This is a genomic window from Sedimenticola selenatireducens DSM 17993, from assembly GCF_000428045.1.
Classification (GTDB): Bacteria; Pseudomonadota; Gammaproteobacteria; order Chromatiales; family Chromatiaceae; genus Sedimenticola; species Sedimenticola selenatireducens.
In genome coordinates this window covers 30225-253753 of record NZ_KE386617.1, presented here as the reverse complement: position 1 = coordinate 253753, position 223529 = coordinate 30225, and the positions used below count along the sequence as shown (strand labels likewise).

Here is a 223529-nt window from a genome sequence, read left to right as displayed (position 1 = left end):
GCCACTCGGACAGCTCTCCAGATAAATTGTCTTTTTTACCCAATCTGTCCTTCCTGGACCGGGCAGGAGCACGCGGCGTGCTCGTTACTCGGGCTCGCGCCCTCGCCCCTTCGGGGCCGTCGCCAAAGGCGACGTTCTCTCGGCGAGCCTCGAGTCAGCCACTCGGACAGCTCTCCAGATAAATTGTCTTTTTTACCCAATCTGTCCTTCCTGGACCGGGCAGGAGCACGCGGCGTGCTCGTTACTCGGGCTGGCGCCCCTGCTCCTTTTGGAAAAAAATCAGCACGCACAAACGTATCCCTCGTGCCTCTCTGATTTTTTGGAGGCGCAAGGGTATACCAGAACGTCCTTTGGTGCAATGGCGTCCGGGCAGATTATCAAATATCAGATGTGACGACTCATTAGTAGCTGTTTGGAATCTTTCAGCAGATTCCTGAAGTCTTCTCCTGACATCTTGATCAGGGCCTGGTGATCCCCTGCTTCAAAATAGATCTCCGGCTGATCAAGTAGCGAGGGATCCACCCAGGTGTCAATCCCGTAGGCTTCACCAACCGGAGGCATGGCGCCTATTTCGCAGTCAGAAAATGCGCCTGCCATCTCGCTTTCCGTAATCAACTGAAGCCGGTGTTTTACCAGTTCACTGAGTTTGTTGATCTCCAGACGGTGTGTCGCCGGTATCACCGCCAGCAGGTATCTGTCTTCGTCACCCAACAGAATACTTTTGGCCAGGCGGTCTCCTGGCACATGCGCAACTTCCGACGTCTCCAGTGCTGAGTTGGTCCGGACATGTTCAATCACTTGGTAGGACGTCCCATGATCCATCAAATACTCTTTTAAGGTAATTGCGATTCCCATAACGCCTCCTCTGCCGATATAATCACTCAAGTTGAGTTTCGTTATCAGTTTGCCCAATCAATCAATAGGTTATCAACCAATACATGACTAATACTGCAATCACCAATCACCCGCTGATCACACTTCGCATCATGTGGCAGGCTAACAGATCCGACGCAACACATTTCCTACTTTCCCCGCGCCTGTTTAAAGTATAGTCCCTGACACCAAGCGTAACTGATATCGGGTTTTTTCGATGACCAGCAAGAAAAAAGAGAAGAAAAAGCATAAAAAACAGCAGTTAGCCGATCTGGCAGACCGACATCAGCTCTATGAGCTCTCCGTTCAATATGCGGCATCCGAGATCGAATTTGTTGATGAGACTTACAAGTCAATTCGCGGCAACAAGGCACTGCTACTCCGGGAGGATTTCTGTGGTACGGCCAACGTCTGTTGTGAGTGGGTTCGTCACCGCAAGGGAAACCGAGCCATCGGCGTCGATTTGGATAAAGATGTACTGACCTGGGGGCAGGAGCATAAGCTTTCCGATTTGAGCATGGGCCAGCGCAAGCGTATCAACCTGATAGAAGAGAATGTGCTACAGGTGGAGACCGAAGCCCCGGACATTATCTCGGCGATGAACTTCAGCTATTGGTTGTTCAAAGAGCGCAAAGATCTGAAACAGTATTTCACTCGAGTCAGGCAGGCACTGGCCGAGGGGGGAATTTTTTTTCTTGATGCCTATGGCGGTTATGACTCGTTCAGAGAACTGGAAGAAGAGCGGGACATTAACGATGGGGAATTCACCTATATCTGGGAGCAGGAACGCTATGATCCGGTAACGGGAGGACTGATCTGCCATATCCACTTCGCCTTCCCGGATGGATCCAGACTGGACCGGGCATTCAGTTACGACTGGCGACTCTGGACCCTGCCTGAGATCAGGGACCTGCTGGAGGAGACCGGGTTCAGCAAGGTCACCATCTACTGGCAGGGTTGGGATGAGGATGGGGAGCCTGACGGCATTTTTGTTCCCGCCACTACCGGAGAGGCTGATGCCGGCTGGATCTGCTACATTTCCGCGGAAAAATAGCAGTACCCGATTCGGTCCATTCAAAGTGCCATATAACTCTCAATTATTTTTATATGCATATTTGATATTTTTATTACCCAATAAGTAAGACTAAGGTTACTCTCAGTTACTTGCCGCCATTGATCCAACGGCAAACCCATCATTTACTGAGGAGCAACCCATGAGCATTTCCATTCTGGATGTCCAACGCCTGGCGACCACCTACGATGATCGCTCCCCCGAGGAGATCATCAGCCTGGCACTGGAGACCGTCGACAACATCGCTATCTCCTTTAGTGGCGCGGAAGATGTGGTGCTGATCGACATGGCGGTGCAGATCAACCCCCACGCCAAAGTATTCTCCCTCGATACCGGTCGCCTGCATCCGGAAACCTATCGCTATCTGGAAACCGTACGCAATCACTACGGCATTGAGCTGGATGTAGTCTCCCCGGTCGGCGCAGATGTGGAGAAGCTGGTGCGGGAAAAGGGGCTCTACAGCTTTTACCAGGACGGCCACAAGGAGTGCTGCACGGTACGCAAAGTAGCGCCGCTGCGCCGCAAGCTCGCCACCCTGAGCGGCTGGATCACCGGCCAGCGCAAGGATCAGAGTGTCGGCACCCGGACCGAGATCCCGGTGATCCAGGAGGACCCATCCTTCTCCAGCGACGACAGCAAACTGCTCAAATTCAATCCCTTGGCCAACTGGACCTCTGCCCAGGTGTGGGAGTACATCCGCAGTAATGAAGTGCCCTACAACCCGCTGCACGCCCAGGGTTTTGTCAGTATCGGCTGCGAACCCTGTACCCGCGCCGTACTGCCCAATCAGCACGAACGCGAAGGTCGCTGGTGGTGGGAAGACGCCGCCGACAAGGAGTGCGGCCTGCACGCCGGCAATGTCGCAGCCAAGGCGGCTGCCCGCTGAATCAGGCCCACTAAATCAGGAGAGCATCATGGCCTTTATTACGATGGTAAAAAAACTGACCCGCGATGGACAACCCTGTGCCAAGTGCCGGGATGTGGAAGCACGCATGCACCGGGAAGGTCTGTTCGAGCAGATCGACCGGGTGGTGATTGCACAGGAAGGTGACCTGAGTAGTGAAGGCATGCGCCTGGCGGAAATTTACCAGGTGGATCGTGCACCGTTTTTTCTGGTGGCCGACGGGAGCGGTGATGTGCGTGTCTACACCGTCTACTTCAAGCTGTTGCGCGAGGTGCTGAAGCCGGCCCGGGAAAAAGGCCCCGCCCTGTCGGACCTGCTCAGCCCAACCCCCGCTGCCGAATTTATCTAGGACAGCAGAAATAAGGATCGACCATGGATCCCCTGTTCACACTGGCCGGTTTTGTGGTGGGCATCTGCGTGGGGCTGACCGGTGTCGGTGGCGGCGCCTTGATGACACCGATCCTGGTGATGGGCTTCGGCATACCCACCGCCCTGGCGGTGGGGACCGACCTGGTCTATGCCGCCATCACCAAGGCAAGCGGGGTCTGGTTTCATGGACGCAAGGGCAGCATCCGTTGGCGGCTGGTAGGCTGCCTGGCGCTCGGCAGCCTGCCGGCAACGGCGATTACCATCTGGCTGCTCGACTATCTGCAGCCAGGCGGCAATCACGAGCGACTGATCACCGTCGCCCTGGGCGTAACGCTGATATTCACCTCACTGGTGCTGCTGCTGAAGGAGCGTATTGCCCGGGGGCTGGAATCCGGCAACTCGCGAACCGCTGTCTGGATTCGGCGCCACAGAACCCGGTTGCTGATCCTGCTCGGGGCGGTGCTGGGTGTACTGGTTACGCTCTCCTCGGTAGGCGCCGGAGCACTGACGGCGGCCATCCTGTTTCTGCTCTATCCACGCATGCCGGCCATCGCCATTGTCGGTACCGATCTGGCTCACGCCGTGCCGCTGGCCACCCTGGCGGGCCTCGGTCACCTGCAGCTGGGCAACGTGGACCTGACCCTGCTCGGCAGCTTGCTGCTGGGCTCAATTCCCGGCACGGCACTTGGCAGCCAGCTGGGGATACACCTCCCGGAGCAGATACTGCGACGGGGGCTGGCCGGACTGTTGTTTCTGACCGGCCTCAAATTCGCTTTTTAGTGTTTAACTGACCACTGGAGTCAACCATGACCACCGCACCCAACCCGCTGATCGACTCGAACGATTTCGATGATTACGAGCAGCATCTGCAGAACTATCTGCAGGGCAACCTGGACCCTCACCGGTTTGTGGCGATCCGCCTCAATCTCGGCATTTATGCCCAGCGCCAGGACGGTATGTGTATGGTCAGGGCCAAGCTGCCGGGCGGACGCGTGAACCCCCGCCAGCTGCTGGGTTTCGCCGAGGCGGCGGAGAGACACTCCGGCACCGACAGCGTGCACATCACCACCCGGCAGGACATTCAGTTTCATTTTGTACCGCTGGAAAAAACCCCGGCGCTGCAGCGCACCCTGGGGGAGTACGGCATCGCCACTCGCGAGGCCGGCGGCAACACGGTGCGCAATATCACCGGCTGTTCCCTCGCGGGCGCCTGCCCGGCAGAGCATGTGGATATCAACGCCTATATCGACAAGGTGGCAAACTACTTCATTCGCCATCCACTAACGGCCTCCATGCCGCGCAAGTTCAAGCTGAGCTTTTCCGGCTGCGAATCGGATTGCGCCAACGGCTTGGTACACGACCTGGGGGTCATTGCCACCCGCCAGGAGGGACGGCCCGGTTTCCGTCTGCTGGTGGGGGGAGGTCTGGGCGGCAAGCCCAAGGAGGCGATCGTGCTGGAGTCCTTTATCGAGGAGAACCAGCTGATCCCGGCCATCGAGGCGGTACTGTCGGTGCACGACAAGTATTCCGACAGGAAACGTAAGATGCGTTCGCGTATCAAGTTCCTGCTGGATAAATTCGGTCCCGAGGGCTTTATTGAGAAATACCGCGTCGAGTATGCCCGTACCTCCAACGCCTACAACCCGGAAGTACAGCCGATCGGCGTTTGGCGTGAGCGCAGTGTCGATGGGAGTCAGGTCAAGACAACCCTGCGCGCTCCCACTGCCCAACACCAGGAGGATCTGAATATATTGCCGATCAGCGTGCCGGACGGCAGGCTGACCGTCAGAACTCTGCGCGATCTTGCCGACCTGCTGGTCCAGGAGGATCTGCACGACATCCGCACCACGGCGGACCAGAACCTGAGCATCTTCAGCGTGCCCACCGACAAACTCGGCAGCCTCACCGTGGCGCTCAAGGCGTTGGGGCTGAAACTGCCGCGCTGCGGTGATCGGGTGGTCTCCTGTCCCGGCACCGCCACCTGCCCGCTTGGCATCACCGCCTCGCGCCAGATGGCGCCTCGCCTGAGCGGTGGTGTGGGTGATCTGAGCGTGCGCGTCAATGGCTGCCAGAATGGATGCGCTAACGCCACCATCTCGGACATTGGTCTGTATGGCAAGGGACGGCGGCATCACGGCCGACTGGTTCCCAGCTACACCCTGCAGTTGGGGGGCAACGGCAGCGAAGGCGGCAGCATTGGCATAACCGGCCCGGATATCCCGGCGGTGCGGGTGCCGTCCGCAGTATCGTTGCTGCACGACAGCTACCACGCCGATCGCCTGGAAAACGAGAGTTTCCGCGACTGGACAAGACGTGAGGGGCGCGAGTACTTTGATGAGTTACTGGCCCACCTGAGCAACGTGGGACCAATGGAACTGGCGTTCCTCACCCGCGACCACGGCGACAGCAGTGTATTCAAGGTAGAGTCCCTGGGCGTGGGCGAATGTGCCGGCTCCCAGGCGGCCCCGGCCGACAAACTGTTACTGGATGCCCGCTATGAGTCCGATCTCAGTGTCGCCTTTGGCGCCAAGAACAAGCAGGCCGATGCCGGGGAGAGTCTGGAAAACCAGATCACCTATTCCGGACAGGCGTTACTGGAGATCTCCGGGCTTGATGGCAAACTGAAGGGCGAAGAGAAATTGCTACCTGCACTGCGCTCGGTCTATGGATCGTATAACGCCGAACTGAACAAGCTGGAGCAACTTTATGCCGATCTCCGCTCCTTCCAGTCAACCCTGGATGAGCTGCAACTGCCAAGCCTGATCACCACGGCCAAGGAGATCACCGCCTGGGCAGGGGCACTGGTCAGCGAGCATAACAAGCGCCCGCACATCAACGAGCAACCGAGGTCGGGTACGGACGGCTAACCCGATTCAGAATCCTGCCGAGTAGCGCCCCCTTTTCGGGGGCGTTTTTTTGCCCGTGCATAGGTTTATGGCTAAGCGCCATAACGTCGAACTGTGTCCGCCGCCAAGTCGCCTGCCGCCCCAGGCATTACATGGGGCGCCCTATAGGCGGGCATGGTCGGCCCGCTATAGAAAGCCTGTCCAGAATGCGTGAAGGATTGGGTAAAAAAATGCCCGGCAAAAAGCCGGGCAAAACTCTCTATGCACTATAAGAGAGGAGGAGGATTTATCTACCGATTAATGTATGAAGAGGGCACCGTTAACCGGAATATTGGCACCGGTGATATAGGCCTGTTCATCGGCCGCCAGGAAAGCGACAGCAGAGGCAATCTCTTCCGGGGTACCCATGCGTCCCATGGGAATGCCGGAGATGATGGACTCACGCACATCATCACGCATGGCAGCGGTCATGGCGGTCTCGGTATAGCCAGGCGACACCGTATTGGCGGTGACACCCTTGGCCGCACCTTCATGGGCCAGGGCCATGGTGAAACCATGAATTCCAGCCTTGGCAGCCGAATAGTTGGCCTGACCAAACTGACCGCGCTGACCATTGACAGAGGAGATGTTGATAATGCGTCCGAACCCGCGATTCAGCATCCCTTCCCAAGCCGGCTGGGTGACATAGAACGCGCTGCTCAGATTGGTGGTAATGACGGCATCCCAGCTTTCATCATCCATCCGTTTCATGGTCTTGTCCCGGGTGATGCCGGCACAGTTGACAATAATATCAACCGGTCCGAACTCTTTCTCAACCTCAGCCACCATGCGGGCACTGTCTTCAGCGGACGAGACATCACAAACCGCAAGCGCCACATCAACGCCGGCTTTTTCCCGAGCCTTGTTCCACTCAACCAGTTTATCCTCTTCGGCAGGATGATAAGTTGCAACCACCCGAACACCCTGTTTTGCCAGCCGTTCGCAGATTGCGGTCCCGATTCCACCGACGCCACCGGTCACGATGGCCAGACGTTTGTTTTCTCTCATAACTTAACTCTCTGTTTTTATTTTTAAATGCAATTAAGCGGCTTTCACGGATTTATTCACCTGCTTGGTGAAAATCTCAACGCCCTGCTCAGCCCATGAGCGATAGTCATCACGCGCATCGTTGGTAACCTGGAGGGCCTCACGACCTTTTACGACCAGGTTTTCACCAAACTGCTTGGCTACGGCCATTTCAGCATTGACCAGCTCTTTGACCTCTTTCACTTCGGTGGTTGCCTTGACCATTTCTATACCGGCATCCACAAACAGCCCAAAGGTCTCGGTCTGTTTTTCTACCAGCTTCTCCCAGGTGCGAAGATTCAGTTCGCCCAGGCTACGAGCCGCTTCAAAACCGGCGACTCCAAACTCTTTCATAACTTCCAGGTTAACGGCAGACGTTTTCATGTGATATTTCCTTTTGTGCGTTGCAATTTGTTGCGTTGCAGCATAGCCGCCCACCAGGCCTTATGTCAAGTTTTTTTGTGCGCCGCACAAACAGTTTTTCCGGACACCATTCTACTGCCTGGGCAAGGACTGCATCCATTGGTAACAGACGGTTAAAAACCCCTTATATATTGGATTAATATTTTGGTAACAAATAGTTAGCAACCTACTCCAACAACAGTAATTAATGATTATGACTACAGGCAGACTCGGTTTTTAATAACACTAAATCTATTTATTCCTTTCTTTCAGGGTGTCACGGAGGCAAAGAAGCACAATAATTTGTGCAGTGCACAAAAGCATGATACATTACTTGCCATAGAGCGAAGTCTATTGTGATTCTCGGAACGCTTGAGCCATGTCGGGCAGGGAAAAGTTCTAGCATCACCAGCACATTGTGCGGGCTCCTGAATCTTGATCAGCTCTTTATAAGTCCATCATCTTTTGATCACTTTTTGAGGTAGATTCCATGGCCACACAAAACCCCTTTGATTTTTCCGCCCTGTTTGCCAACTTTGACCCGCAGGCAATCGCCAAGCAGTTGCAGGAAGGCTTCGGCGGCGCATCGATACCCGGTTTGGACACCAATAACCTGGTACAGGCACAACGCAAGAACATGGAGCTGTTGATGTCCACCAACCAGGCAATGCTGGCCGGCTCCCAGGCCCTGATCCAGCGGCAGGCAAGCATGCTGCAGGAGGCCATTGCTGAAGTAACCGCCGCCGCCAACAAACTGGCTGAATCCGGCAATCCACAGGCTGTTTCCGCGCAACAGGTTGAACTGTTGCAGAGCGCTTTCGAGAAGGCGCTGGCAAACTCCAATGAAATCAGCAGCATGATTCGTCAAACCCAGGAGTCGGTTGCCGGTCAGGTGAACAACAGAATCTCCGAGAGCCTGCAGGAACTGAAAGAAACCATTGCAAAAGTAAAGTAGTCCGGGCTAACGCCCTTCCCTATACTAATTATAAATCTGCATGAGTTAAGGAACAGGAGAGAAACATGTCGAAATCTGACCAGTCCGAGGTCAACACATTGGGCTTTGCATCGACGACCATGGAGCTGCAGAAAAATTTCAAGCAGGTCGAAGAGATCATGGCAAATTTTGCCAAGTCTTATGAGCATATGGATCTGGATCCCTTCAACCTGATGAAATCCTCTGCCGAATGGTACGCAGCCTTGGCAAAAGATCCGCAAAAAGCGATCAATGCCAATATCTCCTTTATGCAGAAATCCATGGAGCTGTACCAGCAGTCCCTGACCAACCTGCTGGGTGGCACCGTTGCCACCGAGCCGGTAATCACGGAGGATAAGGGTGACCGCAGGTTCAAGCACGAGGGCTGGGAAGAGCAGCCGGCCTTTAATGCCATCAAGCAGTCCTACCTGCTGGTATCCAAATGGCTGCGCGATCAGGTGCAGGGTGTCGAGGGTCTGGATGAGCATACGGCAGAGAAGGTGGAATTCTTCACCGAGCGCTATCTCGATGCCATGTCACCGACCAACTTTGCCGCCACCAATCCGGCCGTGATCGAAAAGGTGATCGAGACCAAGGGCGCCAACCTGGTCCATGGCCTGAAAAACATGCTCGAGGACCTGGAGACCGGCAAGGGTGAACTGCGTATCCGCATGACCGACACCTCGGCCTTCAAACTGGGCGAGAATGTGGCTACCACGCCGGGCAAGGTGATATTCCAGAATCGCCTGTTCCAGCTGATCCAGTACACACCATCCACCGACAAGGTTCTGAAACGGCCGCTGCTGGTAGTCCCGCCCTGGATCAACAAGTATTACATCATGGATCTGCAGCCGAAGAATTCGCTGCTGAAATGGCTGGTGGATCAGGGCCACACGGTATTTGTGGTCTCCTGGGTCAATCCGGACAGCTCCTATGCCGACACCGAGTTTGCCGACTATCTCACCGACGGCATTTTGACCGCTGTGGACGTGGTGGAGCAGGCCACTGGCGAATCCGAAATTAATATAATCGGTTACTGCATCGGCGGCTCGCTGCTCGCCACCACCCTTGCCTATATGAAGGAAAAGGGTGATGAGCGGATCAAGAGTGCCACCTTCTTCACCACTATGCTCGACTTCTCCAATCCAGGTGAACTGGGAGTCTTTATCGACGAAGAGCAGATTTGCGGGCTGGAGAAGAAGATGAGCGAGAGCGGTTATCTGGATGGAACCCAGATGGCTGGCACCTTCAATCTGATGCGCGCCAATGACCTGATCTGGTCGTTCTATATCAACAATTATCTGCTGGGCAATGACCCCCGGCCGTTTGATCTGCTGTACTGGAACTCGGACTCCACACGGATGCCGGCCAAGATGCACACATGGTATCTGCGTAATCTCTACCTGGAGAACAATCTCTGTAAACCGGGAGGAGTGACCATAGACGGCGTCTCGATCGATATCTCCAAGGTGGATATTCCGATCTGCTTCGTCTCCGCCGTGGAAGATCACATAGCGCCCTGGAAGTCCACCTACTCAGGCGCCAAACTGTTCTCGGGTGATGTGCATTTCATCCTGGGTGGATCGGGCCATATTGCCGGGATTATCAACCCGCCGGCAGCAGGAAAATACAACTACCGCGTATCCGACCAGTTACCGGAAGATCCTGAGGCCTGGGCAGCAGGGGCGACAGTGGTCGATGGCTCCTGGTGGCCCGAGTGGGATCGCTGGGCAAAAGCCCAGGCGAATGACCAGGTAGCGGCACGCAACCCTGGTGACCGGGGTATGCCGATTATTGAGGATGCGCCAGGCAGCTATGTCAAACGCACTCTGAATGATATCAACCCGGTAGTCCCTGCCGCTGCCACCGATGTCGCCATCCAGGCAGCAGATGCGCCTCCGCAGGCTGCCGCCAACGACGTCCGGCCGGATGACCTGACTGCCATCAAGGGCATTGGCCCCAAGCTGGCAGGGATATTGAACAACTCCGGCATTGTCAGTTATGCCCAACTGGTGGAACTGGGCAGTGACGGCATCAAACAGCATCTGCTGGATATCGATGCGCGCCATGCCCGCTACGACACTTCCAGCTGGCCGGAACAGGCCAGGGCGCTGATGGCGTAATCCTGATCAGGGCACCAGCAAAAAGGCCAGGTCGTCACCGACCTGGCCTTTTTTATGCCTGCCTCAGGAGAAGCATCCGGGATTTTACCGGCTGCGCTATTGCACGTATGGCAACAGGGTCAACTCCACCCGACGATTCTGCTGGCGTCCCGCAGCACTACTGTTACTGGCGACCGGATAGCCCTCCCCGTAGCCCACACTATCGATGCGAACGGATTGAACGCCGTTGGCAATCAGAACCTGGCTTACCGACTGGGCGCGCTGTTGTGACAGACGCTGGTTATAGACTTCCGAACCGGTACTGTCGGTGTGTCCAGCCACCTCAATCATGGTGGACTTGTACTCTTTCAGCACCAGCGCCACCGAACCCAGGGTATCGACAAAGTCCGGATTTACATCCGCTCGATCAACCGCAAATGTGATATTACTCGGCATATTGAGAATAATGTTGTCCCCACTACGGGTCACACTAACACCGGTCTGCTCCAATTGCTGACGCAGTTTGGCCTCCTGAACATCCATGTAATAACCGACGCCGCCCCCCGCAAGCGCACCAATGCCAGCGCCCTTCAGGGCCCTTTCCTTGCGTTTCTTTTTGTCTCCGGAGGTGGCAATGCCCAGCACTGCTCCGACAGCCGCACCAATCGCCGCCCCTTTGGCGGCGCTGGCAGTTTTTTCCTCTCGGGTATACGGGTCGACGGTCGTACAAGCCTGCAGGCCAACCGTAGAAACAACCAGACAACAGAGGACGATTTTCTTATTCATTAACTACTCCTTCAAACCTGAAACCATCAGCCGGCACGCGTTTTTACAATACCGAACGCACAGATGAGCAAACCGCCACTTACTGCGCGAACGGCAAAAACCCGCCCGCTGTCGACCAGCCCATGCTTGCATATCATACGGTGCCAATCCCACTAAAGATTCACAATTCTGACAGATGAATACCCGATGGTCATTACAGGTCTGCGTTAGCTGATCCCGAACCATTTATTCTGAAAAAAGCCTACCACATCAGATCATCCGGCACCTGGAAATCGGCATAGGGATCTTCTGCATCCACCTGCGCTTCTGACTGGTTCCTCAATACAATCGTATCGGCGTCCCGTTGCTGAATTTTTTCGGCCACGCCAATGGGTACCACGGCATAACGATCATCAAACCGGGCAATGGCCAACTGTCCACGACTGAGTCGTGACTGAACCTGCTCAGTGACATAGAGCTTTTTAATCTTGCTGCCATCGGTGAAGCTGTAGGGTAGCTCACCGCCCTCCAGTACAACCTGGTTCATCTCAACCAGCTGGCGGATCTGTGCCTTAATGGCGCGTTTGTCGGCCTCGGCCTTGCGCTGGAGATTAAGCTGCCGGTCCCGTTCGGCCTGCGCGCGCCGGGCCTCTCTGGCGGCCTGTTTGACTTCATCCGTCGACTTGGCACTCCCCTTTCGCACCTGTTTGGCCTGCTTCTGTTTCTCTTTGCGGACATCGCTGGCCTTTTTCTTATCCACCAGGCCCGCTTTGAGCAGCTGATCCTGTAATGAGATACCCATCAATCACTCCTCATACAATTTGCTAATCTGTAAAATATTCAGCCACGGCGCCATTTTGAAACACCATGCACTGTCCCGGTGCTATCCGGGTCCACGCCTCATTGGCGGTCAGTGGTTCCGTGGCGATCACAGCGACCCGATCCCTTGGTGTGGTGACCTGCTTGAAATCCACCGACACATCCAAATCCTTCAGTTCCGCCTTGTCGAACGGATGCTGACGAACCAGGTAGTGCAGATCCGTGCTGCAGTGGGCCAACAGGAACTCGCCATTGGAGAGCAGAAAATTAAACGTGCCAAGCTGTGCAATCTGGTACGCCTTTTCGCGTATCGCCCCACAAAGCTTCTCGATGTCGGGCCGTTTTTCAAAGCGTTGTCGCAAATACTCCAGAATGACGCAAAAGGCGCGTTCGCTGTCAGTGGTACCCACCGGCTGGTAACAGCCAGCAAGTTCCGGCTCATAATTGAACAGATCACCATTATGGGCAAACACCCAGTATTCACCCCATAGCTCCCGGATGAACGGATGGGTATTCTCCAGTCGCACTGCCCCGACACTCGCCTTGCGGATATGGGCGATAACATTCATCGAGTGGATTGGATAACGCTTGACCAGATCAGACACTACCGAATCTGCCGAGGGCTGCACGTCCATGAAAGTGCGGCACCCCTTGCCTTCAAAAAAGGCAATTCCCCATCCATCCCGATGCTCATCCGTGTCACCACCACGCCGGGCAAAACCCTCGAAGGAAAAGCAGATATCGGTGGGTACGTTGCAGTTCATTCCCAGCAATTGGCACATGATTCAGGTCCGCATCCGGTTCTAATCCACGCTGCCCAGTTGGTGGGCAATAAAGGCGGTTTTAGCCGACAGCTCCAGTGAGCAGGTCCACTTGTAAGCCAGATTCAGCGTCTCTCCCACAGCATAGACACCGTGCCCCCGTACCACGGTGATACGGTGCGTTTTCAGCATGGCGGCAACCGCCGCCGGTGCCTGGGCCACGTAATCGGCATAGGCAATGGTGATCACCGGTACCTGGGGGAAATAGAGTTGTCCCTCAAAATCCACCGGGATAAACGTCTCCCCATTCAGGGTTGTCGCCACACTGTAGGGACCATGGCTGTGCAGTACTGCGGTGGCGGCGGAATTCTGTTGATACACCTGCTGATGCAGGGGACCATCCAGTGAGGCACCGGCGGGGCAGCCTTGTGAAACAGAACAGGCCACCAGATCATTGACCGACAAGGTATCGGCACAGGCACCCGTGGGGGTTATCCAGAACCGATCCCCCTCGCGCACCGAAGCATTGCCGCTGTGTGAATCGTTGTTACCGTGCCGCCTCAGCCACTGGTAATACTGCACCAGCTGTTCACGCAATTCCATCCCACCCCCTAGCTCTGTCCTATTGGCCTATGATAGGCGAATTATCCCTTTATCAGTACAATAACGGAAATCCCCTTACTGGATTCATTATGCAATCAATCAGCAACAGAGGCGTGCCGGAACAGCCGCTGGCTCCCGATTTCAGCGGCCCACGCGCTACCGCGGCCTGCAGCGTTGGGGTTCTATCACCTTGATGGGGCCAAATGACCTTGCGGCACTCTGGGTCACGCTGCGGCTGGCCCTGACTTCCACCCTGCTGCTGCTGCTGCTCGGCACACCGGTCGCCTGGTGGCTGGCCCGCTCCCACTCCCGCGTACGCACCCTGGTGGAGACTGTTATCGCGCTGCCGCTGGTGCTGCCCCCAACAGTGCTCGGGTTCTATCTGCTCATTGCCCTCTCCCCCAACGGGCTCCTCGGAGCCAGCTGGATTGCACTTGGGGGGTCTGGGCTGGCCTTCACCTTTACCGGCCTGGTAATCGGCTCGGTGCTCTATTCCATGCCTTTTGTGGTTCAACCCCTGCAGAACGCCTTTGCCGCTATTGACAGGCGTACCCTCGAAGCCGCCAGCACGCTGCGCGCATCACCCCTGGACTGCTTCTTTTCCGTGATAATACCCCTGGCCCGCCCCGGATTGATCACCGCCGCCACATTGGGATTTGCCCACACCCTGGGTGAATTCGGTGTGGTGCTGATGATTGGCGGCAATATACCGGGCAAGACACAGGTGCTCTCCATTGCCATTTATGATCATGTGGAATCGCTGGAATATGGGCAGGCCCATCTGCTCTCGGCCGGACTGCTGCTCTTCTCATTTCTGATCCTGTTCCTGGTCTACCGTATGAACGGAACCAGCCTGTTGCGCCGGGAGACCCGGTGAGCAACGGCATCACATTCCGTTTCAAGCTTCCGCTGGGCACTTTTACCCTCGATGCGGCGGGAGAAATCCCTACTCAGGGGGTAACGGCCCTGTTTGGCCGCTCAGGTTGTGGCAAGACCTCGCTGTTGCGCTGTATAGCGGGCCTGGAACAGGCCGCTGATGCATTTCTCTCCATCTCGGGTGAATGCTGGCATGACAGCGCGAACGGTTTTTATCTGCCGCCGCACAAGCGTGCCATCGGTTATGTATTCCAGGAGGGGATGCTGTTTCCACATTTGCGGGTCAGGGAGAACCTGAACTTTGGCTACCGCCGGACGCCATCCAGTCAGCGCACTGGAGACTTTGATCGGGTGGTGCATCTGCTGGGATTGGATTCATTACTCGATCGCAGCCCGGCACAACTCTCCGGTGGCGAGAAGCAGCGGGTGGCCATCGGCAGGGCGCTGCTCAACCACCCACGCTTGCTGCTGATGGACGAACCAATGGCTGCACTGGACAGGGGACATAAAAAAGAGATTCTCCCTTATCTGGAACGGCTTCACGGGGAGTCAAATATCCCGATCATTTATGTCACCCACGACCTGAATGAACTGTCCCGGATTGCCGACCACCTGGTGTTGATCGAGCAGGGAACTATTCTGGCGGCAGGCCCATTGACCGAGTTGCTGGCGCGGGTGGACCTGCCGATCGCACGGGATGAGGAGGCCGGCGCCCTCTTTGATACCCGAATTATCCATCATGACGAGACCTACCACCTGACCCGGCTGGCATTTTCAGGGGGTGAGTTAACCGTGGGCTGGATCGACCGTCCGGCCGGGGAAATGGTACGAATCCGCATCCATGCCAAGGATGTAAGTCTGGCACTGGATCCTCCGGGCTTGAGCAGTATTCTGAATGTGCTGCCGGTGACCGTGGTCGAGATGGCCGCGCATGGACGGGGACGCATGATAGTGAAGCTCGACCTGGGCGGGACACCGCTGCTGGCCCGTATCACCCAGAAATCCCAGGCCAATCTGGACCTCAAACCCGGCATGCGAGTCTATGCCCAGATCAAGAGCGTCGCACTCACCCTATGATGACGAGTGCAGCCGTGCAGCCTGATACTGCACCAGCCAGTCAGTAATAAACCCGACAATCTGCTGCGCATCATTGAGATTGAGTAAAGGCAAGGGCAAATCATTGGGTGGATCACCGTCACAGGCAAAAGCGACAATAGTCGGATCATCAGGATAGATCAGGGGTTTTCCAAGCAGCCTGCGGTGCAGCTCGATTTTCGGAAAAGCCACATGTTTAAAACCTTCTACCAGAATCAGATCCAGTTTCGTATGATCCAGTTGCTCGATCATATCCTGCAGCACCGGATCACCCGCCCCCTGGGTCTCCACCATCAACGCCCAGCGACGCCCCGAGGCCACCAGCATCTGCGACGCCCCTGCTTTGCGCAGCTCATAGCTGTCCTTGCCCGGCTGGTCGATATCAAAATCGTGATGGGTATGCTTAACCATACCGACACGCAACCCCCGCTCACGTAACAGGGGCAGCAGCTTCTTCAACAGCGAGGTTTTGCCGGTTCCACTATAGGCGGCAAAACCGAGGACCGGTAGTTCTGCACTCAACACGTAACTATTTACCCAGGCTGCCAAACACCGTTTTCAGGATGTCCGTGGTTCGGGCAACCGGGTCGTTTCGAATCAGCTGCTCCTGCTCAGCCAACTTCAGGAACAGGCCATCCAGCGCCTTGGCTGTCACATACTTGTCCAGATCCAGCGAGTCCATATCCACATAGGAACCCAAAAAACCCACCTGCCCCACCAGATCCTTATAGGAAGAGGTTACGCCGGCCTGCTTGGTAGCCTCCTGTACGATGGGCAGAATGGCTTCACTCAGCCGGCCACTCCCCTTGTTCTTGAAATACTCGGTCGCTGCGGTATCACCACCGTTAAGAATGCCCCGGGCATCCTCCAGGGACATCTGCCGAATGGTGTCGCCAAAGATCGAGACAGTTTCAGGAACCGCTTTTTCCGCCGCCCTGTTCATGGTGGTCTCAAACTCATCCACCAGCTCATCCTGACCAATAGCCCTGAGTCCTTTGGCCACACTTTTCAGTCCGTCAGGGAGCGGGATCTTCACCTGGGCATCATTCAGGTAGCCCCCCGGTCGGCCGAGCAGGGCAATCGCCTTCTCGGTGCCAACGCTCAAGGCATCTTTAAGCCCCTGAATTATCTGTTCATTGCTCAGCGCGGTGGTAGCAGTGGATGTATCACTCTTGTCTACCGCTTCCTTGGCCGATTTGAGCCAGGACTTCCAGTCCGCATGGGCAGCCCCACCGAGGAGTGCCACACCCAACAGAAATGCGGAAAAAACCTGTTTCTGCCGCATAAATACCCCCGATATCTTGGTCATCTCTCGCGTCTAATAGCATTTACAGGGACGACCGCCCTGCCCGTTACGTACTGTATCAGTGTAACAGAAGCACGACGACTGCAGGAATTTCGACTCCGATAAGGGAGTTGGCTCGACAGAAAGGAAAAGAAGCGAATATTTGTGGACGTGCGAATAATCGGGGAAGGTGCGATTTCTGAAGCTATTGCCGAACGTCGGGGTTTTACTGACTAATAATTGAGAGCAAAACCCCGACAGCGAGGAGCGGCATCGTTTGGCAACGGCAGGGTCAGCGGGAAGCGCCGGTACCCATCAGCAGCGCAAACTTCAAGGCCTCGTAGCGGCTGACGCGCGCGGCCTGGTTTACCGGGGCGTTGCAGCTAAAGCCCGGTGTACAGAACGGCAGCCGTGTCACGGCTTTAGATTTCGCTATCACCGCGCTCTCCTGCAGGTGAGACGTGATAACAGGCAATCCGTTTCCGGCCGGAATTGATTGATAAGACTGTGTGGTACCCATAGCGGTGGTTGATGCCGTTGCCAGCATGATAAGACCCACCAGAGTTTTAGAACCGGTATGTTCTGAACCGTATAATCTGCCCATGATTCCACCTCATTTTTCTGCCCGGAATTCACCCTCTGAAAGCAAGTCTGGACATATCATCAGTAAGAAACAAGGGTTGAAACACCATTCCGGCTGGTTTATCTGCAAAGCGGTACAGCAATCCCATTACGGCTATCGACAGCCTCCCAAACCGCCCGGAACGCCTTGGCATTCAATAAGTCGACTGGTTCACACAAGCTATTAATTCGCATGGCTGATATCGCAACTGAAATGGTTAAGAGCTGTACAGGGAGGGGGGATTATTGCCCATTCTACCCCCATGAAGCCGCTACGGAATGTACATGGAGGGGTTTATCTTTAGCCGGAAGAGATGCCGGCTCAGACCGACTGTTATTTCGAGCCGTGCAGCATCACTACCAGATCAGCTTCACTTCTGCTCAATCCCAGCTCCTGCACCAGCACGCTGGCAGTGGCACCCTGCTGGACCATTTGAATCGCTTCCCCATAGGGACGATCCGGCTGACTTGATTCAATGGATTCCTGTCTATGTGCCAGATCACGTCCGGTGCGTTCAAGGTTGCTGACCCGCTGGTCAACGCCCACCGCGCCGGAACAGAGCGCATTGAGATTTTCAGTAAGGGAGTGGACCTGCGCCTCGACTTCTTTCAACCGTTTAGTGGAATCACGGAGACGAATACCAACGAGGAGCAAGGCTGTAATTGCCCCCGCTGCCAGGAGAAGTGAGACAAGCGAAATGATTTCCATAACAGGTCAATCAGGCGTAATCGTCGATTTGTGGATATTTTTTTCCCCCATCGCCTGTCGGCTCCGGGGGGAGTTTTTTCTTCTTTTGCTTGTCCTGCGACTCGGACCCGGTGCGCTTCTGCCTGGATTCATCACGCCGCACTGGCCAGGCTGGCTTGACTGGTGTTGGCTGGCTGATTTCCGACATGGTTCACCTCCTGGTACCGTTTATATCAGAACATACCGACCTGATCCCACTCTTCTTCGCTCAATAACTTGTTCAGGTCCACCACAATCAGTAGATCGTTTTCACGTGTTGCAACGCCCTGGATAAACTTGGAACTGTCTTCGTTGCCAACATTCGGCGCTGAATCGATCTCCGATCCGCGCAGCTCAACCACCTCGGCAACACTATCCACCAGAATGCCGACTACCTGCATCTCGGATTCAATAATCACAATCCGGCTCGCTTCATCGATATCCCCCGGGGGTAACCCAAAGCGGCTGCGGGTGTCGATTACGGTAACGACATTGCCACGCAGATTAATGATCCCCAGCACATAGGGGGGAGCTCCGGGTACCGGAGCTATCTCCGTAACCCGCAGCACCTCCTGTACATGCATCACATTGATGCCATAGGTCTCATCTTCCAGACGGAATGTAACCAGTTGATAAACCGGATCATTTGCTGAACCCTCGGCAACGCGAGTAGTCATGGCCGTACCTCTGCTTCACCAAAATTATATGTCAATTTCATGACACCCTTGGGGCAATACTGAAATTAACAGCATTATTTATGCCCAACCATATCCAACAATGCATCGACATTGAGCAGTACACTCAGTTGGTCAATGACCGTGCCGGCCATCCAGGAACGGTAACCCTCTCCCCTGCGCCAGCGAACATCATCTTTCCCCAGTGTCAGCGGGCTTTGCAGGCTATCGCAAGCCAGTCCCCAGCGGCCATCCCCGACTATCAGTACATGGCTGCCACGCTGTCGCCTCTCGGACACTTTCTCCAGACGCTCAGGCATGATCAGTTGGGCGGTATCGATGACCACAACACGTTGGTCCCGATGTACAAACACCCCCATATACCAGTCGGGCTGACCGGGAATCTGCGTCAGATCCTGATCCCACTCGGAGATACTGCAGAGCGACATAAGTGGTACCACCAGGTTCATACCGCGGACCTTGAAAGGCAGGCATTGGAACCTTGATGCCCCCCAGTCCGGAACAATCTCGGCAGTTTCACCCGGCTGCTCTTCGGGTATCTCTACTGCTGTATCGACCGTCTGAGCGGTTTCTATAGCCGGCGGCGGCTGAACCGGGGCTTCCGCATGGACTCCCTGGCGGATCTCCACCACCTGTGCCAGCCTCGGCTGTTCCTGAACAGGAGCCGTCGGCGTCTGTTTCGGCGTCTCCTGGTACTCTTCCACCTCACTCAGCAAGGCGGACAGATAAGTATCGATCGCCTGCTCCGGGGCATGCAATACCGCCTTGGGCTTGTTCGGATCCGTGCTCATCGTGCAACACCCGGGACAGGCATTGATATCGCCTCACTCTGTAGCAGTTCAAGCAGCGCCGTGTATGCTTCCACACCTTTACCCCTCGGGTCCGCCACCGGCGGCGGCAAACCCACCTTGCTCGCCTCCCGAAAACGGGTATCCACCGGGATAACGCCGCTCCAGATGTGCTGTCGGTATGTCTCCCTGAGTACGCGTAAACTATCCACCGAGGCCCGGGTGCGGCGATCAAACATGGTGGGTACGATGGTGTACGGGAGTGGTGTTGTCCTCGACTTGAGTACCATTTTCAACGTATGCAGCATACGCTCCAGGCCTTTCAGTGCAAGAAATTCCGTCTGCACCGGGATAACCAGCCGTTCACAGGCGGCCAGCGCGTTGACCATGAGTACGCCCAGCATCGGTGGGCAATCGATCATCACATAGTCAAATTGTCCTGATAGTGATTCAAAAGCCCGCTTGAGCACCAGCCCCATCCCTTCCATACGCCCCGCCTGTCGGTCCAGCGTTGCCAGGGCTACCGATGCAGGCAACAGTTGCAATCCCTCGGTACCGGTCTGGTACAACAGGGTAGCGGGGTCGATAGGCTTTTTTTCGGCCGCCGCCTGAAACAGGCTGTATGTGCTCTCTTCAATGACATCCGGGTCATAGCGGAAATAGCTGGTTAGCGAACCATGTGGATCAATGTCCACCAGCAGCGTACGAAATCCCCACACCGAGAGCAGACCGCCCAGGGTAACCGCCGTGGTGGTTTTTCCCACCCCACCCTTCTGATTGGCGATGGTCCAGACTTTCATCCTCCACCCCCGCTTGTGGATTCCGGCGTGTATTCGGTTCCGTCCGTCATCTGTTGCGACATTATCAGCAGGTTGACCCGTCGGTTGTTCCTTCTTCCCTCGACGGAATCATTGCTGGAAAGTGGACGGAACTCACCGTAGCCGATAGCGGCCATCCGCTCCGAGGCGACACCCAACTTGGCAAAATAGTGCACCACACTGGCCGCGCGAGCCGCTGAAAGCTCCCAGTTGGATGGGAAACTGATGGTACTGATCGGTACATTGTCAGTATGCCCCTCCACATTGATCATATTGGGTAATGGTTTAACGATGAGGATCACATTCCGCAACGCCTTCAGGGCCTCCCTGGAGAGCCTGGCACTGCCGCTTTCAAAGAGCATACTGCTCTTCATCTCCACCTCAACACCCCGATCAGTGCGGGTCACATTGACCAGCCCCTGATTAACATATTCCAGCAGCGCCTGGGAAAGTTCGTTTTCTACCGAGTCCAAAGTGCGGATATCAACGATCGAGGTGCCATTCATCTCCTCGGACAAGGTATCCGAAGGAATGGATGCGGGCGGATTTTGTGCCGGCACGACAGGTTCACCCATCTGCGGTGTCAGACTACGCAACTCTTCCCCAACCTGTATGGGATCGCTGCTGCGTACCGGGGCGACAAAGGCTTCCGTCAGGGTATTCGACAGCACCCGGTACTTGCCGTCATTCACCGATGAAATCGAGTACATGACAACAAAAAAGGCAAACAACAGGGTGATAAAGTCGGCATAGGAGACCAGCCACCGTTCGTGGTTTTCGTGCTCTTCATGCCGTCTTCTGCGCGCCATCAGATGATATATCCCTGAAGCTTTGATTCGATATTGCGCGGATTCTCCCCTTCAGCGATGGACACGATGCCTTCAACCACCATCTCCCGATAATGTGTCTGGCTAAAGGCGAGCGCCTTCAACTTGTTACCGAATGGGAGCAGAAACAGGTTTGCCAAGCCGACGCCATAGATTGTAGCCACAAATGCCGTGGCAATACCGCTGCCCAGCTTACTGGGATCAGCCAGATTCTGCATGACGTGAATCAGCCCCATCACCGCGCCGATAATCCCGATCGTGGGCGAAAAGCCCCCCATACCTTCAAAAACCTTCGCTGCCTGGAGATCATGATGTTCACGGGTCTCTATCTCCACCTCCAGAATATTGCGGATCACTTCGGGTTCACTGCCGTCCACCAGCAACTGCATGCCCTTGCGGATAAACAGGTCAGGTTCCTTTTCGGCAATCTCCTCCAATCCAAGTAGCCCCTCTTTCCTGGCGATATTGCTCCAGTCAACCAGCTTCTTGATAGTGGGATTCAGCTTTTGTCGCGGTGGTCTGAATACATTCCCGGCAGAACGCAGGGCGTGCAGAAACACCACCATGGGTGTCTGTAGCATGATGGCACCGATGGTACCGCCGAACACGATGACCAGCGCCGGACCGTTGGCCAGTGCGCCGACATCCCCACCTTCCAGCGCATTGCCGCCCAGAATGGCGCCGAATGCGATGATCATGCCGACTATGCTCAGATAATCCACACTACACCGCCTTGATCAGACTGGGTCCGATATCCGCCAGGTTGAGCACGCGATCGGACAGCCCCGCCTTTTCAACCGCCTGAGGCATGCCATAGACCACACAGCTCTCTTCACTTTGCGACCAGACGGTTGAACCGCCCTCCTTGAGCGCCCGTGCCGCCTGTTTTCCATCGGCACCCATGCCGGTCAGGATGATTGCCAGCACATCGCGCGGCATCAGGCGCGCCGCCGAGCCAAGGCTTACATCAACACAGGGGCGATAGGTCTGATCCGAGGTACTCTCCTTGATCCGGATCACCGTACCCTCGCCACGGCGCTCCAGGACCATCTGTTTTCCACCCGGCGCGAGATAGGCATGCGCGGGTCGCAGCAGATCCCCGTCCGCCGCCTCTTTGATCGTGATGGAGCACTGGGAATCAAGCCGTTCCGCATAGGCCGGGGTAAAACTGGCCGGCATGTGCACAACAATGATAATCGGCAGGGGAAAGTTCGCCGGCAGCGAAGCGAGTAAAGTCTGAATAGCTACCGGACCGCCGGTCGACGCTCCTATCGCGACCAGTTTGTAACTGCCTCTATGGATCGGAACAACGGCTCTCTGCTCGACAGGCCTGGCGACCGGCTGTGGTTTTATGATAGTCCCAAGCCGGCGGGTAACACCGCGCGTACCGATCGCCAGCACCCGACGCGCCAGTAGTGTTGAGGCCTCCCGGTTGGTGGCGCTGTCAAACTGTTTCGGCAGAAAATCCACCGCTCCCGCTTCCAGGGCATCCAGCGTGGCCTTGGCACCTTCATGGGTGAGTGATGAAAACATCAGGATCGGTATCGGATTTTCCGCCACGATGCGCTTTACCGCACTGATACCATCGAGCACCGGCATCTCCACATCCATGGTGATGACATCGGGTTTCAGTCTACGGGCCTCGATAATGGCGCTCCGGCCGTCACCGGCGAAGCCGACCACCTCGATCATCGGATCATTGCCCAGCATGGCGGCGATCCTTCTGCGAAAGAAGGCAGAATCGTCGACCACCAGCACACGGACCTTGGAGGCAATCATTACCGTGTTACTCGCAGATTACCGGCTGCGGACAGAGGACAGCTCTGGTAATTCCGGTCAGCGACGGGCATATTTTCTCATCAGCCCAGGAATATCCAGAATAAGGGCAATATTTCCATCGCCCGTGATGGTGGCGCCTGCCATGCCATCCAATCCCTGCAGCAGTGCTCCCAACGGTTTGATCACTACCTCCTCCTGACCGATCAGGTGATCCACCACCAGGCCGACCTGGGTATTCCCCACGGTGACCACCACCACGTGTCCACTCGCTTCCCGGTTTCCCCGGGCACTACCGGGAACCAGCCATTTATGCAGATAGAAGAGCGGCAGTGCACGCTCCCGCACCATGATGGTCAGCTGGCCATCCACCACGTTGGTGCGCTTCAGGTCGAGATTGAATATCTCCACCACACTGGCCAGCGGCAGCGCGAACGGCTGCTTGCCCAGCACTACCATGAGAGTCGGCAGAATGGCCAGCGTCAGCGGCAGCTTGATGGTAATCAGACTACCTTTGCCATATTCGGAGTCGATCTCCACCTGACCGTTCATCTGGGCAATACGGGTCTTGACCACATCCATACCGACACCCCGTCCCGACACATCGGAAATCTCGGTCTTGGTCGAAAAGCCAGCCGCAAAAATCAGGTTATAGCAACCCTTGTCGTCCAGACGGGCCGCCGCCTCTTCATCCATCATGCCTTTTTCAACCGCCTTACGACGCAGCACATTGGGGTCCATGCCTTTGCCGTCGTCGGCGATGGTCAACAGGATATGGTCGCCGGCCTGGGCAGCGGAGAGTACCACCTTACCCTTGCGCGGTTTTCCGGCGGCCTCTCTCTCGTCCGGGCTCTCGATACCGTGATCGACAGCATTGCGCACCAGATGCACCATGGGATCAGACAGCGCCTCGACCAGGTTCTTGTCCAGATCGGTCTCCTCGCCATGCAGTTCAAGATCGATCTCTTTCTTGAGGCTGCGCGCCAGATCTCTGACCACACGGGGAAAACGGCCGAACACCTTTTTCACCGGCTGCATCCGGGTCTTCATTACCGAGTTCTGCAGATCGGATGTCACTACGTCCAGGTTGGCTACCGCTGTGGCAACCTCTTCATCCCCCAGTTTGGCCTTGAGGGTTTCGAGTCGGTTTCGCACCAGCACCAGCTCACCGACCATGTTCATGATCTCATCCAGCCTGGCGGTATCGACACGGATGGTGGTCTCTGCTGCGGCAGGAGGGGACTTGCGCGCCTGTGCTTGCGCACTTTCCGTTTTTTCGGGTGCTTTGGCCGGGGCCGGCCGGCTGATAGTCGGCTTCGGTTTTTCAGACGAGGCCGCTGGCTTTGCCGCAGACTCCGGTTTTCCGACTACCGCACCGGAAGGCTTATTCGCGGCTTCCGCCGAACCATTGATCGCGCCAAATTTGCCTTTGCCATGCAATTCATCGAGAAGCGCATCAAACTCCTCTTCGGTGATATCATCGGATTCGGTAGCCGCCGCTTGGGGGGCAACCACAGCGGATGTCTGTTCACCTGTTGCAGGCAGACCGCCAAACTGACCTTTGCCATGCAACTGGTCCAGCAGATCCTCAAACTCATCTTCCGTAATATCATCACTGCCCGCCGCCAGCGGTTGCGAAGCCGGCGCCGGTTTTGCTGCAGGGGCCTGTGCTGGCGTCCCGCCGTGCTTACCGGTTCCGTGGAGTTGATCGAGCAGCTTTTCAAACTCTTCTTCCGTGATGTCATCACCGCCGAGAGCGGGATCGGGAAACGACCCTGATGCGGATGCTGTCGCTGTCTCCTCAAGTTCCGCAGTGGCAAATTCCAGCTCTGGTTCCGGTTCTGCTACGACAACCGGTTCCACCGCCTGGACTGTAGACTCTGCAACCGCCTCGCTTTCAGGGATGGCAAGCTGATGCAGCGTCTCGATCAGTCCGGGGTCGGCCTCATCCGGCTCTTCACCAGACTGCACCCGGGCAAACATCTCGTTCACCACGTCCAGTACCTGCAAAACGGCATCCATGAGTGCCGCATCCACTCGCCGCTGCCCCTGGCGCAATATGTTAAATACATCTTCCGCCCGGTGGCAGACGGTTACCAGCGGGTCAATACTCAGAAACCCCGCACCGCCCTTGATTGTATGGAAGCCGCGAAATACCGCGTTTAACAGATCATAATCGTCAGGACGCTGCTCCAGATCCACCAACTGTTCATTCAGCTGCTCGAGTATCTCCCCGGCCTCAACCAGAAAGTCCTGCAGGATCTCGTCATCCATATCAATGGCCATGCTTCGACACCTCTAAAAGCCCAAACTGGATAGCAGGTCGTCCACATCATCCTGTCCACTGACCGTGTCACCCTGGTCAATGCCGGGGATGACCGGCCCCTCCAGTTTTTTTGCATCTTTTTGTTTTTCCGGCAACTTTGAGCCGGATATCCGAACCAGCTGCACCAGCTTGTCTTCCACATCATGCACCAGGGTAATCACCTGCCGGATAATCTGTCCGGTCAGATCCTGAAAATCCTGCGCCATCAGCACTTCGGTCAGATGACCATGCAGCTGTTTCGACCGTTCGGTGGTCAATGCCAGAAAGCCGCCCAGTTCCCTGCTCAATTCCCTGAAGTCATCGACAGAAAGTTCACGATTGCAAAACCGCTCCCATTGTTCCGATATGGCGCGCGCCTTCACACCCAGATCATCCGCCAGGGGCAGCCCTGCCTCGACCGCACCTAGCGTGGTATTAGCCGATTTCTCGGTCATGGTAATCACATAAGTGAGTCGCTCACTGGCGTCCGGGATTTCCACCTGGGCCATTTCATTGATGCGCGGGTCAAGCAGGAACTCATTGATCGCTTCATGCAACTCACGGGTCAAGCGCCCAACTTCCAGAAACAGTTTGCTCTCGACACCTTCGGTAAGAAGGGAACTGACATGTGTCGCTTCAGCTTCATTCCCTGCCTCCAGATGCTCTACCAGCTGCTTCGCCAGCATCAGACGTTCATCGTTGTCCATTTATTTCTCCAGACCGATTCGTCATGCTGCCGGTTAGCTGCCTACACGTTCAAAAATCTTGCTGATCTTCTCTTCCAGCGTCACCGCGGTAAATGGCTTGACTACATAGCCATTGACTCCCGCCTGGGCCGCCTCGATGATCTGCTCACGCTTCGATTCGGCAGTGACCATCAACACCGGAAGTTTGACCAGGTTGGGGTCTGCCCGCACCGCTTTCAGCAGATCAATCCCGGTCATGCCCGGCATATTCCAGTCCGTTACCAGGAAATCAAAGTTACCTGACTGCAACATGGGCAAGGCGGTATTACCATCGTCCGCTTCCTGGGTATTGGTGAATCCCAGATCCCGAAGCAGATTCTTAATAATCCGTCGCATTGTGGAAAAATCGTCCACAATGAGAATCTTCATGTTTTTATTCAAGGCAACCTCCAAACTCGATGCCGTTATTCGTTTTCATAGACCGATCAGAGCTCATCTGCATCGGATAACCAATCTGCAAGGCGGGCGCGTAACCGCAGGGTGGCCTGGCTGTGTATCTGGCATACCCTTGATTCGCTAACTCCAAGAACCTGCCCAATCTCTCGCAGGTTCATCTCCTCATCATAATAAAGTGCGATTACCAATCTCTCCCGCTCCGGCAGGCCGGCAATCGCCTCTGCCAGGGCCTTTTTAAAGGCATCCTTCTGCATGCCGTCAAACAGCCCCCCCGCCTGACTGTCACCGCCGTCAATGGGCAATTCACCCACTGCCTGCAGCTCTTCAATACTGAAGATCCGACAGCCCGCCGCATCCTGCAGGATACGATGGTACTGAACCAGGTTCATATCCAGCACTTCCGCCACTTCCACGTCCCGGGCATCACGTCCCTGCTCATTTTCAATAGAGCGCATGGCATCCGCTACCATCCTCGCCTTTCGATGCACGGAACGGGGCGTCCAGTCGCTGCGCCGGATCTCATCCAGCATTGCGCCACGAATACGAATCCCTGCGTAGGTTTCGAAACTGGCTCCCTGGCTGGGGTCATAATTTCTACTCGCCTCAAGCAGCCCGATCATCCCGGCCTGTATCAAATCATCCGCCTGTACATTGGGCGGCAGGCGATTCATCAGGTGGTAGGCGATACGCTTGACCAGCGGGGCATGCCGGTTAACCAGGGTATCGGCATCCATCTCCTGAATCGCGGTATAACTCGCTAGTCCACTCACCGGCCCATCTCCCCGCCCTGGCTTGTATATTGAATCAGCCGTTCCACGAAGAACTGGAGGTGCCCGCTGGCACCATCCGGTACAGGCCAGTTATCGGCCTTTTGCGCCAGATTCTTGAATATTTTTGCAATATGGCTGCGAGGGTTGGCTTGAACCACAGGTTTTTGTGATTTGACTGCCTTTCTGAGGTTTTCGTCGTATGGAATACTGCCCATGTAGGTAAGCATAACATCCAGGTACTGGTCGGTGACACGGCACATCTTGTTATACAGGTTGCGCCCCTCTTCGGCTGTACGCGTCATATTGGCCAGGATACGAAAGCGATCCAGACCATACTCCCGATTCAACAGTTTGATCATGGCGTAGGCATCGGTAATCGATGCCGGCTCATCACAGACCACCACGATCAGTTCCTGAGCCGCCCGACTGAAACTGACCACCGTATCCGATATACCCGCCGCCGTATCGATAATCAGCACATCCAGATCATTGCCGACATCACTGAAGGCGCGGATCAATCCGGCATGCTCAGCCGCACTCAATTCGGCCATCTGTTGCACACCCGAGGCACCCGGCACCACACGGATGCCCGCAGGCCCCTGCAGCACTACCTCCTCAAGGGAGCGCTCACCACTCAACACATGGGACAGGTCATACTGTGGATGCAGTCCAAGCACCACATCAATGTTGGCCAGTCCGAGGTCGGCATCCAGCAGCATCACTCGACGCCCCATCTCAGCCATGGAGACCGCCAGATTGACCGAGATATTGGTCTTTCCGACGCCTCCTTTACCTCCGGTAACGGCAATTACTCGTACGGGTGTAGGTTGAACCATACGTCTTAATCCTGCTGCTTGATCTGTTATTGCATCAGCCATGAGCATTTGCTCTCGCACCTCCGAGCGCCAGTGCCAGGTATTCATCGGAATACTCTCCCCCCCCGGTGCTGCAGGCTACCGCCTTGCTGACCAGGGTGTGTGAACGGGCCAGATGCAGATCCTCCGGCACCTTCTGGCCGTCTGCGACAAACGCCAGGGGTAACTCCTTGTGTATCAGTGCCGACAGAGCACCACCAAGCGAACCGGCCTCATCAACCTTGGTGAGTATGCAGGCCTCAGGCCTGGCCGCGCCAAAAGCACTGATCGTCTGTTCCAGCGAGGAGTTGTCGGTTGCGGCGGACAGGGTCAGAAAGCTGCGCACGCCCTGCCCGGCCACGTCCAGCATGGAGAGTTGTTCGCTGAGTCGAACATCGCGCTGGCTCATACCCGCCGTATCAATCAGGATCAATCGCTTGCCTGTCAGGCCGTTCAGAGCAACCGCCAACTCTTCGCGGGTACCCGCCGAGCGCACCGGCACGTCCAGGATTCGGGCATAGGTGTTCAACTGCTCCTGGGCACCGATACGGTAGTTGTCGGTGGATATCAGTGCTATCTGATGGGTGCCGTGACGCAGGGCAAAGCGGGCCGCCAGTTTCGCCACCGTGGTGGTCTTGCCGACCCCGGTAGGGCCGATCAGGGCAAACACGCCCCCCTGCTCAAGCAGATCATCCCCGACCGTCTCCATCTTTGTGGCGAGATAATAGAGCGCCTTTCTCCAGGCCTGATCGGCGCTGGTGACATCGGTGACACTCTCCACCAATTGGCTGCAGATATCGGGACTGATCGATAGTCCCATCAGTTTTCTGAAAAGGTCCCGGGTTTCCGGTCTGTGATCACCCATCTCACGCCAGCTCAGGCCGGAGAGTTCATTCTCCATCATGCGGCGTAACGCCTTCATCTCCTGGCGCATCTCTACCAGCACCGGGTCCTGGCTCCACTCCACCTTGGGTATCACCTGCTCCTTCAGCTTTGAAACAGAGGCCACGGTCGAGGCCGGCTCGTCTGCCACAGGAGCTGGCGTCCTCTTCTGGCGGAGCGGTTGCACCGGGCTGAGTGCAGGTTTTGGCTGTGGCGCCGGCGAGGGAGTGAAAGCCGCGGCGTCATAGTCAATGGCCGCCACCAGCTCAATTCCCCCATCGACCTTCTTGTTCGACAGAATGACCGCATCGGAGCCCAGTGCCTCACGAACCTGTCGTAATGCCTGTCTGATATCCGGTGCGAAAAAGCGTTTAATCTTCATACCTGACTTTCCCCGCAGCCAGCTTCCCGATCAAACGGCTTGTTTACATCGCCATTCTGAAGTGTCCGATCGTTTAGCAGTGGCTGCCTTATGTTTCTGCACTTGGCCTGCCCACCGTGGCAACCACCTTGATCTTGCGGTTGTCCGGTATCTCGTTATAGGAGAGCACGCTCATGCCTGGTACGCTGTGTTTGACAAAACGCGCCATCCACATACGGATCGGCGCTGCGACCAGGAGGATACTCTCCTGTCCTGCTGTCTCCTGTTGGTTGGCGGTTTCAGCCAGCGCTTTCTGCAGCTGTTCCGCCAGGCCGGGCTCAAACCCGACACCCCCATCGTGGGCAGGCTGAATGGTCTGCTGCAATATCTGTTCCAATCCAGGATCCAATACCACAACAGGAATTTCTTCAACAGGACCAACAAGTTGCTGAACGATTGAGCGCGAAAGGGCAACCCGCGCCTTGGCAGTCAAAGCGCCGAGGTCTTGACTCTGCGGCGCATACTCCGCCAATGTTTCGGCAATCGTGCGGATATCACGGATGGCCACGCCCTCCGCGAGCAGGTTCTGAAGAATCTTCAAAAGCTGCCCCAGTGTCAGGATCGCAGGCACCAGATCCTCCACCAGCTTGGGGGCGCTTCGTCCGAGCACCTCCATCAACTGCTGCACCTCTTCGTGACCGATCAGCTCATGGGCATGGGATTGCAGTATTTCACTCAGGTGGGTGGCGACGACGGTACTGGCATCCACCACGGTATAGCCAAGCGTCTGCGCCTGATCCCGCTGCGCGGCGTCGATCCAGACAGCCTCCAGACCAAACGCCGGATCGGTGGTGGCCACGCCCTGCAAAGTACCGAAAACCCGACCGGGGTTGATCGCCAACTCACGATCCGGATAGATCTCCGCCTCACCGATGACGACACCATTCAGCGAAATCCTGTAGCCGCCGGGACTGAGATCGAGGTTGTCCCGAATATGCACCGGCTGGATCAGGAAACCCAACTCCTGGGACAGTTTTTTACGCACACCCTTGATGCGGTTCATCAACTGGCCACCCTGATTCTTGTCCACCAGGGGAATCAAGCGATAGCCCACTTCCAGACCAATGATATCCACCGGCTGCACATCATCCCAGGTCAGCTCCTTCTGTTCCGGGGCGGGCGCTGGTTCAGGCATGGGCTCAACCACCGGCGCGGCCTGTTCTCGCTGCTGACGCTGCAGTATCCACCAGGCACCGCCACCCGCCAGAGCCGCCAAAGTCAGGAAGGCGAAGTTGGGCATGCCGGGGATAATGCCCATCATACCCAGCACCACCGCGGTGATGATCAGCGCCTTGGGATTGGTGAACAGCTGGCTGACAATCTGCCCGCCCATGTCCTGCTTTGAAGAGGCGACCCGGGTGACAATAATGGCCGCCGAGGTGGAGAGTAGCAGTGATGGGATCTGCGCCACCAGGCCGTCACCAATGGTCAGCAGGGCATAAAAGCGGAGTGCCGTGGACAGATCAAGATCATGCTGCAGCATGCCGATGGCAAGGCCACCAATGATATTGATAAACAGGATCAGAATACCGGCAACCGCATCGCCCCGAACAAATTTGCTGGCACCGTCCATCGCTCCGTAGAAGTCAGCCTCCTGGGCCACCTCCTCACGGCGCGTCCTGGCCTCATCCTGATCAATCAACCCGGCATTGAGATCGGCATCAATCGCCATCTGCTTGCCGGGCATGGCATCCAGCGTAAACCGGGCACTCACTTCTGAAACACGACCGGCGCCCTTGGTGACCACCACGAAGTTGATAATCACCAGGATGGCAAACACCACCAGGCCGACTGCATAGTTGCCGCCGATAACAAAGGCACCAAACGCCTCGATCACCTTACCGGCGGCATCACCGCCCTGATGCCCCTCCAGTAACACCACGCGAGTGGAAGCGACATTCAGCGCCAGACGCAGCAGTGTCGCGACCAGCAGCAGGCTGGGAAAGACACTGAATTCCAGCGGCCGCAGGGTGTAGACCACCACCATCACGACAATCAGCGAAAGTGCAATGTTAAAGGTAAAGAAGATATCCAGCGCCAGCGGGGGCAGCGGGATCACTACCATGACCAGCAGCATCACCAGCACCATCGGCGCGCCGAGTCCACGGATACCGGAGGCCTTTACATTGTTCAGGATTGCAGTTGCATCCATTATCCAAACTCCAGACAGATCACTCAGGCACCTTCAATTCGTCAGGTATCTGTAACTCACCAGGCTCCGCTGGCCTCTTGCCCTGCCCTGGCACATAGGCCTTGAGCTGAAATACGTAGGCCAGTATCTTGGCCACGGCAAGATAGAGACCGGCCGGTATCGCCTCACCCAGTTCCGTGTGGAAATAGATGGCACGCGCCAACATCGGCGATTCGATAATCGGCACGGCATGCTCCGTGCCGACCCGGCGGATATTGGCGGCCACCAGCTCGGTACCCTTGGCAACCACTACCGGGGCGTTCATGCGCGCCTGGTTATAGCGTAGTGCCACCGCATAGTGGGTCGGGTTGGTGACGATCACGTCCGCCTTTGGCACCTCATCCATCATCCGCCGGGTTGCCATTTCGCGCTGCAACTGGCGTATCCGTCCGCGCACCTCGGGGCGACCCTCGGTATCCTTCATCTCCTCGCGGATCTCCTGCCGGGTCATCTTCAGCTGTTTCTTGTGATCCCAGATCTGAAACGGCACATCCACGGCGGCAACAAGTATCAGGGTGGATGAGACCAGCACGAATGCCCAACCGACCAGATTGACCAGTTCCCTGATCGCCGGCTCCAGCCCCATGCCGCTAAGATTGATGAACGAATCCAGGGTGAGCCACAACACCAGCGCGGTAGCACCACCTACCAGAAAAAACTTTGCCATCGCCTTGGCGAGCTCAATCAACCCCTTGATGGAGAAAAGTCGCTTCAGCCCCTTCAGGGGATTCATCTTGCTCAGTTTCGGCGTCATTGCCTGGGCACTGAATGCCATACCACCCAGGGCGATAGAACTGAGTACCGCGACCACGACCACGACTGCAAAAAAAGGCGCCAGCATGAGCAGGGCGTCCTGAATACTGGAAACCAGCCGACGGGTCATCGCCATTACATCAAACATTTCCTCTCTGGGGATGGTCAGATTGCTGCTCATAATCTTGACCAGTCCCTGGCCCAGGCTACCGCTCATCCCCACCAGGGCCATGCCTCCAATCAGGGTGATTGCCATGGTGTTCAGCTCTTTGGAACGGGCGATCTGGCCTTTCTTTTTGGCATCATCCAACCGCTTCGATGTCGGTTCTTCTGTCTTCTCCTGACCATCTTCATTCTCTGCCATGCATCACCCCGCAATCAGCAGCAGATGCTGGATCAGGGCCAGGCCCTCTTCCAGCAGTTCGGCAAAATTGCTCATGACATCCGGCAGGGTGATCCAGAGCAGCATGAAGCCAATCAGAATCGACATGGGAAAACCCACCGCGAAAATGTTCAGTTGCGGGGCAGCCCTTCCGATGACGCCCATACCGAGATTGACCAACAGCAGCGCTGCCACCACCGGCAAGGCCATCAGCAGCCCGGCATTGAACATCCGACTGGCCCAGCCGATAATCTCCGACAATCCATTCTGGCTGATACCGGTCATCGCCACCGGAAAGGTGTGGAAACTCTGCGCCAACATCTCGATCAGCACCAGATGTCCATTCAGCACCAGAAACAGCAGGGTCGCCAAAATCAGGTAGAACTGAGAAACCACCGGCACCTGCACACCGTTTTGCGGATCAACCATGGAGGCAAAACCAAGCCCCATGCTGTAGGCGATGACCTGTCCCCCAAAGATCAGGGCAGCGAACACCATCTGCAGGATGAAGCCCATGACCACACCGATCAGAATCTGTTGCAGCAGAATGATGAACGCTTCATCACTGAAGGCATCCACCACAGGTGAAGGCGGGATAACCGGCACCAATACCCAGGTCAGCACCAATACAAAACCGATTCGATACAATAGTGGCGTCTGACGGGAACTGAACACAGGCGCCGACACCATGAGTGCCCCGATTCGCACGAAGGGCCAGAAAAAAGCCGCCAGCCAGGTTTGTAGTTGTGTATCGGTAAATAGCATCAGGGCACCGTGCGGCTAACCGATAAAATCCGGTATGCCCTCAAAGAGGGTGACGGTAAAGTTGATAATAACCTGCAGCATCCATGGGCCGGTCATCATCAAGACCACTACTACAATGATCAGCTTTGGAATGAAGCTCAGGGTCATCTCGTTGATCTGGGTCGCCGCCTGAAACATCGCCACCAGCAGGCCAACCGCCAGGGCGGGGATCAGCAGCACGGCACCCAGGGCAACCGTTACCTCCAATGCCCGTTGACCGATATCGAGTACGCTGTCTGGAGTCACCCTGTCTCTCCGCTATACCTGGAAACTGGAAGCCAGGGTGCCAAACAGCAGCGCCCATCCATCGATCAGTACAAACAACATGATTTTGAACGGGAGTGAAATGATCAGTGGCGACAGCATCATCATACCCATCGACATCAGTACACTGGCCACCACCAGGTCAATGATCAGAAAAGGGATAAAGATCAGAAAACCGATCTGAAACCCGGTCTTCAGTTCAGACGTGGCAAATGCCGGCAACAGCACGGAAAATGGCACCGCATCGGGCGACTCGAAATCAGCAAAATTACCGATACGGGCAAACAGCGCCAGATCACTCTCACGGGTCTGTCCCAACATGAAACCCCGCATCGGAACGGCGGCCCGCTCGAGCGCCTGGGTACCGGTGACCTGCTCTTCCAAATAAGGTTGCACACCCTGATCATAAACCTGCTGAAATACCGGCATCATGATGAATATCGTCAGAAAAAGCGCCAGACCAATCATGATCTGGTTGGATGGTGTGCTCTGGGTACCCAGTGCCTGCCGCAGGATAGCCAGGACGATAACGATGCGGGCAAATGAGGTCATCATCAACAATGCGCCCGGCAGCAGGGTCAAGGCTGTCATCAGGAACAACACCTGAATACTCAGGCTGTAGGTCTGTCCGCCATCCACATTGGGTGTTGCCGTCAGCGCATCCACGCCCGGAGCCGCAGTTGCGGCAACAGGCAACAACGAAATCAGTAGCAGCAGTGAAAACCGCAACAGCTCCATCATTTCCCCTGCTCCGCCATCTCTGATTTCAGCTGACCGGAAAACTGCTCAGCAGCTTCATTCCCTGTACCTGTATCATCCAGCACATGGAGTGTCTGAACCCTGCCCGGCGCCACACCCACCAATAACCGGGTGTCACCGACGCGCAGGAGAACCGCCCGTTCGCGTGGACCAAGGGAGACGCCGCTCAGTACTGTAATATCTCCCCTGGAGGACATCGGTAACCGGCCAAACCGGCGCAACAGCCAGCCAGTTGCAAAAATCAACACCAGAATCAGCAACAATCCACCGGCCGTTTCCAGTAGTACGCCACCGCTCAATGGTGACGTCGCCAGCGCAGGTGTCACCGGTTTCTCCACATCGGCCTGAACCATCAGTGGCATCAAGACCCATTGCAGGCCAATGAGGGTCACCGGCAATCTCATCTGCCGAGCCTCCGAACCCGATCGGCAGGGCTGATAATGTCAGTGAGGCGAATACCGAATTTCTCATTCACCACCACGACTTCACCTTTGGCGATCAGCGTACCATTGACCAGCACATCCATTGGTTCGCCGGCGAGACGATCCAATTCAACCACCGAGCCCTGATTCAGCTGCAACAGATTTCGTATTGAAATCTGTGTCCGGCCAATCTCCATGGAGATGGTAACCGGCACATCCAGGATGGCATCCAGCTGAACCTCCCCCCCGTTGCCCTTTTTGGATTCAGCGGTCAATTCCTGAAACTGTGCCGTATCCGCAGCCATACCACTTGAAGCGGGGATCACCTCATCCTGCTCTTCCAGCGCGGCAGCCCACTCATCGGCCAATGCTTCGTTCGGGTCTTTCTCTATATTGCTCATGATATTGTCCTAACTGAAAACCGTTGATCAGGATTCATTCAGCAGATCCTGCAGTCCTATATGTTTTGGTGGGTCTATCCATTTTTCGATCTTGATTGCGTAGTTTCCATCCGAGACACCCACCCTGCCGGAAAAGATCGGCACATCCGCCGCCGCCACTTCAACCACCTGGGGGATATCCATCGGTATCACATCCCCTTTTTTCAGTTCAGAAAGCTCTTTCATGCTCAGGGTGGTTTCACAAAATATCGTTGAGAGTTCCACTGACACACCCATAATCTCGTCCTTCAGCGCAATGACCCAACGTTCATCCTTATCCCCACGGTCCGACTGCACACCGGCATCCAGCAGATCCCGGATTGGTTCAATCATTGAGTAGGGCATGCAGATATGCATATCACCGCCACCGGCCTCCAGGTCGATATGAAACGAGGTGACCACCACCACCTCGGAAGGGCTCACGATATTGGCAAACTGGGGATTGACCTCGGATCCGACGCACTCAAATTTCAGAGGCAGTACCGGCTTCCAGGCTTCATGAAGATCGGCAAACGCGAGATTCAGCAGCATCTGAACCACGCGCAACTCCGTCGGTGTAAAGTCGCGACCCTCGATCTTGGTGTGGAAACGGCCACTGCCGCCGAAAAAATTGTCAACGACGCTGAAAACCAGTTTTGGATCCAGCACGCAGAGCCCTTTCCCTTTCAACGGGGCAACCTTTACCAGATTCAAGCTGGTCGGGACAAACAGGCTATGGACAAACTCGGAAAACTTGAGCATCTGAACGCCTGACACGGAGATATCAGCCGAACGACGCAGCATATTGAACAGGCTGGTACGAAAATAACGGGCAAATCGCTCGTTCACCATTTCCAGCGTCGGCAGACGCCCACGAACGATCCTGTCCTGACTGGCGAAATCATAAGAGCGGGCCTCACCGTCCAGCAGATCATCCGCATCGGTATTTATGTCACCGTCATCGACGCCATGCAGCAGCGCGTCGATTTCGTCTTGTGAGAGTAGGTCACTGGCGGCCATAATCTTATTGCATCACGAAGGAGGTAAAGAAAACGGCCTCGATCTCGCCCGCCGCCTTCTGATCCTTGAGTATCTGGTTAATCATCTTGAAGACTTCCGCCTGGAGCTTCTCTTTGCCTTTTCGGTCACGCAGTGCGGCGTCCTGTTGATTGCCAAACAGCGACAACAGGTTATGCCGCACCATCGGATCATTGTGCTTAATAAACTCAACCAGGGCAGGGTCGCGCGCCATCACCTGCACACCAATCTGCAGCATTTTAGCCTTGCCGCCCGGGGGCAGATTGACCACAAAAACCGGATTCAGCGGATGATAGATAGCCGGAAGCTGCTCCTCGACCACCTCCTCTTGCACATCCTCTACCGCGGCTTCTTCACCATCCATCAGAAACCAGCCGACACCCAGACCTATCATCAATAGCAGGGTCACGCCGGCTATGACGATCATCAGTTTCTTTTTTGATCCGCCGCCGGTTTCAGCGCCGAGATCGAGATCTTCATCTTCCTGTTGTTTTGCCACAAGCTATTCCTCTCAGATAACCAATCCGACTCATGCAATAGGCATACCACTTATTAATCGGTTATATTTCTCTTTATTTTCATGTTGTTATGATATTTAACCGGGATGCGACAAAGAATTGACAGCGCATAAACGGCTAAAAGGCGAAAAAATGGCAGATGGTTCAGACCTGCTACTAGTACGTCATGATCCGCTCTGAGGCTTGTAGCCGCCCGTCTCACGACAGTGCATGCCACTCAGTGCCGAAGGAGACGCATCCAACGCCAGAAATTGAGCAGACCCGCCAGGGATGACGCCAGGTAGGTAAAGGCGCAGGCACGCAGAATGGTCCTGGCGGCAGGTAATTGGGTCTTATCCAGATAGCCGGACTCCAGAAGCGGCATGGCGCGTGCAAAACTGGCATCCCACTCAACCGGCAGCGTTATCAATTGCACCAGCAACCCGACACCCAAGGTAGCTGCCGCCGCCAGAAACATGAGCACACCGGCGCCGGGGGCCTTGGTGATCAGGGTCAACACCGGGACGGCGAACAGTAAAAAGGAACCCAGACGTTCCGCAACCAGCGCGATTTTCACCAGACGCATACGCCAGCGGAAGGGACCGTATCCCAAGGCATGCTGAATGGCATGCCCCACTTCATGTGAGGCCGTTACCACGGCCGTTAATGATCGGCCATGCAGATTCTCCGGGGTCAATCTGACGCAACGGGATTCCGGGTCATAGTGGTCACCCTGTCCACCGGACGTCTCCTCAACATTGACCTGCTCGAGGGAAAGTCGGTCCAGCAGATGGCGCGCCAATTCACCTCCTGAACCGGGAAACCGCCGGTCTTCCCTGTTATACCGGGACAGTACCGACCTGACCCACCATTGGGGCCCAAGAATAAGCAGGATCAACAGAACCAGAAGGATAACAAAATGCATCACTCACTCTTCAAGCAACCGGGCCTGGGCTCTCCCTGCTGTTTCATCGACCCGTTTAAGCAACAAGGCGCCGGCAACAAACAGCACTGCCACCGAGAGGATTGATAGCCTGGGGCTTCCCGTCGCCACACTGACCACACCCATCATCAGCGGACCCAGTACTGCCGCGAACTTTCCCAGCATATTGTAGAAACCGAAAAACTCGGCCGGCTTATCCCGTGGAATCAGGCGAACATAGAATGACCGGCTCAGCGCCTGGATGCCCCCCTGGACCAGGCCGATAGCCACCGCCAGCAGATAAAACTCCCACACCTGATCCATTTGATAGGCCCAGAGGATAATAACCAAATAGATGCCGATAGCTACAAAAATACCCTGCTTGGGACCAAAACGCTCGCCCAGATGGCCGAACAGTATGGCGGCGGGAAAACCGACAAATTGGGTAATCAGCAGTGCTACAATCAACCCATCGGCATCAAAACCAAGCGCAAGACCATAATCCACCGCCATTCTGATGATGGTATCCACGCCGTCGATGTAAAGCCAGTAGGCGACCAGGAACAGCCCGGTCTGACGCAGCAGTTTCAACTTTGAGAAGGTGTATCGGAGTTGTTGCGCACCGGCCCTGACACTCGCCAACCAACCAACAGGCCTGACAGTCACCGGCTCCGGCACGAACAACAGCACTGGAATGGTGAACACCGCCCACCAGATCGCCACCATCAGGAATGAAACCTTCACTGCCGCCGCTGCATCGGCCAGACCAAACAGTGTTGGATTGAGCGTCATCCAGACATTAACGGCAAACAGGATACCGCCACCCAGATAACCCAGAGCAAAACCAATCGATGACACCACATCCAATTCAGACTCATCTGCCACCTCCGGCAGCAGGGCGTCATAGAAAATATTACCGCTGGAAAAACCGATCACCGCCATTGCATAGAGCATCAGCGCCATCATCCAGCCGCCGGCTGCGACGAGGTAGAGGGCACCGGTCATCACAACCCCCATCATGGCGAAGTAGCGCAAAAAACGTTTGCGGGCACTGCTGCTGTCGGCAATGGCACCCAGGAGTGGAGCCAGCAGCACAACCACCATACTGGCAAGGGCATTGAAACTGCCTAGCAGAAAGGTGCTATCGCCGGCAGCCAGGTCGGCAGCCCAATACTGTTTAAAGAACAGTGGGAAAAATCCCGCCATCACCGTTGTGGCGAAGGCGGAATTTGCCCAGTCATAGAGTCCCCATGAAAGAACCTGCCGGTTTTTCCAGACCTTTTTACTGTTCAGCGCCACGCCATTCCCATTAGTCAAAGCCCAGTTGATTCAATCCCTGCTCACACGCCTTACGCAGGATGCGGCCGGCAGCATCGCAAGATTGATTCAGTTGTTCAAATGCAGCGGATACGGCGGCAAGATCCCCGTTTTTCGCATCCTGTTCCATCTGGCGTGCTATACCAGAAAGCTTCAGCGCACCCACATTGGCGCTACTCGACTTCAATGAATGGGCAGGCAGAATCACTTGCTTGGCATCCCCATCCAGAATACCCGCTTCAATCTCACGGATCAGTCCCGGTGCCGCATCAAGAAAACTCAACAGCAAGGTGGAAAAATCATCGTCCATAATTTCCTGCAACTCTTCGAGTACACCCCGATCAACATCGGTTAACCGCCCACCCCGTTCGACTGAATCACCGGATGCAGGATAAATTCTTTCCGCTTCGCTACCCGGTTGAATCTCCTCACTTCTCATTTCCGGGATATCCTGCTCACTTCGGGGCAGCCACTGGCAAAGCATTAGTCGCAGGGTCGCGGGCATGACCGGCTTGGAGAGATAATCATCCATTCCGGCATCCAGACATTTTTCACGATCGCCTTCCATTGCATTGGCGGTCATGGCAATGACCGGCAAACGGGTCAATCCCTTGGTGGCTTCCCGCAGGCGAATCGCCCGGGTGGCCTCATAGCCATCCATACGCGGCATCTGGCAATCCATCAGCACCAGATCATAGTGATGGTGGTTAATTGCGGTAAGGGCAGCCAGTCCATCCTGAGCCACATCACATTCCAGGCCCAACCGTAGCAGAATCTTTTTTGCCACATTGAGATTGACCAGATTATCTTCGACCAACAGGACATGCCCCATCAGCCGCACCTCGCTGGAGGATTGATCTCCCGATTCGTCAGCTGTTTCAATCGGTACCGTTTCCGCCCATGACTGGCCCTGGGAATCAGCATAAAGAAATTGATTGGTAAGCTTCTCTGCCGCCGTCTGTGAACCCTGTGCCACCTCACTCTGCACATCCATCAGTCGACACAACGCACGATATAGATCACTCTTCTTTACCGGTCGCGCGAGTGTGGCGTCCACACCCAGCCTGGTGACTGATCGAACGGAATCGCCGATTGTCAACAGCTTCACCCCCCCCAGCAGCGGCTCACTATTGATCTCCTGCAGAAAGCCCCGCAGCCGGCCACCCAGGGCCTTGTTATCAATAATTACCACTTCATAGGCCCAACTCTCACCCAGGTTTGCGGTTGATATCAATTTTGACAGGGCATCCATAGTGCTATTCGTGCGCTGATGCAGGACACCCCACTCATTGAGATATTGCTCCAACTTCTCCGCATGACGATCGTTATCATTAATAACTAGAACTCGCACCCCCTTTAGCGAGCGCCTGTCAGCCGGTATATCCTGCAAGGATTTACGCAACGGGACCAAAAACCAGAAGACCGATCCCTTTCCTACTTCCGACCTCACCCCTATCTTGCCATCCATCAACTCCACAAGGCGCCGAGAGATCACCAGGCCCAGCCCGGTTCCTCCATGCTTACGGGTAGTGGAAGCATCGGCCTGATTGAAGGATCGAAACAGGCGGGCCTGAATCTCTCCGCTGATGCCGGCGCCCGTATCCTTGACGGCAAAGATCACCTCAATATTTTTTCTGCTGCGCCCCCGACAGGCCAACTCAACCATGACCCCGCCTTTGGAAGTGAACTTGATGGCATTGCTGACCAGATTGGTCAGTACCTGACGCAGCCTGATCGGATCCCCCCTGACCATCCTGGGCAGATCCGCCGCTATCCGGTAATCCAGATCCAATCCGCGACGCTCGGCGCTCTTGGACATCATGGTCACCACGGACTCAACCAGATCCCGCAGATTCAGCTCGATTGACTCCAGGTCGAGCTTTCCTGCCTCTATTTTCGAGAAATCGAGAATGTCATTAATAATGCTCAGCAGGTGATAGGATGAATTCAGCGCGGTATTCACAAACTGCCGCTGCTCCCGATCCAGATTGGTCTCACGCAGGATCTCCAGTAGCGGCACGATACCGTTGAGTGGCGTACGAATTTCATGACTCATGGTGGCAAGGAATTCGCCTTTCACCATATTGGCGGTCTCGGCCGCCTCTTTGGCCAGATAGAGCTCTTGCTCCACATCGCGCCGACGCTCATCCTCATCGCTGAGCCGGGAGTTTAATCCGACCATTTTGAGGCGAGCCTGATCGAGCTTGCCACTGACATTCTGTTTCCCGGCCCGAAGCCGGGCAATAATGCCGAAGAGCACTGAAAATGCGGCCGCTACCAGACCAAGCCCCACTACAAAAGCCAGTAAGACCGTGACTATGCTGCCCGAAGGCCAGAGCTGACTGTAGTTAAACACCCATAACAGGGAAGTCAGAAAACTGGCAAAAAACAGCAACACCATCAAATCAAGGGCGGACAGCAACATGATCGACAACAGCGCGCTAGCACCGATAGAGAGCAGTATCAGCAGGCCCGTATCTGTTTGATACAGCGGCAGGAGATAGGCCGTAATACCGCCCCAGCAGGCGCCCGACGGCAGCGTAGTCAACAGTGGGTAATAGACCCATCGCCTGACCCTGAATTTATCTGGCTTGCGCAGATGCCAGGCGTACCAGATCGCCAGTTGCATGACACCGATCAATATCAGGCCGCCCGCCAGCGGGCGTATCGGGCCACCGCCCACCCGAGCGCCAAGCCAGTAGACCAGCGCGGACAACAGGATGGTGGCGATACCGGCAAAACCGAGCCCGCTATAAAACAATCTGGCCCGCTCCATACTGATCAACAGGGTCCGTGTTATTTTCATTTCTGACATTCTGTTTCCAACTGATATCAGCGCCTCACCCGAAGCTCATATACCGGCTCAGGAAAGAGTAATCTTTCCAGTCCCCGAGGACTGTCCCCATATCACAAACCCACCCATACGGTATGGCCGGCCAGACTTCCCGAAATTTCAAAAACAGCGTGCTAACCAATAGGTTACAATTGCTGCCAATGGGATAATATAATGCAAAACTGGCGTTACCAGCATTGGCCTGGATCCTGTCAGCATACACTGTATAGCAAGGAACTGAACATATGCCTGAACAGCAACAAAAAGAGCGTGAGCTCAAAGCAGCGTTTATTCAGCATCTTCCTGAACGGATCATCAGTATTGGCAATGACTGGATTCAACTCTCCCAGGGAATATGGAACAACACCCTGTTAAAGAAACTATGCCTCAAGGTCCAGAACCTGACCGGCACCAGTGGCGGTTTTGGCCTGATCAACTTGAGTGAAAGTAGTTTTTCCCTGGAAGTCTACCTGGGCAATTTCATAGACCGCGACACCATTCCAACAATTGAACAACAACAGACCGTCGGCACACTGATCTCGGCTATCAAGCATGAGTCTGATCTGATACGCAGCAAATCAGGAACAGAGAAGCCGGCAAATCGGCTGGTTTATCTACTGCTTAGCAATAACAAGCTGGCGCCTGGACTGACCGGCATGCTGGAAGAGCAGGGCTGCACTGTTCTGGGCTTCAATCACCCGGATGACGTGGAAGGCGAAATACAGAGACGCCTGCCCGATGTGTTAATCATCGATGACAGTTTTCTTGCCAGATTTGCCATGCTCAAGCGTGAACTGGCCATACAGCAGGAGCGCCAGAAACTACATGTCGGGGTAATCTGCATCAGCCAGACACGGGATCTGGAACAACGTCTGCTGGCTCTTCGCAGCGGCGTGGATGCCTACTACCTCACGCCGATAAACACCCAGGACCTCACTGACCGAGTCATCGAACTGGCCTCACCCAAGACTGACTGTTACCGTATTCTCATAGTCGAAGATGATCCGTCGCAGGCGGATTTTGCCGCTTCCATACTAAGGAAAAGCGGCATGAAAACCCAGGTCATAACAGAACCCCTGAGAGTAATCGAGGCACTCGACAAGTTCCGCCCCGACCTGATTCTGATGGACATCTATATGCCCAATGCCAACGGCATTGAGTTGACAACCATTATCAGAGAGCACCCTGATTTCGTCATGACACCGGTTGTTTTTCTCTCCGGGGAACAGGATACAGACAAACAGCTGGATGCCTTGAGCGTTGGCGGGGATGATTTCCTCAGCAAGCCAATCCGTCCCCGGCACCTGGTCAATACAATCACCCACCGGGTGCAACGCGCACGCATTCTGGAAAAACAGCATCACCACCCCAACAGCAGGGATCTGCTCACCGGGCTCCATAACCGACGCCACTTTTATGAACAGCTCGATCAAACAACCACCCGGATACAGGATCTCGTCGCCACTGGTGGTGTGCTCTATATATCACTCCAAAAAGCAGGCAATGACCGCTTAAGCCCGGAAAATGACGGTTACCTCGCCAATCTGGGCAGTCTTATCAGTGGACTGCTGGAAGAGCAGGATATTGCCGCCCGCATAGATGATGACAGTTTTGCAATTCTGATCCTGCGACCACATCAGAAGAATATAATCAGTTTGGCCGAGAAGCTTGCGCATAAACTAATCGAATTAAAAACCGAAGCGAAACTGACCCCGTATATAGGAATTGCCACCTTTGGCAGCGAGCAGAGCAGCGCATCCGACCTTATCGCCAATGCATCCGCAGCCTCACAGGACATCCAAGGCAGCGATCGATACGTTAATTTGTATGTTGAAGGAGGAGGCCCACGCAACAGGGCCGATGCAAGTGAGCTGCCGGACCTGTTCAAACAGGCACTTCAGAAAAGAAGCTTCCAGCTCTTTTTCAGAGCACTGACTCATACTCAAAAAGCGGGCACGAAAGCATATGATGTGAAACCCCGGCTACTACTTCCTGATGGACGTCAGCTCGGCAGCTCGGAAATCATGTCACTGGCCGATGCAGAAAATCTTGGCACCCAGTTCAGTCAGTGGCTCATAGAGCGCGCGTTGGTTACGCTGGAAGAGAAACGGGCTGAAGGAAAAAACAATTTGCTCATAGTTGCTCAATCATCCAAATCCATCTTTCAAGGCACAATTACGGGCTGGCTCAGGGATCAGCTGCGAGCCCGGCAGATGGTGGGGGTTGGACTGGTCCTTGAATACCGCATTGCCGATTTGAGTATTGATCTGAAAGCTGCAAAAGAACATTTCGTCCAGTTGCAGGAGATGGGCATTAAGGTTTCACTCTCGCGCTTCGGCGCAAGCAGCACGGCACTCAAAGTACTGCACTATCTGGATGCGGACTTTGTTCGGCTGGCCGGTCCTGTCCTTAAAGCGGACAACGAAGAGATAAGCGGGATTATCGCCCAGATCAGAAAAAATGGCGCCAACATAATACTACCTGCTGTTACTGAGCCAGAATCCATATCATCTTCATGGCTGGAATCCGCCGATTGGGTGCCGGTAATATCCGGCAATTCACACTATTGATACCGGGAGCACCCCGTGGCCATAGATAGTAATATGAGAGCAAGGCTGGCGGAACAGATCCAATGTATACGCCAGAGCGATGACCCGCTAAACCAATACTTTTTCGAAAAAGCCAGCATCGCAAATCTTCCCAAAGGGCAACACGTGTGCCATGAAGGTAGCAACTGCAGTCATCTGGCGATCCTCCTCAATGGCACTGCAAGAGTCTACAAGCTGGGGGAAAACGGCAAAGAGATCACTCTTTATCGGGTAGGCCCGGGGGAAAGCTGCATTCTTACTGCTTCCTGCATTCTCAGTCATATCCCCTTTCCTGCATTTGCTATTTGTGAAACTGATGTGGAGGCAGCCGTGGTACCCGCCAGCGATGTCCGACGCTGGCTATCTGAGTCTAGCGCCTGGCAGGATTACATTTTTGGCCTGGTAGCTACTCGATTATCCAACATAATCAATGTAGTGGAAGATGTGGTTTTCAGGAGAATGGACAAAAGAATTGCCGACCACCTCTGCAACAGAATGGACAAAACGGGTCATGTACTACTGGTAACCCATCAGGAGATCGCCTCGGAACTCGGCACCTCGCGAGAAGTGGTCAGCAGAATCCTGAAGGAGTTTGAGCTGGATGGAATGATCAAGGTAACACGTGGCTCCATAGAACTGCTTGACCCGGAAAAACTCCATCAGAAACACAGCGAACGGTAAAGCGGATCAGCTTGTCAAACCCCTGTGTGACTTAGTCACAGACATGGCTTGAGCGAAAGACTATTCTCTAACCCGTAATCCATGAGGCGAGAGCCTCTAAATCGCAACACAACGGCATGGGAGCTTATGATGAAAAAGAATATGGGTAGTATGGATCGAGGGCTTCGGGCATTGGTAGGAATTGGCTTGATTGCCTGGGGTGTGACAGCCCAAAACTGGTGGGGAGCCATCGGCATAATCCCCCTGTTTACCGCCGCCATCGGCTGGTGTCCCGCTTATCTGCCGTTTGGCCTGAGCAGCTGCAAGACGCCAAAATAACCTGACGGTTTGCGCAAGGTATTGTCTTTTAACTTGAAGGCAATACCTTGTTTGGCCACGCCCGCATAACCGCCTGCACCAGTGTTGCCAACGGAATGGCAAAAAACACCCCCCAGAACCCCCATAGTCCACCAAACACCAGTATCGCCACGATAATAGCTACCGGATGGAGGTTCACAACCTCTGAAAACAGCAGCGGCACTAGGACATTGCCGTCCAACGCCTGAATAACAAAATAGGCAACACTCAACCAGATAAAATCGTTACTCCAGCCCCACTGAAACCAGGCAATCAGTATCACCGGAAAGGTGACTACGGCCGCACCTATATAGGGGATAATGACGGAGAGCCCCACCAGCACGGCCAACAGCATGGCATACTGCAGACCCATAAAGGTGAAAGTGAAAAAACTGACCGACCCGACAATGATAATTTCCCAGAATTTGCCACGCACGTAGTTGGCAATCTGCTCGTCCATGTCCCGCCATACAGTATCGGCAAACTTCCTGTCTCTTGGCAGAAATTTAAGCGCCCAATCGAGGATGATCCGTTTATCCTTCAGGAAGAAAAAAACCAGCAACGGCATCAAAATCAGATAGACCAGAATGGTAATGATTCCAACCACCGACGACAGTGACAGGGAAACCACCTGCTGACCAAACGTAGCAATTTCACGTCGCAGTATGGTGAATATCTCCTGCACCTGCGCAGCGGAAATTATCTCCGGATACTTTTCCGGCAGAAGCATCAACAGCCGTTGCCCCTCTGAAATCATCGCGGGAATCTGCTGAAACAGCTGCGTCACCTGGCGCGACAGTTCAGGCATCAACACAAACAGAATCAACGTGACAAATAACAGAAAAGCGACGAACACGACCAGCACTGCGCCAATGCGTGGAAGCCCCATACGCTGGATTTTACCGACCAGTCCTTCCAGGAGATAGGCAATCACTGCGCTGGCCAACACCGGGGCCAGCATCTCCCCCATGGTAATAATGATGGCGAAACACACCACCAGAAACAGGGCAAGAAAAATGACCTCTGGATCAGAAAAATGCCGCTTGAACCAATCTGTCAGAAATTGCATCCGGATAGGCCTGTTAACCGCTCTTGTTATTGTTCACGCCGCTTTGAGAGAAACGCCTGATGATGACGCTCAAACAATCTCTCCAGCTCATCGATCACTTCACTAGCACCGCGCCCGTGCATGATGTGCGCCGTCATCAAAGAGGAGGTCTCCGTCAACAGCACTGACCGTTCCAGCATGTGATAACTCTCGGAAAGCCTTTTGATTGCAGCAACAACGCTTTCGACTTCAGGTCGGGGGATCGGTTTTGGCTCTGGCACAGGCCCCAGCTCATCAGCCTCGGAGACCGGTCCGGCACGCTGAAGCAGAAACTCAGCGAATGCCAACAGGCTCAGTTTATCCTGTTCATTCAGAGCAGAATAGAGTTTGAGCAGCTTTCGTTTCTCGTCGGAAAGTTTCTGCCTCGGTAACAGCATAATCAGTCTATGCAGTCGTTCTTGTGCTCTTCACAGTATTTCTGCGCGAACTCCAGCAACTCTTCCATTACCCGTGCGCGGAACTTTTGTTTCTGGTGCACAAAAGAGAAAGGCCTCTCCAGCCCCGGGTCAAGATTGATAGCCACCAGCGTACCCAGTTTCAGTTCTTTCTGAATAGTCGCCCGGGATACCACAGAGATGCCCATGCCCGCCTCGACAGCACCTTTGACCGCCTCCGGGCTGCCCAATTCCATGGAGATATTCAAATCATCCACATTGTCCTTGATCTGGGCAAGATACTCATTGATCACCTCACGGGTTCCCGAGCCCTCTTCCCGGCAGATAAACGGATATTTGATCAGGTCCTCATAGGTCAGGGTACTGCGCTGCGCTTCCGGATGTCCCGGAGGGACAATGGCTACCAGTTGGTCGGCCTTGCATATCTCCACCACCAGATTTTTATTGGCCACCGGCGCCTCAACCACACCCAGGTCTATGGTATTGTTCTCCACCATGGAGACAATACCATCAGTATTGGAGACCTTCAGGTGGATATTCACATCGGGATACTTTACTTTAAAATCACCCAGTAACGCCGGCAGCATATATTCCGCGATGGTCGTACTTGCCCCTATAGTTAACGAGCCACTGATCTCTCCGGTCATGGCCCGGACAGAGTTTTCCATTTCGGCATAAAGTTCAAAAATTCTAGCCGCATACTCGTAAACGTGCGCTCCCGCATCCGTAAGACTGATGCGATTATGGGTGCGGTCAAACAGACGGGTATTGAAATAATCTTCCAGTTGCCTGACCTGAAAGGTAACCGCCGGCTGCGTCATATGAAGAGATTCCGCCGCCTTGGTGAAGCTGAGCAACCGTGCCACGGTATGAAACACCTGAAGTCTGCGATCGGCCATATGATATCCCCACAGATATGATTGGTAATAAAATCTTTTTATAGCATACAAATCCTTGAAAAGGCCAATTATTTTAGAAAATTATAACTCTTTAAAATAACTGGCATGAGGGTCTGCCTGAATTGCCGGTTTCCGTGCACAAACAACCCGAACCACGAACCTCCAACATATAGAGTCGCCCCCCGCTCAACGATCACTCAACAGTGAATGCAGGGATTCTTCGATCGCCCCGAGTACCTTGATCAACCCGGTAAAACTGTACCTCCCGGTCCGCTCCAGATCGGGAAAATCGAGCGGCAGTGCGAACCTTGGATGGAGTGCAAAAATCTCACCTTTGCGCACCACCAGGGTATAGGGGAAACGCGGGGTATGTTTTAACGGTTGGATATCCACCGTGTCGATGACAGCCTGGTCACTACCCGCCCCCTCCTTCAGCGCCACACCAAACAGGGATACGGCAGCCCCCGGGATCTCAGTCCTGAAAACGACGTTGACTCCACCCCGGCCGCTACGCAAGCCTTCCTCTATCACTTTCAGCGCCCTGGATTGACTTCCAAACCTACCCAAATACAGAAAGTCATCAAACTGCTCCATACCGTATGAATAGCGATAACCGGACAATATCGCCGCCGTCAGCCCCCTGGATGATCCAAACGTTTCCTGCTCCCCCAGAATATTTTTCAGCTGTACTCTTACTGGCTCAAGATCTCCCTTTATTCTGAAGGCATATTTTTGATAATCAGGATTGGTGTAGGCAATTTGCAATCGTCCTTCAAAACGGGTGATACCGATTCGCTGCGGGACAGAAAACAGCGCACTCGTCTCCTCCGCCGCCAACCGCCTCAGGTAATCATTGGTCACTACGATAACGTGGCGGTCGGCATCAGGAGAATATTCTCCAAGTAGTTGAAATCCGCCAGCCGTCAATGCCTCTTTAAGCTCAATAACAGCCTTCACCATGTCACCCTGTACGTTGGATGACAGTATATAGGGCCGCAACAGCGGCTCCGCTGCATCTGCATGAAGCATAAGGCACCAGATTAATACTAATCGGGAGATATTGCTTAAAATCGTCGAATGAGACATTCCATTTCCCGCTTCCACAAGCCCCGACTCATGATGCGCCGATCATTCGATAAAATCGATCGTTTCTACTAAGCGCAAAAGGCCAGATTACAATTTTGTGCAACAGATCAATACTGATTTTTATCAATCTTCATAAAACTTCATGTGCAGGAGTGTTTCAAACGGTTGTGCAAATAAAAACAGAATGCTAGATTCCTTTAAATAATAATTAAACGGTCGAGATCAGCCCCCAAACAGTATCGACCCCCAGGTCATGGAGATGATCGAACATTAACGTACAGGCCAGTTAAGGCCGCAGACCAAATTACGGGGATACCAAATAGATGAAGAAACTTGCGCTTGTCTCGGCAATCTCGCTGGCAGTTACCGGCCAGGCGATGGCGGCCGGTTATAAAATCCCGGAAAACTCCATCAATAGCATGGCGCTTTCCGCTGCCTATGTCGCCAACGCCCATGGCGCCGATGCCGCCTACTACAATCCGGCGGCAATGGTATACAACGCCCCGGGGGCGAGTCTGGAGGCGGACCTGACCTTGGCGCACCTTACCAGTATCGACCTGACCAGCGGGGATCTTGCACCCGACTCCACCAAGGTCGAGAATATACCCATCCCCTCGTTCCATTATGTCAGCCCCGCGATGGGTGATTTCCGGTTTGGGCTCTCTGCCGTGGTACCGGTTGGCCTCAGCAAGCGCTGGAAGGGTCCTGCGGCTGGATTTGCCGAGGAGTTTACCCTGGAGACCCTGGAGCTGAATCCCTCCGTCGGCTATCGTATCAACGACCGGTTTTCCGTGGGTGCGGGCGTCCGGGTGATCTACAGTGACGGCGTGGTCAAAAGCGATAACAGCCTAGGGACAACCCGCAATCTCACCGGTGACTCCTTCGATTACGGCTACAATCTGGCCCTCCATTTCAAGGCCACCGATCAACTCTCCCTAGCGGCCACCTATCGATCGAAGATCAATTTGACGGTTGAAGGGGATGCAAATCTAACGGCGGCACTTCCTCTTCCACTTGGAGTGCGCCCGCCCTATACCGGACCCGCTAATGTGGAAATTCCCGCACCGGCTGCCCTGAACTTGGCAGCGGCCTACGACATCAGCGATCGGACCACGGTTGAATTCGTCTATGAGCGCACCTACTGGTCGGCCTACAAACAGCTGGACTTCAACTACGCGTCCACCATCGATCCAGTGGTTAATAATGTTTTTGGAACCCCGCTCCCCAAGAACTGGAGCGACAGCAACACCTATCGCATCGGCCTGACCCATCAACTGAATCCGAAATGGACCGTAATGGCTGGTTTTGCCTACGATGAAACCCCGGTGCCAAAGCAATTTGTTGGCTATGAACTGCCGGATTCGGATGCCAAGATCGTCTCATTCGGCGCCAAGTACAACTACTCGGACAACATGACCATCGGCGCCGCCCTGCTGTATGACCAGAAGGACAAGCTGACCATTCCGGCCGGCGTCAATACGCAGGCGAACGGAACTCTAGCGAACGGCGCCACATTTGAGAATGCCAGGGCTTACCTGTTCACGGTGGGCCTGGAATACAGATTCTAAATCAAAATTGGCCACAGATCGGCACCCAAAATACCGGGGTTATCCCCGGTATTTTTTGCTTGTACAACGGTACGCAAAAACACCGCTCCTCATGCAACAGGTAACTCGGACAGAGCCACAAAAAAAGACCGCGCCCCATTACTGGGGGCGGTCCTTTCCATTCAACAATCGACCCTTCAGATATAGAGACAGATATCGCTCTCACCGGCAAATTCGAAGAAACGGGCCGCGCCCGCATATTCGATGCCATCGATAAAATCTGCAGAATCCATATCAAACAGATCCACAGTCATCTGACAGGCGATCAGCTTGACTTCGGCCTCCTGACAAAGCTCCCGCAGCTCTTCCAGCCCGGCAACGCCCTTGTCGGCCATTTTCTTTTTCATCATCATGGTCATCACGGACTGCATGCCCGGCAGCGCCGTCCCCAGCACCGGGAACCACTTATCCATGCCCAGCGGCATGGGCATACCCGGATTGCCCAGTGGGGTCACCTGCAGGTCCAGTTTTTTACGCAGTAGTTGCAGACCATAGAAAGTAAAGAAAATCTCCACTTCATAACCAAGCGCCGCAGCAGTGGATGAAAGGATAAAGGGCGGATAAGCCCAGTCCAGAGAACCCTTGGTTGCAATAATGGCTAATTTTTTCGTTTCCATCTGAATTTCCTCCAGTGGATGAGGCTTTGAATCCGAACCGTATGGATCAGGATTTTTTGATCAGAAAGTGGAATTTGCCGCCTTCTTCACGAGACTCCAGCAGCTGATTACCGGTCTGCTTGGAAAATGCCTCGAAATCTTTAACCGAACCGGGGTCGGTTGCGATAATGTGCAGAACCTTGCCTGCATCCATTGCGGTCAGGCTCTTCTTTGCACGCAGGATGGGCAGTGGGCAGTTCAGGCCGCTTGCATCCAACTCATCATCAAAATCAGCCATGGTAAACCTCCAGATCTTTAGTGTTTAGTTGTATGAAAATCAGTCGTATCTTATATTCTAATTATCAACCAAACGCAAGTCCATGCCCTGTTTCGCGGTTGATGCTCATCGTCCTGATAGCTGGTCGGAATAATAAAATGACTATCGTCGGTGATGATCATCCGTAAGCAACAAGCTGATATCCATTACGTGCCCAATCAATGATCCCGCCTCGTAGGTTAATTACATTATCAAACCCCTGCTGCATCAAATACATGCATGCATGGTAAGAACGGGCTCCACTGCGGCAATAGAGTACGATGTCCTTATCTGGTGAAAGTTCAGTGATTTTCAGCGGAATCAGGTGCATGGGCAGGTGAGTTGAGCTCGGCAACACCCCGGCCACCACTTCCGCTTCGCTGCGGATATCCAGCAGATATATATCTTCATTTGCAGCCAGTCTGCTCTCGAGCTCCTGGGAATTGATCTCTTTGACCACGCGTCACACTCATGTGATGATTAACCTAGTTATTTAGTATATTATAGATTTACTAATATATACAAGCTGAGGGTGGTTATTGTTCCACTCAGGACCACATGTTAGAGTTCCGCCTCACTCAATGGGCATGGTATTCAGGCTCACGGACTCAAATTCCACTTGCGAAGGTAACTGATGGATTTTTTTCCTATTTTCCTGGATGTTAAAAACAGAACGAGTCTGGTAGTTGGCGGGGGCGATGTAGCCGCCCGAAAAGTGGCACTACTGCTGAAGGCACAAGGTAAGATCCGGGTTGTTTCACCCGAACTATGCACCGAACTGAAGGCATCAGTGGAAAAGGGGCTGATAGAGTACGTTGCCCGGGGATTCCAGGTCGAAGATCTGGATGATGCCTACCTGGTCATTGCCGCCACCGATAATACTGAAGTAAACAGGCAAGTATCCGAAGCTGCGCAAAACCGCCATCTGCCCGTTAACGTGGTGGATCAACCGGAACTCTGCACCTTCATCACTCCCTCAATCATTGATCGCTCCCCGGTTGTGGCTGCCGTCTCGACCGGCGGCGCTTCGCCCGTGCTGGCACGCATCATCCGCAGTCGCCTGGAGACATTGATCCCAGCCGGCTATGGCCGCCTCGCAGAGTTGGCGAATCGCTTTCGTGACCGGGTCAAGGCGCGTTTTCAGAATGCCACAGATCGGCGCCTGTTCTGGGAGAAGGTATTGCAGAGCGGAGTAGCGGAACGCATCTTCTCCGGCCACATCGAAGAGGCCGATGCCAGCATGGAGCGAGCCCTGGAGAGCACCGATCCCGGTGACGGCATGGGGGAAGTCTATCTGGTCGGTGGTGGGCCGGGTGACCCGGACCTGCTCACCTTCCGTGCCCTGCGGCTAATGCAGCAGGCGGATGTGGTGGTCTATGATCGGCTCGTGGCCGCTCCCGTGCTGGAAATGACCCGGCGCGACGCAGAGCGTATCTATGTGGGCAAAGAGCGGGATCATCACGCCATGCGTCAGGAGGAGATTAATCAACTGCTGGTGGATCTGGCAAAAAAAGGTAAACGGGTGGTCCGTCTCAAAGGGGGGGACCCCTTCATATTCGGTCGTGGGGGTGAAGAGATCGACACCCTGTCGGCGGAAGGCGTGCCGTTTCAGGTTGTCCCCGCCATTACTGCGGCCTCTGGCTGTGCCGCCTACTCCGGCATTCCCCTGACGCACCGGGACTACGCACAGTCCGTGACCTTTGTCACCGGCCATCTGAAAGATGGCTCCATCAATCTCAACTGGAGACAACTTGCCCAGCCGCATCAGACCGTGGTGTTCTACATGGGGCTGGTGGGCCTGCCGGTGATTGTTCAGAAATTGATCGAACATGGCGTATCGCCGGATATGCCGATAGCCCTGATTCAACAGGGCACCACCGAAAAACAGCGGGTTTTTACCGGTACGTTAAATAGCATCCAGGCGATTGTCGACCGGGAACAACCAAAGCCACCGACCCTGATAATTGTTGGCGAAGTAGTTCAACTCCAGGAAAAATTGAGTTGGTATAAAACGCCTGAAGTTCCACGCAGTGGCGCGACGTCTCCTGCCGGCCCCGTTATGGGATAAATAGTGCCGGAGAAAACCATCGGTTTTATTGACAAAATAACGCCGGTACCTTGGGAATTAACTCAAGCAAGCACATGACGAATGGCATCCAGATGAACAATATGACCCATATTCCCGGAACCCCCTATCTGCCCGCACCACTGGCGTTGCCGCTAAGCCTGGTACCCGGGACCACCTATAGCCAGGTAATGGTTAAGGTACTCAACAAGCTGTTTGTTCCGGAGCTGGCGGATGGTGAACTGGACTTCCTGGAAGGAAAGGTGATGCGCGTGGATGTGATCGACGCCAGACTCCATTTCAGCATCACCCTTCGAGATGGCGTACTTGCTGCCGCCAGTGCGAATCAGCCGCACGACCTGAGCATTGAGGGATCCATCTACGATTTTCTGCTACTCGCCACCCGGCGTGAAGATGCCGACACCCTGTTTTTCAATCGCCGCCTGCGACTCGGGGGTGACACAGAGTTGGGACTCTATGTGAAGAATTTCCTTGATGCACTTGAACTCGACGGCCGCATTGGCCCGTTCCTGAAAATGATGGATGGCGTCACTACCCTGATCGGACGCATCCCGAGCCTGCCTAAACCACGCTTGCCTTTTCCCGGATTGGGGCGACGTAACTGAGCATTAATAATCTGCCGGCTGGAATATAAGGGCTGTTCTCTTACCGACTTAACGCAGAATATCGCTTCACAGCAGTGCCTCGGCGGCCGCCTGAGCCCTATTCTCCATCCCAGCATCCCCATGCCAATAACCATTGCACGAGCCGACCGGCACCAGCCGCTCCAGCCTCGCTGCACCAGCCTCCAGCTCGATCTCGCCCTTCAGACAGCCGCTGAACAGTTCGATCACTTTAGCCGTGTGATTGGCCTGAGGACTGATTCGTAGCACATCCACATCTAATGTCCGCACCTCATCCAGCTCCGGGAGCAGATTGAAGGTGTGGGCCGACTGGGTCTGAATGCCGTTCAGGGCAAGGAAACGGGTATCATCCTGTGCCGACAGGGTCAAACCATCGGGAAAGTCAAGACAGCGGTATTGGCAATCGTCTTTTGGCAAATTATACGCCCGAGCGGTAAAGCAACGGGCCGAATAGGCCAGTGGTAGACGACCGAAGGCAAACAGCTCGGTTTCAACCCCCTCCGGCCTCAGTTCCTGCATTGCCTTCAGGGTCACCTTGGACAGTTCAACCGGAAACACCCAGCGCTTGAGACCCTGCCTGGCAAGCAGCGCCAGGGTTCTGTCATTATAAATATTGACACTATGGCCTGCGACGAAGGGTTTTCCCCGCATCAGCTGTACAGCCCCCATGTCATTGGCCTCTACCATGTGTGCACCGTTTTCGCACACTCGACGTAGCCGCTTCAGCTCGGATTCCGCCTCCAGCAACGCCAGCGTGGAAAAAACCACCTCCTTACCCGCCGCCGTCAACCGTTCCGCCAGGGAGAACCAGTCATCTGTGCGCATCAGGCTGCGTTTGGAACAGACCGTCTCCCCCAGATAGATAATATCCACGGGTGAAGCCGCCATCTCTTCATAGAAATCAAGCAGCTGATCTTTTGCCCAATAATAAAGCACTGGTCCGAGAGAGAGTTTCGGCTGTGTATTCATAATAGTAGAGACCCTTTACTGCCAGGGGCGACTGTAGGCACCGAGAGTGGTTTGAGTCCCTTCTGAAACCTTGCCAAGCTCGGCCATCCACTCCGCCTGTGGGCGATAGTTTTCCGGGTCCCGTTGACAGGCATCCAGCGCCGCACGCCAGACCCTGGCCACCTGTTGAACATATACCGGACTGCGTTGGCGCCCTTCGATCTTTATGGCGGCGATACCGGCAGCTTGAAGCTGGGGCAGCAGTTCCAGGGTATTCAGGCTGGTCGGTTCCTCCATGGCATGATAGGTATTGCCGCCGACACTGAAACTTCCCTTGCAGAGGGTGGGGTAGCCCGCGTTCTCGCCCTTGGCGAAGCGGTCAATCAGGACTCCGCCCAGGCGGGTTTCCAGCCCTTCCGCGGTTTCCCGCCACTCCACGTGACTGGCCGGCGAGCAGGCACCGTAGGTATTGGGTGAGCGCCCGGTCGCATAGGACGAGAGAATACAACGCCCCTCCACCATCACGCAGAGACTGCCAAAACCAAACACCTCAATCTCAACCGGGCTGTTAGTGACCACATGCTGCACCTGACCGAGGGAGAGCACCCGCGGCAATACGGCGCGGCGGACCCCAAAGTTATCCTTGTAAAACTGCAGCGCCTCGTAATTGGTGGCGGAGCCCTGTACAGAGAGGTGCAGGTTAAGCGCCGGATAACGGTTTGCCGCATAGTCCAGTACCCCGATATCCGCTGCAATCATGGCATCCACACCCAGATCGGCCGCCTGATCGACTGCATTCTGCCATCGACTCCAGCCATCTGGCTGTGGATAGGTATTGAGCGCGAGGAACACCTTGACCCCACGCTGGCGGGCATACTGTATGCCCTCCGCAATCTTGGCAGGTCCAAAATTCAGACCGGCGAAATGCCGGGCATTGGTGTCATCACGGAATCCGAAATAGACGGCATCGGCGCCATTATCGACTGCAGCCTTGAGGGAGGGCAGATTACCGGCAGGGCATACTAATTCCATCGTTTCAGTCACTCAGGTATTGTGAAACAGCGCAGGACCGGCATCGTCGGCCCGGCGATTGAACTCCAATATAAAATCAATCGGTTGCGCCAACAGATCCAGCAATATTTCCTGCAGTTTTCTGGGTTAATTATCCCTTCCCTGGCACTGAACAGACAACCCCTAAATCATACGGGTTTAATCCGCGCCACTCCACGACAGCGCCTCCTTGGCCCAAACGGTAGTTACAGGTATGCTGCCTTCGCATTAGCGACTCGGCAATGGAACTCATGATTTACTACTGGATTAAGACTCTACACGTCAGCACGGTGATCTTCACCATCGGTTTTTTTACGCTGCGTTTTGTATGGATGTTGAGCCGGTCACGATTATTCAACCATCGCTGGGTACGACTGATATCCCAGACCAATGACTCACTATTGCTTGTGGCAGGTATTGCATTGGCGGTGATGAGTCGACAATACCCCTTCGTAGCTCCCTGGTTGACCGCCAAGCTGGCAGCCCTGCTACTCTATATCGTTTTGGGTATGTTTGCCTTCAAATGGGCCGGATTGCGCCGTAATCGAATCTTATTCGGTATCATGGCCCTGCTCACCGCGGGTTATATCGTGGCGGTCGCCCTGACCCGACTTCCCCGGCCCTGGGAATTCTTGCTCGGATAGCGGGAGCCGGAAGGCTCAGTGTTCAGCGATATCCCGCAGACCGTCCTGATCCAGCAGGCGCAACCGTTTATGGCGCAGTTGAATCAGACCGTTCTTCTGGAAACGCGTAAACACACGACTGACGGTCTCACTGGCCAGGCCAAGATAACTGCCAATATCACTTCTGGACATGCCGATCTGAAACTCGATCTGGCGCATGCCACGGGCATGCAGGCGTTTGGTCAGGTTGAGCAAAAATCCAGCCAGGCGCTGATCGGCGCTTTGATGTATCAGGGTGGTTATCAACTGATGATTAAAAGCCACCTCGGCGCTCAGCATATTGATAATGCCCTGTTGCAGGTCCTCCAGCAGATAGCCGGATTCCGAGAGGGATTCCATTCTGAGTTCACAGACACTGCTGTCCTGCAAGGCTCGCGCGGTATAGGGATAACGCTGGCCGGAGAGTCCCTCCATGCCGACCAACTCCCCAATCAGGTGGAAACCAACCACCTGATCATAACCCGACACCTTGGGTATGTAGGTTTTGAAAGACCCCGACTTGACGGCAAAAACAGACCTGAATGGGTCATCCTTGAGAAAAATAGTCTCTCCCCGGGCCACATGCCGGCGCCGCAACAATACCCCTTCGGGTACGTTGCTACCCTCCTCGGCATACTCAAGGATGGAACACATCGGGTCCATGCCGCAATCCTGACAGGCCACTTCATCAGCGGCCGCTTTGTCCGACACTCTTCTACGCCCAATCTGAGGAATCTGCTTTTTCACTCTTTCCATTGGTTAATCATTTATTAATCGCTGATCATTCAAACCTTATTCTGCCGAATACTGTAACATTAATACAGGTTCTAGCATCAATTCTCATTTACGGCCAGAACTTACTCTCACACCCCTTTTAATCCCAAGTAACGACCAGCCCCACCGGCGGCGATAAACTGACGGGCAGATAGCATGACACCCCGCCAGGGGCGCTTCTGGACAGGGTGCCAATTTGGTACAAATACCCGTTGACCTGCTATTTGAATAGCGCTTCCACAGAAAAACCATCCTTTTCCAATATACCCCGCAGCCGCTTCAGGGCATCCATCTGTATCTGCCGAACCCGCTCCCGGGTCACCCCGAGTTCATTGGCTACCTGCTCCAGCGTGGCATTTTCATAGCCGTGCAGTCCAAAGCGCCGCTCAACCACCTCGCGCTGCTTATCATTCAGCTTGTTCAGCCAGTCATCCAGGTTGGCCGTCATCCCTTCACTCTGCAGACTGTCAGATGGGTCTTCTGACTGCACATCCGGGATCGTATCGAGTAATGGTTTGTCTGCATTCTTGCCAAACGGCGTATCCACGGAGGTTATCCGCTCATTCAGACCTAGCATGTGTTTTACTTCATCAATAGGTCTGTCGAGCAGGTCGGCGATCTCATCGGCTGTGGGCTCATGATCGAGCTGTTGTGTCAGTTTTCGTGCCGCTCGCAGATAGACATTAATCTCTTTAACCACGTGAATCGGTAAACGGATGGTACGAGTCTGATTCATGATTGCCCGCTCGATGGTCTGCCTTATCCACCAAGTAGCGTAGGTTGAGAACCGAAACCCCCGTTCCGGGTCGAACTTTTCAACCGCCCGAATCAGTCCAAGGTTCCCCTCCTCGATCAGATCAAGCAGTGCAAGCCCCCGGTTCATGTATCGCCGTGCAATCTTGACGACCAAACGCAGGTTGCTTTCGATCATACGCTGGCGCGCTGCGATATCGCCTTTCTGCGCCAGCCGGGCCAGTGTTACCTCTTCTTCCGCGGTCAGCAGCTTTGAAGCGCCAATCTCACTCAGATAGAGGCGCGTCGCATCCATTTGGGCAGACTGCCCAGCCCCGTCGTCACTCTCGGCAATAACCTTGGCCTGGTTATCCGCCGGTCGTTTCGCCCGGACCGTGGACTCCGGGGACTCCGATACGCCGGTATTCCCCTCCTTCTCCTTATCCAACTGCCGTTTGACCATATAAATCCTCCTGGCAAATCTTGCGGATATTCTGATCAGCAGATCAAGGACGGTGCGGCAACAGCTTCAGAGGATCGACAGGCGCTCCGTTGCGTCTGATCTCAAAATGAAGCATGGGTTTTCCGTTACCATCACTGCCCATTTCCGCGATACGTATCCCCTTCTCAACCGTATCACCTTCTTTAACATGAATTTTTTTATTGTAACCGTAAGCACTAAGATAGTTCTTGTTATGCTTGATAATTACCAGGCGTCCGTAACCAATCAACCCACTGCCGGCATACACCACCTTGCCTGTCTCCGCTGCGTTGATCGATGTTCCATATCGCCCTTCGATCTTAACGCCCTTTCTCACCGGATCACCTTTGACGAAACGCTGCACCACTGAACCATCAGTCGGCCACAACCATTGTAACTTAAGGCTCTCGCTGCCAGATTTCCCTTCAGTCTGGCTTGATGATACTCCTTTTGGCGATGATCTGGATAGCTGCTTACCAGATACTACCGGTTTATTCTTACTAGAGGCACCCCTGGTTTGTGGGGTTTTTACTGATGGCGTCTCAGCAACCCGACTCCGTGTTGTGGGTGTCAGACGCAATCTCTGGCCCGGATATATAGTGTAGGGATAACGTATCCCGTTCCAACGGGCCACGGAGGCGTAGTCAATACCGAAACGCCAGGCGATGGAGTAAAGAGTATCGCCTTTCCGTACCCGATAGACACTGGGTCTGGCACTGCGCTGCTGCTGTAGTGGCGGATGATCGCGTGAGACCACAGGCGCTCTCACGGGCGCACTGCATCCGCTCAGATTACCGATCAGCAGAAAAGCGGCCAGGCAGGCGTGGAGTACCCGGGCATATTCGCTCGGCAGCCCCGTGGCAGAACGCCTGGCGTTACCGCTGGTGGTCCGGACTCCAATCATCTCGCCACACGCTTTGCCTGCCAATATTACGCCTTCTCCAGGTTTTTCACGGGTGTTCTTGTAATACGCTATCGGTATAGCTTGACCCCGACGATGACCAGACCGATCAACAAGACCATGGCCCAGCCGATCCGGTCAATATATTTATGCAGTGTATGTTCCATACGCTCGCCGCCCCAGGCCATCAGACCGGCCACCATAAAGAACCGTGCACCGCGTCCGATAAACGACGCCAGAATGAAGGGCAAAAGCGCCATCGAGATAACCCCGGCAGAGATGGTAAACAGTTTGTAGGGAATGGGTGAGAAGCCTGCCAGGAAGATCGCCCAGAAGCCCCACTCAGTGAACCATTCGCGTACCTGCAGATATTTTGGGAAATATCCCGCGCCTTTGAGCAGGGGCTCAATCAACTCGAATGCGAACAATCCAATCGTATAACCCAGCAGACCACCCAGGACGGATGCAACCGTGGTCAGAGTGGCGAAATTCCACGCCTTGCCAGGATTGGCCAGGGTCATTGGTGCCAGCATCACATCGGGAGGAATGGGAAAGAAAGAGGATTCCGCAAAACTGAGTCCGGCCAGGTAATGGGGCGCATACCGATGCCGTGACCAATCAAGCACACGTACATAGAGTCTGGAAAAGAGCTTCATCAGAGTGTGCCCCCCAACAGGGGTACAAAAACCACCTGTTCAAGCAGCTCCTTCTCATAACCGGCGCGGGTCCGGGTCACCCTTACCAGCACCTGTTCCGAACGATTGCCGATAGGCAGGATCATGCAGCCCCCGACGCGCAGTTGATCCACCAGTGCCCGCGGTATGCCCTCCGGAGCAGCGGTAACCAGTATCCCGTCGAATGGGGCATATTCAGGCAGGCCCATACCCCCATCCCGATGATGTAGACGGATATTTCGGACATGCAGCTCCTGAAAACGCTTTCTCGCCTGCAGCTGTAACGACTTGATCCGCTCCACGCTGTAGACCCGTTTCACCAGCTTCGACAGGATTGCCGTCTGATACCCTGAACCAGTGCCAATCTCCAGCACTGTCTCCAGTGGCCCCGCCTCCAGTAGCAGTTCAGTCATCCGCGCCACAATAAACGGCTGGGAGATCGTCTGCCCCTGACCGATCGGCAGGGCGGTATCTTCATAGGCGCGACTGGCCAGCGCCTCATCCACAAAGATATGTCTCGGAGTATTGCGTATCGCCTCCAGCACCGCCTGATTGCCGATCCCTTCGTCACGCAAACGCTGGATCAGCCGCTCCCGGGTACGTAGCGAGGTCATACCGATCCCGCGGTGTAGCGAACTGCTCATTGCCCCAGCCTGCCCAGCCAGTCCCCGAGTCGATCGATATCGGCATACCGGGTCAGATCCACCTGTAGCGGCGTGACGGAGACATAACCCTCCCTGACTGCAAAGAAGTCGGTTCCCGAGCCGGCATCCTGTTCCAGACCGGCCGGCCCTACCCAATAGATAGTCCTGCCCCGGGGATCGGTGTCGCGCACCACCGGTTCAGCCCGATGCCGGTGACCGAGCCGGGTGACCTGATAACCTTTCAGCTCGTCATAGGGGAGATCGGGAATATTCACGTTGATAATGGTATCCGGGGCGAGCGGCTCCGCCTGAAGATGCTCAACCAGCTCTCTGGCAACCCGCGCTCCGGTCTCGTAATACTTTGGATCATGACCATTCATGGAAAGGGCAATGGCCGGCAGACCAAGGAATCGCCCCTCGGTGGCGGCCGCCACGGTACCGGAATAGAGCACATCATCGCCCAGGTTGGCGCCGGCATTGATTCCGGCAATCACCATGTCCGGCTCTTCATCCAGAAGACCGGTAATGGCCAGATGCACACAGTCGGTGGGGGTTCCGTCAACCCGGATAAAACCGTTATCCGCCAACTCGGCGCGGATGGGGTACTCCAGGGTCAGCGAGTTGCTTGCCCCGCTACAGTTGCGCTCCGGGGCCACCACGGTAATCTCCGCCAGACCCGACAGTTCAGCCGCCAATATTCTCAGGCCGGGAGCCAGGTAGCCATCATCGTTACTCAGTAAAATCTTCATACAAAATCAAGACGCCAAATACACGGGTTCAAAGACCAAACTATACTGGAAATGCTGCAACTACTCGACCTGCAGCGCACGATTCCCTATATGGATTCCTGATATAGCGGCAGGTTTGCGTATCAGTTGATCCCGGGATGATATACTGGTTTCCGTCATGACCGACGATGAACAACAGAACCGGGATAATGTCGATGTCCATTTCCAACAGGAGGTGGAAGGTGCCGTACGGCATGAACACGACAAGGCCACCCCTTACAAGCCCAGGCTAAAACCGCTTCCCCTGCCACCCAATCCGAAGGCGACGGGCGATGGGCTGAGCGATGAGTTTGCCGATCTCAATATCGAAACCGGCGAGGAACTGGAGTTCATCCGTCCCGGAATCCAGAATCGACTGTTTCAGGATCTGCAGCGCGGCAGAATCCCACCCGAGGACATGCTCGACCTGCACGGACTGCGGGTGGTGGAGGCACGCCGGGCACTGGCCGGCTTTCTGGCACACGCCATCCGACATCGATTACGAGTGGTACAGATCATCCATGGCAAGGGCTATCGTTCGGAAGATCGCCAGCCGATCCTGAAACAGAAAATCAACCAATGGCTGCGACAACGTGATGAAGTGCTCGCCTTCTGCTCCGCCCCCCGGTTTGATGGTGGGACCGGCGCCGCCTATGTGCTGCTCTCGCGCAAGGGGTTGGCTCAGCTTGATCGCAGTTAGGGGGACTCCTACTGCCGCCCCCCGGGGGTAGCAACAGCTTCAGACGCGCAGGGTTGATCAGGCTTGATCGCAGCCGGGTGATAGTCAATACACTCCCTGAGCAACGTGGTGGCGAAACAGCCCTTGGGCAAGCTGAAATCCAGTTCCAGCAGGTCGCCCCGCCTGTCCCAGGTAAGGTCACTCACCGCTACCCGCAGGGAACGCCGCTCCATCTGCAGCCCGAACCGCTCCAATCCATCACGCCAGAACTGCTCCGGCAGCAGCACCGCCGACTCCAGTTCCGCCACCTCACCCGATACCATGCTTTCGCCGCGCCCCCACAGGGGGCCGGAAGTGTGGATATCCATGCACTCAAGCCGCTGCATTATCTCCTCATCGACGGAGGCGACCGGAAAGCTGCTGCGGGTACCCGCCAGCATCATCCGCTCACCGGCGAGTGGCCGATTCCAGTTGCCGGCGGTGACCCGGGTGGCCAGCACTTTATTAAACAGCAGTGACCGGACCGCAGAGAGATAGAAACCGCGCTTCTCCCGTTTTACCCGTTTCAGCTCCCCGGTGAACAGGGCGCGGGCCGATGCCAGGTTCCCATCCTCCGTGCCAAAACGCTGTTCCCCAAAATAGTTGGGTATTCCGTCACGGGCAATGTTGTTCAGGGTGGCGTTCAACGCTGCTTCATCCCCTTCAAACGCCCGCACCCTGATCCTGAAGCGGTTGCCCTTCAAGGCACCGACACGCAGCTTGCGGCTGTGTCTGGCGGTTTGCAGTACCCGGAACTCGGTTGATTCAATGGCACTCCAGTCCGGCTCCGGTTTACCGGCCAGCCGGATTGAGAACCACTGACGAGTCAGGGCATGCCGATCCTTCAGCCCGGCATAACTGACATCCATCCGGGAAACACCGGCGTGCCGGGCCAGAGTTCCCGCCACCCAGGCGGTATTGCTGTCACGCTTCTCCACGTGTAGCAGCAGATGCTCCCCTTCACCATCCGGCTCAACCAGCGGGATCTCATCCACCATGAAGTCCTCGGGACAGGAGCGGATCATTCCGCGACACTGGGGCACACCATGGGCGTAAGGCAGAAATATGTTGTCTTGATCAGTCACGGCATCTATTCAGGTAGTGGAAAGCCGCCATTCTAACCGAACCCGTGAGATAGCGCTGATTTGAAAAAGCTGTCTCAGACTGACAAGGGAGCTTAACCGCAAGGGAGTTGCAGAATAAAACACGCGCCACCACTCGGCACCGGCTCCACAAACAGATCCCCGCCATAGTTCTCTTTGATAATGAAGTAGGAGACGGACAACCCAAGCCCGGTACCAACTCCGATGGGCTTGGTGGTAAAAAAGGGTTCAAAAATACGCTTGACCTGATCTTCCGGAACACCCACTCCATTGTCCTCGATCTCCAGCCGAACCGATCGGGAGTCTCCCCGTATCCTGAGGATAAAGCGAGAACCACCTGCCGGCCCACGGTGTTCGGCCATCGCCTGGGCGCCATTCTTCAGGAGATTGAACAGCACCTGCTGTATCTGGCTTGCCTCACAACAGACCGGAGGCAAATCCTTGTCGTACTCGCGGATAATCTCAATCTGTCGAAAATCAAGCCCACCCTCAAGGCTGTAGTCATTGGTCGCGAGCTCAAGTGACTGCTCCATCAATCCAATCATATCGTGAGGTTCCATCTGCCGGCTGCTTTTGCGACTGAAACTCAGCATGTTATCGACGATTTTGGCGGCCCGCTTGCCGGATTCCCGAATCCGTTCGATCATGTCGTAGACTTTCCGCTCCGCCAGGTATTGGGCGACGGATTCAATAGTGGTTCCACACGCCTCCGCCGCTTTAATATTGCCGGGCAGATCCCCCTGGATCCGGTTTTGCATTACCTGGATATTTTGCAATATGCCTGCCAGCGGGTTGTTTATCTCGTGTGCCATACCAGCCGCCAGGCCGCCAACCGAGAGCATTTTCTCCGACTGAATCATCATCTCTTCAATACGTACCCGCTCGGTGACATCATCGACACGGATCACCGCACCATCAATCCCATTGGTGGTCAGTGGATAGATAGTGACATCATAGAGCCGGACCGCGTCTTCCTCAGTGAATTTCAGGCGTTGATCGTGGGATGACAACCCCTTGTGGATGGCGCCGCGGATATGCCCCATCTCCTGTGCCAACCGGGGGAAAACCGAGGTCAAATTTTGACCCGCGGCTTGCGTTGCGGCGATTCCGGTAACCTGCTCCGCCTGTCGATTCCACTGGATAACACGAAAATCCACATCCACACAGATCAGCGCCGACGGCATGGAGTCCACCACGTTACTCAACAGATTGCGCAGCCGGTTAAGCTCTGCTTCAGCCTCTTCCTGCTGCCAGATATGCTGGCGGTACTCCTCGAACACCCGGTTACCCTTGTCCACCAACAGGCCGATCTCATCACCCTGATGGCCCGGTGGCATAGTGATCCTGGCGCCAGTGTTATCAGCTGGATTGATTGCAGCAAAAGATGCAGCGGTTTTCATTAAGGGTTTTGTGAGCGTCACGTAGAAGATTATGCTCAGTAGCAGCGCCAGTACCAGAATCTGGACAATACTGAACAGCAGGACCAACCTGGCGCGATCAAAAAAACCCAGCGTCACCAGATAGGGATCGACTGAAACCGTCACGACGCCGACAGGTTTTACACGTTCGGACCATTCCAGGGGAAGCTGGTAGACCTTGGTGTTGCCCACCAGTATATCCGCCAGCCAGCGCATGGAGGAATCCACGCGCGACCGTTGGGCCATGGCCAGCAGCCCACCAACGTCATCCCTGATCTCCACTTGCAACACCGGAGGGTAGGCAAACAAGCCATTAACAACCTGTTGGGCCAAACTGTTGTCCAGATTGAAGGCGGCCTGGGCAGCCGGGGACTTCAGCACATGCAACACCTGATTAACCATCTGATCGACGCGAAGTCTCTCCTGCTTCAGGTCAACCGCTATCTGATAAAACGAAATCGCCAGACCGATGACGAATACCGTCATTACCGTAACCAATGTCTGCTTATAGGTCAGGCTGTGTCTGCGTTTTATCCCCACCACCTCTCCGCATATCTTGCATTCATGGATATTGATCGCCCCGGGCTCCGCCCGTGGCCCGACATTGGCTATTACAACGGCTGATCCGTTACAGTCTGAAGCAGAACCACGGCATAACAGGCGATCCCCTCACCGCGCCCGGCAAACCCCATTCCTTCGGTGGTGGTCGCCTTGATATTGATATTTTTCAAGGGGGTGCGCAAATCTTCGCTCATGTGCTCTCGCATCGACTCTATGTGTGGACTTAGCTTCGGCGCCTGTGCAACGACCGTTATATCGGCATTGCCCAGCATCCATCCCTCCTTGTCCAGCAGCCCCATCACCCGGGTCAGCAGATGGCGACTGTCAATGTTCTTATATTCAGCGCTGCTATCTGGAAAATGATACCCGATATCCCGCAACCCCGCGGCACCAAGCAACGCATCACAGAGCGCATGGATCAGCACATCGCCATCCGAATGTGCCTCCATACCGAGCGGATAATCAATCTCCACCCCACCCAGGATCAAGGGTCTCCCCGGCGTAAACCGATGGGCATCGTAACCCTGGCCAATCCGCATAATGTCACCTCGCTGACTGATAAATAATACTGATATACACTGGCCAACCACGCTCTGGTGATGAGCAGAGCAGACTGCCATGAGCTACTCTTTATAGCAGAATAAGAACAGTGTGGCCGTTGAGATTATTCATCATAAAGGGAGGAGAGAAAGATGCCAAAAACAGATCCCTTGTCAATCGAACAGCGCCAACTGCCGGACAGTTTTTACCAATGGGACGAGGCGCTGGCAAAGCTGCTGGCGGCTGAAGAACATATCGAACTGACCGATAGGCACTGGCAGGTTATCCACTTTCTGAGAAAACACTGTGATGCCCATGGTACCGGCTGCAGCGCACGGCTGTTGCTCAAGACCCTGAGCCAGGAATTTCGCAGTGAAGGCGGTAAACGCTATCTCTACACGCTTTTTCCCAGAGGGCCGGTGGTGCAGGCATGCAAGATTTCCGGCATACCATTGCCACAATATGCCGTAGATCTCTCATTCGGTAGCGTCCATTAAGCAACCGGTCCGGGCGGTTCAATTGCTGCGGTTCTGCTCAAGATAGAAGCCGGCCAGAACCAGGTCCTCCGGGCGGGTGATCTTAATATTGTCACTGCGCCCTTCGATCAGCTGCGGAGTCTCCCCTGCCAGTTCCATGGCACTTGCCTCATCGGTAACCAGCTGATTGTCGGTCCGGGCCCGTTCCAATGCCCTGCGCAGGTCTGCCCAACGAAACATCTGGGGCGTAAAGGCACGCCAGAGACAGTCCCGGGAAACGGTTTCCAGCACTGCCCCCGCGTTGTCCGTTCGTTTGATCGTATCACTGAGCGGGATAGCCAACACGCCGCCCACCGGATGATCCCGGAGGCTGTGCATCAGCTTGTCCAGATCGGTGCGCTGCAGGCAAGGTCTTGCCGCATCATGCACCAGTATCCAGTCATTGGCGTCAGCCTCACCTTGCAGCGCCAACAGGCCATTCAACACGGAATCGGCACGCTCCCTGCCGCCCTCAACCCGCTGCACCCGGGGATGATCGGCATAAGCGCTCTTTTCCCACCAGGAGTCAGATGCCGAAAGAACAACAATCACCCGGATGATTTCCGGATGCTCCACCAGGGTCCGCAGGCTATGGTCAATCACCGGACGGCCCTGCAGGGTCAGGTACTGTTTCGGCACCGCCCCGCCCATGCGTCGCCCGACGCCAGCCGCTGGAACTACCGCCCAGTAGCGTACTGCCGGCCTGGTCACTGTTTACTCTTCCGGGGTTCGATGATCTGGTAGAAGGTTTCACCCTCCCGAATCATGCCGAGATCATTGCGGGCGCGCTCCTCGATCGCCTCCAGCCCTTTCTTCAGATCTTTCACCTCGGCCTGGAGTGCCTGATTGCGGCGACGCATCTGCTGCAACTCGTCCTTCTGCTGCGCAATATCCTGTTTCAGCAAATGCAGTTCAGCCAGACTTCCCTCGCCCACCCAGAGGCGATACTGAAGTACCACCAGCATGGCAAACAGAAGCAGCATAAGAATACGTAGCATCATCTGGCGTAACGACTCACCGACGAATCAATCTCGTCATCCGGAAGCCTCGGTGGACACAAAAGTCGCCACCCTACAGGACTGTCATTGCAAGGGGCCACAGGGTGGATAAGCCGGCAGGTTGGCGCATCCCCCTGCAAGACTCACTGTTCAGAGGCAGTTAAACGCCCCTCTACCTGCATAGACCGCATCACTGCCCAACTGGTCTTCTATGCGCATCAACTGGTTGTATTTCGCCACCCGGTCGGTGCGGCTCAGGGAGCCGGTCTTGATCTGTCCGGTATCTGCCGCGACCACCAGATCGGCAATGGTGGTGTCCTCGGTTTCACCGGAACGGTGTGAGACCACTGCGGTATACCCGGCATCCTTGGCCATCCTGATCGCTTCCAGTGTCTCGGTCAGGGTGCCGATCTGATTGAACTTGATCAGAATGGAATTGGCGATACCCTGTTCAATACCCCGGGACAGGATCCTGGTGTTGGTAACGAACAGATCGTCACCCACCAGTTGTACCCGGCTGCCCAGTTTCTCGGTCAGCAACTTCCAGCCATCCCAATCGCTCTCATCCATGCCGTCTTCGACGGAAATAATCGGGTACTGATCCACGATACCCGCGAGATAATCGACAAACTCGGCCGCGTTGAACTGGCGCCCTTCAGAGGCCAGGTCATATACCCCGTCCTTGTAGAACTCAGAGCTGGCCACGTCCAGACCCAGGTAGATGTCGCTTCCGACCTTGAAACCGCTCTTCTCGATCGCCTCCAGAATCACTTCGATGGCTGCCACATTGGAGGGCAGATCCGGGGCAAAGCCGCCCTCGTCACCCACGGCGGTGTTTAGGCCACGGGATTTCAACACCGCTTTCAAGGCGTGGAACACCTCGGCACCGTAGCGGACCGCTTCGCGGATCGAGCCGGCGCCCACCGGCAGGATCATGAACTCCTGGATATCCACGCTGTTATCGGCATGGGAACCGCCATTGATGATGTTCATCATCGGCACCGGCATGCGGAATGGGCCATCAGAAAGGGATCGATAGAGTGGCAGCGCCTTCTCCTGGGCAGCCGCATGGGCCGCCGCCAGGGAGACGGCCAACAGGGCGTTTGCGCCCAGTCGATCCTTGTTCTCGGTGCCGTCCAGCTGGATGATCTTCCGGTCCAGACCAGCCTGGTCCTGCACATCAAAACCCAATAACGCCTGCTTCAACTCGCCGGTGATGTTGGCAACAGCCTTCAACACGCCCTTGCCCAGATAGCGCTGTTTGTCACCGTCACGCAGCTCCAATGCCTCGCGTGATCCGGTGGATGCGCCAGAAGGCGCCACTGCCCTGCCAATCGCGCCATCAGCGGTGATGATATCCGCCTCTACGGTGGGGTTGCCACGGGAGTCGAGGATTTCCCGACCTCGAACATCAACAATCTCAGACATGCTCACTCCAGTTTTATTGGATGTAGATAATATTCAAGTTTTTTCTTGGAGCCGGAGGGAGGACGGACAGCTATAGCGTGTCTTCGATAAAACCGCGTCGCTTGACCGCCTGATCCAGCTCCATCAAGGTTTCCAGCAGCGCTTCCATCCGGTCCAGCGGCCAGGAGTTGGGACCATCACTCAGGGCCTGCTCCGGATTCGGATGGGTCTCCATGAACAGTCCGGAGATGCCTGCCGCCACGGCGGCACGCGCCAGTACCGGTACGAACTCACGCTGTCCGCCCGAAGCGTTACCCTGTCCACCCGGCAACTGCACCGAATGAGTGGCGTCATACACCACCGGGGCCTGACACTCCCGCATCACCGCCAGCGAACGCATATCGGAGACCAGGTTGTTGTAGCCGAAGGAGGCACCGCGTTCGCACACCATGATCTGCTGGTTACCGGTGCTGCGCGCCTTCTCCACTACATGTTTCATATCCCAGGGGGCGAGAAACTGCCCCTTTTTCAGATTCACCGGGAGGCCCTGGCTGGCGACCGCCTTGATGAAATTGGTCTGGCGGCAGAGGAAGGCGGGGGTCTGCAACACATCCACCACCGAAGCCACCTCGCTCAGCGGGGTATCTTCGTGTACATCGGTCAGCAAGGAGACGCCAATATCGCGTTTCACTTTTTCCAGAATCTTCAGTCCCGCTTCAATCCCGGGACCACGATAGCTCTGCCCGGATGAGCGATTGGCCTTGTCAAAGGAGGATTTGTAGATAAACGGGATGCCCAGCCTGTCGGTCAAAGCCTTCAGTGCGCCGGCGGTATCCAGCGCCAGTTGCTCACTCTCCACCACACAGGGGCCCGCAATCAGAAACAGCGGATGTTCAAGGCCTGCCTCGAATTCACCTAATTTCATGCCTGTACACTCTCCCTGCTCATCTCATATTTATGCTTCCGTGCCGCCTGTATAAAACCGGTGAACAACGGATGCCCGTCCCTTGGAGTGGAGGTAAACTCCGGATGGAACTGGCAGGCGACAAACCAGGGATGCTCTTTGATCTCGACAATCTCGACCAACCGGCCATCCATTGAGCGCCCGGCGATTTTCAGACCCGCCTTTTCCAGTGCCTGCAGATACTGATTATTAAATTCATAACGGTGGCGGTGACGTTCGATGATGGTATCGCTGGCATACAGCTTACGCGTCAGACCATCCTCAACCAGCCGGCACTCTTGCCCACCCAGCCGCATGGTGCCACCGAGGTCCGAGTTCTCGTTTCTCACCTCCAGCTCGCCGTCCGCATTGAGCCACTCGGTGATCAGTGCGATGACCGGATAGGGGGTTTCCCGATTGAACTCTGTACTGTGTGCATCCGCCATGCCGGCCACGTGACGTGCGTACTCGATCACCGCCACCTGCATGCCGAGGCAGATGCCCAGATAGGGAATACGCTGCTCCCGGGCATAACGCACAGTGGCAATCTTACCCTCGACACCCCGCTCTCCGAACCCACCCGGAACCAGAATTGCGTCAACCCCCTTGAGGCAGTCAGTACCCTCTTTTTCCACCTGTTCGGAGTCGATATATTTGATATTGATCTTGGTGTGGGTATGAATACCGGCATGAATCAAGGCCTCGGAGAGGGACTTATAGGCCTCGGTCAGATTCATGTACTTGCCAACCATCGCTACCGTAACGCTGCCGTCGGTATTCTCCAGGCCATCAATGACCGCCCGCCACTCGGACAGATCTGCCGCCGGGACATTAAGTCCGAACTGCCGCACCACGATCTCATCCATCTTCTGCTCATGCAGCAACAGCGGAATCCGATAGATATTATCCGCATCGACTCCGGTGATGACCGCCTCTTCCGGAACATTGGTAAACAGGGCGATCTTCTTGCGTTCGGCGTCCGGAAGCGCACTCTCGCAGCGACACAGCAACAGATCCGGCTGGATACCGATGGAGCGCAGCTCCTTGACCGAGTGCTGGGTCGGTTTGGTCTTGATCTCGCCGGAAGTGTGGATATAGGGAACCAGGGTCAGGTGCAGAAACAGGGCATTCTGCTTGCCGAGTTCGACACCCATCTGGCGAATCGACTCAAGAAATGGCAGGGATTCTATATCACCCACGGTACCGCCGATCTCCACCAGGGCGATATCGGCGTCGCCCGCACCCAGCCGGATACTGTCCTTCATTTCGTTGGTGATGTGAGGAATGACCTGCACGGTGCCGCCCAGGTAATCGCCACGGCGCTCCTTGCGGATAACGCTTTCGTAAATCTGGCCGGTAGTGAAATTGTTGTTGCGGCCCATGGTGGCACGAATAAAACGTTCATAATGGCCGAGATCAAGGTCGGTTTCGGCGCCATCCTCGGTAACAAACACCTCCCCGTGCTGGAAGGGACTCATGGTGCCCGGATCCACGTTGATATAGGGATCCAGCTTGATCATTGTGACTTTAAGGCCGCGCGCCTCCAGCAGTGCGGCCAACGAAGCTGAGGCAATACCCTTGCCCAGCGAGGAAACTACACCGCCCGTGATAAATACGAATTTGGTCATAGACTCTATGTCTTGTGGTGGAGGAAAAAAATCATTCAGGACGGGGTTTAATAGTACGCGAAAGCGGCTGCAGCCTCAATCAAAAGGCCGGTAAATAATTCTCCCTGAGAACCGGCTCGCAAGGAGATCACGGTATCTGCGCACCAAAACGAGGCACACACCGTTTGCGGCAATAACCCCCGACAGCATGACATCCATTCAAGCCACTGATTCGGTTCGCCGAAACCGCTGGATATCGGGTAGAAATCACCCGCTCCTCACGCCCGATCCGAGACAGCGGATTGAGACAAGATGAAAAGTAACTTGATCCAGAGCAAAGCAATCTGCAAAATGTCAGCTCCTATGGAGAAGTAAGGTTGCGCCGTGAGCGAACACAAGGTTATCTCTTTTGACAACATCAAGGTTGCCTGCAGGAACTGTAGTCTTACTTCCCTGTGCCTCCCGATGGGCCTCACCCCGGAAGATGTGGATCTGCTTGACGCCATAGTCAAGCGCAACAGACCGCTGCACCGTGGCGATCACCTGTTCCGCCAGGGCGATAAATTTCAATGCATCTATGTGGTCAAAACCGGAACGGTCAAGACTTTTGATCCGGGTGAAGACGGCAGCGAGCAGGTTCTGGGCTTCCACTTGCCGGGTGAAATGATCGGTCTGGATGCAATTGAGACTGGCATTCACCACTGCTCAGCCAAAATCCTGGAGACCACCGCAGTTTGCGAAATCCCCTTCACCCTACTCGAAGAGCTGAGCAGCACCATACCCAGTCTGCAGCACCAGATGTACCGGCTGCTGAGTCGGGAGATTGGCCATGATGAGGATATGCTGACCCTACTGGGCAAGCGCAATGCCGAAGAGCGACTGGCTTCCTTCCTATTGAGTCTGTCCGGACGTTTCCAGCGGCGCGGTTTTTCTCCCTCTGACTTCTACCTCAGCATGTCCCGCCATGAAATCGGCAACTACCTCGGCCTTGCGGTAGAGACCGTCAGCCGCCTGTTTACCCGCTTCCAGGACGATGGCCTGCTGAAAGTGGAGCGAAAACATGTTCAACTGGTCGATATTGAGCGGCTGAAACAGATTCAACGCGGCGACCAGGCCGGCGTACGTGAGCAGCAGGTCACTTGACCTCGTCCCTTGCGGTACCAGCCATTTCTGCATGTTCCAGGCGCCGCCACAGACAGCCTCCACCAGCACTCTTCTCAATCAGCTCCAGTCGCTGTCCATGCGAGGCCAGCTCGTCAACACTGGCCTGGACCACTTTCAACCGGGGTCGTGCCGGGTCCAGACGCTGAATCCGCTCACTACTGGACTCATTTTCACCACTACCCGCATCCAGTGACAGTGCCCCCTGCCCTCCGGTCATCATCAGATAGACGTCGGCCAAAATCTCCGCATCAAGCAGTGCACCGTGCAGTTCCCGGTGGCTGTTGTTGATGTCGTAGCGTTTGCACAGGGCATCCAGGCTGTTGCGCTGCCCAGGGTGCATCTTTTTCGCCATGACCAGGGTATCCACCACACTGCAGATGGTATCCAGTGACGGATGCTCGCCCGGCAACAGTCTCAGCTCGTGATTGAGGAACCCCATATCGAACGGGGCATTGTGAATAATCAGTTCCGCCCCATGAACATAGGCGACAAAATCATCCACCAGATCTGCAAACCGGGGCTTGTCCGCGAGAAATTCATTGGTGATTCCATGCACCTCGATCGCGGCTTGATCGATCTCCCGATCGGGCTGCAGGTACTGGTGGAAGTTGTTCCCGGTCAAACGCCGGTCCACCATTTCCACGCAACCGATCTCGATAATCCGATGCCCCTGGCTCGGCTCCAAACCGGTAGTTTCCGTATCCAATACAATTTGCCGTGTACTCATAAGCCCAACTCCTCCACACCTTTGTTGGCCAGCCGGTCCGCGAGTTCATTTTCCGGGTGCCCGCTATGCCCTTTGACCCAGGACCAGTGCACATCATGAGTCGCCACCAACTGATCCAGTCGCAGCCAGAGATCGCTGTTCTTGACCGGTTTTTTGGTGGAGGTTTTCCAGCCGTTACGTTTCCAGTTGCCGATCCAGTCGGTTATGCCATTCTGCACATATTTTGAATCAGTCGTCACCCGCACACTGGTTGGGCGGGTCAGTGCCTCCAGGGCGCTGATAACAGCCATCAGTTCCATCCGGTTATTGGTGGTTTGCTGTTCCCCGCCGTAGAGTTGCCGCTCCTTGCCCTTATAGCGCATCACGGCACCCCAGCCACCCGGACCGGGATTCCCTTTACAGGCACCATCGGTAAATATTTCCACCCGCTCAACCACTTATTCACTACTCCTGGTGTGTCTGATGTTATTCGCCGTGGGCTCGGCCATGCTACCCCTGATGCGTCGGGGACGCAGCTTCCAGGCCGGCTTGATCGGGGTCAGCCGGGAGACCCGCTTGACCGCAAGTATCACATAGGCACCCGACATCGGTGACCAGAAACGCCCGCCGATGCGTTCTAAAAAACCCAGCCGCTGCATCATCCGCTCGTGGCGCAATGGCGGACGAAACATCACCCCCTGTTCCGCCTTGATTTCAAATCCGAGCAGAGAGAGCCAGTCATGAACCCGCCAGGCAGAGATAAAATGCCCACACCAGGGGACCTGCTTGCCGCGCATACGCAGCAGCCGCCAGATCCCCCATAGACTCCAGGGGTTAAAACCGACAATGATCACATGCCCTTCGGGAATCAACACCCGCTCCACCTCGCGCAGCAACTGATGGGGATTTCTGGAAAAATCCAGCGTGTGGGGCAGCAGGACGGTATCGATACTGTCCGAGGCAACCGGCAGATGCTGCGGATCCCCAACCACGCATTGATTGCCGAAAGCGTCCTCCCCTTTCGGCACCAGCACGACCTGGGACTTGATCCGGCTCATCCTGAGTGGGTCCAACTGCAATCCCAGACAGCCCACCTGCAGCAGATAATAACCGAAACATTCAGCCAGTAGGCACTCCAGACTCGCTTGCTCCATGGCGAGCAACTCCCGCCCTGGTGTGGTACTGAACCAGGCCCGCAGGGCCTCCGTCGAAGGAGGAGTGGTGATCCGGTTAAATAGTCTCTTCATCAGCAAGTGCGGTTATTGTGCAAGGATTCAAACTTTAACCCATTCCGGCCGGAGATTCCCGCCATCGATCTGGCTTGCCCCATGTGGATGCTATTGCCACCACTGGCATGGCGGTCCACCGTCTAGACAGACAATCCCCATCATGGAAAGATCGCCTGCGACTATTCATCCCCGTAACATGACCTGTTTCCTGGAAAAAAACAGGTGATTTGCGTATGATCCCGGCTAGTTTACGCTAACGCCAGACAGCCGTGGATTGTTTCATGCCGATAAGATATCTGACCCTGACCATCCTCACCGCCCTGGCGCTGAGCGGATGCAATACCACCAATAACGGAGCCGAGCCGGAATTGATCAAGGCGGCGGTTCACGCAGACTCTGCTACGATGACCGAACTGGCGCCGGCGCCGGCCCGGCAGCCTGAACCGGAGTCCGTTGCCCTGAAGCCGCTTGAGCTCGAGTCAGCACCCGTGCCCCAGACCGGGCTGATGGACCGGCTGCGTGCCGGTTTCGGCCTGGAGATTCCGGATCATCCGCGCATTGACAGCCAGATCCGCTGGTTTGCCTCCAACAACGATTACCTGGACAGGGTACAGGAGAGGGCAGCTCCCTATCTTTATTTTATTCTCGATGAGGCTGAACAACGGGGAATCCCCAGCGAGCTGGCCCTGTTGCCGATTGTCGAGAGCGGTTTCCGGCCCTTTGCCTACTCCCCAGGACGCGCCGCCGGACTGTGGCAGTTCATCCCCTCCACCGGCAAACATTTCGGGCTGGAACAGAACTGGTGGTACGACGGTCGCCGGGATGTGGTGGCCGCCACCCGGGCGGCTTTTGACTATCTAAGCCAACTGGCGAGCCAATTTGACGGCGACTGGCAGTTGGCACTGGCCGGTTACAATGCCGGTGCCGGCACGGTGCAACGGGCCATCAAGCGCAACCAGCGAAAAGGCAAACCCACCGATTTCTGGTCACTCGAACTGCCTGATGAAACCATGCGCTACGTGCCGAAACTGCTGGCCGTGGCCAAGGTGATGGGGGATCCGCAGCAGTACGGCATCACTCTGGCCGATATTCCCAACCAGCCCTACTTCGACAGCATTGATATCGGCTCCCAGCTCGATCTCGCCCTGGCGGCTGATATGGCGGGCATCTCCATTGAAGATCTCTATCGGCTAAACCCCGGCTTCAATCGCTGGGCAACGGCGCCGGATGGACCACACCGGCTGAGCATTCCGGTTGAACAGGCCGAGCGCTTCAGCGAGGCGCTCGATGCCCTCGATCCACAGAAACGGCTGCGCTGGAGCCGCTATAAGATCCGCCCCGGCGACAATCTTGGCGGCATTGCCAGAAAGCACAAAACCACCGTGGCATTGCTGCAACAAGTGAACAAGCTGAAGGGCAACAACATCCGTGCCGGCAAGCATCTGCTGATCCCGGTCTCGGTCAAAAGCCTCGATCAGTACACCCATACCGCCGACGCCCGTCTGGCAAAAACCAAAAACAGACAGCGCAAGGGCAAGCGCCTGACCCACAAGGTCGTTGCGGGGGATACACTTTGGGACATTGCACAACGCTACAAGGTCAGCCACCGGGCCCTGGCCCGCTGGAACGGCATGTCCCCCAGGGACACGCTGCGCCTGGGACAGCAGCTGGTCATCTGGCAACAGGGCGGCAAGAGTCAAGACAAGTTGGCGCACGCCACCCCGCTGCTTTCACCGCCGGTCGACACCCGCAGCAGCCTGCGCTACCGGGTGCGCAAGGGCGACTCCCTGGCGCTGATTGCGCAACGTTTCAATGTCACGATTTCCGACCTGAGAAAATGGAACACGCTGGAGGGCCGCTATCTACAGCCCGGACAGCGACTGCAGCTGTTCGTAGATGTGGCTGAACAGACTCTGTAGGAGTCTCCCTGCCCTAAGCTCTGGTCTTGCTACAAATACTGGCGAGGAGTCTTTGTGCTCTTGGTGTTGTTGGCGGTTGCGACGCAATGAACCGGCTCTCCTGAATCACTGCGGGTACCCTCCAGCCCAGCCGGGACAGGTTCCTGCTCTTACGACTGTTCCTGCTCAACCTTGAAACAGCTCACCTGACGGCCGTCATTCAGCCTGATCAGATCCGGGTAGCGCTCCCGACACTGGGGCATCGCCACCGGGCAGCGGGGGTGAAAGTGGCAGCCGACTGGTGGATTGGCCGGTGACGGCATATCCCCTTCCAGCCGGATCACTTCGCGCTTCAAGTCGGGATCGGCCACCGGTACGGCGGAGAGCAGCGCCTGGGTATAAGGATGTTTCGGTGCAGCCAACAGTTGCCCCACCTCACCCCGCTCGACGATCCTGCCCAGATACATCACCGCCACCTCATCTGCCAGATAAGAGACCACCGAGAGATTGTGGGTTATAAACAGGAAGGCGAGGCCGCGACTGTTCTGCAGCCGCTTCAGCAGATTGAGGATCTGTGCCTGCACCGAGACGTCCAGGGCGCTGGTCGGCTCATCACAGATAATCAGCTTCGGATCCACCGCCAGGGCGCGGGCGATACAGATACGCTGACGCTGCCCACCGGAGAACTCATGCGGATAACGGCCGGCGGCATCGGCGGGAAGCCCTACCTGCTCCAGCAGTTCCATCACCCGTGAACGGCGCTGCTCCGCCGAACGGCCAATGCGCTGCGCCTTCATCCCCTCTTCGATAATATCGCCCACCAGCATGCGCGGATTCATCGAGGCGACCGGGTCCTGAAAGATAATTTGCAATTCCGAGCGGCGCGCACGCAAGGCGCTGCCTTTCAGCCGGGTCAGTTCATCACCGGCAAAACCGACCGTACCCGCGGTAGGCCGCACCAGCTGCAGTATTCCCTTACCTACCGTGGTCTTGCCGCAGCCCGACTCGCCAACCAGGGCCAGCGTCTTTCCGGGCGCGATGGAGAGCGAAACACCATCCACCGCCCTGACCTGACCCACGGTACGCTTGAACACTCCCTTATGAATGGGAAAGTGAACCTTGAGCCGGTCAACCACCAGCAGTGGCTCGAGGCTTGTCGCGGCATTGACCGGCGTATGGTCCGCCTCCGCCACTTCAACGATGGTCACGCCATCCTGATGGCCGGCAAGATAACAGCGTGCGCCCTGGCCGGGTTCCAGTACGGTCCAACCTGGGGCGGTTTCACAATCTTCGAAGGCCCGGTCACAGCGGTCGATAAATCGACAGGCGGTAAACACCTGATTCAACGGCGGCACACTGCCCCTGATCACGGCAAGCTGCTTGCTGCGTTTTTCGGCATTCGGCAGCGACTGGAACAGTTTCTGGCTGTAGGGGTGCTGGGCATGACCAAAAAAACGCTCACGGGTCGCCACTTCGATAATCTGGCCGGCGTACATCACCGCTACCCGGTCCGCCACCTCGGCCACCACCCCAAGATCGTGGGTGATCAGCAGGATGGCCATACCGGTCTGCTGCTGCAACTCCTTAAGCAGTGCCAGCACCTGGGCCTGAATGGTCACATCCAGCGCAGTGGTCGGTTCATCGGCAATCAGCAAATCAGGCCGGCCAGCCAGCGCCATGGCAATCATCACCCGCTGCTTCATGCCCCCCGAGAGCTGATGCGGATACTCGTTGATCCGTCGCTCGGGATCGGGGATACCGACCGATCGGAGCAGTTCCACCACCCGCTGCGCCACCGCCCGGCTATCCGCCCCATCGCGGATTTTCACCGCCTCGCCGATCTGCCGGCCAATGGTCAACACTGGGTTGAGGGAGGTCATCGGTTCCTGAAAAATCATCGCCATGCGACCACCGCGCTCTTCGCGCATGGCGTACTCCGGCAGCTCCAGGAGGGCGGTTCTGCCCAGAGTGACATTCCCACCGACGATGCGCCCCGCCGGTGGCAGCAGACGCATGATCGACAGGGCCGTCATCGACTTGCCACAGCCCGACTCGCCCAGCAGGGCAAAGGTTTCGCCTTTTCTGATCTCCAGGTCGACACCATCCACGGCGCGTACCGGGCGTTCCCCATCGCCCAGCCAGGTTTGCAGATTTTCAACTTGCAGCAGAGTATCGCTCATGCGGCTACGGCTTCCATGGTTGGCTGATCAGCGTGAACTGCGCAGACGCGGGTCGAATGCATCGCGCACCACATCGGAGAACAGGTTGGCCGACAGCACCAGTGTAAACATAAAGATCATCGCGGCCATTAGTGACCACCAGACCACCGGTTCCCGGGCCATCTCCAGCCGGGCACTGTTGATCATATTGCCCCAGCTGTTCATGGTGGGATCAACACCGATATTGACATAGGAGAGCACCGCCTCGGCCAGCACCAGACCGGAAAAATCCAGCACCACGGTGATCATCACAATATGCAGCACATTGGGCAGGATATGGCGCAGGATGATCTGGAAATGTCCCACCCCAAAGGCGACCGCCGCCTGCACATAATCAACTTCACGCAGTTTCATCGCCTCACCCCGCAACAGACGACACAGCCCAGTCCAGCTGGTGACGCCGAGGATGATGCAGAGGAACAGCAGCCGCAGATCGGCCCGCTCCACCAGGCTGTTGAATTCGTCGGCATGGTTGCTCATGTAGATCTGCAGCATGAGGATCGCCGCCGCGATCAGCAACACTCCGGGAATCGAGTTGAGCGTGGTGTAGGTGTACTGGATCAGGTCATCCACCCAGCCACGGAAATAGCCGGCCATGATGCCCAGCAGAATGGCGGCCGGCAGCATCACCAGGGTGGTCAGGGTCCCGATCAGCAGGCCGGTACGGATGCTCTTCAACGCCTGATAAAAGACATCCTCCCCCACCTTGTCGGTGCCCAGCAAGTGATAGCGGCCCGACAACTCCACCGCCCAGAACAGTACCATCAGCAGCAGTCCCAGGGTGATCAGGACGCTCCGCCAGGGGATATCGCTTTTTCCGCTCAGCACCTCTTTGGCGGCCCCCGCGAACCCGCCGCTGCGCCTGGCCGCCAACAGTGCAAACAGGATATTGGCCATGACAAGAGTGACAACCAATCCCTTGATCAACCCGATCAGGCTCAGGCGCATGATGTCCTGCGCCCAGTCGCGTTCAGGGTCCGCCAGATGGGCGCCGCCATATTGCAGCCGTGGGAAGTCCCGAATCACCGTACCGTCAGGCTGCTCGATATTCTCCTTGGCATAAAGATGGGTAGCCAGCGGCGCAGAGTAGGTCTTCTCCTGGCGCACCCGGAGTGGCTGTACCAGACGATCGAACAGGCTGTACACTTCGCTGGACTGCACCTGGGCGCCGGTCTGCTGGTCGGGTGAAAATTGCGGTTCGAAGTGTATCGAGTCCAGCAACCCGATTACCACATAAAAACTCAGGATCACCAGAGTACTGACACCCACCCGGCTGCGCACCACCTGTCGCCAGGGCCCGCGCAGGTGCTCCCTCCGGGCGGCATAGACAGCAAACGCGACCGAAAAGAACAGCAGCAGGAACACCAGCGCATCCGTCCACAGGATCACCAGCCCGCCCATCATGCCAGACCACTCATCATGATAGCCGCACCCTCGGGTCCACCAACGTATAGGAGATATCGGTCAATAGCAGCCCGATGATATAGAGCACCGATCCCAGGAACACCATGGCGCGCACAATGGCGAAATCCTGCCGATTGATGGCGTCGATGGTGTAGCTGCCCAGGCCGGGAATACCGAAGAACGACTCGGTGATCAGGCTACCCATGAACAGCAGGGGCAACACCACCACCACTCCGGTGAGGATCGGTATCATGGCGTTTTTCAGCACATGCCGGAACAGCACTATGCCCTCGGAAAGCCCCTTGGCACGGGCCGTTCGGACATAGTCCCGGTTGATCTCTTCGAGAAACAGCGTGCGGTACCAGCGCGTCCCTGAGCCGATGCCCCCCACCACGCCGATCAGCACCGGCAGGATCAGAAATTTGACGGCCGCGAAGCCGGTGTCATACCCGGAAATAGGCATCAGATGCAGCAGCTTACTCACCAGATACTGACCACCGATAATATAAAAAAGCCCCGAAATCGACATCATCACCACACAGAGCACCACACTCCAGATATCGATATAGGTGGCACGAAAAAACGCAATCAACAGCGCATAGGTGATATTCACCAGCAGCCCGATCAGCAGCACCGGCACCGCAATGGCTAGGCTTGGCCACATCCGCTGGGAGATGTCATAGCCGATATCCCGGTCACTGTCGGAGGTACCAAAATCGAACTGAAACAGCTTCAGGGATTTTTGGAAGAAGATGGTATCGGTCACTTGCCCCACACCCTGACTGGCCGAATTAAACAGCAGTGGCTTGTCATAGCCGCGCTCGGCCTTCCAGTTCTCTATCGCCTCCGGGGTCACCCGTTTCATACCCAGGTTCATGCGCGCCATGTCATCCGGTGAATTGACCACGAAAAACAGCACGAAAGTGAGGATATTCACCCCGATCAGAATCGGGATGGCGTAGAGAATCCGCCGCACGATATAGGCGATCATCGGGCGGCACTCCGTTCATGGCGGCGATACACCAGCATCGCCGGCACGGTGCTGGCCATCAGCACCAGCACCAGCAGCACCAGCGGCCAGACCACAGGGGGATTCCAGGCCTGCTGACGCGCATTGCGCGTCGCGGGGTCGATGCGTTTGTACTTGAGGGTATTGTTGGCCATCAGATTGGGTTTCACGTTCCCGTACCAGTCGTGATAGAGCGAGAAAGCCTTGGGATAAAATCCCCAGATCCAGGGGGCGTCGTGGCGCAGGATATCCACCATGCGATCGATAATCTCCTGGCGCTCGGGACTGTTCTCCATGTTTTTCATCTGGTCGAACAGTGCATTGAATTCCGGATTGTCATAATTGACCGCATTCTCGCCGGCATGCTCCACCTTGCCGTTGGGCCCATAGAGCAGAAACAGGAAATTTTCCGGATCCGGGTAATCGGCATTCCAGCCGAACATGAACAGCTGGCCCGTGCCCTTGCGCAGCTTCTCCTGAAACCGGTTGTAGTCAGTGGCCCGGATCACCAGCTGAATCCCCAGCTGTTTGAGCTGCTTGCGCATCCAGTTGAGTTGCGCCTTGCTATCCGGCCCCGCCGAGGCCGACTCGTAATTCAGCACCAGCGGCCTTCCGGTGCGGATGCTCTTGCCGTTGGGATAACCCGCCTTGGCCATCAATGCGCGCGCCTCCTGCAGGGACTTGCGCCTGGGTTTACCCTTTTCGATATCGAACACCACCGGATTGATCCCCTCTGGTCCCTCGCGACTGCCGAAGATACCCAGCGGCAGGGGACCGTGGGCCACCACCCCGCGACCATTCAGAAAGATGGAGATGTACTCCTCAAAATTGACCGCGATGGAGATAGCCTGGCGCAGGTAGCGATTCTCCTCGGAATCACCACCGATGACCGGGTCAGCCATGTTGAAACCCAGATAGAAGATCGAGGTCTCCACGGCGGTGGCCAGTTTGATATTCCGCTCCAGCATCTCATCGGTCAGATTGGCCTCACCGCCGGAACCGAACTTGACCGCCTGGTCAAAGCTGTCCGAACTGACACCGGAGGTATCGTAGTAACCCTGCAGGAACTTGTTCCAGCGGGGTATCACCTCCTGCTCCAGACTGTAGACCGCCTTGTCGATCAGCGGCAGTGCTTTGCCCGCATCGTCCAGCATGCCGTTTTCACCATCCTCCGGTTCACCCTGCAACGGATAGGCCTCGCCATGAAAGTGGGGATTGCGCGCCAGTACCATGCGCAAATTGGGATTGTTCTCCGCGAGCATGAACGGGCCGGTGCCGATGGGATACCAGTTCAGGCTGATGTTGCGTTTATCCAGCCCCGGCTGGCTGTAAAACAGGTCCGCCTCCCAGGGCATGGGAGCGAAAAAAGTCATGGCCAGCCAATAGACAAACTGGGGATATTTGCCCCGCAGCCGCACCTTGAAACGGTAGCGGTCGAGTTGGGTGACGCCCGCCATTCGGTATTGCCTGAGGTCAATAAAACCGCCATTGTCGCCGGCAGCTGTCAACTCACTGGCAAATTCCGAAAACCCGACAATGTACTCCGCCATGATGCTGGCGATCGGTGAGTGGAGCCGGGGGTTGGCCAGACGCTTGATCTGGTAAATAAAATCTTCAGCGGTTGCCTCGCGTGTACCAGTGTGGGGGAAATCCGCCAGGGTGTTGAACCGTTCCACGGCCTCTTCAGTGAGCTGATGATAACGATAGACCCCCGCATCGTCCTTTGCTAACGCAGGATGGGGCTGATACCGCATGCCCGGTTTGATATGTATCTCATAGTCGCTGAAGGCGACGTCAGCGACCGGGGCATCATCCGGCAGCGGATTTCCCGCCTGGTCTAGAAACAGCGGCTCCGGCACCTTTTCAGCGGCCAACGGGACCAGTTGGTAGGGCCGTTTCAAAAAGTGGTACTGCAGCGGGGGCTCATAGATCTGCGCGATAAAGGCATATTCATTGGCCGCATAGGAGCGGGCAGGATCGAGATGCTTGGGTCGCTCGGAAAACGAGCTGTAGAGGGTATTGGACTTTGCCTCGCTGGCGGGATAGGGGGCATTCCAGGCGCGCTCTCCACAGCCATTGAGCAGTATCAGCAGCATGGCAATCAATCCAGCCGCCGGCCATCCACTCCCGACCGTGCATCCGTGAATCCGTCTTGCCACTTGTTTCCTCAGGCGTCTCATTTTTTATTGTTGATCACTCAATGGGCGATGGAGCGACATCTGCAGTGTATTAACCAGTATGTGCCGCACAAAACCTGCCGCCAGAACAGCAGCATATATTAGAACAGACCAACAAAAAACCGTCGGGTTCTTTTCGGGCCGAAGCTTTTCCGGTACCTTAGGACTGCCCGGCCTCCACCACGTCCGGTGCACTCAAACTCTCTTTCATACGAAGCTTCAAGGATTTTACATGGGTTTCCTACAAGACAAACGCATCCTCATCGTCGGCGTGGCCAGCAACCGTTCCATCGCCTGGGGCACCGCCAAGGCCATGCATCGCGAAGGGGCGCAGCTGGCCTTTACCGCACAGGGCGACAAGCTGTTGGAGCGGGTGCAAAAGATGGCGGCGGAGCTGGATTCAGACATTGTCCTGCCAATGGATGTCACCTCTGACGAACAGATCGAGGCTGTGTTTACCGAACTGGCCAAACATTGGGACGGTCTGGACGGCATTGTTCATTCTGTCGGATTTGCCCCCCGCGACCAGCTTGAAGGGAGCTATATCGATGCGGTCACCCGGGAAGGATTCAGCATCGCTCACGATATCAGCGCCTACAGTTTTGCCGCATTGGCCAAAGCAGGCCGGTCGATGATGCAGGGACGTAACGGCGCACTGATCACTATGAGTTACCTGGGGGCGGTCCGCACCATTCCCAATTACAACGTTATGGGTATCGCCAAGGCCAGCCTGGAGGCCAGCGTTAAATATATGGCCGATTCCCTGGGACCGGAAGGGACCCGGGTCAACGCCATTTCGGCCGGACCGATCCGGACCCTGGCCGCATCCGGCATCAGCGGTTTCAAAGGCATGCTCGCGGAAGCGGAAAAGAAGAACCCGCTGCGTCGCAATGTCACCATTGAAGAAGTGGGCAACGCCGCCGCCTTCCTCTGCTCCGATCTGGCCTCAGGAATTACCGGCGACATTCTCTATGTGGATTCCGGTTACCATATCGTCGGCATGGCTTGACAGGACAACCCCGACACCTCCGGGACAGACCAAAAAAAGCCGCCACCCCAAGACTGTGGGGTGGCGGCTTTTTTCATTGCGCTCAGTTATCTGATGACTTGTTGGTGATGATCACATCAGCCTCTGCGCGCAGATTACCCTGCAGATGCTGGAAATAGCTCTTGCCGCGTGACTGCGTCAAGGCGTTATTCAGGACGGCCTCACCACCCAACTCGTTGGCGTCCGCCAACGTGCCGTCGGTCACTGCATGCAGCGCGATCAGTGCCAGATCACCGCTTGCCATCGCCAACTGACCATAAACCGGCATGTCCCCTTCCGGGCGGGGCATCAGGAAGAGATGCTTGACCAGATCTGCCGGGACATCCCGTTCATCACGACTGATCACCTTGCGCGGCTTAATCGTGACACCCTTCTCTTCGGCAATAGCTGCCAGCGTCTCACCCTTCGTGAGTCCACTCACCAATTCAGCACCCTCACGGGCAGCCTGCTCGACAGCCTTCTCCACCCGCAGTTTATCGCGTATGGCCTGCTTCACCTGATCCAGCGATTTGACAGCAGCCTCTTCATGATCCACAACTCGCAGCACCATGACATGCTCCGGATTAAGCTCGATCGCCTCGCTGTTGTTTCCCGATATCAACACATCCTCGCTGAACGCAGCAGCGATCACTTTGGGCGCCCCAAGCATGCCTTCACCACCATCACGCGTGATCCAGTCACTCTCTTTGGGTTCTATACCCAGGGCATCCGCTGCGGGCTGCAGACTGTGTGATTCTTCGTAAGCGATGTTACCCAGCCGCTCGGCATACTCGTAGAACAGACGTTCAGCCTCGGCTTTCAGATAGGCCTGTTCCACTTCATCCCGTGCCTCGTCAAAAGACTTGCCGGTCGATTCACGAATCTCGGTCAATTTGATGACATGAAAACCAAAGGGCGTACGCACCAGATCACTAATCTCACCCGGCTGCAGATTGAATACGGCCTCATCAAATGCCGGCTCCATAACTCCGGTCTCAAAAAATCCCAGATCGCCGCCCTCTTCGGCGGAACCGGGATCCTGGGAAACCGCCTTGGCGACAGCGGCAAAATCTTCTCCCCCGCGCACCCGGTCCAGTGCCGCCTGCGCCACACTCCTGGCCTGCACAACAGCCGCATCATCACTCCCCTCATCGACGGCGATCAGAATATGACTCGCGCGACGCTGCTCGGCGGTCTTGTAGAGGGACTGATGCTGGTTGTAGTAAGCCTGCAGCGCCTCATCGTCCGCCGTCAGGCTCTTGGCAATACTGGCGATATCCAGATCAAGATATCTGATCTTAACCCGCTCTGGCGCCATGTAATCATTTTGATGCGCGGCATAGTAGGCTTCCACAGCTTCGTCATCGACCTCTATACCACTGAGGAAATTCGCCGCCGGAAGAATGAGATACTCAAAATCACGGCGCTGCAGTCTCAGCTGGGCCAGATTCAGCAGTTCCGAGCGAGTGGTAAACTCGGAACCGGTAACTGCCTTGGAGAGCTGCTCACTCACCAGACCACGACGAATCTGCTGCTCGAAGCCGGCGGGCGTCAATCCCTGCAGGCGGACCCCTCGTTCATAGGCATCTTGACTGAATCGACCATCAACCTGAAAACCCGAAAGTGAGGCAATCACCTGTTTCACCAGGTCATCACCGACCCGCAAACCCAGCTCCTCCGATTTTTGCATCAGCAGGTTATTGCGAATCATCAGCTGAAGCACTTCCTGCCGCAGTTGTGCCTCGTCAATCATCTCCGGACGGTAGTTATCACCCAACCGTTGACGCAGGTTTTCGCGGAAATCCCGATAGCCGCTTTCAAATTCACGCTGGGTGATCTCCTGGCCATTGACCGTGGCCGCAACAGACTCGGAGCCACCGCCAAGATAGGAGTTAATACCGAAGAGTGCAAAAGGCACACTGATGAGAATAACTATGAACCAGGCGACCACTCCCTGGGCGCGTTCCCTGATGGACTGAAGCATGACGTACCTGAAATCCGAAATCTGGATAGTAAAAAAAACGGGGTATCCTAGGATACCCCGCATCTTCTCACCTATGGCGGAGCGGACGGGGCTCGAACCCGCGACCCCCGGCGTGACAGGCCGGTATTCTAACCAACTGAACTACCGCTCCGAAAATGGTGGGTGCTGAGGGGATCGAACCCCCGACCCTCGCCTTGTAAGGGCGATGCTCTCCCAGCTGAGCTAAGCACCCGCTGAAGGCGCGCTAGTTTACGGCATCCTTAAGGGCTTTACCAGCCTTGAATGAAGGATTCTTGGATGCCTTAATCTCGATGGTAGCGCCGGTCTGTGGGTTCCGACCAGTGCGCGCAGCTCGCTCACGCACGGAGAAAGAACCGAAGCCGATGACTGATACTTGATCCCCACTTTTCAGCGCCTCGGTGATGGCTGCAATCATACCATCCAGTGCGCGACCAGCGGCTGCTTTGGATATATCTGCAGAATCTGCCATCGCATCGATCAGTTCCGTCTTATTCATTAGTCGTCTCCCCTAAGGTTATAAAAAAACGCTGTGAGCAGCGTGGGTTAAAACTTTATCAGCTACCGTTGCAGGTGTGCGAAACGGGGTCAATTTATACCAGTGGCCCGGAAGAAGTGTCAAGCAAACAAGTCCCAAAAGCCTAATTTTATGCGGTTTCCAGGCGAATACACACACCCGTCACACATAAATAAAACACCAAAACCTATACGGCCGATTCACTCGACCGGACAACCCGTTGTTTCGGCACACAATACAACCGGTAACACACTAACAACAGCACACGACAGGAAGAAATCGATTAATTTCCTCCCGCGGTGCGGTTTTGACGATAAAAGCTGGGTATCGATCAGTGTCGGGTCAAGCCGCCACCCTTCTTGACACTTTTCTTTGCCGTTCGCGGCTTACTCTTGGCAACCTCGGCAATGTCACTCTGTTCTTGTAGCGGCGTCGGCATATGAACCAGCGCAATCTCCAGCGCCTGCTCTACCCAACGGACAGGCAGAATTTCAAGATTCTGCTTGATGTTCTTGGGTATCTCGACGAGATCACGTTCGTTCTCTTCGGGTATGATCACCGTCTTGATCCCCCCGCGGTGAGCAGCCAGCAACTTCTCTTTCAGACCGCCGATGGGCAGCACCTCACCCCGGAGTGTGATTTCACCCGTCATGGCGACGTCTGCTCTTACCGGTATCTGCGTCAATGCGGAGACCAGGCAGGTACACATACCGATACCGGCACTGGGACCATCCTTCGGAGTCGCCCCCTCCGGCACGTGAACATGCACATCCAGTTTCTGATAGAAATCGTTCTCGATGCCCAGTGCCGCCGCCCGACTTCTGACTACCGTCATTGCCGCCTGGATCGACTCCTGCATCACATCGCCCAACTGCCCGGTGTGGGTCAGTCGACCCTTGCCGGGCACCAGGGCCGTTTCAATCTTCAGCAGTTCTCCACCTACTTCGGTCCACGCCAGTCCCGTCACCTGACCGACCTGATCATAGTCCTCCACCTCGCCATATCTGAAGCGTTTCACACCCAAATATTTATCCAGGCTTGCCGGTGTAATAGTCACCTTCTTGCCGGACTTGGTCAGAAGAATGTCCTTGACCACTTTACGACAGATTTTGGAGATTTCCCGCTCCAGATTCCGCACACCGGCTTCGCGGCTGTAATAACGGATAATGTCACGGATTACTGCCTCCTTGAACACGATCTCGGTCGCCTTCAAACCATTGTTCTCAATCTGCTTGGGCACCAGATAACGCATGGCGATATTGACCTTTTCATCCTCGGTGTATCCCGACAGCCGTATCACTTCCATACGATCCAGCAAGGCAGCCGGTACATTCAGTGTGTTGGCGGTGGCCACAAACATCACTTCCGACAGATCAAAATCCACCTCCAGGTAATGATCTCCAAAGGTATGATTCTGCTCGGGGTCCAGCACTTCAAGCAGCGCGGAAGCCGGGTCGCCACGGAAATCCATGGCCATCTTGTCGATTTCATCCAACAGGAACAGTGGGTTCCTGGTACCTATCTTTGACAGGTTCTGGATTATTTTTCCCGGCAGCGCGCCGATATAGGTGCGCCGATGCCCACGAATTTCCGCCTCGTCACGCACACCACCGAGCGCCATACGTATAAATTTACGATTGGTCGCGCGGGCAATCGACTGCCCGACCGAGGTCTTACCAACACCCGGGGGCCCCACCAAGCAAAGAATAGGACCCTTCAGTTTGCGCACCCGCTGCTGCACAGCCAGATACTCGATAATCCGCTCTTTTACTTTCTCCAGACCATAGTGATCCTTTTCCAACACATCTTCCGCAGCCTTTAGGTCATTGCGAATCTTGCTGCGTTTCTTCCACGGCACATTCACCAGGGTATCAATGTAGTTTCTCACCACAGAGGCCTCTGCGGACATTGGTGACATCAGCTTCAACTTGTTCAGTTCCGCCACCGCCTTGGTCTTGGCCTCCTTCGGCATGCCCGCGGACTCAATGCGGTTTTCCAGATCTTCGATCTCATTGGGCGCCTCATCCATCTCGCCCAACTCTTTCTGAATCGCTTTCATCTGTTCATTCAGATAATACTCGCGTTGGTTCTTTTCCATCTGGCGCTTGACCCGGCCGCGAATCCGCTTTTCCATCTGCAGCAGATCATTCTCGGCCTCCATCAGGCTCATCAGGTGTTCCAGACGGTCACCTATATTTGCCATCTCAAGCACACCCTGCTTTTCATCCAGCTTCAGTGACATGTGAGCAGCCATGGTATCTGCCAGACGACTGGGAGACTCAATGCTGGAAAGTGAGGTGAGCACTTCAGGGGGTATCTTTTTATTCAGCTTTACATACTGATCGAACAGCGCAATGGCCGAACGCATCAGGACCTCGAGCTCCCGATCATCATCCGGCGTGACATCCTCGACACGGGAAAATTCGGCCGAAAAATAGCCATCCGCCTCAGAAATATCGCTTAGTTTGGAACGTGAGCCACCCTCGACCAGCACTTTTACCGTACCATCCGGCAGTTTGAGCAGCTGAAGGATATTCGCCAGGGTTCCAACCGTGTACATATCCGCAACCGCCGGCTCATCGGTCTCCGCACTTTTTTGCGCCACCAGGATGATCTGCTTGTCCTCTCTCATGGCTGCATCCAGCGCCTTGATGGACTTTTCACGGCCAACAAAAAGCGGTATCACCATATGCGGATAAACCACTACATCCCGCAACGGAAGCACGGGGATTTTTGTAACCGAATCTGCTATCCGGGGATTACTTATATCGTCTTGACCCATGGAGGGCACTCCTTCTGTTACGGCCTATTGGCTGCTGCATGACTGCATAGCAGTCGCCCGTCAAACTGACTTGTCATCCAATAGTGCGGAATGGGTAGCGGCATATCACGATCCTGCCGTTCAGTGGATGGTGGGGGCTTAGCTCGAACATTTCAAGTTATTAGGCAGCGCACTTTACAGGGTAATAGCATCAGCGGCCCTGACGCTGGCCCGATTAATCAAGGCATTAGTTTAATGAACCCGGTTAAAGCAGAAAAACCGCTGCCTTGTAACCCGGTCAGCGGTTTTATATAAACCGGACATGAGCCTGTCCGGCTTTCAGCACATGACATGATCAATCAGCCGCAACCATCTTCTTCTCACCACCTTCATAAATAATGTAGGGGGCATTTTCACCGGTGATAACCGCCTCATCCACCACCACTTTGGAGACGTTTTCCAGTGACGGCAGGTCATACATGGTATCCAGCAACACCTGCTCCATAATGGTTCGCAGACCTCGGGCCCCCGTTTTCCGCTCCATCGCCTTACGCGCAATCGCGGACAGGGCATCCGACCGGAACTCCAGTTCACAATCTTCCATCTCGAACAGACGATGGTACTGCTTCACCAGGGCATTCTTGGGTTCTGTAAGAATACGCACCAGGGCCTCTTCATCAAGTTCCTCAAGGGTTGCCACCACGGGCAGCCTGCCGACAAACTCGGGAATCAGTCCGTACTGAATCAGGTCCTCCGGTTCCACGTTGGTTAGAATCTCGCCCACCTTGCGGGAAACATCCTTGCTGTGCACCTCCGCCGAGAAACCGATTCCCCCTTTCTCGGAGCGATTACGAATCACCTTATCAAGACCGGCAAAGGCACCGCCCACCACGAACAGAATATTGGAGGTATCCACCTGCAGAAATTCCTGCTGGGGATGCTTGCGACCGCCCTGGGGCGGAACCGAGGCAACCGTTCCCTCTATCAGTTTCAACAATGCCTGCTGTACACCCTCGCCGGACACGTCACGGGTGATGGAGGGATTGTCTGATTTGCGGGAAATCTTGTCGATTTCATCAATATAGACAATACCGGTCTGAGCCTTTTCAACATCATAATCACACTTCTGCAACAGCTTCTGAATGATATTCTCGACATCCTCACCTACATAACCGGCTTCGGTGAGCGTGGTGGCATCAGCGATGGTGAATGGCACATTGAGCATCCGTGCAAGCGTCTCAGCCAACAGGGTCTTACCGGATCCGGTTGGACCGATCAGCAGGATATTACTCTTGGCGATCTCGATCTCGTCCTTGTTCTTGCTGGTATCAAGCCGCTTGTAGTGATTGTACACCGCCACCGAAAGCACTTTTTTTGCTCGAGCCTGACCAATCACATATTGATCAAGCAACGCACTCAGTTCGTGAGGTTTCGGCAGTTTTCCAGCGCTCTCGACACTGCCTTCCTGCATCTCCTCACGGATAATGTCGTTGCACAGCTCTACGCACTCATCACAGATAAATACCGATGGACCGGCTATGAGCTTACGAACTTCATGCTGACTCTTTCCGCAGAATGAGCAATAAAGCAACTTGCCGTCATCGCCTCTTGTCTTGTCGTCACCCATGAAGCCATCCTCTCGCTATTTCAGTCAACCCGCTTTCTGTCATAAATAATGTATAAGGCTGATCGAACTTCATTACAACCCCCAACACATAATCACCTGGATGAAACGAGTTGAAGCCACAGTGAAAAATATATCAATTTTTCCAATAAAAACAGGCTGTTAATCCGAGAAAATCACTCGGCAGCAGCACCGTCAGGACGCCGACTCAGTACTTTATCGATAAGTCCGTAGGCAACCGCATTCTCGCCGCTCATGAAATTATCACGATCGGTATCCTTCGCGATGGTCTCGAGCGACTGCCCGGTGTGCGTGGCCATAATATTGTTCAGCTTGTCACGTAACAGGAGAATCTCCTTGGCGTGGATCTCGATATCCGTTGCCTGTCCCTGAAAACCACCCAGGGGTTGGTGGATCATCATTCGGGAGTTGGGCAGACAATAACGCTTGCCCTTTTCTCCACCAGCCAGCAACAGTGCACCCATACTGGCCGCCTGACCTATGCACATGGTGCTGATATGGGGTTTTACAAACTGCATGGTGTCATAGATTGCCAGCCCGGCACTCACGGAACCGCCGGGTGAATTTATGTAGATATGGATATCCTTGTCCGGATTCTCAGACTCCAGGAAAAGCAACTGGGCCACGATCAGATTGGCCATGTTGTCTTCAACCTGACCGACCAGGAAGATAACGCGCTCCTTGAGCAGTCGCGAATAGATATCATAAGAACGCTCCCCCCTTGATGTCTGTTCGACCACCATGGGAATCAGTCCCAGATTCGTTGCATCCAATCCGCCCATATTTCGTATATCGGTCATGCTGAATTGATCCTTTATATCCTGGCTTTATTCGTTTACCGCATCGACATCCGGCGTTGCCGGATTCATCACTTCGTCAAAGCCTTTTGCGGCATCCTCAACCTTGACCTGATCAAGCACCCAATCCACCACCTGATCTTCAAGAACCAGGTTCTGGATACCGGAAAGTTGTTCTTTATTACCGTAATAGTAATCAACAACCTGCTGGGGATCTTCATATGACTGGGCAAATTGCTCAATCTTCTGACGTACCCGATCTTCATCCAACTCAATATTGTTACTACTAAGAACCTCTGCAATGATCAGTCCAAGGGTAACACGTTTCTTTGCCTGATCCTCAAACAGCTCAACCGGCAGATTGAGGTTATTCCCCTGGCCACCCTGGGCCAGATTGGCCTTGGTCTGCTGCAGTAATACCTCGGCCTCACGCTTGACCAGCGCCTTCGGCACTTCCAGATCATTGACCTGCAACAGTGCATCCATCGCCTGTTCTTTAACAAGACTGCGGATCTTATCCTCGAGCTCACGGGTCATGTTGGCGCGGATCTCTTTATAGAATCCGTCTACGCCCTCTTCGGAGATGCCGAAGGCCTTGGTAAACTCTTCATTAACCTCGGGCAGTACCGCTTCAGAAACCTTGGTAACCTCAACCTCGAATGTGGCGGGTTTACCTGCCAGCTTTTCTGCATGGTAGCTCTCGGGGAAGGTCAGCTCCAGGGTACGCGCCTCACCGGCCTTGGCACCAACCAACCCCTCCTCAAAACCTTCGATCATGCCCTTGGAACCCAGTTCCAGTGGAATGCCTTCTGCAGAGCCCCCTTCAAAGGCCTCGCCATCCATGTAGCCTTTGAAATTGATGGTGATCTGATCACCTTCCTGCGCCGCGCGATCCACTTCATTCCAGGTAATCCGTTGTTTGCGCAACTTCTCAACCATTTCGTTCAGATCTTCATCGGTCACTTCCACCACAGGGCGTTTTATCGTTACATCACCCAGTGAATTGAGAGTGACCTCCGGCATCACTTCAAAAACCGCCACATAAGCCATGCCTTCATTGACACTTTTTTCCACCGGCTCGATGGCAGGCTCTCCGGCAGGATTCAACTTCTCCTGCATCAGCGCTTCAAAATAGCTGGACTGCACCAGATCGCCAAACACCTCCTGTTTGGCATCATTGGAAAAACGCTTGCGTACTACCGACAGAGGCACCTTGCCCGGGCGAAAACCATCCAGCCTGACGGTCCGTGCAATCTCTTTCAGCCGTTTCTCCACTGCCTGATTTACCTTCTCAGCAGGGAGTTCAACTGTCATACGACGCTCAAGCCCTTCACTCGCTTCAACCGACACTTGCATGAAAACCTCTTCTGGCAGTGTTTACTGCCATTCCTCTGTCTTTAGTTAAAAGTGGTTACCGCTGACGCAGTAGCCGAAAGTTAGCCCGTTCGGGGCGGTATAACCGGTCGGCAACCGAAGGGACACAGCACCCCGTTCAGTATCCGGACACGCTTCGAAGAACTGTTACTAACCTCATGTAAATCAAGTTATTAGATAACTTCTACCGAGATTGAAATGTACACAGCCACTTGCAAATAAGCCGGCTATTGTACCTAAAAACAACCTATATTAAAGCGTATTTTGCCGCTAAGGTCGGATCATGCCAGGGAAAAGCGGCGTGAATCCCGGGCCTCACAGACACAAAAGGGAAGCAGTTATGCCACACGGGTCCACATGAGCCAGGAAAACCGGGATGATCAAAGCGAGAAAACATGGCTAAAAAAGAGAATGGTGCCGTCCGGGAGACTTGAACTCCCACACCTTGCGGTACCAGAACCTAAATCTGGCGTGTCTACCAATTCCACCAGGACGGCATATCGGGGCTGATTATAGAGAGGCCGCCGGGGAAAGGTCAATTCATGAAGCCTTTGGCAAGACTGGCCGTCGCGGCTGAAGCCACCCCTGCCACCTGCGCCACGCTTGAACTGCGAAAAAACTTCGCCATACCCCTGCGTGAACTTTTTGCTCAATCCGGGCTGCGGATATCGATTCCCCGCTCAAGCTCCCCACTCTTGCGCAGTTCCCGCTTGAGTATCTTACCGGCCGCATTCTTGGGCAGGTTTGGACAGAGTTGGATCTTCCTCGGCACCTCATGCCGCCCCAGGTTTTCGCGACAATAGGCCCTGATCTCGGCTGCGGCAAGCTGTTCATCCTCTTTCAATACCACGTAAGCCACGGGGATCTCACCATGCAGTTCGCTCGGCTCGCCAACGACCGCGGCCTCCAGAATCGCCGGATGGGCATAGAGCAACTCCTCCACCATGCGCGGATAAACATTCATGCCGTTCACAATAATCATGTCCTTTTTGCGATCGACAATATAGACATAGCCATCGGCATCCTTGTAGCCGAGATCCCCCGTCCTTACCCATTCACCAAAGAAACTCTCGGCAGTTTCTTCGGGCAGATTCCAGTACCCCTTCATCACATTGGGTCCCTTGACACAGATTTCACCAATGCTGTCGATACCGATCCGCTGGCCGGCGTCATCGTAAATTTCCATCTCCACCTCCGGTACCGGCAGTCCGACCGAGGCCGGTTTTCGCACCCCGTCGACCGGGTTGACACAGGTGACCGGCGAACACTCGGTCGGCCCATCCCCCTCACACACCGGCATGCCAAAACGCTCCTCAAACTGGTGCATGATCGCCTCCGGCATGGCGGCGCCACCGGATACGCAATAGCGGATACTCGACCAGCGCCTGACCTGCTCCTCCGGCATACGCAACAGCACGTTATACATGCTGGGAACACCGAGAAACACCGTGGCTCCCACCGCCTCGATCACTTCCGAGACCGTGACAGGATCAAACTTCGGTACCGGCGCCAGACTGAATCCATGCAACAGAGGTGTCAGGGTGCCGACAGTGGCGGCAAAGGAGTGGAACATGGGCAACACCACCAGCAGACGATCTTCACCCGCCCGCAACTGCAGGGCGGCCTTAACGCTACAGGTATTGGAAACCAGGTTACGGTGGGTCAGCATAGCGCCCTTGGGATGACCGGTGGTTCCCGAGGTGTAAAGAATCGCTGCCAGATCTTCATCCGGATCAAGCACCGGCCGGGGTGTCGGGGCGCCGCTCCGACAGAGTGCCGCAAAATCCAGATCCTGCGGATTGACATCTTCACCACCGATACAGACGGCAAAACCCAGCGTTGCCAGCTCATCACGAAAGGCCGCAACGCCCGCCGCCATCAGATGATGATAGATCAGGCCAGTGACTCCGGCATCCTTGAGGATATAGAGAATCTCGCGCGGATTAAGCAGCAGGTTGACCGGGACCACCACCGCGCCCGCCTTGACAATGCCGGCGTAGGCGATGGCAAATTCGGCCGAGTTGACGCAATAGAGGGCGATGCGGTCTCCCTTGCCGACGCCCTGCCCGGCCAGTGCTGCCGCCACCGCATCAGACTGTTGATCGACCTGGCCGAAGGTCACGTTGCTATCAGCAAACAGAATGGCCGGCTGATCACCATAGCGCTCAGCCGTTGCTCGCATCATCTCCGGGATAGAGGGTGTCGTTGCTACTGTCATGTCCGGTTTTCCTGCTGATAAGGGATAGCGCAGGATAAAACCTGACATTGCCTGATGCAATGGAGTCTGTTGTCCGGTTCATCCCTGAAACCGGACATGGGCTCAGATCAGATCACCTTGGAGAAGTTTTTCTGCTGCACACCGGCCGACAGATAGCGATCGAAGGCCATGCAGATATTGCGGATCAGCAGGCGCCCCCTGGGCAGTACCCTGACACCACTCTCATCCATCGTGATCAACCCGTCGGATACCATGCCCGGCAGGCGTGCCAGCTCGCTGGCGAAGTAGTCGGCGAAGCGGATGCCCCACACCTGCTCCACCGCGGAGAAATCCAGTACAAAGTTACAGATCAGGCGGGTAATGACATCGCGCCGGATCAGATCATCCGTGGTCAGCTCAATGCCCCGGAACACCGCCAGCTTGCCGGCATCAATGGCACCATAATACTCGTCCAGGCCACGCTCGTTCTGGCTGTAGGTATTGCCGACCATGCCGATCGAGGTGACTCCCATGGCCACCAGATCACAATCGGAGTGGGTGGAATAGCCCTGGAAATTTCGATACAGCGTCCCTTCCCGTTGTGCCACGGCCAGCTCATCATCCGGACGGGCAAAGTGGTCCATACCGATATAGACATAGCCGGCACTGGTCAGGTGGTCGATGGTCATCTGCAGGATATCCAGCTTCACCTGGGCGGCCGGAAGGTCCTGGGCATGGATGCGTCGCTGCGGCTTGAACAACTCCGGAAGATGGGCGTAATTGAACACCGAGAGACGGTCCGGCCCCACCTCGATCACCCGGTCCAGGGTCTTGGTGAAGCTCTCCACGGTCTGAAACGGCAGGCCGTAGATGAGATCAATACTGACCGAGCGGAACTTGTTGTCGCGGGCCGCCTCCAGCACCGCCATGGTTTCGGCCTCTGACTGGATGCGATTCACCGCCTTCTGCACCCGGTCATCCAGATCCTGGACGCCAAGACTCAGGCGATTGAAGCCCACCTCGCGCAGGGTGCGGATGGTCTCCGCTGTCGCCTCGCGCGGATCGATCTCGATTGAATACTCGCCCTTGTCATCATCCGCCAGGGTGAAGTGCTCACCGGTCACCCGCATCAGCTCCTGCATCTCCTGGTGACTGATGAAGGTGGGTGTTCCCCCGCCCCAGTGCAGCTGTTCCACTACCCGGCTCTTGTCAAACATCGCCCCCTGCATGGCAATCTCTTTGTGCACCCGGTCCAGATAAGTGGCCGCCATGCTGCGATCCTTGGTGGCGATCTTGTTACAGGCGCAATAGAAGCAGATGGTGTCGCAGAACGGAATATGAAAATAGAGCGAAAGGGGCCCGCCCTGCTCATTGGTGGCCGCTGCGGCCGCCCGGTACTCCGCCTCGCCGAAGCCCTCGTGGAACTGGGGCGCGGTGGGATAGGATGTGTACCTGGGTCCGGAATAGTCGTACTTATTGATCAAATCCAGATCAAATACCAGTGACTGATCCATGCTTAGTCCTCACTTACATCGAGTCCCCGGCGATGGGTCTCGTTGATCTGTTGCAGAAGAATGTGAAAGGGGATCTCGTCCCCATGGCGATTGGCCACCTCGATAAAAGGCAGATCCTCACGTCCGAAGGCATAGGTGCCGTTGCACATCGCGTCAAAGAGCTGGTCGATGCCGCGCTCCAACGGCTCAAGATAGGCGGGGAATGTCGCCATCTCCTCCATCTCGTAAAGCAGGCACTCCTTCAGATCACCGACTTCAAATTTGGCCTGTTTTACCCACTCCGCATACTCTTGCGCAGTGCGCGCGCGTTGTATCGCCATGTTATTGCCTATCCTTCATCAAACACATCTTGATATTCATTGAGTTGCTCGGCGGTGAGCAGAAAAACCCCGTGACCGCCGCGTTCAAAATCCAGCCAGAGGAAGGGCACATCGGGAAAACGTTCGCCCAGAGCATATTCGCTGTTGCCCACTTCGACCACCAGAATACCCTCCGGTTCGAGATAATCGGCAGCTTCCCGAAGAATGCGGCAGACGATATCCAGCCCGTCCTCTCCGGCCGCCAGCCCCAGGGCCGGCTCCTGGTGGTACTCATCCGGCAGGCCTTCCATCTCCTCCAGACTGACATAGGGAGGGTTACTGACAATGATGTCGTAATGACGCCCCCGCAAGCCATCGAACAGGTCGGAACGGATCGCCTCCACCCGCCCCTCCAGGTTGTGGCGCTCGATATTGATCGCGGCCACTTCCAGGGCCTCCGCCGAGATGTCCACCGCATCCACATCCGCCTCTTCAAAGGCATAGGCGCAACCTATGGCGATACAGCCACTGCCGGTGCAGAGATCCAGTACCCGGCTCACTGTCTCCGACTGGATCCAGGGCTCAAAATGGGCCTCTATCAGTTCGGCAATGGGTGAACGCGGCACCAGGACCTTGTCATTGATATAAAAATCCAGCCCGGCGAAGGTCGCCTCGTGGGTCAGGTAGGCAGCGGGTATGCGCCGGATGATGCGTTCCTGAAACAGGCTATACACCCGCTCCTTCTCATCCGGGGTCAAGCTCGCTTCCAGGTAGGCCGGGGGCAGATCCTGCGGCAGATAAAGCGCATGCAGCGTCAGCCTGATCGCCTCATCAAAGGGATTATCCGTCCCGTGACCGTAATAGAGTCCGGCCTCAGTGAACCGACTGGCACCCCAGCGGATAAAATCCCTCAGGGTATTCAGATTTTCGATCGCATCAGTCATGTAGGGACCACCAGCAGAAGATCGTAAATGATAGCTTATTTGGCTGGTCTCTGGAATCGGCAGGGATTATTGTCCGACACCGGCAGGCCGGTATTATTAAGCCCATGCCTTTGATAAAGCGGATAGTATTTCAATACGACATGCGGTTTCATGATACCTTTGCGCGTAGCAGGATGAGAAGATCGCCCCGTCAGACGAAACGATCGCGTTGCCGCCAAGCATGTGCGGGTTCCGTTTCAACGATGGTTTCCCAGCTTCAATCGGTGTACATCAAAGCGCATCTATCCAAACCTCTCTAATCCGTGTCATTTTATCCCACTACGCAGGCTGCCCGAACCGGCCATCGGCCACATCAGCCCGCTGGCGTGGATAGAGCACCCTGAATCGGCAGCTATCGATCTCCATCACCTATGAGATGGAAAAGGAAATCAATGTCATTGAAGCGCTACCGAAGGTGGCTGAGTACCCGGTGTATCTTCAATCATGGGTAGCCTTTTGTGATCTCTGCTATAAGCTGTATAGACCGCAGGAATAAACACAGTCAGCCAACATGAAACTGCTCAAGATGCTTAAAACCCAGATCGCCGCGGCGCTGGTACTGATCATGTTGTTGTTCGGGACAATATTCGCCTTGAGCATGATGGCCCTGAATGAACAACAGAGCTACAACATCCTGCTGAATATCTCCTCCCGACTCGAACAGACAGCGCAAAACCTGGTTTCCCTCGGCATGAATTACGCGATGAACATCCCCCAGGACAGCAGCAGTTATGAGCGTGACGTAAAACTGTACTACAGAGCCATGCACGATCAGATCGAAATGCTCGACACTATCACCAACAGTTTTATGACGGCCGAGTTCCCCCCCGCACTTACTGAAATAGGCGACTCTTTTCGGGCCGACCTGACACCGGCCACAGAGCAGGCGGTAACCACTGTCGAGGAGCTCTGGAAAGACTTTCGCGGTGGTATCGTGAATGCGCTCGACACCGATAACGGTAACGACATGCCGCGCCTGAATGAGGCCGCAAGCTATATCGCCCGCTATAACGCACCCTTTCTCGCCTCCATCAATATCCTGCACACCCGGATTCAACAACAGACCGAACAGCGACTGACGCAGGTTTATCAACTGTATATCAGCCTGCTGTTTGCAGCGGTGATCATCACTTTTGGCGTATTCGCCTGGTTTTTTCTGGTAGTACTGAAACCTCTACGCCATGCCGTAAACGGTTTCCAGCGGGTGACCCAGGGAGATTTCGGCTATCAGGTTCCAATAGCGGGTGACAACGAACTGGCCCTGATGACACGCTCATTCAACCTCCTCTCACTGCGACTGCATACCCTGTTCCGGCTGATTGACCAGATACAGCAAGGGTCGGATCTGAATGAGACGCTTGGTTTTGTCGCCAAGGAGTTTTCCGCACTGCTGCCACTTGACTGGGTCGGGGCACTTTTTGTCGCTGGTGACAATAACACGATGGTACTGGAGGGGAGCTACCGTAACGGACAACCGGAGATTACGCAGCGAAGCCGCTACCCGTTGAGAAACACCCTGCTGCTCAAGGCGCTGGAGTCGGGCGAACCACTGCATATACCTGACATGTCATCCACCATAACCAATCCCGACTACCAGTTTCTCAACCACCTGATTTCGGAAGGGATCAAAGACGCCATTTTCCTCCCCATCACCGATGCCAGTCCGATCCCCGGTATCCTGGCATTTGGCACCTGCAAGGCGGATACCTATACGCCGGAACACCTGGAACTGCTGACCAACATCGCCGGCCTCATCACCCACAGTTTTGGCCGCACCTTTAAACTGGCGGAACATAGTCGACTCGCCGCAATCGGCAGTTTCGCCTCGGGTATCGCCCATGAAATCCGCAGCCCACTTTCCACTATCAGCATGGCATTGGACTATTTTCAGGATGCCGAACTGCCTGGTTCGGCCAACAAAAGGGCCCTGCTGGCCCAGAAAGAAACGGCACGGATGGCACGACTGCTGGAGGAGATCCTGCTCTACGCCAAGCCGCTCCAGCTAAGGCTGGAGCTAGTCGATATCAAGCAGCTGCTTGCCGAGCTGTTTGAGGCCCACAGGGATATCGCCCTGGAGAAGCAACAGCAATTTGAATTGATAGCACCCGAGAACGATCTGAAAATACTTGGCGACCCGGACCGGCTGATACAGATTTTCCTTAATCTTGCCAATAACGCCTGTGAGGCCGGAGCGCTTAATGAATCGATCCATTGGCGTCTGGAAAAGGATGAGATCACCAGTTCCCTGATAATCAGCGTGACAAATCAGGGGAGCCCAATTCAGGAAGAACATCTGTCACAGCTTTTTAACCCGTTTTTTACCACCAAAACGCACGGAACCGGACTTGGACTCAGCATTGTCAAACGGATTGTCGAGGCGCACGGGGGGGAGATAGCGATCACCTCGAGTGAACAGCAGGGGACCACAGTCAGACTGTTGATGCCGCTGGCGTCATGAGCCACTAGCAAGAAGTTGAGATTGCCTGGATTTTGGACATGGAGTATTCACCCGGTTTCGGGGTGTCTAAAGGATTAATAAAATTAGCCGATATACGGTGAACTGTACTCTTGTACAACCGTGATAAGCGGCAGGATGCGAGTTTTATCCGGAAGCAAACAAATAAATATAATAAATAAATATAAAATTAGGGGGTGTTAAAAATGAGCATGTTTAGCAATCGGAAGCTGAGCATACGCTTTCTGCTATTGACGATCTTATTGGCGGTCGTTGTGGTGATTGAAAGTGGCACGATCATCGTGGACAACATGGCAATAACGGATCAATCCACCCAACTCGCCGAAAAAAAAAATCCCTATTCTCAACAAGGCCCACAAACTGAAGCTGTCAGTAGTTCAGGTGCAGCAGTGGCTCACCGACATCAGCGCCACACGTGGTCGTGACGGGCTGGATGACGGTTTTACCGAGGCGGAGAATAATGCCAAAGAGTTCAGGAAACTGATTAATGATCTCGTCGTGCTTGATACTGAACATGCCTCGCACTACCGGGCAATGCTACCGGTTTTCAATGCCTATTACGATGTCGGGAAACGGATGGCCCAGGCCTATATCGACGAGGGACCATCCGGTGGTAATCAGATGATGGCGCAATTTGATGAGGTTGCCGCTAAGATGGCCGAACAGGTGAATAGTTTTCTCACCGAGGTTGATGAGGGGACGACAGCCGCGTTGTCGAAGCAACTGGTTTTAGCCTCATCAACCGGGCGCTCTATTGTTATCGGCTCCCTAATAGTCCTGCTTGGCGTTGGTCTCGTCTATCTGCTCATGGCGCGGGCGTTGGCCTATCTGCCAAAAGTAGTGATGGAGTTGCAGCGAATGGCCGAAGGTGACCTGACCTCCTCCATCGATGTGACTCGCCGGGATGAATTCGGGGACTTGATGCAAGGTCTGCAATTCACACAACTACGGCTGTTGGAGATGATTTCACAAATCGGCGCGACCACGGCACAGCTCTCCACAGTGGCGGAAGAGGTGTCGGTGGTAACCACACAGACCAGTGCCAATATTCAGCAGCAGCAGTCCGAAACGGATCAGATCGCAACGGCCATGAACCAAATGAGCGCTACCGTGCGGGAGGTGGCGGAGAGTGTTGGCAATACAGCCAACGCTGCAAAAGGCGCTAATACCGAAGCCGGGAAAGGCCGCAAGGTCGTGGAAGAGGCGGTGCAAGGAGTCCAGCAACTGGCTGGACAGATTGAACAAGCCTCAGAGGTTATGGCCGGGGTAGAGCGGGATAGCGAAAATATCAATACCGTGCTGGATGTGATCAAAGGCATTGCGGAACAGACCAACCTGTTGGCGTTGAATGCAGCAATCGAAGCAGCCCGCGCCGGAGAACAGGGGCGCGGATTCGCCGTGGTGGCAGACGAAGTGCGAACCCTGGCGGGTCGAACCCAGGAGTCCACCGCGGAGATCCACCAGATAATCGAAAAACTCCAGTCAGGCTCGCGCGCCGCGGTCCAGGCGATGAATCAGAGTCGGGAGCAGGCCAGATCTGTTGTAGATCAGTCATCCCTGGCGAGGTCCTCATTAACGACCATCGTGGATTCAGTATCGAAAATTGATGAAATGAGCAGCCAGATCGCGACCGCGGCGGAAGAACAGAGCACCGTGACAGAAGATATGAACCGTAATATCGTCAGGATCAACGATATGGCGACGCAAAACGCCCTGGGCGCAAATCAGACTTCCCAGGCCGGTCAAGCACTGGCGCGCATGGCGGCAGAGCTGCAAGGACTGGTTGGGCAGTTCCGGGTTGAAGGAGCGGCTATTCAGCCCGCATCAGATCAAGGGATAACTTGACAAGTCCAATGTGGCCTGCAGTTGTACCCATCCGCCTTGACTGCAGGCAGGACCGGAGGGTCTGCTGCCCGGCAAACGAACTTCGAATCCGGCCGGGTGCAGGTAATCCTCGAACCACCCACCACGCCAACAACCAAAACTGCGTCGTCACGGCGCTACGCGACATGTCTGGCGCACCAACAGTAAAGGCCATCCTTGCGGATGGCCTTTACTCGCATGCACAGCGGGGAAATCTATATAGTCCGGATTACGCGGCAGCGGTATCCGCACGTGGCATAATCGGCTCCTTGTTCTGCTCTTTCCGGCAACCCTGCTCCTTCAAGCCACCACGTTCGACCAGCTCAGCCAATGTGATGCTCTGTAGGAAAGAGAAAATCTCGTTACTGAGATCATCCCAGAGATTGTGGGTCAGGCAACGCTTGCCATCCTGACAATCGCGATTTCCACCACAGCGGGTAAACTCCACCCACTCGTCGACCGCACAGATAATGTCTGCGATGGATATCTCATCTGCTTCACGCCCCAGATAATAGCCGCCACCCGGCCCGCGCACGCCTTTAACCAGTTGCTTGCTCCGCAGGGCGGCAAACAACTGCTCAAGGTAAGACAGCGATATACCCTGGGTTTCGGAAATCTCAGCCAGAGTGACCGGTCCGTCAGTGCCATTAAGGGTAAGATCCAGCATTGCGGTTACGGCGTAACGCCCTTTGGTCGATAGTCTCATAATTTCAGTTCCGTTCGGTGAATAATTACCTACGTCTTTACTTGGTTATAAAACTATCATTTCCCTATGGAAATTGTCAACATTTATTGGATTGGCTCCAATCACAAAAAGAAATAAATCCTGTAATTAGTAACTTTTACTTAAATAACAGCTAGTTGACCGAACACGCAGGGAACTTGATGTGAACTGGGAGGGGAAAGATATTAAGAAAAAACCCTCTGCGCCGCCTCAAACCGGCAAAAGACTCTCTTGCTCGAGACCAGCAATTGCATGTCGGGGCAGAAAACAGTGGCCCTGCCGGGCTGAATAAGCGAGCCACTTGGAAAGAAACAGACTGATTCTCCATTTCTGTTCGAGCGTCGGATGAATCACCCCCCTGTTCAGTGGGAGTATATGCTGCTTAAGGCTCAGCACCTCCGCCTGGCGTGAATCATGGTAGATTCTGATGGTGGCGTCGGGATCGGGCAATTGTCCCGTTTCATGGGCAAAATAGTAAGTCAGATGCAGCAAACTGGTGTATGGGGTCTGCTCCAGGACCTCCAGGTAGAGGTCCGTGGCGCCATCCAGGCGCGACAGGTATCGGCCCTGCATATGCCGCATGTCAGGCGCCAGGCGCGTTAGATAATGATAATTCTCTTCACACAGATCCATTAGCCAGCCGACTGTCGGTTTTCCCGACAGCAGCATTTTCAAGTTCCATGGATAATGGGGTCTGCGCCGCACGTCTCTCCTCCGCTACATATGGGCATCGGGCGCCCAAATCAGTAAAAATCAACATATTCGCTTTAGCTTTGACGAGCTCCGCCTGTCGTCTTGCCCGTGTCGCGTATTTACGTGAGTCTTATTCTGCCCTTATCGACGCCCGCTACTGATACTGTAGCAAACAAGCTCACCCTACCGGTACAACTGTGCAATTCCGCATTGAAAGGTATGCTCCAAAAAAGCAGAAGGCCGGCATATAGCCGGCCCGGATACCTGGAAATACAGTTTTCCGATCAGGCGTTCTCTTTCTCTATCTGCTGATGTACTTCTGCCATATCCAGTTCGCCTGCCTTCTGCAGAAGATCACGGAATCCGCTCTCCGGCAGGGCACCCGCCTGACTGAAGATGATGACCTTTTCACGGAAAATCATCAGCGTAGGAATGGAACGTATCTGAAAATGACCAGCGATCTCCTGCTCCTCTTCCGTATTCACCTTGGCAAACACAATATCGGGATGATCCTCAGAGACTTTTTCATAAGTAGGCGCAAAAGAGCGGCAAGGACCGCACCAGGGAGCCCAGAAATCGACAATGACAAAGTCGTTATTGGTTACAGTCTCTTCAAAGTTATCTTTGGTCAGTTCTACGACAGCCACGGGAAGATCCTCTTGCACGAAATTTATTAACGAAACACTATATCATTACTTACTAATAAATACTAATTTTATCCCAGCATAAAAAAAGCCGGGGATTCCCGGCTTTTCACTAACACTGGCGGATGAATCAACCCAACGCGGCAAATATGCTGTCGCGAATCTGATCCACGCTACCAACCCCGGCGATCTTATGGTGTACCGGTGCCCCACTCTGGCCACTGGCGGCCCAGCTGGAGTAGAAGTCGATCAGCGGTTCGGTCTGATCATGATAGACCTTCAGACGCGCCTTGACGGTCTCTTCCTGGTCATCATCGCGCTGGATCAGCGGCTCACCCGTAACATCGTCCTTGCCCGCTTCCTTGGGTGGGTTGAAAGTGACGTGATAGGTGCGGCCGGAGGCAAGATGTACGCGACGCCCGGACATGCGCTTGATAATCTCTTCATCGGGCACATCGATCTCGACCACAGCATCCACCGTCACGCCGACATCCCGCAGTGCTTCAGCCTGAGGAATAGTGCGCGGAAAACCGTCGAACAGGAAACCGTTCTCGCAATCGGCCTCAGTAATACGCTCCTTCACCATGCCCATGATGATATCGTCGGATACCAGACCACCTTCATCCATGATCTTCTTGGCCGCCTTGCCCAGTTCGGTTCCCGCCTTCACATGAGCACGCAACATATCACCAGTCGAGATCTGCGGAATGTTGTACCGCTCCTTGATGTAGTTAGCCTGGGTACCTTTCCCCGCTCCGGGACCTCCTAGCAGAATCACTCGCATTAAAATACTCCTCGGTTACTGGACAATAATAGTTATTGAATGGCCGGAGTCTGACACAGGCCATCCCCAATCACCATTCGAGTATGCAAATATATGAATATAAAAGGCTTATGTTGCACTTGCACATAAGAATAGCAAACCCTAACAAATGCCGAAAAGGTGTACAACAAGCAACCTGCGCGTAACCGCTCACTTCCCATACCCCTAAACCTCATAGAGTCGCATGCGTTCCCACGCGGAGCGTGGGAACGAGGGCCAAGTCATGCACAATAAAAAACCCGCAAGGGTTAAACCGTTGCGGGTTTTTTATTCCGTAGGGACTGAATCAGGCCGACAGGCTTAGCATCAGCTTGTTGAGACGATGAACGAAGGCCGCCGGGTCATCCAGCTGTCCGCCTTCGGCCAGGGTCGCTTGATCCAGCAGTACCCGTGAGAGATCGGCAAAGCGGTCCTCGTCCGGCTCCTGGTCCATCTTCTCAACCAGGGGATGTTTCAAATTCAGTTCCAGAATCGGCTTGGTCTGGGGAGCGTCCTGACCCAGCTGTTTCAACACCCGCTGCAGGTTGGCACCCATGTCATGCTCATCGGCCACCAGGCAGGCGGGAGACTCGGTTAGACGGCTGCTGACCCGCACTTCCTTTACATCGTCTCCCAGCACGGTCTTGACCCGCTCCAGCAACCCCTTGTGCTCCTCGGTCTCCTTCTCCAGCGCCTCCTTGTCCTCCATGTCACCCAGGTCGAGCTGACCCTTGGCCACGGATTGCAGCGGCTTGCCCTTATACTCGTTCAGATGGGAGACCAGCCACTCATCCACACGGTCGGTGAGCAGCAGCACTTCCACACCCTTGGTATTAAACACCTCCAGATGCGGACTGTGGCGGGCGGCAGCATAGCTGTCGGCCGTGATGTAATAGATCTTCTCCTGCTTTTCCTGCATCCGCTCCAGATACTGATCCAGTGAAACAGTCTCATCCTTACCCTCCGACTTGGTGGAAGCGAAGCGCAGCAGACCGGCGATCTTCTCCTTGTTGGCAAAATCCTCGGCCGGTCCCTCCTTCATGACCCGGCCAAACTCCTTCCAGAACTTCTGGTACTTCTCGGCATCATCCTTGGCCATTTTTTCCAGCATCCCGAGCACCCGCTTGGTGCTGGCGGCACGAATGCTGTCGATCTTCTTGTCATGCTGCAGCAGTTCCCTGGAGACATTCAACGGCAGGTCATCGGAATCCACCACGCCTTTCACAAAGCGCAGATAGTGCGGCATCAGTTTTTCCGCCTCATCCATAATAAAGACCCGTCGCACATACAGCTTGACGCCATGTTTCTGATCCCGCTCCCAGAGATCGAAGGGCGCACGACCGGGGATATACATCAACGAGGTGTATTCATTCTTGCCCTCGACCCGGTTATGCACCTGATCCAGCGGGTCCTCAAAGTCGTGGGCGATGTGCTTGTAGAATTCGTTATATTCTTCCTGGCTGATATCCGCCTTGTTGCGCATCCACAGGGCTGTTCCCTTGTTCACCTGTTCCCACTCGGGCTCCGGCGCCTTCTCCTCTTCGTCCGCACCAAAATGCTCCTTGAGCATCTCGATGGGGATGGAGATATGGTCGGAAAACTTGCTGATGATGCTGCGCAGACGATACCCCTCAAGAAACTCGTTTTCGTCCTCGTTCAGATGCAGGGTAATGGTGGTGCCGCGGCCCGGTTTTTCGATGGTCTCGATACTGTAGGCCCCCTCGCCAGTGGACTCCCAGCGCACCCCGTGCTCGGCACTCAGGCCGGCCCGGCGGGTCTCCAGAGTCACCTTGTCGGCAACGATAAAGGCCGAGTAGAAACCGACGCCAAACTGGCCGATCAGCTGGCTCTGGCTGGCCGAGTCATCACCCTTGCTGCCCAGCGCCTCCAGGAACTTTTTGGTGCCTGAACTGGCAATGGTGCCGATGGTCTCGGTCACCTCCTGGCGGCTCATGCCGATACCGTTGTCCTCAATGGTGACAGTACGCCGCTCCTTGTCCACCGAAACCCGGATCTTCAGGTTGGGATCCTCTTCATAGAGCGCATCATCTGTCAGGGCCTCGAATCGGAGCTTCTCGGCGGCATCGGACGCATTGGATACCAATTCCCGCAGGAAGATCTCCTTATTACTGTACAGCGAGCGAATCACCAGGTTGAGAACCTGGCTCACTTCTGCCTGAAATTCCAATGTCTCTTTATGCGCATCGACTGTCATGGTGTTGCCGCCTCCGATAGTATTTCAAGTAGATCGATTTTCTCTGTTTACCGGCACTAACCCCTTATAGATCACAGGGAAATCGGCCATCGACTGATAGTGAGGGTCAACTGGTGAATTTCAAGCCAGTCGTAGTAGATGGGTGCATATCCCCGTAACATAGTAGTTAAATTCCATACAACAGGGCCTTTCGGCCTGTTTCCCCAGGGTAGGAATACCCGCATCCTGGCCCATTTTGTTTGCAAAATATGCCAAAATCCGTACACTTCAGCCCCACCTGAAGCGAGTAGTGTTTTGATGCTGTGAAGACTCCTGAATTGACCACAGATCGACACCCTGGCGCCAACTGCTGAAGAACGGTACTGCACCCGACACAAGCCGGATCACGACCGCCATGCTCAAGCGTCTGCTCTTCGTCGTTGTTATCGCCTATGGCGCCTATGCGACCTACACTTCTCGCCCCGTAGAACATAATCCGGGGATACTGGTCAAGGATGCCCCAAATCAGCGTGAAATTGTCGCCACACCCTTTACCCACAAAGGCTATCAGGTGACGCCGCTGGCTGAATTCAGTCTGGAAGCGAGAATACTGGGTACTGAGCGCTACAGCCTGGGTAGAGAGTCCGATCTTTCGCCCGTTGATCTGGCCCTGGGCTGGGGCCCCATGTCCGACAGCGCTGTCATCTCCCAGCTTTCAATCAATCAGAGTGGCCGGTTCTATCACTGGTCCACGCCGAGATTGCCGATCCCGAAACAGGCCATCTCCAGCCACTCGGCAAACATGCATATGGTGCCGGCTGACACACAGATAGAGAAAGCGTTGAAAAACCTCCGGGAGGGCGAGATCGTCCGGTTGGCAGGCTACCTGATCCGGGCTGATGCCGCCGACGGCTGGCACTGGGTTAGCTCATTAACCCGGGATGACAGCGGTAACGGCGCCTGCGAGCTGGTTTGGGTCAAGGAGATCAGCCGGCGTACGGCAACGCTTTAGAGTTTTATGTTTGCAGAAATTTACCGAGGAAGATCATGAACAACTATGTCCAATGGCTGAGTGAACTGGGGATGGACGACGTCGAGCATGTCGGCGGCAAAAACGCCTCCCTGGGCGAAATGATCCAGAACCTGTCCAACCTGGGTGTGCAGGTGCCGGGGGGTTTTGCCACGACCGCCTATGCCTATCGGGAATACCTCGCCACCGATGGCCTGGCCGACCGCATCAATAAGGCCCTGGACAATCTGGATGTGGATAATGTGCGGGCACTGGCCGAGACCGGTGCACAAATCCGCCAGTGGATCATGGACACCCCGTTTCAACCTGCCCTGAACGCCGCCATTGACGAGGCCTATGCCGCCTTGATCGAGGAATACGGCGAAGAGGTCACCTGGGCCGTACGCTCTTCGGCCACCGCCGAGGATCTGCCAGACGCCTCCTTTGCCGGTCAGCAAGAGACCTTCCTGAACGTCTCCGGTCTGGACAATATCAAGCGTCAGATCCACGAGGTATTCGCCTCCCTGTTCAACGACCGGGCCATCGCATACCGTGAACACCAGGGTTTTGAACACTCCCTGGTGGCCCTCTCCGCCGGCATCCAGAAAATGATCCGCTCGGACATCGGCGCCTCTGGTGTGATGTTCACCCTGGACACCGAGTCCGGCTTCCGTGACGCGGTCTTCATCACCGCCAGCTACGGCCTGGGTGAGATGGTGGTACAGGGCGCGGTCAATCCGGATGAGTTCTATGTCCACAAACCCACCCTGGAAGCCGGCCGGCCGGCCGTGATCCGCCGCAATGTGGGCGGCAAGGCGATCAAGATGGTCTATAACCCCGGCGGGCCCAGTCCGGTCAAGATCATCGACGTGGATGAAGATGAGCGTCACCTGTTCTCCATCACCGACGCCGAGGCGGAAGAGCTGGCGCGTCAGGCCCTCACCATTGAAAAACACTACCAGCGCCCGATGGATATCGAGTGGGCTCGTGACGGTGTCGATGGCAGACTCTATATCGTTCAGGCCCGGCCCGAGACCGTGCAGAGCCGTAGCGGCAATGTCATGGAACGCTATGAACTGAAAGCCAAGGGCCCGGTATTGACTGAAGGCCGCTCCATCGGCTCGCGCATCGGCGCCGGCACCGCCAAGGTGGTGATGAGCCTGGATGACATGGATGACGTGCAACCGGGTGACGTACTGGTGACCGACATGACCGACCCGGACTGGGAGCCGATCATGAAGCGTGCCGCCGCCATCGTCACCAACCGGGGTGGACGTACCTGTCACGCCGCCATTATCGCCCGTGAACTGGGGGTACCGGCCGTGGTGGGCTGCAATGACGCCACCACACAGATCAAGAACGGTCAGCAGGTAACCGTCTCCTGTGCCGAAGGCGACACCGGTTTCATCTATGACGGCAAGCTCGATTTCGAATACAAGACTATCGAGCTGGACGCTATGCCGGAGATCCCCACCAAGATCATGATGAACGTGGGCAACCCGGACCGTGCCTTCGACTTTGCCGGCATTCCCAATGCCGGTATCGGCCTGGCCCGCCTGGAGTTCGTGATCAATAACATGATCGGTATCCACCCCCAGGCGCTGCTGGAGTATGACGCACTGCCGGAGGAGTTGAAGGCTGAAATCGCACCCCGTATCGCCGCCTATAAAAGCCCGACCGACTTCTACGTCAGCAAAATCATCGAGGGCGTCTCCACCCTGGCCGCGGCCTTCCCCGGCCCGGTCATCGTGCGTATGTCCGATTTCAAATCCAACGAATACGCCAATCTGATCGGCGGTCCCCGCTACGAGCCGGAAGAGGAGAATCCGATGATCGGCTTCCGCGGCGCCTCGCGCTATATCTCCAAGAGCTTCGCCCCCTGCTGGGAAATGGAGTGCAAGGCGCTGAAATATGTACGCGAGGAGATGGGCTTCAGAAATGTGGAGATCATGATCCCGTTCGTTCGCACCCTGGCCGAGGCGAAAGGTGTAGTGGAGGCCCTGGAGGCCAACGGTCTGAAGCGGGGCGAGAATGGCCTGCGCCTGATCATGATGTGCGAACTCCCCTCCAATGCCGTACTGGCCGAGGAGTTCCTGGAGTACTTCGACGGCTTCTCCATCGGTTCCAACGACATGACCCAACTCACCCTCGGCCTGGACCGGGACTCCAGCCTGATCGCCCACAGCTTTGATGAACGGGACCCGGCGGTGATGAAGATGCTGAGCATGGCCATCTCCACCTGTCGCGCCAAGGGCAAGTATGTGGGCATCTGCGGACAGGGTCCCTCGGACCATCCGGACCTGGCCAAATGGCTGTTGGAGCAGGGGATCAGCAGCGTCTCACTGAACCCGGACACCGTGATTGACACCTGGCTGTTCATGGCGGGCCAACAAGCATAGGCCAGGCCAAGCGTTATAGTTGTTAACGACCAGACCGGGCGGAATATCTCCGCCCGGTTTTTTTATTGCCGGGCAATAGATTTCCCATGTAATTCACAGGGCTTTGAATCTCCCTCACAACGTTTACAATGGAGCGAATTTTACACCGGGCGGAGACCCGTCAGTCGAATAACGGGAGCGTATTACAGTGGAAGAGAGAAACGTTGATGTCGCCATTATCGGCTCCGGCAGCGCCGGACTCTATGCCCTGGGCCAGGTCAAGGCCTCCGGTAAAAGCTTTGTCCTGATCAATGGCGGTGAACAGGGTACCACCTGCGCCCGCGTCGGCTGCATGCCCTCCAAGGCGCTGATCCAGATTGCCGAGGATTTCCACCGTTGCGGCGTCCTCGGGCGCTACGGGGTGGAAGGCCATAAAGACCTTACCCTCGACGGCGAAGAGGCAATGGGCCATGTACAGGACCTGCGCGACACCTTTGTTGACCGGGTCGTTAGCAACAGCACCGCCAATATGAGCGATGAGCTGTTCATGGAAGGCTATGCCCGCTTCCTGGAGCCGCATCTGCTGGAGGTTAACGACATCCGCATTCGCGCCGACAAGATCATTATCGCCACCGGCTCCCGCCCCATTATTCCCAAATCCTGGCAGGCCTTCGGCGACAGGATACTGACTACCGACACACTTTTTGAACTGGAAGAACTCCCGGAATCACTGGCGATCATCGGCCTGGGGGTGATCGGCCTCGAGATTGGTCAGTCGATGGCCCGGCTGGGTGTTGAGACCACCGGTTTCGACCAGCTGGAAACTATCGGCGGGCTGGATGATCCGGCGGTTGCCAAGGCCGCCATCGAGATCATTGGCCGTGATTTTCCGCTCCACCTCGGCCATGCCGCCGAGATCAGCGAAGAGGGCGACAAGCTGCGCGTAACCGCCGGGGATCATTCGGTGCTGGTGGACAAGGTGCTGGCCAGCCTGGGACGTCGTCCCAACCTGGATAACCTGCAGATTGAGAATGCCGGCATTGACCTGGGAGTGAACACCATCCCCGCCTACAACCCCCAAACCATGCAGATCGGTGACAGCCATATCTTCCTGGCCGGCGACGTCGATGCCGAGCGGCCACTGCTGCATGAAGCGGGGGATGAGGGCCGGATTGCCGGTCACAACGCGAGCAGAGACCGGATCCAGGCGTTTCAACGCAAGACCCCCCTGGCAATCAACTTCGTTGACCCGAACATCTGCCATGTTGGCAAACGCTGGTCTGAGCTGGATCACGAGCAGTCAGTGGTCGGTGAAGTGAATATGGCACCTGTCGGGCGGGCCCTGATCATGGGCAAAAACAAGGGCATCATCCGGGTCTACGCGGACAAGGCCAGCGGCAGACTGCTGGGCAGTGAAATGATCTGCACCAAAGGCGAGAATCTGGCTCATCTGCTGGCCTGGTGTATCCAGCAGGAGATGCGAGTGGGAGAACTGCTGCAGATGCCCTTCTACCATCCGGTCATTGAAGAGGCTCTGCAGGCAGCGTTGTATGATCTCTACTCCAAGGTAGATACCAAAAACAGCGGCCCCATCACCGAGTTGAGGCCGCTGGTGTAATCAGTCGTGAAACGGGACAGGGACGTCCCGCAACTGGCACAAATGCTTGCGCGTCACTCGGCAAGCCGCTTGAACTCACCGATATCCACATCATCTTTCAGTAATCTGGCAATGCCATCTTCACCCACCTGCAGAACAAATCTGATCCGGGTCTCGGTATCCTGGGGCGTTGTACAATCAAGCTGTATTTCCCTGGCGCTCTTCCCGCCCCAGAAGCAGTGGTGGCTGTCGGCTCCGGTTTTTGCATCTATCAGCTCCGCCCTACCCTCGTAGTGGACCATGAGCCTGGAGAATGGCGCATCAACCGGACCTGTGCTTTCCCAATTACCCGCGCCAGGATGGCCGGAACACCCCACCAGGCCAGCAGTCAACAGAAATATCAGTCCCGCCATTCCGATCTTTCGCATTATCAATCCCTATTCAACTATTGTTTGTCGTGCCGGCATTATAATGCAGAGCAGTTCGATTTGGTTACCCAGAGGCTCGACCGCCCCCTCTAAACACCAAACAGTCTAAAGGGCAGGCCACACCCGCCGACCCGGGCTCTCCGATAACGGCGCCCACGGGGCACCCTATGTACGCGGAACATTTCACCGGAATGTTCGGTGGCGGGTTTTAGGATCAGTAGAAAGGCAGATGAGCAGACCTGCCAGATGTGCCACAATAGACGCCAATTTATAATTTCCGGTAACCCGGCCCGCTGACCGACTCGAATCAACAGGCGCCGGTCTACCCCACTTTGTCTCAACTGAAAGAAAGGTTATGGCCCAGTACATCTATACAATGAATCGCGTCGGCAAGGTTGTGCCGCCAAAGCGGGTAATCCTCCGTGACATCTCCCTCTCCTTTTTTCCCGGCGCCAAGATCGGCGTCCTGGGTCTGAACGGCGCTGGCAAATCAACCCTGCTGCGCATCATGGCCGGGATCGACACCGACATCGAGGGCGAGGCGCGCCCGCAGCCGGGCATCCACGTCGGTTATCTGCCACAGGAGCCACAGCTTGATCCGGCCAAGGATGTTCGCGGCAACGTGGAAGAGGCCTTGGGTGATGTGGTCGAGGCGCTGGCCGAACTTGACAAGGTCTACGCCGCCTACGCCGAGCCGGACGCCGACTTCGACGCCCTGGCCAGCAAGCAGGCAAAGCTGGAAGACCTGATCAACGCCAAGGACGGACACAACCTGGAACGCACTCTGGAGATTGCGGCCGACGCCCTGCGCCTGCCACCCTGGGACGCGGATGTGACCAAACTCTCCGGCGGTGAACGACGCCGCGTGGCACTGTGCAAGTTGCTGCTCTCCAAGCCGGACATGCTGCTGCTGGACGAACCGACCAACCATCTGGACGCCGAGTCCGTGGCCTGGCTGGAGCGCTTCCTGCACGACTATCCCGGTACCGTGGTGGCGGTTACCCATGACCGCTATTTCCTGGATAACGTGGCCGGCTGGATTCTCGAACTGGACCGTGGCCACGGCATCCCCTGGGAGGGCAACTACAGCTCCTGGCTGGAGCAGAAGGAGCAGCGCCTGGAGATGGAGCAGAAACAGGAGGCGGCCCGCATCAAGAGCATGAAGCACGAGCTGGAGTGGGTACGCTCCAATCCCAAGGGGCGCCACGCCAAGAGCAAGGCGCGTCTGCAACGCTTCGATGAGTTGCAGAGCCAGGAGTTCCAAAAGCGCAACGAGACCAACGAGATCTATATCCCGCCCGGTGAACGACTTGGGGATCTGGTGATCGAGGCCAAGGGGCTGAGCAAGGCGTTCGGCGACAAGCTGCTCTACAGTGATCTCTCCTTCAACCTGCCCAAGGGCGGCATCGTCGGCATTATCGGCCCTAACGGGGCCGGCAAGACCACCCTGTTCCGCCTGCTGACCGGCCAGGAGCAGCCCGACGGCGGTGAACTGCGAGTTGGTGACACGGTCAAGATCTCCTCCGTCGAACAGTCCCGCGAGGCCCTGGATGATAACCATACCGTCTGGGAAGAGCTCTCCGGCGGCGCCGACATCATCACCATCGGCCGCTACGAGCTCAATTCCCGCGCCTATGCCAGCCGCTTTAACTTCAAGGGAACGGATCAGCAGAAGCGTATTGGCGATCTCTCCGGTGGTGAACGCAACCGGGTACACCTGGCCAAAACCCTGCAGCAGGGCGGCAATGTGCTATTGCTTGACGAGCCGACCAACGACCTGGATGTGGAGACCCTGCGAGCGCTGGAAGAGGCACTGCTCACCTTCCCCGGCTGCGTGGTGGTGATCTCGCATGATCGCTGGTTCCTGGACCGTATCGCCACCCATATCCTGGCCTTTGAGGGAGACTCGGCCGTCACCTGGTTCGAAGGCAACTATGCGGATTATGAGGCCGATCGGAAACGGCGCCTGGGAGCCGAGGCGGATCAACCGCACCGGATCAAGTACAAGCCACTGAACCGTTGATCGCACAGACGGCTGGGCGGCACTTACGGCGGGCAAAGCCCGCCCTACGATAGGGCGCCCTATGGGCGCCTGCCGTCCGAGACAAACTGGCAACCCTAGCAATCGCGCAGGATGGGCAAAGCTTACGCTCCCAGCATCTCGGATAAATTAATCCGGCGCGAACAGTCACAATTCTCGGCAGGCAACACCATGAACCAGACTGAACAACTTCTTGAGCGGGCACAACGGTTGATCGAACGGCTGGAGGGGGTCTTTGCCCCCACCACTGCCGAACCGGACTGGAATTGTATCGCCTTTCGCTGGCAGCGCGGCACGGGTCTGCAAGCCATTACCAGACCGCATAAAGTACAACTCGACGACATCCTCTGTGTAGATCGGGTCAAGGCTGAAATCACTCGCAATACCCGCCAGTTTGTCGAAGGCCGCAGCGCCAACAACACCCTGCTCTGGGGCTCCCGCGGTACCGGCAAATCCTCCCTGATCAAAGCGCTGCTGAATGAGTTTGCCGATCAGGGGCTGCGTCTGATCGAGGTGGAGAAGCATGACCTGATCGACCTGACTTCAATCGTCGAACTGATCCAGGACCGGCCTGAACGCTTCCTGCTCTATTGTGACGATCTCTCGTTCGAGGCGGATGACGCCAGCTACAAATCACTCAAGGCGATACTGGACGGCTCCATCTCCGCGCCGCCGGAAAATGTGCTGATCTACGCCACCTCCAATCGACGCCACCTGCTGCCCGAATTCAAGCAGGAGAACCAGGATGTGCATATCGTGGAGGGGGAGATACACCAGAACGAAAGCGTGGAAGAGAAAATTTCACTTTCCGAGCGGTTCGGACTCTGGCTCTCATTCTACCCGTTCAGCCAGGACCAGTATCTAACGATTGTCGACCACTGGCTGACTCGCCTGGGCGCACGGACAACCGCCGATGAGTCGATACGACTTGAGGCCCTGCGCTTCGCCCTCAAACGGGGCTCAAGAAGCGGCCGGGTCGCCCTGCAGTTTGCCCGCGACTGGGCGGGCCGCCTGCCGGAAGACCTCCCTGACGAAAAAGATTAACCGCGCCGCCAAGTGGTCCCCTGCGGACCGTCTTCGAGCACCACACCCTGGTCCTTGAGTTGATCCCTGATCTTATCGGCCTCCACCCAGTTCTTTTCCGCCTTGGCGGTGTGGCGCTGCCGGATCAGACCATCGATCTGGTCATCACTGAGCCCGCTTTCCTCAACGCCACCGCGCAGGTAGTGTTCCGGATCGTCTTGCAGGATACCCAGCACTCCGCCCAGCCGGCGCAGTTCGGCCGCCAGGGCTGCCGCCCGGTCCACCTCCTCTGAACGCAACCGGTTGATCTCCCGCACCAGATCAAACAGCACCGCCAACGCCTCCGGCGTATTGAAGTCATCATCCATGGCTTCATGAAACCGTTCCACGAAACCTTCCCCGCCTGCCGGTTCTGCGGCCGGCAAGCCGCGCATGGCGGTGTAGAAACGGGTCAGGGCGCCACGGGCGTTATCCAGATGCTCATCGTCGTAGTTAAGCGGACTGCGGTACTGGCTGGTGAGGATAAAATAGCGCACCTCTTCCGCCTGATAGCGGGCCAGGATTTCCCGAACGGTAAAGAAATTGCCCAGTGACTTGGACATCTTCTCATCATTGATGCGAACAAAGCCGTTGTGCATCCAGTAGTTAACGAAGGGTTTTCCGGTCGCTCCCTCGGACTGGGCAATCTCATTCTCATGGTGCGGAAAAGTGAGATCGGCGCCCCCGCCATGGATATCAAAAGTATCACCCAGACAGCAGGTGGACATGGCAGAGCACTCGATATGCCAACCGGGACGCCCTCCGCCCCAGGGAGAATCCCAGGACGGTTCCCCCGGTTTGGCTGATTTCCAAAGCACGAAATCGAGAGGATTGCGCTTCTGGTCATCCACTTCGACCCGGGCACCTGCCTGCAGATCCTCCAGTGTCTTGCCCGACAACTTGCCATAGTCGGCAAAACTGCCGACCGAATAATAGACATCCCGGTTGTCCGCCACATAGGCGTGACCATTGGCCACCAACCTCTCGATCATGGCGATGATTTCGGCGATGTGGGCGGTCGCCCGCGGTTCACTGTCCGGCATCAAAATACCCAGCGCCGCGGAGTCCTCATGCATGGCCTGGATGAATCGCTCCGTCAAATCGCTGAACGGCTCACCATTCTCGTTGGCCCGATTGATGATCTTGTCGTCAATATCGGTAATGTTGCGGATATAGGTGACATCGTAACCCTGTGATTTCATATAACGATAGACCACATCAAACACCACCATCACCCGGGCATGCCCCAGATGACAGAGGTCATAGACCGTCATGCCACAGACATACATCCTGACTTTTCCTGGCTCCAGCGGCACAAACGCCTGTTTCTGGTTGGTAAGATCGTTGTAGATCTTCAGCATAACGACTCCGGCAGATCATCTTTAACTTGGGAAACCCGGCACAGGACAGAATCCAACGGCCGTTCCCTGACCGCGCATAGTAAACGAAAGCACCCATGCAACAAAGGGGGTAACCGGGGCGGAGATTAACCGGGGCTTTTTCCTCGAGCCGGGAACCTTTATCATTGGACGTTCATGCACTATCACTCGATTCTGCCCGAATCACTAAGTAAGCGAGTATTGATAATGAATAGACGCCTTATTTCTCTACTGTTAGCACTGGTCTTTACCCTTGGCAGCGCCGCCCAGGCCAGCGCGGATACCACACGGGTGCTGATTAAAACCAGCGTCGGAGAAATTGAACTGGAGCTGGATGGCGATAAAGCACCCGGCACTGTTGAGAATTTCCTTCGCTATGTCGATGAGGGCTTCTACAATGGAACGATTTTTCATCGCGTAATAAACGGTTTCATGATCCAGGGAGGTGGATTCACCACCGATCTTGATCAAAAACGTGGGCATGCACCGATTCAGAACGAGGCAAAAAACCGCCTGTCCAATGCGCGCGGCACCATTGCCATGGCCAGAACCAGTGCGCCTCACTCCGCCACTTCCCAGTTTTTTATTAACCACAAAGACAATGACAACCTCGACTACCCCAGCTTTGACGGCTGGGGTTATGCAGTGTTTGGCCGAGTCACCGGGGGAATGGAAACGGTGGACCGGATTGCCGATGTCGCGACCACCACCAAGATGGGCATGCAAAATGTTCCTGTCGAATCAGTCATAATTGAAAATATCACCCGTATCACCAACTAAACCACAGGAAGCCAGCACATGATCACTCTCAAAACCAATCGTGGAGACATCGTCATAGAACTGGACGAGGAGAAGGCGCCGATTACCAGTGCAAACTTTGCCCAATACGTTAAGGATGGCTTTTATAACGGCACAATTTTTCACCGGGTCATCAACAACTTTATGATCCAGGGCGGTGGCTTTGAGGTCGGAATGACAGAGAAAAGCACCCGTGCCCCAATCGAAAACGAGGCAAAGAACGGCTTGAGCAACGTCATCGGCTCCATTGCCATGGCACGAACGATGGATCCACACTCCGCATCAGCCCAGTTCTTTATCAATGTCGCAGACAATAAATTTCTCGACTACCCGGGTCAGGACGGTTGGGGCTACTGTGTCTTTGGTAAAGTGGTCGAGGGGATGGACGTGGTCAATCAGATGAAAACCGTCGATACCACCATGAACAGAGGGCATCAGGACGTGCCGGTTGAAGACCTGATTATTGAAGAGGCGATCATCAGCGAATAAGTTGTGAAGCCGGCATGAGCGACACCCTGATCATTTCAGACCTCCATCTGTCACAACATCGACCCGATACCGTGGCCCTGTTCCTGCACTTTCTGCGGGAGCGGGCCTGTGGTGCCGGCGAGCTTTACATTCTCGGCGATCTGTTCGACGCATGGATAGGCGACGACAACATCCTGCCGCCGGTCCCCGAGGTTGTTCAGGCACTGCACCAATTGACAGACAGTGGTTGTAAGCTCTCCGTAATGCATGGCAATCGGGATTTTCTGCTGGGAAGCGATTTTGCGAGAGCAACCGGCGGCAAGCTGCTACCAGACCCCTTCGTGGCTGACCTGGGCGGAGAAACCACTCTGCTGATGCACGGTGACCTGCTCTGCACCGATGATCTGGAATATCAGCAGGCACGTAAGCTGCTGCGCAGTCCGGAGTTTATTCGGGACTTTGTCTCCCGCACCATCGAAGAACGCGTCCAGCTCGCAGCCGAGTACCGTCGGCGTAGCGGTGAAGTGGTCTCACTGAAGTCGGCCGACATCATGGATGTCAATCAGCAGACGGTTGAACGCTACATGCGTGAGTATCAGGTCAGGCGCCTGATACACGGCCATACCCATCGCCCGGCGTTACATGAATTTCAGCTGGATGGTACGCCGGCCCAACGCTATGTGCTGGAGGACTGGCATGAACAGACCGGCTCGTACCTTCGGGTTGATAACCAATCTATCCGGCAGGAAACTTTCTCTTGAAGGCTAATTGGCCTTGATGGTTATTCGGCGTTCAGCCCTGTACAACGGCTTTTGTAACCCCAGCCGGCTCTCAGAATTTATCACCAGAGGCGCCATAAAGTTGGCATTTACCCGAGAACCCTGCGCCTCTGCATCTTGTTCCGCGGTCTGCCGATAGGCCACTAATAACAGTACCACATCCTCGGCCCGCTCCAGTTTCAGCAGCGCCTGTTCCTCGTCGCTCAAGATGAATTCATAGAAAATGTTCAGGCTTTCCGGGGCAAAAACCGAGAACGTAAGATCCGGGTCGTCAACCGACTGCAGATATCCAACCACATCATCAGCATGCTGTTGAAAAAGTTGAAACGTACGATCCTTTTCAAAACCGGGAATGCCCAAGGGAAAGACTATGCGGGCTTCAGGATCATCGAATTGTGTTCCAAGCGAGGTACTCTCTATCTTCATGCCAGCTCCAAAAATGCTGACCAAGACATCCGCTGTTACCTGTCAACAATACTAAGCGATATACCGGCCTATCTGGAAAACAGAGACACCGGCCATCAAGCCTACCTACTTATCCTTCTGTGGGTCTTCCGGGTTTTCAAAATCAAAATCCATGTCTATGGAAGGTATATCATCATCCTCTGACTCGTCACTATCCTGAATCAGATCGCCAAACGTCACCGCATCGCTGTATTCACCCGAAATTTCCAGATCGTCAAGATCAATATCAATATCCAGCGGGCTCTGCTGAGTTGGCGCTCCCTGCCCTGCCGACCCCGCGGTATCTTTCCCGGGAGCTGCTGGCAGGATCATGTCGATTGATTCATGCCGCTGCCAGGCAGGATGTTCAGGTACAAGGTGCTGACCCATATCGATCACTTTTTCCCACAACTCCGGGGACTGATTCATCAGCGCTGGATAGACCTGATCGAGATAACTGGCGAATGCCTTCTTGTCCCGCCTGAACGCATAGATCTCGAGTAGTTTTGCTTGAAGCTCAAAACTGTCGGGATTCTGTTCCATTGCCTCTTCAACCAGGGACTCGGCCTGGCTGTAGCGACGATAGGCCAGATAGATATCCGCTTCCATCAAAATTGAAGCAATATCATTGCTCTTTTCGGGAAGCAGACTGACCTCATCGTGAGTCTGATTCCGGGGCGCCTTTACCGGAGTCATCGGGACATCGGCCGGTTCATGAACCACCTCAACCGGAGGCACCGATTCATTCCTATCGGGCGCGGTTGTTTCACCGGACATTTCAAAAAGTGCTGGCGCCTCGAACGCTGTCTCCCGTCGCCTTCCCCGCATATTCAGCAGGAGTAACGTTGAGAGAACAACGATCACCGCGCCCATCAGTATCATCCAGTACTCATCTTTCCAGACAGCTTCCATGGGCGAAATGTCTGTAACGGGAGCACTGACTGAAACATTACCGGTCGGCGGCGGTGCCGACGACATCACCGTAGCAGCGTCTGTAGCCACCCCCTGTCCCGGCACGGCATCCTTCGACCCGACCTGGGCAATTTGCTGGCGCAGATTTTCGAGCTGGGCGTCTTTCTCTTCCAGCGCTTTCTTCAGCGCTTCCACCTTCGACTCCAGCGCCGCCCTCAGTTCCACGATGTCCCTGTTTATCTCCTGTACGGCAACCAGCTCCTGTTCGGAATCCTTAATGGCCTCGCGTAACTTGTCACTTTCCTGCGCCGGATAATCTGCTTCACTCTTCTCCGCCAACTGCCAGTTACGGTCCGGCTCAACCACTCTTAGCCGCTGACGTTCCTCGGCAGTGAGTTCCTCACCCGGTGCCACGCTCGCTATTGGTTCCTGTGCCAGTTCGCCGCCCGCCTGTCGGCCAGTGGATTCAGCCACGGGGGTATCGGGCGCCGTACTCTGCTGATCAAGCGCGGGCCGAGGCTCCACGACGTTATCGGTTGGCGGTGGCGCAGTGGATACCCTGCGCCCCTTACGCCACTCATCCATCTGCTGCTTTACTGTTGCGCGCGCCTCTGTCTCAGTGATCGCCGCAATCTCCCCGGGAGTGGGAATAGTCAGCAAAGCCCCCTTTTTCAACAGGTTGATGTTTCCTCTATGAAATGCATCGGGGTTCGACTTCAGCAAGGCAACCATGGTCCGATTGCGGGAAACGTCGGCATCGGGCTGTACCTTTCCGGCGATCACCCAGAGTGTCTCGGTCCGCTGGACCGGCCCATAGGTCGATGTAGCAGAAGACGAACTAGCTGGCGCGGCTGAATTTCGCTCCGACGACAGCGCAACTGCCTCTGACCTCGGCGGCTGGTAAGTGGGTGGATCGAGCAGGATAGTGAATTCACGAACAAGATTGCCTTGCGGCCAGCTCACCTCCAGAAGAAAATCCAGAAATGGCTCACGGATGGCCTCGCGTGTGCTCACCTGTATGTAGGGATCGCCATTTTCCGGAAAAACCGCTCTGAACCGCAGCTTGGATAGCAAAAAAGGCCTTTCAATTCCCGCGCGCCGAAAACCTTCAGGGCCAGCCAGTTTTACCCTGATGTCATCGATTGCCATCTGTTCGACCGATATCAGCCTCACCTTGGCATCCAATGGTTCATTGAGGGCCGATTCGACCTTAATACCACCCAGCCCCAACGCGAAGGCCGAGGCTGATGAAATCAGCAGCAGAAGTAATAAAAGTGAGTTTCTGATCATTATTTTAATCGGATTTCAGTCAAATCCGTTTCTCTGGTTACCCAACAATATCCCCACCCCGGAAAATAACCAGGAAATGATATATGTGGCGCAATATAAAACAATAAGTTAACTACGTCACTCAAATCCGGACATAAATCGATTATGTGGCAGATGCCAAGCCCACAGTCACTCTGACTCCATTAGCCGAAGCATATCGCTGTAGGTAGCATAATTGGCATAGGCGAGCACAGGAAGCACCACAAGCAGCAGTGGCAAGGCAAACAATACGGTAAAAAAAGTCAGCCCCCCCAATACAATAGCCCAGAAGAACATCAGCCTGGTGTGGCCTGACACTGTCCTGACACTAAACGAAACCGCATCCACCAGTCCGCACTGTTTCTGCAAAGCATAGGGAATAGAAAACACCGTAATGCAGAAGGTGATGAAGCTGAGTACAAATCCAAGAATACTGACGAATAACAGGAATGCCAGGACATCGGTGCGCAAAACCGGATCAGCCTTGTAGGCTGACAACGATGTCGGCACGAAGTCAAAATAGACGCTGTAGATTATCAACGCATCGGTAATCCAGATCAGATAGATCACCAATGAGACCAAACCGATCACCATGATAGATACCGGACATTGCCTGAACCCTTCAGCAATATCGGCAAACCCCGGCCTGCTACCGCTGTGGATCCTGTCGGCCAGGTAATAATAGACTGCAACCAGTCCCGGTACGACAATGAGAAATCCACCGGCAATGATAAAATAGACAACACTGAAACCGTGATGCAGAAGCATCCCGCCCATTGCCAGGCCAATCACCAGGAATAACGCGGCATAGATCATATTGAGAAACGCCGCTTGCCTGAAATCCCGCCAGCCCCGACTAAGCCATTCCCAGGTAATTGCGAACATCATCTTTTCCCGCGTGATATTGACACTCATATATCCACATCCAACTGCTTTGCCTTTTTGCTTAGTATAATTCTAGACGCCTCGCCAAGTTATCCAGATTACGTGAAAATTCGTAAATACCAAGCAAGCCGGCACGGGGGAAACGATGGCCGCACTCTGGTTTGATCCGACAGGCGTGAATGGCCGGCATGCAGCCGAAGAGTCTCAATCGACAGGCACTGACCTGGGAAGACTGATTATTTTAAATCCGATTTATCCGCATTGCCGGGGCCGGATTTAATCTTGAGATCTGGGATATCGACTCGTCCAATGACATGTAAAACGATGCCGACCCCCACAAAAAAGACCACCGCCGCACCAAAACTGGCAACCACCGGATGATCACTACCAAGTTCACCAGAATAGTACACCGAGGCAAGGATACAGCCGATAGCGGCAATATAAGAGATTATTGCAATATAAAATGAAACTTTCTGCGCCCTTCTGGTTTGCGTCACCTGATTACCTCTGCCAACAAAGCCTGATGTCCGTTGCAGGGTACCCCAATCAATACTGACTGACCAATTGTATTCTTTAAATGAACTCCCACCTGGGCCCAAATTAAGGTCCTGTTTCAGTGGGTGTTGACCTCCCTCTGGGGAGTCACCCGACGGGGCGACCTCGGCCACACCTGCCAAAAGCACTGATCCTGACACCATAGATAACCGGGACAGAGTCAATATAGAGCGGCAGGTTAAATTCTCTTGCCAATCATCAGAAATTTAGTTTATTTTGATCTAATGCTTTTAGGCGCGAAAGAATTTAATTACCTGGCAATCCATGTCCACCGATAAACAGATGACCCTGCAGATCTCGGCACAACAGATAGATCAGTTCTGTACCGAGCTCTGCCGAGGCAGTTCCAATGCCAGCCGTAAACACTCCGCCCTGATTGCGCTGGAAGGTTTTATAATCCGGCACTCATCAACTGATAAATATACCGGTATATTCAACCGCATTATCGGTATCATTCAGGATTATGCGGAGCAGACACGCACCGAACTGCTTAATGAGTACGCAGACAGGCTTCGGCCGGCATTGAAAAACAGGGATCGAACTGAACTCGCCAGGGTCCATCAGTCTGTTTCACGCAATGGATTTGATCACCTGCTGGACCAGGTGCTGGAGAATCTGGCTCCAGATATGCGAAGTGCGCTCAAGCTGTGGGCTGAAGAATGGGTCACTGACGCAGATTCCAAAGCGCGCCAAGCCAGCGGATACCCTGATGCACTTAATTTTAAAGAGGCGGGGATTCGACTTGACGAGTATCGGGCAATGACTGAATTAAAGAGAAAGTTAACACTATTATGAAGTATCTGTTAGCCACCCTGCTTCTGTTGCTTACCACAACGCTATTCGCAGATGATGCGGAACACACCTCATTTGCTGCCATAACAACCGCGACGGACCTGCATGCAGATGGGAAAACAGCCAAAACAGAGAACAAGGCCATACTGCTGTTGGTATCACAAGAGCACTGCAGCTTTTGCGTACAGATCAAGCGCGAAGTGATCAGCCCAATGTTGCGGAGCGGCAACTACACCGATACTCTTTTAATTCGTGAGTTGATACTTGACGGCGTCTCAACCGTCATTGATTTTAAGGGCACCCAAAGAGACAACCACAGTTTTGCATACGATTATAAGGTTTCGGTGACACCTACCCTGCTGTTTCTCGATGCAGAGGGAAAAGAGCTATCCGAACAAATGGTCGGAATACAGACACCAGACATGTACTACTACTATGTTGATCAGTCTGTTCAGGAAGCAATCAAGGCAATCGGTCATCAGACTAAACTCTGACATGCGCACAGTGATGCCTTCAAAACTGAAAACCTTACACACCCTTCTGGTATTTCTACCATGTGTGATCCTCACAGCCAATGGACAGGCCGCCACAACCGTAGGACCACTGACAACGGGAGGTGCAGCCTGCGTCGTCGCAAAAAAACTGGGGGACTCCCTGGCCATTGAATGGGCAACGGGGGAACCCTCTGTTGCCCATGCTATCGAAAAGGCAAAACAGGCACTTCGCATTAAAGGTTACGAGTATGTATTTCCCCAATCAAACAGTAATAACCCGCATGGCTGGATGATCATTATCAAAACTCAATATCGTACTTATACCGGCAGAGAACGCACCAGCTACGGGTGTGGTTTCAGTAACCAGTCTCCAGCCGGTGCAGAGAGCAACGCGCTGCTCAATCTTCGCACCTACTCCTGGGGCTGGAAAGAGAGTATCGGTTACGAAGTGATCGAGAAACATCAGTACTAACCATCTGGTCAGTGCAGGCCTGACAGCCAAACTGCCCGGAAAACCGAGAAGCACCTGCAAGTGCTCAACATCAACAGGGCGCCAGAAAGCCTTGATAACCGCTAGGGAGAGACAACCATGTATAAAAAATTGATCGCCGCACTACTTGCCACCACTGTATCCAGCGTTGCTATGGCCAGTGAACTGGAAGCTGAGGCCCTTGGTCTGGTAAAGCAGTTCGGATCGACACTTAAGGGACAGCTGGTCAGCGCCATGAAAGAGGGGGGCCCGGTTAAGGCCATCGAATTCTGCAATCTGAGGGCACCCGGTATCGCCGCCGACATCGCCGCCGCTTCAGGCTGGGAAGTAGGCAGAACAAGCCTTAAGATCCGCTCGGAAGACAACGCCCCCGATTCCTGGGAACTGAAAGTTTTGCAGGAGTTTGAAGCCAAGAAATCAACCGGGACCGCACCGGCCATGCTCGAATACTCAGAAGTTGTTGAAGTGGATGGAAAAAAGAATTTTCGCTATATGAAGGCCATTCCCACTGAAAAGGCCTGCCTCAACTGCCATGCCGCTACCATCGCACCCGATGTTGAAGCAAAACTGCATGAACTCTATCCCAGCGACAATGCACGCGGCTTTAATGAAGGCGATATTCGTGGCGCCTTCACCCTTACAAAACCACTCTAACAACCACACATATCCAGACTGACCAGGGGCCTAAGGCCCCTGTTTTTTTGTTCCGCCCCGCCCTACCTGTTTTTACACCACTTGGGGTTATACTTTCCTTCAGACAGGTGTGCCTATAACAGACCGAAGGAATTCAGCAATATGCCCGCTCAATACTATGATATCTTTTTTTCTGGTAAGACCGTGGATGGAGCAGATCTCGCGGAAGTAAAACAAAACCTTGCCAGAATCTTCAATACCGGAAGTGAACAGCTTGAGCACCTCTTCTCGGGGAATTCGGTGAAGGTTAAAGGTAGCGTGGATCAGGAGACCGCGATCAAATACCGGGTTGCCTTCAGAAATGCCGGCGCCCTGGTAGACATCCAGTCAGCAGACCCTGTTGCCGATCCAGCGAAAACGGCCCCATCCGCCGCGCCGCAGAATCAGCGTAAGGAAATTATGACCCTGCTACCCCCCAGAGCGGGTAGCCTGATTGATTGCGCGCCGGCAATACGACCCGCGCCATTACCCGACATCAGCAAATTGTCACTGGCCAGTCCAGGCGCCCTGCTGGATGAAACACCTCCACCACAGGCCAGATCAATTGACACCAGCAATCTTGAGCTCGCACCAGCCAATACCGGTACCCTGGAAGATTGCCAGATCATAAAGGAACCCGCGGTACTACCAGACATCAGTCAATTGTCGATCGCTGAAGACAGCAACTGAACCGAATACACCATAAATACTAAAGGCCGATACACAGAGTGCTCGGCCTTCCTTGTGAACAAGTCAGATGCCGTTCGGATTAAGGCAGCATCATCCCTCGAATCATAAAGTAGAGCAGCGCCGCCATCAGTCCAGAGACCGGGACGGTAATAACCCAGGCAGCCACGATTTTCAACAAGGCGGATCGCTTCACCAGTTCGTGTCGATAGACCTTACGCAGACCTTTACGCTCTTTCTTTGTCAACGGGGCGTCGTGTTCGGTTTTGGCCTGCTTTTTTAACTCCCTCAGCATTTCGCCTTTTTTTGTCAGGGAGGCTTTCTTGAATTCCATCAGATAAGCCTCGATCGCATCGGGGTCATCATCCTGGTGATGTATCTTTATCTCTTCAACCATCTTGGCATAGCTGGTCTTGATGAATTCACGCAGGAATCCCACACCGAAAATACCACCAACGGCGATATGGGTGGAGCTGACCGGCAAACCCAGTTGGGTAGCAAAAATCACCGTCACCGCGGCCGCCATAGCGATGCAGAAGGCGCGCATTTTATCCAGCTCAGTGATCTCACTGCCCACCGTCTTGATAAGCTTCGGACCATAAAGTGCCAGTCCCACAGCAATACCCAGAGCCCCCACCATCATCACCCAGAGTGGTATGGCAGCCTTCTGTGCAATACCGCCATGGACGATTGCATCATTAATCGCCGCCAGCGGCCCAACGGCATTGGCCACATCATTGGCCCCGTGGGCGAAACTCAGCAAGGCCGCAGCAAAAATCAGCGGCAAGGTAAACAGCTTGTTAATACTCTGCTTTTCGTTGGGTAGATTATTGGCCACCCGGGAGAGGAGCGGTCGAACCAGGACAAAAACCACCAGACCCATGATCAGGCCGATAAAAACCGCGGAACCAAACTCGGTTTTCCATATTTTCTTGAAGCCTTTCAGGACGATATAGGTGGTAAAGGCCCAGGTCATGAGTCCCACCAGCAACGGCACCATGCGCTTGGCCGCCGCGATCATATCCACCTGATAAGTGATAGTACGCTTTATAAGCAACAGAAAAGCGGCGGCGATAATCCCTCCCATAACCGGAGAAATGACCCAGCTAGCCGCGATGGCCCCCATTTTGTCCCAATTGGCAATGCCTACACCGCCAGCCGCGATGCCGGCACCGAGCACTCCGCCCACAATGGAATGGGTGGTTGACACTGGCGCACCCAGGGCGGTAGCCACATTCAGCCAGAGAGCACCGGCAAGCAGTGCCGCCATCATCAGCCAGATGAAGGCATCTGTCCCGTGGATTGCTGAAGGATCAATAATCCCCTTCTTGATAGTGCTGACCACATCGCCACCAGCGATCAAGGCACCCGACGCCTCAAAAACAGCAGCGATAATAATCGCCCCGCCGAGAGTGAGCGCCTTTGAACCAACCGCGGGCCCAACATTGTTGGCCACATCATTGGCACCGATATTCATGGCCATATAGCCGCCGATAACTGCGGCGACCATCAACATCACATGCCCCGGAGTATCCATTCCGCCACGCATGCCGGTGAATAGCATGATACCCACTATAAAGAGCAGGGCTATGCCAATTCGAAACAGCTCCTGCCGGCCTTTACTGGTCGCTTTTTCAAGCTCACTTATGTTCTGAAGTTCCATAAAAACTCAGTATGGATTCGGTTTAGACCTCGGCATGAAGATCGTTAATGGAACGCCGAACATGCCCCCGGAATTTGAGTGCGCACTGTAACATTTTTGTCATTCAAAAGCCCCATGGAAAGCAGATAAAACAGCGGCGCAATGTTTCAGCGCAGTCTCTTATGTATGCTGGCTTCAATGGATTGAATGGAAATCTGGTCCAGGTTTTGCTTAACTAGAACCCAGATATATTAAATCGACGCTTAACGTCAATTATTTGACTGAACCTGGAGAATTATTATGGTCAGCCCTATTTCAAACGACAAATTATTGCCGCCGAACAGCGATAGAAACGGTACTGCGACCAGTAAGCGACCTTCAGGTGAACGGAACGGCACCCCAAACACCACAATCACACGCCCGACAGATGATACGGTAGAACTCAGCAACACCAGTCGACTGGCCAATCAGGAAATCCCTCCCACGAAAAATAGCGGCGCCATCAACAGCGCAGCGGAAGCCAGGGAACTGGTTATAAGGATAAGAGAGCAGATTGAAACCGCAGGGTCGCAGGCCATGAAAAGCCATGGACAACTGGAAAAGGGCGGTCTGACATTGTTACTGGAATCATCCGCAGCCTGATTGATACGACGTGGTATCGGGATAACGATCGCACAATCAGGCTCTCCCATCCGGCCAGACTCTATTGGCATCACAGTTGAAGCCGCAAGCGCGCAACCAAGCCGCTATTCGGGACCAATTTCCAGCCGTTCCACCTCGGCCAAGGTTACGGTTCTGCCATCGGTGGTAATGAATGTACGCCCATCGATATCGCCTTTATAGGCTTGGTATGAGGTCGCTTGCGCACTGCGGGTATCTATCACCCGGACCGTAACCACTTGATAGGCATCGCTCCATTGGTGGTAGAGATAGAGGCCTGCTCCCGTGAGCATCAGAAACACCGCCCCTCCCGCAAGGAACTGAGCGACGCGCCGCCGACTCTGCCGCTGCTGATTCAACGAAGCATTGAGCACAGGAGCCGATGACGTATACTGCCGCATATTACGTTGACTACGCATCCGCAGGGTCAGCAGTGCCCCGGCAATCACCAATGCGGTCAATAGAAGTTTCAGGAACATGGGCGCGTACCTTATCATGAGCCCGGTAATGGCGCTATTATCTGAACAAAAGGACCAGACAACCAAACCGACATGAACAGATTGAACCTCTTGGTATTGACTGCATTACTTCTTTTATTGACTGCTTGCGGGGAGCCGGATAAACCAAGCATCCCGCTCAACCTTGCAGTGGAACGTGGCGACATCAATCAGATCGAGCGCCACATCCTCTGGGGCAGTGATATCAACAAGTTCAATATCGACGGCGAGGCACCAATCCATGTGGCCGCGCGTCAGGGCAGCTACATCGTGGTGAAACTGCTCACGGAAAAAGGGGCGGACATCAATATTCTGGACAAACAGGGGATCAGCCCGCTGGGGAGAGCTATCCTGTCCGGACGAACCCAGATTGCCGACTACCTGATCAAGCAGGGAGCCACACAGGATCCGGACGGATTACTCGACCTGATGGTCAAGGCGGGCGAACAGGACCGGGATGTCATCCCCCTGCTGATCAAATGGGGAGCGCAGATCAATCACCAGAACGAACAGGGACAAACACCATTGGCGCTGGCAGTCAGCACTGGCAACCGGGTGCTGGTAAAGCACCTGATCGAGAACGGCGCCGACGTCAACCTGGCGGACAACGCCGGCCAGCGTCCACTGACCATAGCCAGACAACGTGGAGATGAGAACATAATCCGCATGCTGGAACGCAATGGAGCACAGTAACAGATGAAACAAAAACCGCTTTTCCGGTCGTGACGTAGCGCTTTACATCTGTTAAGTTCCGCCTCTATATTTTCAGTTATCAAACACGGGCCGACCAGGCCCTGAACACAGGATTCACCGACATGGCATCGACCGTTGAAGAACTTACGATTAACTATTCAGAAGATGGTATCGACGTCGTCAAGGAGCTGGACAAGGTGGTCCTCTCCAAGGGTGCATGGTCAACGGTAATGTTCCGTTATCAGGAATGGAATCGTTCAAAAGATGAATACAGCCCGGATAAATACAGCATACGCCGCTACCAGAAACGCAATGGCGAATATATCCTAAAATCGAAATTCAACATCTCCAGCAAGGCCCAGGCCGAGGCAATCATTGAGGCCCTGAGCAACTGGACCAAGGATTGAGACACCGGGCCCGCATTAGCCGAAGGCGTAACTCGACGCACGTGCGGACCGGTCGATTCGTCTGATTACGCTGCGCTAATCCGACCTACCCTGGGTACCCTGGCTCCTGTGGGTGCGCGGATTGCGTACCCAACATGCTACTCATTCACTCCAGCCCAATCCTCGCCGGCCAATCCGCCAATTCGGACAATACCTGCTTGCGGCCGCGGTCGATTGCCGGATCGACCATGAGTCTGGCAAGTTGCTGGCGAAATGCCGTCAGCGTTATGCTTCCGCCACCTTCCGGAGCCGTTAGTCGGTCCATGCGATACTCCTGCCAGCGTTCGCGCTCAGGTTTGCTAAGCGTCTCCGGCCAGTTGCGCGCCCGATAGCGAAACAACATCTCCGGCAGGCGGGCATCATCAAATGCCAGGCTCATCCCGGCTAATGATTCCGGAGTGGCGGTCAATACCTGGTCCATTCGCTTTCGATCATCCGCGCTGAAAAAATTGCCGGTATAGAGACTCTGGTCTGGATCTGTAATCGGTTCAAATTCACGGCCACTGTGGACCGCTTGTATCTTCTCCCCAAGACCCGGCACGCTCTTCAGGCGATTGAGGTTGCGCAAGCCCTGCGCCTGATTGATTCCCCAACGCTCGGCCGCCTGCTCAGTCAGGGTATTCATTGGAACCACAACCGGGCACTTGTTTAGGTGAACAGTTTTCAGCGGAATCCGCTCCACACCGTCAGGCAGTTGATCTCTTGGAGTAAAAAGGCGGGATTGAATCTGTTCCACTGACAGGTCGATCAACGCGGCCGGATCACATCCAAGATCATAGACAATAACGCCATTGGGATTGGTCGGGTGACGAGCCAATGGAACCACCATAGCGATACAGCCTTTCTCTGCGGGATACATGGAGGAGACATGTAACACCGGCTGTCGAGCGCGAAGATTGAGCAACTCCGCCACCTTGCGCTTGTTTCGCATGTTCAGCAGATAATCGAACAGCCGGGGCTGCTGGTCACGAATCAATCTGGCCATCGCGATCGTGGCATGCACATCGGACAATGCGTCATGGGCCGCCTCATGAGCAATGCCGTTGGCGACCGACAACTCTTCCAGGCGGAAGCTGGTCGAGCCATCCTCCCGCTTTGGCCAGACAATACCTTCCGGCCGCAGGGCATGGGTAAGCCGCACCATATCGATAATATCCCAGCGGGAATTGCCATGCTGCCACTCACGGGCATAGGGATCGAAAAAGTTTCGAAAGAAGCCGAAGCGGGTAAACTCATCGTCAAAGCGGACACTGTTGTAACCTACGCCACAAGTGCCGGGCTGGGCCATTTCGTGATGGATCAGGCGGAAGAACTCCGCCTCTACTACCCCCTCTTCCAACGCCCTCTGCGGGGTCAGGCCGGTAACGAGGCAGGCTTCCGGTTGCGGCAACAGGTCATCGGCCGGTTTGCAATAACTGACCAGAGGTCTACCGATGATATTCAGCGCCTCGTCCGTACGGATGCCGGCGAATTGAGCGGCCCGATCCTTGCGCGGATCTGCACCCCATGTCTCGTAATCATGCCAATAAAAGGTCAACGACATCGTGCGCCCCACCTGCTCTCCGTCAGTGATTCTTCAGCGGTATCTTGGAGGCTTTCGCACAGGGAGGCAACCTCAAGCATATTCTGTTGAAGGCAAGCAGCTCCTTGACTGCCTTAGCCGCGATCAAAAAAACACCCCGCCGAAGCGGGGTGTTTTCACTACAGGGCAAAAGAACCGTAGGGACTAGATCTTCTCTCTGATACGCGCGGCCTTACCGGTACGACCACGCAGGTAGTACAGTTTTGCACGACGCACATCACCGCGACGCTTGACTTCAATCTCGGCCACAGATGGGCTGTAGGTCTGGAAAACACGCTCGACCCCCTCGCCATGGGAGAGTTTGCGCACGGTGAAAGAGGAGTTCAAACCGCGGTTTTTCTTGGCGATGACCACACCCTCGAAGGCCTGAAGACGCTCGCGGGTGCCTTCGACAACCTTCACCTGGACAACTACGGTGTCGCCGGCGCCAAAATCGGGAACCTCACGGTTCATCTGCTCGGCTTCAAGTTCCTGGATGATATTGCTCACGGTCGTATGCTCCTGTATTTCAATCAGCGCTCGTATGCGCCTGGATAAACTCGTTTAGTAAATTCTCTTCTTCCTGGCTGAGAACACGTCCCTCCAGGAGGTCTGGTCGTCTTTGCCAGGTTCTGCCCAATGACTGTTGCAATCGCCAACGTCGAATCAACTCATGATTGCCGCCCAGCAGAACCGAGGGCACCCGGTCTCCCTCGAACACTTCCGGTCGCGTGTAGTGCGGACAATCCAGCAACCCATCGACGAAGGAGTCCTGCTCTGCTGAATCCTTGTCGCCAAGCACCCCGGGGATGAGTCGTATAACCGCATCCATCAGCACCAGTGCAGGCAGTTCACCACCGCTAAGCACGTAGTCACCAATGGACCACTCTTCATCCACATAGCGACTGATCAGCCGCTCATCAATCCCTTCATAGCGTCCGGCAACCAGGATCACTCCGTCCTGCCTGGCCATTCGAACAGCTGCTGCCTGGTCAAACCGTCTCCCCTGCGGAGAGAGATAAACTACCGCCGAATCCGGCGCAGCCTGTTTGGCCCGGGTGATCGCATCACGCAACGGCTCAATTTTCATTACCATACCGGGACCGCCCCCGTAGGGCCTGTCATCCACGGTACGATGCACATCATGGGTATAATCCCGCGGATTCCATAATCCCAGGCTGACCTGCCCACGATCCACCGCGCGCCCGGTCACACCTTCGCCAATCATGGCCCTGAACATTTCAGGGAACAGGGTCACCACGTCGAAGCGCATGGTCACCTCAAAAATCCGGGTCCCAATCCACGGTGATCCGGTCACCGTCCAGATCGACCTCTTTAATTACCTGTGCAATGAACGGCAACAGGTGCTGGCTCACGCCCTTCACCACCATGACATCATTTGCACCGGTCTCGAACAGATAATCTACCCGTCCCAGCTCAATCCCTTGCAGGTTAACGACCCTTTTTCCCTCCAGGTCACACCAGTAATACTCATCGGCCGGAATTTCCGGTAGCCGATCACGCGGGATAGCGATCTCCGCACCATTCAGAGCGGCCGCCTGATCCCGATCGATCACGCCTTCCAGTGCAGCAACAATCCCCTTTCCATGGGTTTTGCCCTGCTTCAGCTTATACTCTTGCCACTGCCCATCCCGAAACAGATACCAGGAAGGATGACTGAGAATGTTTTCTTTCGGCGAGGTGTGTGAATAAACCTTCATCCACCCACGCACACCGAACAGACCGGAAACGCGCCCCAGAATGGCCCATTCAACCTGTCGCTCTCCCGCCGGAACGCCCATCAGGAGATCCGGCAACAGGTCTGTTCAGCTACCGGCCACACCCGCAGGGCTCCCAGTCAATCAGGCTGCAGCCTTTGACGCTTCCTTAACCAGCTGGGCAACACGATCGGTCGGCTGTGCACCCTGGGAAACCCAGTGGCTGATACGCGCCTGGTCCAAACGCAGACGCTCCTCACCGCCAGTCGCAATAGGATTGAAGAAACCCAGCCGCTCAATGTACTTTCCATCGCGGGGATTTCTGCTATCAGCCACTACGATGTGATAGAACGGCCGCTTTTTCGCGCCGGTCCGTGCAAGACGAATTGTTACCATTTCCAACCCTTGAATTTAAAAAAATCTGCCACGCACCACCGGCCAACCAAACCGGCCGGAGTGAAACGGGGCATTCTACCCGTTTCCGGGGAAAAGTGAAGTGTTTTGTCACCTTAAATCGGGACAACATCTTATTCCGCTGAACGGAGCGGGGATTTGCGCGTTTAGCCGCATAGGTAGGGCGGATACTCCCGAGGGGCGCAGCCACTATTGCCGCCGGGTATGCATTCCCACGCGGAGCGTGGGAACGACGAACCCCCATAAAAGCGATTAACCGCAAAAATCTTTGTGGTTAAGGATTACCTTCCAGCTCGGCAGGGTGGGCACAAAAAGCGTGCCTGCCCTGCCGGACTGCGGAGCACTGAAATACCCCTCAAAAGGGGAAACCGCCCCCGGGAGGCATACCGCCCGGCGGCATACCACCACCGGGTCCCAGCTTGGACTTCAGCCCCCGCATCATCTTGGCCATGCCCCCGCCCTTCATCTTTTTCATCATTTTCTGCATCTGGGCGTACTGCTTGAGCATTTTATTCACTTCCTGCACCTGGGTGCCGGAACCGAGGGCAATCCGGCGCTTTCTTGAGCCCTTGATCAGGTTAGGGAAGCGTCGCTCCTGCGGTGTCATGGAGTTGATGATGGCGATCGAACGGACGATCTCCTTGTCATTCACCTGGTTCTTCACATGATCAGGGATATTCCCCATCCCCGGAAGCTTGTCCATCAGCGAGTTCAGCCCCCCCATATTGGACATCTGCTCCATCTGGTCACGGAAATCCTCCAGATCGAAGCCCTGTCCCTTGTGCAGTTTTTTGGCCAGCTTCTCAGCCTTGGCCTGGTCCACCTTACCCTGGACCTCTTCCACCAGAGAGAGTACATCACCCATACCCAGAATCCGTGAGGCCATCCGCTCAGGGTAAAAGGGCTCAAGGGCTGTCGTTTTCTCGCCCACACCGAGGAATTTGATCGGCTTTCCGGTAATCTGGCGAATGGAGAGCGCCGCACCGCCTCGGGCATCACCATCGGTTTTGGTCAGAATCACGCCGGTCAGCGGCAGGGCATCGTCAAAGGCCTTGGCGGTGTTGGCGGCATCCTGACCAGTCATGCTATCAACCACGAACAGGGTTTCGACAGGCTTGATCCCTGCATGCAGCTGCCTGATCTCATCCATCAGTGCCGCATCCACATGGAGACGGCCTGCGGTATCGACAATCAGGACATCGGTGAACTGCTTGCGCGCCTGATCCAGTGCAGCCCGGGCAATGGCAAGCGGTTGTTGCAGCGTGGTGCTGGGGAAGAACTCCGCCTCCACTTCAGTGGCGAGGGTTTTTAGCTGATCAATAGCAGCCGGACGATAGATATCACAACTGACCACCATGACCGATTTTTTCTGGCTCTGCTTCAACCAGCGTGCCAGCTTGGCGACACTGGTTGTTTTACCGGAGCCCTGAAGGCCAGCCATCAGTATCACGGCCGGTGGCTGGGCAGCCAGGTTCAGCCGCTCATTGGCCTCACCCATGATTCTGACCAGTTCATCATTGACGATCTTGATCAGCACCTGACCCGGGGTGAGGCTCTTCATCACCTCCTCACCCAGCGCCTTCTCTTTCACCTGCTCGACAAAATCCCGGACCACTGGCAGAGCGACATCCGCCTCCAGCAGCGCCATGCGAATCTCCCGCATGGTTTCCTTGATATTGTCCTCGGTCAGTCGGCCCTGGCCGCGCAGCTTTGTCAGTACGCCGCCCAGCCGGTCTGTCAGATTGTCAAACATGCTTTAGCTCAGCCTCTCGCCATGAATTTTCCGTATTATATATGGAAACTGTTCTCTTCGTGCCATTGATCCCGACAGCGCGGTGCAATCCTCGCGACCAGATAGGCGATTACGCTCAAACTCTGCCCATCCGGGCTAGTCAGAGCAAGGGGAGATATGCGATTATCACGCCCAATATGAACCATACTATTGTCGCTTTTCTCGCTATAGCCTGCTACCTCGCCAGTGGGACTATCATCGCGGTCCGACTCTTTTCAGATCGGACAGGAAAAACCCTTTCCCGCCATCTTGGAATCATCATTGGAATGGTGGGGGTTACCCTGCACGCATTCCTGCTATATCAAAATGTGGTCAGTGAAGGCGGTCTGAACTTCAGTTTCTTTGGCGCCTCGTCCCTTATTGCCTGGACCATCGTCCTGCTGTTAATACTGTCGGCGTTGACCAAACCGGTGGAAAATCTCGGCATTACCCTGTTGCCGCTGGCCGCCTTGAGCATTGCGCTGGATATGCACTTCCCGGCCGAGCATATCCTGGCTGCCAATTCATCCTGGGCCCTGCGCGTTCATGTTCTGATTTCCCTGCTGGCCTATAGCCTGCTGGCCATGGCCAGCGTCCAGGCCATCCTGCTGGCCATCCAGGACTATCATCTGCGACATCGCCACCCCGGGGGATTTATCCGCGCCTTGCCGCCATTGCAAACCATGGAAGCACTGCTGTTCGAGATGATTGGATTGGGATTCACCCTGTTGACGGTGGCACTACTGAGCGGTTTCGTCTTTCTGGAGGACCTGTTCGCGCAGCATCTGGTCCACAAGACCATTCTTTCCATTGCCGCCTGGCTGGTATTCGGCACATTACTCTGGGGACGCCATCGTTCCGGCTGGCGTGGCCAAAAAGCACTGAGCTGGACACTTTCGGGGTTCGTGGTGCTGATGCTGGCCTATTTCGGCAGCAAATTTGTGCTGGAGATTGTGATCAGCACCTGATCTTTTTGCGCACTACCGAAGGTGAATGGTGACTGCCGCTGCGGACTATCTTTAAGCAGTTGTAGCCTGATAGTACCCGTAGGAGCGGCGCCCTCGCCGCGAATTCGGCCCGGGGGCGGGCCTCCTACAGGCCAACCACTGCCGCGGGGTAAGATGAGCAACATTCACGTGCCCATCAGGTTTGCTCAGCGCCGGGACGTATCCTGGTAGGCCTTGGTGGCAGTGCGTCCGTGGCTCAGTTTACTTAGTAACAGTCCTACCTCTTTCCGTTGCACCCGGGCTAACTGTGTAATCTGTTGATCCAGATCCAGAATCAATCGAATCTGACCAGTTGCGCCATCGACGTCTATTACCTGGGGATCGAGCGGAAAGGTGTCTTCCATGATCTGCTGACGCTCAATCTGCATCTCGGTTACCCGCTCCCACTCACCCTGCTCCGCGAATAACAGCATTTCCTGACTGAGATGGATAAGTCGACCGAGCATGATCAGATTGCCGTCTGCCGATTTTCCGCATCCAGTTGTGACGGAATCACGTCCCAGGCGGATTTCACTTCCAGCAGCAGTGATGACACCTCATCCAGAATCTTCGGGTCGTTCTTGGCACCCGCCTCACCCAGGCGGCGCACCATGTAGTCATACAGGTCATCCAGATTCCGCGACAACTCGCCACCGGATTCCATATCCAGACTGCTCTGCAGGCCGCTGACGATGGAGATGGCCCAGCTGATATAACGCCCCTTATCCGCCGGCTCATTTCGCGCCATGTGCCCTTTGGCTGCGGCAATCTTGTCCAGGGCCCCCTCCATCAGCATCTGTACCAGACGATGAGGAGTCGCATCTTCAACACCAGAATTCACACTGACACTATTATATTGTGATAGCGCACTCTTCATTCTTGATTTTACCATTGGGTACTCCAGACTGATTCAACTCTATGCTGAATCTGATATTCCAAGATGCAATTACTTTTTATTCCCACTAGCCAGATTGGACAATATATCCAGCTGGCTGGTCAGATATTCACTAGTCGTCGTCATATTCGCAATCAATCCATCCAGGGCACCAAACTGCCGAAGATAACGTGCCTCGATATCTTCCAGACGGCGCTCCAGCGATTCTCGGCTGCGCTCAATGCCCTCTATTCGACTATTACTGCCATCAATGATACTGTCGATGGTCCCACCTGACTTGACGAACCCCTCCAGCAGGCCGTCAAACCTGGCTGCAAATCCGCCATCCTCATCACTAAAGAAACTTGTAACACTTTGAGGCGAATCTTCCAGTGCCGAGACAAAGTTCCCGCTGTCAAACTCGAGCTTGCCCGTGTCTGAGTTGGTGGTTACACCCAACTGGGAGATATAGGAGTAACTGCCGAGACCGCTAAGACCTGTATTCAGCATACCCCGCAACTGATTTTCAATATTACGCAGTACACTGCCACTCGCGCCACTGCTCTGCAGTGTTGACAGTTGATCATTCAGCTCATTGTATGCATTAACGAAGCCACTGACGGCACTTTTCGCAACCGAGCTATCCTGGTTGATTGAGATATTGGACTGCCCGGTGGCCTGCAGATTCAGCGTCAAGCCCTCTATCACATCAGTCACACTGTTACTGGCGCGGGTGATGGACACACCGTCCACTGTCAACGAGGCATCCAGCTCATTCTCCCCAGCCAGCAACTGATTACTCGCATCCCGGTTCAACATGGAGAAGTTGAAAGTATTGGCATCCAGACTACCACCAAAGGAGAGTTGAACACGATTGTCATAACCCGTTGAGCCAGACGTCAATACCAGGGTCTGGTTCCCACTGTCACCCGTGATCAGACCAGCAGTCACCCCTGTGCCGTTAGTCTCCACATTGATCGCCGACTGAATCTCACCCAAGGTCATGGCAGTGGAGAGATCCAGGGTAAAGCTGTCCGACCCCACAGTCAGCGTCAATTCGTCACCCGCCATCCCACCAAAAGTGGTTGATGATGCAACCTCACTGGATCCCAGCTTATGCTGCTGCGCCAGCCGGTTCACTGTAACATTGTAAGAAGAGGTAACGGCATCCGTATCGGAAGATACGGTTAACACACCGCTATCGGATGAGCTGGCCTTGGTGGCCTGAAAGGTATCCGCATCCAGCAGCTTTGTCATGGCACTCTGCAGGGACGAGAGTCCACCCTTCAGGCTGCCATAGGCTGATATCTGGGCCTGCACCTGGGCCTCTTTCTGGTTTAGCCGAGTAAGAGGCTGCTGCTCAACCGCCATCAACTGGGAGACGATGCCTGTAACGTCAAGCCCTGAACCCAGTCCTGGTGATGAGATGGCCATTTGGTTCTCCTGGTAATGCCTACTGAACTCTGTCAGCCCAAGTTAAAATCGCCTTGCTAACTGACGGAGTGAATTGCCTGATTTTTTATCTCTGCGCCAGGCATCTGTTAATCAAATTAAATCCAGTGACGTCCCTGTCACCCGTCCAGAGAATCATGCCTTTGCTTCAAACAGCAGCGATATTCCCTGATTACCTTTAAAAATAGCTTCACTCGTTTCCCTGAGCCTCTGCTGCATATCCAGCACATCTTCAGATGGAATACTCCTCACCATCTCACCAGACTCTTTATCTATAACCTTGATAACGGTCTTTCCACTCTCTTCATCCACTGAGAATTCCAGTTTACGCTGAACAGATTGAGCAAACTGGTTCAACTGTTCAACCGCATTATCAAGCGTCTGTCCATCCATCGCTGCAGTAGGCCTTTGTTCTTCCTTGGCCTCACCCCTGGAAGCGATTTGTGCAGATTGAGCCACCCGCTGGATTTCAGAATTTTCCCGCACCCTTACGGTACTGCTTGCAGCTCCTTTTGATTGCGCGGACAGGCCGCTCAATACACTTTGCGAGATTTCATTCACCATGGCGATCACCTATTTAACGCGGGATGGGGCAATTTTTTCAATGCCCCATCCCTCGCCCAGATTACTGGAGAAGTGACAATACGCTCTGCGGCAGCGCATTCGCCTGGGAAACCATTGCCACACCCGCCTGCTGCAGGATCTGCGAACGGGTCATCGCGGCTGTTTCAGCGGCGAAGTCGGCATCTTGGATGCGGGAACGGGCGGCTGAGAGATTTTCAGACGTCACACTCAGGTTAGCTATAGTTGTTTCAAAACGATTCTGAACTGCACCAAAAGTACTACGAAGGGTACTCACTGAAGACAACGCCGCATCAACGCGAGTAAGAGTTGTATTAGCATTTGCAACCGTCGTTACTGATGATGAACTAAGTGCTGAGTTGCCAAGTGCCATAGAGCCCGTAGTAAATCCAATTGTCGCCGGAGCCGTCCCAGCTACAGCAATTGACTCTGCAGATATGAGACGGAGAGTACCTCCATACGTAGCTGTTGCCGCTGCACCACTTGCACCTGGCGTAAAGTCAGTTGTGGTGTTAACAGCGTTGTTATCACCCTCAATACCCTGAAAACCATCTGTTGTGGTTGTTGTGTTTGTCTGCGAAACCGCTATATTTCTGCCATCACTTGCAGTTAACGTAATTCTGGTATTTGCGCTATCATACGAAGCTGTAACACCCGATGCACTTGCATTTGAGTTGATAAGCGACACAAGCGTATCGGAACTCATCGCACCGTCGGCAGTACCATCATATCCCGTTACAATTGCCACACCATTGAGCGACAGGCTATAACCAGTATTTGTAGCAGATACGGCGTTGGCGGCCAGGTCTAACTGAACCGTCGTATCGGCGACAGCAGTTAACCCACTAATACCAGCCGAATTAATAGCGTCAGCTTTTGAATAGGCACTACCTGCTGTTCGTCCAGCGCCTGTTGAAGAATAGTCCTGTGACGCCCCAACGGTGACGGCGGAATTACTCCCAATGGCTATAGTGACATTACCTGATGCGATAGCACTAGTATTTACACCAGTTCCTTGTGAACCAACTGCCTTAGTGGTATCAAACTGGGTAGTACTATTGACGTAGTCAGCAGTTTTACCAATTGATGTAGTACGCATACTTGTTGCGAGGTTGATTGATATAGTTTCACCAACATTTGCACCAACCTGGAAGCTGGCTGATCCAAAAGTACCATCCAGAATACGTTGATTATTGAACGAAGTTTGCGACGCAACACGGTCTATTTCTGCAAGCAGTTGCTGCACTTCCTCATCAAGTGCCGCCCTGTCAGAAGCACTGTTAGTTGAATTTGCTGACTGTACAGACAATTCACGTACACGCTGTAAATTATTAGTAATCTCACCCAACGCCCCTTCCGCAGTTTGGGAAAGAGATATGCCGTCATTTGAGTTTCTAATTGCCTGATTTAACCCTCTAATCTGGGAAGTCATCCGTTCAGAAATTGCCAAACCAGCCGCATCATCCTTAGCGCTGTTGATACGAAGACCGGAAGAGAGCCGTTCCATGGCTGTAGCCATTGAACTCTGGGATTTGTTCAGATTGCGCTGTGCGGTCAGGGACGCAATATTGGTATTGATAATCTGTGCCATTGTCTTGCTCCTTATTCCCCTTTAGCTACCGCATCGGGTGCCCTCGGGGTCAGGTTGATATTTGGCGGATATATCGGAACAATTTTCTGATATTTACCGCCTCCGATGTTTGTAACGGCCGTATCCAGGGATTCTTTAAGCGAAATAACAAAAAATCTTGCGAATGCCATTACAAAAAATATCCGTTTAATTTTTACATAAAAATCAATCTCGTAGGTCGAATTAGCGACAGCGTAATCCGACAATCAATCCACGCTCCCTGTATCGGAAACCTTGTCGGGTTACGCCTTCAGCTAACACGACCTACAACTTCAGACACGTTGGATGGGCACGTCTTGTGTGCCCACGCCGCGCATTCGGCCCGAGGCGGGCCTCCTACAGGTAATTGAACAGGGAAAGCCCTTTTACCTTCACATAGGCCTGTTGAGCGGCCTGCAGGGCGGTCATCTGGCTCTCAAACCGGGAGATAGCCTCCGTATAGTCCAGATCACGCTCCTCAGAACGGTGGATTTCCAGGTTCAGCTTGAGATCCTCATTCACCGTCTGCTGCTCTTCAATGGAATTCAAACGGCCACCCACGGTGGTTCTGACCTCAATGACATTGTCCATCGCCAGCTGAACATCGGTGATATAGCGATCTACTGATTTCCCGGCCTCCAGATCCGCGGCCAGCAGGTCAAGAGTCTCGAATACACTCCGCTTTGAAGTCACCGGCGCGGTTGCACCTGTTGTCAGACCCGTATTGGCCGTGGTGGCAGTACCGGCGATATTCACCGTCACGCCCGTGCCCCCAACCGCGGTCAGGGTCAGGGTGTCAGGCGGTGCAGTGTTACTCTCGGCCCTTACCCCGGTTTGACCACTGATGGCATTGATGGCATCTCGCAACTGGACCGCTCGCTGCGTCGGATTGGCCGCGAGCGGCAAGGCTCCGATACTGATTGCCCCATTGCCGTTGCCACCATCAATGGTGATATCACCTGCAGTGATGGCGGCAGGCGCCGGGTCGGTAGGCGCGGCCACATTGACCGTGGCAATCGGCCCGGTCGCGATATTCATGAACGTATCAAATCCGTTGTCCCCATCCGCCACGGTGCGATCCGAGGCGATCTGCAGTTCCCGTTGGCCACCGTCGCCGTTGTAGCTGTAGACACCCAGGTCATAAGAGAAGGGCCGGGTACCGGACTGATAGCCGGCAAAAACGTACTCGCCCCCGCTGTCCCTCGAATTGGCCATGGAAAACAGCTGATCGCCTATCTGCCTGATTTCAGAGGCAATGGCACTTTTATCAAGCGTCGTTAACACATCATTATTACCCTCTACTGTCAGTTCCCTGACCCGCTGTAACAGATTGGTAATACCATCAAGCGCCCCCTCTTCCGTCTCCAGGCGGGAGGTCAGCCGATCAATATTGCTCTGATACTGGGATAGTGTGTCGACCGCGCGGTTCAGCCCCAATACCCGGGACGCACTCGCCGGATCATCGGAGGGCGTCAACACCCGTCTGCCGGTGGAAAGCTGTTGCTGGGTATCGTTCAGTTCACTCTGCTGCCGGAGCATGGAACTCAGGCTGCGCTCGGTGATCATCTGGGTTGAGATGCGTAACATAGTTACCTCCGGATTGCTCCGATCAGCGAGTCAAACAGGGTATTGGAAACTGTAATCACCTGCGCCGCAGCCTGATAGGCCTGCTGAAACTTGATCAGATTGGCAGCTTCTTCGTCCAAATTGACGCCACTGATCGAAAGGAGCGAATTTTTATGGCGCTCCCGCAGTCCATCGGTGGCATTGAAGTTGACCTCGGCCTGATGAGTCTTTGAGCCGACATCTGAAACCAGTTGGCTGTAGACCCCCTGAAAAGTGGCTGTCTCCAGCCCCCCACCTGTCGAGCCCAGCATGGATTTAGAGGATTGCAGATCAGCCAGTTTGAGTGCATTACGGTTATCACCGATACCACTGCTGTTATTTTCGATAACAAACCGGTCTCCGGCGGCAGGTGTGCCGGTGATGTTAAAGCTCATCCCGCCATAGGCGGGGAAGGAGAAACTGGCGCCGTTTGTCTGGGTTGCTGGATCATAGGCAATGGTGCCACCGGGACCACCGGTGACAGCGAATCCAGGAGCCCCGCCATGAGCGGTGGCACTCCACTCGAGCGTTATGCTTCCGGCAAGCGGAATGTTGCTGGTATTGCTGTAGTCCGGTTGGGAAATGGCAGCCGTGCCCTGATTGGGACCACCGCCGATGTTGGTTGTCTGTGCAGCCCGGATGGGGCCGGCCGCGGCTATTTTTCGTGGATCACTGATCAACAGCTCCATGTTGCTGGCCGCATTTCGCGTTGGCTGGATCAGATAGCGGTCACCCGCTGTGGCGGCTGCGGAGATCGAAATAGATATGCCGTCTATCTCAGCCGTGGTATGGGGATAGACTCCACCTGTATTGATCGTGGTTACCTGGCCGTCAGATAGCCGGGTCATGGTAAATTGATCGGCCACACTGGTTGCACGCAACTCATAGTCACTGGCCGTCAGATTGCCGGTATCAATATAAGCGGCCGTCACCTGGGCAGCACTCGCATTGTTGGCATTACTCAGCACGCCGACACTGTGAGGAGCAAAGAACTGCCCACCCAAATTACCATCCAGATCCAGACCCTGTTGATGTTGGCTGTTGATCCTGTCAGTCATCCCGATAGCCACCAGGCCCAGCTGGTTGGTCGCGGGCTTGAGGATCTCATCTCGAAAATCAAGCAACCCGGACAGCTCGCCGCCTGCCAGTTGATCAGTAACCACCTGGGTTCCGGAAACATTGGTGAAGGCGATATCACGCTGACTGGGATCGCTACTGCTGTTGACGGCTGTCAGTGTTGCATTGGTTCCACCGATGACCAGGGTCAACCCCTTGCCGATAAAGACATTCAACGCCCCGTTGTCCTGCGGGACTACCGTGATATTGACCAGCTTGGAGAGGTCGTTCAGCAGCACCTCCCGCTGATCCAGCAGATCATTGGGCGAAGGTCCCCCTGCACCAGACGCTTCGATAATACCCTGATTGACCTGGGCAATCGCCTCGGCCAGATCACTGATCTCCTTGGCGACATCCGCCAGTTCCTGATTCAGCTGATTATTTGCATCGGTAAACTGCCGGCTGAGGTCATGATAGCGATTGACCATGGCACCCGCTTCCGACAACATCACCTGCCTTGTTGAGATGGAGGAGGGATCATCCGCCACTACCTGCGTGGCATTAAAGAAATCCTGAATGGCGGGATCCAGCCCGATATTGGGATCCGCCAATACATTGTCTATCCGGCTGGCGTGGCTGAAATAACTCTCCATCTCGGAAGCGGACGACTGGGATGCACGCATCTGGCCCGCCAGAAAGTCATCATACAGGCGCTGCACCTCTCCCACCTGTACTCCCGAACCGATATAACCGGCCCCGGTCAACTGCGGAATTCGGGCGGTCAGATTGACCCGCTGTCGGCTGTACCCCTCGGTATCCGAGTTGGCAATATTGTGCCCGGTCGTGGTCAGCGAGCGCTGAAACGCGAGCAGTGCCGATGTACCTATATTGAGTATGCCTGCCATCTGTCTGTCCTGGTCGCTGAAGCCGCGCCTACGATTGATGCCTTTCGCGGCTGAAGCCGCTCCTACGATCGATGCCTTGTAGGAGCTGCTTTAGCTGCGATTTTCGCTTTTCATGCCTAAATGCCTCTCCTACGTCGTTAATCCCACTGACGACCCGCGTGAATTTCATAGCGACCATTCATGCTCAAGCTTGAGTCGTTCCACCGCCCGGGTCATTTCTGGCCCGTTTAATACCGCATTGATTTTACTCGCATAATTCGGATCGGTCGCATAACCGGCCCGCTGTAATTCAGTAAAATAGGCCTGACTGTCTTTCGTGGCTCCCAGCGCCTCGCCGTAGCGAGGATTCGATTGCAGAAAATCCACGTAGTCATGAAAACTGTCCCGCAGCGAGTCATAGGAGCGGAAAGAGGCCCGTTTCTTTACCGCCGTACCCGCCTCATATTCCAGGGTATTGACGCTTACCCGGTCGCCTTCCCAGCGTCGATCCGCCTTGATCCCGAACAGATTATTGGCCGGTGCACCATCGGCTGCGCGGATCAGCTTCTTTCCCCAACCGGTCTCAAGCGCTGCCTGGGCCAACAGGGCCTGCGGTTTGAGGCCTATCAGACCAGCAGCCTCGGTCGCCCAGGGCCAGAGATTCTCGACAAACTCTTCAGCACTCCAGTTTTTCGGGTCCGGTTGTCCCACGGCAATTTCGGCGCCCACTGCTGGTTTATTCCGCCCAGCATCTGTACGAGGTGTTCCTTCTACACCACCGGACGCTGTAACGCCGTCAAGGCGCACACGGCCCGCCCTCTCCGCGTTGCCTGACTCCGGTGCGCCATACATGTTTACAGCCATGGCCAGTCGCCGGTAATCTTCGATCGTTTTCGCCGTCGGGACGGTATCAGCTCCCGCTTCATCAGCACCGCCCAGTTGCCGCTTAATGACATCTGCCAGCCCCATTCCGCCGCTCTCAGCCAGATGGATGGAGAGCTGCTGATCGTACATGTCGCGATAGAACAGGCTCTGCTCACTATCCATAAGTCCTTCACCCAGGCCGGCCTGGCGCATGCTCTTCAACATCTGCTGCACGAACAGGGATTCAAACTGACGCGCCACTTGATCCAGCGAACCCTTGGCATCTTCGGATGCCCGGGCCTTGAGCGCCGTCAGGCCCTCCATGTTGGTATAGATTGACGCGCTGGCCAGATCCATCAGATGACCACCAGCTCGGCTTTGAGGGCCCCCGCCTGTTTCAACGCTTCCAGAATAGCCACCAGATCGGACGGTGCCGCACCCACCTGGTTGACCGCGCGAACCACCTCATTGAGAGTCACGCCCGGGTTGAACAGGAACATCCGGCTGCCGCCCTCGGCCACACTGACATCGGAGCGCGGCACTACGGTGGTGGCACCACCGGAGAACGCTTCAGGTTGGGAGACCTGGCTGTTTTCGCTAATGGTTACCGTCAGGCTGCCATGGGAAACAGCAGCGGGAGAAACCTGCACCTGATTGCTGATCACCACCGTACCGGTACGGGAATTGACAATCACCCGCGCCGCCACCTCGCCAGGCTCGACCGGCAGGTTTTCGATCAGTGAGACAAAGCTGACCCGCTGACCGGGATCGATTGGGGTATTGACCCGGACGGATGTAGCGTCCAGCGCACGCGCGGCGCCCGGACCGATAGCCTTGTTAATGGACTCAACCATCCGGTTGGCAGTGGTGAAGTCACCCTCATGCAGATTGAGGGTCAGGTAAGTCCCCTGACCAAAGCCGGAGGTGACCGTACGCTCGACGGTAGCGCCGTTGGGAATGCGCCCGACACTGGGGATATTGATGGTGATACTGGAACCATCCGCACCCGATGCACTCAACCCACCCACCACCAGGTTGCCCTGGGCAATAGCATAGACCCGGCCATCGGCACCCTTCAGTGGTGACATCAGCAGCGTGCCGCCACGCAGGCTCTTGGCATCACCAATGGAGGAGACGGTGATATCGATCTTCTGTCCCGGCTTGGCAAATGCAGGCAGATCAGCATTGATGGTCACCGCCGCCACATTTTTCGGATTGATCCGGGTACCGGGCGGCACTACGATACCGAGCTGGGTCAGCATGCTTTTCAGACTCTGCTCCGTGAACGGGGCGGAACTGCTCTTGTCGCCGGTGCCGTTGAGGCCCACGACCAGGCCATAACCGAGCAACTGGTTGGTACGCACCCCGGCAATGGAAGCAAGATCCTTGATCCGCTCCGCCTGGGCGACGCCGGCAAACAGCAGCAGTGCCAGAAGGCCGATGCTCATGCGGATACTGGCCGGCAACAGGGAACGGAACGCGATAGACTGTTTCATACAATTCACCTAAAAGGGCATCAGGGCGCTGATAAAGAACCGGCCCAGCCAGCCCATCACATTGGAATCGGCCACCGCACCATCACCAACATAGACAATGGTCGGATCGGCCAGACGCGTGGAAAGCACAGTATTGGTGGCATCGATATCTGCCGGGCGCACAATGCCGGACACCTTCACATACTCATTACCCTGATTAATGCCGATCCGCTTCTCGCCACGGACCACCAGATAGCCATTGGGCAGCACCTCGATGACCGTCACGGTGATATTGCCTGTCAACTCGTTGTTCTGTTCGCTGTCACCCTCGCCGGAAAAATCGTGCTCCGACTCCAGGGAGAACCCGAGATTGTTACCCCGATTGCTGGCCAGCGGCAGCAAGCCCGGCGCATTGAATTGTGGCGTGGAACCGAGCAGGGTCGGATTGGTGACGCTGTTGCTGTTGGATTTGCTGACTTCGGTGGTGGCGCTTTTTTTTGCATCAGTCTTCTCAACCAGCTCGATGGTCAGCATGTCACCCACACGGCGGGCACGCATATCTTCAAACCAGGACTGCTCATACCCGGCCTGGTAGATGGCGCCATTGCCTTCCGGTTTCGGCGCGGCCACCACCGGGCGAATCGGCGCATAGGCCGGGTCGCGCACCGGAGCCGTGTTACAGCCGGCCAGTGCGACGGCGGTCAATGCCAGCATCATTAAGGAGAAGAGCCGATTCATCATCTCAAGCACCTGTTGTTAGAGCTGATTGCTCACATAGGCCAACATATCGTCGGTGGTGGAGATCGCCTTGGAGTTCATCTCGTAGGCGCGCTGGGTCTCAATCATGTTGACCATCTCCTCCACCACGTTAACATTGGAGCTTTCCAGCGAGCCCTGATTGACCGTACCCACGCCGTCAACACCCGGGGTAGCCGTCGTGGGGGCACCACTGGCCGCGGTCTCCCGGAACAGGTTCTGACCCACTGCCGCCAATCCGGTCGGGTTGACAAAATCCGCCAGCTCGATGGTACCGATCTGGGTCGGCGTGCTGTTACCCGACACCAAAGCCGAGACCACGCCATCCGAGCCCACGGTGATACTCAGGGTGTTGGCCGGGACGGTAATAGCCGGCTCCAGGGCATAGCCATTGTTGTCCACGATCTGTCCATCCGAACTCATACCGAACGAGCCATCGCGGGTGTACACAATGGAACCATCGGGATGCAGTACCTGAAAGAAGCCCCGACCCTGAATGGCCATATCCAGCGAGTTGCCGGTCTGCATGATGTTGCCCTGGGTATGCAGCTTCTGCGTGGCCACTGTGCGTACACCGGTACCGATGGCCAGACCCGATGGCAGCTGGGTGTCCTGTGACGACTGCGCGCCGACCTGACGCACATTCTGGTAGATCAGATCCTCGAACGAGGCACGATCCCGTTTGAACCCGGTGGTACTGACATTGGAAAGATTATTGGAAATGACCGACATGCGGGTCTGCTGCGCATCCAATCCTGTTTTTGCTATCCAGAGTGCGGGGTACATAGGGTGTCATCCTCTTGTCGTTGTTTGTTGACTAACAATAGTGAAGGCAATCTGCGTGCCAACCACGTTAACCCGACCATCGCTTTTATCAACCTGTAGGAGGCCCGCCCCGGGCCGATTTCGCGGCGAGGCGCCGCTCCTACAGTTCGCTTTTTGCAACCATCGGGTCAGCCGATACGCATGATGCTGGCTGAGGACTCATCCGTCTGTTCTGCCGTCTTCATCATCTTCACCTGCATCTCGAAGCGGCGGGAGAAATCGATCATGTCCACCATGGAATCCACGATATTGACATTACTGCTTTCCAGCGAGCCGGTTGCCAGCTGTATCTCGGCATCCGCCTCCAGCAGTTGGCCATCCTGCTGGCGCATCAGGCCATCCGTCCCCTTCTCCATCCCCTCCAGCGAGGGCGCCACCATCTTGATCCGGTCGATCTCCGCCAACTCTCCAGCCCCCTGACCCAGGGGACGAATGGAGATGGTGCCATCGGATGCAATCTCTATCTTCTCCGCCGGTGGTATGGCAATCGGTCCACTATTGCCGATCACCGGCAAACCGTTGCCGGTGGTCAGCAGGCCGTTGGCATCCAGCTTGAGGTCGCCACGGCGGGTATAGGCCTCACCGCCATCGCGTGACTGCACAGCAAACCAGCCGTCGCCATTGATAGCGACATCCAGATCCCGACCGGTATGCACGATCGCCCCGTGCTTGAAATCAACACCGGGTTGCTCGCTCATGCCGTAGACCCGGGTGGGATAACCATCCCCGAACACCGGCATGCTGCGGAACTGCTGCAGGTCGGCCAAGAAGCCTGGGGTGCTGGCATTCGCCAGGTTGTTGCTGTTATTTGACTGGGCCAACAAGGTCTCTTTGGCGCCGCTCATCGCAACAAATAACATGCGATCCATTGTCTTCTCCTGTGAATTTCATCCGCGTGGGCACAAACAACGTGCCCACCCTACAACCCGCACCCCGTAGGAGCGGCGCCCTCGCCGCGAATCATGTCGCTCTCGAAACTCCCGTAAAATTCGGCCCGGGGGCGGGCCTCCTACATGCCACCGACCTTATCGAATATTGATAATCGTCTGGGTCACCGTGTCGGCGGTGGTGATCACCTGGGCATTGGCCTGATAATTACGCTGCGCGGTGATCAGGTTGACCAGTTGCTCGGCAATATCCACATTGGAGTTCTCCAACCCGCCCGACTGAACCAGGCCAAAACTGGACGTACCCGCCTCGCCCATCTGCACATTGCCGGAGGTGAAGGTCTCCGCCCAACTGGTATCACCCAGCTGACGCAGTCCCTGCGGATTGTTGAACTTGGCCAATGCCACCTTGCCCAATGCCGTGGACTGTCCGTTGGTAAAACGGGCCGATACCACGCCGGTGTTATCGATATCAACGCCACTCAGCCTGCCTGGGGCATAGCCATCCTGAGTCAGGTTATTGACTGCAAAAGCGGACCCGAACTGGGTGCTGTTATTCATATCAAAGGTCATGTTGAGCGGCGCCGCACCGGCAATAGGGTAGGCGTTATAAGCCAACGTACCGGTGGCCGAAATACTGCCCGATCCCGTTACCAATGCGCCCGATGTGTCAAAATTTACCGTCGCACTGGGATAGGCGGCGGAAGAGGGGGCGGCGGTTGAGTTTGTCGTCGGCGTAACAATATTGCCGTCGACCGTGGTATAGACATTCCACTCATTCGCCACTGTCGACTGCCTGAAGTACATGGTCATGGTGTGCGCCGTTCCCAGTGAGTCATAAACGGTGGTCGATGTTGAGTTGTCGTAGGTGGTAGCCACTGTCGGATCAAACAGTGTGGCGGCCGCGGTCGCCGTGCCGCTGGAGTCCAGATTGACCGCCACATTGGCGCTGGTGGTAGCGGACGGTGTACCGGAGAGGGTTGGAAGCTGCAGATCGGTTGTCGAGCCGGTATTAAAATTGGTGCCGCTGGTACCGATCGGGGCGAACACCTGCAGACGGTCATTGGTGTGATTCACCACATAGCCATCCCGATCCACCGTATAGGCGCCCGCGCGGGTATAGGAGGTATTACCGTTGGCATCCGCCAGAGTGAAAAAACCCTCCCCGTTCAGCGCCAGATCCAGGTTGCTTGCCGTGAAGTCAATATTCCCCTGGCTGAACTGCTGCGCCACCCGGCTGACCCGCACACCCCGGCCGGCCGAGGTGGTACTGACATCCTGGATGGAGTTGGCGTAAATATCGGCAAACTCGGCGCGGGACTGTTTGAATCCATTGGTTGCCGCGTTGGCGATATTGTGACCTGTCACCTGCAGGTCGGTGGATGCGGCATCAAGTCCGCTCAGTGCAATGCGAAAAGGCATACTCTAATCTCCTCGTTAAATAATCAGCGGATTTCTGCTACGGAACTGAATGACACAGGCCCCAGGCCGGCCAGATTGACGGTAAGCCCCTGCCCTGCCCCGCCGATGCTGACGCTGCCCACCCGGGCCTCAATTAATGTATATGGCGTCACACTCTCACCATCCACTTTGGCTTGGGCCTCAATCTGGTACTGCCCTGGCGCTACCGCCTCCCCACTCTCATCCAGACCATCCCAGGTGAAGCTCACTTCACCCTTGGGCTGGGTGCCCAGTTGAATCTCTTTTATCAACTCACCAGAGGCATCGGATATCCGCACCGTGACATCGCTGGCCGGTTCGGTAACGCCAACCACACCCTTAATGGATCCTCCCGCCTCAAGATTGCCGGTATTGACCGGCACCAACACGTCACGCCCCACGAGATTGGCTGCCTGCAGTGCCTGATCGGAAATCATGGTGTCGGAAAAATTCGAGAACGAGTTGTTCAACTCATCAATACCGGAGACCGCGGCAAACTGTGATATCTGGGTTGCCAGCTCACTGTTATCCATCGGCTTGGTCGGGTCCTGATGGGTCAGTTCAGTCACCATCAATTCAAGAAAATCCTCCATCCCCAGTTCATTGTCTTTCTTCTCCTCAAGCTCACGCGAGAGACCCAGGGTCTGGTATAGCTGGTCGGTACTGGCTGCGTTGACACTGCTCATTTAACTGCTCCTTTATTGTTCGGCGCGTCCTTGCGCCTTACCGCTACGGGGTTACGCAAAAAAATCGCTGCTGACGATTTATTCACCTAATCGCAATGTGGCAACCATCAGCTGTTTGGCTGTATTGACCACTTCGACGTTGCTTTGATACGAGCGCGAGGCGGAGATCATATTGGCCATCTCCTCCATGACGTTGACGTTGGGCCGGAAGATATAACCCTCTTCATTGGCCTTGGGATGATTCGGGGCATATTCCATATTCAGGGGGGCATTGCTCTCGACAACTCCTTTCACCTGAACGCCCACGGCCGGCTCATCCGGATTGAGTTGATTCAGCAACGCGCTGAAGACCGGCTGTCGGGCCTTGTAGGTCTCTTCAACGCTGCTGCTGACACTGTCCACATTGGCCATGTTGCTGGCCACTGTATTCAATCGCAGGGACTGCGCACTCATGCCGGAGGCGGCGGTGTCGAATATCTTGAACATTGACATGATTATTGCCCCGTAATTGCTTTTCTGAGGGTTTGGATGGTGCCACTGAGGAAGCGCAGACTGGTCTGATACTGAATGGCATTTTCCGCGTAGGCGGTATGTTCAAGCTGGCTATCCACGGTGTTGCCATCCAGACTCGGCTGACTGGGTATGCGATACGCCATCTCACTGGGTGAGATGATGCCGTTGTCCAGTGGTATGTGGCTCTGGTGGGTGGTCCTTAGCTTGGACTGCTGAGCGGTCTGTTGCTGAAGCACTTCACTGAAATCAAAATCCCGCGCCTTGTAGCCCGGGGTATCCGCATTGGCGATATTACCGGCCAGCACCTCGGCACGCTTTGCATGCAGTTGGAGTGACTGGGCATGGATTCCAAGTATTTTGTCAAAACTCATAGGTCTGCTTCCTGGTTTTTCCTGAAAACCTATTAGCAGACAACATGCCAACTCTGCACTTCATTGTTTTTATGGGATTTTTTCAGAGATACGGCAAGCAGGAAAACGGCAACCGGCAACCGGGGGCCGCGGCGACGGCAAGTCCTGACCGGCCTGGGGGAATTCTCGAACCGCGTGCGGTGGGCGGCTGAGTATCGCAGGTCGGATGAGCGCAGGGTAATTCGACGAAGACGCTCGGTCTGTCGTGTTACGCCTTCGGCTAGCACGACCTACGATTGGTCGGGTGTTCTCTGTGGTGCAGACGCTTGAGGCGTTCGGGGGTGCGGTAAATACGGCAGCGGTGACCGGCAAGCGGCTGCTGCCCGGCGGCAAACCGTAGCCGGTTTGGCTATTTCAGCCGGTAGGCGATACCACCCAGCTTGCTGACCATTTCAAAACGGTCGGTATGAGCCGAAAGCGACTCGGTGGAACCAAGAAACAGATAACCGCCCGGATTCAGTGACCGGGCCATACGATTGATAATGTCGCGCTTCTGTTCACTGGAGAAGTAGATAAGGACATTGCGACAGAAAATCACATCAAAACGCCCCATCATTTCATAGCCCTTGGTGAGATTAAGCTCGCGGAAGCTGACACGCTGGCGGATTTCCGGCCTCACTTCCAGGCAATCCCCGTTGATTTTGAAATAACGGTTTTGCTGTTCCAGACTCAGGCCGCGGGATGAGGACATACCGCAATAGATGCCCTTTTTTGCATCGGCCAGTACCGTTGAAGAGATATCCGTTGCAACCACATCGACACCGCCGGGCAGTGCACCGGGATTTGCCCGCTGATAATCTTGTACTACCATGCTCAGATTGTATGGCTCCTGGCCATAGGAACAGGCGGCGGACCAAATCCGGATAGAGCGGCCCGAGCGGGCCTTTATCTCCGGACAGATCATCTCCTGCAGCAGGCGAAAATGGGACATATCACGAAACCAGAAGGTCTCGTTGGTAGTCATCGCATCGATGATACTGGTCCTGAGCCGTGGATTTCTGCCGCTGTTGAGCTGGTTCAGCAACTCACCCACCGTGGCAATCCCGTAGTCGCGCATCAGCCCGCCGAGCCGGCTTGATACCAGGTATTCCTTTCCAGCACCTAATACAATTCCGCAGGCATCTTCAAGAAACTTCTGAAACGCCTCGTAATCACCGTGTGACAGCATATTCCGGCTCGCTAGGCACTGTGAGATTGTTATCCATTGCGCTTGAGTTATTTACGCTTGTTCAGGAGGAGAGCGCCTTCAACTCCAGTTTGTGCTGTTTGAGGCGCGTCTGTACCACCCTGGCCAGCTCGTCCGGCTCAAATTTGGCCAGGAATGAATTGGCCCCGACCTTTTCGATCATGCTCTGATTGAACACACCGCTCAGGGAAGTATGGAGGATAACTTGCAGATTGGCGAGCGCCGGATCCTTGCGTATTTCCGTCGTCAGGGTATAGCCGTCCATTACCGGCATCTCCACATCCGAAATCACCAGTGACAGAAAGTCGGAGACTCTTCGGCCTTCGTTGGTCCACGCCTTCAACTGATCCAGCGCCTGTTTGCCGTCATTGCAGACCGTGGTCATCACCCCGAGCTTATCCAGCACACGCTTTACCTGATTGCGCGCCACCGAGGAATCGTCGGCAATCAATACATGCTGGGTCTCATCGATCGCCTCCTCTTCAATAACGCCCTCGGATACATCCTCCGACACCGTGACAATCTCGCTGAGCACTTTCTCCACATCAATGATTTCCACCAGCTCTTCGTCGACCCGGGTAACTGCCGTCATGTAACTGCCCTTTGCCGCACCCTTGGGCGGGGGCAGAATATCACCCCAGTTCATGTTGACAATCCGGTCAACCGAACCCACCAGAAACCCCTGTACCCTGCGGTTGTACTCGGTAATGATGACGAAACGCCCTTCGATGTTGGCCAGCGGAGGCCCCCCAATAGCCTGAGAGAGATCCATCACCGTAATGGTTTTGCCACGCATGTTGGCGATACCCCGGACTACCGGGTGGGAGCCGGGCAGCTGGGTCAGCGGAGGGCATTGAATCACCTCCTGCACCTTAAATACATTGATACCAAACCGCTGTCTGCCGGCGAGCCGAAACAGCAACAGCTCCAGTCGATTCCTGCCCGCAAGCTTGGTTCTTTGATCAACACCGTCAAGGATACCCGCCATCTCTACCTCTCCGTTCAAATATCTCTGTCTGATGTTAGCGACCCACCTGTCTATTGCTTTAGGCCCGGTTGCATTCAATACCCGCGGAAAGGATATGCGCAGGCCTTATCACGCGGCCCTTATATCAGGCATGGGTATTGCATGTTATTTGTGCAGCAATGAATGAGCTGAATATTTGGACAGGTGAAGTGATGAGCAGATTAACACCCGCGGTCAGGAAACGGCATTATTGGCCAATCCTGCTTCTCGTCTGGTCACTGGCGGCAGTATCCGCCACGGAGGAGCAGACACAACCCCACGAGAGCATCCTGGCGGCAGCCGAGCAGCATGTTCTGAATGACTTTGACGAAGAGAACCAGGAGATCAACGTCGCGGCAGGGCGGCTGGACAGTCGGCTCCGATTGGCGGCATGCGACCAGGAACTGGACACTTTCATGCCCCATGGTCGCAAAAACGCATCCCGTGTAACTGTTGGCGTGCGCTGTAACGACACCGGCGGCTGGACGCTCTATGTGCCGGTAACCCTGTCACTGATGAAAGAGATTGCAGTCGCCAACCGGGAACTGCCCAGAGGCACCATTCTTACATCGGCGGACTTCAAAATTGAAAAACGGGACGTCGCCCGACTGCATCGGGGATATATCGAACACCCCCAACAGGCCATCGGCAAAAAGCTTAAACGCCGGTTGCGTGCCGATGCCGTTCTGACACCAGGGCAGCTGATCATCCAGCACGCGGTAAAAAAGGGCAGTCAGGTGGTGATCGTGGCCCAGATAGGTGGATTGCAGGTTCGCATGAATGGCAAGGCCCTATCAAACGGCGCTGTCGGGGAACGCATCAAAGTGGAGAACAACAGTTCCAACAGGCAAATAGAAGCGACTGTTATAGACTCCGGGGTAGTCAAGGCAACGACCTAGGATATTCCGGTAAACACCGACCACCATTGTGAACCGGCACTGGTTTTTAGCATCAAACCAACTACTTTCTGATTAAAGCTTGCACCCATTTGGCCGCTACGCTGATGGGAACTTTTTACAAGGTGGTTAACAGCATGAAAATCAAAGGTCTGTCCGGACAACCCATCAGCACTGGTGAGGGCAACAAGAGCAAGGCAACCGACAAAACACAGACAGCGGGCGCATCTCCCAGCGGAAAATCGACCGGCACCAGCAGCGATACCGTTAGCCTGACGATATCGGCTACCCGCCTGCAGGAGCTTGAAGCACAGATTGCCAGCCTGCCGATCGCCGATGCGCAGCGTGTTTCTGATGTACAACGATCCCTGGCTACCGGCAACTTTGCATTTGAACCGGAAGATGCCGCGGAGAATCTACTGGCCCAGGAAAGGCAATTTTCGCAACTGGACAAACAGGAGTAATCAATGAATCTCTCTGCCGAACAGCAGAACCGGCTCAGCCAGATCATCTCAACCGAGCTGAACTGCGCTCACTCACTTGCTGAAATACTTCAGCGTGAACAGAACGCGCTTAAATCACACGATCCGGAACAGGTTCTGGACATCAGCAGAGAAAAACAGCAGACCGTGGACCAGATGCAGGAGTGCGGCAGACAGAGAGATCGTCTGCTCACATCACTCGGGGTTGCCGGTGGCTCTACAGGCATCAACAAACTTATACAAACCAATAGCGCCGCTACATGCGCTGGTCTGTGGCGCCAGCTGGAAGCCATTGCCGGCAAGCTGCGCGAGCAGAATGAAATCAACGGCGGCATACTGGCACTCAGCCAGCGCCACAACAAACAGGCACTGGATCTGCTTTGTGGACGTACCGATAGCAGAAACACCTACGGCGCCAGAGGGCAGCACAACCAGGATCAGTCGGGCCACTCACTGGCAAAGGCCTGATAGAGATAAAAAGCGCTTAACCGTGAACGATGCGAAAACACACAAGCAAGTCGGGTTACGCCTTCGGCTAACGCGACCTACAGCCACAGCGCCAAACTGTAGATCGGATTAGCGCANCGTAATCCGACAAATTGATCAACCCACAAGCAAGTNGGGTTACGCCTTCGGCTAACGCGACTTACAGCCACAGCGCCAAACTGTAGGTCGGATTAGCGCANCGTAATCCGACAAATTGATCAACNCACAAGCAAGTNGGGTTNCNCCTTCGGCTAACGCGACTTACAGCCACAGCGCCAAACTGTAGGTCGGATTAGCGCAACGTAATCCGACAAATTGATCAACTCACAAGCAAGTTTATTGAGCGGTTCCACTTAAGCGCAGGTATCGCTGCAGATCGGCATCCCGATCCAGATCCCAGAGGGGTTCAAGTTCACGCCAGGCCCAACCAAATTGAGCAAGGCGCTCGCGCGTTATCTTCAACACCTGATCCGTGCCCCACGGGATGTCGCAAAACAGCTGCCCATTCATCCGCCGCATACCCAGGAGTACATAACCGCCATCTTCAGCCGGCCCCAGCACCGCATCGGCACCGGCACTGAGCCAGTCCAGGGCACGGAGCAAGTGCTCCCGCTTGAGCACCGGGCAGTCACCACCGATCAACAGCACCATCTCACACCGGGTGAGTGCCTTGCGCGCGGCATGGGCCATACGCTGACCCAAATCACCCGTTGTCTGTGCATAGAGAGTAATGGATGGATTCGCTGCCGCCTGGAAAACCGCGTGCCGGGTATCCGGGGCACACCAGATCTCAACTGGCGCCACCTCCCGGGTCGCCTCCCCAAGCACCCGCTCCAGAAGCGTGCGATAAATCTCCGCAGCACGCTGTTCCCCGACCGAAGGAATCAGTCGTGTCTTAACCTGTCCCGGCACGGGTGCCTTGGCAAACAGCAGAATACGAGCAGCGGGAAAACGCATCAACGGTAACGTTGAGCCAGCCGCGCCGGGTCCGCCCCGAAAAAATAGGCCCAGCGCAAACGCCACATCAACAATACAGTTGAAATAATCCCGGACTGCTCCCAGCGACGGCTGGAGGTAATCAGACACCGGGCAATCACCTGCGGTCGGGAATATCTCTTCAGCCGCTTGCTTATGGCGATATCCTCCATCAACGGAATTGCCGGAAACCCACCCAACCGCACAAACAGCTCTCGCCGAACGAAGATACCCTGATCACCCGTCGCGATACCACTGAGCCTGGATCGCCAGTTCATCATGAACTCAATGACACGCAGCATGGGATGTCGTCCGGACAGCCGGATATTAAACCGGCCCCAGTCACTCTCCGATGCGGCCATGACGGAGATGATCTGCCGGGGAAATTCGGCCCGAATGACACTATCGGCATGAAGAAACCAGAGAATCTCACCAGCAGCAGCCTGCGCACCGGCATTCATCTGCTGCGCCCGTCCCACAACCGAACCAATGAGCTTATCTACCAGTGGCGCTGCCAATGCCACGGTATCGTCAATGCTTTCGCCATCCACCAGCACCAGCTCGACACCCTCGGCGCGGGCATCCTGCAGCGTTTCCAGCAACTGAACAATGGTCTCCGCCTCATTCAGGCAGGGGATAACAACCGAAAGCACCGTATTCCTGATCATCAGAGCATCAGTCACTCAGCGCGCCACCACAGCTGCTACCCTGTCCGGCGGTACAACCGTAACAGTGTTCGGCAATGCGGATCGCCCAACCATCCAGCGATTGTCTTGAAACTTCACTGATATGGATCCTGTCTTTTCCCTCGCGAACTATGGGCATCTGCAGCATCTGGTTGAAATCACAATCATAGAGATAGCCCTGCCAGTCAACGCTCAGCAGGTTTCTGCACATAACGGTCTCAAGGTTATCGCTGCTATAGGCACTCTTAAGCAAGTCCAGATAGTCATGAAACACGCCCTTTGACAGCAACATACTGCCAAATCGGCTAATCGGCATATTGGTAATGGTGAACAGCTGACTGAAGCGGATACCATGATCCTCCCAGAGACGGCGCTTAAAATCCGTCTCCAGACTGTACTGCGAAGGCGGTAGTGCGGGCCCCAGGGGGTTGTAGACAAGATTCAGCACCAAGCCACTCCCCTCCTGGGCATATCCCAGTGCATTCAGTTGTCGGAGTCCGCGGATACTGGCGTCATAGACACCGGCGCCCCGTTGCTGATCCACATTCTCCTGCAGATAACAAGGCAGCGAGGCCACAATCTCAACCTGCTGTTGACTCAGAAAACGACCCAACGTCTCCTGCTGCGGCTCCTCCAGGATGGAAAGGTTGCAACGATCGATCACCTTGACTCCCCGTTCTCTTGCCTCCGCCACCAGATAACGGAAATGATCATTCAATTCCGGAGCTCCGCCGGTCAGATCAATACTCTGTATCCGCTGTCGATCAATAAAGCACAACACATCATCGATGGTGTTTCGCCCCATCATCTCCGTTCGGGTCGGACCTGCATTCACGTGACAATGCTTGCAGGTCTGGTTGCACCGGTAACCGAGATTAATCTGAAGTGTCTCCAGCCGCCCTCTGCTGATAGCAGGAAATGTGGTGGGTGAAAGCAGATGGGTGGTATCCAACATAGCAAACAGCCTCGATCAACAATCAGTAATACGTTAAATGCACAGTGATCGACTCCTTTTCAGTCGTCGTTACACCAACAACGATCACACTCAGGTTGCCAAACAACCCTCGAAAAATGCTAAAATGCGGCTCGTTCATGGCAGGCCGCCAAGCGAACTCACTACCGTTGTCCCGGTTATCAGGCCCGGACGGCGTTCTCACCGCCCCCGTAGCTCAGCTGGATAGAGCGCACCCCTCCTAAGGGTGAAGTCACACGTTCGAATCGTGTCGGGGGCGCCATTTTCATTCTGCACTATAATAAAGGACCCGGACAGGCGCCCGTCTATTTCATTGCAGTCAAACGAAGGTTTTTCCGATTACCCATTTGCTCAGCTGCTTTCAGGAGTATGTTAGCCGCGAGTAAGCACGCAAAATCTTATTTGCGACTTGACTATTCAGCCATTCCGATAAACACGGATGTATAGAGATGAGCTGAGCAATACCCATCAATCACCACATCCTACAGAGCTTCCCGACAGCCAGCGAGCGCTGGATAACGACTTCAAGGCGCGATAAGCGATATCCGACCTGACCCTGGACTGGAGGGTGATCGGAAAAGAGTTGCCCGGAAATATCCAGGGTCAATGACCGGCGGCAATACGGCAACCCTCATTTCGCCTCCGGCGATGACATTTCTGTTTTCTCCAGGCCCGAGAGGCCAGAGTGCTTGTCACCATCTGAAAGCACACCGTTCAGCGGGGCTGATTCCGATTCGATACTCACCTCAATACCGGACGACGGAACAGACGCGGGCGGCTGTTTCGGGCGCGCCTGCAGGCGTGACAGGATATCGGACAGGACACGCTCCAACTCGGTATAGGCCCGGAGTTGTGCCAACTGATAATAACTGGTCTTTTTTTCATTCAGCAGCGCCAAACGGGCATCAAAATAGGCCACATCAGCTTCCAGCGAACTGACGGTGAGCCGCGCCCACTTTTTTTTCTGTTTTTTTTCCTGTTCCTGCATAAAAAAGCTGTTTTTTTAGGATTTATCCCGGATTATCCCTCAACTCTCCGAGAGTATAACGCCCTACCAGGATAAAACCCTAACTCCATGAATAAGTGTGATTTAGTTCCATTCGGCAGTTTTCAACGAATTGTGCTCCGCACAAAAATACGGATCTTTTTGGATGATTATACTAATTTTATAAAAACGCTTTAAAAAGGCACCTCTTATGCTACTATCCACTTATATGCTCCCCCATCCACAAATAATAGGCCGATCATCCAAATGAGCGCACTTCTGGAGTTGTTACGCACCACGTCTGCCCTCTCCGGCGGTAATGCCGCCTTCATAGAGGACCTCTACGAAAGCTATCTGCAAGATCCAAACAGCGTGGACCCTGCCTGGAGGGCACGTTTCGACAGCATTATCAAGGACTCCGCCAACGAGGCGCCGGATATTGCACACGGCCCCGTCAGGTCAAATTTTGCCCGTCTGGCGAGGGAAAAGCGCCCCGCATCCAGACAGACTTCTGAACGGATGTCTCCCGGGGCGGCGGAAAAACAGGCCGCCGTGCTGCGCCTGGTCAATGCCTGGCGTGTCCGCGGACACCAATACGCTACGCTGGACCCGCTGCGCCTGCGCGACATGGAAGATGTACCGGACCTGGACCCGGCCTTCCATCGTCTCGGCGAGGCAGACATGGACACGGTATTCAATACCGGCTCACTGTTCGCTCCCGATCGCATGCCACTGAGAGAGATCATCAGCTTTATCAAGGATGTGTATGGCAAAAACATCGGTTCCGAATATATGCATATTACCGATACCCGCCAGAAGCGCTGGATTCAGAAACGGGTTGAAGGGTCCAAGGCAAAGGCGGACCTGAACCCCGATGATAAAAAGTGGCTGCTGACCCTGCTAACCGCAGCGGAGGGACTGGAAAAATATCTGCATACCCGTTATGTCGGCCAGAAACGCTTTTCGCTCGAGGGTAGCGAATCCCTGATCCCGCTGCTGGATGAACTGATTCAGCGGGGCGGCCAGGACGGCATCCGGGAAGTGGCCATTGGCATGGCCCATCGCGGTCGTCTCAACGTATTGACCAACATCCTGGGCAAGGCGCCCGCGGAGCTGTTTGAGGAGTTTGAAGGCAAAAAAAGTCCGGAACGCTACAAGAGTTCCGGCGATGTGAAATATCACATGGGCTTCTCCACCGATATCGAAACCCCGAGCGGCTTCACCCATGTAGTGCTGGGTTTTAACCCTTCACATCTGGAGATCATCAGCCCCGTCATCGAGGGTTCCGTTCGCGCCAGACAGCAGCGCCGGGGAGACCGTGAAGGCAAGGAAGTACTGCCCATCCTGATCCATGGTGACTCTGCCTTTGCCGGCCAGGGCGTGGTGATGGAGACATTCCAGATGTCACAGGCCCGCGGCTACACCACCGGGGGCTCGATCCATATCGTGGTAAACAATCAGGTTGGTTTCACCACCAGCAACCCCCTGGATACCCGCTCTACCCTCTATTGCACCGATGTGGCCAAGATGGTGCAGGCACCGATTTTCCATGTGAATGGAGACGATCCGGAGGCAGTCATTTTCGTTACCCGCCTGGCGATGGATTATCGCCAACGCTTCCACAAAGATGTGATCATCGACGTTATCTGTTACCGCCGTCACGGCCACAACGAGGCTGATGAACCGGCCATGACCCAGCCGATGATGTATCAGAAGATCCGCCGCCTGCCGACGACCCGGTCAAACTATTCCGACCAGCTGATCTCTGAGGGTATTGTCACCCCCGACCAGAGTCGGGATATGGTGGAGGATTACCGTTCTTCTCTGGAGCAGAACTCAACGGTGGCCCGTCCGACCCTGACCGATCTTAACTACCCTTACCACGTCAACTGGGCACCCTATCAGCACATCGACTGGGAACACCCCGCCGACACCAGTATCAGTCAGGAAAAACTTTCGCTGCTCGCCAACCGGCTGCTGGAGGTACCGGATGGTTTTGAGTTGCATGCCCGCGTCAACAAGCTGATTGAAGGCCGCCGCAAGATGGCCACCGGCGATCAATTGGTGGACTGGGGCTTTGGTGAGTGTCTTGCCTACGCCTCGCTGGTCGAGGAAGGTATACCGGTGCGCCTCTCCGGCCAGGATTGCGGCCGTGGCACCTTCTCACACCGTCACGCGGTACTACACAATCAATTGACCGGCGAAAGCCATACCCCACTGCAGCACATTTCCGAAAACCAGGCCAACTTTCTGGTGATCGATTCACTGCTTTCGGAAGAGGCGGTGCTGGGTTTTGAATATGGCTATGCCACCACCGAGCCGAAGGCCCTGACCATATGGGAAGCACAGTTCGGTGATTTCGCCAACGGGGCGCAGGTTGTCATCGATCAGTTCATCAGTTCCGGCGGCGCCAAGTGGGGTCTCTACTGCGGCCTGGTGATGCTGCTGCCGCACGGCTACGAGGGCCAGGGTGCGGAACACTCCTCCGCCCGTCTTGAGCGCTATCTGCAGCTCTGCGCAGAACACAACATGCAGGTCTGTGTCCCTACGACCCCCGCCCAGGTATTCCACATGCTGCGCCGGCAGATGCTGCGCCCGATGAGAAAGCCGCTGGTGGTGATGTCACCAAAAAGCCTGCTGCGTCACCGCCTGGCCACCTCGGCCCTGGAAGAATTCACCAAGGGTGAATTCCAGCCGGTCATTGGTGAAACCGATGATCTCGACCCGCACGAGGTTGAACATATCGTTGTCTGTTCCGGCAAGGTCTACTATGAACTGCTGGAGGCACGCCGGGCGCGGGGACTGCGCAATGTGGCCATTATCCGGATCGAACAGCTGTATCCGTTCCCCCGCGAGATATTTGATTCGATCGTCGACCAGTACACCCAGGTTGAGCGCATTATCTGGTGTCAGGAAGAGCCACAAAACCAGGGGGCATGGGATCAAATCAAACACCGGTTCCATACCCTGCTCGACAAGGGTAAACACCTTTACTATGTGGGGCGGCCAGCCGCTGCCGCACCCGCTGTCGGATACTACCCGATTCATGTTCAACAACAAGAGACCCTGATCGACGAGGCCCTTACCGGCCGAATCAATCACTCAATGAACCGAAGGATGCCTGCATAAATGAGTATCAATGTAACTGTACCGGCGCTGCCGGAATCTGTCGCCGACGCCACCATTCTCACCTGGCACAAAAAGCCGGGTGACGCGGTTTCACGTGACGAGAACCTGGTGGATCTGGAAACCGATAAGGTCGTTCTGGAAGTCCCCTCCCCGGTTGACGGAATTCTGGGCGACATCAGCGCAGCCGAGGGTGAAACCGTACAGGCAGGTGATCTGCTGACAGCCATACAGGAAGGAAGCGCAACCCAGCCCCAGGCGGCAGCGTCAACGGCCTCCACGGCCGAAGCTGCGGGCGATGATGAACCGGTCCTGACTCCGGCGGTGCGCAGATTGGTAAAAGAGAAGGGCATCGACCCCAAGGATATAGTCGGCACCGGGAAAGATGGCCGTATCCTGAAAACCGATGTCACCGCCTATATTGAAAGCCTGGAATCTGCCCCTGCCAAAACGGCACAACCCACCCAGGAGAGTGAGATCACCCAGACCGGCGTCGAGGGCGATCGCCCCGAGCAGCGCGTGCCGATGACACGCCTGCGGGCACGTATTGCCGAGCGCCTGCTGGAGGCGCAACAGAACGCCGCCATCCTGACCACGTTCAACGAAGTGGATCTGCAGGCGATCAATGATCTGCGCAAAAACTACAAGGACAAGTTCGAGAAAGACCACGAAGTGAAGCTCGGCTTCATGTCGTTTTTCATCAAGGCATCGGTCGAGGCCCTGAAGCAGTTCCCGGCGGTCAACGCCTCGGTGGATGGCAAGGACATCATCTATCACGGCTACTACGACATTGGTATCGCCGTCGGTTCGCCCCGTGGACTGGTGGTACCCATTCTCCGCGATGCCGATCAACTCGGCTTCGCCGATACCGAAAAAGCGGTACGCGATTTTGGCAAGAAGGCCAATGACGGCTCCCTCAGCTATGAAGAACTGACCGGCGGCACCTTCACCATCTCCAATGGCGGCGTCTTCGGCTCCATGCTCTCGACCCCGATCCTGAACCCGCCGCAGAGTGCCATCCTGGGCATGCACACCATTCAGCAGCGCCCGATGGTGATCAATGGCGAGATCAAGATCCGGCCCATGATGTACCTGGCTCTCTCCTACGATCATCGCATTATCGATGGCCGCGAGGCGGTACAGTTCCTGGTTACTATCAAGAATATGCTGGAAGATCCGACCCGCCTGCTGCTTCAGGTATAGTTGCCTGCCCCACCAGGCAAAGGCACAGACCGACCAGAGCCGGTAATCCCGCATCAGGGATTACCGGCTTTTTTCATTAATGGATATACTCTCTATTGATTCGGACAAAACAAATACAATAATCCGGCCCATCTGGCAGGTCTATGCTGAAAAAAATACTACTTCCCACCATCTTCTTTATCCTGGCCTACGGATTCTGGCTGAGTGAGGATTTCAAGGAGATATCCGCCGGCGTCGCCATCTTCATGTTTGGCATGCTCTCCCTCGAGCAGGGCTTTCGCAATTTTACCGGCGGCGTGTTGGAGCGGCTGATCAACAGGACCACATCCAGTCACTGGAAAAGTCTCGTTTTCGGCATCGTCTCCACCACCATCATGCAATCCAGTTCACTGGTATCGGTCATTACCATCTCCTTTCTCAGTGCAGGTCTGCTGACTCTGGTGGCGGGCATCGGGATCATCTTCGGGGCCAATCTTGGCACCACGACCGGTGCCTGGTTGATCGCCGGGTTCGGGTTGAAAGTCAATATCGCCGCCTATGCCATGCCGATGCTGGTATTCGGTGTACTGCTGATATTCCAGAAGGCAAAAAACCTGAATGGGTTCGGCTATATCCTGGTCGGTCTCGGCTTCCTGTTTCTCGGCATCCATTACATGAAGGAGGGCTTTGAGGCATTCAGGGGAACCATCAACCTGGCCGAATTTGCTGTCAAAGGCTATCCCGGCCTGTTCCTTTTTACCCTGATCGGTGCCTTCGCCACCGTTGTCATGCAATCGAGTCACGCCACGCTGGTACTCATTATCACTGCATTGGCGGCACAACAGATCACCTACGAGAACGCGTTGGCATTGGCCATCGGCGCCAATATCGGCACCACCATTACCGCCATACTCGGTGCTATCAGCGCCAATGCACAGGGCCGTCGCCTGGCCGGGGCACACCTGATGTTCAACCTGGTGACTGGCCTGATTGCCATCCTGTTTGTCCATCAACTGATTTATGCCGTTGATGAAATCAGCCTGCTCAGCGGTATCCGAGAAAACGACTTCACCCTGAAGCTGGCGATTTTCCACACCCTGTTCAATCTCATCGGCGTGCTGGTCATGACACCCCTGATCAGGCCGCTGGTGAATCTCCTGGAACGGACCATCAAGGAGAAAAAGTCGGAGATTGACCAGCCCAAATATCTCACCGACTCCGCCATTGATTTCCCGGAAACGGCCGTCAAGGCAGTACTGCAGGAGTCGCTGCATGTCTATGACAATGCCCAGGGCATCCTGATACACGCGCTGGGTTTCAGAAGACCCGAGGTACTCTCCACACTGGACCTGATGGAAGTGGCCGAGGCACAGAAAAAGCTGACCATGCTCGATATTGATGCTGCTTATGAACGCAGCATCAAGGGGCTCTATAGCGAAATAATCGCCTTCATCAGTCGGGTCGATTTCTCCTGGCAGATGGAGCAGTCCGCCGACCTACATCACCTGCGGGAAGCCAATCAGCATATGGTCGAGGCAATCAAGGATGTCAAGCACCTGCAGAAAAACATGATCCGGTTTATTAACTCAGACAACAAACCGATGCGCCACGCCTACGACCAGTTACGCAGCCAGTTGGCTGTAATCATCCGGCAACTTGAAGAGATTAGACTGGCGGATGAGAGTAACACATCCATTCTCTCACTCGACGCATTGAAGCTGCTGGTCAAGGAGACGCACGATGAATTCAATTCATCACTGATTGACAAGATAAGACGACGGAGTATTTTGCCGCAGCAGGGCACATCGCTACTGAATGACAGTCACTACACCCACAGTATCGCCAAGAACCTGATACAGGCTGCCCAGACCCTGCTTGTGTCCGGCCCCAGGGACTTGGCACAGGCCGTGCGAACGATTGCCCTGGATGACAATGAACTCCAGGCAGTATCCGACAGGGAGCAGGTCGAAAAGACCGCGCAATAGACCCAAATGATCCCGGAATAACCCGATATGAAACGAAAAAAACTACTACAGAAACTGGCGGATTACCTCAGTCTTGATCAGCGCAGTTTGCGCAAAAAACGTGAAAAGATGCGAGAAGTGTTGAAACAGTTGCGGGAAAAAGAGCATAAGCTGAAAAAGCGCATAGAGCATGAGCACGATCCGGCCAGGCAGCTGCAACTATCCAGGGAACTCGACATCCTGCGAGCTCAGCGGAGAAAAGGGATCGCGGTACTGAAGGAGCTGAAGTAGTTCTGTTGAGTTATTGGATAATCGTCCATTTTAGGGCTGTTTTTTACCCTTCCGAGTCAATCTAACGGTATAATGGCGCCTCAGATAACCACCTCATCTGGGACAAGCCATGACCACTATCAAGCAAGACGATCTGATTCAGAGCATCGCGGATGCCCTGCAGTATATCTCCTACTACCACCCGGCCGATTACATCAAGGCATTGACCGCCGCCTGGAAAAAGGAGGAGTCACCCGCTGCAAAAGACGCCATGGCCCAGATCCTGGTCAACTCAAGAATGTGTGCCGAGGGTCATCGCCCAATCTGCCAGGACACCGGCATGGTCACCGCCATTCTCAAGGTGGGCATGAACGTGCGGTGGGATGCCGACATGAGCCTGGAAGAGATGGTCAACGAAGGTGTGCGCCAGGGTTACGGAAACCCGGACAATGTGTTGCGCGCCTCCGTGGTCAGTGATCCGGCCGGTGCCCGCACCAACACGCGGGATAATACCCCGGCGGTGATTCACACCCGGATTGTGCCGGGCGACACGGTAGAGATCAGCCTGGCGGCCAAAGGCGGCGGCTCGGAAAACAAGAGCAAGTTCACCGTGCTCAACCCTTCGGGCAGCCTGGTCGACTGGGTCTTGAACACGGTCCCCACCATGGGCGCCGGCTGGTGCCCGCCGGGTATGCTGGGCATCGGCATCGGCGGTTCGGCAGAAAAAGCCATGCTGCTGGCCAAAGAGTCCTTGATGGAACACATCGACATCCATGAACTGATGGAACGGGGCCCGAGCAACCGGGTCGAAGAGCTGCGTCTGGAACTGTTCGAGAAGGTCAACGCCCTGGGTATCGGCGCTCAGGGGCTGGGCGGCCTGACCACTGTCCTGGATGTCAAGATCAGGGACTATCCGACCCATGCCGCCTCGCTACCGGTGGCGATGATCCCCAACTGCGCCGCCACCCGTCATGTCGAGTTCACCCTGGATGGTAGCGGCCCGGCCGTGCTGGAACCGCCCAGGCACTCGGACTGGCCCGAGATCAGCCTGGAAGGCGGTGGTGCCCGCCGGGTCAATATTGACAAGGTGACCAAGGAAGAGATCGCTGGCTGGAAACCGGGCGAAAGCCTGCTGATCTCCGGCAAACTGTTGACCGGACGGGATGCGGCCCACAAGCGGATTCAGGATATGCTCACCAGGGGGGAATCCCTGCCCGAAGGGGTCGATTTCAAGAACCGCTTTATCTATTACGTCGGCCCGGTCGACCCGGTACGCGACGAAGTGGTGGGCCCGGCCGGACCCACCACCTCTACCCGTATGGATCAGTTCAGCGACATGATGCTGGGTGAAATGGGCCTGATGGGCATGGTTGGCAAGGCGGAGCGCGGCCCGACAGCCATTGAAGCAATCAAGAAACATGGCGCGATCTACCTGATGGCAGTGGGTGGTGCGGCGTTCCTGGTCTCCAAGGCAATCCGCTCATCACGGATGGTGGCCTTCGAAGACCTGGGCATGGAAGCGATTCGGGAGTTCGAGGTGGAGGACATGCCGGTGACGGTCGCCGTGGACACCCAGGGCAACTCGGTACATCAGAGCGGACCGGCCGAGTGGCGGGTAAAAATCGGTAAACTCTGAGCCGCTTACAGGTTTAGTCGCTAAAGCCGCTTCAGCGGATTCATTACCGCAGAAGCGGCTTTAGCCACGAGCGATGCAGATTATCCCTGCAGAGTCTGCCACTGATCCCGGGTATAGGTCTTGATGGAGAGGGCGTGCAGTTCATCGCTCTCCAGTTGAGTCTTGACCGTGGCCATCACCATCCGCTGTTTCTGAATCGGACTCTTGCCCTCAAACTCCTCGCTGATCACCACCGCCTCGAAATGCCTGCCGTCGCCGGTCACCTGGGCCTGACAGCCCGGCAACCCGGTCTCGATCAGATTGACAATTGCTTCAATTTCCATCACTGCTACCTCGTAAAAATTCTCAGCCGATCATAGCGCATGCAAGCGGTTGCTTTAACCGGTATCCGGCAGGTGTATTACGGCTAGACCTACAACTATATTAATTTCTCGCCAAGCCCGAGCAGGCATTGCGAAAAGTCCTGGTGACCAGGCGATACGCCAACAGAGAGATTGCCGCATTGCCTGGTCTTTTAAATACCCACTGCAGGAGGCCCGCCCCGGGCCGAATTCGCGGCGCCGCGCCGCTCCTACAGGTGATTCATTTTGACGGTCGAATAACTCGCCCATTGGCCATTGATCCAGGCTATTTACAACTCCCGGGTCGCCAGGAAGCGGATTTTTGGCCAGCGCTCTTCGGCCAGGCTCAAGTTGACCCGGGTCGGTGCCAGATAGACCAGCTGGTCATCCCCATCCAGTGCCAGGTTCTCGTGGGCCTTGGCGCGGAACTGCTCCAGCATCTTGGGATCATCACACTCCACCCAGCGGGCGGTGTTGACGCCTACCGGCTCGACGATCGCCTCCACACCATACTCCCCCTTCAGCCGGTGGGCCGCCACCTCGAACTGCAGCACGCCCACCGCACCCAGGATCATGTCGTTATTCTTCAACGGCCGGAACACCTGTGTGGCGCCCTCCTCGCAGAGCTGCAGCACCCCCTTCTGCAATGCCTTCAGACGCAGCGGGTCCTTCAGTACGACGCGACGGAACAGCTCGGGGGCAAAATAGGGAATGCCCTCATATTTCAGCTCCTCGCCATCGGTGAAGGTATCACCAATCTGTATCGTGCCGTGATTATGCAAGCCGATGATGTCGCCCGGCCACGCCTCTTCCACATGCTTGCGCTCATCGGCCTGGAAGGTAATGGCGTTGCTGATCTGCACCGTTTTGCCGCTACGGACATGGTGCATTTTCATGCCTTTTTTGTAGCTGCCGGAACAGACCCGCATAAAGGCGATGCGGTCCCGGTGGGCCGGGTCCATATTGGCTTGTATCTTGAAAATAAAACCTGAGAACTTCTCCTCCCCCGGCTCCACCAGGCGCTGCCGGGTCTCCCGTGCACGAGGCGCCGGGGCATACTGAACAAAGGCGTCCAGCAGCTCCTTGACACCGAAGTTATTGATCGCCGAGCCAAAGAACACGGGAGTCAGCTCGCCGCGCAGGTAGGCATCCAGATCCAGTGCATGGCTGGCGCCGCGCACCAGGTCGATCTCTTCGCGCAACTCCTCCGCCATATCGCCCAGCACCGCATCCAGGCGCGGGTTGTCCAGCCCCTCGATCAACTCACCGGCCTGGATCTTCCCCCCATGGGTGGCGGAGAAGAGATGGGTGGTCTCGGTACGCAGATCAAATACCCCCTTGAGCCGCTTTCCCATGCCAATGGGCCAGGTGACCGGCGCACACTTGATCTGCAGCACCTCCTCGATCTCATCGAGAATGTCCAGGGCATCCCGTCCCTCCCGATCCAGCTTGTTGACGAAGGTGAGAATCGGCGTGTCGCGCATGCGACACACCTCCATCAGCTTGATGGTGCGGGACTCGACGCCCTTGGCCACGTCAATCACCATCAGCGCGGAGTCCACCGCGGTCAGGGTACGATAGGTGTCTTCGGAAAAGTCCTCATGTCCCGGGGTATCCAGCAGATTTACAATGCCATTACCGTAGGCGAACTGCATCACCGAAGAGGTGACGGAGATACCACGCTCCTTCTCCATCTCCATCCAGTCGGAGGTGGCATGCCGGGCCGCTTTGCGCCCCTTTACCGTGCCGGCCATCTGGATTGCCCCGCCAAACAACAGCAGCTTTTCCGTTAAGGTGGTTTTACCGGCGTCCGGGTGAGAGATAATAGCGAAGGTACGCCGCCGTTGCAGTTGCTTGAGAAGTTCGGACATGGGGGATCTGCTGCTTGCTGACAAAAGCGGGATTATACAGCAATTTGTAGACCGGGTTAGCCCGCCAGGGCGTAACCCGACGACGGGGAAGCCCCGACCATAGATGCCCCACCAGGGCGTGTCGAAGATAACACCGCCGGGCCCCAATCGGACCCGCTGTACTAACCGGCCACCACCGTCGGATTACGCTGCGCTAATCCGACCTACCGAGGCATTAAAATCGTAGGTCGTGTTAGCCCGCAGGGCGTAACCCGACATCCGGCTTCTTACAACGCCTTGGCCAGCAGGATGGCGTCTTCCCGGCCCTTGTCGGCCGGATAATAGCCGCGCCGTAGACCGATCTCGTTGAATCCCAGGGACTCATACAGCCCCAAGGCGACCCGGTTACTGGCCCGCACCTCCAGAAAAACCGTATCGGCCTCGCGCTCCCGTGCCTGGTTGATCAGGCGCTGCATCAGGCGGCGCGCGAGCCCCTGCCCACGCATTTCGGGATCGGTGCAGATATTCAGCACATGGGCCTCACCGGCAGCCACCGACATGACACCGTATCCCACCAGCCGCCGATCCAGAAAATAACCCCAGCAGACATAACCCACCCGCAGGGAATCCCGGAAGATACCGGCTGTCCAGGGATGATCGTAACAGCGATGCTCCACCGTCATAATGGCGTCGATATCGTCTTCCCTGAGCGGGCGAATCCGGAGTAGCGGGTCCCTGAGTATGGCGCTCATGAGATCGAATTCAGAACGACCGGTTCATTGAACCAACCGGGCAGCCTTCTGCAGGTCCTGCCAGGCCTTGGCCTTCTGCTCCGGCGAGCGCAGCAGATAGGCCGGATGATAAGTGACCACTACGGGGATGCCGTTATATTCATGCTGGCCGCCCCGCAACCGCCCCACGGCGTCATCACTCTGCAGCAGGTTTCTCGCCGCCACGGCGCCGACAGCCAGGATGGCTCTTGGTTTGAGCAGTGCCACCTGACGTTGCAGGTAGGGTGCACATTTCAAGGCTTCCTCCGCCCGCGGGTCCCGATTCCCCGGCGGCCGGCATTTCAGGATATTGGCGATATAGACCTGTTCGCGCTGCAGGCCGATCGCCTTCAGCATGGCATTGAGCAGCTGTCCGGCCCGCCCCACGAAGGGTTCACCCTTTCGGTCTTCATCGGCTCCGGGCGCTTCTCCGATGATCATCAGGTCAGCATTCTGCCGCCCCACCCCGAACACGGTCTGGGTTCGGGTCTTGTGCAGCTCACACGCCTGACACTGGGCAACCCGGGCCGCGAGTGCCGGCCAGTCCAGTTGGCTCACCCCATCATCCAGGAGACCGGCCGGGCCCAACTCTCCGACATGCTCCGCATGATCCAACGTGGGCAGATACTCATTCGATGGCGGCGGCACCTCATCCAGCCAGGGCGGTGGTTCGTCCGGGGCCGGGCGCTGCCGTGCAACGGTCATATCTGGTTTTGGCGCTGCAACCGGGACAGGTGGAGCGGCGGGTGGAACCGCCTCCTGCTCCGCGCCGCCCGATGCCGCAGCGTCTCCATCCAAGGCGGACCTGGGTATCCAGTAATGGATACCCATGGCCTGCAAATATTCCCGTCGCTCTGCTTCGTTCATCAGGTTCAGCTCAGGAGCTAGACGTCACCCTGCGGGTGAGCCTTGTGCTCCTGATCCAGTCGATTGACGGCATTGACATAGGCCTTGGCCGAGGCGATCACGATATCGGTATCGGCACCCTGGCCATTCACGATCCCGCCATTGCGCTGCAGCCTGACGGTCACCTCGCCCTGTGCATCGGTACCGCTGGTAATGGCATTGACCGAGTAGAGCTGCAACTCGGCGTTGCTCTGGACCATGGATTCGATCGCCTTGAAGGCGGCGTCCACCGGACCGCTGCCACTCGCCTCGCCCGACATCTCCCGCTCATCCACCGAGAGCACCACCCGGGCGTTGGGAATCTCCCCGGTCTCCGAACAGACCTTGAGCGAGATCAGCTTGATATGCTCATTTTCGGCACTGAAACCAGCATCCGAAACCAGTGCCTGCAGATCTTCATCAAAAATCTCGTGCTTCTTGTCGGCCAGGTCCTTGAAACGGCGGAAGGCGTCATTAATCTCCTCCTCCGAGTCAAAGGTGATGCCGAGCTCTTCCAGCCGGGTGCGGAAGGCGTTCCGCCCGGAGTGCTTGCCCATCACCATTCGGTTCTGGCTCCAGCCCACATCCTCGGCACGCATGATTTCGTAAGTTTCACGATGCTTGAGCACACCATCCTGATGGATGCCCGACTCATGGGCAAAGGCGTTTGCACCCACGATTGCCTTGTTCGGCTGCACCGGAAAGCCGGTAATGCCCGACACCAGGCGTGAACAATTGACGATCTGGGTAGTGTCCAGTGTGCTGTCGCAGGTGAACAGATCACGGCGGGTGCGTACCGCCATCACCACCTCTTCCAGCGAGGCATTACCCGCCCGTTCACCCAGGCCGTTGATGGTGCACTCCACCTGCCGCGCACCCTGGGTGACGGCGGCCAGCGAGTTGGCTACCGCCAAGCCAAGGTCGTTATGGCAGTGGACTGAGAAGATCGCCTTGTCGGAATTGGGAATACGCTCGATCAGGGTGCGGATGGTCTCGCCAAACTGCTGCGGCAGGTTATAACCTACGGTGTCCGGTACATTGATGGTGGTGGCACCGGCCGCAATCGCCTGTTCGATCACCCGACAGAGAAAATCGATCTCGGACCGGCCTGCATCTTCCGGCGAAAACTCCACATTATCGGTGTATCGGCGCGCCCGCTTGACCGCCCAGACCGCCTGCTCCACCACCTGGTCCGGCGTCATGCGCAGTTTCTGCTGCATATGAATCGGCGAGGTGGCAATAAAGGTATGAATGCGACCGGAATTGGCCTCCTTCAACGCCTCTCCGGCCCGATCGATATCCGCTTCCAGCGCCCGGGCAAGACCGCAGACGGTACTGTCCTTGATGGTACGGGCAATGGTCTGCACGGCATCAAAATCCCCTGGACTGGCGATGGGAAATCCCGCCTCGATAATATCGACCCGCATCTTTTCCAGCGCCTTGGCGATACGCAGCTTCTCATCCTTGGTCATGGACGCCCCAGGACTCTGCTCACCGTCACGCAAGGTGGTATCAAATATAAATAACTTGTCTGGATTGCTCATCATCTGCTCCCGGATCGATCCAGTCACCCATGCGCTGAATCATCCTCTACATCTATTCTTGAATTCGTTTTGTCTGCGTGCTTGGCCCTCGCCAGGGCATGTGTCGTTTTATGCCCCACAGGGCAGTAGCAGCAGGGAGAGCAGCAGGAGAGCGTGGCGGGGACGCACAGACACGACCGCCCGCTGGGCAGTGTGCTGGATAGAGTGTGCGTTGAATGGTTTCATCGGTGTCCTGTACCTGGATCTCGCTCGAATATACCGCAAGGTTTTCCTGTTGCCAAGCGCTGGGATATTTACCTTACGCAATATCGGGGTGATCCCGCCATCACCTCACTCTTCCGGATGCTCCTCTTGTTTCGACGGCGTATCACTTCTCTGTGCCGCCCGTCGTTCCGCTCTGCGTTGCTGTAGATAGCGCAGGGTCAACACCGGTCCGGAGATCGCGTAGACCATGAACAGGACGAACAGCACCGTCGGCGGCTGGCTGATCACCACCGCCAGCACCAGCATCATCACCACGACCGTCATGAAGGGGATCTTGCCCTTGAAATCGATCTCCTTGAAGCTGTTGTAGCGCACATTGCTGACCATCAACAGACCGGCCGCCAGGGTAATGAAGCAGGCCAGATAGGAGACATCGACACCCTGGATCTGGTATTCGACGGCGACCCAGACACTGCCAGCCAGAATGGCGGCGGCGGCAGGGCTCGGCAAACCCTGAAAATAACGCTTGTCGGCCGTGCCCACCTGGGTATTGAAACGGGCCAGACGCAGCGCCGCACCGGCAGTATAGATAAAGGCGGCCAACCAGCCGAGCTTGCCCAGGTTGTTCAGGGACCAGACATAGATCACCAGCGAGGGGGCCAGTCCGAATGCCACCATATCGGAGAGACTGTCATATTCGGCACCAAAGGCGGTCTGGGTATTGGTCATGCGCGCCACCCGACCATCCAGCCCGTCCATCACCATGGCCACGAAAATGGCCACGGCGGCATGCTCGAACTTGCCGTTCATGGCAGCCAGCACGGCATAAAATCCACTGAACAGGGCAGCCGTGGTGAACAGATTGGGCAACAGATAGATGCCACGGCTACGTTTCTGCTGCGGAGGGGTCTCCGGCATGGCTTGCTTTCCTGTTTTGGTTAAACTGGCCTGATTATAAAGGAGTTATCAGGCAAAGACAGTAATCGGCCGGACCAATCCGGGCAATTTCCCAAACAAAAAACCGCAGGTTGCACGACCGGCAACCTGCGGTTCTTATCAAGCAGATGTGATCAGATCAGTTCTTGGACTTGTCCACGATCTTCTTGATCCACGGCATCATGCTGCGCAGACGCTCACCCACCACCTCGATGTCGTGGGCCGCGTTCAGACGCCGCATGGCAGTCATCTCGGGATAGTTGGACTGACCTTCACTGATGAAGCGCTTGGCGTAGTTACCGGTCTGGATGTTCTTCAGGCACTCGCGCATGGCCGCCCGGCTCTCGTCATTGATCACCTTGGAGCCGGTCACGTACTCACCATACTCCGCATTGTTGGAGATGGAGTAGTTCATGTTGGCGATACCGCCCTCGTACATCAGATCGACAATCAACTTCAGCTCGTGCAGACACTCGAAGTAGGCCATCTCAGGGGCATACCCGGCTTCTGTAAGGGTTTCGAATCCGGCCTTGACCAGCTCTACAGCACCACCGCAGAGTACCGCCTGCTCACCGAACAGGTCGGTTTCGGTCTCGTCCTTGAAGGTGGTTTCGATAATACCGGTGCGACCGCCGCCGATGGCGGAGGCGTAGGAGAGGGCAATATCCTTGGCCTGACCGCTGGCATCCTGGTAGATGGCGATCAGGTCCGGGATACCACCGCCACGCTCGAATTCTGAACGCACGGTATGGCCAGGTGCCTTGGGCGCGATCATGATCACATCCAGATCGGCGCGCGGCACCACCTGGTTGTAGTGGATGGCAAATCCGTGGGCGAAGGCCAGGGTAGCACCCTGTTTCAGATGCGGCTCCAGCTGATCCCGGTAGAGTACCGACTGGAATTCGTCCGGCGTCAGCACCATCACCAAATCAGCCTCAGCGACCGCCTCTTCCACGCTCTTTACCTTCAACCCGGCATTCTCCGCCTTGACGGCGGAGGCGGAACCGGCGCGCAGGGCGACGGTAACATCGACACCGGAGTCTTTCAGGTTGTTGGCATGGGCATGGCCCTGGGAGCCGTAACCTACAATCGTGACCTTTTTACCCTGGATCAGAGAGAGGTCGGCGTCTTTGTCGTAATAGATGTTCATGGTCATTTCAGTAGTACCTTCAAAAAATAGCTTCTATCCAGGGACACACCAGCCAGCATGTCTATTCAATGTTGTTATTCTATTCGGCCCGCATAATCGCAATCAGAGGCTAAGGCCCTTGGCGCCACGGGAGATGCCGGACGGTCCGGTACGGACCACCTCGACAACCAGATCCTCTTCCACGGCATTGACGAAAGCATCCAGCTTGCTCGCCTGCCCGGTCATCTCGATCAGATAGCTGGAGTCGGTGACATCGATAATCTTACCGCGAAAGATATCCACCAACCGCTTGATCTCATCACGCTGGGTCTTTTCGGCTTTCACCTTGATCAGCATCATCTCCCTTTCCACATGGGGGCCTTCGGAGAGGTCCAGCAGCTTGACCACTTCCACCAGCTTGTTCAACTGCTTGGTGATCTGTTCGATGATGTTCTCATCCCCACTGGTTACCAGGGTCATGCGTGAAAGGGAGGCATCCTCGGTCGGCGCCACCGTCAGGGATTCAATATTGTAGCCGCGGGCAGAAAACAGCCCGGCCACCCGTGAGAGCGCCCCGGCTTCATTCTCCATCAGAATTGAAATTATATGTCTCATGGTTAGACCAGCTCACTTTTTGGGGGAAGATACATCTCGTGGTGGCCCTTGCCCGCCTGGATCATCGGGTAGACATTTTCCGTGGGATCAACCACCACATCCATAAACACCAGACGGTCCTTCAGGTCAAAGGCCTCTTTCATCGCCCCCTCCAGATCCTGCGGACGCTCGATCTTCATGCCCACATGACCAAAGCTCTCGGCCAGTTTCACAAAGTCCGGTAGCGCATCCACATAGGAGTGTGAGTAGCGTCCGTCATAGAAAAATTCCTGCCACTGACGCACCATGCCCATATAACCGTTGTTCAGCAGCATGATCTTGATCGGCAGGTCATGTTGCTTGCAGGTAGCCAGCTCCTGGATACACATCTGGATACTGGCCTCGCCGGTGACCAGCGCCACATCTGCGCCGGGATGGGCAATCTGGATGCCCATGGCAGCCGGCAGACCGAACCCCATGGTACCGAGTCCACCAGAGTTGACCCAGCGCCGCGGCTTGTCAAAACCGTAAAACTGGGCCGCAAACATCTGATGCTGTCCCACATCCGAGGCGACAAAGGCGTCACCCCGGGTAATTTTGTGCAGGGTCTCTACCGCAAACTGCGGCTTGATCTGCGCGTGGTTTCTGTCGTAACTGAGACAGTCGGCGCCACGCCAGCTATCAATCTGTGCCCACCATTTCTTCAATGCCGCGCTATTGGGGCGCTTCTTGCCCTCCTTGAGAATCCGCAGCATATCCTGCAGCACCGACTTCACCGGCCCCACGATCGGCACATCGACCCGGACATTCTTGGAAATGGAAGAGGGATCTATATCCACATGAATGATCTTGGCATTCGGGCAGAAGTGGGCGATATGCCCGGTGACACGGTCATCGAAGCGCGCCCCGATGGCAATCAGCACGTCGGTATCGTGCATAGCCATATTGGCCTCATAGGTACCGTGCATACCCAGCATACCAATGAACTGCTTGTCACTGGATGGATATGCGCCAAGACCCATCAGGGTATTGGTGATCGGAAAACCGAGCTCCCGGGTCAACTCGGTCAGCTCCTCGCTGGCATCACCCAGCACCACGCCACCACCGGTGTAGAACACCGGTCGCTCGGCGCTCAACATCAGATTGACCGCCTTTTTGATCTGCCCCAGGTGCCCCTTGAGCACCGGGTTGTAGGAGCGCATCTTGATTTTCTTGGGATAGTCGTAAGGGATCTTTTTATTGGGATCGGTAATATCCTTGGGAATATCCACCACGACCGGACCCGGCCTGCCAGAGGTAGCAATATAAAATGCTTTCTTCATGGTTTCGGCGATATCCCTGACATCCTTGATCAGGAAATTGTGCTTCACGCAGGGACGGGTGATACCGACCGTGTCCACTTCCTGGAAGGCGTCGCTGCCGATAAAGGGCGTCGGCACCTGGCCGGTGAGCACCACCATGGGAACAGAATCCATGAATGCCGTGGCAATACCGGTCACTGCATTGGTCGCACCGGGTCCCGAGGTTACCAGCGCAACACCCGGCTTGCCGGTCGATCGGGCATAGCCATCTGCGGCATGGGTTGCCGCCTGTTCATGCCGCACCAGTATATGCTTGACAAAATCCTGCTTGAACAGCGCATCATAGATATGGAGCACCGCCCCGCCAGGATAACCAAACACATGCTCAACGCCTTCGTCTTTCAAACACTGAATGACGATCTCGGCACCACTCAATTCCACAAATAACCTCCCAACCAACCGGTTTACGGGCTTTTACCACGCCGGTCGGCACAATGTACAAGGGAAAAATCGAACGGTACAAATTACTCATATACGTCAGACAGGTCAAGCTACAAAGGCGATGAGCGGGAAGTATGGGCGCGATTCGGCCAGATCGCACGACCACGCCGGTTAATACACATTATTCATGCGGTAATTAACAACACCACCAGTATCACTAATCGCTGCCCGATCGGTACTAGCTCAATTTTTCCACGCGACTTCCAGGTATTAATCACAGCCATTGAAAAGCACTGTTTTGCGAAATCCATCCTTGCTGACCCCGAACGCAAACCCTACAATGACGGCGACCTCCCATAAACAATATAACAAGGATGATGCGCATGATTATCCGAACACTGTTGCCCTTGGTGCTGGCAATCTCCTGGACCGGGGCAGCCGATGCTCGCATGTACCGTTGGGTTGACGAGAACGGCACCACTGTCTACTCACAATCCCCCCCGGCATCGGGTGAAGCGGCCGAAGTAAAGATCAACACCTCCACATCGACTCCCCGGAAACAACCGGCCACCGATGTCGCGACCCAATCCGGCGATCCATCCCAGGAAAGTGCGGGGAAACCGGCGAATGGCCCCAGCAAGGAGGAGATCGCCGAATCCAACAAGATAAAATCGGAAAACTGTGCCGCCGCCCAACACAACCTCAACCTGTATACCAGTCTCGGAAATAAACTGGTAAAGACGCCGGACGGTCTTTATAAGCGCCTCACGGAGGAAGAGCGTCAGCAGAAGATTGAACAGAGCAAGGCGCAGATCTCTGAGTTTTGTGACAAATAGTCAGCTTAGGATATTCCCTACAGATCGACCGTGCTCGCCCTACAGACAACGCCGACCAACCTGTCCAAACTCTAACCACCGTCAACAAGGAAGGCCAAGGATCGGCAATACTCTCCAAGGATGGGCGAAAGGACTCCACCTTCCGCCATAAAGAATTTGACGGTGACCCTGAAGGCATGGATGTCTTCGGGGTCTTTTATTTTGACCTGATAAAGTTTTAGAACCGGGAACACCCCCTATTCAGGCCGACCGATAAGGTAGCCCTGAGCGCCATCCACATGCAACGCCGGCAACAACGCCCAGACCGACTCGGTTTCAACCGCCTCCGCAATCACGACAATCTCCAGCCCATGGGCAATCTCCGCCAGGGCCTGCACAAAAAACTGATTATCCCTGCTTGCGTCGATGGAACGCATAAAACTGCCATCGATCTTGAGATAATCGATCTTTATGGAACGCAGGTAAGCCAGGGAACTGAAGCTCCTGCCGAAATGGTCGATTGAAAGCTTTGCACCAAAACCGCTGACCAGTTCCAACATCCCCATCACCTTGTCAAGCAAGGACACGACCCCATACTCCGGCAGTTCAAAGATGAGCCGCTGGGCCAAGGCACGGTGTTCCGCCAGCTTGCTTGCCAGCCACTCCATGAAACCGGCGCTGGTAATCGTATGCAGAGAGAGGTTGACCGCATAGTGGGCCCGGTCATCCGGAGAATTTTGCAGACGCCCCAGCAGTTGACTGATCACAGCCTTGTCGATTTCCGCCGTTAACTGCAGACGCTCCGCTTGAGGCATAAACAGGCCCGCGGTCAGCAGGGAACCCTGTTCGGGGTTGTCCAGATCCTGCGGAATCCTGACCAGCACTTCCCGATGCAACAGCCGTCCGTCGCTACACGAGACAACTGGTTGATATAGAAGCTGAATACAGTCGCGCTCCAGAGCCACCCCGATAAACTCCCGCCACTCCGTGGCGCCACTCACCTGGCCGGACTCAAGCTCGTCAGCCCGGCTCAGATGCCATTCATTGGCGCCCTTGCTCTGTGCGATACGCAACGCCATATCGGCTTCCGCCAGCAGCTCCGAGGCACTCTGGCAACCATCAAAGTAGCCGATACCGATATGTCCCACATCCGGATCATCCAACCTGCCGGTACTGTACAGCCCGGTCAGCGCTACCACCAACTGCTCGGCGAGCTGTGCGATCTGCTCACCGGTACACTCTTCAACGAGTAGTGCGAAATCAGCACCCGCAAGGTGGGCAAGCTGGCTTCTGGGCCACTGCTTCGACACTTTTTCCAACTCTTCTGCCGTCGATTCCAACAAGGCATCGCCAGCACTGTAACCCTGCTCGTCGTTATAGCGTTTAAAGTCCTTCAACTGCACCAGACAGAGTACCCCACGGGAAAAAACCTCGGTGGAATTGATCTGATTCACCAGCAAATCCATAAAGAACCGTTTGTTCGCCAGGCCGGTCACTGGATGCTGGTACGCCTGCTGTCTGAAACCGGCCGCGAGACGCTCCAATTCATCCAGCATCTGCCCTACCTTGGCGGACATCCGGTTCATCGCTTCGACAATACGGCGGATATCGGGTGTCCTGGGCAACGGCGCGAGGATTGGAAATTCACGATTACAAATGGCATCGGCCTGCCCCTCAACCGATTTGAGGGGCCGCAATACCCGCTTCAGCAGCAACACACCGACCAACAGGGCGAGCGCGGTACTGGCCAGAAACCAGCGCAGGGTGTCGGTAACGTTTTGCCAGAGCTGGCGATAGGCGTAACCCGGATGACTGCTGATCACCACCCTGCCGCGCTGCATCCAGCCATCCATCAATACCGCCTCGCCCTCCGGCGTTGTCAGCGGCAGCATATTGATAAACCATTCGGGCACATCTTCGAGCTGTACCGGCAACACCCGATCAACCAAAGGTTTGCCCTGCATATCCTCAATCCGGATTGAGCGATAGAATCCGCGATCAAATATGGCATCGGTCATCGAGGTCACGGTGGCGAGATCCATCTGCCCCAGATATGGTGAAATCGATAAACCCAGGGAAGTGGCGGCATCCTGGGCATGTGACTCAAGCTGTTTCTCCAGGTAGTCCCGGGTATTGTGCACGGTCACCAGGAAGGTCCCGAGAAACACCAGCAACAGAAGCGTGACGATCAGCGTCACCAGTTGTTTTGGCAAGGTCATAGTTGTACCCCCGGGTTGCTCACCCCGGGCCTCCACCTGTTATCAGGTTGTTTTGCCGACATAATGTGCAGACCACGCTTCATTGCACCATCTCCCTGGTCATTCTGGCTTGCAGGTCCTGCCACAGGCTGATTCTGCTGGACGAACCCACTTTCTCCCCTCGCCCCCGGCTCTTGGCCAGCCAGAGACCCTCTGCGTTGAAACTGTAGACCGGCGCCAGATCCCCGCGCTTGTCGGCAGAAAGAATCTGGCCATTAAGATTGTCCAGCACCAGGGGCACCCCACTCTCCTGCGGATAGTAGGTCAACACCATGTGCGCCTGGTTCAGCTCCAGCGCCTTGACATACATGATGCGCATTTTCTCTTCCGGCACACCCATCTCGCGCAGGGTAAAGTATTTGGCGATGGAGTAGTCTTCACAGTCGGCCTGCCCACGGCCCAGCGCCTCAACCGGCGTGGCCCAGTAATCCTCCTTGCCCCAGATATTCAGGTCGGATCTATAAGCCAGTCGATTAAAGAAGTCATTCACCAGGATCAACTTGTCGGTTTCACTGCCCTCCTGACGACTCTCCATCAAGGTCTGCCACTCACTCACCCTGCCCGCCGCCGGTTCCCCGTATTTCTGCTTTACCCACTGGATCAGCGACATGCTGACCAGGGATTCACCCGCCACCAAACCACCAAGCAGAAGCGTCATTGCCAATACTACCCAGCGCAGCCGATACCGCAGGCATTCGGACAGGGGGGCATAGCGATCTGTGACTGAGGTGATGAGCAATGGGCTACCGCCGGTGAAATCTAACGTCCAGTAGGTTTTTTCGGCAACCAGGGGGAATGCTGAAGCCGTGAATGGCAAAGATCCGGCCTGATGCAATGTACGTTATCCATTTGTCCCGGTCATGGCATACCGTTAGAATAAACGCCTTTTGCACCCACACCCCCTGGACACTGGACATGCGTACATCCCAATTTCCCCTTCAGACCGTAAAGGAGACCCCCTCCGACGCCGAGATCAGCAGTCATCAGCTGATGATCCGGGCCGGCATGATCCGCAAGCTCGCGGCCGGACTCTACACCTGGTTGCCGTTGGGTCTGAAAGTACTGCGCAAGATAGAATCCATTGTTCGGGAAGAGATGGATCGCTCCGGCGCCCTGGAGGTGCTAATGCCCTCCATCCAGCCGGCCGAGCTGTGGCAGGAGTCAGGACGCTGGGAGCAGTATGGCCCGGAGCTGCTGCGGCTCAATGACCGGCACAAGCGGGCGTTCTGTTACGGCCCCACCCATGAGGAGATCATTACCGAGCTGGCCCGTAACGAACTGCACAGCTACAAGCAGCTACCGGTCAACTTCTACCAGATCCAGACCAAGTTCCGCGACGAAATCAGACCCCGCTTCGGCGTCATGCGCGCGCGCGAGTTCCTGATGAAGGACGCCTACTCCTTCCATGTCGACCAGGAGTCGCTGCAGCAGACCTATGACCTGATGCATGAGACCTACAGCCGCATCTTCACCCGCTGTGGCCTGGATTTCAGGGCGGTACAGGCGGACAGCGGCAGCATCGGCGGCAGCGCCTCGAAAGAGTTCCACGTGCTGGCCGATTCCGGCGAGGACGCCATCGCCTTCTCCACCGAAAGCGATTATGCGGCCAATATTGAGACCGCCGAGGCCGTGGCGCTCGGCGGCGCACTCCCGGCACCGGCCGAGGAGCTGCGACTGGTCGACACGCCCGATACCCGAACCATCCAGGACCTGGTGGAGCAGTTCCGGCAACCGATCGAAAAGACCGTCAAGACCCTGATTGTGGCGGCGACCGAGGACTATGATTCGGAATTTGTTGCGTTGCTGGTGCGCGGCGACCATGAACTGAACGAGATCAAGGCGGAGAAGCTGCCCGAGGTGGCCGCGCCCCTCACCTTCGCCAGTGAGGAGCAGATCCGCGCCACTATCGGTGCAGGTCCCGGATCCCTCGGCCCGATCAACTTGCCGATACCCTGTATCATCGATCGCTCTGTCGCCCTCATTGCCGATTTCAGTGCGGGCGCCAACCAGGATGATAAACACTACTTCGGCATCAACTGGGAGCGTGATCTGCCTACTCCCAGGATCGTCGATATCCGTAACGTGCAGGAGGGTGATCCCAGCCCCGACGGCAAAGGGGTACTGACCATCGCCAGGGGTATTGAGGTGGGACATATTTTCCAGCTCGGCAACAAGTACAGCGCGGCGATGAAAGCCAGTGTACTGGATGAAAATGGCCGCAGCCTGATCATGGAGATGGGCTGCTACGGAATCGGCGTCTCCCGCGTCGTGGCGGCGGCCATCGAACAGAATCACGATGACAAGGGTATTATCTGGCCGGCGGCCATCGCCCCCTTCCAGGTTGCCCTCTGCCCCATGAAGATGGATAAATCGCATAGGGTACGCGAGGCCACCGAGCAGCTCTACCAGGAATTAACCTCGGCCGGCATTGAGGTGTTGCTGGATGATCGCGGCGCCCGTCCCGGTGCCATGTTTGCGGATATGGAGCTGATCGGCATACCACACCGGATTGTGATCGGCGAGCGCAGCCTGGATGAGGGCAAACTGGAATACCGTGGCAGAACCGACAATGACAACAGCATGATCGAAATCGAACGGATACTACCCTTCCTTCAGGAACAATTGAGCCCAAGGGCCTGAGGCAGAATAGATCAGGAACAATGGCCCACCCCTGAAGGCAATAACACGAGAGAAACTGGATCCATGGCTAAAGTAGAAAGTTTTACAAGAGAACAGTTGCTGGACTGCGGTTACGGCAGAATGTTTGGTGAGGGCAATGCTCAGCTGCCGGTCCCCAACATGCTGATGATGGACAGGATCACCCGGATTGCCGATGAAGGCGGCATTTACGGCAAGGGCGAGATTCAGGCCGAACTGGATATCACCCCGGATCTCTGGTTTTTTGAGTGTCACTTTCCAGGTGACCCGGTGATGCCGGGCTGTCTGGGACTGGACGCCATGTGGCAGGCTGTCGGCTTCTATCTGGCCTGGCTGGGCAATCCCGGACATGGCCGGGCGCTGGGCGTGGGCGAAGTGAAATTCACTGGACAGGTATTGCCCTCGGCTAAAAAGGTGACTTATCAGATCGATCTGAAGCGGGTCATCACCCGCCGTCTGGTGATGGGTGTGGCCGATGCGGTCATGAAAGTGGACGGACGGGAAATCTATACCGCAAAGGACCTACGGGTAGGCCTCTTCGTCTCTACCGATAATTTCTGAGTCTCTTCTAGAGGGAACCACCATCGAGGGTCAGGATACGCACATCAGGTCTGACCCTCTGCTTCGCCTCACCGCCAGGAGCTTTTGTGCAGGAAGCCACATCGCCCACCACCACTGTTTTGTGCCAGGCAGAGCGGGATATCGGTGTCCAGCCGTCCATCCCCATGGGTCCCGGGGCGCACCAGGGTGTCCCAGGAAGCAAATGTGATACAGTCCACAAAAAATCAGGTTTCAGGGAAAAAACCACTATACCGGGCCTTTATTGCCGCATTCATCACACCTATGCCGGATACAAAATTGCCCCCCATGCCTTAATATTTAGCTATACCGGTCGCAATCTGATTCCAATATGGCCCAAGACATCGTCAAGCTGAACAGCCAAAGCTCCAGGCCCGCCAATCAACAGCGGCCCATCCGGGTATTGCAGATTACTGACTGCCATCTGCACACCAGCCTGGATTGGAAGCTTGCCGGCATCAATACCCAGATCAGCTTCGAATGGGTAATGGCGCTTGCCGCACAGCAAAAATCACAGACCGATCTGTTGCTTTTGACCGGTGACCTGGTCCACGACGCCTCCGCTGTCGGCTATACGAGACTCCGAAACAGTGTCCAGGAATTCGGCATCAAGGCCTGTTGCCTGCCGGGAAACCATGACAATCCGGAAATGCTCACCAGGCATATGCGCGGTGGCCTGGTGGAAGTCCCCAAAGAGGTAAAACTGGGTAACTGGGTCATTATCATGCTCGACTCCACCCAGCCGCACTCCGAGGGTGGACACCTGAGTGACCGGGAGCTGCAGACCCTCGAACGCTCGTTGCGCGAAAATACCGATCGGCACGCACTCATTGCCCTGCACCACCATCCCGTCCATATTAACAGCGCCTGGATGGACAAGATGGCACTGGATAATCCCGAGCCTTTTCTCTCCATTCTCGATCACTATGACAACGCGAAAGGGGTGATCTGGGGACATATCCATCAGCCATTTGATGCCGAACACAACGGGGTCAGGATGATGGGAACACCCTCTACCTGTATCCAGTTCATCGAGAATCAGGACAAATTCGGTATCAGCACAGCTCCGCCGGGATTTCGCTGGCTGGAGCTGCTACCTGATGGCGGCATTAATAGTGGCATTGACCGGATTGCCGCACTCCCCCCCGGACTGGACCTGAAAACTGCCGGTTACTGAACCGGACCACGCCCCCGAACCTGCCGTCCAACAGCGACATGCGTCCCTTTTTCCGGTTATGATAACGCCAATGACAAGAGCCGGAGCGCCTGATCACCCGGCCATTTCAACGGAGTATAACCATGCAAAGGGTCTTCCACAGCGCCTTCTGCCTCACGCTTGTTATGACCAGCGCACTGGCGGATGGGTCTCACAACCCACCTGGCTACGATAGCTCCAACGGCTGGCGCCCCATTGATACGCCGACGGAATACAACACCTCCCAGCCTCAAGCGGACATCACCGGCCAGTCGCAGCAGCCATACCCCTCCAGCCCCGGCTATGCCGCCGAGCAGTATCCCGATCCGACACCTGGATATTATAGCGGAGAGGGCTTTCCCGGAGGGCCTGGGGCAACGGGACCCTACGACTACTACCAAGGTCAAGCGGAGCCCTATATCGAGTCACCCTATTATTACCCGTCAGACAATTTTGTACAGGAGTGGGGAGACCCGACGGCGCCCGCCTATCCCTACAGTTATTACCCGGCACCGGGCTATAACTATCCCTATTACTACCAGGAGGGAACCGCACCGGCATACAACCCCTATGCCCCACCCCAGGATTACCGCTATCCGCCAGTGCACGGTTATGGACAGGAGTCTTATACACCACCCCCAGCGACACCAGGTTATGAAAACAACTACTTTCAGGGGTATGGAAATAGCGGTTACGATACCCGCTACGGCACCACCGCGCCCTTAGCGCCCCAGCAACCGATGCAGATGTATGACGGCGCTGCGCCGACACCCGTTCCCCCGACGATGCTGGAGCCCTACCCTGCCTACGCCCAGCCACCCGCCTATCCGCAAGGTCAGAAACAACCGGCAGACCAGACTTACTCACCCCCGCCTCCCGTTTCATCGGACCGGGATAACAGGGCTCAGGATTGGGCGCAGCAGAACAGCTCGGCCCGGGATACCCCGGCAACGCAGTATCCAGGCTATCGGATCAATGGGGCGCCGGCCGTATTCAGGCCCTGGACGGACCCGGCGGATGAGCCTTCAGAGTAGCCGCGGCAATTGCCGGACGACGATAAATTGCCTTGACGGGCATTATCGAATTGAAAATTCGGCCAACTCCTGAACAGGGGCAGGCTCACTGGAAACACTTTCCACCCGAGCCTGGGCTGGCCCACGGGTCAGCCAGTTTCTCAACTGATCAACGGCATCGGCCTCACCACAGGCCAGCACCTCGACCCGACCATCAGGCAGGTTTCTGGCATAGCCGGTAATTTTCAGGCGCTCGGCCTCGAACCGGGTGGAGGCGCGAAAAAATACGCCCTGCACCTTTCCCGAGACCAGATATTGCATACAGATCGTCACTGGACACTCCTACTCTTTGTTATTTACCGGGGCCGGTTTTTCTGGCCGCACGCCCTGTACAATCAGTTGTTCAATCATCTCTGCAGTGAGCGGCCCGACATGCCGGGTGACCACCTCACCTTCCGGAGAGATGAGTATTGAGGTGGGCAGCACCGGAATCCTTCCAAAGGCAGTATAGCCATCGACAGGCGCCAGCAGGATGGGATAGCTGATGGACCGCTCAGCCAGAAAACCCTTGAGCCGCTCCGGCGCCATATCCTCCATGTTGATCCCGATGACCAGGGCATCACGCTCTTTATGCGCCAGATGGAAACGCTCCAACTCCGGCATCTCTTCGATACAGGGCGGACACCAGGTGGCCCAGAAATTGACCAGCAGCCACTTGCCGCGAAACTCCGCAAGCGACCGATCCCTGCCATCCAGATCAGGCAGGATAAAATCAATCGCCTGCGCAGCAGTCACACAGAGCAGCAATAACACAACCCCGATCAGCTGGCGCAGCCACCGCATCATGGCATCACCTCTTTAGATATTCTGTTGTTGTGTGTCATCGCTATCCAAAAGAAAAAGTTCATCCAGCGGCCTGGCCAGGGACTCTGACAGTGCCTGTTGTGCACGGCCAAGCACTTCGGCAAGTACCTGCTCGCAGGGCTGGACAGAATCACCAAGCCGCTCCGCGTCCGGCAGTTGCCCCGGCTGCACCAGATACAGATCGAGCAGCGTGACCCTCGTCGGGTCCCGCGCCAGCACCCAGCCACCGCTATCGGTACAGAACAGAAAGTTCGCCTCCTGCAGAAGTTGCAGCTGATCAGACAGTTGCTCCTCTCCGGCCTCCGGTAGCTGGTCGGCCAGCGCCTCCAGCGACCGGCTCTCACCTTCCCGCTGCGCCATCGACAACAGGCGCATCAGATGAAAGCGGACCAACAGCGGATCAGCCGAAAACCCGGCATGCGACAGGGGCCGCTTTGCCATAATAGCAAGACAACAACAGAACTCCGCACCCAGCAGGGTTATTGTCCAGGAGAGGTAAAGCCAGACCAGAAACAGGGGTATGACCGCCAACGCACCATAAATCATCTCGTAAGCGGGAAAAAGGGTGATGTAGTAGGCAAATATCCGTTTGGCCAATTCAAACAGCAGGGCCGCCAGCACGCCACCGGCTACGGCATGGGCCAGGGGAACCGGCTGATTGGGCACCACCAGGTAGAGCAGGCTGAAGGCGACCGCCGAGGCGATGGCCGGCGTTGCCCGAAGCAGGCCGCTGTCCGGGCCAAAGAGCTGGGCGGTATCGGACAATAACGGCATGGATACCAGGTAGGAGGTAACGGCCACACTCAAACCGATCAGTAGCGGCCCCAGGGTCAATATGGCCCAATAGACCATGAATCTGCTGAGTAGCCGACGCCGTTTGTCAATCCGCCAAATGCGGTTGAAGGCGCGTTCGATATTGGCCATCATCAGCAGTGCCGTGGCAATCAAAAAGACCAGTCCGGGTCCGGTCATGCGGGCCGCCTTCTGACTGAACTGATTCAGATACTGCTGTACAACCTCGCCGGAGGACGGCAGAAAATTGTTGAACACGAAGTTCTGCAGCTGCATCACCACCCGGTCGCCGACGGGAAAGGCTGTTAACAGCGCCAGGGAAACCGCCATCAGGGGCACCATTGACAACAGGCTGGTAAAAGTCAGCGCCGCTGCCGTGGGCAGCCCATGATCGGCAATGAAGCGGGAAAATATCAGAACACCAAACTGGCGCACCCGCCTCCATGCCATCAAGATACCGCCTGCCCCAACTTTCTCACTCTGTCCCATCATCTCACTCCGCCCGGCCATTCCATTACCTGATTACCCATCTTATTCTGCCGTATCCGGGATAAATCCTAGCCGCGAATAAGGGCGAATAATGTAATTTCGGAAACAGCTCTCCCGCTGACCTGGAGGATGCCGATTGTTTTCGGGCATGGATGCATCCCGGTTACCTCATGCGCCGGTGGCTATCTTTATGACTCTTCGCATGTATTGGCGATTATTCCACTTCATAAACCGTATTCCGAGCGTGGCTGGTCTGATGGACAGTCAAGTGAAAAACTCTTACGCCGGCTGTTGTCGGATCATACACCATACCCGTCGCTTTCCTTCCAGGACCGCTGTAAATAAGCATACTCGGCGGCGCTGTTTCAACACCGCGGGTTTGGTTACAATGGACAGCCGTTACCCGGACAGGAGCATCGAGATCGCCATGACGGTAAAGATCTATCACAATCCACAATGCAGCAAATCCCGCCAGACCCTGCAGATCCTGGAGGGTGAAGGCGTTGAAGCAGAGGTTATCGAGTATCTGAAACAGCCGCCCAGCAGGGAAGAGCTGACCGAAATCCTCAACGCACTGGGCCTGAAACCGCGTCAGCTGATGCGCCAGGGCGAGGCGGAATACCAGCAGGCCGGACTGGACAACCCGGAACTGTCGGATGAGCAGCTGATCCAGGCCATGCTGGAGCACCCGCGACTGATCGAACGCCCCATCGTGGTGAAGGATGGCAAAGTGGTCATCGGACGCCCGCCAGAACGCGTACTGGATATCCTCTGATGGCTGACATACTGGTGCTTTACTACAGCCGTTATGGCGCCACCGCCGAGATGGCCCGGCAGATTGCCCGGGGAGTGGAAGAGGTAGCGGAGATGCAGGCCAGGCTACGCACAGTGCCGCCGGTCTCCCCTGTCTGCGAGGCGACCGAACCGGCCGTTCCCGACAGCGGTGCACCCTATGTCACGATAGCCGATCTGGAGGCCTGCGCCGGACTCGCTCTGGGCAGCCCGACCCGGTTCGGTAACATGGCCGCGCCACTGAAGCATTTCATTGACAGCACCAGCTCACTCTGGCTGACCGGCGTCCTGGCAGGCAAACCGGCGGCCGTGTTCACCTCCACTTCCAGCATGCATGGCGGCCAGGAGACCACTCTCATCTCCATGATGCTGCCACTGTTGCACCACGGCATGCTGATAGCCGGACTCCCCTACAGTCAGACCGAGTTACTGCACACCACTTCCGGCGGCACACCTTACGGTCCAAGTCATCTCGCCGGTGTCGACAGCAAGCTGCCACTCACTGAAGATGAGAAACTGCTCTGCCGGGCGATGGGGAAAAGAGTGGCATCCATCGCCAAAAAACTGATCTCCACCCGGTAACCGATGCCAAAACAACTCGCCCTCGGACTCACACTGCCGGAGAGCACCAGCCTTGAGAGCTATCTCCCGGCTGCCAATCAGCAGGCAGTAGCCGATCTGGCTGCCTGCGCCAGGGGATCAGGTGAACCATTCATCTATCTCTGGGGTGCAACGCAAACCGGCAAAAGCCATCTGTTGCAGGCCGCCACGCAACTGGCCGACCAGGGCGGGCGGAGCGCCCTGTACATACCGCTGGATCAGGCCACGCAGCTGTCACCGGCTATTTTTGACGATTTGGAACAGATGGACCTGATCTGCCTGGATGGGGTTGAACTGATAGCCGGTCAGGCAGACTGGGAACAGGGTGTGTTCGGCCTGTTCAACCGACTCAGGGAACGGGACAAGTCCCTGCTGGTTGCCGCCCGCTGCAGCCCGCTGAACCTGCCAATCAGGTTACCCGACCTGTTGTCGCGCCTGAGCTGGGGTCTCTGTTATCAGCTGCAGCCACTGAATGATCAGGACAAGATTCAGGCCTTGAGCACAGCCGCAGCCGGACGTGGCCTGGCATTGAGTGACGAGACCGCCCGCTATATCCTCCGCCACACCCAGCGGGATATGGGCTCACTCAGACAGCTGCTGAGACAGCTTGATCAGGCGTCGCTCGAGGCGAAACGCGGACTGACAATCCCTTTCATCAAGACGTTTCTGGAACAGCAGACAGACCCACAAGCGGGCGGATTGTAACGAGGCTAGCGCTCTTTCTGATGCGCCATCGCCAGCCGGCTCCAGACCCAGACATAGTTCACCCCGCTGGCGACCGTCGTCGCCATAACCAGCCAGACCAGGCTAACTATCAGCACGGCGGGCAGCGCAACCAGTCCCCGATCCAGAACAACCGCCAGCACCAGGATAATCTGTGAAAAAGTATTTATTTTACTGAGAAAACTGGGATTGGCGGTCAGCTCCATCACCCGAAAATGGTACACCAGGGCACCGGTCACAATCACCAGATCACGCAGTATCACCAGCAGTACCAGCCAGACCGGAATGATACCGATCAGCGCCAGGGTCAGATAACTGGAGACCAGCAGCACCTTATCCGCCAGCGGATCCAGCAGGCCGCCGAGCTGGCTCTGCCAGCCGTAGTGTTTGGCCAGATAGCCATCCAGCCCGTCCGATATGCCCGCAATGGCAAACAGCACCAGCGCGACGCCAAACTGCTGCTCCAGCAACATCCAGACGACCGGTACCGATATAAAGATACGCAATATGCTGATCAGATTAGGTATATCTTCGCGTTTCAGCATCACTACTCTGTCAAGACCAAAGGACCCGGGGCTGTTAAATTTAAAAGTTACGCAAAGCGATCAGGCTTCACTTAGCGGTTGCTATCCCCGTCACTCCGAGGTTACCGCATACGATAGAAGAGATCGACTCCCTCAATAAGCGTTTGCGCGGCATCCGGCAGATCGGTGATCGGCTCGATCATGCCGCCCAGGGCGAGTCCCTGTTCCAATACCTGGATACCCCCCCGCACCTGCAGCTCATAAGTAACCGCCTCGGGCTCCACCGAGACCATATCGGCACGTTCCACCGAACTCTGGGACTGGAGAAAACGCCCCACCCCCACGTATTGCGTCAGCTCCGTCACACCGCTTACCCGCAGCCTGATCCGCGACAGGTTCGCCTCACCACCGACCGGGGCATACCGCTCCGCCAGCAGATCCGACACATGCTCCACGCCCTCGTGGGCCAATTCGATGGGGGCGCTCCCTTCATCACTCCAGCTCGAGACCCGGTCACCATGATAAAGATTCCAGGTTACCCGCCAGAGCCGGCCGGAGAGCTGGGTCATCCGGCCGGTGACAATCAGGTCGGGTGAATAGCGCTGGGATGCACGGCGGATATTCTGTTCAAAATCACCCCAGAGATCGGCGACCCGAATCCCGGACTGATCCTCAAGATCCATCAGAGGCAGTATCAGGGGGATGCCGCGCTTTTCCGCCGCCCCCGTCATGGCGCCCAACAGGGAATCATCCAGCTCGGGCCGCATCACCCGGCGCTGCCCGCGGGACTCAATGCCAAGCCAGACCAGACCCGAGGGTCGATTCTCCCCCCAGACCGGCAGGCGGCGCTCTCGCAGCAGACGCTGCACAGCCGCCCCATCAAACTGCACGGTCAGCAGGCGGGCAGCCCCCTCACTGTCGGCGGCACCCTCCGTCGCGGCTGGCGCTCGTCCGGCGTCCAGACGATAGCGAAACTGCTGCACATAACGTGGTGCCTGCTCAATATCACCCTGTAACTCGGGGCGCTGGGCAACATTCCGGTTACCCGTCACCTTGATCAGCATCTGCATGAAGGCACGTCTGATCCCATCGGTCCGCTGTTCCGCTGACTGCCCCTCCACCGGCACTTCCGCGCTGTACAAGCCGGTAACCGGACTGGCAGTGGCGGCGGCTGTGTAACCCATGAACAGCACCAACATGAGCAGCGCCTGAATTAACTTTACCGAGAGATGCGAGGGATCTGATGAACAACTGGGCATGTGATTGGAATCCGGCTGGCGTGATATTCCGGCCGATTTTAGCCTGCCACCCGCCGCAAATCCATTAACACCCCACAAGCTCTCCGGTACTGCCCCTGATCGTTAAGCGGAAAAAACACCAGCTACCCCTTCCAGTGGTATAATTCCGCTCCTTTTGCCTGATCCAGCTTTACGGATTTGGTAGAATCAATAACTGCAGCACGTTCTCTTAACGCGCACCTAGCCTGGAGTGATCAGTGGATCAGAACAAAACCGACTCCGCCTCTCTGAGTTACCGGGATGCCGGTGTCGATATCGATGCCGGAAACAGCCTGGTCGAGCGGATAAAACCCATCGTCAAAAACACTTTCAGACCCGGCGTCATGACCGGCCTGGGGGGATTCGGGGCACTCTTCGAACTGCCGCTGGACCGCTACCGGGAGCCGGTACTGGTCTCCGGCACCGATGGGGTGGGAACCAAGCTGCGGCTGGCCTTGGCCCTGCAGAAGCATGACACCATCGGTATCGACCTGGTGGCCATGTGCGTCAATGATATTATCGTCACCGGCGCTGAACCGCTGTTCTTCCTGGACTACTATGCCACCGGACACCTCGACGTGGACGTGGCCAGCAGTGTGATCGAGGGCATTGCCGAGGGCTGCCGGCAATCCGGTGCGGCCCTGACCGGCGGCGAGACCGCCGAAATGCCCGGCATCTACGAGACTGGTGACTATGATCTGGCCGGTTTCTGCGTCGGTATTGTGGAAAAGTCCCGCATTATCCAGCCGGACCGGGTACAGCCGGGCGACGTGCTGCTGGGACTCGCCTCTTCCGGCCCCCACTCCAACGGCTACTCGCTGGTTCGCAAGATTCTTGAGGTCTCGGGTGCGGATCTGCATCAGCCACTGGGCGATGTGACCCTGGGCGAAGCGCTGCTCGCCCCGACCCGCATCTACGTCAAGTCACTGCTGGCGCTGCACCAGGCGATCGACATTCACGCCATGGCCCATATCACCGGCGGCGGTCTCCCGGAAAATCTGCCCCGGGTACTACCGCAGGGCACCCGCGCCCTGATCAACAGCAACTCCTGGGAACGGCCGACGGTGTTCCAGTGGCTACAGGCAGCGGGCAATGTGATCGAATCAGAGATGCTGCGCACCTTCAACTGCGGCGTTGGCATGGTGGTCTGTGTCGCCGAGCAAGACGCCGATCAGGCCATCGCGCTACTGCAGGCCCAGGGCGAAACGGTCTGGAAACTGGGCCGCATCGAGGCCCATGACGGGGCGCCGAGCGTGGAACTGGTCGCGTGACGGAACAGCGAAAACTTCCCATTGTCGTGCTGCTATCGGGCAGCGGCAGTAATCTGCAGGCGATCATTGATGGCGCCAACGACGACCTCCCGGTGGAGATTCGCGGTGTCATCAGCAACCGGGGCGACGCCTTCGGCCTGGAAAGGGCCCGTCAGGCCTCCATCCCCACCCGGGTGCTCGACCACACCGATTACCCGGACCGGGAAACCTATGACCAGGCGCTGATGGAATTGATCGACAGTTATCAGCCGGCACTGGTGGTACTGGCCGGTTTTATGCGCATCCTGACCCCCGGCTTTGTCACCCATTACCAGGGACGCCTGCTGAACATCCACCCCTCGCTATTGCCAAAGTACCGGGGCCTGCATACCCATCAGCGTGCACTGGAGGCTGGAGACCGAGTACACGGGGCCAGTGTGCATCTGGTGACCGAGGAGCTGGATGGGGGGCCGGTGATACTGCAAGTCCGGGTACCGGTGGAGCCGGGTGACGACGAAGCCACACTGGCGGCACGGGTACTGACCCAGGAGCATCGCATCTACCCTGCGGTGATCCGCTGGTTTGCCGAGGGGCGACTGAAGGTCACTCAGGGCTTCATTGAACTGGACGGAAAAACCCTGCGAGAACCGAAGATCATGGAATTCAATCAGGTAAGCACCGAATGAACGGTCGCCCGGTGAGATCCCTGCTCACACTGCTGCTGGCCACCTGGCTGGTGCCACTACCCGGGATTGCCCAGCCGGCGGCATCCGGGCAGACGATCAAGCCTTACAGTGCCGAGTATCGCGTCAGCATGGGGAGCCTGGTGATCGGCCGGGCAAACATCACCCTGCGCTTGTCCGATGATGGCCAATACAGCTACCGGGCCTATACCGCCCCTGTTGGGCTGGCAGCGGTATTTCGCAAGGATGAGATCACCGAACAGAGCGAGGGGCGGATCGTGGATGACACTATCATTCCATCCCGCTACCTGTACACTCACAAGCGGCCCAAGCGGACCCGTCAGGTGAACCTTGATTTCAACTGGCCGGCCAGCCGGGTGGCCAACCAGACCGCCGGCTCTCTCTGGTCGATGGAGATACCAAAAGGAACCCAGGACAAATTCAGCCAGCAGCTGGCTCTTATACTGGCGCTCGGCCGTGGTGACAGGGCGGCCGAATATCAGGTGGCCGACGGCGGATTGCTGAAAAGCTATCGTTACACGGAAGTGAACCGGGAGCTGATCAGCACTGAATCAGGGGAATATCAGACCATCAAGCTGGCGCGCAACAAGGATGACCGGCCGTCACGGGCCACCCTCTGGTTCGCCCCCGAGCTGAATTATCTGCCAGTAAAAATCGCCAAGCACGAAAAGGACGGGGATTATGTGATGGAACTGATCTCCGTCACCTGGCAGGACGGGGAGAGTTGAATCAGTCCCGCCGCAACAGGCGGTTCATGACCGATTTAAAAAAGCCGCCCGGCGCGACAGTGATGTGGGCATCGTCCACATTGATCTGCTCGAGATCATAGCTGCTGTACTCGACCCCGGCCTCCTGATACATCTCCTGGGAGAGCTTCAGGTCATCGGCCCAACGCGAAAGGAAATCCTCGCTGGGTGCGATGCAGACAATCCGTCCGACCTCCTCCTGGATCAACTTCGAGGCGCAGCGGGGACAGGGAGGATGGGTGACATAGACGGTGCAGCCGGTGAGATCCCGCTTGGCGAAGATCATCGCGTTCTCTTCCGCATGAATGGTCAGATTGAGCTTGCAGTTGCGGTCCGTGAGCCGCTCCGTCCGATCCTCCACCCCGGCAGCAAAGCCGTTATAGCCGACAGAAACGATCCGGTTGCCATCCGTGATCACCGCGCCCACCTGGGACGATGGATCCTTGCTCCAGGCGGAGATATGGGCCGCCAGCCCCAGGAAACGGGTATCCCACTTGACACTCATTCGGGTGGCCTCACTAGATGATCTGTTGATGTTTAAGCGGCAAAGGGAACCGCCGGGTGATGGGAAGCCCGCCACCCGGCGTCTTACGGTCAGTTGTTCTGGATCACGATATTGGGGAACTTGGCCGCGTAACTCTTGGCCTGCAGGGCGAGTATAGCCGTGGTCCGGCGGGCAATTTCACGATAGATCTGGGAAATACGCGCATCGGGATCGGCCACCACGGTCGGCTTGCCACCATCGGTCTCTTCACGAATACGGATATCCAGCGGCAGGGCACCGAGGAAATTGACTCCGTACTGTTCCGCCATCCGCTTGCCGCCACCCTCTCCGAAAATATGCTCTTCATGGCCGCAGTTGGAGCAGATGTGGATGCTCATATTCTCGACGATACCCAGTACCGGCACCTCGACCTTCTCGAACATTTTGAAGCCCTTGCGCGCATCCAGCAGGGCGATGTCCTGGGGCGTGGTCACCACCACGGCACCCGACACCGGCACCTTCTGGGCCAGGGTCAGCTGGGTATCGCCGGTACCCGGCGGCAGATCGATAATCAGGTAATCAAGATTGGCCCAGTTGGTGTCGTTCAGCAACTGTTCCAGCGCCTGGGTGACCATGGGGCCGCGCCAGATCATTGGGGTCTCTTCATCGATCAGAAATCCGATGGACATCGCCTGGATGCCGTAATTCTGCATCGGCTCAAGGCTCTTGCCGTCTTTCGATTCCGGCTGACCGGAGACACCCAGCATGCGCGGCTGGGACGGTCCGTAGATGTCTGCATCCAGCAGGCCCACGGTGGCGCCTTCTTCCACCAGCGCCAGCGCCAGATTGACCGCCGTGGTGGATTTACCCACACCGCCCTTGCCGGAAGCCACGGCGATGATGTTCTTTACATTATCAATCGGCTTCAGTGATTTCTGCACCGAGTGGGCGGTGATCTTCCAGTTCACATCCACCGCCACGGAAGAGACACCCTCCACGGTGGTAATCTGCGCCTTCAGTGCGTCGGCCAGTTCATCCTTGAAACCCTTTGCCGGAAAACCCAGCTCGACGGCTACCTTCACCGCGCCGCCATCGATCTCTATGCTCTTGATAAACTTGGCACTGACCAGGTCCTTTTCCAAGTGGGGCTCTATGTACCCTTTGATTGCCTCTTCGATCAACTCTTTTGTTACTTCAGCCATTGCATGCTCCTACGAGATGGCCCCACCGGGAGGCCGCAAATTCGGGTAATGATGGCCGCGCATTCTACATTAAAAAATGCTTATGCCCAACCAAATCGCTAGGTCTTTCAAATATCTGTATTGACAATTATCCTTTCCGGCTCCATTAAATCCCTGTAACACTTGGCTTTTCTGAACAACCATGCGCAGAGGGCCAACGTTGATTGGTTTTCGCGATCCGGTTAATTATGTGATAATTGATCGTTTTATTGGATGGCGGGTTGTGGCGTGGACCATCAAACCTGTCGGCCGGATCTCTTTCCCCTCAAACGCAGCCATGAAATCATGAATCAGACAGCGCGAAAAATACTGGTGACCAGCGCCCTTCCCTATGCCAATGGCCCGATCCATATTGGCCACATGGTGGAATATATCCAAACCGACATCTGGGTCCGCTTTCAAAAGATGCGCGGTAATCAGTGTCTCTATGTCTGCGCCGACGACGCACACGGCACCCCCATCATGCTGCGTGCCCGCAAGGAAGGTATTGAACCCGAAGCCCTGATCACCCGGGTCGCCCAGGAGCATAAGGCCGATTTCGCCGATTTCAATGTGGCCTTTGATAATTACCACTCCACCCACTCGGAAGAGAACCGACATTACGCATCCCTGATCTATCAGCGCAACAAGGAAAAAGGGAACATTGCCAACCGCACCATTACCCAGGCGTATGACCCGATCGAGGAGATGTTCCTGCCGGACCGGTTCATCAAGGGCGAGTGCCCGAAGTGTGGCGCCCAGGACCAGTATGGCGACAACTGTGAGGTCTGTGGTGCCAGCTACTCTCCCAACGAACTGAAGAACCCGGTCTCGGCCGTCTCCGGCGCGACTCCGGTGGACCGGGAATCCGAACACTACTTTTTCAAGCTGGCCAATTTCGAGGCCATGCTGAAGGCATGGACCCGCGGCGGTCACCTGCAGGCCGAGGTGGCCAACAAGCTGGGCGAATGGTTCGAGGCCGGACTGCACGAGTGGGATATTTCCCGCGACGCCCCCTACTTCGGCTTTGAGATTCCCGACCATCCGGGCAAATACTTCTATGTCTGGCTGGATGCGCCGATCGGCTACATGGCCAGTTTCAGGAACCTGTGCGATCGCACCGATGGACTGGAGTTCGATGACTTCTGGAGCAGGGAGTCCAGCGCCGAGCTGTACCATTTTATCGGCAAGGACATTATCTATTTCCACGCCCTGTTCTGGCCCGCCATGCTGCATGGCGCCGATTTCCGCACCCCGACGGCGGTATTCTCCCACGGCTTCCTGACGGTGGATGGCCAGAAGATGTCCAAATCACGCGGTACCTTTATCAAGGCCCGCACCTACCTGGATCACCTGAATCCGGAATATCTGCGCTATTACTTTGCCGCCAAGCTCGGCTCGGGTATCGAGGATATCGATCTCAACCTGGATGATTTCCAGGCGCGGGTCAACTCCGACCTGGTCGGCAAGGTGGTGAATATCGCCAGCCGCTGCGCGGGCTTTGTGAAAAAACGATTCGACGGAAAACTGGCTGATCAACTGGCCGATCCGGCACTGTTTCAGAGCTTTGCCGAGGCCGGCGACCAGATTGCCGAGCATTATGAAAAACGCGAATTCAGCCGTGCCGTGCGTGAAATCATGGCGCTTGCTGACCGCGCAAATCAGTACATCGATGAGAAAAAGCCCTGGATCATGGCCAAGGAGGCAGGGCGTGATACCGAACTGCAGCAGGTCTGCTCCATGGGTCTCAACCTGTTCCGCCTGCTGATCGGCTACCTGCGGCCCATCCTGCCGGCAACCGCCGAGCGTTCGGAGGCTTTTTTGCGGGTCGATCCACTCAGCTGGGAATCACTCGGCAGCCCCCTGCTGAGCCATAGCATAGACGCCTTCAAGCCGCTGATGACCCGGGTCGAGCCGAGCCAGATCCAAGCGATCATTGCGGCATCGACGGAGGACCTGGAAAAGCAGGACGCCACCGCCAAAGCGAGCGGACCACTTGCTGCCGACCCGATCAGCGACACTATCGAATATGCCGACTTCGCCAAGGTCGATCTGCGGATAGTAAAGATCGTCAAGGCGGAACGGGTTGAAGGGGCGGAAAAACTGTTGCAGCTGACGCTCGATCTGGACGGAGAGACGCGCAATGTTTTTGCCGGTATCAAATCCGCCTACGATCCCGCCGAACTGGAGGGACGGCTGACCGTGATGGTGGCCAACCTGGCGCCCAGAAAGATGCGGTTCGGTCTGTCCGAGGGCATGGTGCTGGCGGCAGGACCCGGCGGGAAAGAACTTTTCATTCTTTCTCCGGATAGCGGGGCCAAGCCGGGCATGCGGGTTAAGTAAGCAGCAGGAAAGAATAACCCGCTGTTTTTAATACGATAATTACCGGAAAACGGTATACGTGATGCACCCGCGAGTAAAATCAAGAGCAGCCAGCCAATAGATGCATGAAATATTGTGCATGTATTTTCTGTTGGCTGATGATATATAATGCAATATACTTCAGGTAATCACCGCATATACCCAAAGGTTATAAGGTTATACACACATAAACTGTCGGTTGTTAGCATTAGGGTTAACCACTACTATCGGCCATCCCTCTTCATGGAGTAGGTCTGCTTTAGATGAAAGAGTACGCACTCATCCTTGTCAGTACCGTGCTGGTCAACAACTTCGTCCTGGTGAAGTTTCTCGGCCTGTGCCCCTTCATGGGCGTCTCCAAAAAACTGGAGACGGCGGTCGGCATGGGTATGGCCACCACCTTTGTGCTGACGCTCTCTTCCATTTGCAGCTATCTCGCCAACGAGTACCTGCTCGCTCCGCTGGGGCTGGAATATCTGCGCACCATCACCTTCATCCTGGTGATTGCCGTGCTGGTGCAGTTCACCGAGATGGTGATGCACAAAACCAGTCCGGTGCTGTATCAACTGCTGGGCATCTTTCTACCACTGATCACCACTAACTGCGCGGTACTGGGTGTGGCCCTGCTAAATGTTCAGGAGCAGCACGGCTTTATTGAATCAGGTCTATATGGTTTCGGCGCCGCCGCCGGTTTCTCCCTGGTGCTGGTGCTGTTCGCCGCCATGCGCGAACGGGTAACTGTCTCCGACGTCCCTGCCCCCTTCCAGGGCAGCGCCATCGCCATGATTACCGCAGGACTGATGTCTATCGCCTTCATGGGCTTTTCCGGCCTGGTGTCGAGCTGAGGTGGCATCAAGATGTTGATAGCAATAGCCGCCATTGCCCTGCTGGCACTTGCCTTTGGCCTGCTGCTCGGCTACTCCTCCATCCGCTTCCATGTGGAGGGAGACCCGATTGTAGAGAAGATCGAGGCCCTGCTGCCCCAGACCCAGTGCGGCCAGTGCAGCTTTCCGGGCTGCCGCGCCTACGCTGAAGCGCTGGCCCAGGATGAGGCCGAAATCAACGCCTGCCCGCCCGGCGGTGAAACCACCATGATCGCCCTGGCCGATCTGCTGGGTAAGGATCCGGTTCCCCTGGAAGGTGCCGCCGCCGAGGAGAAGCCCAAGGCCGTTGCCGTGATTCGGGAGGACGAGTGTATCGGTTGTACCCTCTGTATCCAGGCATGTCCGGTAGACGCCATTCTGGGTTCTGCCAAGCACATGCACACGGTCATCCGCAGCGAGTGCACCGGCTGCGGGCTGTGCCTGCCGCCCTGTCCGGTGGAATGCATTGACATGGTGCCGCTTGAAGTCAATACCAGCAACTGGAAATGGCCATTCCCGGGGGACACCCGCAACAACGGCGCCCTTGTAGCCGCCTCCGAGAACTAGACGATATGCAGCATTCCTTGCAAAAGCAGCAGAAGCATACCCTCTACCGTTTCAACGGAGGGTTGCACCTGCCGGATAACAAAAGCCAGTCGCTGACGCTCCCCCTGGAAAAGGCAGCACTGCCCAAACGACTGATCATACCGCTGCATCAGCATATCGGTCAGAGCGCGGAGCCGCTGGTCAAGGTCGGTGATCAGGTGCTCAAGGGAGACATGCTGGCAAAACCGCAGGGGTATGTGAGCGCACCGGTGCACGCCCCCTCCTCGGGCACCGTGGTGGCCATCGAAACCCTGCCCATTCCCCACCCGTCCGGACTGCCCGCTGCCTGCGTGGTTATCGAGACCGACGGCAAAGAGACCTGGGGAAATCAGCTGGAACCGATTCCCGACTATCCGCATGCCGATCCCTCGCTGCTGCGCGAGCGCATTCGCAACGCGGGTATTGTCGGCATGGGCGGAGCCGCGTTCCCGTCCAGCGTCAAGCTGACGCCGGGCCTGGAAAACCCGATCCACACCCTGATCATCAATGGCGCCGAGTGCGAGCCCTACATCACCTGCGATGATCTGCTGATGCAGACGCAGGCAGAAAAAATTCTGCACGGCGTCGGCATTATCCGCCGGCTGATCGGCGCCGAGCGCTGTCTGTTTGGCATCGAAGACAACAAACCGGAAGCGATCCGCCGGCTGCGCCAGGCCGTCACTGACGCCGGTATGGACTGGGTATCGGTCATTGCCATCCCCACGCTGTATCCCAGCGGTGGCGAAAAGCAGCTTATCAAGGTACTCACCGGCAAAGAGGTCCCTTCAGGCAGCATTCCGGCCAAAATCGGCATGATTTGTCACAATGTAACCACCGCCTTCGCCGTTGCCGAGGCAGTGATTGAGGGCAAGCCACTGATCTCCCGCTACATTACCATCACCGGCAATGGCGTTCAGCAACCGAAAAACCTGGAAGTGTTGATCGGCACTCCGGCATCGGAACTGATCAAACAGGCCGGAGGCTATACCGACCAGGTATCCAAACTGATCGTGGGCGGGCCAATGATGGGCATTACCCTGGCCAGCGACGAAGTACCTATCACCAAGGCGACTAACTGCCTGCTGGCCGCCGACAGCAGTGAAGCCCCTGATCCAGGGGTGGCATCAGCCTGTATTCGCTGCGGTCGCTGTGCCATTGCCTGCCCCGCCAATCTGCTGCCGCAGCAGATGTACTGGTATGCCCGGGCCAAGGATCTGGAGAAGGTGCAGGAGTACAACCTGTTCGATTGTATCGAGTGCGGCTGCTGCTCCCATGTCTGCCCCTCCCATATTCCCCTGGTGCAGTATTTCCGCTTTGCCAAAACCGAGAGCTGGGCGCAGGAGAAGGAGCAGCGGGCGGCGGAACGCGCGCGCCAGCGTCACGAGGCGCAGGTTGCCCGGAAAGAACGCCTGGAAGCCGAACGCCAGGCCAAGTTGCGGCAAAAGAAAGAGGCATTGAATAAACCTGCAGCAAAAAAACCCAAGTCGGACAAGCCGGAGGCCGGCGCTGAAGAGGATCCCAAAAAGGCCGCAATCGCCGCAGCCCTGAAACGCGCCGCTGAGAAAAAAGCCAAGCTCGCCGAACAAGGCATTGAGCCGAAAAACCAGTCGGACCTGAGCGAGGCCCAGAAACAGGCCATTGAGCAGGCGGATCAGCGCAGGGCGGAAAGTAGTACCGACGCCGTTACCTCTGAAAAGCAGGATGGATAACCGATGCGCTTTACCACAATAACATCACCTCATAGCGACCGGCCCAACAGTGTCAGTAAAACCATGCTGCTGGTTATCCTGGCATTGATCCCGGGCGCCATTGCCATGATCTGGTATTTCGGCTGGGGCATACTGATCAATATGATTCTCGCCAGCATCACTGCCATTGTTTGCGAGGCCCTCGCCGTGCGCCTGAGAAACCGCCCGGTGCTGCCGGCGATCGGAGACTTCAGTGCCGTACTGACCGCCCTGTTGTTTGCCGTTGCCGTGCCGCCGCTCCTGCCCTGGTGGCTGACGGTAATCGGCGTGGCCTTCGCCATCCTGATGGTCAAACAGATCTATGGCGGCCTGGGTTACAACCCATTCAATCCGGCGATGGCCGCCTACGTGCTGTTGCTGGTCTCCTATCCGGTGCAGATGACCTCCTGGCTGCCACCGGAAATGCTCAACGAAAACCCGCTGACTTTTATTCAGAGCGCCAGCGTGATATTCACCGGGACGCTACCGGCCGGACTCTCCTGGGACGCCCTCACCATGGCCACGCCGCTGGACGCCATGTTCACCCAACTCGACCAGAGCAAGATGCTGAGTGAGATCCTCATCCAGCCACTATGGGGAGACTTTGGTGGTCGCGGCTGGGAGTGGGCAGGCAACTGGTTTCTGCTGGGCGGGTTGTTTCTGCTCTTCACGCGGGTTATCAGCTGGCATATCCCGGTCTCCATGCTGGGTAGCCTGCTGGTCATCGCCATGCTGTTTCACTTCCTCGACCAGGAAGCCTATCCGTTCGGCATGTTCCACATCTTTACCGGCGGTACCCTGCTCGGCGCCTTCTTTATCGCGACCGATCCTGTTTCCGCCTGTACTACCAAGAAAGGACAACTGGTGTATGGCGCCAGCATCGGTCTGCTGGTATTTATCATACGCACCTGGGGCGGATACCCCGATGCGGTGGCCTTCGCCGTGCTGTTGATGAACATGGCGGCACCCACTATCGACTACTACACGCAACCAAGGGCCTTTGGCCATCAGGGGGCGAGGCGTGATTAAGCACCCGGTTTCAGTGGCAGGTATACTGCTGGCCCTGTTTGCAACTGCGGGTACCGCGCTCGTGGCGGTCACCAATGACCTCACGGCCGAGAAGATCGCCGCCAATGAGCGGGAGGCGCTGCTGCAGAGCCTGACCGCCCTGGTGCCAGCCGATACGATCGACAATGACATCGTCACCGATACCCGCGTGGTGTCGCAGAAAGATCTACTGGGCGGTGACCAGACGCTGGTCTACCTGGGGCGCAAGCAGGGCAAACCGGTAGCGGCGGTTTTCTCCTCCATGGTCCCCAACGGCTATAGCGGCCCGATAAAGATGCTGGTTGCGGTCAAGGTTGACGGGACGCTGGGTGGTGTCCGGGTGGTATCACACAAGGAGACTCCCGGACTGGGGGACAAAGTGGAAGAAAACCGATCCGACTGGATATTCTCCTTTGCCGGCAAATCGTTATCCAATCCGTCCATGACAGGCTGGAAAGTCAAGAAAGACGGCGGTCAATTTGACCAGTTCACCGGCGCGACCATTACCCCACGCGCCGTGGTCGGTGGCGTCAAGAACACCCTGGTTTATTTTAAAGAACACGGCAAATCACTGTTTCTGAAACCCGAGAAGGCAGCCAAAGATGAGTGACACAAGCTATGGCCGACTGATCCGCGAAGGACTCTGGAGTAATAACCAGGCCTTGGTGGCACTGCTGGGTCTGTGCCCGTTACTGGCAGTCACCAGCACGGCGATCAATGGACTCGGCCTCGGCATTGCCACCACCTTCGTGCTGGTCATGTCCAATGCCACCGTATCCCTGATCCGAAACCTGGTGCGTCCGGAAGTGCGTCTGCCGGTATTCGTTATTGTTATCGCCTCCTTTGTCACCGCGGTGGAGCTGAGCATGAACGCCTGGTTCCATGATCTCTACAAGGTGCTGGGCATCTTTATTCCATTGATTGTCACCAACTGCGCGATCATCGGCCGCGCCGAGGCTTTCGCCTCAAAAAGTCATCTGCTGCCGGCGATTGTGGATGGTCTGGCGATGGGACTGGGATTCACCTGCGCACTGGTGACGCTGGGCGCAATGCGCGAACTGCTTGGCATGGGTACGCTGTTTTCCCAGGCTGACCTGATGTTCGGTGATATCGCTACCAATTGGACCATGAGCCTGGGTACCGACTTCAAGGGTATGCTGTTGGCAATCCTGCCCCCCGGCGCCTTTCTGGGCATGGGGCTGATGATTGCCCTGAAGAACATCATTGACAACCGGCTCTCCAGGACCAAACCCGCAACCGTGCAAGCGGCGGAAGCCGACATGGAGCCAGGCACCGCCTAAGCATTCAAGGGTTACTCCATCGTCAAATCGACAACCCGCCGCTCGGCCAGGATACTCATGTCGCGCCGCGAGGGAGCAATATGCCACAAGAGCTGACCCTGAACACCCGCTGGATCAACCTGGCGGCAAAGCACTTTCATGAAGACGGTGGACAACCGGTCATAGCACTGCACGGCTGGCTGGACAATGCCGCCAGCTTTGCACCGCTGGCGGCCCTGCTGCCAAACCTGGATATCCTGGCACTGGATCTGCCTGGGCATGGCCTGTCGGACCATCGACCAGCGGGACAGCACTACCATTTTGTCGATTTTGTGGCGGATGTAATTGCGGCCGCCAATGCCGCCGGCCGGGAGCGGTTTTCACTCATTGGACACTCCATGGGGGCCGGTATCGCCTCATTGATCGCGGCCAGCTTTCCCGAGCGGATTGAACGGCTGGTGCTGATCGAGGGTTTGGGCCCCTGGGGGGATGATCCAAAGGATTGCGCGAGCCATTTGGCCGAGGCCACGCGGCAGATACTGGCAGAACCCGAAACAAGGAAGCGGCGTTATTCCTCGCTGGAACCGATCATTCGTGCCCGCATGCAGGCCGGGGATCTGGGTGAAGCGACCGCTCGCCTGCTGGTGGAGAGAAATACCGCCAGTGATCCCGGAGGGGTGTACTGGCGCACCGATCCCCGACTGCGCTACCGCTCACCCATCTATATCACCGAGGAACAGGTGCAAGCGTTTCTACCCCGCATCAAGGCCCCTACCCTGTTTATCCGGGATGCTGAACGGATTGTGCCGGCGCAATACAACTGGAATCAGCGTGAAACTCTGATTGCCGACCTGCAAGTGGTGAAACTGACGGGCGGACACCATCTGCACATGGAGAATCCCGCACCGGTAGCGCAGGCGATCCGGACTTTTTTCGCCGGATGAACATTGTTTCCGGACGCTACTGACCGAGGTCATTCACCACCCAGCGCCAAACGATAAACAGTCCCAGCAGGGACACCGCCACCGACAGGTTGAACACCAACGTGGGTCCGGCACCCTCCCAAAGGAATCCGCTGCTCATTGTCCCCAGGGCACCGCCCAGGCCGAAACTGAGGCTGCTGTAGAGCGCTTGTCCCCGCCCCTGGTGGCGACCGGTAAAGTAATGATGCACCAGATGGATCGCCGCCGCATGAAAGGTACCGAAGGTAGCAGCGTGCAGCGTCTGGGCGAAAAACAGCAGGACCAGCGAGTCGGCGAAATTCCCGATCAGGTACCAGCGCAGCGCCGCCAGCAACAGGCTGATCATCAGCACATTGCGCGCCCCCAGGCGCAGCAGCAGACGATGCATGACCAGGAAGACCGCCACCTCGGCAATCACCCCCAGCGCCCAGAGTTGCCCGATCAGGGTCTTGCTGTAGCCCAGCGTCTCCATGTAGATGGAGTAGAAGCCGTAGTAGGCGCCATGTCCGGCCTGAAGCAGGAAACAGGCTGTCAGGAAGGCGAGCACCGCCGGCTTGCGCAACACCGAGAGGATGCCCGGCTGATCCACCGGATGCGGGCTGGTTGCCGGATCGGCGATCAGCAGGCTTGCACCCCACAACAGCGCATAAATGGAGAGCAGCACCGGCAGCACCGCGGCCGGACCCCGCAGATCCACCGCCATGCCGAGCACCACCACGGTGACGATAAAGCCGATCGAACCCCAGACCCGAATCTGCGCGTAGCGGGAGACCGCCTTTCCCAGATAACAGAGCACCACCGCCTCGAACTGTGGCAAAACCGCATTCCAGAAGAAACTGAACAGCACCATGGCCAGGCCCAGCTCCCAGAACCCTTGCAACCAGAACACGGCGACAAAGATCAGCGTAGTAAGCAGGGCGCCGAGGCGCACAATGGCCATGCGCCGCCCCAAATGATCGCCCAGCCAGCCCCACACGAAGGGGGCGATAAACTTGGTGGCCATGGGAATGGCCATCAACTGCCCGATGGCCACGGCGTTGAAACCCAGGCTCTTCAGGTAGAGTCCCCAGTACGGTACCAGCACACCCAGGGCGGCGAAGTAGAAGAAATAGAAGCTCGAAAGGCGCCAGTACGGCATAGGTGTCATTGCTCGGTCAGGGTCGAATAGCGTGAATAAAGCCGCGAATGAATGCGGCTAATATTTTCCTGACTGTGGTTGAGCCGGATGCGTAATCAGACCCTGCTGAATTATCAGACCGGTTTCCAGTGCGCATGCTATCACCCGCAAGGGCGCGCTATGGAGCCCCTCTAGACCGAGGCCGGTATATCCGGCGTGCCGCTCTGCACGTCCAGGTTCTGCGCCCGGTGCCGCAACAGATGATCCATCAGCACCAGCGCCAGCATCGCCTCGACAATGGGCGTGGCGCGGATACCGACACAGGGGTCGTGACGCCCCTCGGTCACCACCTCCACCGGCTCACCGGCAAGGTTGACGGTACGCCCCGGCAGACGCAGGCTGGAAGTGGGCTTGAAGGCGACACTGGCGAGGATATCCTGACCGCTGGAGATGCCGCCGAGGATACCGCCGGCATGGTTACTGAGAAAACCTTCAGGGGTCATCTCGTCCCGGTGTTCGGTGCCCTTCTGCGCCACACAGTCAAACCCGGCACCGATCTCCACCCCTTTGGCCGCGTTGATGCTCATCAACGCATGGGCGATATCCGCATCCAACCGGTCAAAGATCGGCTCGCCCAGCCCGACCGGAATACAGCTGGCCACCACGTTGATGCGCGCCCCCACCGAGTTGCCCTCCTTGCGCAGGGCATCCATGTAGTTTTCCAGTTCGGCCACCTTGTCGGCATCCGGGCAGAAGAAGGGGTTCTGCTCCACCTGATCCCAGTCCAGCTTGTCGATACGGATTGGCCCGAGCTGGGAGAGATAAGCACGAATGGTGGTCCCGCAATGCTGTTGCAGATATTTTTTGGCGATGGCCCCGGCGGCCACCCGCATGGCGGTCTCCCGGGCCGAGGAGCGACCACCGCCACGGTAATCACGCAAGCCGTACTTCTTGGTATAGGTGTAGTCGGCATGGCCCGGGCGGAACCGATCCATGATCTTGGAATAGTCCTTGGAGCGCTGATCGGTGTTGTGGATGATCAGGGCAATCGGCGTGCCGGTGGTCTGGCCCTCGAACACCCCGGAGAGGATCTGCACCAGGTCCTCCTCCCGTCGCTGAGTGGTATGGCGCGAGGTACCGGGTTTGCGTCGGTCCAGATCGGTCTGCAGATCGGCCTCGCTCAACGCCAGCCCCGGCGGACAACCGTCAACGATGCAACCTATGGCCGGTCCATGGCTCTCGCCAAACGAAGTGACGGTAAAAAGTTTTCCGTAGCTATTTCCAGACATAATCTGCTGCCTGCTGGGTAATCGATAATTACTGGGCGCCAGGCGCCACTTGCCGGAACCGGGCTACTTCAGCCAGCCGTTGACCTGTTTCAGATCCTCGGTGGACAAATTGCCAGTGGCCTGTTTCAGTAGCAACCCGTTGAGAATGAAATCATAGCGCACCTGGGCGTAATTACTGCGGGCGCTAAACAGGTCGCGCTGCGCATTCAGTACATCCACCATGGTACGGGTACCCACCTCGAAACCGGCCGTGGTCGCCTCAAGGGCGCTCTGGGCCGAAATGGTGCTCGCCTTGAGTGCCTCCACCCGGCTGATACTGGACATCACACCCCGGTAGGCATCCCGCACAGAGCGGTTGACCGAGCGTCGCTGCTGATCCAGGGTCTGCTGCGCCGCCTCGTAGTCGAAGCGGGCCTGGCGGGTGCGTGAAGTGACCGCGCCACCGGTATAGAGCGGCAGGTTCAGTTGCAACCCGATCACCGTGGTGTGCAGATCGGTGCCGTTTTCGTTGTTGCTCACATCCAGCGAGTGCGAACCGACCAGGTCCAGGGTCGGGGAGTCACCGGAGTCCTGCAGGTCGATGTTCAGACGGGCAATATCAACCCCGTAGTTCGCCGCCTGCAGGGAGAGATTCTGGGTCTGCGCGGTCTCCGCCCACTGCTCCGGGTTTTGCGGCTGCGGCGGATTAAGCGGCAACTCTGCCGCCAGCGGGGCCAGATCGTCGACCACCTGCATGATGATCTCCTGCTGTGCCTCCCTGGCGTTGTCCAGGGCGTTTTCCGCCTGTATCAGGTCGGCCCGCGACTGGTCGAAGGCGGCCTGTGCCTCATGCACATCGGTGATGGCGATCAGGCCCACCTCGAAACGCTGCTTGGCCTGATCGAGCTGACGGGCGATAGCGGCATTCTCCGCCCGGGCAAACTCCAGGCTGTCCTCGGCCGAGAGCACATTGAAATAGGCCTGCGCAACCCGAATGATCAGATTCTGCTCCTCGGCCGCGAAGGTCACCTCGGCCTGGGCAATCTGCCGATCAGCCTGGTCGAGTTGAACGTTGTACGCCTTTCGGTAAATCGACTGGGTGAGGTTGAGGCTGAGACCGGCAGTCGCGTAATTATTCGGATTGTCCGTTAAGGCACTCGAGGAGGAGGAGCTGTTTACGTCGGTGCGGACCAGGTTGGCATCACTGGAGAGACTGACGCTGGGCAGCAGTTGGGCCTTGGCCTGCGGGAGTGCTTCAAGGGCGGAATCCCGGTTTGCCATAGCCGCTCGCAACTGGGCGTCATTCTGCAGCGCTAGCTGATAAATCTCCAGCAGATCCTCCGCCTGAGCCCCGGAGACACCCAACAATTGACCTAGTAACAGTGTCAACAACAACTTTTTCATAGTTAATCCTGCACAGAATCGATAATCGCGAAATTATATCATTAAAGTAGTACCAGACCGGTGGGTTATTGTTCCATCGGCGGCACCAGCAACTGTGGATCGATCTGATATTGATGGAAGTTCATTCTCCAGTCCAGGTGCGCGCCGGTCACCCGACCGGTGGCTCCCACCCGGGCAATGGGCTCACCCTGCCCGATACGGTCCCCTTCCTTGACCAGGATCTCACTGAGATGCAGGAAAGAGGAGGAGAGGTGCTGACCATGATCCAGGATCAGTGTGCCGCCGGAAAAGAACATGTCGGGATGCACCAGCGTGACAATACCATCCGCGGGTGCGCGTACCAGGGTGCCGACCGGTGCCGCCACATCCACGCCAAAATGGGGCCGGCGCGGCTGGCCATTGAGTATCCGCTGACTGCCGTAGACGCCTGATATACGCCCCTTCACCGGCCATTCCCAGCCGCTCAGATAATCGGTGCGGGGGTCATCCCGTTTCCTGGCGGCCTTCACCAGTGCCGACTCCCGGCGAATGCGCTCAAGATCCATTTTCTCCGGGGTCACTTTACGCTTGGGCAGGTTGTCGATTCGTTGGATATTGTATTCACGCCGGGCGATTTTCAGGGTCTGCTCTTCACGGTGTCCATCCGGATAGGTCAGCCGCAGCCGGCTCTCTGGCGCATGGTCCCGATCAAATCCGAGGACAAAGTAACCCTGGTCGGAGACCCGCACCGCGATATCATCCAGTTGTACCTTTACCCCGGGTTCGGTTTGACCGACCACCAACCCGCCCTGCACATAATTGCCCTCCAGACTGTGACTGGCGTTACCGGGAGATGAGAAGAGCAGCATGCAGAAGATCAGCAGACTAGAGAGAGAGGGAGCTATTGGTTTCATTTTTTTGTTTGCTTTTCAATCATGCTTGTTTGAACAACGGACAGAGACCGGACTCTGAACATTATGAAGGCAAAGGGATCCGAAACACAGGGTTCTGGCTATGTTCAGATTTTGGTGTGCCAGTTAATCATGAAATAATGTCGGAGCAAATGATCACATGGAAAATTCTGACCCTGAATGACCGCGGTCGTTCCCCAGATGCGCAGTTAAATGACAGATAGCCGGCACACAGAGACAAAGATTCGCAGCAGGCACTACAGCTGGTCGGAAGTGGTCAGCATGGTATTTGAACACCGCAGCGAACTGGTGAAGGCGAATATTATCGCCATCCTGGGGACCTTTATCTCGGTACCCATCCCGCTGCTGATACCGCTGATTGTGGACGAAGTGCTGCTGGACAAACCGGGGCCCAGCGTGCCGCTGATGAATTCACTGTTTCCAGAATCCTGGCACTCGCCGCTGCTCTATATCGGTGTCATCCTGCTGTTGACCATGCTGATGCGCCTCGCCTCGCTGTTCCTGGGGGTGTGGCAGATGCGCCAGTTCACCATCATCTCCAAGGACGTCACCTTCCGCATCCGCCGCAGCCTGCTGAAACGGCTGGAGCGGGTCTCCATGGCCGAGTATGAAACCCTGGGCAGCGGAACGGTTGCCTCCCACCTGGTGACCGACATCGACGCTGTGGACAGTTTTCTCGGCGTCGCCACCAGCAAGTTCCTGGTGGCTGTGCTGAGCATCGTCGGCACCGCCGTGGTACTGCTGTGGATGCACTGGCAACTGGCTATCGTGATCCTGTTGATCAATCCGATCGTCATCTGGATCACCACTATTTTCGGTCACAAGGTCAAGGCATTGAAACGGCGCGAGAACAGCGCCTACCAGGCGTTCCAGGAGAGCCTGGCCGAGACCCTGGACGCCATCCAGCAGATCCGCGCCAGCAATCGCGAGACCCACTATATCCAGCGCATCATCGGCAAGGCGGACCGGATACGTCAGCACTCCGCCGCCTTCACCTGGAAAAGTGACGCGGCCCAGCGCCTCTCTTTCACCACCGTGCTGTTTGGCTTCGACTTCTTCCGCGCCCTGAGCATGGTGATGGTGCTGTTCTCCGGTCTCAGCATCGGCCAGATGCTGGCGGTCTATGCCTATCTCTGGTTCATGATGGCGCCACTCCAGGAGATCCTGGCCATCCAGTATTCATACAACGGCGCCAAGGCGGCGCTGGAGCGCATCAATCAACTGATCCGAATGGATCTGGAGCCCAAATACCCTCATAACAAGGACCCCTTCCGGGGAGAAAACACCACCGATCTGCGGCTGGAACAGATCTGTTTCCGTTATGGCGACGGCCCGCTGGTGCTGGACAATCTCTCGCTCACCATCCAGGCAGGCGAGAAAGTGGCGCTGGTAGGGGCCAGTGGTGGTGGCAAGACCACCTTGGTGCAGATCATTCTCGGGCTCTATCCGCCGGAATCCGGCAGCATCTATTTCAACGGCATTCCGGTGACCGAGATCGGCATGGACAAGGTGCGGGGGCACGTCGCCACCGTGCTGCAGCAGCCGGCCCTGTTCAACGACAGCGTTCGCATCAACCTCACACTGGGCAAACCCTGCAGTGACGAAAAGCTCTGGCAGGCACTACAGATCGCCCAGTTGGACGAGACCATCCGGGAGCTGGACAATGGACTGGACACACTGGTGGGGCGCGATGGCATCCGCCTCTCCGGCGGCCAGCGCCAGCGTCTGGCGATTGCCCGGATGGTGCTCACCGATCCCAAGCTGGTGATCCTGGACGAGGCCACCTCGGCCCTCGACACCACCACCGAACAGCACCTGCATCAGGCGCTGCAGAGCTTTCTCAAAGGTCGCACCACGCTGATCATCGCCCACCGCCTGAGCGCGGTAAAACAGGCCAACCGCGCGCTGGTGTTTGAAGACGGCAAGATCATCGAACAGGGCAGCCATGAAGAGCTGATCAATAACCAGGGCCTCTACGCCTCACTGTACGGTCGCCAGGAAGTGTGAGCGGCGCCCTCGCCGCGAATTCGGCCCGGGGGCGGGCCTCCTACAGGGCATCCCTCCTCCCCGGCAACTACCCGCACCGGTAGGAACGGCGCCCTCACCGCGAATTCGGCCCGGGGGCGGGCCTCCTACCGGGCATCTCCCCTCCCAGGCGACTACCCCCACCGGTAGGAGCGGCGCCCTCGCCGCGATTGGGTCCGGGGGCGGGCCTCCTACCGGGCATCCCTCCTCCCCGGCAACTACCCGCACCGGTAGGAGCGGCGCCCTCGCCGCGAATTCGGCCCGAGGCGGGCCTCCTACAAGGATATTTAAATTCCGTGATAAAACCACCCGTAGGAGCGGCGCCCTCGCCGCGAATTCGGCCGGGAATCCAACCACGAAAAAGGGGGCCGAAGCCCCCTTGGATACTGCTCAGAGAAGGATCAGACCACTCAGGACTCACCCTCTTCCACGGCCTTCATGCTGAGGCGGACGCGACCCTGCTTGTCCACTTCCAGCACCTTCACCTTGACCACATCGCCCTCGGCCAGCTTGTCACTTACCTTCTCGACCCGCTCTTCGCAGATCTGGGAAATGTGCACCAGACCGTCACGGCCCGGCAGGATGGTGACAAAGGCGCCGAAGTCCATCAGGCGGACCACCTTGCCCTCATAGATGGCACCTACTTCAACATCGGCGGTGATCAGCTCGATACGCTTTTTCGCGTCCTCCCCGGCAGCCTTGTCGACTGAGAAGATCTTCACCATACCGTCGTCACTGACGTCGACCGTGGCGCCGGTCTCTTCGGTGATGGAGCGAATGGTGGTGCCGCCCTTGCCGATCACGTCACGGATCTTGTCCGGATCTATCTTAATGGTAATGATCCGGGGCGCATGCTCAGACATCTCTATGCGGTGAGTATCAATCGCCTTGTTCATCTCTTCCAGGATGGTCATGCGTCCATCCTTGGCCTGATCCAGGGCGATCTCCATGATCTGCTTGGTGATACCGTCTATCTTGATATCCATCTGCAGCGCATTGATACCGTTGGAGGTACCCGCCACCTTGAAGTCCATGTCGCCCAGATGATCCTCGTCGCCCAGGATATCGGTGAGCACGGCGAAGGCGTCATCCTCCTTGATCAGACCCATGGCCACACCGGCTACCGGCGCCTTGATCGGCACGCCGGCGTCCATCAGTGCCAGGCTGGTGCCACAGACCGAGGCCATGGAGCTGGAGCCGTTGGACTCGGTGATCTCCGAAACCACGCGAATTGAGTAGGGGAACTCCTCCAGGGTCGGCATACAGGAGAGCACACCACGCTTCGCCAGACGGCCGTGGCCGATTTCGCGACGCTTGGGAGACCCGACACGCCCGGTCTCACCCACACAGAAGGGGGGGAAGTTGTAGTGCAGCATGAAGGGCTCGCGGTAGGTGCCATCCAGCGCATCGATGATCTGTGAATCACGTTCAGTACCGAGCGTGGTCACCACGATAGCCTGTGTCTCGCCACGGGTAAACAGGGCGGAACCGTGGGTCCGCGGCAACACGCCGGTCCGAACGGTGATGGGGCGCACGGTCTTGGTGTCGCGGCCGTCGATACGTGGCTCGCCGGAGAGAATCCGGCCACGAACAATCTTCTTCTTCAGCTTGCCGACCGCATCCTTGACTTCGCCTTCACTCCACTTGGCGTCATCACCGGTGCACAACGCCGCAACAGCCGCGCTGGTTGCCGCATCCAGCTGGTTGTAGCGCTCCATCTTGTCCGCAACCGAGTAGGCCTGTTTGATGGCTTCTCCAGCTGCCGCGGCAACGGCTTCGCTGAGTGCCGCATCGTCAACCGGTACGCTGTACTCCATGATCGGCTTGCCGACCTCGGCCGCCAGTTCCTTGATGGCATTGATGGCAACCTGCATCTGTTCGTGACCGAACAGTACCGCCCCCAGCATCACCTCCTCGGAGAGTTCTCGCGCCTCGGACTCAACCATCAGCACCGCATGCTCGGTACCGGCAACGACCAGGTCCAGGTCGCTCTCATCATTGAGACCGGTCTTGGCGGCATTAAGAATGTAGTTGCCATCCTTGTAACCGACGCGGGCCGCACCGATCGGTCCCTGGAAGGGTAGACCGGAGATGGCGAGTGCCGCGGAAACGCCAATGAGAGACGGAATTTCCGGATCCACGTTCGGATTCAGTGACATCACGGTGCAGATGATCTGCACTTCGTTGGTGAAGCCCTTGGGAAACAATGGGCGGACCGGGCGGTCGATCAGCCGGCAGGTGAGAATCTCCTTCTCCGCCGGACGACCCTCACGCCGGAAAAAACCACCCGGGATCTTGCCCGCGGCATAGGTCTTCTCCTGATAATCCACTGTCAGCGGGAAAAAGTCCCGCCCTTCAATAGCACTCTTGGCGCCAACCACGGTGCACTGCACCACGGTTCCGTCCATGTCGATCATGATCGCGCCGTCCGCCTGGCGGGCGATTTCGCCGGTCTCCAGGCTTACGGTGTGTTCACCGTACTGAAATACTTTCTTGGTAGGGGTCACAATAGTGTCCTCAATTTTGGTTCAGGTTCGGGTTAGCGACGCAGGCCTAGACGCGAAATCAGTGAGCGATAACGTTCAACATCTTTGGACTTCAGATAGTCCAGCAGCTTGCGGCGAGAGTTCACCATGCGCACCAGTCCACGCCGGGAGTGGTGATCGTGTTTATGAGCAGCAAAATGCTCGGTAAGCTGGTTGATGCGAGCGGTCAACAGGGCTACCTGCACCTCAGGGGAACCGGTGTCGTTCGCACCCTGCGCATATTCTTCAACAATCGCCTTTTTCTGTTCTGCATTAAATGCCATTTTCGTTTCCTCACTGTAGTCAAATTAAGAAATCCGCGCCCGACAAGTGGGATCAGGGGCGGACTTTAACCCGCTGATGCGGGCGGTTTATGATCACCGAACAGCCTGGCTGAGCCGCGCGGGATCTGTAAACGGGGGATTATGATGGGTTTTAGAGTGGCAATCAATTGCCGTTGCCTTATTCAGGCATTAACAGACTATATCCGTTCGCTAAATCATCCGCTTTGGCGCCACCCGCCCATCATCCAGTATTTCACCAACACCAATAAACCGGTCTTTGTCATCATAGATTCGCACCCGTCCTTTCGTGGGTGCCTTGGGCACGATTACCGGCTGCCCCTGGCAAAGATAAAAGGTGCTGTCAGAACTCAACCGCACTTCTGGCCAATCCATGATGGCACTGTCCACCGGCAGGAGCAGCGCATCCAATGCCTCCCTGCCCTGTTCGGCGATCGCTTGCAGCGTCACCATATCTACCATGTTTTCACCCGAAAACGGTCCAACCTGGGTGCGTCGTAAGCCCACCACATGGGCACCGCAACCCAGCGACTTACCGATATCCTCGGCCAGTGTGCGGATATAGGTCCCCTTACTGCAGTGGACCTCCAGTTCGAATTCCGGCAGATCACAGCCGAGCAGCCGGATCTCATGAATAGTCACCCGACGCGCTTCCCGCTCCACCTCGACACCGTCTCGCGCCAGCTTGTAGAGTCGCTCGCCCTGATGCTTCAGGGCCGAATACATCGGAGGAATCTGGTCGATCTCGCCGAGAAAATTTTCCAGTGAAGCGGCAATCTGTTCGGCGTTCACCGCCTCCGTCGAGCACCGCTCCAGCAGATCCCCTTCGGAATCACCAGTGGAGGTGGTTTCACCCAGTCTGATGCGTACCCAGTAGCGCTTGTCGGCATCCAGCAGGAAGGCCGAAACCTTGGTGGCGCCACCAAAGCAGATCGGCAACAGTCCGGTGGCCAGTGGGTCAAGACTGCCGGTGTGGCCCGCCTTGCTGGCAAAATAGATATTCTTGACCTTCTGCAGCGCCTTGTTGGAGCTCTCGCCCAGCGGTTTATCAAATAGCAGAATACCCTGGACATGGCGTCCACGCTGACTTCTACGCCCCATCAGTCGTCATTCTCATCATGATCCGGATGATCCGACTTTACCGCCTGCTCAATCAGCGACGTAAGCCGGCTACCCCGCTCAATCGACTCATCGTGCACAAAGTGCAGTTCCGGTACGGTGCGCATGCGCATGCGCTGCCCCAGCTCATGGCGCAACCGGGGTGCCGCCTGCTTCAGCATCTTGCTGACACCACGTTGATCGAGTTCACCACCGAGAAAGGTGAAATAGATCTTGGCATGGGAAAAGTCCCGCACCACCTCTACCGCCTGTATGGTGACCATGCCTATTTTGCGGCTGTCGAAGCTGGTGCGCACCAGCTCGGCAAGTTCACGCTGAATCTGCGCACCCACCCGGTCGGTTCTTTTAAATTCGCGTGCCATCGGCTTGTTCGTTCAGAATCAGAGATGACGGGCAATTTCGGTGCGTTCAAAGACTTCGATCTGATCACCCGGTTTGACATCATTGTAGTTCTTCACGCCGATACCACACTCGGTACCTGCCTTCACCTCGGTAACATCATCCTTGAGCCTTCTCAGCGATTCCAAAACCCCTTCGTAGATCACCACGTTCTCGCGCAGCACACGAATCGGATTGTTACGCTTGACCACGCCCTCAACCACCATGCAACCGGCAATGGCACCGAGCTTGGATGAGCGGAACACATCGCGCACCTCGGCCAGACCGACGATCTCTTCCCTGACTTCTGGAGAAAGCAGACCGGACAACGCCTTTTTCACATCATCAATCACTTCATAGATGATACTGTAGTAACGAATATCCAGACCGCGATCTTCCGCTGCGCGACGCGCAGCCGCATCGGCACGCACATTGAAACCGATCATGAAGGCGTCCGAAGTAGCCGCCAGGTTGACATCGGTTTCGTTAATGCCACCGACCGCAGAGGCGACCACTTTGACCTTCACTTCGTCGGTCGACAGTTTGAGCAACGACTCGCGCAACGCCTCGACACTGCCCTGTACGTCGGCCTTGATAATCAGGTTAATAACACCGACGTCGCCTTCGGTCATCTTGGAGAAGAACTCATCCAGCTTGGCTGCCTTCTGAGCTGCCAGCCGGTTATCACGATTGGTTTCCTGACGAACCGATGCCAGTTCGCGCGCCTTGCGCTCGTCGGCTACCGCAATCACTTCGTCACCGGCATTCGGCACGCCCGAGAGTCCAAGTACCTCAACCGGAATCGAGGGGCCGGCCGATTCAATTGGCTGGCGGTTTTCATCCAACAGTGCCCGCACCCGGCCGAACTCCTGTCCGCACACCAGCATGTCGCCCTTTTGCAGTTTGCCGGACTGAACCAGAATTGTTGCCACCGGGCCACGGCCCTTGTCCAGACTGGATTCAACCACGATACCGCGGGCCGGTCCGTCTTCAACGGCGGTTAGCTCAAGCACTTCCGCCTGCAGCAGGATCGCATCCAGCAGACTGTCCACACCGTCACCCGTTTTAGCGGAGACTTCGATAAACTGGGTATCGCCACCCCAATCCTCCGGAATCACCTCATGCTGGGTGAGTTCCTGCTTGACCCGGTCCGGGTTGGCTTCCGGTTTATCCATCTTGTTGATGGCGATGATCATCGGCACACCGGCCGCCTTGGAGTGCTGGATGGCCTCAACTGTCTGCGGTTTGGCACCATCATCCGCCGCCACCACCAGCACCACAATATCCGTTACCTTGGCGCCGCGCGCGCGCATGGCAGAAAATGCCGCGTGTCCCGGAGTATCCAGGAACGAAATCATGCCGCGATCAGTTTCCACGTGGTAGGCGCCGATATGTTGGGTGATACCACCTGCCTCACCAGCCGCCACGCGGCTGCTACGGATGTAATCCAGTAGTGAGGTTTTGCCATGATCAACATGTCCCATGATGGTGACAACCGGTGCGCGATGCACCAATTCGCCCTGGACATCGTCCAGCGAGCTCATCACCTGAGCTTCGATACTATCGTCTTTCTTGGTCACCGGCACATGGCCCAGCTCTTCAACTACCAGGGTAGCCGTGTCGTGATCCAGGGGCTGGTTGATGGTAACCATCATGCCCATCTTCATCAGCTCCTTGATGACGGCAGCTGCCTTAATGGACATCTGCGAGGCCAGTTCGGCTGCAGTGATACTCTCCGGCACCACCACTTCCCGCACCATGGGTGCAGTTGGCTTGACGAAGCCGTGCTGCGAATCTGCCTGGGAAGAACTCACCTTGCCACGTCCGGCCTTGCCTTTCCGACGTCCCCGCTTATCAGCGGAGACATGGAGCTTTTTCCGGCTATCGCTATCGTCATCGTCGCTACGCCCACGCCCGGCGTGCGCGCGAGTCTCTTTCTTATGACCTGTTCGCTTGACTGGACGCTCTTCCGCCTCTGGAACCGGTATGACTTCAGCCTCGACAGGTGCGGCGACTTTCTCTTCCGCTTTGGGCTTGCTTTTACCGCCTTCAGCCGTTTCGCGCTCTTTACGCTCCTGCTCTTCCAGCAGACGTGCCGCTTCCTGCTCCGCCTGCCGCTGTTTCTCTTCCTCTTCCCGTAGCCGAGCCTCTTCCGCCAGACGCTTGTTCTCTTCTTCCCTGACCTTTTCCAGCTCGGCCAGTCTCAGCGCATCTTCGGCGTCACGGCGCGCCTGATCTTCGGCAGCAATCTGTTGTCGTTTTGTCGCTTGTTCATCCAGCGCCTTGCGTGCCGCCTCGGCGTCCTGCAGGGTCTTCTCATCTTCACTGGCTGAGCCACGTTTCACGTAAGTGCGCTTGCGCCGCACCTCAACACTCACGGTCTTGCCCGCGGTTCGCACCGCACCTCTGCCACCCGGTCCCCGACCACCTGCCGCCGGCTGTTGCAACTCGCTGACCGTTTTACGCTTCAGGGTGATTTTCCGTGGGCCGCCGGATGAGGCTTCATCATCCTTCTTGCCATGGCTTTCCCGCAGATGCCCTAACAGCTGTGCCTTTTCAGATACACTGACCTGATCATCAGCGCTGTTTTTAATAACCCCGGCATCTTTCAGCTGGGTAAGCAGGCGCTCTTCTGCAATACCAACATCTTTTGCGAGCTGCCTTACCGTTACATCACTCATAGGAAAGTACCTCCGGCAACCTTAGCTCTGCTGCTCATCCGCGAACCAGGGGGCACGTGCAGCCATAATCAACTGCGCCGCCTTCTCCTCGTCCATACCATCAATAACCATCAATTCATCAACCGACTGTTCCGCCAGATCTTCCATGGTGATGATTCCCCGGCTTGCCATTTCGTAGGCCAGGTCTGAATCCATCCCGTCCATGCCGAGCAAATCTTCCGCCGGACCCTCACCCATTGCCTCTTCCTTGGCGATCGCCTGAGTCAGCAGGATCTCCTTGGCTCGATCACGCAAAGCGTCGACGATCTCCTTGTCAAACTCTTCAATTTCCAGCATTTCACTGATCGGTACATAGGCCACCTCGTCCAGCGTGGTAAAGCCTTCCTGCACCAGAATCATCGCCACCTCTTCATCCACATCAAGTTGCTTCATGAAGTTGTCGACAAACTCGCGCACCTCGGCCTCGCTCTGGGCCTCGGCGTCGGTTTCGTTCATGACATTCAGTTCCCAACCAGTCAGTTCACTAGCGAGCCGCACGTTCTGACCGCCGCGACCGATGGCCTGGGAGAGATTGTCCTCGCTGACCGCAACGGTCATGCTGCCGGAATCCTCATCCACCACAATGGAGGCGACATCGGCCGGAGACATGGCGTTGATCACAAACTGGGCAGGATTATCATTCCAAAGAATAATATCCACCCGCTCACCATTAAGCTCATTGGAAATCGCCTGTACGCGGGAACCGCGCATACCGACACAGGCACCAACCGGATCGATGCGCTGGTCATTGGTCTTGACCGCAATTTTAGCCCGCAGACCTGGATCACGCGCGGCACCTTTGATCTCGATCAGTCCCTCACCGACCTCCGGCACCTCCAGCTTGAACAGTTCAATCAACAACTCCGGACAGCTCCGGCTGACGAACAGTTGGGGACCACGTTGTTCCGAGCGCACCTCATAGAGATAGCCCCTGACCCGATCGCCGGAGCGTACCGGCTCGCGAGGAATCATCTGGTCGCGCAGCACGATTGCCTCGGCATTACCACCAAGGTCCAGGGTCACATTGCCCCGATCCACCCGTTTCACGATGCCGGTCACCAGCTCACCGATGCGCTCCTGGTACGCCTCGACCACCTTGGCCCGTTCCGCTTCACGCACTTTCTGTACGATTACCTGTTTGGCGGTTTGCGCTGCAATTCGGCCAAAGGCAATAGAATCCATGGGTTCTTCAATGAAATCGCCCACCTGAATATCCGGATTAGTTTTACGCGCATCTTCAAGCAGAATCTCTTTCTCTGGATTCAGCTCTTCACCGGCCTCTACCTCTTCAATAACTTCCCAGCGACGGAAACTGGAGTAATCACCGGTCACGCGATCCACCTGAACACGTACCCCGATATCGCCTCCGTGTTTTTTTCGCGTGGCAGAAGCGAGCGCATACTCGATCGCCTCGAAAATAATCTCTTTCTCGATGTCCTTTTCATTGGACACGACATCAACGACCAGTAGAATCTCTTTATTCATCTGTCTCAACCCAATCAAAATTCAGGCACTAATCGCGCTCTATCAATCATATCCAGCGGCAGGGCAGTCTCTTCGCCGTCCACAACCACCAGGACCATACCATCCAGAACGCCCTTCAGGACGCCTTCAAACCGTCGCCTGTCATGCAGCTTCGTACGCAACCGGACACTGATCTTCTGACCGGCAAATCGCACATAATCCTTTTCAAAAAACAGCGGTCTATCCAGTCCTGGTGACGAAACCTCAAGGCTGTAGTTTTCCTTGATCGGATCTTCAACATCCAGCACCCCACTGACCTGGTGACTGACCGTGGCACAATCATCCACGCCAATCCCCTCTTCATGATCAATATAGATACGCAGTAGCGACCCGCCCCTTCCCTGACTCAGATACTCTACGCCCACCAGTTCATACCCAAGAGGCTCAACCGCCCCCCGGACAATCTCGATCAAGTTTTCAGATGCGCCCGCCATATTCGCCAATAAAAACCAGAAACAAAAAAAGGGCCATTGGCCCAAGTACACAGGTAGCCGACCTTTGGCCGGCGACACCAATAAAAAAACCCCAGACGGGGTCCTTCTTAACGCAATGAATTTACTGATTTTTCATTGCTAACCGTCATGCCGGCTACCGAATCGCGCTGATTATACCCGTGAGACGCTCGTCATGCAATCGGCTGGAGGGCGATGGTTAGGCTACGCCTTTAGCCAACCTGGCAGACAAGACCTGCCAGCAGGGATGGCAGCGTCACTTTCCAAACTGACTTCATTCCTGCATCGAAAATAGATGGTAACTCTGTGACTGCGACCGGAATCATCAAAAGGGGTCGTACCTGGGCAATCCTTGTCCTGTTTTGTAGTAGGCAGAATGACCCACGCTTCGCGTTCGTGCTGCACGCCTGCAGCGCTTGGCGAACCTGCTGTCTGGATGTCGTAGGTTCGAACGTTCTGTTTTCGAAAAAAGAAAAAGGGCCGCACTTTGGCGACCCTTTTCTTGTTTGGTAGCGGGGGCAGGAT

Annotated in this window: 216 protein-coding genes, 4 tRNA genes and 1 pseudogene; 71 read left to right on the top strand and 150 right to left on the bottom strand. The window is 55.9% G+C overall.

Features of this window, described 5'->3' with window-relative positions; all coding sequences use genetic code 11:
• Nucleotides 1-384 precede the first annotated feature (384 nt).
• Nucleotides 385-855 (bottom strand): aminoacyl-tRNA deacylase, encoded by a 471-nt coding sequence (locus tag A3GO_RS0121755; RefSeq protein ID WP_029135192.1) that lies wholly within the window; start codon nt 853-855, stop codon nt 385-387.
• Nucleotides 856-1090: 235 nt separating this feature from the next.
• On the opposite strand from A3GO_RS0121755, the gene A3GO_RS0121750 reads away from it, so the two are divergent.
• The 5 genes from A3GO_RS0121750 to A3GO_RS25030 all read left to right on the top strand — a co-directional run bounded on the left by A3GO_RS0121750 (nt 1091) and on the right by A3GO_RS25030 (nt 6085).
• Nucleotides 1091-1927, top strand: a complete 837-nt coding sequence (locus tag A3GO_RS0121750) for a class I SAM-dependent methyltransferase (protein ID WP_037376271.1) — start codon at nt 1091-1093, stop codon at nt 1925-1927.
• Nucleotides 1928-2087: 160 nt separating this feature from the next.
• Nucleotides 2088-2831: a phosphoadenylyl-sulfate reductase gene (locus A3GO_RS0121745; RefSeq protein WP_029135190.1), complete on the top strand. Its 744-nt coding sequence runs from the start codon at nt 2088-2090 to the stop codon at nt 2829-2831.
• A 28-nt stretch (nt 2832-2859) separates the two neighbouring features.
• On the top strand, nt 2860-3198 hold the full coding sequence (locus tag A3GO_RS0121740) for a hypothetical protein (protein WP_029135189.1): 339 nt from the start codon (nt 2860-2862) through the stop codon (nt 3196-3198).
• Between the two features lie 23 nt (nt 3199-3221).
• A complete protein-coding gene (locus A3GO_RS0121735) occupies nt 3222-3998 on the top strand; it encodes a sulfite exporter TauE/SafE family protein (RefSeq protein ID WP_029135188.1) in 777 nt (258 codons plus the stop codon).
• A 26-nt stretch (nt 3999-4024) separates the two neighbouring features.
• Entirely contained in the window at nt 4025-6085 is a 2061-nt protein-coding gene (locus A3GO_RS25030; protein ID WP_051302793.1) for a nitrite/sulfite reductase, read from the top strand.
• A 276-nt stretch (nt 6086-6361) separates the two neighbouring features.
• On the opposite strand, the gene phbB is transcribed toward A3GO_RS25030, so the two are convergent.
• Nucleotides 6362-7111, bottom strand: coding sequence for an acetoacetyl-CoA reductase (gene phbB / locus A3GO_RS0121725; RefSeq protein WP_029135187.1), 750 nt, complete (start codon nt 7109-7111; stop codon nt 6362-6364).
• 33 nt (nt 7112-7144) lie between these two features.
• Complete coding sequence (locus tag A3GO_RS0121720; RefSeq protein ID WP_029135186.1) at nt 7145-7513, bottom strand: phasin family protein; 369 nt, start codon at nt 7511-7513, stop codon at nt 7145-7147.
• Nucleotides 7514-8021: 508 nt separating this feature from the next.
• On the opposite strand from A3GO_RS0121720, the gene A3GO_RS25025 reads away from it, so the two are divergent.
• A complete protein-coding gene (locus A3GO_RS25025; RefSeq protein ID WP_051302791.1) occupies nt 8022-8486 on the top strand; it encodes a phasin family protein in 465 nt (154 codons plus the stop codon).
• A gap of 65 nt (nt 8487-8551) precedes the next feature.
• Nucleotides 8552-10627: a class I poly(R)-hydroxyalkanoic acid synthase gene (gene phaC / locus A3GO_RS25020; RefSeq protein ID WP_084610331.1), complete on the top strand. Its 2076-nt coding sequence runs from the start codon at nt 8552-8554 to the stop codon at nt 10625-10627.
• Between the two features lie 96 nt (nt 10628-10723).
• Here the strand turns inward: phaC and A3GO_RS0121705 are convergent, their stop codons facing one another.
• From A3GO_RS0121705 to A3GO_RS0121690, 4 genes are all read right to left on the bottom strand, one after another.
• Entirely contained in the window at nt 10724-11392 is a 669-nt protein-coding gene (locus A3GO_RS0121705) for a YiaD family glycine zipper/OmpA-like lipoprotein (protein ID WP_029135185.1), read from the bottom strand.
• Nucleotides 11393-11633: 241 nt separating this feature from the next.
• Complete coding sequence (locus tag A3GO_RS0121700) at nt 11634-12173, bottom strand: DUF2058 domain-containing protein (protein ID WP_029135184.1); 540 nt, start codon at nt 12171-12173, stop codon at nt 11634-11636.
• 22 nt (nt 12174-12195) lie between these two features.
• On the bottom strand, nt 12196-12972 hold the full coding sequence (locus A3GO_RS0121695; protein WP_029135183.1) for a class II glutamine amidotransferase: 777 nt from the start codon (nt 12970-12972) through the stop codon (nt 12196-12198).
• Between the two features lie 21 nt (nt 12973-12993).
• Nucleotides 12994-13554 (bottom strand): class II aldolase/adducin family protein, encoded by a 561-nt coding sequence (locus tag A3GO_RS0121690; protein WP_029135182.1) that lies wholly within the window; start codon nt 13552-13554, stop codon nt 12994-12996.
• A 193-nt stretch (nt 13555-13747) separates the two neighbouring features.
• Here A3GO_RS0121690 and modB point away from each other — a divergent pair, with 193 nt between their 5' ends.
• Together modB and modC are read left to right on the top strand one after the other, a co-directional pair.
• Nucleotides 13748-14431: a molybdate ABC transporter permease subunit gene (gene modB, locus A3GO_RS0121685; RefSeq protein ID WP_037376269.1), complete on the top strand. Its 684-nt coding sequence runs from the start codon at nt 13748-13750 to the stop codon at nt 14429-14431.
• The gene (gene modC / locus A3GO_RS0121680) at nt 14428-15507 is read left to right on the top strand and encodes a molybdenum ABC transporter ATP-binding protein (RefSeq protein ID WP_029135180.1); all 1080 of its coding nucleotides are present in this window, start codon (nt 14428-14430) and stop codon (nt 15505-15507) included. The genes modB and modC overlap by 4 nt, the downstream gene beginning before the upstream one ends.
• On the opposite strand, the gene mobB is transcribed toward modC, so the two are convergent.
• From mobB to A3GO_RS24990, 29 genes are all read right to left on the bottom strand, one after another.
• Nucleotides 15502-16050, bottom strand: coding sequence for a molybdopterin-guanine dinucleotide biosynthesis protein MobB (gene mobB, locus A3GO_RS25015; protein ID WP_051302807.1), 549 nt, complete (start codon nt 16048-16050; stop codon nt 15502-15504). The genes modC and mobB overlap by 6 nt on opposite strands.
• 4 nt (nt 16051-16054) lie before the next feature.
• Complete coding sequence (locus A3GO_RS0121670) at nt 16055-16834, bottom strand: DUF4197 domain-containing protein (protein ID WP_029135179.1); 780 nt, start codon at nt 16832-16834, stop codon at nt 16055-16057.
• 268 nt (nt 16835-17102) lie between these two features.
• On the bottom strand, nt 17103-17414 hold the full coding sequence (locus tag A3GO_RS0121665; RefSeq protein ID WP_029135178.1) for a hypothetical protein: 312 nt from the start codon (nt 17412-17414) through the stop codon (nt 17103-17105).
• A 351-nt stretch (nt 17415-17765) separates the two neighbouring features.
• Complete coding sequence (locus tag A3GO_RS0121660; protein WP_084610327.1) at nt 17766-18140, bottom strand: DUF2802 domain-containing protein; 375 nt, start codon at nt 18138-18140, stop codon at nt 17766-17768.
• A gap of 10 nt (nt 18141-18150) precedes the next feature.
• Nucleotides 18151-18327 (bottom strand): hypothetical protein, encoded by a 177-nt coding sequence (locus A3GO_RS26310; protein WP_157606900.1) that lies wholly within the window; start codon nt 18325-18327, stop codon nt 18151-18153.
• A gap of 25 nt (nt 18328-18352) precedes the next feature.
• Nucleotides 18353-18835 carry a chemotaxis protein CheW gene (locus tag A3GO_RS0121650; protein WP_029135176.1) on the bottom strand — a complete coding sequence of 161 codons (483 nt, stop codon included), beginning with the start codon at nt 18833-18835 and terminating at the stop codon, nt 18353-18355.
• Between the two features lie 74 nt (nt 18836-18909).
• Nucleotides 18910-19644: a chemotaxis protein CheW gene (locus tag A3GO_RS25560; protein WP_051302789.1), complete on the bottom strand. Its 735-nt coding sequence runs from the start codon at nt 19642-19644 to the stop codon at nt 18910-18912.
• Complete coding sequence (locus tag A3GO_RS0121640; protein WP_029135175.1) at nt 19641-20441, bottom strand: ParA family protein; 801 nt, start codon at nt 20439-20441, stop codon at nt 19641-19643. Before A3GO_RS0121640 ends, A3GO_RS25560 begins: the two co-directional genes overlap by 4 nt.
• Nucleotides 20438-21268 carry a flagellar motor protein MotD gene (gene motD, locus A3GO_RS25005; protein ID WP_051302787.1) on the bottom strand — a complete coding sequence of 277 codons (831 nt, stop codon included), beginning with the start codon at nt 21266-21268 and terminating at the stop codon, nt 20438-20440. The genes A3GO_RS0121640 and motD overlap by 4 nt, the downstream gene beginning before the upstream one ends.
• Nucleotides 21268-22008 carry a flagellar motor protein gene (locus A3GO_RS0121630; protein ID WP_029135174.1) on the bottom strand — a complete coding sequence of 247 codons (741 nt, stop codon included), beginning with the start codon at nt 22006-22008 and terminating at the stop codon, nt 21268-21270. Before A3GO_RS0121630 ends, motD begins: the two co-directional genes overlap by 1 nt.
• A gap of 1 nt (nt 22009) precedes the next feature.
• Nucleotides 22010-23065, bottom strand: coding sequence for a protein-glutamate methylesterase/protein-glutamine glutaminase (locus tag A3GO_RS0121625; protein WP_029135173.1), 1056 nt, complete (start codon nt 23063-23065; stop codon nt 22010-22012).
• Nucleotides 23066-23122: 57 nt separating this feature from the next.
• Nucleotides 23123-25348 carry a chemotaxis protein CheA gene (locus A3GO_RS0121620; protein WP_029135172.1) on the bottom strand — a complete coding sequence of 742 codons (2226 nt, stop codon included), beginning with the start codon at nt 25346-25348 and terminating at the stop codon, nt 23123-23125.
• A gap of 12 nt (nt 25349-25360) precedes the next feature.
• Nucleotides 25361-26074 (bottom strand): protein phosphatase CheZ, encoded by a 714-nt coding sequence (locus A3GO_RS0121615; protein WP_029135171.1) that lies wholly within the window; start codon nt 26072-26074, stop codon nt 25361-25363.
• 33 nt (nt 26075-26107) lie between these two features.
• Complete coding sequence (cheY, locus tag A3GO_RS0121610) at nt 26108-26482, bottom strand: chemotaxis response regulator CheY (protein WP_029135170.1); 375 nt, start codon at nt 26480-26482, stop codon at nt 26108-26110.
• Between the two features lie 56 nt (nt 26483-26538).
• Nucleotides 26539-27279, bottom strand: a complete 741-nt coding sequence (locus A3GO_RS0121605; RefSeq protein WP_029135169.1) for an RNA polymerase sigma factor FliA — start codon at nt 27277-27279, stop codon at nt 26539-26541.
• Entirely contained in the window at nt 27276-28115 is an 840-nt protein-coding gene (locus A3GO_RS0121600) for a MinD/ParA family protein (protein WP_029135168.1), read from the bottom strand. The genes A3GO_RS0121605 and A3GO_RS0121600 overlap by 4 nt, the downstream gene beginning before the upstream one ends.
• Nucleotides 28116-28149: 34 nt before the next feature.
• Complete coding sequence (gene flhF, locus A3GO_RS0121595) at nt 28150-29397, bottom strand: flagellar biosynthesis protein FlhF (RefSeq protein ID WP_029135167.1); 1248 nt, start codon at nt 29395-29397, stop codon at nt 28150-28152.
• 88 nt (nt 29398-29485) lie between these two features.
• Nucleotides 29486-31588, bottom strand: coding sequence for a flagellar biosynthesis protein FlhA (flhA, locus tag A3GO_RS0121590; RefSeq protein WP_029135166.1), 2103 nt, complete (start codon nt 31586-31588; stop codon nt 29486-29488).
• A 19-nt stretch (nt 31589-31607) separates the two neighbouring features.
• Nucleotides 31608-32744, bottom strand: coding sequence for a flagellar biosynthesis protein FlhB (gene flhB / locus A3GO_RS0121585; RefSeq protein ID WP_029135165.1), 1137 nt, complete (start codon nt 32742-32744; stop codon nt 31608-31610).
• Nucleotides 32745-32747: 3 nt separating this feature from the next.
• Nucleotides 32748-33527 carry a flagellar biosynthetic protein FliR gene (fliR, locus tag A3GO_RS0121580; RefSeq protein WP_029135164.1) on the bottom strand — a complete coding sequence of 260 codons (780 nt, stop codon included), beginning with the start codon at nt 33525-33527 and terminating at the stop codon, nt 32748-32750.
• 15 nt (nt 33528-33542) lie between these two features.
• Entirely contained in the window at nt 33543-33812 is a 270-nt protein-coding gene (gene fliQ, locus A3GO_RS0121575) for a flagellar biosynthesis protein FliQ (RefSeq protein WP_029135163.1), read from the bottom strand.
• A 12-nt stretch (nt 33813-33824) separates the two neighbouring features.
• Nucleotides 33825-34571, bottom strand: coding sequence for a flagellar type III secretion system pore protein FliP (gene fliP / locus A3GO_RS0121570; protein ID WP_245621812.1), 747 nt, complete (start codon nt 34569-34571; stop codon nt 33825-33827).
• Nucleotides 34568-34993, bottom strand: a complete 426-nt coding sequence (gene fliO, locus A3GO_RS25000; protein ID WP_051302785.1) for a flagellar biosynthetic protein FliO — start codon at nt 34991-34993, stop codon at nt 34568-34570. The genes fliP and fliO overlap by 4 nt, the downstream gene beginning before the upstream one ends.
• A complete protein-coding gene (fliN, locus tag A3GO_RS0121560; protein ID WP_029135161.1) occupies nt 34990-35412 on the bottom strand; it encodes a flagellar motor switch protein FliN in 423 nt (140 codons plus the stop codon). Before fliN ends, fliO begins: the two co-directional genes overlap by 4 nt.
• 27 nt (nt 35413-35439) lie before the next feature.
• Nucleotides 35440-36450 (bottom strand): flagellar motor switch protein FliM, encoded by a 1011-nt coding sequence (gene fliM / locus A3GO_RS24995; RefSeq protein WP_037376262.1) that lies wholly within the window; start codon nt 36448-36450, stop codon nt 35440-35442.
• Between the two features lie 4 nt (nt 36451-36454).
• A complete protein-coding gene (locus A3GO_RS0121550) occupies nt 36455-36967 on the bottom strand; it encodes a flagellar basal body-associated FliL family protein (RefSeq protein WP_029135160.1) in 513 nt (170 codons plus the stop codon).
• A 236-nt stretch (nt 36968-37203) separates the two neighbouring features.
• Nucleotides 37204-37890 (bottom strand): zinc metallopeptidase, encoded by a 687-nt coding sequence (locus tag A3GO_RS0121545; RefSeq protein ID WP_029135159.1) that lies wholly within the window; start codon nt 37888-37890, stop codon nt 37204-37206.
• Nucleotides 37891-37893: 3 nt separating this feature from the next.
• Complete coding sequence (locus A3GO_RS0121540; RefSeq protein WP_029135158.1) at nt 37894-39186, bottom strand: MFS transporter; 1293 nt, start codon at nt 39184-39186, stop codon at nt 37894-37896.
• Nucleotides 39187-39196: 10 nt separating this feature from the next.
• A complete protein-coding gene (locus A3GO_RS24990; RefSeq protein ID WP_051302783.1) occupies nt 39197-42010 on the bottom strand; it encodes a response regulator in 2814 nt (937 codons plus the stop codon).
• Between the two features lie 272 nt (nt 42011-42282).
• Here A3GO_RS24990 and A3GO_RS0121530 point away from each other — a divergent pair, with 272 nt between their 5' ends.
• The 4 genes and pseudogenes from A3GO_RS0121530 to A3GO_RS0121515 all read left to right on the top strand — a co-directional run bounded on the left by A3GO_RS0121530 (nt 42283) and on the right by A3GO_RS0121515 (nt 45624).
• Nucleotides 42283-44607 (top strand): response regulator, encoded by a 2325-nt coding sequence (locus A3GO_RS0121530; protein ID WP_029135157.1) that lies wholly within the window; start codon nt 42283-42285, stop codon nt 44605-44607.
• A gap of 33 nt (nt 44608-44640) precedes the next feature.
• A pseudogene (locus A3GO_RS26650) lies at nt 44641-44934 on the top strand (Crp/Fnr family transcriptional regulator); the annotation flags it as partial.
• 150 nt (nt 44935-45084) lie between these two features.
• A complete protein-coding gene (locus A3GO_RS26645; protein ID WP_029135155.1) occupies nt 45085-45306 on the top strand; it encodes a Crp/Fnr family transcriptional regulator in 222 nt (73 codons plus the stop codon).
• Nucleotides 45307-45435: 129 nt separating this feature from the next.
• Entirely contained in the window at nt 45436-45624 is a 189-nt protein-coding gene (locus tag A3GO_RS0121515) for a YgaP family membrane protein (RefSeq protein ID WP_029135154.1), read from the top strand.
• Nucleotides 45625-45652: 28 nt separating this feature from the next.
• Here the strand turns inward: A3GO_RS0121515 and A3GO_RS0121510 are convergent, their stop codons facing one another.
• The 4 genes from A3GO_RS0121510 to A3GO_RS24980 all read right to left on the bottom strand — a co-directional run bounded on the left by A3GO_RS0121510 (nt 45653) and on the right by A3GO_RS24980 (nt 49073).
• Nucleotides 45653-46711: an AI-2E family transporter gene (locus A3GO_RS0121510; RefSeq protein WP_029135153.1), complete on the bottom strand. Its 1059-nt coding sequence runs from the start codon at nt 46709-46711 to the stop codon at nt 45653-45655.
• A gap of 26 nt (nt 46712-46737) precedes the next feature.
• Nucleotides 46738-47127, bottom strand: a complete 390-nt coding sequence (locus A3GO_RS0121505; protein WP_029135152.1) for a hypothetical protein — start codon at nt 47125-47127, stop codon at nt 46738-46740.
• Nucleotides 47128-47129: 2 nt separating this feature from the next.
• Entirely contained in the window at nt 47130-48044 is a 915-nt protein-coding gene (locus tag A3GO_RS0121500; protein WP_029135151.1) for a selenium metabolism-associated LysR family transcriptional regulator, read from the bottom strand.
• A 186-nt stretch (nt 48045-48230) separates the two neighbouring features.
• On the bottom strand, nt 48231-49073 hold the full coding sequence (locus A3GO_RS24980; RefSeq protein ID WP_051302781.1) for a hypothetical protein: 843 nt from the start codon (nt 49071-49073) through the stop codon (nt 48231-48233).
• A gap of 380 nt (nt 49074-49453) precedes the next feature.
• Between A3GO_RS24980 and A3GO_RS0121490 the strand changes: the two genes are divergently transcribed.
• Nucleotides 49454-50698: an OmpP1/FadL family transporter gene (locus A3GO_RS0121490; protein ID WP_029135150.1), complete on the top strand. Its 1245-nt coding sequence runs from the start codon at nt 49454-49456 to the stop codon at nt 50696-50698.
• A 176-nt stretch (nt 50699-50874) separates the two neighbouring features.
• Here A3GO_RS0121490 and dsrE2 read toward each other — a convergent pair whose 3' ends face one another.
• From dsrE2 to A3GO_RS0121475, 3 genes are all read right to left on the bottom strand, one after another.
• Nucleotides 50875-51354, bottom strand: coding sequence for a sulfur carrier protein DsrE2 (dsrE2, locus tag A3GO_RS0121485; RefSeq protein WP_029135149.1), 480 nt, complete (start codon nt 51352-51354; stop codon nt 50875-50877).
• Between the two features lie 46 nt (nt 51355-51400).
• Nucleotides 51401-51631: a sulfurtransferase TusA family protein gene (locus A3GO_RS0121480; protein WP_029135148.1), complete on the bottom strand. Its 231-nt coding sequence runs from the start codon at nt 51629-51631 to the stop codon at nt 51401-51403.
• A 157-nt stretch (nt 51632-51788) separates the two neighbouring features.
• Nucleotides 51789-52109, bottom strand: a complete 321-nt coding sequence (locus A3GO_RS0121475; protein ID WP_029135147.1) for a rhodanese-like domain-containing protein — start codon at nt 52107-52109, stop codon at nt 51789-51791.
• Nucleotides 52110-52283: 174 nt separating this feature from the next.
• On the opposite strand from A3GO_RS0121475, the gene cysG reads away from it, so the two are divergent.
• A complete protein-coding gene (gene cysG, locus A3GO_RS0121470) occupies nt 52284-53717 on the top strand; it encodes a siroheme synthase CysG (protein WP_029135146.1) in 1434 nt (477 codons plus the stop codon).
• Between the two features lie 74 nt (nt 53718-53791).
• Nucleotides 53792-54340 (top strand): ubiquinone anaerobic biosynthesis accessory factor UbiT, encoded by a 549-nt coding sequence (ubiT, locus tag A3GO_RS24975; protein WP_245621811.1) that lies wholly within the window; start codon nt 53792-53794, stop codon nt 54338-54340.
• 66 nt (nt 54341-54406) lie between these two features.
• Here the strand turns inward: ubiT and ubiV are convergent, their stop codons facing one another.
• Nucleotides 54407-55327 (bottom strand): ubiquinone anaerobic biosynthesis protein UbiV, encoded by a 921-nt coding sequence (ubiV, locus tag A3GO_RS0121460; RefSeq protein WP_029135145.1) that lies wholly within the window; start codon nt 55325-55327, stop codon nt 54407-54409.
• A gap of 15 nt (nt 55328-55342) precedes the next feature.
• Nucleotides 55343-56338, bottom strand: a complete 996-nt coding sequence (ubiU, locus tag A3GO_RS0121455; protein ID WP_037376253.1) for a ubiquinone anaerobic biosynthesis protein UbiU — start codon at nt 56336-56338, stop codon at nt 55343-55345.
• Nucleotides 56339-56598: 260 nt separating this feature from the next.
• Between ubiU and A3GO_RS0121445 the strand changes: the two genes are divergently transcribed.
• A complete protein-coding gene (locus A3GO_RS0121445; RefSeq protein ID WP_245621810.1) occupies nt 56599-57000 on the top strand; it encodes a SirB2 family protein in 402 nt (133 codons plus the stop codon).
• Between the two features lie 15 nt (nt 57001-57015).
• Here A3GO_RS0121445 and A3GO_RS0121440 read toward each other — a convergent pair whose 3' ends face one another.
• The 6 genes from A3GO_RS0121440 to surE form a co-directional block, all read right to left on the bottom strand.
• On the bottom strand, nt 57016-57774 hold the full coding sequence (locus tag A3GO_RS0121440; protein ID WP_084610323.1) for a helix-turn-helix domain-containing protein: 759 nt from the start codon (nt 57772-57774) through the stop codon (nt 57016-57018).
• Nucleotides 57775-58012: 238 nt separating this feature from the next.
• The gene (gene rpoS, locus A3GO_RS0121435) at nt 58013-58987 is read right to left on the bottom strand and encodes an RNA polymerase sigma factor RpoS (RefSeq protein ID WP_084610321.1); all 975 of its coding nucleotides are present in this window, start codon (nt 58985-58987) and stop codon (nt 58013-58015) included.
• 43 nt (nt 58988-59030) lie between these two features.
• The gene (locus A3GO_RS26640; protein WP_245621809.1) at nt 59031-59369 is read right to left on the bottom strand and encodes a murein hydrolase activator EnvC family protein; all 339 of its coding nucleotides are present in this window, start codon (nt 59367-59369) and stop codon (nt 59031-59033) included.
• A 608-nt stretch (nt 59370-59977) separates the two neighbouring features.
• A complete protein-coding gene (locus A3GO_RS0121425; RefSeq protein WP_029135139.1) occupies nt 59978-60562 on the bottom strand; it encodes a YqaA family protein in 585 nt (194 codons plus the stop codon).
• Nucleotides 60562-61224 carry a protein-L-isoaspartate(D-aspartate) O-methyltransferase gene (locus A3GO_RS0121420; protein ID WP_029135138.1) on the bottom strand — a complete coding sequence of 221 codons (663 nt, stop codon included), beginning with the start codon at nt 61222-61224 and terminating at the stop codon, nt 60562-60564. Before A3GO_RS0121420 ends, A3GO_RS0121425 begins: the two co-directional genes overlap by 1 nt.
• Nucleotides 61221-61973, bottom strand: a complete 753-nt coding sequence (gene surE, locus A3GO_RS0121415) for a 5'/3'-nucleotidase SurE (protein ID WP_029135137.1) — start codon at nt 61971-61973, stop codon at nt 61221-61223. Before surE ends, A3GO_RS0121420 begins: the two co-directional genes overlap by 4 nt.
• Before the next feature lie 157 nt (nt 61974-62130).
• Here surE and A3GO_RS0121410 point away from each other — a divergent pair, with 157 nt between their 5' ends.
• On the top strand, nt 62131-62691 hold the full coding sequence (locus A3GO_RS0121410) for a Smr/MutS family protein (protein ID WP_029135136.1): 561 nt from the start codon (nt 62131-62133) through the stop codon (nt 62689-62691).
• Between the two features lie 8 nt (nt 62692-62699).
• On the opposite strand, the gene truD is transcribed toward A3GO_RS0121410, so the two are convergent.
• From truD to ispF, 3 genes are all read right to left on the bottom strand, one after another.
• Nucleotides 62700-63794, bottom strand: a complete 1095-nt coding sequence (gene truD, locus A3GO_RS24970) for a tRNA pseudouridine(13) synthase TruD (protein ID WP_211245110.1) — start codon at nt 63792-63794, stop codon at nt 62700-62702.
• Between the two features lie 92 nt (nt 63795-63886).
• Nucleotides 63887-65770 (bottom strand): ATP-binding protein, encoded by a 1884-nt coding sequence (locus A3GO_RS25550; RefSeq protein ID WP_157606897.1) that lies wholly within the window; start codon nt 65768-65770, stop codon nt 63887-63889.
• Nucleotides 65771-65841: 71 nt separating this feature from the next.
• On the bottom strand, nt 65842-66330 hold the full coding sequence (ispF, locus tag A3GO_RS0121395) for a 2-C-methyl-D-erythritol 2,4-cyclodiphosphate synthase (RefSeq protein ID WP_029135135.1): 489 nt from the start codon (nt 66328-66330) through the stop codon (nt 65842-65844).
• 153 nt (nt 66331-66483) lie between these two features.
• Between ispF and A3GO_RS24960 the strand changes: the two genes are divergently transcribed.
• The gene (locus A3GO_RS24960; RefSeq protein ID WP_051302771.1) at nt 66484-66828 is read left to right on the top strand and encodes a TusE/DsrC/DsvC family sulfur relay protein; all 345 of its coding nucleotides are present in this window, start codon (nt 66484-66486) and stop codon (nt 66826-66828) included.
• An 18-nt stretch (nt 66829-66846) separates the two neighbouring features.
• Here A3GO_RS24960 and ispD read toward each other — a convergent pair whose 3' ends face one another.
• From ispD to A3GO_RS0121365, 5 genes are all read right to left on the bottom strand, one after another.
• Nucleotides 66847-67557, bottom strand: coding sequence for a 2-C-methyl-D-erythritol 4-phosphate cytidylyltransferase (gene ispD / locus A3GO_RS0121385; protein WP_029135134.1), 711 nt, complete (start codon nt 67555-67557; stop codon nt 66847-66849).
• Nucleotides 67554-67847, bottom strand: coding sequence for a cell division protein FtsB (ftsB, locus tag A3GO_RS0121380; protein ID WP_321527767.1), 294 nt, complete (start codon nt 67845-67847; stop codon nt 67554-67556). The genes ispD and ftsB overlap by 4 nt, the downstream gene beginning before the upstream one ends.
• Nucleotides 67848-67994: 147 nt before the next feature.
• On the bottom strand, nt 67995-69272 hold the full coding sequence (gene eno / locus A3GO_RS0121375; protein ID WP_029135132.1) for a phosphopyruvate hydratase: 1278 nt from the start codon (nt 69270-69272) through the stop codon (nt 67995-67997).
• 70 nt (nt 69273-69342) lie between these two features.
• On the bottom strand, nt 69343-70176 hold the full coding sequence (gene kdsA / locus A3GO_RS0121370; RefSeq protein WP_029135131.1) for a 3-deoxy-8-phosphooctulonate synthase: 834 nt from the start codon (nt 70174-70176) through the stop codon (nt 69343-69345).
• Nucleotides 70173-71822 carry a CTP synthase gene (locus A3GO_RS0121365; RefSeq protein ID WP_029135130.1) on the bottom strand — a complete coding sequence of 550 codons (1650 nt, stop codon included), beginning with the start codon at nt 71820-71822 and terminating at the stop codon, nt 70173-70175. Before A3GO_RS0121365 ends, kdsA begins: the two co-directional genes overlap by 4 nt.
• A gap of 363 nt (nt 71823-72185) precedes the next feature.
• On the opposite strand from A3GO_RS0121365, the gene fnr reads away from it, so the two are divergent.
• Nucleotides 72186-72944 carry a fumarate/nitrate reduction transcriptional regulator Fnr gene (gene fnr / locus A3GO_RS0121360; protein ID WP_029135129.1) on the top strand — a complete coding sequence of 253 codons (759 nt, stop codon included), beginning with the start codon at nt 72186-72188 and terminating at the stop codon, nt 72942-72944.
• On the opposite strand, the gene dnaQ is transcribed toward fnr, so the two are convergent.
• The 3 genes from dnaQ to A3GO_RS24950 are packed head-to-tail and all read right to left on the bottom strand — an operon-like array spanning nt 72937 to nt 74918.
• Nucleotides 72937-73692, bottom strand: a complete 756-nt coding sequence (dnaQ, locus tag A3GO_RS24955) for a DNA polymerase III subunit epsilon (RefSeq protein WP_051302767.1) — start codon at nt 73690-73692, stop codon at nt 72937-72939. The genes fnr and dnaQ overlap by 8 nt on opposite strands.
• Nucleotides 73689-74129 carry a ribonuclease HI gene (rnhA, locus tag A3GO_RS0121350; RefSeq protein ID WP_029135128.1) on the bottom strand — a complete coding sequence of 147 codons (441 nt, stop codon included), beginning with the start codon at nt 74127-74129 and terminating at the stop codon, nt 73689-73691. Before rnhA ends, dnaQ begins: the two co-directional genes overlap by 4 nt.
• Entirely contained in the window at nt 74130-74918 is a 789-nt protein-coding gene (locus A3GO_RS24950) for a class I SAM-dependent methyltransferase (protein WP_084610317.1), read from the bottom strand. It lies immediately after the preceding gene.
• A gap of 263 nt (nt 74919-75181) precedes the next feature.
• Between A3GO_RS24950 and A3GO_RS24945 the strand changes: the two genes are divergently transcribed.
• Nucleotides 75182-76819: a lytic transglycosylase gene (locus A3GO_RS24945; RefSeq protein WP_037376250.1), complete on the top strand. Its 1638-nt coding sequence runs from the start codon at nt 75182-75184 to the stop codon at nt 76817-76819.
• A gap of 149 nt (nt 76820-76968) precedes the next feature.
• Here the strand turns inward: A3GO_RS24945 and A3GO_RS0121335 are convergent, their stop codons facing one another.
• Genes A3GO_RS0121335 through A3GO_RS0121320 form a run of 4 tightly spaced genes read right to left on the bottom strand, consistent with a single transcriptional unit; the run spans nt 76969 to nt 83526 of the window.
• A complete protein-coding gene (locus A3GO_RS0121335) occupies nt 76969-78978 on the bottom strand; it encodes an ABC transporter ATP-binding protein (RefSeq protein WP_029135127.1) in 2010 nt (669 codons plus the stop codon).
• A gap of 27 nt (nt 78979-79005) precedes the next feature.
• Complete coding sequence (locus A3GO_RS0121330) at nt 79006-80421, bottom strand: ABC transporter permease (RefSeq protein ID WP_029135126.1); 1416 nt, start codon at nt 80419-80421, stop codon at nt 79006-79008.
• A gap of 13 nt (nt 80422-80434) precedes the next feature.
• Nucleotides 80435-81412 (bottom strand): ABC transporter permease, encoded by a 978-nt coding sequence (locus A3GO_RS0121325; protein WP_029135125.1) that lies wholly within the window; start codon nt 81410-81412, stop codon nt 80435-80437.
• A complete protein-coding gene (locus A3GO_RS0121320) occupies nt 81409-83526 on the bottom strand; it encodes an ABC transporter substrate-binding protein (protein WP_037376247.1) in 2118 nt (705 codons plus the stop codon). Before A3GO_RS0121320 ends, A3GO_RS0121325 begins: the two co-directional genes overlap by 4 nt.
• Nucleotides 83527-83839: 313 nt before the next feature.
• On the opposite strand from A3GO_RS0121320, the gene A3GO_RS0121315 reads away from it, so the two are divergent.
• Complete coding sequence (locus A3GO_RS0121315; protein WP_029135123.1) at nt 83840-84616, top strand: enoyl-ACP reductase FabI; 777 nt, start codon at nt 83840-83842, stop codon at nt 84614-84616.
• Nucleotides 84617-84698: 82 nt separating this feature from the next.
• Here the strand turns inward: A3GO_RS0121315 and A3GO_RS0121310 are convergent, their stop codons facing one another.
• The 13 genes from A3GO_RS0121310 to prmB all read right to left on the bottom strand — a co-directional run bounded on the left by A3GO_RS0121310 (nt 84699) and on the right by prmB (nt 98684).
• On the bottom strand, nt 84699-86618 hold the full coding sequence (locus A3GO_RS0121310) for a SurA N-terminal domain-containing protein (protein WP_029135122.1): 1920 nt from the start codon (nt 86616-86618) through the stop codon (nt 84699-84701).
• Between the two features lie 74 nt (nt 86619-86692).
• Nucleotides 86693-86769: transfer RNA gene (locus A3GO_RS0121305), tRNA-Asp, on the bottom strand.
• A 5-nt stretch (nt 86770-86774) separates the two neighbouring features.
• Nucleotides 86775-86850: transfer RNA gene (locus A3GO_RS0121300), tRNA-Val, on the bottom strand.
• A 12-nt stretch (nt 86851-86862) separates the two neighbouring features.
• Nucleotides 86863-87135 (bottom strand): HU family DNA-binding protein, encoded by a 273-nt coding sequence (locus tag A3GO_RS0121295; protein WP_029135121.1) that lies wholly within the window; start codon nt 87133-87135, stop codon nt 86863-86865.
• A gap of 349 nt (nt 87136-87484) precedes the next feature.
• Entirely contained in the window at nt 87485-89935 is a 2451-nt protein-coding gene (lon, locus tag A3GO_RS0121290) for an endopeptidase La (protein ID WP_029135120.1), read from the bottom strand.
• Nucleotides 89936-90269: 334 nt separating this feature from the next.
• Nucleotides 90270-91541 (bottom strand): ATP-dependent Clp protease ATP-binding subunit ClpX, encoded by a 1272-nt coding sequence (clpX, locus tag A3GO_RS0121285; protein WP_029135119.1) that lies wholly within the window; start codon nt 91539-91541, stop codon nt 90270-90272.
• A gap of 173 nt (nt 91542-91714) precedes the next feature.
• On the bottom strand, nt 91715-92359 hold the full coding sequence (gene clpP / locus A3GO_RS0121280; protein WP_029135118.1) for an ATP-dependent Clp endopeptidase proteolytic subunit ClpP: 645 nt from the start codon (nt 92357-92359) through the stop codon (nt 91715-91717).
• 27 nt (nt 92360-92386) lie between these two features.
• Nucleotides 92387-93712 carry a trigger factor gene (gene tig / locus A3GO_RS0121275; protein ID WP_029135117.1) on the bottom strand — a complete coding sequence of 442 codons (1326 nt, stop codon included), beginning with the start codon at nt 93710-93712 and terminating at the stop codon, nt 92387-92389.
• Between the two features lie 430 nt (nt 93713-94142).
• Nucleotides 94143-94227 (bottom strand) — tRNA-Leu (locus A3GO_RS0121270).
• Between the two features lie 152 nt (nt 94228-94379).
• Nucleotides 94380-95948, bottom strand: coding sequence for a long-chain-fatty-acid--CoA ligase (locus tag A3GO_RS0121265; protein ID WP_029135116.1), 1569 nt, complete (start codon nt 95946-95948; stop codon nt 94380-94382).
• A 107-nt stretch (nt 95949-96055) separates the two neighbouring features.
• A complete protein-coding gene (hemN, locus tag A3GO_RS0121260; protein ID WP_029135115.1) occupies nt 96056-97441 on the bottom strand; it encodes an oxygen-independent coproporphyrinogen III oxidase in 1386 nt (461 codons plus the stop codon).
• Between the two features lie 2 nt (nt 97442-97443).
• Nucleotides 97444-97761 carry a hypothetical protein gene (locus tag A3GO_RS0121255; RefSeq protein WP_029135114.1) on the bottom strand — a complete coding sequence of 106 codons (318 nt, stop codon included), beginning with the start codon at nt 97759-97761 and terminating at the stop codon, nt 97444-97446.
• Between the two features lie 8 nt (nt 97762-97769).
• Complete coding sequence (prmB, locus tag A3GO_RS0121250; protein ID WP_029135113.1) at nt 97770-98684, bottom strand: 50S ribosomal protein L3 N(5)-glutamine methyltransferase; 915 nt, start codon at nt 98682-98684, stop codon at nt 97770-97772.
• 550 nt (nt 98685-99234) lie between these two features.
• Between prmB and A3GO_RS25545 the strand changes: the two genes are divergently transcribed.
• The 3 genes from A3GO_RS25545 (at nt 99235) to A3GO_RS24935 (ending at nt 103044) form a co-directional block, all read left to right on the top strand.
• Nucleotides 99235-101181, top strand: coding sequence for a sensor histidine kinase (locus A3GO_RS25545; protein WP_051302763.1), 1947 nt, complete (start codon nt 99235-99237; stop codon nt 101179-101181).
• Nucleotides 101182-101384: 203 nt separating this feature from the next.
• On the top strand, nt 101385-101624 hold the full coding sequence (locus A3GO_RS26415; protein ID WP_169720436.1) for a hypothetical protein: 240 nt from the start codon (nt 101385-101387) through the stop codon (nt 101622-101624).
• Nucleotides 101581-103044, top strand: coding sequence for a methyl-accepting chemotaxis protein (locus A3GO_RS24935; protein WP_051302761.1), 1464 nt, complete (start codon nt 101581-101583; stop codon nt 103042-103044). Before A3GO_RS26415 ends, A3GO_RS24935 begins: the two co-directional genes overlap by 44 nt.
• A gap of 247 nt (nt 103045-103291) precedes the next feature.
• Here the strand turns inward: A3GO_RS24935 and A3GO_RS24930 are convergent, their stop codons facing one another.
• The 5 genes from A3GO_RS24930 to htpG all read right to left on the bottom strand — a co-directional run bounded on the left by A3GO_RS24930 (nt 103292) and on the right by htpG (nt 108140).
• Entirely contained in the window at nt 103292-103768 is a 477-nt protein-coding gene (locus tag A3GO_RS24930) for an Rrf2 family transcriptional regulator (protein ID WP_037376241.1), read from the bottom strand.
• A 228-nt stretch (nt 103769-103996) separates the two neighbouring features.
• A complete protein-coding gene (locus A3GO_RS0121230; RefSeq protein WP_418064565.1) occupies nt 103997-104491 on the bottom strand; it encodes a DUF1249 domain-containing protein in 495 nt (164 codons plus the stop codon).
• 272 nt (nt 104492-104763) lie between these two features.
• A complete protein-coding gene (gene trxA / locus A3GO_RS0121225) occupies nt 104764-105126 on the bottom strand; it encodes a thioredoxin (RefSeq protein ID WP_029135111.1) in 363 nt (120 codons plus the stop codon).
• 127 nt (nt 105127-105253) lie between these two features.
• Complete coding sequence (gene adk, locus A3GO_RS0121220; RefSeq protein WP_029135110.1) at nt 105254-105907, bottom strand: adenylate kinase; 654 nt, start codon at nt 105905-105907, stop codon at nt 105254-105256.
• 325 nt (nt 105908-106232) lie between these two features.
• Complete coding sequence (htpG, locus tag A3GO_RS0121215; RefSeq protein WP_029135109.1) at nt 106233-108140, bottom strand: molecular chaperone HtpG; 1908 nt, start codon at nt 108138-108140, stop codon at nt 106233-106235.
• A gap of 394 nt (nt 108141-108534) precedes the next feature.
• Between htpG and A3GO_RS0121210 the strand changes: the two genes are divergently transcribed.
• The 3 genes from A3GO_RS0121210 to A3GO_RS0121200 all read left to right on the top strand — a co-directional run bounded on the left by A3GO_RS0121210 (nt 108535) and on the right by A3GO_RS0121200 (nt 113124).
• Entirely contained in the window at nt 108535-109131 is a 597-nt protein-coding gene (locus A3GO_RS0121210; protein WP_037376238.1) for a hypothetical protein, read from the top strand.
• 35 nt (nt 109132-109166) lie between these two features.
• A complete protein-coding gene (ppsA, locus tag A3GO_RS0121205; RefSeq protein ID WP_029135107.1) occupies nt 109167-111527 on the top strand; it encodes a phosphoenolpyruvate synthase in 2361 nt (786 codons plus the stop codon).
• Between the two features lie 187 nt (nt 111528-111714).
• Nucleotides 111715-113124 carry a dihydrolipoyl dehydrogenase gene (locus A3GO_RS0121200; RefSeq protein WP_029135106.1) on the top strand — a complete coding sequence of 470 codons (1410 nt, stop codon included), beginning with the start codon at nt 111715-111717 and terminating at the stop codon, nt 113122-113124.
• 53 nt (nt 113125-113177) lie between these two features.
• Here the strand turns inward: A3GO_RS0121200 and A3GO_RS0121195 are convergent, their stop codons facing one another.
• Nucleotides 113178-113531 (bottom strand): hypothetical protein, encoded by a 354-nt coding sequence (locus A3GO_RS0121195; RefSeq protein ID WP_029135105.1) that lies wholly within the window; start codon nt 113529-113531, stop codon nt 113178-113180.
• Between the two features lie 355 nt (nt 113532-113886).
• Here A3GO_RS0121195 and ettA point away from each other — a divergent pair, with 355 nt between their 5' ends.
• Nucleotides 113887-115554 (top strand): energy-dependent translational throttle protein EttA, encoded by a 1668-nt coding sequence (gene ettA / locus A3GO_RS0121190; RefSeq protein WP_029135104.1) that lies wholly within the window; start codon nt 113887-113889, stop codon nt 115552-115554.
• A 189-nt stretch (nt 115555-115743) separates the two neighbouring features.
• Nucleotides 115744-116616: an ATP-binding protein gene (locus A3GO_RS0121185; RefSeq protein WP_029135103.1), complete on the top strand. Its 873-nt coding sequence runs from the start codon at nt 115744-115746 to the stop codon at nt 116614-116616.
• Here the strand turns inward: A3GO_RS0121185 and cysS are convergent.
• On the bottom strand, nt 116613-117995 hold the full coding sequence (gene cysS / locus A3GO_RS0121180) for a cysteine--tRNA ligase (protein WP_029135102.1): 1383 nt from the start codon (nt 117993-117995) through the stop codon (nt 116613-116615). The genes A3GO_RS0121185 and cysS overlap by 4 nt on opposite strands.
• Before the next feature lie 225 nt (nt 117996-118220).
• Here cysS and A3GO_RS0121175 point away from each other — a divergent pair, with 225 nt between their 5' ends.
• The 3 genes from A3GO_RS0121175 to A3GO_RS0121165 are packed head-to-tail and all read left to right on the top strand — an operon-like array spanning nt 118221 to nt 120040.
• Complete coding sequence (locus tag A3GO_RS0121175) at nt 118221-118793, top strand: peptidylprolyl isomerase (RefSeq protein WP_029135101.1); 573 nt, start codon at nt 118221-118223, stop codon at nt 118791-118793.
• 18 nt (nt 118794-118811) lie between these two features.
• The gene (locus A3GO_RS0121170) at nt 118812-119300 is read left to right on the top strand and encodes a peptidylprolyl isomerase (protein ID WP_029135100.1); all 489 of its coding nucleotides are present in this window, start codon (nt 118812-118814) and stop codon (nt 119298-119300) included.
• 14 nt (nt 119301-119314) lie between these two features.
• On the top strand, nt 119315-120040 hold the full coding sequence (locus A3GO_RS0121165; RefSeq protein WP_029135099.1) for a UDP-2,3-diacylglucosamine diphosphatase: 726 nt from the start codon (nt 119315-119317) through the stop codon (nt 120038-120040).
• A 3-nt stretch (nt 120041-120043) separates the two neighbouring features.
• Here A3GO_RS0121165 and fliW read toward each other — a convergent pair whose 3' ends face one another.
• From fliW to A3GO_RS25540, 4 genes are all read right to left on the bottom strand, one after another.
• On the bottom strand, nt 120044-120508 hold the full coding sequence (gene fliW, locus A3GO_RS0121160; protein WP_157606896.1) for a flagellar assembly protein FliW: 465 nt from the start codon (nt 120506-120508) through the stop codon (nt 120044-120046).
• Between the two features lie 81 nt (nt 120509-120589).
• Entirely contained in the window at nt 120590-122704 is a 2115-nt protein-coding gene (locus tag A3GO_RS0121155; RefSeq protein ID WP_029135097.1) for a type IV pilus assembly protein FimV, read from the bottom strand.
• Nucleotides 122705-122872: 168 nt separating this feature from the next.
• Nucleotides 122873-123637: a DUF2189 domain-containing protein gene (locus A3GO_RS0121150; RefSeq protein ID WP_029135096.1), complete on the bottom strand. Its 765-nt coding sequence runs from the start codon at nt 123635-123637 to the stop codon at nt 122873-122875.
• A 206-nt stretch (nt 123638-123843) separates the two neighbouring features.
• Nucleotides 123844-124284 (bottom strand): hypothetical protein, encoded by a 441-nt coding sequence (locus A3GO_RS25540; protein WP_051302759.1) that lies wholly within the window; start codon nt 124282-124284, stop codon nt 123844-123846.
• 142 nt (nt 124285-124426) lie between these two features.
• On the opposite strand from A3GO_RS25540, the gene A3GO_RS0121140 reads away from it, so the two are divergent.
• From A3GO_RS0121140 to A3GO_RS0121120, 5 genes are all read left to right on the top strand, one after another.
• Nucleotides 124427-124957 carry a hypothetical protein gene (locus A3GO_RS0121140; RefSeq protein ID WP_029135095.1) on the top strand — a complete coding sequence of 177 codons (531 nt, stop codon included), beginning with the start codon at nt 124427-124429 and terminating at the stop codon, nt 124955-124957.
• Nucleotides 124954-125448, top strand: a complete 495-nt coding sequence (locus tag A3GO_RS0121135; RefSeq protein WP_051302757.1) for a thioredoxin family protein — start codon at nt 124954-124956, stop codon at nt 125446-125448. The genes A3GO_RS0121140 and A3GO_RS0121135 overlap by 4 nt, the downstream gene beginning before the upstream one ends.
• Before the next feature lie 13 nt (nt 125449-125461).
• Nucleotides 125462-125920, top strand: a complete 459-nt coding sequence (locus A3GO_RS0121130) for a hypothetical protein (RefSeq protein WP_157606895.1) — start codon at nt 125462-125464, stop codon at nt 125918-125920.
• Between the two features lie 117 nt (nt 125921-126037).
• On the top strand, nt 126038-126592 hold the full coding sequence (locus A3GO_RS0121125; RefSeq protein ID WP_084610312.1) for a Tll0287-like domain-containing protein: 555 nt from the start codon (nt 126038-126040) through the stop codon (nt 126590-126592).
• Between the two features lie 141 nt (nt 126593-126733).
• Entirely contained in the window at nt 126734-127300 is a 567-nt protein-coding gene (locus tag A3GO_RS0121120) for a hypothetical protein (RefSeq protein WP_029135091.1), read from the top strand.
• A 79-nt stretch (nt 127301-127379) separates the two neighbouring features.
• Here the strand turns inward: A3GO_RS0121120 and A3GO_RS0121115 are convergent, their stop codons facing one another.
• On the bottom strand, nt 127380-128960 hold the full coding sequence (locus A3GO_RS0121115; protein WP_029135090.1) for an inorganic phosphate transporter: 1581 nt from the start codon (nt 128958-128960) through the stop codon (nt 127380-127382).
• Between the two features lie 279 nt (nt 128961-129239).
• Between A3GO_RS0121115 and A3GO_RS0121110 the strand changes: the two genes are divergently transcribed.
• Nucleotides 129240-129581: a hypothetical protein gene (locus A3GO_RS0121110; RefSeq protein WP_029135089.1), complete on the top strand. Its 342-nt coding sequence runs from the start codon at nt 129240-129242 to the stop codon at nt 129579-129581.
• A 104-nt stretch (nt 129582-129685) separates the two neighbouring features.
• On the opposite strand, the gene A3GO_RS0121105 is transcribed toward A3GO_RS0121110, so the two are convergent.
• Nucleotides 129686-130078, bottom strand: coding sequence for a hypothetical protein (locus tag A3GO_RS0121105; protein ID WP_029135088.1), 393 nt, complete (start codon nt 130076-130078; stop codon nt 129686-129688).
• Nucleotides 130079-130150: 72 nt separating this feature from the next.
• Between A3GO_RS0121105 and A3GO_RS0121100 the strand changes: the two genes are divergently transcribed.
• Nucleotides 130151-130789, top strand: a complete 639-nt coding sequence (locus A3GO_RS0121100; RefSeq protein WP_029135087.1) for an ankyrin repeat domain-containing protein — start codon at nt 130151-130153, stop codon at nt 130787-130789.
• A gap of 122 nt (nt 130790-130911) precedes the next feature.
• Complete coding sequence (locus A3GO_RS0121095; protein WP_029135086.1) at nt 130912-131196, top strand: hypothetical protein; 285 nt, start codon at nt 130912-130914, stop codon at nt 131194-131196.
• 145 nt (nt 131197-131341) lie between these two features.
• Here A3GO_RS0121095 and sbcB read toward each other — a convergent pair whose 3' ends face one another.
• From sbcB to ffh, 6 genes are all read right to left on the bottom strand, one after another.
• Nucleotides 131342-132778 carry an exodeoxyribonuclease I gene (gene sbcB, locus A3GO_RS0121090; protein ID WP_037376235.1) on the bottom strand — a complete coding sequence of 479 codons (1437 nt, stop codon included), beginning with the start codon at nt 132776-132778 and terminating at the stop codon, nt 131342-131344.
• 183 nt (nt 132779-132961) lie between these two features.
• Complete coding sequence (rplS, locus tag A3GO_RS0121085; RefSeq protein WP_029135084.1) at nt 132962-133306, bottom strand: 50S ribosomal protein L19; 345 nt, start codon at nt 133304-133306, stop codon at nt 132962-132964.
• Nucleotides 133307-133325: 19 nt separating this feature from the next.
• Complete coding sequence (gene trmD / locus A3GO_RS0121080; protein WP_029135083.1) at nt 133326-134069, bottom strand: tRNA (guanosine(37)-N1)-methyltransferase TrmD; 744 nt, start codon at nt 134067-134069, stop codon at nt 133326-133328.
• Nucleotides 134070-134076: 7 nt separating this feature from the next.
• Nucleotides 134077-134598: a ribosome maturation factor RimM gene (rimM, locus tag A3GO_RS0121075; protein ID WP_029135082.1), complete on the bottom strand. Its 522-nt coding sequence runs from the start codon at nt 134596-134598 to the stop codon at nt 134077-134079.
• A 60-nt stretch (nt 134599-134658) separates the two neighbouring features.
• Nucleotides 134659-134910 carry a 30S ribosomal protein S16 gene (gene rpsP / locus A3GO_RS0121070; RefSeq protein WP_029135081.1) on the bottom strand — a complete coding sequence of 84 codons (252 nt, stop codon included), beginning with the start codon at nt 134908-134910 and terminating at the stop codon, nt 134659-134661.
• 373 nt (nt 134911-135283) lie between these two features.
• On the bottom strand, nt 135284-136681 hold the full coding sequence (gene ffh, locus A3GO_RS0121065) for a signal recognition particle protein (protein WP_029135080.1): 1398 nt from the start codon (nt 136679-136681) through the stop codon (nt 135284-135286).
• A gap of 176 nt (nt 136682-136857) precedes the next feature.
• Here ffh and A3GO_RS0121060 point away from each other — a divergent pair, with 176 nt between their 5' ends.
• Nucleotides 136858-137667: a cytochrome C assembly family protein gene (locus tag A3GO_RS0121060; protein WP_029135079.1), complete on the top strand. Its 810-nt coding sequence runs from the start codon at nt 136858-136860 to the stop codon at nt 137665-137667.
• 185 nt (nt 137668-137852) lie between these two features.
• Here the strand turns inward: A3GO_RS0121060 and A3GO_RS0121055 are convergent, their stop codons facing one another.
• The 18 genes from A3GO_RS0121055 to A3GO_RS0120960 all read right to left on the bottom strand — a co-directional run bounded on the left by A3GO_RS0121055 (nt 137853) and on the right by A3GO_RS0120960 (nt 155777).
• Entirely contained in the window at nt 137853-138152 is a 300-nt protein-coding gene (locus A3GO_RS0121055; protein WP_029135078.1) for a flagellar protein FliT, read from the bottom strand.
• A gap of 2 nt (nt 138153-138154) precedes the next feature.
• Nucleotides 138155-138577: a flagellar export chaperone FliS gene (fliS, locus tag A3GO_RS0121050; protein ID WP_029135077.1), complete on the bottom strand. Its 423-nt coding sequence runs from the start codon at nt 138575-138577 to the stop codon at nt 138155-138157.
• A gap of 54 nt (nt 138578-138631) precedes the next feature.
• Entirely contained in the window at nt 138632-139993 is a 1362-nt protein-coding gene (gene fliD / locus A3GO_RS0121045; RefSeq protein WP_029135076.1) for a flagellar filament capping protein FliD, read from the bottom strand.
• A gap of 153 nt (nt 139994-140146) precedes the next feature.
• A complete protein-coding gene (locus tag A3GO_RS24920; protein WP_051302755.1) occupies nt 140147-140575 on the bottom strand; it encodes a flagellar protein FlaG in 429 nt (142 codons plus the stop codon).
• 61 nt (nt 140576-140636) lie between these two features.
• Entirely contained in the window at nt 140637-142184 is a 1548-nt protein-coding gene (locus tag A3GO_RS0121035) for a flagellin N-terminal helical domain-containing protein (RefSeq protein WP_029135075.1), read from the bottom strand.
• A 375-nt stretch (nt 142185-142559) separates the two neighbouring features.
• A complete protein-coding gene (gene flgL / locus A3GO_RS0121025; RefSeq protein WP_029135073.1) occupies nt 142560-143789 on the bottom strand; it encodes a flagellar hook-associated protein FlgL in 1230 nt (409 codons plus the stop codon).
• A 2-nt stretch (nt 143790-143791) separates the two neighbouring features.
• On the bottom strand, nt 143792-145768 hold the full coding sequence (gene flgK, locus A3GO_RS0121020) for a flagellar hook-associated protein FlgK (RefSeq protein ID WP_029135072.1): 1977 nt from the start codon (nt 145766-145768) through the stop codon (nt 143792-143794).
• A gap of 165 nt (nt 145769-145933) precedes the next feature.
• Nucleotides 145934-146968 (bottom strand): flagellar assembly peptidoglycan hydrolase FlgJ, encoded by a 1035-nt coding sequence (gene flgJ, locus A3GO_RS24915; protein WP_037376233.1) that lies wholly within the window; start codon nt 146966-146968, stop codon nt 145934-145936.
• Entirely contained in the window at nt 146968-148059 is a 1092-nt protein-coding gene (locus A3GO_RS0121010) for a flagellar basal body P-ring protein FlgI (protein WP_037376298.1), read from the bottom strand. Before A3GO_RS0121010 ends, flgJ begins: the two co-directional genes overlap by 1 nt.
• Nucleotides 148060-148116: 57 nt before the next feature.
• Nucleotides 148117-148827 (bottom strand): flagellar basal body L-ring protein FlgH, encoded by a 711-nt coding sequence (flgH, locus tag A3GO_RS0121005; RefSeq protein WP_037376232.1) that lies wholly within the window; start codon nt 148825-148827, stop codon nt 148117-148119.
• A gap of 15 nt (nt 148828-148842) precedes the next feature.
• Entirely contained in the window at nt 148843-149628 is a 786-nt protein-coding gene (gene flgG, locus A3GO_RS0121000; protein WP_029135069.1) for a flagellar basal-body rod protein FlgG, read from the bottom strand.
• A gap of 167 nt (nt 149629-149795) precedes the next feature.
• The gene (gene flgF / locus A3GO_RS0120995; RefSeq protein WP_029135068.1) at nt 149796-150536 is read right to left on the bottom strand and encodes a flagellar basal-body rod protein FlgF; all 741 of its coding nucleotides are present in this window, start codon (nt 150534-150536) and stop codon (nt 149796-149798) included.
• A 156-nt stretch (nt 150537-150692) separates the two neighbouring features.
• A complete protein-coding gene (gene flgE, locus A3GO_RS0120990) occupies nt 150693-151976 on the bottom strand; it encodes a flagellar hook protein FlgE (protein ID WP_029135067.1) in 1284 nt (427 codons plus the stop codon).
• Nucleotides 151977-151999: 23 nt separating this feature from the next.
• A complete protein-coding gene (locus A3GO_RS0120985; protein ID WP_029135066.1) occupies nt 152000-152680 on the bottom strand; it encodes a flagellar hook assembly protein FlgD in 681 nt (226 codons plus the stop codon).
• A 78-nt stretch (nt 152681-152758) separates the two neighbouring features.
• Nucleotides 152759-153172, bottom strand: coding sequence for a flagellar basal body rod protein FlgC (flgC, locus tag A3GO_RS0120980; RefSeq protein WP_029135065.1), 414 nt, complete (start codon nt 153170-153172; stop codon nt 152759-152761).
• 2 nt (nt 153173-153174) lie between these two features.
• Complete coding sequence (gene flgB, locus A3GO_RS0120975) at nt 153175-153564, bottom strand: flagellar basal body rod protein FlgB (RefSeq protein ID WP_029135064.1); 390 nt, start codon at nt 153562-153564, stop codon at nt 153175-153177.
• A 388-nt stretch (nt 153565-153952) separates the two neighbouring features.
• Nucleotides 153953-154771 (bottom strand): CheR family methyltransferase, encoded by an 819-nt coding sequence (locus tag A3GO_RS0120965; RefSeq protein ID WP_157606894.1) that lies wholly within the window; start codon nt 154769-154771, stop codon nt 153953-153955.
• 61 nt (nt 154772-154832) lie between these two features.
• Nucleotides 154833-155777 (bottom strand): chemotaxis protein CheV, encoded by a 945-nt coding sequence (locus A3GO_RS0120960; protein ID WP_029135062.1) that lies wholly within the window; start codon nt 155775-155777, stop codon nt 154833-154835.
• A 191-nt stretch (nt 155778-155968) separates the two neighbouring features.
• Between A3GO_RS0120960 and flgA the strand changes: the two genes are divergently transcribed.
• The 3 genes from flgA to A3GO_RS0120945 all read left to right on the top strand — a co-directional run bounded on the left by flgA (nt 155969) and on the right by A3GO_RS0120945 (nt 157641).
• A complete protein-coding gene (flgA, locus tag A3GO_RS24910; protein WP_169720434.1) occupies nt 155969-156694 on the top strand; it encodes a flagellar basal body P-ring formation chaperone FlgA in 726 nt (241 codons plus the stop codon).
• Nucleotides 156695-156828: 134 nt separating this feature from the next.
• Nucleotides 156829-157155, top strand: a complete 327-nt coding sequence (flgM, locus tag A3GO_RS0120950) for a flagellar biosynthesis anti-sigma factor FlgM (RefSeq protein ID WP_051302751.1) — start codon at nt 156829-156831, stop codon at nt 157153-157155.
• 3 nt (nt 157156-157158) lie between these two features.
• Complete coding sequence (locus tag A3GO_RS0120945) at nt 157159-157641, top strand: flagella synthesis protein FlgN (RefSeq protein ID WP_029135060.1); 483 nt, start codon at nt 157159-157161, stop codon at nt 157639-157641.
• A gap of 354 nt (nt 157642-157995) precedes the next feature.
• On the opposite strand, the gene A3GO_RS0120940 is transcribed toward A3GO_RS0120945, so the two are convergent.
• The 3 genes from A3GO_RS0120940 to arsS are packed head-to-tail and all read right to left on the bottom strand — an operon-like array spanning nt 157996 to nt 160275.
• Nucleotides 157996-158616, bottom strand: coding sequence for a TIGR04282 family arsenosugar biosynthesis glycosyltransferase (locus A3GO_RS0120940; RefSeq protein ID WP_029135059.1), 621 nt, complete (start codon nt 158614-158616; stop codon nt 157996-157998).
• Nucleotides 158616-159317 carry a TIGR04283 family arsenosugar biosynthesis glycosyltransferase gene (locus A3GO_RS0120935; RefSeq protein ID WP_335340068.1) on the bottom strand — a complete coding sequence of 234 codons (702 nt, stop codon included), beginning with the start codon at nt 159315-159317 and terminating at the stop codon, nt 158616-158618. Before A3GO_RS0120935 ends, A3GO_RS0120940 begins: the two co-directional genes overlap by 1 nt.
• A complete protein-coding gene (gene arsS, locus A3GO_RS0120930) occupies nt 159310-160275 on the bottom strand; it encodes an arsenosugar biosynthesis radical SAM (seleno)protein ArsS (protein ID WP_029135057.1) in 966 nt (321 codons plus the stop codon). The genes A3GO_RS0120935 and arsS overlap by 8 nt, the downstream gene beginning before the upstream one ends.
• 203 nt (nt 160276-160478) lie before the next feature.
• Between arsS and A3GO_RS0120925 the strand changes: the two genes are divergently transcribed.
• Nucleotides 160479-160555 (top strand) — tRNA-Arg (locus A3GO_RS0120925).
• A 369-nt stretch (nt 160556-160924) separates the two neighbouring features.
• On the opposite strand, the gene A3GO_RS24905 is transcribed toward A3GO_RS0120925, so the two are convergent.
• Nucleotides 160925-161281 (bottom strand): hypothetical protein, encoded by a 357-nt coding sequence (locus tag A3GO_RS24905; protein ID WP_037376228.1) that lies wholly within the window; start codon nt 161279-161281, stop codon nt 160925-160927.
• 264 nt (nt 161282-161545) lie between these two features.
• On the opposite strand from A3GO_RS24905, the gene A3GO_RS0120915 reads away from it, so the two are divergent.
• The 5 genes from A3GO_RS0120915 (at nt 161546) to A3GO_RS0120895 (ending at nt 169456) form a co-directional block, all read left to right on the top strand.
• Complete coding sequence (locus tag A3GO_RS0120915) at nt 161546-164407, top strand: 2-oxoglutarate dehydrogenase E1 component (RefSeq protein ID WP_029135056.1); 2862 nt, start codon at nt 161546-161548, stop codon at nt 164405-164407.
• Nucleotides 164408-165607 carry a 2-oxoglutarate dehydrogenase complex dihydrolipoyllysine-residue succinyltransferase gene (gene odhB / locus A3GO_RS0120910; protein WP_029135055.1) on the top strand — a complete coding sequence of 400 codons (1200 nt, stop codon included), beginning with the start codon at nt 164408-164410 and terminating at the stop codon, nt 165605-165607.
• Nucleotides 165608-165750: 143 nt separating this feature from the next.
• Nucleotides 165751-167571 carry a Na/Pi cotransporter family protein gene (locus A3GO_RS0120905; protein WP_029135054.1) on the top strand — a complete coding sequence of 607 codons (1821 nt, stop codon included), beginning with the start codon at nt 165751-165753 and terminating at the stop codon, nt 167569-167571.
• A gap of 27 nt (nt 167572-167598) precedes the next feature.
• Nucleotides 167599-167841 carry a hypothetical protein gene (locus tag A3GO_RS0120900; protein WP_029135053.1) on the top strand — a complete coding sequence of 81 codons (243 nt, stop codon included), beginning with the start codon at nt 167599-167601 and terminating at the stop codon, nt 167839-167841.
• 109 nt (nt 167842-167950) lie between these two features.
• Nucleotides 167951-169456 carry a fumarate hydratase gene (locus A3GO_RS0120895; protein WP_029135052.1) on the top strand — a complete coding sequence of 502 codons (1506 nt, stop codon included), beginning with the start codon at nt 167951-167953 and terminating at the stop codon, nt 169454-169456.
• An 80-nt stretch (nt 169457-169536) separates the two neighbouring features.
• Here A3GO_RS0120895 and A3GO_RS0120890 read toward each other — a convergent pair whose 3' ends face one another.
• The 9 genes from A3GO_RS0120890 to A3GO_RS0120850 form a co-directional block, all read right to left on the bottom strand.
• Nucleotides 169537-169779: a BolA family protein gene (locus tag A3GO_RS0120890; RefSeq protein ID WP_029135051.1), complete on the bottom strand. Its 243-nt coding sequence runs from the start codon at nt 169777-169779 to the stop codon at nt 169537-169539.
• Nucleotides 169780-170087: 308 nt separating this feature from the next.
• A complete protein-coding gene (locus A3GO_RS0120885) occupies nt 170088-171668 on the bottom strand; it encodes a peptide chain release factor 3 (RefSeq protein ID WP_029135050.1) in 1581 nt (526 codons plus the stop codon).
• Between the two features lie 266 nt (nt 171669-171934).
• On the bottom strand, nt 171935-172399 hold the full coding sequence (gene rimI, locus A3GO_RS0120880; protein ID WP_029135049.1) for a ribosomal protein S18-alanine N-acetyltransferase: 465 nt from the start codon (nt 172397-172399) through the stop codon (nt 171935-171937).
• Nucleotides 172400-172423: 24 nt separating this feature from the next.
• On the bottom strand, nt 172424-173284 hold the full coding sequence (locus A3GO_RS0120875) for a uracil-DNA glycosylase (RefSeq protein ID WP_029135048.1): 861 nt from the start codon (nt 173282-173284) through the stop codon (nt 172424-172426).
• 17 nt (nt 173285-173301) lie between these two features.
• Nucleotides 173302-174846, bottom strand: coding sequence for a 2-isopropylmalate synthase (locus tag A3GO_RS0120870; RefSeq protein WP_029135047.1), 1545 nt, complete (start codon nt 174844-174846; stop codon nt 173302-173304).
• 330 nt (nt 174847-175176) lie between these two features.
• On the bottom strand, nt 175177-175968 hold the full coding sequence (gene pssA, locus A3GO_RS24900; protein WP_051302749.1) for a CDP-diacylglycerol--serine O-phosphatidyltransferase: 792 nt from the start codon (nt 175966-175968) through the stop codon (nt 175177-175179).
• Between the two features lie 157 nt (nt 175969-176125).
• Nucleotides 176126-177136, bottom strand: coding sequence for a ketol-acid reductoisomerase (ilvC, locus tag A3GO_RS0120860; RefSeq protein ID WP_029135046.1), 1011 nt, complete (start codon nt 177134-177136; stop codon nt 176126-176128).
• Nucleotides 177137-177238: 102 nt separating this feature from the next.
• Nucleotides 177239-177730, bottom strand: coding sequence for an acetolactate synthase small subunit (ilvN, locus tag A3GO_RS0120855; protein ID WP_029135045.1), 492 nt, complete (start codon nt 177728-177730; stop codon nt 177239-177241).
• A gap of 2 nt (nt 177731-177732) precedes the next feature.
• Nucleotides 177733-179451: an acetolactate synthase 3 large subunit gene (locus tag A3GO_RS0120850; RefSeq protein WP_029135044.1), complete on the bottom strand. Its 1719-nt coding sequence runs from the start codon at nt 179449-179451 to the stop codon at nt 177733-177735.
• Nucleotides 179452-179834: 383 nt separating this feature from the next.
• Between A3GO_RS0120850 and A3GO_RS0120845 the strand changes: the two genes are divergently transcribed.
• On the top strand, nt 179835-180287 hold the full coding sequence (locus tag A3GO_RS0120845) for a DUF4124 domain-containing protein (protein ID WP_029135043.1): 453 nt from the start codon (nt 179835-179837) through the stop codon (nt 180285-180287).
• Nucleotides 180288-180523: 236 nt separating this feature from the next.
• On the opposite strand, the gene A3GO_RS0120840 is transcribed toward A3GO_RS0120845, so the two are convergent.
• Both A3GO_RS0120840 and A3GO_RS0120835 read right to left on the bottom strand, forming a co-directional pair.
• Entirely contained in the window at nt 180524-182485 is a 1962-nt protein-coding gene (locus A3GO_RS0120840; protein ID WP_029135042.1) for an EAL domain-containing protein, read from the bottom strand.
• A gap of 79 nt (nt 182486-182564) precedes the next feature.
• A complete protein-coding gene (locus tag A3GO_RS0120835; RefSeq protein WP_051302799.1) occupies nt 182565-183182 on the bottom strand; it encodes a transglutaminase-like cysteine peptidase in 618 nt (205 codons plus the stop codon).
• Nucleotides 183183-183439: 257 nt separating this feature from the next.
• Between A3GO_RS0120835 and A3GO_RS0120830 the strand changes: the two genes are divergently transcribed.
• From A3GO_RS0120830 to A3GO_RS0120815, 4 genes are all read left to right on the top strand, one after another.
• Nucleotides 183440-185164 carry a proline--tRNA ligase gene (locus tag A3GO_RS0120830; protein WP_029135040.1) on the top strand — a complete coding sequence of 575 codons (1725 nt, stop codon included), beginning with the start codon at nt 183440-183442 and terminating at the stop codon, nt 185162-185164.
• Between the two features lie 63 nt (nt 185165-185227).
• Nucleotides 185228-185743 (top strand): 3-hydroxyacyl-[acyl-carrier-protein] dehydratase FabA, encoded by a 516-nt coding sequence (fabA, locus tag A3GO_RS0120825; protein ID WP_029135039.1) that lies wholly within the window; start codon nt 185228-185230, stop codon nt 185741-185743.
• A 349-nt stretch (nt 185744-186092) separates the two neighbouring features.
• Nucleotides 186093-186938 (top strand): 3',5'-cyclic-AMP phosphodiesterase, encoded by an 846-nt coding sequence (cpdA, locus tag A3GO_RS24895; RefSeq protein WP_084610308.1) that lies wholly within the window; start codon nt 186093-186095, stop codon nt 186936-186938.
• A 122-nt stretch (nt 186939-187060) separates the two neighbouring features.
• Nucleotides 187061-187990 carry a hypothetical protein gene (locus A3GO_RS0120815; protein WP_157606893.1) on the top strand — a complete coding sequence of 310 codons (930 nt, stop codon included), beginning with the start codon at nt 187061-187063 and terminating at the stop codon, nt 187988-187990.
• 42 nt (nt 187991-188032) lie between these two features.
• Here the strand turns inward: A3GO_RS0120815 and A3GO_RS0120810 are convergent, their stop codons facing one another.
• Genes A3GO_RS0120810 through A3GO_RS24885 form a run of 3 tightly spaced genes read right to left on the bottom strand, consistent with a single transcriptional unit; the run spans nt 188033 to nt 190117 of the window.
• Nucleotides 188033-188290, bottom strand: coding sequence for an acylphosphatase (locus tag A3GO_RS0120810; RefSeq protein ID WP_051302747.1), 258 nt, complete (start codon nt 188288-188290; stop codon nt 188033-188035).
• A gap of 21 nt (nt 188291-188311) precedes the next feature.
• Complete coding sequence (locus A3GO_RS24890) at nt 188312-188815, bottom strand: TlpA disulfide reductase family protein (RefSeq protein WP_051302745.1); 504 nt, start codon at nt 188813-188815, stop codon at nt 188312-188314.
• A 12-nt stretch (nt 188816-188827) separates the two neighbouring features.
• Nucleotides 188828-190117, bottom strand: a complete 1290-nt coding sequence (locus A3GO_RS24885; protein WP_169720433.1) for a virulence factor BrkB family protein — start codon at nt 190115-190117, stop codon at nt 188828-188830.
• Nucleotides 190118-190541: 424 nt separating this feature from the next.
• On the opposite strand from A3GO_RS24885, the gene arsC reads away from it, so the two are divergent.
• From arsC to hda, 3 genes are read left to right on the top strand one after another with little or no spacing between them, the layout of a single operon-like run.
• A complete protein-coding gene (arsC, locus tag A3GO_RS0120795; protein ID WP_029135036.1) occupies nt 190542-190889 on the top strand; it encodes an arsenate reductase (glutaredoxin) in 348 nt (115 codons plus the stop codon).
• Nucleotides 190889-191488: an NAD(P)H:quinone oxidoreductase gene (wrbA, locus tag A3GO_RS0120790; RefSeq protein WP_029135035.1), complete on the top strand. Its 600-nt coding sequence runs from the start codon at nt 190889-190891 to the stop codon at nt 191486-191488. Before arsC ends, wrbA begins: the two co-directional genes overlap by 1 nt.
• Nucleotides 191489-191491: 3 nt before the next feature.
• Nucleotides 191492-192211, top strand: coding sequence for a DnaA regulatory inactivator Hda (gene hda / locus A3GO_RS0120785; RefSeq protein WP_029135034.1), 720 nt, complete (start codon nt 191492-191494; stop codon nt 192209-192211).
• Between the two features lie 5 nt (nt 192212-192216).
• Here hda and A3GO_RS0120780 read toward each other — a convergent pair whose 3' ends face one another.
• Both A3GO_RS0120780 and A3GO_RS24880 read right to left on the bottom strand, forming a co-directional pair.
• Nucleotides 192217-192774, bottom strand: coding sequence for a CDP-alcohol phosphatidyltransferase family protein (locus A3GO_RS0120780; protein WP_321527739.1), 558 nt, complete (start codon nt 192772-192774; stop codon nt 192217-192219).
• Between the two features lie 101 nt (nt 192775-192875).
• A complete protein-coding gene (locus A3GO_RS24880; protein ID WP_084610307.1) occupies nt 192876-194012 on the bottom strand; it encodes a DUF2066 domain-containing protein in 1137 nt (378 codons plus the stop codon).
• 236 nt (nt 194013-194248) lie between these two features.
• On the opposite strand from A3GO_RS24880, the gene purM reads away from it, so the two are divergent.
• The 3 genes from purM to A3GO_RS0120760 are packed head-to-tail and all read left to right on the top strand — an operon-like array spanning nt 194249 to nt 196712.
• Nucleotides 194249-195301, top strand: a complete 1053-nt coding sequence (gene purM / locus A3GO_RS0120770) for a phosphoribosylformylglycinamidine cyclo-ligase (protein ID WP_029135032.1) — start codon at nt 194249-194251, stop codon at nt 195299-195301.
• The gene (purN, locus tag A3GO_RS0120765) at nt 195298-195966 is read left to right on the top strand and encodes a phosphoribosylglycinamide formyltransferase (protein ID WP_029135031.1); all 669 of its coding nucleotides are present in this window, start codon (nt 195298-195300) and stop codon (nt 195964-195966) included. The genes purM and purN overlap by 4 nt, the downstream gene beginning before the upstream one ends.
• Nucleotides 195963-196712 (top strand): DUF3108 domain-containing protein, encoded by a 750-nt coding sequence (locus tag A3GO_RS0120760; protein WP_029135030.1) that lies wholly within the window; start codon nt 195963-195965, stop codon nt 196710-196712. The genes purN and A3GO_RS0120760 overlap by 4 nt, the downstream gene beginning before the upstream one ends.
• Nucleotide 196713: 1 nt before the next feature.
• Here the strand turns inward: A3GO_RS0120760 and A3GO_RS24875 are convergent, their stop codons facing one another.
• The gene (locus A3GO_RS24875; protein WP_084610305.1) at nt 196714-197235 is read right to left on the bottom strand and encodes a deoxycytidylate deaminase; all 522 of its coding nucleotides are present in this window, start codon (nt 197233-197235) and stop codon (nt 196714-196716) included.
• A gap of 89 nt (nt 197236-197324) precedes the next feature.
• On the bottom strand, nt 197325-198416 hold the full coding sequence (gene apbC, locus A3GO_RS0120750) for an iron-sulfur cluster carrier protein ApbC (RefSeq protein WP_029135029.1): 1092 nt from the start codon (nt 198414-198416) through the stop codon (nt 197325-197327).
• 324 nt (nt 198417-198740) lie between these two features.
• Here apbC and metG point away from each other — a divergent pair, with 324 nt between their 5' ends.
• The 8 genes from metG to A3GO_RS0120710 all read left to right on the top strand — a co-directional run bounded on the left by metG (nt 198741) and on the right by A3GO_RS0120710 (nt 207241).
• Nucleotides 198741-200777 (top strand): methionine--tRNA ligase, encoded by a 2037-nt coding sequence (metG, locus tag A3GO_RS0120745; RefSeq protein ID WP_029135028.1) that lies wholly within the window; start codon nt 198741-198743, stop codon nt 200775-200777.
• A 281-nt stretch (nt 200778-201058) separates the two neighbouring features.
• Nucleotides 201059-201640, top strand: coding sequence for an electron transport complex subunit RsxA (gene rsxA, locus A3GO_RS0120740; protein ID WP_029135027.1), 582 nt, complete (start codon nt 201059-201061; stop codon nt 201638-201640).
• 12 nt (nt 201641-201652) lie between these two features.
• Nucleotides 201653-202225 (top strand): electron transport complex subunit RsxB, encoded by a 573-nt coding sequence (rsxB, locus tag A3GO_RS24870; protein WP_037376227.1) that lies wholly within the window; start codon nt 201653-201655, stop codon nt 202223-202225.
• A gap of 5 nt (nt 202226-202230) precedes the next feature.
• The gene (rsxC, locus tag A3GO_RS24865) at nt 202231-203952 is read left to right on the top strand and encodes an electron transport complex subunit RsxC (RefSeq protein WP_084610303.1); all 1722 of its coding nucleotides are present in this window, start codon (nt 202231-202233) and stop codon (nt 203950-203952) included.
• Between the two features lie 3 nt (nt 203953-203955).
• Nucleotides 203956-204999 carry an electron transport complex subunit RsxD gene (rsxD, locus tag A3GO_RS0120725; RefSeq protein ID WP_029135026.1) on the top strand — a complete coding sequence of 348 codons (1044 nt, stop codon included), beginning with the start codon at nt 203956-203958 and terminating at the stop codon, nt 204997-204999.
• On the top strand, nt 204992-205627 hold the full coding sequence (gene rsxG / locus A3GO_RS0120720) for an electron transport complex subunit RsxG (protein ID WP_029135025.1): 636 nt from the start codon (nt 204992-204994) through the stop codon (nt 205625-205627). The genes rsxD and rsxG overlap by 8 nt, the downstream gene beginning before the upstream one ends.
• The gene (locus A3GO_RS0120715) at nt 205620-206318 is read left to right on the top strand and encodes an electron transport complex subunit E (protein WP_029135024.1); all 699 of its coding nucleotides are present in this window, start codon (nt 205620-205622) and stop codon (nt 206316-206318) included. The genes rsxG and A3GO_RS0120715 overlap by 8 nt, the downstream gene beginning before the upstream one ends.
• 80 nt (nt 206319-206398) lie before the next feature.
• Nucleotides 206399-207241, top strand: coding sequence for an alpha/beta fold hydrolase (locus A3GO_RS0120710; protein WP_037376225.1), 843 nt, complete (start codon nt 206399-206401; stop codon nt 207239-207241).
• A 16-nt stretch (nt 207242-207257) separates the two neighbouring features.
• On the opposite strand, the gene A3GO_RS0120705 is transcribed toward A3GO_RS0120710, so the two are convergent.
• The 4 genes from A3GO_RS0120705 to A3GO_RS0120690 all read right to left on the bottom strand — a co-directional run bounded on the left by A3GO_RS0120705 (nt 207258) and on the right by A3GO_RS0120690 (nt 211941).
• On the bottom strand, nt 207258-208397 hold the full coding sequence (locus A3GO_RS0120705; RefSeq protein WP_029135022.1) for an MFS transporter: 1140 nt from the start codon (nt 208395-208397) through the stop codon (nt 207258-207260).
• Nucleotides 208398-208567: 170 nt separating this feature from the next.
• Nucleotides 208568-209665 (bottom strand): chorismate synthase, encoded by a 1098-nt coding sequence (aroC, locus tag A3GO_RS0120700; RefSeq protein ID WP_029135021.1) that lies wholly within the window; start codon nt 209663-209665, stop codon nt 208568-208570.
• 63 nt (nt 209666-209728) lie between these two features.
• Entirely contained in the window at nt 209729-211048 is a 1320-nt protein-coding gene (locus A3GO_RS0120695) for a TolC family outer membrane protein (protein ID WP_029135020.1), read from the bottom strand.
• A gap of 65 nt (nt 211049-211113) precedes the next feature.
• The gene (locus A3GO_RS0120690; RefSeq protein WP_029135019.1) at nt 211114-211941 is read right to left on the bottom strand and encodes a M23 family metallopeptidase; all 828 of its coding nucleotides are present in this window, start codon (nt 211939-211941) and stop codon (nt 211114-211116) included.
• A gap of 279 nt (nt 211942-212220) precedes the next feature.
• Between A3GO_RS0120690 and A3GO_RS0120685 the strand changes: the two genes are divergently transcribed.
• The gene (locus tag A3GO_RS0120685) at nt 212221-213966 is read left to right on the top strand and encodes an ABC transporter ATP-binding protein (RefSeq protein WP_051302795.1); all 1746 of its coding nucleotides are present in this window, start codon (nt 212221-212223) and stop codon (nt 213964-213966) included.
• 428 nt (nt 213967-214394) lie between these two features.
• Here the strand turns inward: A3GO_RS0120685 and pnp are convergent, their stop codons facing one another.
• The 8 genes from pnp to A3GO_RS26465 form a co-directional block, all read right to left on the bottom strand.
• Complete coding sequence (gene pnp / locus A3GO_RS0120680) at nt 214395-216491, bottom strand: polyribonucleotide nucleotidyltransferase (RefSeq protein ID WP_029135017.1); 2097 nt, start codon at nt 216489-216491, stop codon at nt 214395-214397.
• A gap of 32 nt (nt 216492-216523) precedes the next feature.
• Nucleotides 216524-216793, bottom strand: a complete 270-nt coding sequence (rpsO, locus tag A3GO_RS0120675) for a 30S ribosomal protein S15 (RefSeq protein ID WP_029135016.1) — start codon at nt 216791-216793, stop codon at nt 216524-216526.
• Nucleotides 216794-217003: 210 nt separating this feature from the next.
• On the bottom strand, nt 217004-217912 hold the full coding sequence (truB, locus tag A3GO_RS0120670) for a tRNA pseudouridine(55) synthase TruB (RefSeq protein ID WP_029135015.1): 909 nt from the start codon (nt 217910-217912) through the stop codon (nt 217004-217006).
• Nucleotides 217912-218292: a 30S ribosome-binding factor RbfA gene (gene rbfA, locus A3GO_RS0120665; protein WP_029135014.1), complete on the bottom strand. Its 381-nt coding sequence runs from the start codon at nt 218290-218292 to the stop codon at nt 217912-217914. Before rbfA ends, truB begins: the two co-directional genes overlap by 1 nt.
• An 18-nt stretch (nt 218293-218310) precedes the next feature.
• Complete coding sequence (gene infB, locus A3GO_RS0120660) at nt 218311-220989, bottom strand: translation initiation factor IF-2 (protein ID WP_029135013.1); 2679 nt, start codon at nt 220987-220989, stop codon at nt 218311-218313.
• 21 nt (nt 220990-221010) lie between these two features.
• A complete protein-coding gene (nusA, locus tag A3GO_RS0120655) occupies nt 221011-222513 on the bottom strand; it encodes a transcription termination factor NusA (RefSeq protein WP_029135012.1) in 1503 nt (500 codons plus the stop codon).
• A gap of 14 nt (nt 222514-222527) precedes the next feature.
• A complete protein-coding gene (rimP, locus tag A3GO_RS0120650; RefSeq protein WP_029135011.1) occupies nt 222528-222986 on the bottom strand; it encodes a ribosome maturation factor RimP in 459 nt (152 codons plus the stop codon).
• Nucleotides 222987-223208: 222 nt separating this feature from the next.
• On the bottom strand, nt 223209-223529 hold a 321-nt coding region (locus A3GO_RS26465; protein ID WP_211245109.1), incomplete at its 5' end, for a hypothetical protein.

Bases quoted from the DNA above. Each gene is read 5' to 3' on its own strand.
- flhF (WP_029135167.1), bottom strand. From the start codon at position 29,397: ATGAAGATTAAACGCTTTTTCGCACCGGATATCAGACAGGCATTACGA.
- dnaQ (WP_051302767.1), bottom strand. From the start codon at position 73,692: ATGAGTACACGGCAAATTGTATTGGATACGGAAACTACCGGTTTGGAG.
- A3GO_RS0120845 (WP_029135043.1), top strand. From the start codon at position 179,835: ATGATTATCCGAACACTGTTGCCCTTGGTGCTGGCAATCTCCTGGACC.
- A3GO_RS0121130 (WP_157606895.1), top strand. From the start codon at position 125,462: ATGCCTTCAAAACTGAAAACCTTACACACCCTTCTGGTATTTCTACCA.
- A3GO_RS25025 (WP_051302791.1), top strand. From the start codon at position 8,022: ATGGCCACACAAAACCCCTTTGATTTTTCCGCCCTGTTTGCCAACTTT.
- trmD (WP_029135083.1), bottom strand. From the start codon at position 134,069: ATGCGCTTCGACGTGGTGACCCTGTTCCCTGAAATGTTCAGGGCCATG.
- A3GO_RS0120840 (WP_029135042.1), bottom strand. From the start codon at position 182,485: ATGACCTTGCCAAAACAACTGGTGACGCTGATCGTCACGCTTCTGTTG.
- A3GO_RS0121740 (WP_029135189.1), top strand. From the start codon at position 2,860: ATGGCCTTTATTACGATGGTAAAAAAACTGACCCGCGATGGACAACCC.
- rsxB (WP_037376227.1), top strand. From the start codon at position 201,653: ATGTTGATAGCAATAGCCGCCATTGCCCTGCTGGCACTTGCCTTTGGC.
- A3GO_RS0120895 (WP_029135052.1), top strand. From the start codon at position 167,951: ATGACCACTATCAAGCAAGACGATCTGATTCAGAGCATCGCGGATGCC.
- A3GO_RS0121690 (WP_029135182.1), bottom strand. From the start codon at position 13,554: ATGGAATTGCGTGAACAGCTGGTGCAGTATTACCAGTGGCTGAGGCGG.
- A3GO_RS0121110 (WP_029135089.1), top strand. From the start codon at position 129,240: ATGGTCAGCCCTATTTCAAACGACAAATTATTGCCGCCGAACAGCGAT.
- fliD (WP_029135076.1), bottom strand. From the start codon at position 139,993: ATGGCCATCTCATCACCAGGACTGGGTTCAGGGCTTGACGTTACAGGC.
- A3GO_RS0120890 (WP_029135051.1), bottom strand. From the start codon at position 169,779: ATGGAAATTGAAGCAATTGTCAATCTGATCGAGACCGGGTTGCCGGGC.
- A3GO_RS0121665 (WP_029135178.1), bottom strand. From the start codon at position 17,414: ATGGGCAGATTATACGGTTCAGAACATACCGGTTCTAAAACTCTGGTG.
- A3GO_RS0121140 (WP_029135095.1), top strand. From the start codon at position 124,427: ATGTCCACCGATAAACAGATGACCCTGCAGATCTCGGCACAACAGATA.
- A3GO_RS0121010 (WP_037376298.1), bottom strand. From the start codon at position 148,059: ATGAGCATCGGCCTTCTGGCACTGCTGCTGTTTGCCGGCGTCGCCCAG.
- A3GO_RS0121490 (WP_029135150.1), top strand. From the start codon at position 49,454: ATGAAGAAACTTGCGCTTGTCTCGGCAATCTCGCTGGCAGTTACCGGC.
- flgG (WP_029135069.1), bottom strand. From the start codon at position 149,628: ATGTACCCCGCACTCTGGATAGCAAAAACAGGATTGGATGCGCAGCAG.
- fliS (WP_029135077.1), bottom strand. From the start codon at position 138,577: ATGGTAAAATCAAGAATGAAGAGTGCGCTATCACAATATAATAGTGTC.
- A3GO_RS0121745 (WP_029135190.1), top strand. From the start codon at position 2,088: ATGAGCATTTCCATTCTGGATGTCCAACGCCTGGCGACCACCTACGAT.
- A3GO_RS25545 (WP_051302763.1), top strand. From the start codon at position 99,235: ATGAAACTGCTCAAGATGCTTAAAACCCAGATCGCCGCGGCGCTGGTA.
- A3GO_RS24890 (WP_051302745.1), bottom strand. From the start codon at position 188,815: ATGATGCGGTGGCTGCGCCAGCTGATCGGGGTTGTGTTATTGCTGCTC.
- A3GO_RS0121295 (WP_029135121.1), bottom strand. From the start codon at position 87,135: ATGAATAAGACGGAACTGATCGATGCGATGGCAGATTCTGCAGATATA.
- wrbA (WP_029135035.1), top strand. From the start codon at position 190,889: ATGGCTGACATACTGGTGCTTTACTACAGCCGTTATGGCGCCACCGCC.
- A3GO_RS0120870 (WP_029135047.1), bottom strand. From the start codon at position 174,846: ATGAGCAATCCAGACAAGTTATTTATATTTGATACCACCTTGCGTGAC.
- A3GO_RS0121365 (WP_029135130.1), bottom strand. From the start codon at position 71,822: ATGACCAAATTCGTATTTATCACGGGCGGTGTAGTTTCCTCGCTGGGC.
- A3GO_RS0121255 (WP_029135114.1), bottom strand. From the start codon at position 97,761: ATGGCGATACAACGCGCGCGCACTGCGCAAGAGTATGCGGAGTGGGTA.
- A3GO_RS0121530 (WP_029135157.1), top strand. From the start codon at position 42,283: ATGCCTGAACAGCAACAAAAAGAGCGTGAGCTCAAAGCAGCGTTTATT.
- A3GO_RS0121510 (WP_029135153.1), bottom strand. From the start codon at position 46,711: ATGCAATTTCTGACAGATTGGTTCAAGCGGCATTTTTCTGATCCAGAG.
- A3GO_RS0121670 (WP_029135179.1), bottom strand. From the start codon at position 16,834: ATGACCAAGATATCGGGGGTATTTATGCGGCAGAAACAGGTTTTTTCC.
- A3GO_RS0120715 (WP_029135024.1), top strand. From the start codon at position 205,620: ATGAGTGACACAAGCTATGGCCGACTGATCCGCGAAGGACTCTGGAGT.
- A3GO_RS0121185 (WP_029135103.1), top strand. From the start codon at position 115,744: ATGAACCAGACTGAACAACTTCTTGAGCGGGCACAACGGTTGATCGAA.
- nusA (WP_029135012.1), bottom strand. From the start codon at position 222,513: ATGAATAAAGAGATTCTACTGGTCGTTGATGTCGTGTCCAATGAAAAG.
- clpP (WP_029135118.1), bottom strand. From the start codon at position 92,359: ATGACCGATATACGAAATATGGGCGGATTGGATGCAACGAATCTGGGA.
- A3GO_RS0121115 (WP_029135090.1), bottom strand. From the start codon at position 128,960: ATGGAACTTCAGAACATAAGTGAGCTTGAAAAAGCGACCAGTAAAGGC.
- metG (WP_029135028.1), top strand. From the start codon at position 198,741: ATGAATCAGACAGCGCGAAAAATACTGGTGACCAGCGCCCTTCCCTAT.
- A3GO_RS0121165 (WP_029135099.1), top strand. From the start codon at position 119,315: ATGAGCGACACCCTGATCATTTCAGACCTCCATCTGTCACAACATCGA.
- A3GO_RS0121755 (WP_029135192.1), bottom strand. From the start codon at position 855: ATGGGAATCGCAATTACCTTAAAAGAGTATTTGATGGATCATGGGACG.
- A3GO_RS0121660 (WP_084610327.1), bottom strand. From the start codon at position 18,140: ATGGAAATCATTTCGCTTGTCTCACTTCTCCTGGCAGCGGGGGCAATT.
- A3GO_RS0120905 (WP_029135054.1), top strand. From the start codon at position 165,751: ATGCTGAAAAAAATACTACTTCCCACCATCTTCTTTATCCTGGCCTAC.
- A3GO_RS26415 (WP_169720436.1), top strand. From the start codon at position 101,385: ATGAGCATGTTTAGCAATCGGAAGCTGAGCATACGCTTTCTGCTATTG.
- flgH (WP_037376232.1), bottom strand. From the start codon at position 148,827: ATGATGAATCGGCTCTTCTCCTTAATGATGCTGGCATTGACCGCCGTC.
- rsxA (WP_029135027.1), top strand. From the start codon at position 201,059: ATGAAAGAGTACGCACTCATCCTTGTCAGTACCGTGCTGGTCAACAAC.
- rimP (WP_029135011.1), bottom strand. From the start codon at position 222,986: ATGGCGGGCGCATCTGAAAACTTGATCGAGATTGTCCGGGGGGCGGTT.
- rbfA (WP_029135014.1), bottom strand. From the start codon at position 218,292: ATGGCACGCGAATTTAAAAGAACCGACCGGGTGGGTGCGCAGATTCAG.
- cysS (WP_029135102.1), bottom strand. From the start codon at position 117,995: ATGCTGAAGATCTACAACGATCTTACCAACCAGAAACAGGCGTTTGTG.
- infB (WP_029135013.1), bottom strand. From the start codon at position 220,989: ATGAGTGATGTAACGGTAAGGCAGCTCGCAAAAGATGTTGGTATTGCA.
- A3GO_RS0121720 (WP_029135186.1), bottom strand. From the start codon at position 7,513: ATGAAAACGTCTGCCGTTAACCTGGAAGTTATGAAAGAGTTTGGAGTC.
- flgC (WP_029135065.1), bottom strand. From the start codon at position 153,172: ATGTCAATGTTCAAGATATTCGACACCGCCGCCTCCGGCATGAGTGCG.
- A3GO_RS0121615 (WP_029135171.1), bottom strand. From the start codon at position 26,074: ATGGACAACGATGAACGTCTGATGCTGGCGAAGCAGCTGGTAGAGCAT.
- rimM (WP_029135082.1), bottom strand. From the start codon at position 134,598: ATGGGCGTTCCGGCGGGAGAGCGACAGGTTGAATGGGCCATTCTGGGG.
- A3GO_RS0120885 (WP_029135050.1), bottom strand. From the start codon at position 171,668: ATGTCCGAACTTCTCAAGCAACTGCAACGGCGGCGTACCTTCGCTATT.
- A3GO_RS0120960 (WP_029135062.1), bottom strand. From the start codon at position 155,777: ATGGCGGGTATCCTTGACGGTGTTGATCAAAGAACCAAGCTTGCGGGC.
- ubiU (WP_037376253.1), bottom strand. From the start codon at position 56,338: ATGGAATTAGTATGCCCTGCCGGTAATCTGCCCTCCCTCAAGGCTGCA.
- adk (WP_029135110.1), bottom strand. From the start codon at position 105,907: ATGCGAGTGATTCTGCTAGGAGGTCCCGGAGCGGGGAAAGGTACCCAG.
- cpdA (WP_084610308.1), top strand. From the start codon at position 186,093: ATGGCCCAAGACATCGTCAAGCTGAACAGCCAAAGCTCCAGGCCCGCC.
- A3GO_RS0120875 (WP_029135048.1), bottom strand. From the start codon at position 173,284: ATGAACGAAGCAGAGCGACGGGAATATTTGCAGGCCATGGGTATCCAT.
- flgE (WP_029135067.1), bottom strand. From the start codon at position 151,976: ATGCCTTTTCGCATTGCACTGAGCGGACTTGATGCCGCATCCACCGAC.
- A3GO_RS24945 (WP_037376250.1), top strand. From the start codon at position 75,182: ATGCCGATAAGATATCTGACCCTGACCATCCTCACCGCCCTGGCGCTG.
- aroC (WP_029135021.1), bottom strand. From the start codon at position 209,665: ATGTCTGGAAATAGCTACGGAAAACTTTTTACCGTCACTTCGTTTGGC.
- tig (WP_029135117.1), bottom strand. From the start codon at position 93,712: ATGCAAGTGTCGGTTGAAGCGAGTGAAGGGCTTGAGCGTCGTATGACA.
- A3GO_RS0121545 (WP_029135159.1), bottom strand. From the start codon at position 37,890: ATGCATTTTGTTATCCTTCTGGTTCTGTTGATCCTGCTTATTCTTGGG.
- A3GO_RS0121480 (WP_029135148.1), bottom strand. From the start codon at position 51,631: ATGGCTGATTTTGATGATGAGTTGGATGCAAGCGGCCTGAACTGCCCA.
- A3GO_RS0121155 (WP_029135097.1), bottom strand. From the start codon at position 122,704: ATGATCAGAAACTCACTTTTATTACTTCTGCTGCTGATTTCATCAGCC.
- A3GO_RS0121310 (WP_029135122.1), bottom strand. From the start codon at position 86,618: ATGCTTCAGTCCATCAGGGAACGCGCCCAGGGAGTGGTCGCCTGGTTC.
- A3GO_RS0120985 (WP_029135066.1), bottom strand. From the start codon at position 152,680: ATGAGCAGTGTCAACGCAGCCAGTACCGACCAGCTATACCAGACCCTG.
- A3GO_RS0120685 (WP_051302795.1), top strand. From the start codon at position 212,221: ATGGTATTTGAACACCGCAGCGAACTGGTGAAGGCGAATATTATCGCC.
- A3GO_RS24875 (WP_084610305.1), bottom strand. From the start codon at position 197,235: ATGAGTGTCAAGTGGGATACCCGTTTCCTGGGGCTGGCGGCCCATATC.
- A3GO_RS0121695 (WP_029135183.1), bottom strand. From the start codon at position 12,972: ATGTGCCAATTGCTGGGAATGAACTGCAACGTACCCACCGATATCTGC.
- A3GO_RS0120760 (WP_029135030.1), top strand. From the start codon at position 195,963: ATGAACGGTCGCCCGGTGAGATCCCTGCTCACACTGCTGCTGGCCACC.
- ffh (WP_029135080.1), bottom strand. From the start codon at position 136,681: ATGTTTGACAATCTGACAGACCGGCTGGGCGGCGTACTGACAAAGCTG.
- A3GO_RS0121330 (WP_029135126.1), bottom strand. From the start codon at position 80,421: ATGATGGGCGGGCTGGTGATCCTGTGGACGGATGCGCTGGTGTTCCTG.
- flgA (WP_169720434.1), top strand. From the start codon at position 155,969: ATGAGCAGATTAACACCCGCGGTCAGGAAACGGCATTATTGGCCAATC.
- A3GO_RS0120815 (WP_157606893.1), top strand. From the start codon at position 187,061: ATGCAAAGGGTCTTCCACAGCGCCTTCTGCCTCACGCTTGTTATGACC.
- flgJ (WP_037376233.1), bottom strand. From the start codon at position 146,968: ATGGATCTGGCCAGCGCGTCAATCTATACCAACATGGAGGGCCTGACG.
- A3GO_RS0121650 (WP_029135176.1), bottom strand. From the start codon at position 18,835: ATGACTACTCGCGTTGCCGAGGGTTCAGCAAATGATCCGGTTTATCAA.
- A3GO_RS24980 (WP_051302781.1), bottom strand. From the start codon at position 49,073: ATGCTTCATGCAGATGCAGCGGAGCCGCTGTTGCGGCCCTATATACTG.
- phaC (WP_084610331.1), top strand. From the start codon at position 8,552: ATGTCGAAATCTGACCAGTCCGAGGTCAACACATTGGGCTTTGCATCG.
- flgB (WP_029135064.1), bottom strand. From the start codon at position 153,564: ATGAGTTTTGACAAAATACTTGGAATCCATGCCCAGTCACTCCAACTG.
- A3GO_RS0121135 (WP_051302757.1), top strand. From the start codon at position 124,954: ATGAAGTATCTGTTAGCCACCCTGCTTCTGTTGCTTACCACAACGCTA.
- A3GO_RS0120810 (WP_051302747.1), bottom strand. From the start codon at position 188,290: ATGCAATATCTGGTCTCGGGAAAGGTGCAGGGCGTATTTTTTCGCGCC.
- A3GO_RS0120690 (WP_029135019.1), bottom strand. From the start codon at position 211,941: ATGAAACCAATAGCTCCCTCTCTCTCTAGTCTGCTGATCTTCTGCATG.
- modB (WP_037376269.1), top strand. From the start codon at position 13,748: ATGGGGCCAAATGACCTTGCGGCACTCTGGGTCACGCTGCGGCTGGCC.
- fabA (WP_029135039.1), top strand. From the start codon at position 185,228: ATGGCTAAAGTAGAAAGTTTTACAAGAGAACAGTTGCTGGACTGCGGT.
- clpX (WP_029135119.1), bottom strand. From the start codon at position 91,541: ATGGGTGACGACAAGACAAGAGGCGATGACGGCAAGTTGCTTTATTGC.
- flgM (WP_051302751.1), top strand. From the start codon at position 156,829: ATGAAAATCAAAGGTCTGTCCGGACAACCCATCAGCACTGGTGAGGGC.
- fliP (WP_245621812.1), bottom strand. From the start codon at position 34,571: ATGATGGAGCTGTTGCGGTTTTCACTGCTGCTACTGATTTCGTTGTTG.
- rsxD (WP_029135026.1), top strand. From the start codon at position 203,956: ATGCGCTTTACCACAATAACATCACCTCATAGCGACCGGCCCAACAGT.
- arsC (WP_029135036.1), top strand. From the start codon at position 190,542: ATGACGGTAAAGATCTATCACAATCCACAATGCAGCAAATCCCGCCAG.
- A3GO_RS0121170 (WP_029135100.1), top strand. From the start codon at position 118,812: ATGATCACTCTCAAAACCAATCGTGGAGACATCGTCATAGAACTGGAC.
- A3GO_RS0121120 (WP_029135091.1), top strand. From the start codon at position 126,734: ATGCCCGCTCAATACTATGATATCTTTTTTTCTGGTAAGACCGTGGAT.
- fliM (WP_037376262.1), bottom strand. From the start codon at position 36,450: ATGGCCGCCAGTGACCTACTCTCACAAGACGAAATCGACGCGCTGCTG.
- A3GO_RS0121500 (WP_029135151.1), bottom strand. From the start codon at position 48,044: ATGGCCGATCGCAGACTTCAGGTGTTTCATACCGTGGCACGGTTGCTC.
- phbB (WP_029135187.1), bottom strand. From the start codon at position 7,111: ATGAGAGAAAACAAACGTCTGGCCATCGTGACCGGTGGCGTCGGTGGA.
- A3GO_RS0121620 (WP_029135172.1), bottom strand. From the start codon at position 25,348: ATGGCCATTGATATGGATGACGAGATCCTGCAGGACTTTCTGGTTGAG.
- A3GO_RS0121750 (WP_037376271.1), top strand. From the start codon at position 1,091: ATGACCAGCAAGAAAAAAGAGAAGAAAAAGCATAAAAAACAGCAGTTA.
- A3GO_RS0121095 (WP_029135086.1), top strand. From the start codon at position 130,912: ATGGCATCGACCGTTGAAGAACTTACGATTAACTATTCAGAAGATGGT.
- A3GO_RS0121265 (WP_029135116.1), bottom strand. From the start codon at position 95,948: ATGACAGTAGCAACGACACCCTCTATCCCGGAGATGATGCGAGCAACG.
- fliR (WP_029135164.1), bottom strand. From the start codon at position 33,527: ATGCTATTTACCGATACACAACTACAAACCTGGCTGGCGGCTTTTTTC.
- rsxC (WP_084610303.1), top strand. From the start codon at position 202,231: ATGCAGCATTCCTTGCAAAAGCAGCAGAAGCATACCCTCTACCGTTTC.
- flhA (WP_029135166.1), bottom strand. From the start codon at position 31,588: ATGGATGCAACTGCAATCCTGAACAATGTAAAGGCCTCCGGTATCCGT.
- A3GO_RS0121055 (WP_029135078.1), bottom strand. From the start codon at position 138,152: ATGCTCGGTCGACTTATCCATCTCAGTCAGGAAATGCTGTTATTCGCG.
- A3GO_RS24960 (WP_051302771.1), top strand. From the start codon at position 66,484: ATGCCAAAAACAGATCCCTTGTCAATCGAACAGCGCCAACTGCCGGAC.
- A3GO_RS0120915 (WP_029135056.1), top strand. From the start codon at position 161,546: ATGAGCGCACTTCTGGAGTTGTTACGCACCACGTCTGCCCTCTCCGGC.
- sbcB (WP_037376235.1), bottom strand. From the start codon at position 132,778: ATGTCGTTGACCTTTTATTGGCATGATTACGAGACATGGGGTGCAGAT.
- A3GO_RS0121445 (WP_245621810.1), top strand. From the start codon at position 56,599: ATGGAACTCATGATTTACTACTGGATTAAGACTCTACACGTCAGCACG.
- A3GO_RS24930 (WP_037376241.1), bottom strand. From the start codon at position 103,768: ATGAGACTATCGACCAAAGGGCGTTACGCCGTAACCGCAATGCTGGAT.
- truB (WP_029135015.1), bottom strand. From the start codon at position 217,912: ATGGGGCGTAGAAGTCAGCGTGGACGCCATGTCCAGGGTATTCTGCTA.
- A3GO_RS0121640 (WP_029135175.1), bottom strand. From the start codon at position 20,441: ATGAAAGTCTGGACCATCGCCAATCAGAAGGGTGGGGTGGGAAAAACC.
- prmB (WP_029135113.1), bottom strand. From the start codon at position 98,684: ATGACTGATGCGATCGAAAATCTGAATACCCTGAGGGATTTTATCCGC.
- A3GO_RS0121035 (WP_029135075.1), bottom strand. From the start codon at position 142,184: ATGGCACAGATTATCAATACCAATATTGCGTCCCTGACCGCACAGCGC.
- A3GO_RS24905 (WP_037376228.1), bottom strand. From the start codon at position 161,281: ATGCAGGAACAGGAAAAAAAACAGAAAAAAAAGTGGGCGCGGCTCACC.
- dsrE2 (WP_029135149.1), bottom strand. From the start codon at position 51,354: ATGGAAACGAAAAAATTAGCCATTATTGCAACCAAGGGTTCTCTGGAC.
- A3GO_RS0121700 (WP_029135184.1), bottom strand. From the start codon at position 12,173: ATGGGTATCTCATTACAGGATCAGCTGCTCAAAGCGGGCCTGGTGGAT.
- A3GO_RS0120945 (WP_029135060.1), top strand. From the start codon at position 157,159: ATGAATCTCTCTGCCGAACAGCAGAACCGGCTCAGCCAGATCATCTCA.
- A3GO_RS0120965 (WP_157606894.1), bottom strand. From the start codon at position 154,771: ATGCTGTCACACGGTGATTACGAGGCGTTTCAGAAGTTTCTTGAAGAT.
- ilvC (WP_029135046.1), bottom strand. From the start codon at position 177,136: ATGAACATCTATTACGACAAAGACGCCGACCTCTCTCTGATCCAGGGT.
- flgL (WP_029135073.1), bottom strand. From the start codon at position 143,789: ATGTTACGCATCTCAACCCAGATGATCACCGAGCGCAGCCTGAGTTCC.
- eno (WP_029135132.1), bottom strand. From the start codon at position 69,272: ATGTCTGAGATTGTTGATGTTCGAGGTCGGGAAATCCTCGACTCCCGT.
- flgF (WP_029135068.1), bottom strand. From the start codon at position 150,536: ATGGATCGCATGTTATTTGTTGCGATGAGCGGCGCCAAAGAGACCTTG.
- A3GO_RS0120830 (WP_029135040.1), top strand. From the start codon at position 183,440: ATGCGTACATCCCAATTTCCCCTTCAGACCGTAAAGGAGACCCCCTCC.
- rpsP (WP_029135081.1), bottom strand. From the start codon at position 134,910: ATGGTAACAATTCGTCTTGCACGGACCGGCGCGAAAAAGCGGCCGTTC.
- A3GO_RS0121105 (WP_029135088.1), bottom strand. From the start codon at position 130,078: ATGTTCCTGAAACTTCTATTGACCGCATTGGTGATTGCCGGGGCACTG.
- A3GO_RS0120705 (WP_029135022.1), bottom strand. From the start codon at position 208,397: ATGCCGTACTGGCGCCTTTCGAGCTTCTATTTCTTCTACTTCGCCGCC.
- A3GO_RS0121505 (WP_029135152.1), bottom strand. From the start codon at position 47,127: ATGCTGTTACCGAGGCAGAAACTTTCCGACGAGAAACGAAAGCTGCTC.
- pssA (WP_051302749.1), bottom strand. From the start codon at position 175,968: ATGCCGGAGACCCCTCCGCAGCAGAAACGTAGCCGTGGCATCTATCTG.
- arsS (WP_029135057.1), bottom strand. From the start codon at position 160,275: ATGTTGGATACCACCCATCTGCTTTCACCCACCACATTTCCTGCTATC.
- A3GO_RS0121060 (WP_029135079.1), top strand. From the start codon at position 136,858: ATGAACCATACTATTGTCGCTTTTCTCGCTATAGCCTGCTACCTCGCC.
- surE (WP_029135137.1), bottom strand. From the start codon at position 61,973: ATGAAGATTTTACTGAGTAACGATGATGGCTACCTGGCTCCCGGCCTG.
- ppsA (WP_029135107.1), top strand. From the start codon at position 109,167: ATGAACAACTATGTCCAATGGCTGAGTGAACTGGGGATGGACGACGTC.
- A3GO_RS0120940 (WP_029135059.1), bottom strand. From the start codon at position 158,616: ATGCGTTTTCCCGCTGCTCGTATTCTGCTGTTTGCCAAGGCACCCGTG.
- A3GO_RS0121320 (WP_037376247.1), bottom strand. From the start codon at position 83,526: ATGCTGCTGATACTGCTCAATGGCTGTGGAGAGCGCGCCTGGAATGCC.
- A3GO_RS0121420 (WP_029135138.1), bottom strand. From the start codon at position 61,224: ATGAGCAGTTCGCTACACCGCGGGATCGGTATGACCTCGCTACGTACC.
- kdsA (WP_029135131.1), bottom strand. From the start codon at position 70,176: ATGAAATTAGGTGAATTCGAGGCAGGCCTTGAACATCCGCTGTTTCTG.
- A3GO_RS0120780 (WP_321527739.1), bottom strand. From the start codon at position 192,774: ATGCTGAAACGCGAAGATATACCTAATCTGATCAGCATATTGCGTATC.
- A3GO_RS0121175 (WP_029135101.1), top strand. From the start codon at position 118,221: ATGAATAGACGCCTTATTTCTCTACTGTTAGCACTGGTCTTTACCCTT.
- motD (WP_051302787.1), bottom strand. From the start codon at position 21,268: ATGGCGCGCAGAAGACGGCATGAAGAGCACGAAAACCACGAACGGTGG.
- flhB (WP_029135165.1), bottom strand. From the start codon at position 32,744: ATGGCAGAGAATGAAGATGGTCAGGAGAAGACAGAAGAACCGACATCG.
- lon (WP_029135120.1), bottom strand. From the start codon at position 89,935: ATGGGTCAAGACGATATAAGTAATCCCCGGATAGCAGATTCGGTTACA.
- rpoS (WP_084610321.1), bottom strand. From the start codon at position 58,987: ATGGTCAAACGGCAGTTGGATAAGGAGAAGGAGGGGAATACCGGCGTA.
- ettA (WP_029135104.1), top strand. From the start codon at position 113,887: ATGGCCCAGTACATCTATACAATGAATCGCGTCGGCAAGGTTGTGCCG.
- A3GO_RS0121325 (WP_029135125.1), bottom strand. From the start codon at position 81,412: ATGATCGCCTATATCGTGCGGCGGATTCTCTACGCCATCCCGATTCTG.
- odhB (WP_029135055.1), top strand. From the start codon at position 164,408: ATGAGTATCAATGTAACTGTACCGGCGCTGCCGGAATCTGTCGCCGAC.
- A3GO_RS24950 (WP_084610317.1), bottom strand. From the start codon at position 74,918: ATGAAGAGACTATTTAACCGGATCACCACTCCTCCTTCGACGGAGGCC.
- A3GO_RS0121515 (WP_029135154.1), top strand. From the start codon at position 45,436: ATGAAAAAGAATATGGGTAGTATGGATCGAGGGCTTCGGGCATTGGTA.
- ilvN (WP_029135045.1), bottom strand. From the start codon at position 177,730: ATGAGACATATAATTTCAATTCTGATGGAGAATGAAGCCGGGGCGCTC.
- A3GO_RS0121625 (WP_029135173.1), bottom strand. From the start codon at position 23,065: ATGATTGCCTCCAAGGTCCGTGTGCTGGTGGTCGACGATTCTGCCTTC.
- A3GO_RS0121410 (WP_029135136.1), top strand. From the start codon at position 62,131: ATGACCGACGATGAACAACAGAACCGGGATAATGTCGATGTCCATTTC.
- fliN (WP_029135161.1), bottom strand. From the start codon at position 35,412: ATGAGCAATATAGAGAAAGACCCGAACGAAGCATTGGCCGATGAGTGG.
- ftsB (WP_321527767.1), bottom strand. From the start codon at position 67,847: ATGATGCTACGTATTCTTATGCTGCTTCTGTTTGCCATGCTGGTGGTA.
- A3GO_RS0121210 (WP_037376238.1), top strand. From the start codon at position 108,535: ATGCTCAAGCGTCTGCTCTTCGTCGTTGTTATCGCCTATGGCGCCTAT.
- A3GO_RS0121425 (WP_029135139.1), bottom strand. From the start codon at position 60,562: ATGAAGCTCTTTTCCAGACTCTATGTACGTGTGCTTGATTGGTCACGG.
- A3GO_RS25030 (WP_051302793.1), top strand. From the start codon at position 4,025: ATGACCACCGCACCCAACCCGCTGATCGACTCGAACGATTTCGATGAT.
- A3GO_RS0120695 (WP_029135020.1), bottom strand. From the start codon at position 211,048: ATGAAAAAGTTGTTGTTGACACTGTTACTAGGTCAATTGTTGGGTGTC.
- A3GO_RS26645 (WP_029135155.1), top strand. From the start codon at position 45,085: ATGGACAAAAGAATTGCCGACCACCTCTGCAACAGAATGGACAAAACG.
- A3GO_RS0121705 (WP_029135185.1), bottom strand. From the start codon at position 11,392: ATGAATAAGAAAATCGTCCTCTGTTGTCTGGTTGTTTCTACGGTTGGC.
- A3GO_RS0121440 (WP_084610323.1), bottom strand. From the start codon at position 57,774: ATGGAAAGAGTGAAAAAGCAGATTCCTCAGATTGGGCGTAGAAGAGTG.
- rpsO (WP_029135016.1), bottom strand. From the start codon at position 216,793: ATGGCATTTAATGCAGAACAGAAAAAGGCGATTGTTGAAGAATATGCG.
- A3GO_RS0121735 (WP_029135188.1), top strand. From the start codon at position 3,222: ATGGATCCCCTGTTCACACTGGCCGGTTTTGTGGTGGGCATCTGCGTG.
- A3GO_RS0120835 (WP_051302799.1), bottom strand. From the start codon at position 183,182: ATGACGCTTCTGCTTGGTGGTTTGGTGGCGGGTGAATCCCTGGTCAGC.
- A3GO_RS0121315 (WP_029135123.1), top strand. From the start codon at position 83,840: ATGGGTTTCCTACAAGACAAACGCATCCTCATCGTCGGCGTGGCCAGC.
- cysG (WP_029135146.1), top strand. From the start codon at position 52,284: ATGGATTTTTTTCCTATTTTCCTGGATGTTAAAAACAGAACGAGTCTG.
- A3GO_RS24880 (WP_084610307.1), bottom strand. From the start codon at position 194,012: ATGCCCAGTTGTTCATCAGATCCCTCGCATCTCTCGGTAAAGTTAATT.
- A3GO_RS0121150 (WP_029135096.1), bottom strand. From the start codon at position 123,637: ATGAGTGTCAATATCACGCGGGAAAAGATGATGTTCGCAATTACCTGG.
- A3GO_RS0120710 (WP_037376225.1), top strand. From the start codon at position 206,399: ATGCCACAAGAGCTGACCCTGAACACCCGCTGGATCAACCTGGCGGCA.
- cheY (WP_029135170.1), bottom strand. From the start codon at position 26,482: ATGAAGATTCTCATTGTGGACGATTTTTCCACAATGCGACGGATTATT.
- A3GO_RS24885 (WP_169720433.1), bottom strand. From the start codon at position 190,117: ATGATGGGACAGAGTGAGAAAGTTGGGGCAGGCGGTATCTTGATGGCA.
- A3GO_RS24990 (WP_051302783.1), bottom strand. From the start codon at position 42,010: ATGAAAATAACACGGACCCTGTTGATCAGTATGGAGCGGGCCAGATTG.
- htpG (WP_029135109.1), bottom strand. From the start codon at position 108,140: ATGACAGTCGATGCGCATAAAGAGACATTGGAATTTCAGGCAGAAGTG.
- A3GO_RS0121100 (WP_029135087.1), top strand. From the start codon at position 130,151: ATGAACAGATTGAACCTCTTGGTATTGACTGCATTACTTCTTTTATTG.
- flgK (WP_029135072.1), bottom strand. From the start codon at position 145,768: ATGGCAGGCATACTCAATATAGGTACATCGGCACTGCTCGCGTTTCAG.
- ubiT (WP_245621811.1), top strand. From the start codon at position 53,792: ATGACGAATGGCATCCAGATGAACAATATGACCCATATTCCCGGAACC.
- apbC (WP_029135029.1), bottom strand. From the start codon at position 198,416: ATGGCTGAAGTAACAAAAGAGTTGATCGAAGAGGCAATCAAAGGGTAC.
- A3GO_RS0121600 (WP_029135168.1), bottom strand. From the start codon at position 28,115: ATGGTTCAACCTACACCCGTACGAGTAATTGCCGTTACCGGAGGTAAA.
- fliO (WP_051302785.1), bottom strand. From the start codon at position 34,993: ATGAGATTGCCGGTGACCCTCATTGGCCTGCAATGGGTCTTGATGCCA.
- ubiV (WP_029135145.1), bottom strand. From the start codon at position 55,327: ATGAATACACAGCCGAAACTCTCTCTCGGACCAGTGCTTTATTATTGG.
- A3GO_RS0121195 (WP_029135105.1), bottom strand. From the start codon at position 113,531: ATGCGAAAGATCGGAATGGCGGGACTGATATTTCTGTTGACTGCTGGC.
- A3GO_RS0121335 (WP_029135127.1), bottom strand. From the start codon at position 78,978: ATGAGCGATACTCTGCTGCAAGTTGAAAATCTGCAAACCTGGCTGGGC.
- hemN (WP_029135115.1), bottom strand. From the start codon at position 97,441: ATGGATCAGTCACTGGTATTTGATCTGGATTTGATCAATAAGTACGAC.
- A3GO_RS0121125 (WP_084610312.1), top strand. From the start codon at position 126,038: ATGTATAAAAAATTGATCGCCGCACTACTTGCCACCACTGTATCCAGC.
- ispF (WP_029135135.1), bottom strand. From the start codon at position 66,330: ATGCGGATTGGCCAGGGTTACGATGCCCATCGGTTTACGCCGGGGAGA.
- hda (WP_029135034.1), top strand. From the start codon at position 191,492: ATGCCAAAACAACTCGCCCTCGGACTCACACTGCCGGAGAGCACCAGC.
- A3GO_RS26310 (WP_157606900.1), bottom strand. From the start codon at position 18,327: ATGTCGGAAATCAGCCAGCCAACACCAGTCAAGCCAGCCTGGCCAGTG.
- rimI (WP_029135049.1), bottom strand. From the start codon at position 172,399: ATGAGCGCCATACTCAGGGACCCGCTACTCCGGATTCGCCCGCTCAGG.
- A3GO_RS0120900 (WP_029135053.1), top strand. From the start codon at position 167,599: ATGAAACGAAAAAAACTACTACAGAAACTGGCGGATTACCTCAGTCTT.
- A3GO_RS25560 (WP_051302789.1), bottom strand. From the start codon at position 19,644: ATGAGCACGGATCCGAACAAGCCCAAGGCGGTATTGCATGCCCCGGAG.
- A3GO_RS24920 (WP_051302755.1), bottom strand. From the start codon at position 140,575: ATGGTGAATGAAATCTCGCAAAGTGTATTGAGCGGCCTGTCCGCGCAA.